Origin of the sequence: Cyanobium sp. Copco_Reservoir_LC18 (genome assembly GCF_009834675.1) — a bacterium.
GTDB lineage: Bacteria > Cyanobacteriota > Cyanobacteriia > PCC-6307 > Cyanobiaceae > Cyanobium > Cyanobium minutissimum.
This window is the reverse complement of the sequence record NZ_ASAC01000026.1, coordinates 112,501-328,635: the sequence shown is the minus strand read 5'-3', so window position 1 is coordinate 328,635 and position 216,135 is coordinate 112,501. Positions and strand designations below refer to the sequence as shown.

Annotated in this window: 238 protein-coding genes, 9 tRNA genes, 2 rRNA genes and 3 pseudogenes (2 of these 252 cut by a window edge); 111 read left to right on the top strand and 141 right to left on the bottom strand. The window is 68.9% G+C overall.

Annotated elements, in window-relative coordinates; translation table 11 throughout:
* Both L107_RS16115 and lipA read right to left on the bottom strand, forming a co-directional pair.
* Window positions 1-9, bottom strand: partial view of a hypothetical protein gene (locus L107_RS16115; RefSeq protein WP_159820452.1) — the 5' end (the start) only. Its footprint begins 333 nt before the window's first position; 9 of the gene's 342 nt are visible here — the first part of the coding sequence; the start codon lies at window positions 7-9; its stop codon lies beyond the left edge, outside the window.
* 11 nt (window positions 10-20) lie between these two features.
* Complete coding sequence (lipA, locus tag L107_RS16110) at window positions 21-923, bottom strand: lipoyl synthase (RefSeq protein WP_159820450.1); 903 nt, start codon at window positions 921-923, stop codon at window positions 21-23.
* 85 nt (window positions 924-1,008) lie between these two features.
* On the opposite strand from lipA, the gene L107_RS16105 reads away from it, so the two are divergent.
* Window positions 1,009-1,082: transfer RNA gene (locus L107_RS16105), tRNA-Pro, on the top strand.
* 18 nt (window positions 1,083-1,100) lie between these two features.
* Here the strand turns inward: L107_RS16105 and cobJ are convergent.
* Window positions 1,101-2,951 (bottom strand): precorrin-3B C(17)-methyltransferase, encoded by a 1,851-nt coding sequence (cobJ, locus tag L107_RS16100; RefSeq protein WP_159820448.1) that lies wholly within the window; start codon window positions 2,949-2,951, stop codon window positions 1,101-1,103.
* Window positions 2,948-4,258 (bottom strand): hypothetical protein, encoded by a 1,311-nt coding sequence (locus L107_RS16095; protein ID WP_236550738.1) that lies wholly within the window; start codon window positions 4,256-4,258, stop codon window positions 2,948-2,950. Before L107_RS16095 ends, cobJ begins: the two co-directional genes overlap by 4 nt.
* Before the next feature lie 423 nt (window positions 4,259-4,681).
* Between L107_RS16095 and psaA the strand changes: the two genes are divergently transcribed.
* From psaA to L107_RS16065, 6 genes are all read left to right on the top strand, one after another.
* Window positions 4,682-6,985, top strand: a complete 2,304-nt coding sequence (gene psaA / locus L107_RS16090) for a photosystem I core protein PsaA (protein WP_106221632.1) — start codon at window positions 4,682-4,684, stop codon at window positions 6,983-6,985.
* A gap of 20 nt (window positions 6,986-7,005) precedes the next feature.
* Entirely contained in the window at window positions 7,006-9,228 is a 2,223-nt protein-coding gene (psaB, locus tag L107_RS16085) for a photosystem I core protein PsaB (RefSeq protein ID WP_159820446.1), read from the top strand.
* A gap of 531 nt (window positions 9,229-9,759) precedes the next feature.
* Complete coding sequence (locus tag L107_RS16080) at window positions 9,760-15,054, top strand: esterase-like activity of phytase family protein (RefSeq protein ID WP_159820444.1); 5,295 nt, start codon at window positions 9,760-9,762, stop codon at window positions 15,052-15,054.
* A gap of 11 nt (window positions 15,055-15,065) precedes the next feature.
* Window positions 15,066-15,662 carry a hypothetical protein gene (locus L107_RS16075; protein WP_159820442.1) on the top strand — a complete coding sequence of 199 codons (597 nt, stop codon included), beginning with the start codon at window positions 15,066-15,068 and terminating at the stop codon, window positions 15,660-15,662.
* A 5-nt stretch (window positions 15,663-15,667) separates the two neighbouring features.
* On the top strand, window positions 15,668-15,907 hold the full coding sequence (locus tag L107_RS16070; protein ID WP_159820440.1) for a hypothetical protein: 240 nt from the start codon (window positions 15,668-15,670) through the stop codon (window positions 15,905-15,907).
* Window positions 15,908-16,142: 235 nt separating this feature from the next.
* Window positions 16,143-17,267 carry a hypothetical protein gene (locus tag L107_RS16065; protein WP_159820438.1) on the top strand — a complete coding sequence of 375 codons (1,125 nt, stop codon included), beginning with the start codon at window positions 16,143-16,145 and terminating at the stop codon, window positions 17,265-17,267.
* A gap of 142 nt (window positions 17,268-17,409) precedes the next feature.
* Here L107_RS16065 and L107_RS16060 read toward each other — a convergent pair whose 3' ends face one another.
* The 4 genes from L107_RS16060 to L107_RS16045 all read right to left on the bottom strand — a co-directional run bounded on the left by L107_RS16060 (window position 17,410) and on the right by L107_RS16045 (window position 19,951).
* A complete protein-coding gene (locus L107_RS16060; protein WP_159820436.1) occupies window positions 17,410-17,901 on the bottom strand; it encodes a photosystem I reaction center subunit XI in 492 nt (163 codons plus the stop codon).
* Between the two features lie 73 nt (window positions 17,902-17,974).
* Window positions 17,975-18,091: a photosystem I reaction center subunit VIII gene (locus tag L107_RS16055; protein ID WP_015109434.1), complete on the bottom strand. Its 117-nt coding sequence runs from the start codon at window positions 18,089-18,091 to the stop codon at window positions 17,975-17,977.
* Between the two features lie 83 nt (window positions 18,092-18,174).
* A complete protein-coding gene (locus L107_RS16050; protein WP_159820434.1) occupies window positions 18,175-19,182 on the bottom strand; it encodes a glycosyltransferase family 2 protein in 1,008 nt (335 codons plus the stop codon).
* Between the two features lie 34 nt (window positions 19,183-19,216).
* Window positions 19,217-19,951, bottom strand: coding sequence for a C40 family peptidase (locus tag L107_RS16045; RefSeq protein WP_159820432.1), 735 nt, complete (start codon window positions 19,949-19,951; stop codon window positions 19,217-19,219).
* 18 nt (window positions 19,952-19,969) lie between these two features.
* Here L107_RS16045 and L107_RS16040 point away from each other — a divergent pair, with 18 nt between their 5' ends.
* On the top strand, window positions 19,970-20,890 hold the full coding sequence (locus L107_RS16040; protein ID WP_159820431.1) for a serine hydrolase: 921 nt from the start codon (window positions 19,970-19,972) through the stop codon (window positions 20,888-20,890).
* Between the two features lie 20 nt (window positions 20,891-20,910).
* Window positions 20,911-21,564 carry a GAP family protein gene (locus L107_RS16035; RefSeq protein ID WP_159820429.1) on the top strand — a complete coding sequence of 218 codons (654 nt, stop codon included), beginning with the start codon at window positions 20,911-20,913 and terminating at the stop codon, window positions 21,562-21,564.
* 61 nt (window positions 21,565-21,625) lie between these two features.
* On the opposite strand, the gene L107_RS16030 is transcribed toward L107_RS16035, so the two are convergent.
* Together L107_RS16030 and alr are read right to left on the bottom strand one after the other, a co-directional pair.
* Window positions 21,626-21,714 (bottom strand) — tRNA-Ser (locus L107_RS16030).
* 18 nt (window positions 21,715-21,732) lie between these two features.
* A complete protein-coding gene (gene alr / locus L107_RS16025; RefSeq protein WP_159820427.1) occupies window positions 21,733-22,956 on the bottom strand; it encodes an alanine racemase in 1,224 nt (407 codons plus the stop codon).
* Window positions 22,957-23,030: 74 nt separating this feature from the next.
* Here alr and L107_RS16020 point away from each other — a divergent pair, with 74 nt between their 5' ends.
* Window positions 23,031-23,531, top strand: a complete 501-nt coding sequence (locus L107_RS16020) for an HNH endonuclease (RefSeq protein ID WP_106221656.1) — start codon at window positions 23,031-23,033, stop codon at window positions 23,529-23,531.
* A 35-nt stretch (window positions 23,532-23,566) separates the two neighbouring features.
* Here the strand turns inward: L107_RS16020 and prfA are convergent, their stop codons facing one another.
* The 30 genes from prfA to rplC form a co-directional block, all read right to left on the bottom strand.
* Window positions 23,567-24,682 carry a peptide chain release factor 1 gene (gene prfA / locus L107_RS16015; RefSeq protein WP_159820425.1) on the bottom strand — a complete coding sequence of 372 codons (1,116 nt, stop codon included), beginning with the start codon at window positions 24,680-24,682 and terminating at the stop codon, window positions 23,567-23,569.
* Between the two features lie 111 nt (window positions 24,683-24,793).
* Window positions 24,794-25,090: a 50S ribosomal protein L31 gene (gene rpmE, locus L107_RS16010; RefSeq protein WP_159820423.1), complete on the bottom strand. Its 297-nt coding sequence runs from the start codon at window positions 25,088-25,090 to the stop codon at window positions 24,794-24,796.
* An 8-nt stretch (window positions 25,091-25,098) separates the two neighbouring features.
* Window positions 25,099-25,506, bottom strand: coding sequence for a 30S ribosomal protein S9 (rpsI, locus tag L107_RS16005; RefSeq protein WP_015109426.1), 408 nt, complete (start codon window positions 25,504-25,506; stop codon window positions 25,099-25,101).
* Window positions 25,503-25,955 (bottom strand): 50S ribosomal protein L13, encoded by a 453-nt coding sequence (gene rplM, locus L107_RS16000; RefSeq protein ID WP_015109425.1) that lies wholly within the window; start codon window positions 25,953-25,955, stop codon window positions 25,503-25,505. The genes rpsI and rplM overlap by 4 nt, the downstream gene beginning before the upstream one ends.
* A 146-nt stretch (window positions 25,956-26,101) precedes the next feature.
* Window positions 26,102-26,947, bottom strand: a complete 846-nt coding sequence (gene truA / locus L107_RS15995; RefSeq protein WP_159820550.1) for a tRNA pseudouridine(38-40) synthase TruA — start codon at window positions 26,945-26,947, stop codon at window positions 26,102-26,104.
* A 10-nt stretch (window positions 26,948-26,957) separates the two neighbouring features.
* A complete protein-coding gene (gene rplQ, locus L107_RS15990; protein ID WP_015109423.1) occupies window positions 26,958-27,308 on the bottom strand; it encodes a 50S ribosomal protein L17 in 351 nt (116 codons plus the stop codon).
* Between the two features lie 46 nt (window positions 27,309-27,354).
* On the bottom strand, window positions 27,355-28,293 hold the full coding sequence (locus L107_RS15985; RefSeq protein ID WP_094586008.1) for a DNA-directed RNA polymerase subunit alpha: 939 nt from the start codon (window positions 28,291-28,293) through the stop codon (window positions 27,355-27,357).
* A gap of 82 nt (window positions 28,294-28,375) precedes the next feature.
* Window positions 28,376-28,768, bottom strand: a complete 393-nt coding sequence (gene rpsK, locus L107_RS15980; RefSeq protein WP_015109421.1) for a 30S ribosomal protein S11 — start codon at window positions 28,766-28,768, stop codon at window positions 28,376-28,378.
* A 177-nt stretch (window positions 28,769-28,945) separates the two neighbouring features.
* A complete protein-coding gene (gene rpsM, locus L107_RS15975; protein WP_015109420.1) occupies window positions 28,946-29,311 on the bottom strand; it encodes a 30S ribosomal protein S13 in 366 nt (121 codons plus the stop codon).
* A 66-nt stretch (window positions 29,312-29,377) separates the two neighbouring features.
* Complete coding sequence (gene rpmJ / locus L107_RS15970; RefSeq protein ID WP_006173336.1) at window positions 29,378-29,491, bottom strand: 50S ribosomal protein L36; 114 nt, start codon at window positions 29,489-29,491, stop codon at window positions 29,378-29,380.
* A gap of 43 nt (window positions 29,492-29,534) precedes the next feature.
* Entirely contained in the window at window positions 29,535-30,086 is a 552-nt protein-coding gene (locus tag L107_RS15965) for an adenylate kinase (protein WP_159820421.1), read from the bottom strand.
* 24 nt (window positions 30,087-30,110) lie between these two features.
* On the bottom strand, window positions 30,111-31,430 hold the full coding sequence (gene secY, locus L107_RS15960) for a preprotein translocase subunit SecY (RefSeq protein WP_015109418.1): 1,320 nt from the start codon (window positions 31,428-31,430) through the stop codon (window positions 30,111-30,113).
* Window positions 31,431-31,537: 107 nt separating this feature from the next.
* On the bottom strand, window positions 31,538-31,993 hold the full coding sequence (gene rplO / locus L107_RS15955; RefSeq protein ID WP_106221665.1) for a 50S ribosomal protein L15: 456 nt from the start codon (window positions 31,991-31,993) through the stop codon (window positions 31,538-31,540).
* A gap of 8 nt (window positions 31,994-32,001) precedes the next feature.
* Window positions 32,002-32,667: a 30S ribosomal protein S5 gene (gene rpsE, locus L107_RS15950; protein ID WP_015109416.1), complete on the bottom strand. Its 666-nt coding sequence runs from the start codon at window positions 32,665-32,667 to the stop codon at window positions 32,002-32,004.
* 14 nt (window positions 32,668-32,681) lie between these two features.
* Window positions 32,682-33,047, bottom strand: coding sequence for a 50S ribosomal protein L18 (gene rplR, locus L107_RS15945; RefSeq protein ID WP_106221667.1), 366 nt, complete (start codon window positions 33,045-33,047; stop codon window positions 32,682-32,684).
* A 32-nt stretch (window positions 33,048-33,079) separates the two neighbouring features.
* Window positions 33,080-33,619 (bottom strand): 50S ribosomal protein L6, encoded by a 540-nt coding sequence (rplF, locus tag L107_RS15940; protein ID WP_159820419.1) that lies wholly within the window; start codon window positions 33,617-33,619, stop codon window positions 33,080-33,082.
* 16 nt (window positions 33,620-33,635) lie between these two features.
* Window positions 33,636-34,037 (bottom strand): 30S ribosomal protein S8, encoded by a 402-nt coding sequence (gene rpsH / locus L107_RS15935; protein ID WP_106221669.1) that lies wholly within the window; start codon window positions 34,035-34,037, stop codon window positions 33,636-33,638.
* A gap of 20 nt (window positions 34,038-34,057) precedes the next feature.
* Complete coding sequence (gene rplE, locus L107_RS15930; protein WP_015109412.1) at window positions 34,058-34,597, bottom strand: 50S ribosomal protein L5; 540 nt, start codon at window positions 34,595-34,597, stop codon at window positions 34,058-34,060.
* A gap of 122 nt (window positions 34,598-34,719) precedes the next feature.
* The gene (gene rplX, locus L107_RS15925) at window positions 34,720-35,076 is read right to left on the bottom strand and encodes a 50S ribosomal protein L24 (protein ID WP_106221671.1); all 357 of its coding nucleotides are present in this window, start codon (window positions 35,074-35,076) and stop codon (window positions 34,720-34,722) included.
* 1 nt (window position 35,077) lies between these two features.
* The gene (rplN, locus tag L107_RS15920; RefSeq protein WP_015109410.1) at window positions 35,078-35,443 is read right to left on the bottom strand and encodes a 50S ribosomal protein L14; all 366 of its coding nucleotides are present in this window, start codon (window positions 35,441-35,443) and stop codon (window positions 35,078-35,080) included.
* Between the two features lie 10 nt (window positions 35,444-35,453).
* Window positions 35,454-35,705: a 30S ribosomal protein S17 gene (gene rpsQ / locus L107_RS15915; RefSeq protein WP_094586018.1), complete on the bottom strand. Its 252-nt coding sequence runs from the start codon at window positions 35,703-35,705 to the stop codon at window positions 35,454-35,456.
* Between the two features lie 16 nt (window positions 35,706-35,721).
* Window positions 35,722-35,934: a 50S ribosomal protein L29 gene (rpmC, locus tag L107_RS15910; RefSeq protein ID WP_159820417.1), complete on the bottom strand. Its 213-nt coding sequence runs from the start codon at window positions 35,932-35,934 to the stop codon at window positions 35,722-35,724.
* A 2-nt stretch (window positions 35,935-35,936) separates the two neighbouring features.
* The gene (gene rplP / locus L107_RS15905; protein WP_106221673.1) at window positions 35,937-36,395 is read right to left on the bottom strand and encodes a 50S ribosomal protein L16; all 459 of its coding nucleotides are present in this window, start codon (window positions 36,393-36,395) and stop codon (window positions 35,937-35,939) included.
* Window positions 36,396-36,411: 16 nt separating this feature from the next.
* Complete coding sequence (gene rpsC, locus L107_RS15900; protein ID WP_015109406.1) at window positions 36,412-37,140, bottom strand: 30S ribosomal protein S3; 729 nt, start codon at window positions 37,138-37,140, stop codon at window positions 36,412-36,414.
* A gap of 19 nt (window positions 37,141-37,159) precedes the next feature.
* Entirely contained in the window at window positions 37,160-37,519 is a 360-nt protein-coding gene (rplV, locus tag L107_RS15895) for a 50S ribosomal protein L22 (RefSeq protein ID WP_015109405.1), read from the bottom strand.
* 4 nt (window positions 37,520-37,523) lie between these two features.
* Window positions 37,524-37,799, bottom strand: a complete 276-nt coding sequence (gene rpsS, locus L107_RS15890; RefSeq protein WP_015109404.1) for a 30S ribosomal protein S19 — start codon at window positions 37,797-37,799, stop codon at window positions 37,524-37,526.
* A gap of 35 nt (window positions 37,800-37,834) precedes the next feature.
* Window positions 37,835-38,698 (bottom strand): 50S ribosomal protein L2, encoded by an 864-nt coding sequence (rplB, locus tag L107_RS15885; protein ID WP_094586022.1) that lies wholly within the window; start codon window positions 38,696-38,698, stop codon window positions 37,835-37,837.
* 15 nt (window positions 38,699-38,713) lie between these two features.
* The gene (locus L107_RS15880) at window positions 38,714-39,016 is read right to left on the bottom strand and encodes a 50S ribosomal protein L23 (RefSeq protein WP_015109402.1); all 303 of its coding nucleotides are present in this window, start codon (window positions 39,014-39,016) and stop codon (window positions 38,714-38,716) included.
* The gene (gene rplD / locus L107_RS15875; RefSeq protein ID WP_159820415.1) at window positions 39,009-39,644 is read right to left on the bottom strand and encodes a 50S ribosomal protein L4; all 636 of its coding nucleotides are present in this window, start codon (window positions 39,642-39,644) and stop codon (window positions 39,009-39,011) included. The genes L107_RS15880 and rplD overlap by 8 nt, the downstream gene beginning before the upstream one ends.
* Window positions 39,645-39,655: 11 nt before the next feature.
* A complete protein-coding gene (gene rplC / locus L107_RS15870) occupies window positions 39,656-40,303 on the bottom strand; it encodes a 50S ribosomal protein L3 (protein ID WP_159820413.1) in 648 nt (215 codons plus the stop codon).
* A gap of 412 nt (window positions 40,304-40,715) precedes the next feature.
* On the opposite strand from rplC, the gene L107_RS15865 reads away from it, so the two are divergent.
* The 7 genes from L107_RS15865 (at window position 40,716) to recA (ending at window position 47,673) form a co-directional block, all read left to right on the top strand.
* Window positions 40,716-41,177, top strand: coding sequence for an NAD(P)H-quinone oxidoreductase subunit N (locus L107_RS15865; protein ID WP_106221679.1), 462 nt, complete (start codon window positions 40,716-40,718; stop codon window positions 41,175-41,177).
* 46 nt (window positions 41,178-41,223) lie between these two features.
* Entirely contained in the window at window positions 41,224-42,483 is a 1,260-nt protein-coding gene (locus L107_RS15860; protein ID WP_159820411.1) for a sodium:proton antiporter, read from the top strand.
* A gap of 72 nt (window positions 42,484-42,555) precedes the next feature.
* Window positions 42,556-43,608 (top strand): LdpA C-terminal domain-containing domain, encoded by a 1,053-nt coding sequence (locus L107_RS15855; protein WP_159820409.1) that lies wholly within the window; start codon window positions 42,556-42,558, stop codon window positions 43,606-43,608.
* A 98-nt stretch (window positions 43,609-43,706) separates the two neighbouring features.
* Window positions 43,707-45,308 carry an AAA family ATPase gene (locus L107_RS15850; protein ID WP_201295924.1) on the top strand — a complete coding sequence of 534 codons (1,602 nt, stop codon included), beginning with the start codon at window positions 43,707-43,709 and terminating at the stop codon, window positions 45,306-45,308.
* A gap of 113 nt (window positions 45,309-45,421) precedes the next feature.
* Window positions 45,422-45,493 (top strand) — tRNA-Gln (locus tag L107_RS15845).
* A 21-nt stretch (window positions 45,494-45,514) separates the two neighbouring features.
* Window positions 45,515-46,309 carry an HAD family hydrolase gene (locus L107_RS15840; protein ID WP_159820407.1) on the top strand — a complete coding sequence of 265 codons (795 nt, stop codon included), beginning with the start codon at window positions 45,515-45,517 and terminating at the stop codon, window positions 46,307-46,309.
* 164 nt (window positions 46,310-46,473) lie between these two features.
* Window positions 46,474-47,673, top strand: a complete 1,200-nt coding sequence (recA, locus tag L107_RS15835; RefSeq protein ID WP_236550737.1) for a recombinase RecA — start codon at window positions 46,474-46,476, stop codon at window positions 47,671-47,673.
* Window positions 47,674-47,752: 79 nt separating this feature from the next.
* On the opposite strand, the gene L107_RS15830 is transcribed toward recA, so the two are convergent.
* The 3 genes from L107_RS15830 to L107_RS15820 all read right to left on the bottom strand — a co-directional run bounded on the left by L107_RS15830 (window position 47,753) and on the right by L107_RS15820 (window position 49,956).
* A complete protein-coding gene (locus L107_RS15830) occupies window positions 47,753-48,118 on the bottom strand; it encodes a DUF1815 family protein (RefSeq protein WP_159820405.1) in 366 nt (121 codons plus the stop codon).
* A 98-nt stretch (window positions 48,119-48,216) separates the two neighbouring features.
* Complete coding sequence (locus tag L107_RS15825) at window positions 48,217-48,468, bottom strand: DUF2839 domain-containing protein (protein WP_159820403.1); 252 nt, start codon at window positions 48,466-48,468, stop codon at window positions 48,217-48,219.
* Window positions 48,469-48,498: 30 nt separating this feature from the next.
* On the bottom strand, window positions 48,499-49,956 hold the full coding sequence (locus L107_RS15820; protein ID WP_106221694.1) for a helicase: 1,458 nt from the start codon (window positions 49,954-49,956) through the stop codon (window positions 48,499-48,501).
* Window positions 49,957-49,999: 43 nt separating this feature from the next.
* On the opposite strand from L107_RS15820, the gene L107_RS15815 reads away from it, so the two are divergent.
* From L107_RS15815 to L107_RS15800, 4 genes are all read left to right on the top strand, one after another.
* Window positions 50,000-50,902 (top strand): prephenate/arogenate dehydrogenase, encoded by a 903-nt coding sequence (locus L107_RS15815; protein WP_159820401.1) that lies wholly within the window; start codon window positions 50,000-50,002, stop codon window positions 50,900-50,902.
* A 51-nt stretch (window positions 50,903-50,953) separates the two neighbouring features.
* Window positions 50,954-52,057, top strand: coding sequence for a magnesium/cobalt transporter CorA (gene corA / locus L107_RS15810; protein WP_159820399.1), 1,104 nt, complete (start codon window positions 50,954-50,956; stop codon window positions 52,055-52,057).
* A 170-nt stretch (window positions 52,058-52,227) separates the two neighbouring features.
* Window positions 52,228-52,605, top strand: a complete 378-nt coding sequence (locus L107_RS15805) for a hypothetical protein (RefSeq protein ID WP_159820397.1) — start codon at window positions 52,228-52,230, stop codon at window positions 52,603-52,605.
* Window positions 52,584-53,489: a RimK family alpha-L-glutamate ligase gene (locus L107_RS15800; protein ID WP_159820395.1), complete on the top strand. Its 906-nt coding sequence runs from the start codon at window positions 52,584-52,586 to the stop codon at window positions 53,487-53,489. The genes L107_RS15805 and L107_RS15800 overlap by 22 nt, the downstream gene beginning before the upstream one ends.
* A gap of 40 nt (window positions 53,490-53,529) precedes the next feature.
* Here the strand turns inward: L107_RS15800 and L107_RS15795 are convergent, their stop codons facing one another.
* The 7 genes from L107_RS15795 to L107_RS15765 all read right to left on the bottom strand — a co-directional run bounded on the left by L107_RS15795 (window position 53,530) and on the right by L107_RS15765 (window position 61,577).
* Window positions 53,530-54,240, bottom strand: coding sequence for a hypothetical protein (locus L107_RS15795; protein WP_159820393.1), 711 nt, complete (start codon window positions 54,238-54,240; stop codon window positions 53,530-53,532).
* 135 nt (window positions 54,241-54,375) lie between these two features.
* Complete coding sequence (locus tag L107_RS15790; RefSeq protein ID WP_159820391.1) at window positions 54,376-55,089, bottom strand: class I SAM-dependent methyltransferase; 714 nt, start codon at window positions 55,087-55,089, stop codon at window positions 54,376-54,378.
* A gap of 53 nt (window positions 55,090-55,142) precedes the next feature.
* Window positions 55,143-55,952 carry an META domain-containing protein gene (locus L107_RS15785; RefSeq protein WP_159820389.1) on the bottom strand — a complete coding sequence of 270 codons (810 nt, stop codon included), beginning with the start codon at window positions 55,950-55,952 and terminating at the stop codon, window positions 55,143-55,145.
* Window positions 55,953-55,961: 9 nt separating this feature from the next.
* Complete coding sequence (locus L107_RS15780; RefSeq protein ID WP_159820387.1) at window positions 55,962-56,111, bottom strand: hypothetical protein; 150 nt, start codon at window positions 56,109-56,111, stop codon at window positions 55,962-55,964.
* A gap of 55 nt (window positions 56,112-56,166) precedes the next feature.
* Window positions 56,167-57,222 carry a metallophosphoesterase gene (locus tag L107_RS15775; protein ID WP_159820385.1) on the bottom strand — a complete coding sequence of 352 codons (1,056 nt, stop codon included), beginning with the start codon at window positions 57,220-57,222 and terminating at the stop codon, window positions 56,167-56,169.
* A gap of 24 nt (window positions 57,223-57,246) precedes the next feature.
* Window positions 57,247-60,363 carry an efflux RND transporter permease subunit gene (locus L107_RS15770; RefSeq protein WP_159820383.1) on the bottom strand — a complete coding sequence of 1,039 codons (3,117 nt, stop codon included), beginning with the start codon at window positions 60,361-60,363 and terminating at the stop codon, window positions 57,247-57,249.
* Complete coding sequence (locus L107_RS15765; protein ID WP_159820381.1) at window positions 60,363-61,577, bottom strand: efflux RND transporter periplasmic adaptor subunit; 1,215 nt, start codon at window positions 61,575-61,577, stop codon at window positions 60,363-60,365. Before L107_RS15765 ends, L107_RS15770 begins: the two co-directional genes overlap by 1 nt.
* Window positions 61,578-61,777: 200 nt before the next feature.
* On the opposite strand from L107_RS15765, the gene L107_RS15760 reads away from it, so the two are divergent.
* Window positions 61,778-62,329 carry a PadR family transcriptional regulator gene (locus L107_RS15760; protein WP_159820379.1) on the top strand — a complete coding sequence of 184 codons (552 nt, stop codon included), beginning with the start codon at window positions 61,778-61,780 and terminating at the stop codon, window positions 62,327-62,329.
* Between the two features lie 45 nt (window positions 62,330-62,374).
* Here L107_RS15760 and L107_RS15755 read toward each other — a convergent pair whose 3' ends face one another.
* Window positions 62,375-62,983: a hypothetical protein gene (locus L107_RS15755; protein WP_159820377.1), complete on the bottom strand. Its 609-nt coding sequence runs from the start codon at window positions 62,981-62,983 to the stop codon at window positions 62,375-62,377.
* Window positions 62,984-63,071: 88 nt separating this feature from the next.
* Between L107_RS15755 and L107_RS15750 the strand changes: the two genes are divergently transcribed.
* Window positions 63,072-64,334 carry a serine hydrolase gene (locus L107_RS15750; RefSeq protein WP_159820542.1) on the top strand — a complete coding sequence of 421 codons (1,263 nt, stop codon included), beginning with the start codon at window positions 63,072-63,074 and terminating at the stop codon, window positions 64,332-64,334.
* Here the strand turns inward: L107_RS15750 and L107_RS15745 are convergent.
* Window positions 64,306-64,980, bottom strand: coding sequence for a hypothetical protein (locus L107_RS15745; RefSeq protein ID WP_236550736.1), 675 nt, complete (start codon window positions 64,978-64,980; stop codon window positions 64,306-64,308). The two genes, L107_RS15750 and L107_RS15745, sit on opposite strands and share 29 nt — an antisense overlap.
* A 67-nt stretch (window positions 64,981-65,047) precedes the next feature.
* Between L107_RS15745 and L107_RS15740 the strand changes: the two genes are divergently transcribed.
* The 3 genes from L107_RS15740 to L107_RS15730 all read left to right on the top strand — a co-directional run bounded on the left by L107_RS15740 (window position 65,048) and on the right by L107_RS15730 (window position 69,059).
* Window positions 65,048-66,643 carry an FAD-dependent monooxygenase gene (locus tag L107_RS15740; RefSeq protein WP_159820375.1) on the top strand — a complete coding sequence of 532 codons (1,596 nt, stop codon included), beginning with the start codon at window positions 65,048-65,050 and terminating at the stop codon, window positions 66,641-66,643.
* Between the two features lie 33 nt (window positions 66,644-66,676).
* The gene (locus tag L107_RS15735) at window positions 66,677-67,258 is read left to right on the top strand and encodes a Uma2 family endonuclease (RefSeq protein WP_159820373.1); all 582 of its coding nucleotides are present in this window, start codon (window positions 66,677-66,679) and stop codon (window positions 67,256-67,258) included.
* A 127-nt stretch (window positions 67,259-67,385) separates the two neighbouring features.
* Window positions 67,386-69,059 (top strand): YdiU family protein, encoded by a 1,674-nt coding sequence (locus L107_RS15730; protein WP_159820540.1) that lies wholly within the window; start codon window positions 67,386-67,388, stop codon window positions 69,057-69,059.
* A 173-nt stretch (window positions 69,060-69,232) separates the two neighbouring features.
* Here L107_RS15730 and L107_RS17080 read toward each other — a convergent pair whose 3' ends face one another.
* The 4 genes from L107_RS17080 to L107_RS15715 are packed head-to-tail and all read right to left on the bottom strand — an operon-like array spanning window position 69,233 to window position 70,601.
* On the bottom strand, window positions 69,233-69,397 hold the full coding sequence (locus L107_RS17080; RefSeq protein ID WP_159820371.1) for a HepT-like ribonuclease domain-containing protein: 165 nt from the start codon (window positions 69,395-69,397) through the stop codon (window positions 69,233-69,235).
* 39 nt (window positions 69,398-69,436) lie between these two features.
* Complete coding sequence (locus tag L107_RS16780) at window positions 69,437-69,586, bottom strand: hypothetical protein (RefSeq protein WP_236550735.1); 150 nt, start codon at window positions 69,584-69,586, stop codon at window positions 69,437-69,439.
* A gap of 1 nt (window position 69,587) precedes the next feature.
* Window positions 69,588-69,914, bottom strand: a complete 327-nt coding sequence (locus L107_RS15720; RefSeq protein ID WP_159820369.1) for a nucleotidyltransferase family protein — start codon at window positions 69,912-69,914, stop codon at window positions 69,588-69,590.
* 30 nt (window positions 69,915-69,944) lie between these two features.
* Window positions 69,945-70,601: a DUF3427 domain-containing protein gene (locus tag L107_RS15715; RefSeq protein WP_159820367.1), complete on the bottom strand. Its 657-nt coding sequence runs from the start codon at window positions 70,599-70,601 to the stop codon at window positions 69,945-69,947.
* Between the two features lie 161 nt (window positions 70,602-70,762).
* Between L107_RS15715 and L107_RS15710 the strand changes: the two genes are divergently transcribed.
* Together L107_RS15710 and L107_RS15705 are read left to right on the top strand one after the other, a co-directional pair.
* Entirely contained in the window at window positions 70,763-71,092 is a 330-nt protein-coding gene (locus L107_RS15710; RefSeq protein ID WP_159820365.1) for a nucleotidyltransferase domain-containing protein, read from the top strand.
* Window positions 71,085-71,489 (top strand): HEPN domain-containing protein, encoded by a 405-nt coding sequence (locus L107_RS15705; protein ID WP_159820363.1) that lies wholly within the window; start codon window positions 71,085-71,087, stop codon window positions 71,487-71,489. The genes L107_RS15710 and L107_RS15705 overlap by 8 nt, the downstream gene beginning before the upstream one ends.
* Window positions 71,490-71,514: 25 nt before the next feature.
* Here the strand turns inward: L107_RS15705 and L107_RS15700 are convergent, their stop codons facing one another.
* The 4 genes from L107_RS15700 to L107_RS16435 form a co-directional block, all read right to left on the bottom strand.
* A complete protein-coding gene (locus L107_RS15700) occupies window positions 71,515-74,688 on the bottom strand; it encodes a DUF3427 domain-containing protein (protein ID WP_159820361.1) in 3,174 nt (1,057 codons plus the stop codon).
* A gap of 1,053 nt (window positions 74,689-75,741) precedes the next feature.
* Window positions 75,742-76,767: a hypothetical protein gene (locus L107_RS15695; protein ID WP_159820359.1), complete on the bottom strand. Its 1,026-nt coding sequence runs from the start codon at window positions 76,765-76,767 to the stop codon at window positions 75,742-75,744.
* A gap of 8 nt (window positions 76,768-76,775) precedes the next feature.
* On the bottom strand, window positions 76,776-77,321 hold the full coding sequence (locus tag L107_RS15690; RefSeq protein WP_159820357.1) for a DnaJ domain-containing protein: 546 nt from the start codon (window positions 77,319-77,321) through the stop codon (window positions 76,776-76,778).
* 183 nt (window positions 77,322-77,504) lie between these two features.
* Window positions 77,505-77,861: an HNH endonuclease gene (locus L107_RS16435; RefSeq protein WP_236550744.1), complete on the bottom strand. Its 357-nt coding sequence runs from the start codon at window positions 77,859-77,861 to the stop codon at window positions 77,505-77,507.
* 516 nt (window positions 77,862-78,377) lie between these two features.
* Here L107_RS16435 and L107_RS17075 point away from each other — a divergent pair.
* The 6 genes from L107_RS17075 (at window position 78,378) to L107_RS15655 (ending at window position 80,602) form a co-directional block, all read left to right on the top strand.
* Window positions 78,378-78,707 (top strand): DUF6883 domain-containing protein, encoded by a 330-nt coding sequence (locus L107_RS17075; RefSeq protein ID WP_159820356.1) that lies wholly within the window; start codon window positions 78,378-78,380, stop codon window positions 78,705-78,707.
* Window positions 78,708-78,710: 3 nt separating this feature from the next.
* Window positions 78,711-78,944, top strand: coding sequence for a DUF4926 domain-containing protein (locus L107_RS15675; RefSeq protein ID WP_159820354.1), 234 nt, complete (start codon window positions 78,711-78,713; stop codon window positions 78,942-78,944).
* A 338-nt stretch (window positions 78,945-79,282) separates the two neighbouring features.
* The gene (locus L107_RS15670) at window positions 79,283-79,564 is read left to right on the top strand and encodes a toxin (protein ID WP_159820352.1); all 282 of its coding nucleotides are present in this window, start codon (window positions 79,283-79,285) and stop codon (window positions 79,562-79,564) included.
* Window positions 79,561-79,830 (top strand): hypothetical protein, encoded by a 270-nt coding sequence (locus L107_RS15665; protein WP_159820350.1) that lies wholly within the window; start codon window positions 79,561-79,563, stop codon window positions 79,828-79,830. Before L107_RS15670 ends, L107_RS15665 begins: the two co-directional genes overlap by 4 nt.
* Before the next feature lie 164 nt (window positions 79,831-79,994).
* On the top strand, window positions 79,995-80,255 hold the full coding sequence (locus L107_RS15660) for an AbrB/MazE/SpoVT family DNA-binding domain-containing protein (protein WP_159820348.1): 261 nt from the start codon (window positions 79,995-79,997) through the stop codon (window positions 80,253-80,255).
* Window positions 80,252-80,602 (top strand): type II toxin-antitoxin system PemK/MazF family toxin, encoded by a 351-nt coding sequence (locus L107_RS15655; protein WP_159820346.1) that lies wholly within the window; start codon window positions 80,252-80,254, stop codon window positions 80,600-80,602. Before L107_RS15660 ends, L107_RS15655 begins: the two co-directional genes overlap by 4 nt.
* 40 nt (window positions 80,603-80,642) lie before the next feature.
* Here the strand turns inward: L107_RS15655 and L107_RS15650 are convergent, their stop codons facing one another.
* Together L107_RS15650 and L107_RS15645 are read right to left on the bottom strand one after the other, a co-directional pair.
* A complete protein-coding gene (locus tag L107_RS15650) occupies window positions 80,643-81,035 on the bottom strand; it encodes a type II toxin-antitoxin system VapC family toxin (RefSeq protein ID WP_159820344.1) in 393 nt (130 codons plus the stop codon).
* Window positions 81,032-81,253, bottom strand: coding sequence for a type II toxin-antitoxin system Phd/YefM family antitoxin (locus L107_RS15645; RefSeq protein ID WP_370515507.1), 222 nt, complete (start codon window positions 81,251-81,253; stop codon window positions 81,032-81,034). Before L107_RS15645 ends, L107_RS15650 begins: the two co-directional genes overlap by 4 nt.
* Before the next feature lie 480 nt (window positions 81,254-81,733).
* Here L107_RS15645 and L107_RS15640 point away from each other — a divergent pair, with 480 nt between their 5' ends.
* Genes L107_RS15640 through L107_RS15630 form a run of 3 tightly spaced genes read left to right on the top strand, consistent with a single transcriptional unit; the run spans window position 81,734 to window position 85,816 of the window.
* Window positions 81,734-83,281, top strand: a complete 1,548-nt coding sequence (locus L107_RS15640) for a class I adenylate-forming enzyme family protein (protein WP_159820340.1) — start codon at window positions 81,734-81,736, stop codon at window positions 83,279-83,281.
* Window positions 83,282-83,291: 10 nt separating this feature from the next.
* Window positions 83,292-84,512: a S9 family peptidase gene (locus tag L107_RS15635; RefSeq protein WP_159820338.1), complete on the top strand. Its 1,221-nt coding sequence runs from the start codon at window positions 83,292-83,294 to the stop codon at window positions 84,510-84,512.
* A complete protein-coding gene (locus L107_RS15630; protein ID WP_159820336.1) occupies window positions 84,509-85,816 on the top strand; it encodes a hypothetical protein in 1,308 nt (435 codons plus the stop codon). Before L107_RS15635 ends, L107_RS15630 begins: the two co-directional genes overlap by 4 nt.
* Window positions 85,817-85,870: 54 nt before the next feature.
* On the opposite strand, the gene L107_RS15625 is transcribed toward L107_RS15630, so the two are convergent.
* Complete coding sequence (locus L107_RS15625) at window positions 85,871-86,890, bottom strand: NAD(P)-dependent alcohol dehydrogenase (protein WP_159820334.1); 1,020 nt, start codon at window positions 86,888-86,890, stop codon at window positions 85,871-85,873.
* Between the two features lie 125 nt (window positions 86,891-87,015).
* Between L107_RS15625 and dcd the strand changes: the two genes are divergently transcribed.
* The gene (dcd, locus tag L107_RS15620; RefSeq protein WP_159820332.1) at window positions 87,016-87,540 is read left to right on the top strand and encodes a dCTP deaminase; all 525 of its coding nucleotides are present in this window, start codon (window positions 87,016-87,018) and stop codon (window positions 87,538-87,540) included.
* On the opposite strand, the gene L107_RS15615 is transcribed toward dcd, so the two are convergent.
* From L107_RS15615 to L107_RS15605, 3 genes are all read right to left on the bottom strand, one after another.
* Window positions 87,537-87,986, bottom strand: a complete 450-nt coding sequence (locus tag L107_RS15615; protein ID WP_159820330.1) for a PIN domain-containing protein — start codon at window positions 87,984-87,986, stop codon at window positions 87,537-87,539. The two genes, dcd and L107_RS15615, sit on opposite strands and share 4 nt — an antisense overlap.
* Window positions 87,986-88,222 (bottom strand): type II toxin-antitoxin system Phd/YefM family antitoxin, encoded by a 237-nt coding sequence (locus L107_RS15610; protein ID WP_159820328.1) that lies wholly within the window; start codon window positions 88,220-88,222, stop codon window positions 87,986-87,988. The genes L107_RS15615 and L107_RS15610 overlap by 1 nt, the downstream gene beginning before the upstream one ends.
* A gap of 65 nt (window positions 88,223-88,287) precedes the next feature.
* A complete protein-coding gene (locus L107_RS15605) occupies window positions 88,288-88,563 on the bottom strand; it encodes a hypothetical protein (RefSeq protein ID WP_370515506.1) in 276 nt (91 codons plus the stop codon).
* A gap of 138 nt (window positions 88,564-88,701) precedes the next feature.
* On the opposite strand from L107_RS15605, the gene L107_RS15600 reads away from it, so the two are divergent.
* Complete coding sequence (locus L107_RS15600) at window positions 88,702-90,174, top strand: glycosyl hydrolase family 57 (protein WP_159820326.1); 1,473 nt, start codon at window positions 88,702-88,704, stop codon at window positions 90,172-90,174.
* Here L107_RS15600 and L107_RS15595 read toward each other — a convergent pair.
* On the bottom strand, window positions 90,163-90,876 hold the full coding sequence (locus tag L107_RS15595; RefSeq protein WP_159820324.1) for a GAF domain-containing protein: 714 nt from the start codon (window positions 90,874-90,876) through the stop codon (window positions 90,163-90,165). The genes L107_RS15600 and L107_RS15595 overlap by 12 nt on opposite strands.
* Window positions 90,877-91,047: 171 nt before the next feature.
* Here L107_RS15595 and L107_RS15590 point away from each other — a divergent pair, with 171 nt between their 5' ends.
* On the top strand, window positions 91,048-93,012 hold the full coding sequence (locus L107_RS15590; protein ID WP_236550734.1) for an ATP-binding protein: 1,965 nt from the start codon (window positions 91,048-91,050) through the stop codon (window positions 93,010-93,012).
* 10 nt (window positions 93,013-93,022) lie between these two features.
* On the opposite strand, the gene L107_RS16430 is transcribed toward L107_RS15590, so the two are convergent.
* The gene (locus L107_RS16430) at window positions 93,023-93,172 is read right to left on the bottom strand and encodes a hypothetical protein (protein ID WP_201295923.1); all 150 of its coding nucleotides are present in this window, start codon (window positions 93,170-93,172) and stop codon (window positions 93,023-93,025) included.
* A 71-nt stretch (window positions 93,173-93,243) separates the two neighbouring features.
* Entirely contained in the window at window positions 93,244-94,581 is a 1,338-nt protein-coding gene (locus tag L107_RS15585) for a cation:proton antiporter (RefSeq protein ID WP_159820320.1), read from the bottom strand.
* Window positions 94,582-94,719: 138 nt separating this feature from the next.
* Between L107_RS15585 and L107_RS15580 the strand changes: the two genes are divergently transcribed.
* The 7 genes from L107_RS15580 (at window position 94,720) to L107_RS15555 (ending at window position 100,294) form a co-directional block, all read left to right on the top strand.
* Window positions 94,720-94,887 carry a hypothetical protein gene (locus L107_RS15580; RefSeq protein ID WP_159820318.1) on the top strand — a complete coding sequence of 56 codons (168 nt, stop codon included), beginning with the start codon at window positions 94,720-94,722 and terminating at the stop codon, window positions 94,885-94,887.
* 33 nt (window positions 94,888-94,920) lie between these two features.
* Window positions 94,921-95,442 (top strand): haloacid dehalogenase-like hydrolase, encoded by a 522-nt coding sequence (locus L107_RS16775; RefSeq protein WP_236550733.1) that lies wholly within the window; start codon window positions 94,921-94,923, stop codon window positions 95,440-95,442.
* A gap of 6 nt (window positions 95,443-95,448) precedes the next feature.
* Window positions 95,449-95,889: a hypothetical protein gene (locus L107_RS16770; RefSeq protein WP_236550732.1), complete on the top strand. Its 441-nt coding sequence runs from the start codon at window positions 95,449-95,451 to the stop codon at window positions 95,887-95,889.
* Between the two features lie 87 nt (window positions 95,890-95,976).
* Complete coding sequence (locus tag L107_RS15570) at window positions 95,977-96,444, top strand: hypothetical protein (RefSeq protein WP_159820316.1); 468 nt, start codon at window positions 95,977-95,979, stop codon at window positions 96,442-96,444.
* 24 nt (window positions 96,445-96,468) lie between these two features.
* The gene (locus tag L107_RS15565) at window positions 96,469-97,311 is read left to right on the top strand and encodes a hypothetical protein (RefSeq protein ID WP_159820314.1); all 843 of its coding nucleotides are present in this window, start codon (window positions 96,469-96,471) and stop codon (window positions 97,309-97,311) included.
* A 164-nt stretch (window positions 97,312-97,475) separates the two neighbouring features.
* Window positions 97,476-98,762, top strand: coding sequence for an FAD-binding domain-containing protein (locus L107_RS16960; protein ID WP_159820312.1), 1,287 nt, complete (start codon window positions 97,476-97,478; stop codon window positions 98,760-98,762).
* Window positions 98,759-100,294 (top strand): cryptochrome/photolyase family protein, encoded by a 1,536-nt coding sequence (locus L107_RS15555; RefSeq protein WP_159820310.1) that lies wholly within the window; start codon window positions 98,759-98,761, stop codon window positions 100,292-100,294. Before L107_RS16960 ends, L107_RS15555 begins: the two co-directional genes overlap by 4 nt.
* On the opposite strand, the gene L107_RS15550 is transcribed toward L107_RS15555, so the two are convergent.
* A complete protein-coding gene (locus L107_RS15550) occupies window positions 100,291-100,716 on the bottom strand; it encodes a type II toxin-antitoxin system VapC family toxin (RefSeq protein ID WP_159820308.1) in 426 nt (141 codons plus the stop codon). The genes L107_RS15555 and L107_RS15550 overlap by 4 nt on opposite strands.
* Window positions 100,713-100,961 (bottom strand): AbrB/MazE/SpoVT family DNA-binding domain-containing protein, encoded by a 249-nt coding sequence (locus L107_RS15545; RefSeq protein ID WP_159820306.1) that lies wholly within the window; start codon window positions 100,959-100,961, stop codon window positions 100,713-100,715. The genes L107_RS15550 and L107_RS15545 overlap by 4 nt, the downstream gene beginning before the upstream one ends.
* A 176-nt stretch (window positions 100,962-101,137) precedes the next feature.
* Between L107_RS15545 and L107_RS15540 the strand changes: the two genes are divergently transcribed.
* Window positions 101,138-101,815: a peroxiredoxin-like family protein gene (locus tag L107_RS15540; RefSeq protein WP_159820536.1), complete on the top strand. Its 678-nt coding sequence runs from the start codon at window positions 101,138-101,140 to the stop codon at window positions 101,813-101,815.
* Window positions 101,816-101,879: 64 nt separating this feature from the next.
* Window positions 101,880-102,170: a type II toxin-antitoxin system Phd/YefM family antitoxin gene (locus L107_RS15535; protein ID WP_236550731.1), complete on the top strand. Its 291-nt coding sequence runs from the start codon at window positions 101,880-101,882 to the stop codon at window positions 102,168-102,170.
* A gap of 106 nt (window positions 102,171-102,276) precedes the next feature.
* Here the strand turns inward: L107_RS15535 and L107_RS15530 are convergent, their stop codons facing one another.
* Together L107_RS15530 and L107_RS15525 are read right to left on the bottom strand one after the other, a co-directional pair.
* Window positions 102,277-102,813: a hypothetical protein gene (locus tag L107_RS15530; RefSeq protein WP_159820304.1), complete on the bottom strand. Its 537-nt coding sequence runs from the start codon at window positions 102,811-102,813 to the stop codon at window positions 102,277-102,279.
* A 94-nt stretch (window positions 102,814-102,907) separates the two neighbouring features.
* Window positions 102,908-103,768, bottom strand: a complete 861-nt coding sequence (locus tag L107_RS15525; RefSeq protein WP_236550730.1) for a M20/M25/M40 family metallo-hydrolase — start codon at window positions 103,766-103,768, stop codon at window positions 102,908-102,910.
* Between the two features lie 48 nt (window positions 103,769-103,816).
* Here L107_RS15525 and L107_RS15520 point away from each other — a divergent pair, with 48 nt between their 5' ends.
* The 6 genes from L107_RS15520 (at window position 103,817) to L107_RS15495 (ending at window position 111,095) form a co-directional block, all read left to right on the top strand.
* Window positions 103,817-104,479 (top strand): MerR family transcriptional regulator, encoded by a 663-nt coding sequence (locus tag L107_RS15520; protein ID WP_159820302.1) that lies wholly within the window; start codon window positions 103,817-103,819, stop codon window positions 104,477-104,479.
* Window positions 104,480-104,511: 32 nt separating this feature from the next.
* Window positions 104,512-105,768 (top strand): VWA domain-containing protein, encoded by a 1,257-nt coding sequence (locus L107_RS15515; RefSeq protein WP_159820300.1) that lies wholly within the window; start codon window positions 104,512-104,514, stop codon window positions 105,766-105,768.
* The gene (locus L107_RS15510) at window positions 105,755-106,414 is read left to right on the top strand and encodes a metallophosphoesterase family protein (RefSeq protein ID WP_159820298.1); all 660 of its coding nucleotides are present in this window, start codon (window positions 105,755-105,757) and stop codon (window positions 106,412-106,414) included. Before L107_RS15515 ends, L107_RS15510 begins: the two co-directional genes overlap by 14 nt.
* Window positions 106,415-106,527: 113 nt before the next feature.
* Complete coding sequence (locus L107_RS15505; RefSeq protein ID WP_159820297.1) at window positions 106,528-106,971, top strand: hypothetical protein; 444 nt, start codon at window positions 106,528-106,530, stop codon at window positions 106,969-106,971.
* Between the two features lie 67 nt (window positions 106,972-107,038).
* Complete coding sequence (locus tag L107_RS15500; RefSeq protein WP_159820295.1) at window positions 107,039-110,593, top strand: TM0106 family RecB-like putative nuclease; 3,555 nt, start codon at window positions 107,039-107,041, stop codon at window positions 110,591-110,593.
* Window positions 110,594-110,678: 85 nt separating this feature from the next.
* The gene (locus L107_RS15495) at window positions 110,679-111,095 is read left to right on the top strand and encodes a hypothetical protein (RefSeq protein ID WP_159820293.1); all 417 of its coding nucleotides are present in this window, start codon (window positions 110,679-110,681) and stop codon (window positions 111,093-111,095) included.
* 69 nt (window positions 111,096-111,164) lie between these two features.
* Here L107_RS15495 and L107_RS15490 read toward each other — a convergent pair whose 3' ends face one another.
* From L107_RS15490 to L107_RS15465, 6 genes are all read right to left on the bottom strand, one after another.
* Window positions 111,165-111,809 carry a hypothetical protein gene (locus tag L107_RS15490; protein WP_159820291.1) on the bottom strand — a complete coding sequence of 215 codons (645 nt, stop codon included), beginning with the start codon at window positions 111,807-111,809 and terminating at the stop codon, window positions 111,165-111,167.
* Between the two features lie 199 nt (window positions 111,810-112,008).
* Entirely contained in the window at window positions 112,009-112,278 is a 270-nt protein-coding gene (locus tag L107_RS15485; protein WP_159820289.1) for a DUF86 domain-containing protein, read from the bottom strand.
* Window positions 112,278-112,565 (bottom strand): nucleotidyltransferase domain-containing protein, encoded by a 288-nt coding sequence (locus L107_RS15480; RefSeq protein ID WP_159820287.1) that lies wholly within the window; start codon window positions 112,563-112,565, stop codon window positions 112,278-112,280. The genes L107_RS15485 and L107_RS15480 overlap by 1 nt, the downstream gene beginning before the upstream one ends.
* Window positions 112,566-112,668: 103 nt before the next feature.
* The gene (locus L107_RS15475) at window positions 112,669-113,097 is read right to left on the bottom strand and encodes a type II toxin-antitoxin system VapC family toxin (protein ID WP_159820285.1); all 429 of its coding nucleotides are present in this window, start codon (window positions 113,095-113,097) and stop codon (window positions 112,669-112,671) included.
* Entirely contained in the window at window positions 113,094-113,357 is a 264-nt protein-coding gene (locus L107_RS15470; RefSeq protein WP_159820283.1) for a plasmid stabilization protein, read from the bottom strand. Before L107_RS15470 ends, L107_RS15475 begins: the two co-directional genes overlap by 4 nt.
* Window positions 113,358-113,455: 98 nt before the next feature.
* Window positions 113,456-113,791 carry a hypothetical protein gene (locus L107_RS15465; protein WP_159820281.1) on the bottom strand — a complete coding sequence of 112 codons (336 nt, stop codon included), beginning with the start codon at window positions 113,789-113,791 and terminating at the stop codon, window positions 113,456-113,458.
* A 121-nt stretch (window positions 113,792-113,912) separates the two neighbouring features.
* Here L107_RS15465 and L107_RS15460 point away from each other — a divergent pair.
* Together L107_RS15460 and brnA are read left to right on the top strand one after the other, a co-directional pair.
* Window positions 113,913-114,152 (top strand): annotated as a pseudogene (locus L107_RS15460) (BrnT family toxin); the annotation flags it as partial.
* Window positions 114,139-114,417 (top strand): type II toxin-antitoxin system BrnA family antitoxin, encoded by a 279-nt coding sequence (gene brnA / locus L107_RS15455; protein WP_236550729.1) that lies wholly within the window; start codon window positions 114,139-114,141, stop codon window positions 114,415-114,417. The pseudogene L107_RS15460 and the gene brnA, both read left to right, overlap by 14 nt.
* Before the next feature lie 32 nt (window positions 114,418-114,449).
* Here brnA and L107_RS15450 read toward each other — a convergent pair whose 3' ends face one another.
* A complete protein-coding gene (locus tag L107_RS15450; protein ID WP_159820279.1) occupies window positions 114,450-114,938 on the bottom strand; it encodes a hypothetical protein in 489 nt (162 codons plus the stop codon).
* Window positions 114,939-115,006: 68 nt separating this feature from the next.
* Here L107_RS15450 and L107_RS15445 point away from each other — a divergent pair, with 68 nt between their 5' ends.
* The 6 genes from L107_RS15445 to L107_RS15420 all read left to right on the top strand — a co-directional run bounded on the left by L107_RS15445 (window position 115,007) and on the right by L107_RS15420 (window position 119,200).
* Window positions 115,007-115,228, top strand: a complete 222-nt coding sequence (locus tag L107_RS15445; RefSeq protein ID WP_159820277.1) for an antitoxin — start codon at window positions 115,007-115,009, stop codon at window positions 115,226-115,228.
* 80 nt (window positions 115,229-115,308) lie between these two features.
* On the top strand, window positions 115,309-115,542 hold the full coding sequence (locus L107_RS15440; RefSeq protein WP_236550728.1) for a type II toxin-antitoxin system VapC family toxin: 234 nt from the start codon (window positions 115,309-115,311) through the stop codon (window positions 115,540-115,542).
* Window positions 115,543-115,859: 317 nt separating this feature from the next.
* Window positions 115,860-117,089, top strand: a complete 1,230-nt coding sequence (locus tag L107_RS15435) for an EAL domain-containing protein (RefSeq protein ID WP_159820275.1) — start codon at window positions 115,860-115,862, stop codon at window positions 117,087-117,089.
* Window positions 117,090-117,493: 404 nt separating this feature from the next.
* The gene (locus L107_RS15430; RefSeq protein WP_159820273.1) at window positions 117,494-117,991 is read left to right on the top strand and encodes a hypothetical protein; all 498 of its coding nucleotides are present in this window, start codon (window positions 117,494-117,496) and stop codon (window positions 117,989-117,991) included.
* Window positions 117,975-118,295 (top strand): SAP domain-containing protein, encoded by a 321-nt coding sequence (locus tag L107_RS15425; protein WP_159820271.1) that lies wholly within the window; start codon window positions 117,975-117,977, stop codon window positions 118,293-118,295. The genes L107_RS15430 and L107_RS15425 overlap by 17 nt, the downstream gene beginning before the upstream one ends.
* Before the next feature lie 377 nt (window positions 118,296-118,672).
* Window positions 118,673-119,200, top strand: a complete 528-nt coding sequence (locus tag L107_RS15420) for a DUF4236 domain-containing protein (protein ID WP_159820269.1) — start codon at window positions 118,673-118,675, stop codon at window positions 119,198-119,200.
* 13 nt (window positions 119,201-119,213) lie between these two features.
* Here the strand turns inward: L107_RS15420 and L107_RS15415 are convergent, their stop codons facing one another.
* Entirely contained in the window at window positions 119,214-119,873 is a 660-nt protein-coding gene (locus L107_RS15415) for an alpha/beta family hydrolase (protein WP_159820267.1), read from the bottom strand.
* A gap of 32 nt (window positions 119,874-119,905) precedes the next feature.
* Here L107_RS15415 and L107_RS15410 point away from each other — a divergent pair, with 32 nt between their 5' ends.
* From L107_RS15410 to L107_RS15395, 4 genes are all read left to right on the top strand, one after another.
* The gene (locus L107_RS15410; protein ID WP_236550726.1) at window positions 119,906-120,454 is read left to right on the top strand and encodes a hypothetical protein; all 549 of its coding nucleotides are present in this window, start codon (window positions 119,906-119,908) and stop codon (window positions 120,452-120,454) included.
* A 49-nt stretch (window positions 120,455-120,503) separates the two neighbouring features.
* Entirely contained in the window at window positions 120,504-120,764 is a 261-nt protein-coding gene (locus L107_RS15405; protein WP_159820263.1) for a hypothetical protein, read from the top strand.
* A 78-nt stretch (window positions 120,765-120,842) separates the two neighbouring features.
* Window positions 120,843-121,211, top strand: a complete 369-nt coding sequence (locus L107_RS15400) for a UPF0175 family protein (protein ID WP_236550725.1) — start codon at window positions 120,843-120,845, stop codon at window positions 121,209-121,211.
* Window positions 121,175-121,357 (top strand): DUF3368 domain-containing protein, encoded by a 183-nt coding sequence (locus tag L107_RS15395; protein ID WP_159820261.1) that lies wholly within the window; start codon window positions 121,175-121,177, stop codon window positions 121,355-121,357. Before L107_RS15400 ends, L107_RS15395 begins: the two co-directional genes overlap by 37 nt.
* A 4-nt stretch (window positions 121,358-121,361) precedes the next feature.
* Here the strand turns inward: L107_RS15395 and L107_RS15390 are convergent, their stop codons facing one another.
* Window positions 121,362-121,673 (bottom strand): chaperone modulator CbpM, encoded by a 312-nt coding sequence (locus L107_RS15390; protein ID WP_159820259.1) that lies wholly within the window; start codon window positions 121,671-121,673, stop codon window positions 121,362-121,364.
* A complete protein-coding gene (locus L107_RS15385) occupies window positions 121,666-122,655 on the bottom strand; it encodes a DnaJ C-terminal domain-containing protein (protein ID WP_159820257.1) in 990 nt (329 codons plus the stop codon). Before L107_RS15385 ends, L107_RS15390 begins: the two co-directional genes overlap by 8 nt.
* 43 nt (window positions 122,656-122,698) lie before the next feature.
* On the opposite strand from L107_RS15385, the gene L107_RS15380 reads away from it, so the two are divergent.
* On the top strand, window positions 122,699-123,433 hold the full coding sequence (locus L107_RS15380; RefSeq protein ID WP_159820255.1) for a sulfite exporter TauE/SafE family protein: 735 nt from the start codon (window positions 122,699-122,701) through the stop codon (window positions 123,431-123,433).
* Between the two features lie 15 nt (window positions 123,434-123,448).
* Here the strand turns inward: L107_RS15380 and arsB are convergent, their stop codons facing one another.
* The gene (gene arsB, locus L107_RS15375; RefSeq protein WP_159820253.1) at window positions 123,449-124,510 is read right to left on the bottom strand and encodes an ACR3 family arsenite efflux transporter; all 1,062 of its coding nucleotides are present in this window, start codon (window positions 124,508-124,510) and stop codon (window positions 123,449-123,451) included.
* A gap of 158 nt (window positions 124,511-124,668) precedes the next feature.
* Here arsB and L107_RS15370 point away from each other — a divergent pair, with 158 nt between their 5' ends.
* Complete coding sequence (locus tag L107_RS15370; RefSeq protein WP_159820251.1) at window positions 124,669-126,333, top strand: hypothetical protein; 1,665 nt, start codon at window positions 124,669-124,671, stop codon at window positions 126,331-126,333.
* Between the two features lie 81 nt (window positions 126,334-126,414).
* Here the strand turns inward: L107_RS15370 and L107_RS15365 are convergent, their stop codons facing one another.
* The 5 genes from L107_RS15365 to L107_RS15340 form a co-directional block, all read right to left on the bottom strand.
* On the bottom strand, window positions 126,415-128,163 hold the full coding sequence (locus L107_RS15365) for an Ig-like domain-containing protein (RefSeq protein ID WP_255451630.1): 1,749 nt from the start codon (window positions 128,161-128,163) through the stop codon (window positions 126,415-126,417).
* A 125-nt stretch (window positions 128,164-128,288) separates the two neighbouring features.
* Window positions 128,289-134,975, bottom strand: a complete 6,687-nt coding sequence (locus L107_RS16955; protein WP_304523565.1) for an Ig-like domain-containing protein — start codon at window positions 134,973-134,975, stop codon at window positions 128,289-128,291.
* A gap of 454 nt (window positions 134,976-135,429) precedes the next feature.
* Window positions 135,430-136,281 carry a hypothetical protein gene (locus tag L107_RS15350; RefSeq protein ID WP_159820243.1) on the bottom strand — a complete coding sequence of 284 codons (852 nt, stop codon included), beginning with the start codon at window positions 136,279-136,281 and terminating at the stop codon, window positions 135,430-135,432.
* Between the two features lie 48 nt (window positions 136,282-136,329).
* Window positions 136,330-137,355: a phosphate ABC transporter substrate-binding protein PstS gene (pstS, locus tag L107_RS15345; protein WP_236550724.1), complete on the bottom strand. Its 1,026-nt coding sequence runs from the start codon at window positions 137,353-137,355 to the stop codon at window positions 136,330-136,332.
* A gap of 35 nt (window positions 137,356-137,390) precedes the next feature.
* Window positions 137,391-138,518, bottom strand: a complete 1,128-nt coding sequence (locus L107_RS15340; RefSeq protein WP_159820239.1) for a DUF389 domain-containing protein — start codon at window positions 138,516-138,518, stop codon at window positions 137,391-137,393.
* 175 nt (window positions 138,519-138,693) lie between these two features.
* Here L107_RS15340 and L107_RS15335 point away from each other — a divergent pair, with 175 nt between their 5' ends.
* Complete coding sequence (locus L107_RS15335) at window positions 138,694-139,089, top strand: hypothetical protein (RefSeq protein WP_159820237.1); 396 nt, start codon at window positions 138,694-138,696, stop codon at window positions 139,087-139,089.
* Here L107_RS15335 and L107_RS15330 read toward each other — a convergent pair.
* Window positions 139,056-139,445, bottom strand: coding sequence for a hypothetical protein (locus L107_RS15330; protein ID WP_159820235.1), 390 nt, complete (start codon window positions 139,443-139,445; stop codon window positions 139,056-139,058). The genes L107_RS15335 and L107_RS15330 overlap by 34 nt on opposite strands.
* A 70-nt stretch (window positions 139,446-139,515) precedes the next feature.
* Here L107_RS15330 and L107_RS15325 point away from each other — a divergent pair, with 70 nt between their 5' ends.
* The 10 genes and pseudogenes from L107_RS15325 (at window position 139,516) to L107_RS15285 (ending at window position 148,316) form a co-directional block, all read left to right on the top strand.
* The gene (locus L107_RS15325; RefSeq protein WP_236550723.1) at window positions 139,516-140,499 is read left to right on the top strand and encodes a glycosyltransferase family 2 protein; all 984 of its coding nucleotides are present in this window, start codon (window positions 139,516-139,518) and stop codon (window positions 140,497-140,499) included.
* Window positions 140,500-140,552: 53 nt separating this feature from the next.
* Window positions 140,553-140,996: pseudogene (locus tag L107_RS17070) on the top strand (ATP-dependent zinc protease); the annotation flags it as partial.
* 90 nt (window positions 140,997-141,086) lie between these two features.
* On the top strand, window positions 141,087-142,022 hold the full coding sequence (gene rimK / locus L107_RS15320) for a 30S ribosomal protein S6--L-glutamate ligase (RefSeq protein ID WP_370515512.1): 936 nt from the start codon (window positions 141,087-141,089) through the stop codon (window positions 142,020-142,022).
* Between the two features lie 24 nt (window positions 142,023-142,046).
* A complete protein-coding gene (locus L107_RS15315) occupies window positions 142,047-142,844 on the top strand; it encodes an ABC transporter ATP-binding protein (RefSeq protein ID WP_159820229.1) in 798 nt (265 codons plus the stop codon).
* Between the two features lie 36 nt (window positions 142,845-142,880).
* A complete protein-coding gene (locus L107_RS15310) occupies window positions 142,881-145,064 on the top strand; it encodes a mechanosensitive ion channel family protein (RefSeq protein WP_159820227.1) in 2,184 nt (727 codons plus the stop codon).
* On the top strand, window positions 145,057-145,644 hold the full coding sequence (locus L107_RS15305) for a hypothetical protein (protein ID WP_159820225.1): 588 nt from the start codon (window positions 145,057-145,059) through the stop codon (window positions 145,642-145,644). Before L107_RS15310 ends, L107_RS15305 begins: the two co-directional genes overlap by 8 nt.
* 23 nt (window positions 145,645-145,667) lie before the next feature.
* Entirely contained in the window at window positions 145,668-146,315 is a 648-nt protein-coding gene (locus L107_RS15300; RefSeq protein ID WP_159820526.1) for a PCC domain-containing protein, read from the top strand.
* Window positions 146,316-146,372: 57 nt separating this feature from the next.
* Complete coding sequence (locus L107_RS15295; protein WP_159820223.1) at window positions 146,373-146,654, top strand: hypothetical protein; 282 nt, start codon at window positions 146,373-146,375, stop codon at window positions 146,652-146,654.
* A 148-nt stretch (window positions 146,655-146,802) separates the two neighbouring features.
* Window positions 146,803-147,093 (top strand): hypothetical protein, encoded by a 291-nt coding sequence (locus L107_RS15290; protein WP_159820221.1) that lies wholly within the window; start codon window positions 146,803-146,805, stop codon window positions 147,091-147,093.
* Between the two features lie 287 nt (window positions 147,094-147,380).
* Complete coding sequence (locus L107_RS15285; RefSeq protein WP_106221858.1) at window positions 147,381-148,316, top strand: phycobilisome rod-core linker polypeptide; 936 nt, start codon at window positions 147,381-147,383, stop codon at window positions 148,314-148,316.
* 17 nt (window positions 148,317-148,333) lie between these two features.
* Here the strand turns inward: L107_RS15285 and crtD are convergent, their stop codons facing one another.
* Window positions 148,334-149,893: a C-3',4' desaturase CrtD gene (crtD, locus tag L107_RS15280; RefSeq protein WP_159820219.1), complete on the bottom strand. Its 1,560-nt coding sequence runs from the start codon at window positions 149,891-149,893 to the stop codon at window positions 148,334-148,336.
* A 328-nt stretch (window positions 149,894-150,221) separates the two neighbouring features.
* Between crtD and L107_RS15275 the strand changes: the two genes are divergently transcribed.
* The gene (locus L107_RS15275; protein WP_159820217.1) at window positions 150,222-151,163 is read left to right on the top strand and encodes a fructosamine kinase family protein; all 942 of its coding nucleotides are present in this window, start codon (window positions 150,222-150,224) and stop codon (window positions 151,161-151,163) included.
* A 52-nt stretch (window positions 151,164-151,215) separates the two neighbouring features.
* Here the strand turns inward: L107_RS15275 and L107_RS15270 are convergent, their stop codons facing one another.
* Window positions 151,216-151,590, bottom strand: coding sequence for a CAAD domain-containing protein (locus L107_RS15270; RefSeq protein WP_159820215.1), 375 nt, complete (start codon window positions 151,588-151,590; stop codon window positions 151,216-151,218).
* A gap of 43 nt (window positions 151,591-151,633) precedes the next feature.
* Here L107_RS15270 and L107_RS15265 point away from each other — a divergent pair, with 43 nt between their 5' ends.
* The 3 genes from L107_RS15265 to L107_RS15255 all read left to right on the top strand — a co-directional run bounded on the left by L107_RS15265 (window position 151,634) and on the right by L107_RS15255 (window position 154,086).
* Window positions 151,634-152,137 (top strand): M67 family metallopeptidase, encoded by a 504-nt coding sequence (locus L107_RS15265; RefSeq protein ID WP_159820213.1) that lies wholly within the window; start codon window positions 151,634-151,636, stop codon window positions 152,135-152,137.
* The gene (moeB, locus tag L107_RS15260; protein WP_159820211.1) at window positions 152,124-153,293 is read left to right on the top strand and encodes a molybdopterin-synthase adenylyltransferase MoeB; all 1,170 of its coding nucleotides are present in this window, start codon (window positions 152,124-152,126) and stop codon (window positions 153,291-153,293) included. The genes L107_RS15265 and moeB overlap by 14 nt, the downstream gene beginning before the upstream one ends.
* A gap of 121 nt (window positions 153,294-153,414) precedes the next feature.
* Window positions 153,415-154,086 (top strand): ion channel, encoded by a 672-nt coding sequence (locus L107_RS15255; RefSeq protein ID WP_159820209.1) that lies wholly within the window; start codon window positions 153,415-153,417, stop codon window positions 154,084-154,086.
* Window positions 154,087-154,116: 30 nt separating this feature from the next.
* Here the strand turns inward: L107_RS15255 and L107_RS15250 are convergent, their stop codons facing one another.
* The gene (locus tag L107_RS15250; protein WP_159820207.1) at window positions 154,117-155,280 is read right to left on the bottom strand and encodes a cob(I)yrinic acid a,c-diamide adenosyltransferase; all 1,164 of its coding nucleotides are present in this window, start codon (window positions 155,278-155,280) and stop codon (window positions 154,117-154,119) included.
* A gap of 71 nt (window positions 155,281-155,351) precedes the next feature.
* On the opposite strand from L107_RS15250, the gene larE reads away from it, so the two are divergent.
* Window positions 155,352-156,224 carry an ATP-dependent sacrificial sulfur transferase LarE gene (gene larE, locus L107_RS15245; RefSeq protein WP_159820205.1) on the top strand — a complete coding sequence of 291 codons (873 nt, stop codon included), beginning with the start codon at window positions 155,352-155,354 and terminating at the stop codon, window positions 156,222-156,224.
* Window positions 156,225-156,304: 80 nt separating this feature from the next.
* Here larE and speD read toward each other — a convergent pair whose 3' ends face one another.
* The gene (speD, locus tag L107_RS15240) at window positions 156,305-156,799 is read right to left on the bottom strand and encodes an adenosylmethionine decarboxylase (protein WP_159820203.1); all 495 of its coding nucleotides are present in this window, start codon (window positions 156,797-156,799) and stop codon (window positions 156,305-156,307) included.
* Between the two features lie 88 nt (window positions 156,800-156,887).
* Window positions 156,888-158,075 (bottom strand): DNA replication/repair protein RecF, encoded by a 1,188-nt coding sequence (recF, locus tag L107_RS15235; protein WP_236550722.1) that lies wholly within the window; start codon window positions 158,073-158,075, stop codon window positions 156,888-156,890.
* On the opposite strand from recF, the gene L107_RS15230 reads away from it, so the two are divergent.
* Window positions 158,070-158,143 (top strand) — tRNA-Arg (locus L107_RS15230). The genes recF and L107_RS15230 overlap by 6 nt on opposite strands.
* A gap of 15 nt (window positions 158,144-158,158) precedes the next feature.
* Here the strand turns inward: L107_RS15230 and L107_RS15225 are convergent.
* The 8 genes from L107_RS15225 to L107_RS15190 form a co-directional block, all read right to left on the bottom strand.
* Window positions 158,159-158,629 carry an N-acetyltransferase gene (locus L107_RS15225; protein ID WP_159820201.1) on the bottom strand — a complete coding sequence of 157 codons (471 nt, stop codon included), beginning with the start codon at window positions 158,627-158,629 and terminating at the stop codon, window positions 158,159-158,161.
* 16 nt (window positions 158,630-158,645) lie between these two features.
* Window positions 158,646-161,651 carry a phosphoenolpyruvate carboxylase gene (gene ppc, locus L107_RS15220; protein ID WP_159820522.1) on the bottom strand — a complete coding sequence of 1,002 codons (3,006 nt, stop codon included), beginning with the start codon at window positions 161,649-161,651 and terminating at the stop codon, window positions 158,646-158,648.
* 26 nt (window positions 161,652-161,677) lie between these two features.
* On the bottom strand, window positions 161,678-162,841 hold the full coding sequence (gene gshA, locus L107_RS15215; RefSeq protein ID WP_159820199.1) for a glutamate--cysteine ligase: 1,164 nt from the start codon (window positions 162,839-162,841) through the stop codon (window positions 161,678-161,680).
* Entirely contained in the window at window positions 162,838-164,403 is a 1,566-nt protein-coding gene (locus L107_RS15210) for an anthranilate synthase component I family protein (RefSeq protein WP_159820197.1), read from the bottom strand. The genes gshA and L107_RS15210 overlap by 4 nt, the downstream gene beginning before the upstream one ends.
* Window positions 164,404-164,471: 68 nt before the next feature.
* Window positions 164,472-164,903 (bottom strand): photosystem I reaction center subunit II PsaD, encoded by a 432-nt coding sequence (locus L107_RS15205; RefSeq protein WP_015109263.1) that lies wholly within the window; start codon window positions 164,901-164,903, stop codon window positions 164,472-164,474.
* Window positions 164,904-165,006: 103 nt separating this feature from the next.
* Window positions 165,007-166,425 (bottom strand): sensor histidine kinase KdpD, encoded by a 1,419-nt coding sequence (locus L107_RS15200; RefSeq protein ID WP_159820195.1) that lies wholly within the window; start codon window positions 166,423-166,425, stop codon window positions 165,007-165,009.
* Window positions 166,416-167,684, bottom strand: a complete 1,269-nt coding sequence (gene rodA, locus L107_RS15195; protein WP_159820193.1) for a rod shape-determining protein RodA — start codon at window positions 167,682-167,684, stop codon at window positions 166,416-166,418. Before rodA ends, L107_RS15200 begins: the two co-directional genes overlap by 10 nt.
* Before the next feature lie 4 nt (window positions 167,685-167,688).
* Complete coding sequence (locus L107_RS15190) at window positions 167,689-168,795, bottom strand: Mrp/NBP35 family ATP-binding protein (protein ID WP_159820191.1); 1,107 nt, start codon at window positions 168,793-168,795, stop codon at window positions 167,689-167,691.
* Window positions 168,796-169,033: 238 nt separating this feature from the next.
* On the opposite strand from L107_RS15190, the gene hemF reads away from it, so the two are divergent.
* A complete protein-coding gene (hemF, locus tag L107_RS15185; RefSeq protein ID WP_159820189.1) occupies window positions 169,034-170,059 on the top strand; it encodes an oxygen-dependent coproporphyrinogen oxidase in 1,026 nt (341 codons plus the stop codon).
* Here the strand turns inward: hemF and L107_RS15180 are convergent.
* Together L107_RS15180 and L107_RS15175 are read right to left on the bottom strand one after the other, a co-directional pair.
* Window positions 169,986-170,861: a dehydrogenase gene (locus L107_RS15180; RefSeq protein ID WP_159820187.1), complete on the bottom strand. Its 876-nt coding sequence runs from the start codon at window positions 170,859-170,861 to the stop codon at window positions 169,986-169,988. The genes hemF and L107_RS15180 overlap by 74 nt on opposite strands.
* Before the next feature lie 4 nt (window positions 170,862-170,865).
* Window positions 170,866-171,417, bottom strand: a complete 552-nt coding sequence (locus tag L107_RS15175) for a cofactor assembly of complex C subunit B (RefSeq protein WP_159820185.1) — start codon at window positions 171,415-171,417, stop codon at window positions 170,866-170,868.
* A 92-nt stretch (window positions 171,418-171,509) separates the two neighbouring features.
* Between L107_RS15175 and L107_RS15170 the strand changes: the two genes are divergently transcribed.
* Complete coding sequence (locus tag L107_RS15170; RefSeq protein ID WP_159820183.1) at window positions 171,510-172,175, top strand: ribonuclease D; 666 nt, start codon at window positions 171,510-171,512, stop codon at window positions 172,173-172,175.
* Between the two features lie 36 nt (window positions 172,176-172,211).
* Here the strand turns inward: L107_RS15170 and L107_RS15165 are convergent, their stop codons facing one another.
* Entirely contained in the window at window positions 172,212-172,469 is a 258-nt protein-coding gene (locus L107_RS15165) for a hypothetical protein (protein ID WP_094585026.1), read from the bottom strand.
* A 40-nt stretch (window positions 172,470-172,509) separates the two neighbouring features.
* On the bottom strand, window positions 172,510-173,760 hold the full coding sequence (locus tag L107_RS15160; protein ID WP_159820181.1) for a lipid-A-disaccharide synthase-related protein: 1,251 nt from the start codon (window positions 173,758-173,760) through the stop codon (window positions 172,510-172,512).
* 44 nt (window positions 173,761-173,804) lie between these two features.
* Here L107_RS15160 and L107_RS15155 point away from each other — a divergent pair.
* Together L107_RS15155 and L107_RS15150 are read left to right on the top strand one after the other, a co-directional pair.
* Window positions 173,805-173,875: transfer RNA gene (locus L107_RS15155), tRNA-Cys, on the top strand.
* Window positions 173,876-173,981: 106 nt separating this feature from the next.
* Window positions 173,982-174,167 (top strand): hypothetical protein, encoded by a 186-nt coding sequence (locus L107_RS15150; protein WP_146134626.1) that lies wholly within the window; start codon window positions 173,982-173,984, stop codon window positions 174,165-174,167.
* Window positions 174,168-174,240: 73 nt separating this feature from the next.
* Here the strand turns inward: L107_RS15150 and L107_RS15145 are convergent, their stop codons facing one another.
* From L107_RS15145 to L107_RS15135, 3 genes are all read right to left on the bottom strand, one after another.
* Entirely contained in the window at window positions 174,241-174,870 is a 630-nt protein-coding gene (locus L107_RS15145) for a trans-aconitate 2-methyltransferase (protein ID WP_159820179.1), read from the bottom strand.
* Between the two features lie 278 nt (window positions 174,871-175,148).
* Entirely contained in the window at window positions 175,149-175,658 is a 510-nt protein-coding gene (locus L107_RS15140) for a hypothetical protein (protein ID WP_159820177.1), read from the bottom strand.
* 20 nt (window positions 175,659-175,678) lie between these two features.
* The gene (locus L107_RS15135; protein WP_159820175.1) at window positions 175,679-175,861 is read right to left on the bottom strand and encodes a hypothetical protein; all 183 of its coding nucleotides are present in this window, start codon (window positions 175,859-175,861) and stop codon (window positions 175,679-175,681) included.
* A gap of 63 nt (window positions 175,862-175,924) precedes the next feature.
* Between L107_RS15135 and L107_RS15130 the strand changes: the two genes are divergently transcribed.
* A complete protein-coding gene (locus L107_RS15130) occupies window positions 175,925-176,920 on the top strand; it encodes an aldo/keto reductase (RefSeq protein ID WP_159820173.1) in 996 nt (331 codons plus the stop codon).
* Between the two features lie 5 nt (window positions 176,921-176,925).
* On the opposite strand, the gene L107_RS15125 is transcribed toward L107_RS15130, so the two are convergent.
* Together L107_RS15125 and purM are read right to left on the bottom strand one after the other, a co-directional pair.
* Window positions 176,926-177,588, bottom strand: coding sequence for a hypothetical protein (locus L107_RS15125; RefSeq protein ID WP_106221904.1), 663 nt, complete (start codon window positions 177,586-177,588; stop codon window positions 176,926-176,928).
* A gap of 97 nt (window positions 177,589-177,685) precedes the next feature.
* Entirely contained in the window at window positions 177,686-178,720 is a 1,035-nt protein-coding gene (purM, locus tag L107_RS15120; RefSeq protein ID WP_159820171.1) for a phosphoribosylformylglycinamidine cyclo-ligase, read from the bottom strand.
* A 436-nt stretch (window positions 178,721-179,156) separates the two neighbouring features.
* Here purM and L107_RS15115 point away from each other — a divergent pair, with 436 nt between their 5' ends.
* The gene (locus tag L107_RS15115; RefSeq protein WP_159820169.1) at window positions 179,157-179,651 is read left to right on the top strand and encodes a septal ring lytic transglycosylase RlpA family protein; all 495 of its coding nucleotides are present in this window, start codon (window positions 179,157-179,159) and stop codon (window positions 179,649-179,651) included.
* Window positions 179,652-179,709: 58 nt separating this feature from the next.
* Entirely contained in the window at window positions 179,710-181,308 is a 1,599-nt protein-coding gene (locus L107_RS15110; protein WP_370515504.1) for a bifunctional pantoate--beta-alanine ligase/(d)CMP kinase, read from the top strand.
* Here the strand turns inward: L107_RS15110 and L107_RS15105 are convergent.
* The 7 genes from L107_RS15105 to L107_RS15075 form a co-directional block, all read right to left on the bottom strand.
* On the bottom strand, window positions 181,305-181,811 hold the full coding sequence (locus tag L107_RS15105; protein WP_159820167.1) for a low molecular weight protein-tyrosine-phosphatase: 507 nt from the start codon (window positions 181,809-181,811) through the stop codon (window positions 181,305-181,307). The two genes, L107_RS15110 and L107_RS15105, sit on opposite strands and share 4 nt — an antisense overlap.
* Window positions 181,808-182,470 (bottom strand): HEAT repeat domain-containing protein, encoded by a 663-nt coding sequence (locus tag L107_RS15100; protein ID WP_159820165.1) that lies wholly within the window; start codon window positions 182,468-182,470, stop codon window positions 181,808-181,810. The genes L107_RS15105 and L107_RS15100 overlap by 4 nt, the downstream gene beginning before the upstream one ends.
* Complete coding sequence (locus L107_RS15095) at window positions 182,470-183,291, bottom strand: HEAT repeat domain-containing protein (RefSeq protein ID WP_159820163.1); 822 nt, start codon at window positions 183,289-183,291, stop codon at window positions 182,470-182,472. Before L107_RS15095 ends, L107_RS15100 begins: the two co-directional genes overlap by 1 nt.
* 118 nt (window positions 183,292-183,409) lie before the next feature.
* Window positions 183,410-183,898, bottom strand: a complete 489-nt coding sequence (gene cpcA / locus L107_RS15090; RefSeq protein WP_015109240.1) for a phycocyanin subunit alpha — start codon at window positions 183,896-183,898, stop codon at window positions 183,410-183,412.
* Between the two features lie 45 nt (window positions 183,899-183,943).
* Window positions 183,944-184,462, bottom strand: coding sequence for a phycocyanin subunit beta (locus tag L107_RS15085; RefSeq protein ID WP_106221918.1), 519 nt, complete (start codon window positions 184,460-184,462; stop codon window positions 183,944-183,946).
* 388 nt (window positions 184,463-184,850) lie between these two features.
* A complete protein-coding gene (locus L107_RS15080; RefSeq protein WP_106221922.1) occupies window positions 184,851-185,111 on the bottom strand; it encodes a phycobilisome linker polypeptide in 261 nt (86 codons plus the stop codon).
* Between the two features lie 43 nt (window positions 185,112-185,154).
* Window positions 185,155-186,000 carry a phycobilisome rod-core linker polypeptide gene (locus L107_RS15075; RefSeq protein ID WP_159820161.1) on the bottom strand — a complete coding sequence of 282 codons (846 nt, stop codon included), beginning with the start codon at window positions 185,998-186,000 and terminating at the stop codon, window positions 185,155-185,157.
* Window positions 186,001-186,263: 263 nt separating this feature from the next.
* On the opposite strand from L107_RS15075, the gene L107_RS15070 reads away from it, so the two are divergent.
* The gene (locus L107_RS15070; protein ID WP_159820159.1) at window positions 186,264-186,692 is read left to right on the top strand and encodes a hypothetical protein; all 429 of its coding nucleotides are present in this window, start codon (window positions 186,264-186,266) and stop codon (window positions 186,690-186,692) included.
* Between the two features lie 16 nt (window positions 186,693-186,708).
* Here the strand turns inward: L107_RS15070 and L107_RS15065 are convergent, their stop codons facing one another.
* The 13 genes from L107_RS15065 to psbB all read right to left on the bottom strand — a co-directional run bounded on the left by L107_RS15065 (window position 186,709) and on the right by psbB (window position 195,809).
* Window positions 186,709-187,302 carry a chromophore lyase CpcT/CpeT gene (locus tag L107_RS15065; protein ID WP_159820157.1) on the bottom strand — a complete coding sequence of 198 codons (594 nt, stop codon included), beginning with the start codon at window positions 187,300-187,302 and terminating at the stop codon, window positions 186,709-186,711.
* A gap of 9 nt (window positions 187,303-187,311) precedes the next feature.
* Window positions 187,312-187,545: a hypothetical protein gene (locus L107_RS15060; RefSeq protein ID WP_106221930.1), complete on the bottom strand. Its 234-nt coding sequence runs from the start codon at window positions 187,543-187,545 to the stop codon at window positions 187,312-187,314.
* Window positions 187,546-187,576: 31 nt separating this feature from the next.
* Window positions 187,577-187,649 (bottom strand) — tRNA-Phe (locus tag L107_RS15055).
* A 30-nt stretch (window positions 187,650-187,679) separates the two neighbouring features.
* Window positions 187,680-188,267, bottom strand: coding sequence for a ComF family protein (locus L107_RS15050; RefSeq protein WP_159820155.1), 588 nt, complete (start codon window positions 188,265-188,267; stop codon window positions 187,680-187,682).
* Between the two features lie 138 nt (window positions 188,268-188,405).
* Entirely contained in the window at window positions 188,406-188,678 is a 273-nt protein-coding gene (locus L107_RS15045; protein WP_159820153.1) for a DUF2470 domain-containing protein, read from the bottom strand.
* A 146-nt stretch (window positions 188,679-188,824) separates the two neighbouring features.
* A complete protein-coding gene (locus L107_RS15040) occupies window positions 188,825-190,174 on the bottom strand; it encodes an FGGY-family carbohydrate kinase (protein ID WP_159820151.1) in 1,350 nt (449 codons plus the stop codon).
* A complete protein-coding gene (gene metK, locus L107_RS15035; protein WP_159820149.1) occupies window positions 190,149-191,408 on the bottom strand; it encodes a methionine adenosyltransferase in 1,260 nt (419 codons plus the stop codon). Before metK ends, L107_RS15040 begins: the two co-directional genes overlap by 26 nt.
* A gap of 29 nt (window positions 191,409-191,437) precedes the next feature.
* A complete protein-coding gene (locus L107_RS17065; RefSeq protein WP_370515503.1) occupies window positions 191,438-191,671 on the bottom strand; it encodes a hypothetical protein in 234 nt (77 codons plus the stop codon).
* Entirely contained in the window at window positions 191,647-192,282 is a 636-nt protein-coding gene (locus L107_RS15030) for an HAD family hydrolase (protein WP_370515502.1), read from the bottom strand. The genes L107_RS17065 and L107_RS15030 overlap by 25 nt, the downstream gene beginning before the upstream one ends.
* Before the next feature lie 22 nt (window positions 192,283-192,304).
* Window positions 192,305-193,381, bottom strand: coding sequence for a 30S ribosomal protein S1 (locus L107_RS15025; RefSeq protein ID WP_159820147.1), 1,077 nt, complete (start codon window positions 193,379-193,381; stop codon window positions 192,305-192,307).
* 126 nt (window positions 193,382-193,507) lie between these two features.
* Complete coding sequence (nrdR, locus tag L107_RS15020) at window positions 193,508-193,993, bottom strand: transcriptional regulator NrdR (RefSeq protein ID WP_106221944.1); 486 nt, start codon at window positions 193,991-193,993, stop codon at window positions 193,508-193,510.
* 136 nt (window positions 193,994-194,129) lie between these two features.
* Window positions 194,130-194,225 carry a photosystem II reaction center protein T gene (locus tag L107_RS15015; RefSeq protein WP_010314684.1) on the bottom strand — a complete coding sequence of 32 codons (96 nt, stop codon included), beginning with the start codon at window positions 194,223-194,225 and terminating at the stop codon, window positions 194,130-194,132.
* A gap of 24 nt (window positions 194,226-194,249) precedes the next feature.
* Window positions 194,250-195,809 (bottom strand): photosystem II chlorophyll-binding protein CP47, encoded by a 1,560-nt coding sequence (psbB, locus tag L107_RS15010; protein ID WP_159820145.1) that lies wholly within the window; start codon window positions 195,807-195,809, stop codon window positions 194,250-194,252.
* A gap of 191 nt (window positions 195,810-196,000) precedes the next feature.
* Between psbB and L107_RS15005 the strand changes: the two genes are divergently transcribed.
* Together L107_RS15005 and psbM are read left to right on the top strand one after the other, a co-directional pair.
* Window positions 196,001-196,471, top strand: coding sequence for a 2Fe-2S iron-sulfur cluster-binding protein (locus tag L107_RS15005; RefSeq protein WP_159820143.1), 471 nt, complete (start codon window positions 196,001-196,003; stop codon window positions 196,469-196,471).
* A gap of 27 nt (window positions 196,472-196,498) precedes the next feature.
* Window positions 196,499-196,606, top strand: coding sequence for a photosystem II reaction center protein PsbM (gene psbM, locus L107_RS15000; protein WP_015109223.1), 108 nt, complete (start codon window positions 196,499-196,501; stop codon window positions 196,604-196,606).
* A gap of 7 nt (window positions 196,607-196,613) precedes the next feature.
* Here psbM and L107_RS14995 read toward each other — a convergent pair whose 3' ends face one another.
* The gene (locus L107_RS14995; protein ID WP_159820518.1) at window positions 196,614-197,465 is read right to left on the bottom strand and encodes a universal stress protein; all 852 of its coding nucleotides are present in this window, start codon (window positions 197,463-197,465) and stop codon (window positions 196,614-196,616) included.
* A 71-nt stretch (window positions 197,466-197,536) separates the two neighbouring features.
* Between L107_RS14995 and L107_RS14990 the strand changes: the two genes are divergently transcribed.
* From L107_RS14990 to L107_RS14965, 6 genes are all read left to right on the top strand, one after another.
* The gene (locus L107_RS14990) at window positions 197,537-198,001 is read left to right on the top strand and encodes an acyl-CoA thioesterase (protein WP_159820516.1); all 465 of its coding nucleotides are present in this window, start codon (window positions 197,537-197,539) and stop codon (window positions 197,999-198,001) included.
* Window positions 198,002-198,058: 57 nt separating this feature from the next.
* Complete coding sequence (locus tag L107_RS14985; RefSeq protein WP_236550721.1) at window positions 198,059-199,204, top strand: DNA-processing protein DprA; 1,146 nt, start codon at window positions 198,059-198,061, stop codon at window positions 199,202-199,204.
* Window positions 199,205-199,232: 28 nt separating this feature from the next.
* Window positions 199,233-200,180: a peptide chain release factor N(5)-glutamine methyltransferase gene (gene prmC, locus L107_RS14980; protein WP_159820139.1), complete on the top strand. Its 948-nt coding sequence runs from the start codon at window positions 199,233-199,235 to the stop codon at window positions 200,178-200,180.
* Window positions 200,177-200,770: an L-threonylcarbamoyladenylate synthase gene (locus tag L107_RS14975; protein ID WP_159820137.1), complete on the top strand. Its 594-nt coding sequence runs from the start codon at window positions 200,177-200,179 to the stop codon at window positions 200,768-200,770. Before prmC ends, L107_RS14975 begins: the two co-directional genes overlap by 4 nt.
* The gene (locus tag L107_RS14970) at window positions 200,770-200,922 is read left to right on the top strand and encodes a hypothetical protein (RefSeq protein ID WP_159820135.1); all 153 of its coding nucleotides are present in this window, start codon (window positions 200,770-200,772) and stop codon (window positions 200,920-200,922) included. The genes L107_RS14975 and L107_RS14970 overlap by 1 nt, the downstream gene beginning before the upstream one ends.
* Window positions 200,923-201,061: 139 nt before the next feature.
* Window positions 201,062-201,715 (top strand): TMEM165/GDT1 family protein, encoded by a 654-nt coding sequence (locus L107_RS14965; protein ID WP_159820133.1) that lies wholly within the window; start codon window positions 201,062-201,064, stop codon window positions 201,713-201,715.
* Window positions 201,716-201,721: 6 nt separating this feature from the next.
* Here L107_RS14965 and L107_RS14960 read toward each other — a convergent pair whose 3' ends face one another.
* The 5 genes and pseudogenes from L107_RS14960 to minD form a co-directional block, all read right to left on the bottom strand.
* Window positions 201,722-202,075, bottom strand: a complete 354-nt coding sequence (locus L107_RS14960; RefSeq protein ID WP_159820131.1) for a hypothetical protein — start codon at window positions 202,073-202,075, stop codon at window positions 201,722-201,724.
* 61 nt (window positions 202,076-202,136) lie between these two features.
* A tRNA-Thr gene (locus tag L107_RS14955) sits at window positions 202,137-202,208 on the bottom strand.
* 25 nt (window positions 202,209-202,233) lie between these two features.
* On the bottom strand, window positions 202,234-202,437 hold the full coding sequence (locus L107_RS14950) for a response regulator transcription factor (RefSeq protein ID WP_159820129.1): 204 nt from the start codon (window positions 202,435-202,437) through the stop codon (window positions 202,234-202,236).
* A gap of 217 nt (window positions 202,438-202,654) precedes the next feature.
* A pseudogene (minE, locus tag L107_RS17060) lies at window positions 202,655-202,909 on the bottom strand (cell division topological specificity factor MinE); the annotation flags it as partial.
* A 5-nt stretch (window positions 202,910-202,914) separates the two neighbouring features.
* Window positions 202,915-203,748, bottom strand: a complete 834-nt coding sequence (gene minD, locus L107_RS14940) for a septum site-determining protein MinD (protein WP_201295922.1) — start codon at window positions 203,746-203,748, stop codon at window positions 202,915-202,917.
* Window positions 203,749-203,838: 90 nt separating this feature from the next.
* On the opposite strand from minD, the gene L107_RS14935 reads away from it, so the two are divergent.
* The 3 genes from L107_RS14935 to L107_RS14925 are packed head-to-tail and all read left to right on the top strand — an operon-like array spanning window position 203,839 to window position 206,040.
* Entirely contained in the window at window positions 203,839-204,837 is a 999-nt protein-coding gene (locus L107_RS14935) for a phosphatidylserine/phosphatidylglycerophosphate/cardiolipin synthase family protein (RefSeq protein WP_159820124.1), read from the top strand.
* Window positions 204,830-205,426, top strand: coding sequence for a chromate transporter (locus tag L107_RS14930; RefSeq protein ID WP_159820122.1), 597 nt, complete (start codon window positions 204,830-204,832; stop codon window positions 205,424-205,426). Before L107_RS14935 ends, L107_RS14930 begins: the two co-directional genes overlap by 8 nt.
* Window positions 205,426-206,040, top strand: a complete 615-nt coding sequence (locus tag L107_RS14925) for a chromate transporter (RefSeq protein WP_159820120.1) — start codon at window positions 205,426-205,428, stop codon at window positions 206,038-206,040. The genes L107_RS14930 and L107_RS14925 overlap by 1 nt, the downstream gene beginning before the upstream one ends.
* On the opposite strand, the gene minC is transcribed toward L107_RS14925, so the two are convergent.
* Genes minC through ctpZ form a run of 3 tightly spaced genes read right to left on the bottom strand, consistent with a single transcriptional unit; the run spans window position 206,030 to window position 209,236 of the window.
* Window positions 206,030-206,701 carry a septum site-determining protein MinC gene (gene minC / locus L107_RS14920; protein WP_159820118.1) on the bottom strand — a complete coding sequence of 224 codons (672 nt, stop codon included), beginning with the start codon at window positions 206,699-206,701 and terminating at the stop codon, window positions 206,030-206,032. The genes L107_RS14925 and minC overlap by 11 nt on opposite strands.
* Before the next feature lie 25 nt (window positions 206,702-206,726).
* A complete protein-coding gene (locus L107_RS14915; RefSeq protein ID WP_159820116.1) occupies window positions 206,727-208,001 on the bottom strand; it encodes an HD domain-containing protein in 1,275 nt (424 codons plus the stop codon).
* Window positions 207,998-209,236 (bottom strand): carboxyl-terminal processing protease CtpZ, encoded by a 1,239-nt coding sequence (ctpZ, locus tag L107_RS14910; RefSeq protein ID WP_370515511.1) that lies wholly within the window; start codon window positions 209,234-209,236, stop codon window positions 207,998-208,000. Before ctpZ ends, L107_RS14915 begins: the two co-directional genes overlap by 4 nt.
* Before the next feature lie 110 nt (window positions 209,237-209,346).
* Here ctpZ and petB point away from each other — a divergent pair, with 110 nt between their 5' ends.
* The 6 genes from petB to L107_RS14880 form a co-directional block, all read left to right on the top strand.
* Window positions 209,347-210,021: a cytochrome b6 gene (gene petB, locus L107_RS14905; RefSeq protein WP_015109205.1), complete on the top strand. Its 675-nt coding sequence runs from the start codon at window positions 209,347-209,349 to the stop codon at window positions 210,019-210,021.
* Window positions 210,022-210,078: 57 nt separating this feature from the next.
* Window positions 210,079-210,561, top strand: a complete 483-nt coding sequence (gene petD / locus L107_RS14900) for a cytochrome b6-f complex subunit IV (protein ID WP_015109204.1) — start codon at window positions 210,079-210,081, stop codon at window positions 210,559-210,561.
* Window positions 210,562-211,709: 1,148 nt separating this feature from the next.
* A 16S ribosomal RNA gene (locus L107_RS14895) occupies window positions 211,710-213,194 on the top strand.
* Between the two features lie 320 nt (window positions 213,195-213,514).
* Window positions 213,515-213,588, top strand: a tRNA-Ile gene (locus tag L107_RS14890).
* 9 nt (window positions 213,589-213,597) lie between these two features.
* Window positions 213,598-213,670, top strand: a tRNA-Ala gene (locus L107_RS14885).
* Window positions 213,671-214,187: 517 nt separating this feature from the next.
* Window positions 214,188-216,135: ribosomal RNA gene (locus tag L107_RS14880) — 23S ribosomal RNA — on the top strand; it runs 928 nt beyond the window's last position.
* Together the 16S and 23S rRNA genes with 2 tRNA genes alongside form the textbook arrangement of a ribosomal RNA operon.

Sequence of the window (216,135 nt, the reverse complement as noted above, 5' to 3'; positions counted from 1 at the left end):
TTTGCTCATGGCAGGGTCGTTCAGCGGGGGTGCTCCCGCATCAGACGGCGCACCTCGCCGGCGTGGTAACTGCTGCGGGTGAGCGGACTGCTCACCACCTGGAGGAAGCCCAGGTCGCCTTCCCCGTGACGGCGGAAGCCGTCGAACACCTCCGGCGATGGGAAGCGCTGCACCGGCAGATGTTTCGGGCCGGGTGAGAGATACTGGCCGATGGTGACGATGTCGACGGCGTGGGCGCGCAGATCGGCCATCACGGCGCGGACCTCGTCGTCGCTTTCGCCCAGACCCACCATCAGCCCTGATTTGGTGTAGGTGCGCGGCCAGCCCTCCCGCACCCGGCGCAGCAGCTCCAGCGAGCGTTCGTAGACCCCCTGGGGCCGCACCTGCCGGTAGAGCCGGGGCACGGTCTCGATGTTGTGGTTGAGCACCTCCGGCGCCGCCGCCATCACCGCCGCCAGGGCGTCCCAGGCGCCGCACAGATCGGGCAGCAGGATCTCGATCGTGGTGAGGGGGGACGTGCGCCGCACCGCCTCGATGCAGGCCACGAACTGGCTGGCGCCGCCGTCGGCCAGGTCGTCCCGGTTGACCGAGGTGATCACCACATGGCTCAGTCCCAGGCGCCGCACCGCTTCCCCCAGCCGCTCGGGTTCGGTGGGGTCCAGCGCACGAACGCTGCGGTCGAAGTCGATGTCGCAGTAGGGGCAGGCCCGGGTGCAGCCCGGCCCCATGATCAGGAAGGTGGCGGTGCCGCCGGCGAAGCACTCGCCGATGTTCGGGCAGCTGGCCTCCTGGCAGACCGTGTTGAGCCTGAGGTCGACCAGCAGATCCGCCACCGCGCCGATCCGCTCCCGCTGCGGCGCCTTGACCCGCAACCAGGGGGGCTTGGCGGGGGCGGGCCGGGGGTCGCTGACGGTCACGGGCATCGCGGGGCTGTGCGGACTGTAGGCAGGACACTCCGGACGCCCGGGGCACCGGCCGGCTGCAGCCCATCCCCTAAAGTCTGGCCATCGGGATGTGGCGCAGCTTGGTAGCGCACTTCGTTCGGGACGAAGGGGCCGCAGGTTCGAATCCTGTCATCCCGATTCTTTTTCTCCCGGTCCTCAGGCCAGGGCTGCCCCCGGATAGCCGCGCGGGGTGACCATGCGGCCGTCCTGGACCCGGGTGGAACGGTTCCCCACCAGCACCAGGGTCAGCATGTCCACCCGGTCCTCGGGCAGGGTGCCCAGGGTGTGGAGGCTGAGCGCCTCTTCGGCGCGCCCCAGCTGGCGGGCCAGCAGCACCGGCGTGCTGGCCGGCCGGCCTTCGCCGAGCAGTTCGATGGCCCGGCCCAGCTGCCACGGCCTGCCGAGGGAGCGGGGGTTGTAGAGGGCCACGACGAAGTCGCCGCTGGCGGCACCCTTCAGCCGCCGTTCGATCACCTCCCAGGGGGTGAGGCGGTCGCTGAGGCTGATGGTGCAGAAGTCGTGCATGAGCGGGGCTCCGGCCCGGGCGGCGGCCAGTTGCAGGGCCGAGAGCCCGGGGTGCACCGTGAAGGCCGGACGGTCGAGGACCGGCAGCTGCAGCCAGAGCTCCAGCGCCAGCCCCGCCATGCCGTAGATGCCGCTGTCCCCGGAGGAGATCAGGGCCACGTCGAGGCCCTGGCGGGCCAGATCGAGGGCCTCGGCGCAGCGGGCCCGCTCCTCCGTCAGACGGCCCTCGCGGCGCAGCTGGTCGGGGCGCCGCAGGGGTTCCAGCAGGTCGAGATAGAGCCCGTAGCCCACCCACACCGTTGTCGCCGCCAGGGCCCGGCGGGCATCGCCGCTGAGCAGGTCGATCGGGCCCGGACCGCTGCCCACCAGATGCAGGCTGCCCCGCTGCGGGGCCCACTGGCGATCGGCCAGGGCCACCGCCAGGGTGGCGGCCCCCCGCTCTCCGCTGGCGGCGCGGCCGATCCGCTTCTCCAGCAGCAGGCGGGGCGCCGTCCCCGCCGGGTCGGTCAGCGGCCGGCCCGCCTCCCCTGCCGCCTGCAGGGCGGCGGCCTCGGCCACGCTGGGCGTGCCCATCTCCCGGGCCACGGCCTCCGAGGGATGGGGCACGGCGACCGCCGCCAGGGTGGGGGCGTCGTAGAGACGCAGGGGCCAGCCGTGCTGCTCCGCCAGGGCCAGCAGGGCGGGTTCATCCCCCTTGCGGTCGATGCTGGCCACGCCGGCCACGGCCTCCGGGGCCAGACCCTGCTGCGCCAGGCCTTCCGCCACCAGCCGCTCCAGCACCGGCAGGCTCGTGTCCCGCTCGCAGCCGAGGCCCAGCCAGAGGCTGGGGGGATGCCAGCGGCAGCCGGCGCCGCTGCGGGGCCCGATCACCAGGGCCGCCTCGGGGTCGGTCTGGCTGCGGTCCCCGTCGTGGCTGTCGCCCTCACCGCTCTCGTTCTTGCCGGTGCCGGCGGCCTCCAGCCCCTGCCACAGCGTCGTGCCCGCCTCCTGGCGCAGCACGGGGCGGCCACCGCCGGCCGCCTGCACCATCAGCCCCCTCCAGTCCCCGGTGCCGCGGCGCCAGCCCCAGGCCTGGCCGAAGGCATCCAGGGGCAGTCGGCCCAGGGAGGCGCCGGCACCGGTGAGCACGGCCTGGCCACCCAACAGGGCGGCGATCTCCTCGGCGAGCCGCTCGCCCCCGGCGCCGTGGCCCCCCAGCAGGGGCACCACGAAGCGACCCCGCGGGTCCACCACCAGCACGGCGGGATCGCTTTGTTTGTCGCTGATCAGGGGGGCGATCAGCCGGGTCACCAGCCCACAGGCCCCCACGGCCACCACTGCGTCGGCCGTCCCCCACTGCCGCGCCAGCCACGGGCCGGAGGTCGCCTCCTCCTCCGCCTCCCGCACCACGTGGAGCAGGCCGGCCTGGCGCAGCCGCTGCAGCACCGGGGTGGCCGTGGGACTGAAGCCGAGGCCGATGTGTCGCCGTGTCGGGTCGCTCAAGGGGCCACCCCCCCGTCGAGGGGGACCTGCCCCTGGCTGCCTGCGGGGTCCTGGGCGGCGGCGTCCGCGCTGCCATCCGCCGGGATGCCATCGGCTGCATCGCCGGCCGCCACCGGGCTCCCCTGCGGGGCCGGCTCCTCCGTCCGGTCGGGGATGTCCGGGTCGCTCTCCGGGTCTGCGGCGTCCGCTGCCCCCGCCGGCCCCACCAGCTGCGGCTCCGGCTCGGGCTCCACCACCTGGGGCTCCGCCATCTGCGGCTGCTCCGTCTCCTGCGGCGGTGGCGGCTCCGCCATCACCGTGGCCTCCGGAACAGGGGGCGCGTCGGCTTCGGCCGCCTGCTCGGGCTCCGCAGCCGGCGGCGGCGGAGCCTCACCCAGCAGGATCGCCAGCTCCGAGGGGGTCAGACGCCCCTGCTGCCAGCGGGGCGCCTCGCCGCCGGGCTCGAGGATCACCTCACCCACCAGGCTGTTGAAGGGAGGGTTGAGCGGCTCGCCCAGCCCGTCGAGCAGGTCGAGCTGGACCGCATTGCTGCCCGGGCGCCAGCCCTCGAGCCAGAGGGGCGCCTGGCGATCCACCAGGAAGCTGTCGCCGTTGATGCCGACCCGCAGCCGCCAGCTGGCATCACCGCTGCGCAGGTTCTGCAGGGGGACCTCCAGCAGCAGCCAGTCGAGCAGCAGCGGGGTGCCGGCCGCCGTGCCCCGGGGACTGACGGCGATCAGCTGCGGGCTGCCCGGGGCGGGCAGGCCGAGGGGATTGGCCGCCACCCTGTGCAGCCGGATCTGGCGCTGGGCCCCGGGGCTCTTCACCGCCTCACCCCAGGGCCTGGCGGCATAGACGGTCAAGCGATGGCTGCCGGGTTCCAGGGGCCGCATCGTGGTGGTGGTGGCCGTCAGCGGCAGGGGCGCGTCCCCATCCAGCTGCACCACCAGGTGGGGGCCGAGACCGAGGGGGCCCGCATCCACCAGGGGCCAGTCCTCCACCCGCAGCTGCAGGGTCCAGGGACCCGCCGGCACCAGGGCGCCGTCGGCGGGGGAGACGATCTCCACCCGGGGGCGCCGCGCCTCGAGGGCCTCCTGCAGCTGCTGCACCGCCAGGGGTGGGGCCACCTCCTGCTGGCTGGAGCGTCCCATGGCCGGGCTGGCCGGGGGCGCGGCGGGAGATCGTCGGCCCGGCAGGGAGAAGGCGAGGGCGGCGGACGGCGCCAGGGTGAGCACCAGCAGCAGGACGGCCGCGATCAGGCCGGCTCGGCAGAAGTACCTACGGACCGCCCGTTCCGCGGCGCCCCGCCCCACTTCCCTGTCGCCCACGCGCTCTCCGTCGTTCGTGGCGCCATTCTGCGTCGGGGGCCGGGGCGGGCTGATCGACTGTTGAAATCGCTGCAAAATGCAGCAAGGGGTTATAGAAACCCCGTTGTTTTCTCGATTGTTACGTTGTTGACAACATGTCGCCAGACCTCAGTCGCAGCCTTGGAACCGCTGGGATTAAACCTTTGTAACTGGCGACCGAATCGCCTTGTTTTCGACCCCTATACTTCCGCCAGCGGTCCCCTTTCGGGGCCCAAAGCCCCAGTCGCTGCAAGGGATTTCTCCCCCACCGCGACTGGTGCCCATGGTCGGGGCTTCCCGGCCATGGGGCCCACCGATGGGGCCGGGACGGTCGCATGACCTGTCCCCGGCGTCCGTCGAAGGGGTGGACCTCCACCTCGACCCCGTCCCTCGAGGAACGTCTCGATGACCATCAGCCCACCAGAGCGTGGGAAAACGGCGAAGGACATGGTTGACCGGAACCCCGTTCCCGTCGACTTCGATGTTCTCGGCAAGCCCGGGCACTTCGATCGCACCCTCGCCAAAGGTCCCAAAACCACCACCTGGATTTGGAACCTCCACGCCAACGCTCACGATTTCGACAGCCACACGAGCGATCTTGAAGAGGTCTCCCGGAAGATCTTCAGCGCTCACTTCGGCCATCTGGCCGTCATCTTCATCTGGCTGAGCGGCGCCTTCTACCACGGAGCCCGCTTCTCCAACTACACCGGCTGGCTGGCCGACCCCCTGCACGTCAAACCCAGTGCCCAGGTGGTCTGGCCGATCTTCGGTCAGGAAATTCTCAATGGCGATGTGGGTGCCGGCTTCCACGGCATCCAGATCACCTCCGGCCTCTTCCATGTGTGGAGAGCCTGGGGATTCACCAACGAGTTCCAGCTCCTCTGCACCGCCATCGGTGCCCTGGTGATGGCCGGCCTGATGCTCAACGCCGGTGTTTTCCACTACCACAAGGCAGCGCCGAAGCTGGAGTGGTTCCAGAACGTTGAGTCCATGCTCAACCACCATCTGGCCGGTCTGCTCGGGCTCGGGTCCCTGTCCTGGACAGGTCACCTGCTGCACGTGTCCCTGCCCACCACCCAGTTGATGGATGCCATCGACGCCGGCAACCCGCTGGTGCTCAACGGCAAGACCATCGCGTCGGTGGCCGACATCCCGCTCCCCCACGAGTTCATCAACCAGGACGTGCTGGCCCAGCTCTTCCCTGGCTTCGGTGCGGGTATCTCCGCTTTCTTCACCGGCAACTGGGCCGCCTACAGCGATTTCCTCACCTTCAAAGGTGGTCTGAATCCTGTGACCGGCAGCCTCTGGATGACCGACATCGCCCATCACCATCTGGCGATTGCGGTGCTGTTCATCGTGGCTGGCCACATGTACCGCACCAACTGGGGCATCGGTCACAGCATCAAGGAGATTCTCGAGGGTCAGAAGGGTGATCCCCTGCTGTTCCCCGCGCCCAAAGGTCACGATGGGCTCTATGAATTCCTGACCACCTCCTGGCACGCCCAGCTGGGTCTCAACCTGGCGCTGTTCGGTTCGCTCACGATCATCGTGGCGCACCACATGTATGCGATGCCTCCGTATCCCTACATCGGTATCGACTACCCGACCCAGCTGTCGCTGTTCACCCACCACATGTGGATCGGCGGCTTCCTGATCGTTGGAGCCGGTGCCCATGCGGCCATCGCACTCATCCGCGACTACGACCCCGCCAAGAACATCGACAACGTGCTGGATCGGGTGCTGAAAGCCCGTGATGCCCTGATCAGCCACCTGAACTGGGTGTGCATTTTCCTGGGCTTCCACAGCTTCGGCCTCTACATCCACAACGACACCATGAGTGCCCTGGGACGTCCCCAGGACATGTTCAGCGACACCGCGATCCAGCTGAAGCCCGTCTTCGCGCAATGGATCCAGGGCCTGCACGCCGCTGCCGCCGGCACCACCGCTCCCAATGCGCTGGCCGGTGTGAGTGAAGTGTTCAACGGCGCTGTCGTCGCCGTCGGCGGCAAGGTGGCCGCCGCGCCGATCCCCCTGGGAACGGCCGACTTCATGGTCCACCACATCCACGCCTTCACGATCCACGTCACCGTGCTGATCCTGCTGAAGGGTGTGCTCTACGCGCGCAGCTCCCGCCTCGTCCCCGACAAGGCCAACCTGGGCTTCCGCTTCCCTTGCGACGGCCCCGGCCGTGGCGGTACCTGTCAGGTGTCGGCCTGGGACCACGTGTTCCTCGGCCTGTTCTGGATGTACAACTCCCTGTCGATCGTCATTTTCCACTTCAGCTGGAAGATGCAGAGCGACGTGTGGGGCACCGTCAATGCCGACGGCAGCGTCCAGCACATCACCAACGGCAACTTCGCCCAGGGCGCCATCACCATCAATGGCTGGCTCCGGGACTTCCTCTGGGCTCAGGCTGCCCAGGTGCTGAACAGCTACGGCTCGTCCTCCAGCGCCTACGGTCTGATGTTCCTGGGTGCCCACTTCGTCTGGGCCTTCAGCCTCATGTTCCTCTTCAGCGGCCGCGGCTACTGGCAGGAACTGATCGAGTCCATCGTCTGGGCTCACAACAAGCTGAAGGTGGCTCCCGCCATCCAACCGCGGGCGCTCTCCATCACCCAAGGCCGTGCCGTCGGTGTCGCCCATTACCTGCTGGGCGGTATCGCGACCACCTGGGCCTTCTTCCTGTCCCGACTCATCGCGGTCGGCTGACCTCCACCTGACCTTTCCCAATGGCAACGAAATTTCCTTCGTTCAGCCAGGGTCTGGCACAGGACCCGACAACCCGCCGTATCTGGTACGGCATCGCCACGGCTCACGACTTCGAGAGCCATGACGGAATGACGGAGGAGCGGCTTTACCAAAAGCTGTTCTCCACCCACTTCGGTCACCTGGCGATCATCGGCCTCTGGGTTTCGGGCAACCTGTTCCATATCGCCTGGCAGGGCAACTTCGAGCAGTGGGTCGCCGATCCGCTGCACGTCCGTCCCATCGCTCACGCGATCTGGGATCCCCACTTCGGGCAAGGCGCCATCGACGCCTTCACCCAGGCGGGTGCCTCCTCTCCGGTGAACATCGCCTATTCCGGTCTGTACCACTGGTGGTACACGATCGGCATGACGACCAACATGGAGCTCTACCAGGGTTCCATCTTCATGCTGATCCTCTCGGCATGGGCCCTGTTCGCCGGCTGGCTCCATCTCCAGCCCAAGTTCCTGCCGTCCCTGGCCTGGTTCAAGAACGCTGAATCCCGGCTCAACCATCACCTGGCTGTGCTGTTCGGCTTCAGTTCCATCGCCTGGACCGGTCACCTGGTCCACGTCGCCATCCCCGAATCCCGGGGTCAGCACGTCGGCTGGGACAACTTCCTCTCGGTCTCGCCCCACCCCGCCGGTCTTGCTCCGTTCTTCACCGGCAACTGGGGCGTCTATGCCCAGAACCCCGACACCGCCAACCAGGTGTTCGGTACCTCCGAGGGAGCCGGCACCGCGATCCTCACCTTCCTGGGTGGCTTCCATCCCCAGACCGAAGCGCTGTGGCTCACGGACATCGCCCACCACCATCTGGCCATCGGCTGCATCTTCGTGATCGCCGGCCACATGTACCGGACCAACTTCGGTATCGGCCACTCGATCCGCGAGATCCTCGACGCCCACAACCCCCCCAAGGGCACCCCCGGTGACCTGGGCGCCGGCCACAAGGGCCTCTACGACACCGTCAACAACTCCCTCCACTTCCAGCTGGGCCTCGCCCTCGCTGCCCTGGGAGTCGTGACCAGCCTGGTGGCGCAGCACATGTACGCGCTGCCGTCCTATGCGTTCATCGCCAAGGACTACACCACCCAGGCGGCGCTCTACACGCACCACCAGTACATCGCCATCTTCCTGATGTGCGGTGCCTTCGCCCACGGTGCGATCTTCTTCATCCGTGACTACGACCCGGAAGCCAACAAGGACAACGTCCTGGCCCGGATGCTCGAGCACAAGGAAGCCCTGATCAGCCACCTGAGCTGGGTCTCCCTGTTCCTCGGCTTCCACACCCTGGGTCTCTACGTCCACAACGACGTGGTGGTCGCCTTCGGTACCCCCGAGAAGCAGATCCTGATCGAGCCGGTGTTCGCCCAGTTCGTCCAGGCCTCCAGTGGCAAGGCCCTCTATGGCATGGACATCCTGCTCGCCAACGCCGACAGCATCGCCACCACGGCGTGGCCCAACAACGGCGCCGTCTGGCTGCCGGGCTGGCTGGATGCCGTGAACGCCGGGAACAACTCCCTGTTCCTGCAGATCGGCCCTGGTGACTTCCTGGTGCACCATGCGATCGCACTGGGTCTGCACACCACCACCCTGATCCTGGTGAAGGGTGCCCTGGATGCCCGGGGTTCCAAGCTGATGCCCGACAAGAAGGACTTCGGCTATTCCTTCCCCTGCGACGGCCCCGGCCGTGGCGGCACCTGCGACATCTCGGCCTGGGACGCCTTCTACCTGGCGGTCTTCTGGGCCCTGAACACCGTGGGCTGGGTCACCTTCTACTGGCACTGGAAGCACCTCGCCATCTGGCAGGGCAACGTGGCCCAGTTCAACGAATCCAGCACCTATCTCATGGGCTGGTTCCGCGACTACCTGTGGCTCAACAGCTCCCAGCTGATCAACGGGTACAACCCGATGGGGTCCAACAACCTGGCCGTCTGGGCCTGGATGTTCCTCTTCGGTCACCTGGTGTGGGCCACCGGCTTCATGTTCCTGATCTCCTGGCGGGGTTACTGGCAGGAGCTGATCGAAACCATCGTCTGGGCACACCAGCGCACGCCCCTCGCCAACCTGGTGGGCTGGCGCGACAAGCCCGTCGCTCTCTCGATCGTTCAGGCCCGTGTGGTGGGTCTCGCCCACTTCACGATCGGCTACATCCTCACGTACGCCGCCTTCCTGATCGCGTCCACCTCAGGCAAGTTCGGCTGAGCCTCCGGCTCCCGAACCCCTGCAACGCCTCCCCTTCTCGAATCTCGAGGGACCTCCGCACCCCCGGTCACACCGGGGGTTTTTTCATGCCCTTGGCCCGCGGGTCCCGACTGGGACGCGGAGCCGGCGTGACCAGCCGTGGGCCAGGACACGGGCGGGTGTGACCAACCGGCCCCTGCCCCATCTCTTCAACACACATTTGTCTGGGCTTAACCTGGCATGAACGTGCTGCTGTCAAGTTGAACTTGACTGCAGTTGATTTGAATGGCTCTCACCTTTTCTGCCCTGGATCCTTTCATCCAGGCGACGAGCGGAGTGATCTCTCTGGCAGATCTTGGGGCCAACGCTGAAATCTCTGCCTACAATCCAGCCAGCGGTTATCTGTATACCGTAGGCGGCGGATCCGGGGCCATTGTTGTTTCCGACCTGCGCGATCCCGCCAACCCCCAAGCCGTCGCCCGGGCCACGTCTACCGGCAATGGGGAAACCCTCCAGAGTGCGGCGGTCTTCGGCCAGCTGCTGGCCATTGCCGTGCAGAACGCCGTCAAGACCGATCCTGGTTTCGTTCAGTTCTACGACCTCAGCGACCCGGCTCTGCCCGTTCACATCAGCACCGTGACCGTGGGCGCCCTGCCCGACATGGTGAAGTTCAGCAGCGATGGCACCAAGCTGCTGGTCACCAATGAGGGGGAGCCGAATTCCGTCTATACGGTCGATCCTGTCGGTTCAATTTCCCTGATCAACACCAGCGGCTATCTGGCGGGCACCCCGGTGGCTCCTGGAGCCGCCGATGTGCAAACTGTGGGCTTCGAGGCCTGGGAGAACCGCCGCAGCGAACTGATCAACCGCGGTGTGCGCATCGGCACCCGACTGGGCGTCACCACCACCGTCGCCCAGGACATCGAGCCGGAGGCCATCGCCATCAGCGCCGACGGCAGGACCGCCTGGATCTCCCTGCAGGAGAACAACGCCATCGCCGTGCTGGATCTCAGCGGTGCGGCGCCGGTGATCAGCACCATCTTCTCCGCTGGTATCAAGGACTGGTCCCGCGGCGTCGCCAGCGCCGAGAACTTCACGTTCGAACTGGAGTATGCCGCCGGCGCCGCCAACCAGCCCGCCGGTGTGCTGGCCGGCGGTCTTTCCGGTCTGTTCTTTGCCGGTAAGGAGATGCTGAACGGCGCGGAGCTGGATGTCTACTACTCCATCACCGATCGCGGCCCCAACGGTGATCTGATCGCCGGTCAGCGTCAGTTTCTCGACCCGGATTTCCAGCCCAGCATCTACAAGCTGGGGATGAATCGTGCCACCGGCGCCGTCACTGAGCTCGGCCGAATCGGCCTCAATCGCCCCGATGGCACCCCCCTCACCGGCCTGCCCCAGCTGGCGATCAAGGATGACGTGCCGATCACGGCGGCCAATGCCCCGCTGGCCTACGACCCCTTCGGCATCGATTCGGAAACGATCTCCCTGTTCAGCCTCACCATCGGTGGCAGCACGCGCCAGGTGTTCGCCGTCGGCGATGAATACCGCGGCCAGATCTCGATCTTTGATGCGGAGAGCGGCAACCTGATCCAGCGCTACATCCCCGCCGGCCAGAAGGCCCAGCTGGCGGCCCAGCACAACGTCGGCGGTGCCTCGCCGCTCGGGGCGGAAACGATCGACAGCCTGCCGGCCATCTACGGCAATCGCTGGAGCAACCGCGGCATCGAGGGCATGGCCTTCAACCCCACCGACGGCCTGCTGTATGCCTTCCTGCAGAGCCCCCTGGATGTGGACGCCAACGGCGACGGTGTCACCGAGGGCCGCAGCCGCTCCGAACTCACCCGCATCCTGGCGATCGATCCGGCCACCGGCGTCCCGGTGAAGGAGCACCTCTACCTGCTCAGCGGCCGTCCCGGCCAGGACAAGATCGGCGATGTCGCCTTTGACGCCGCCCGTGGCGTGTTCCTGGTGATGGAGCGCGACAGCAGCCGCAGCCTCACCGGCTTCAAGCATGTCTATGAGGTGGATCTGCGCGGAGCCACTGACACCCTGCCGCTCACCACCGCCGCCGACCAGGCCACGGCCGGCTGGCTGGGCGCGATCGGTGTGGCCAGCCCCGAGCTGCTCGACAACCGCCGCAGCCTCGTCGACCACGACAGCAACCCCGCCACCCCGCCGATCTTCAGCACCTCCAGTGCCGATGCCCTGGCGGCCGCCGGCATCCGCCTGGTCCACAAGATCGAGCTGTTCAACCTGCCCTCGATCGGCGGCACCCTCGCCTACGACAAGCCGGAGGGCCTCACCCTCCGCGATGACGGCGCGCTGGTGATCAACTACGACAACGACTTCGGCACCGAGGGCGCCCGTGGCAACGCCTTCACCGTGGTGAGCTTCGATCACGCCGGCTTTGACAGCTCCGACCGGGACGGCCCCTCGAACAGCAATCTGTACCGGCCGATCTCCGGCCTGCCTCTCTTCGGCCTCACCATGCCCGATGGCATCGCCGCCTTCACCGATGCCCAGGGCCGCAGCTTCCTGCTGGCGGTGGGTGAAGGGGACTCCCGCGAATACGAACCGGACCGGGGCAACATCTTCAACGATCTCACCCGGGCCGATGCCAATACGGTGGTCAACGGCACCCCTTTCCGCAATCACCCCGGCGTCAGCGCCCTCAACGCCGCCTTCGCCGCCGCCACCGGCATCAGCCGCACCCGTCTCAACCTGCTCAACGACTACGGCGACATCAGCGGCGACGGACTGATCGACAAGCCCTTCAGCATCGGCTCCCGCTCGCTGCGCATCTACGACGGGCAGGGCAACGTGGTGTTCGATTCCAGCAATGCCCTGGAGGAGCTGGCCAACAGCCTCGGCCTGATGGCCAGTGGCCGTGATGACGACAAGGGCACCGAGCCCGAGATGGTGGAGATCGCCACCGTGGCCGGCCGCACCTACGCCTTCGTGGCCCTGGAGCGCACCACCACCAGCGTGGCGGCCGTGTTCGATGTCACCGACCCCTACAACGTGGCGGCGGTGGATCCGGTGGTGTTCCCCGGCACCGAGCGGGTCGAAGGGATCACCTTCCTGCGCAGCCCCGCGGGCGAGCCGGCCGGTCTGGTCGCCAGCAGTGAGGGCAACGACAGGGTCAGCGTCACCAGCGCCGCGCCCCTGCCGTCCGGCAGTGCCTTCCGCCTGCAGCTCTTCCACCTGGCTGACCAGGAGGGGGGCATCGCGGCCCTTGATGACGCCCCCCGCCTGTCGGGAGTGCTCAATGCCCTGCGGGCCCAGGACATCGACCTCGACGGCATCCCCGGCTTCGCGGGCACCCTCACCCTTTCCAGCGGCGACGCCTGGATCCCGGGCCTCTTCTACGGGGCCTCCGCCCAGGCCTACGGCGCCGTGGGTCGCGGTGATGTGCTGATCCAGAACGCCCTGGGGGTGCAGGCGGTCGCCTTCGGCAACCACGAGTTCGACCAGGGCACCGCCGTGGTGCGGGACCTGATCCAGGCCAATGCGGCCGCCGGTTACCCCGGCACCGCCTTCCCCTACCTGAGCGGCAACCTCAACTTCGCCACGGATGTCAACCTGGCGGGGCTGGTGGTGCCCGCCGGCCAGGCGCCCCGGCCCAACAGCATCACCGCCAGCGTCGTCTTCGACGTGAACGGCCAGACGGTGGGTGTGGTCGGCGCCACCACCCCAACCCTGCGCACCATCTCCAGCCCTGGCGCCGTGGGCGTGGCCCCCGTTCCCTTCGGCGGCACCCCCACGGCCGCTGAGCTGGATGCCCTGGCCGCGGAGATCCAGAGCGACGTGGATGCCCTGCTGGCGGCCAACCCTGGCCTCAACAAGGTGATCCTGCTGGCCCACATGCAGCAGATCAGCATCGAGCAGGCCCTGGCCGAGCGCCTGCGCCACGTGGACATCATCGTGGCCGGCGGCTCCAACACGCGACTGCTCGACAGCGATGATCTGACCCGCCCCGGCGACAGCGTCCAGGGCCCCTACCCGATCGTCAGGACCGATGCCGATGGCCGGCCGGTGGCGGTGGTCAACACCGATGGCAACTACAAGTATCTGGGCCGCCTGGTGCTCGACTTCGACAGCCAGGGTGTGATCATCCCCGAGAGCTACGACCCCACCATCAGCGGAGCGTTCCGCACCGACGCCGCCGGGGTGGCGGCCCTGAAGGCCGAAGCCTTCATCGACGCCCGGGTCCAGGGGGTGGTCGACAACCTGCGGGAGGTGATCATTGCCCAGGAATCGGAATGGTTCGGCATCAGCGAGGTGTTCCTCAACGGCAACCGCAATCCGGGCGTGCGCAGCGAGGAGACCAACCTCGGCAACCTCACGGCCGACGCCAACCTGGCCTACGCGCGCCGGATCGATCCCAGCGTGGTGATCTCACTCAAGAACGGTGGCGGCATCCGCAACTCGATCGGCCAGTCGACCGTTCCCACCGGCTCGGTGAGCGGTGAGCCGGAACTGCTGCCCACCGCGGCGGTCTTCGATGCCCAGGGCAATGTGGTCAAGCCGGAGGGCGGCATCTCCCGCAACGACATCGCCAACGCCCTCAGTTTCAACAACGGGCTCTCCATCGTCAGCGTCACCCCCGGCGAACTCAAGGCGCTGATCGAGCACGGCATCGCCGCCGGCATCAACCAGGGCCGCTTCCCCCAGGTGGGCGGCATGGCCTTCAGCTACGACCTCAGCCGCCCGGCCGGCTCCCGGGTGGTGAACCTGGCGATCCAGGACGCCGCCGGCAACGACCTCGACGTCGTGGTGCGCAATGGCGCCGTGGTGGGCGATCCGGCCCGCAGCCTCCGCATGGTGACCCTCGACTTCCTGGCCAGCGGCGGTGATGGCTACCCCTTCGCCGCTCTCGCCAACCCGAACCGGGTGAACATCACCCAGCCGGGCGGTGCCCCCCGCACCGGCGTCGCCACCTTCGCCGCCGATGGCTCCGAACAGGACGCTCTGGCCGAATTCCTGGCGGCCAACCATTCCCCCGCCAACCCGTTCACGGCGGCCGATACGTCGGCGGCCCTCGACACGCGCCTGCAGAACCTGGCGGTGCGCAGCGATTCCGTGATCGATCCGCTCATCACGCTCACCGGCGGGACCGTGCTGGAGAACCTGCCCGCCGCCACGCGCGTGGGCCAGCTGTCGGCCACGGACCCGGATGGGAACGACACGTTCGTGTTCTCCTTCGCGCCGAACGGCAATCCGGATGGGCTGTTCCGCCTTGATGGGAACCAACTGCTCACCACCGCTGCGCTGGACTTCGAGGCGGGCGCCACCCGCAGCGTGACGCTGCAGGTGACCGACAGCGCCGGCAACCGCTACACCAAGGCCTTCACCATCACGGTGACCGACCTGGCCGAGGGTGCGGCCGTGCAGGCGGGTGTGATCAACGGCCCCGGTTTCGCGATCACCCAGGGGGTGGGGGGCAACCCCCCCGGATCGGCCCCTTCGGGTCGTCCCCTGGCCACCGGCTCCCTGGGGGCGGTGCAGACCAGCCCGATCAGCCTGCCCGGGGAGAGCGATCCCCGCTCCCGGATCGAGAACACCGCCTACTGGAACGGGCTCAAGACCCTCACCCTGGACGCCGACTACTGGACCCCGTCGCTGGGCAGGCACCTGCTGGTGGCGAACTTCGTCGATGTGCGCTGGGATCTGTCCACGGCACCGCCCCTGGACTTCGATCTGCTGGTGGTGGGTGCCAAGCGTGGCGGGGTCGAGCTCGGCGGCGGCGATGACCGCCTCAGCTGGCTGTTCCACAGCGATGGGGCCGCCCGCAGCGCAGCAACACGGCCACGGTGTCGGGTGGCGGGGGCAACGACACGCTGACCTTCTCCAGCGTGGGGAGCTCCGGGATCGACGACCTGCTGCTGGCGGACAACGCCCGGGCCGGTAACGGGTCCCAGTGGAACCCCAGCTACGACGGCCGCTTCAGCACGGCGATCGCCGCCGGTGGTGCGGGCGCCGACCGGATCGAGAGCCTGGGGAACGTGCGGCTGCAGGCCGATGGGGGCGAGGGCAGCGACGTGCTGATCGGCGCGCTCCGCGACGACCGCCTGATCGGTGGCCTGGGCGAGGACACCCTGATCGGCGGCGGCGACGGCGGCGGCTTCCGCTTCACCGGCCGGGGCTCGGCCCGGCGGGTGGTGGTGAGCGGCGGCGACCTGATCGACCTGCGCGCCCCCGGCGGCGGGGGCGATGGGGCGGCCGACACCGTGATCTACGGGCTCGAGGGCGGGGGTGTCGACCGCATCGTGGGCTTCGAGGCGGGACTGGACCGGCTCCAGGTGCTCGGTGGCCTGGGGCAGGCGCAGGTGACGGAGTACCAGAACGGCACCTTCGTGAGCTTCGCCGGGAAGGGCGGCCAGGGTGTGCTGCTGGAGGGGGTGAGGGGGCTGAGCGTGGGCGGAGCCGGCGACATCCAGCTGCTGGCCTGAAGGGCATGGCGAGCACCCGCTTCCGGGTGGAGCGGGAAACGGACCTGCAGCGCCTCCTGGCGCTGGGCAGGCGGCTGAACAGCCTCGCCAGCAGTGATGGGAACCGGCACGGCAGCTTCGATCTGCCCGATACCGGCCACCGACCCCTGGGCACCAATCCGTTCGGGTTGGGAGACACATTCGGCGGCGGCGACCGCGATGTTGACGACCACGTGATCGGCTTCACTTTCAGCCAGATCGTCTGACTCCGTCGGGGCGATCAGCTTCGGGTGCGGGCAAACCCTGCCACCCGGTCCGGGGCTGGGATGGCTGCATTTTTGCCTGCTACGCTCGGGTGGTTGCCGGTTGGAAATGAAGAGAAAGTCCCAGGACTTTCCAGATCTGCTCCGAAACAGTTGCCTGCCAATCCTTCTCGTTGTTGCCCTTGTCGTCTCGTTTGTCGGCATCCTGAGTCAGAGCGGGCAGGTGTCCGAATGGCCCATGGACCAGTCCTTCGTGACGCGGGCTGATCTTCGCCTGTATCGACTGCCGACAGGCTGGGTCTTTCAGTATCCCCGCTTCAACTGGTCCGGTGGCGTAGCGGCCAGCCTGCTGATCGGTCTCTATAAGTTGGTTGTTTCTCCTGCCCCGGAGACACTGAATTGGCATGCCAAGTGCATCACCACCCTGCTCTTTCTGGGATCGGCGTATTGCCTTTGTCGGCTGTTCATCCGCCACTGGATCTTCCAGGCGCTGGCCTTCTCTGTCATCGCCAGTTCCGCCCTTCAGTTTGCTGAACCTTCCAGTGACATCATCGCGGCGGCGTTCTTCGCCCTGTTCATGCTGTCCGTGCGATTGGGGTGGCCGCGGCTGATCTCCTCCGGCCTGCTGATTCTTTTCGGCGTGTCCAAGATCCAGTTGCTCGTCTGCTCCCTGGGGGTGGGTGCCGTCTGGTACTGGTGGGATGTGCGGGAGAACCGGATGCGCTGGCAGATCCCCGTCGGCATGGCCTTCTGGCTGGTGCTGCTGATGGCTCCCGGCTTCAAGCTCTATGGCATTGAGATGGTCAGGACGGTCAAGGGGCTGCGAACCTTTGCCTCGTCCTATGTGTTCATGTTCAGCCCCCATCAGTTTGCCCCCAGCCCCGAAACGCTCGCTGGCAGTCCCACCAGTTGGCAGGATGTGATGCGATCGGTGTTCCCGGGAGCCCGCACCGTGAGCGACGTGATCCTTCGGTATCCGAAAAAGTATCTTGACTATCTGCTGGTGGCGGGCGCCTACGGAGTGTTTTCCGTCCTGCAGACGATGGGATTGATGCTGATTCCCTTTTTTCGGGCCTTGCGCCTCAGGGTCTTCCCTGGTGTCACCCAGCTCAGTCTGAGGTTTCTCGCGGCGGCGGCCTTCTTTTCCCTGGTGCCGCCGCTGCTGCTGAGATTCATCAGCCCCCGTTATCTCGCCGTGGTCTTCATTCCGCTGGTGGTTCTGTCCGCTGCCGCCGCCGCATCCTCCGAGGCGCCCCGGTCCCTGAAGATCACGTTCCTGATCTGTTCCCTGCTGACCCTTGCCCTGAATCTGGCCGTGTTCAGCGAGCGCCTCGTTCGATCACCGCTGATGCCCTTCGGTTGAGGGATCGGCACCGGGTTGCGGCCTGGGCGATCGAGGGCCGGAGCAGGACCATAAAAAAACCCTGACGCGGCAGGGTCGGAAGGAAAGGCCTGGCAGGCCACCCCTGGGATCCGCTCCCAGGGGTGGCTGACCATCGCAGAACTCAGCCGGCGCTCCAGACGCCACCGGCGATGTTGGCCAGTGGGGACTGGATGGCGGTGCTGCACAGGAACCAGGCGAAGGCGGCGCCGCCGCAGCCACCCAGCCAGAAGCCGCTGGCGAATTCCGCCCAGCCGGCCTTGGTGAACAGGTCGGCCGGAGGGTTGTCGATGGTGGCGTCGGGGGGCTGGACGTTGGGGCCGCTGCCGGCGGTGCCGTAGATCGACAGGCAGATGGTGAGGATCGACACCAGGCCGATGGTGGCCAGCAGGCCGGCGGTGCTGGCGAACTCGGTGGCGCGCAGGGGGCCGGTGTAGGCGAAGGGGCCGTAGAGCAGGTAGCCGTGGGCCATGCCCACCTCAAGACCGCGACGGTTGGGCGAGAGGGAGGGCCGGTAGGCCGGCAGGGCGTTCAGGAACGCCTTGGTGAAATAGCTGCTGTTGACGGGGGTGGCCAGATTGCCGACGGTCGGGTCGGCCACGGGGGTCACGGTCATGGGAAGCGGATCGGGGGGTCGGCGGATCGGGGGGTCGGGGAGCGGCGAAGGACGCTGGGGCCTGGGGCCGTCGTCAGTCGGTCGCCTCGATCACGTTGAACAGCAGGGCCATGGCCACCGCCGCGCCGAGGATTCCCACCAGGGGAACCATCACGGACGGCATCCAGGCAACGGCAAATTCACCAGTCATGGCTTGGGCCAATAGGAACCGCCGGTACTGTAAGGACCACGCCCTGTCCGGCTTCTCGGGGACCCGGGGGGCGACATAAAAGTTCAGCCAGGCTCGCCCCGCACGGTGGCGCGCACCCGGTAGATCGGCCGGCCCTGGCTTTCGTGATAGGTGCGCATCTGCAGCTCCGCCAGCAGCCCGAAACTGAACAGCTGCACGCCGGTGAGAATCGCCAGCACCGCCATCAGCAGCAGGGGGCGGTTGCCGATGTCGGCCCCCAGCAGCAGTTTCTCGCCCACCAGCCAGGCGGCGATGGCCAGCCCCACCAGCAGGGCCAGCAGTCCGGCGAAGCCGAACACATGCATCGGCCGGGTCAGGAACCGCTTCATGAACCAGACCGTCAGCAGGTCCATCAGCACCCGGAAGGTGCGATCAATGCCGTAGTTGCTGCGGCCGTAGCGCCGCGCCTGGTGGGACACCCTCACCTCACCGATCCGTGCCCCTTCGATGAAGGCCAGGGCCGGCAGGAAGCGGTGCAGTTCCCCGTAGAGGTTCATGTCGCTGACCACCTCCCGGCGGTAGGCCTTCAGGGAACAGCCGTAGTCGTGCAGCCGCACCCCGGTGACCCGGGCGATCAGGCGGTTCGCCAGCAGGGAAGGCAGCAGCCGGTCGAGGGCCCCATCCTGGCGCTGCTGCCGCCAGCCGCTCACCAGGTCCAGGTCGTCCTGCTCCAGCCGGGCCAGCAGCATCGGGATGTCGGCGGGATCGTTCTGGAGGTCCCCGTCCAGGGTGACGATCACCCCGCCGCCGCTGGCGTCGAAGCCGGCGGCCATGGCGGCCGTCTGCCCGTAGTTGCGCCGCAGCAGCACGGCCACCAGCTCGGGCACCCGGGCGGCCAGATCCCGCAGCACCGCCGCGGTGCCGTCCTTCGACCCGTCATCCACCAGGACCAGCTCGAAGCTGCGGCCCAGCGGCCGCAGGGCCGCCAGCAGCTTCTGCACGAGATGGGGAAGGCTTTCCTCCTCGTTGTAGAGGGGGACGACCACGGAGAGCTCGGGGGAACGTCCGAGCGCGGGGTGTCCGGAACCTTGGGCCAGGGCTGCCTCCGCCATGACCGTTCCGCGAAACTCGGGTCCTGAACTTACCTCAGGGGGGCAGGGGGCTGCCGTCGTGGCTGTGCATCACCCGTCCCGCGCCCCGCAGTTCGCCCCGGTAGTGGCAGGCCACCGGATCCCGGTTGCGGGGGTTCAGGTCGTCGATGCCGATGCCGTCCCGGCCGTGCTGGCGCCCGGAGCTGTGCAGGTAGCGGCCGCCGCCCAGGTGCAGGGCCACGTGGGTGCAGCGCCGCGGGGTGCCGAAGAAGATCAGGTCGCCCGGCAGCAGCAGGCTGGTGACACCGCTGGCCACCGCCACCGGGCGGCAGAAGCGCTCCTGCAGGTAGGCGTCACGGGGCAGCCAGATGCCGGCCTGGGCGAAGGCGGTCTGCACCAGCCCCGAGCAGTCGAAATCGGGCCCCAGGGTGCCCCCCCAGAGGTAGCGGTTGGGGCGGTGACGGGCGGCCTCGGCGAAGGCCAGCACCGCCTCCAGGCGGGCGGCGATCCGGTCGCGATCGAGGCGGGGCAGGGGCGGCGGCGACGGTACGGGCCGCCCGTGGCGTTCCAGGGCCGCGGCGTCCAGCCAGCAGGGGTAGCCGTCCTCCAGCAGCCGCACCCGCAGGCGAGCCCCGGCGCCGCCGGCCCCGGCCGCCCCCAGGACCCTCAGGCACCGGCCCGCGTGGATCTCGGTGGCCAGCCCTGGCCCCTGGGGCCGGCTGTGGGCCGGCAGCGGCCGGGTCAGGGTCCAGACACGGCCCGGCGCCGGCAGGGTGCCTAAGGTCGCCATCGCAAGGTGCCGCCGTTGATGGCGTTCTACAGCCCGGATCCGGCCATGGGCGAGGCCCTCCGCCAGCTGATCGTCCGACTGGAGGCGGAGGGGCGTCCGGGCCTGGGGGAGCAGCTCTCCGTCACCTGGCTCCGCTACGGCGACTCCCTGGTGGGGGCGGCCGAGGGCCTGGGTCAGGAGGAGTTCTGGGGTCGGACGGTGAGCGGCGCTTCCTGGGCCGGTCCGACGCTCCGCTATCCCGCCAGCGTCGTCAAGCTGGTGTACCTGGTGGCGGCCGAAGCCTGGCTGCAGCAGCAGCTGATCGAGGACGGCCCCGAGCTGCGCCGCGCCCTGGCCGACATGGTGCGCGATTCGGGCAACGAGGCCACCAGCCTGGTGGTGGATCTGCTGAGCGGCACCACCAGCGGTCCGTCGCTGCCGCCGGAGCGCCATGCCGCCTGGTGCCGCCAGCGCCAGCTGGTCAATGGCTGGCTGGCCCGCCTCGGCTGGAGCGAGGTGGCGGGGGTGAACGCCTGCCAGAAGACCTGGGCGGAGGGGCCCTACGGCCGTGAGCGGGAGTTCTACGGCGCCCAGCTGGAGAACCGCAACCGCCTCAGCACTGACTTCACGGCCCGCCTGCTGCACGCCGTGATGGCCGGCGTGGCGGTCTCCCCCCCGGCCTGTCGGCGCATGACGGCGCTGCTGCGCCGCTCCCTCGACCCCCAGGCCCGGGCCGCCGATCCCGAGAACCAGGTGGATGGCTTCCTGGGGGCCGGCCTGCCCGAGGGCGCCCGGCTGTGGAGCAAGGCCGGCTGGATGAGCCAGGCGCGCCATGACGCCGCCTACGTGGAGGCGGAGGGCAGGGCGCCCATGCTGCTGGTGGTGTTCAGCGAGGGTCGGGCCCGGGCCGGCGATGAGATGCTGCTGCCGGCCATCGCCGCCGCCTTGCTGGACGCCTGAACCTGCCGCCCATCCGCCCGATGCCCGCCGCCCCGCCCCTCGATGTGGTCCCCCTCGCCCTGGGGGCGGCGGTGAGCCCGATGCTGCTGCTGGGACAGATGCGCACCCTCACCGCTCCGGGAGCGGGCCTGCGCCAGAGCTGGGCCTACGTCGCCGGCAACGCCGTCGTGGTGGCGGGCTGGGCGCTGGTGGGGCTGGGCTCGGGCGGATCCCTGCCGGCCCGCTCCGTCGCCGGCGCCGATCCGGTGTCCGCCGGCCTCCGCCTGGTGCTGGCCGCCGTGCTGCTCGCCATCGGAGCCCGGACCCTGCAGCGTGAGGGCGGAACGGCGTCCCCGGCCCCTGGGGGTCACTCCCTGGCCCGATCCTTCGGGCTGGGGTTCGCCCTGATGGCCGGCAACCTCACCTCCCTAGTGCTCTATCTGCCGGCGCTGCAGGACCTGGCCCGTTCCGGCCTGGCGGCGGGCCCCCTGGCCGCCCTGGTGCTGCTGGTGAGCCTGGTCACCCTGGCGCCGTCGCTGCTGCCGCCGGTGGTCCTGGGGCTCACGGGGGCCTGGGGGCGGTCCCGCCTCGAGCAGCTCTCCCACTGGACCCTGGTCCACCAGGGCCGGATCAATGGGGGCCTCTGTTTTCTCTTCGCGGCCTATCTCGGCTGGAGCGGTGTCGCCAGGCTCTGAGCGGACCTGGCGACGGGGGCCCCGGAAGGGCCTGGGGATCGGCCCATGGCAGGGCCTGGAACGGAGAGGGAGGGATTCGAACCCTCGACAGAAGTTGCCTCCTGTAACTCCTTAGCAGGGAGCCGCTTTCAACCACTCAGCCACCTCTCCAGTGGCCCAGCGAGCTTATCAGGGCTCGGACTCGGCCCCCGGCGGCAGGGGCGCTCCCGGGTCCGGGGGCACGGCCAGGCGCGGCAGGCGGTGCTTGAAGCCGCAGAGGATCTCCCAGGGGATGGTGCCGCAGCGCTCGCTCCAGTCGAGGGGGCTGATCGTCTCCCCCTCCTGCTCGCCCAGCAGGGTGACCATGCTGCCCACCTCGATGCCGGGGGCCTCGGTGGCGTCGATCACCAGCTGGTCCATGGTGATGGCGCCCACCTGGGGCAGGCGCCGGCCGTCGAAGAGGACGTCCATGCGGTTGGAGAGCTGGCGGGGCACCCCGTCGGCGTAGCCGATCGACACCACCGCCAGCCGGCTGGGCCGGCTGGTGCGGAAGCGATGGCCGTAGCTGACGCCGACCCCCGCCCCCACCTGGCGCAGCAGGGTGACGCGGGCGTGGATCTGCAGGGCCGGCCGCAGGGGCACCACCCCGGCCAGGTGGGGCGCCGGAGGCTGGCCGTAGAGGGCCAGCCCCACCCGGACCAGGTCGTAGTGCTGGGCGTGCCCCCGCAGGGTGGCCGCCGAATTGGCCAGGTGGCGGCAACCGGCCGCCAGGCCCTGTTCGGCCAGGCTGGCAAGGACCGTCTCGAAGCGCTGCTGCTGGAGCGCGTTGAGGCCGTCGTCCTCTCCGGGGGCGGCATCGGCGCAGGCCAGGTGGGAGTAGACCCCCGCCAGCTCGATCGCCTCCATGCCCTGCAGGGCCGCCACCAGCCGCGGTCCCTCCCGCCAGTCGGCGCCGAGGCGGGCCATGCCGGTGTCCAGCTTCAGCTGCACGGTCATGGGGCGGCCGCTGCCGCTGGCCAGGTTCTGGCAGAGCAGGGCTTCCCGCATGCTGCTGAGGGTGGGCATCAGCTGCCAGCGCAGGCAGCTGCGCAGCTCCTCCGGCTGGGTGAGGTTGCCGAGCACCAGCACCGGGGCGGAGATGCCGGCACGGCGCAGCTGCACCCCTTCGCCCAGGGTGGCGACGCCGAAGCAGGCCGCCCCCGCCTCCAGGGAGGCACGGGCCACCGCCAGGGCGCCGTGGCCATAGGCGTCGGCCTTGACCACCGCCATCAGCTGGGTGGCCGGACCGATGTGGCGCCTCAGGGCCCGCACGTTGGCCTGGATGGCCGCGGTGTTCACCTCCACCCAGGCCCGCTGCCGCGAGGGCTGGGTCTCCTCCGTCGCACTGGCGGTGGCGAGCGAAGAGCTGGTCATGGGCGCCGCCGCAGAAGGTGAACCATGGAAATCATGGGAATCCCGTTAGCATGCCGCGTATCCAGCGGACGGGAATGGGCCACGTACTCGTTCTGAATGCGTCCTACGAACCGCTGAACATCACCACCTGGCGGCGCGCCATGGTGATGCTGCTCAAGGGGAAGGCCGAGGGGCTCGAGCACGACCCCGAACGCGCGATCCGTCCGGACCATTTCCTGCCGACGGTGATCCGGCTGCGCCAGTTCGTGCGGGTGCCCTACAAGCCGCTCCCCCTCACCCGCCGCAACGTCTTCCACCGCGACGGCCACGCCTGCCAGTACTGCGGCTACAGCGGTGAGCAGCTCTCCATCGACCATGTGGTGCCCCGCAGCCGGGGCGGCACCGATGTCTGGGAGAACGTCACCACCGCCTGCCTGCCCTGCAACGTGCGCAAGGGCAACCGCACCCCGCGGGAGGCGGGCATGCCCCTGGCCCGGGAGCCCCGCCGGCCCCTGGGCAGCCTGAGCTTCGAGGCCAACCGCCGCATCCGCTCCGGCCAGCACCAGGAGTGGGCCAAATACGTCATCGGCGCCTGATCCGCCCCCCGTCCTCGCCGGCCCCATCCGTCCCCTCAGCCGCCGGTCCCGGTGGCTTCGAGGGCGAGGGCCTCCAGACCCTGGCGCTGCTCCTCGGCGATGCAGGCGCCGATCAGGTCCTCGATCTGGCCGGCCAGCACGGGCTCGAGGGAGAAGTTCCGCCCCAGCCGGTGATCGGTCACCCGGTTGTCCTTGGCGTTGTAGGTGCGGATCTTCTCGCTGCGGTCGCCGCTGCCCACCTGGGCGCGGCGCACGGAACGCTCGGCGGCGTTCGCTTCCGCCAGCTGGCGCTCGTAGAGCTTGGCCCGCAGGATCTCCATGGCCCGCTCCCGGTTCTGCAGCTGGGAGCGCTCCTGGGTGCAGAACACCCGGATGCCCGTGGGCTTGTGCAGCAGGTCGACCGCCGTCTCCACCTTGTTGACGTTCTGGCCGCCGGCGCCGCCCGAGCGGGCCGTGCTGATCTCCAGATCCCCCGGGTCGATCTGCACCTCCACCGGATCGGCCTCGGGCATCACCGCCACGGTGGCGGTGGAGGTGTGCACCCGCCCCTGGGATTCGGTGGCCGGCACCCGCTGGACGCGATGCACGCCCGCCTCGAACTTGAGCCGGCTGTAGACCCCGTCGCCGCGGATGGCGAGGATCAGCTCCTTGTAGCCGCCGAGATCGGCCTCCGAGGCGCTCACCGGCTGCACCTGCCAGCCCTGGCCCTGGGCGTAGCGCTCGTACATGCGGGCCAGGTCCCCCGCCCAGAGGCTGGCCTCATCGCCGCCGGCACCGGCTCGGATCTCCAGCATCACGCTGCGCTCGTCGCGGGGATCCGAGGGCAGCAGGCTGAGGGTGAGGCGTTCGTTGAGGCCGTTGATCAGGCCCTCGAGGCTCACCAGCTCTTCGCTGGCCAGGGTCGCCAGTTCCTCGCCGGCGGGGTCGTCGCGGTGGGCCCGCACCAGGGCGCGGGCCTCCTCCCGTTCCTGCTCCAGCTTGCGCAGCCGCTGGTAGTCGTTGACGAGCGGTTCCAGCTTGGCCCGCTCCCGGGCGATCGCCTGCAGCCGGGCCGGATCGGAGGCCACCGCCGGATCGGCCAGCTGGCGCTCCAGGGTCTGGAAGGTGCGGCAGGCGGTGTCCAGCCGGGATTGCAGCAGCTCGGAATCCATGGGGCGGCACCGGCAACAAAAAGGGCCGGGTGCGACGGGCACCCGGCCAAGGCAGAACCGGACCGTCGCCCGATCCGGGGGTCCGAAGGAGGCGTCAGGCCGAGAGACGCGTCAGGCTTCGGAGGCGGCCGGCTCTTCCACCGGGGTGGCGGCGGCGTCGGTGGCCTTGGCGGCCTTCTTGGCACCCGAGGCGGAATCGGCGCTGCCCATGCCGTACTTGCGCATGAAGCGGTCGACCCGGCCCTCGGTGTCGAGGATCTTCTGGGTACCCGTGTAGAAGGGGTGGTTGCCGCTCCACACGTCGACCGTGATCTCCGGCTGGGTGGAGCCGGTGGTCATCACCACCTCTCCGTTGCAGATCACCTTGGCGTCCGGATACCAGGTGGGATGGATGTCGGCTTTCGGCATGACGGAAATCAGCGCTTGGAGAACTGGGGAGCCTTGCGGGCTTTCTTGAGGCCGTACTTGCGACGCTCCTTGGCCCGGGGATCGCGGCTCAGGTGGCCTTCGATCTTGAGGGGTTTGCGGTTGTCGGGGGACAGATCGCACAGGGCGCGGGCCGCACCCTGCTTGATGGCATCGGCCTGGCCGGTGAGGCCGCCGCCGCGCACGTTGACCAGGAGGTCGTACTGGGCCTCCAGACCCAGGGTCTGCAGGGGAGCCTTGACCGCCGCCAGGTAGACGGGGTTGTAGTTGAGGTAGTTGTCGCCGGGGCGGCCGTTGATGGTGACGCTGCCGCTGCCGGGGACCACCCGCACACGGGCGACGGCGGTCTTGCGACGGCCGGTGCCCCAGTAGACGACGCGGTTGGAGGTGCTGGTCATTGGGCGGCGGCGGCGGGATCGAGGGCGAGGGGCTGGGGCTGCTGGGCGGCGTGCGGATGCTCGGCGCCCTTGTAGACCTTCAGCTTGCGGAACAGCTGGCGGCCCAGGGCGTTGTGGGGAAGCATGCCCTTGATCGCCTTCTCGATGATGCGCTCCGGCAGGCGGGCCTGCAGGTGCTCAAAGGTTTCGGTCTTCATGCCGCCGGGGCGACCGGAGTGGCGCCGGTAGATCTTCTGGGTGGCCTTGTTGCCGCTGACGCGCACCTTGTCGGCGTTGATCACCACAACGAAGTCACCCGTGTCGAGGTGGGGCGTGAAGGTGGGCTTGTTCTTGCCGCGCAGCACCTGCGCCACTTCACTGGCGAGACGGCCGAGGGTCTGGTCCGCTGCGTCGACCAGATACCACTGGCGCTCGAGCGAATCGATGGAGGGTGGGGTTGTCTTGTTCATCGCGCCGGCGGGCCGGTTTGGGGTGAGCCCATCGCAGCCGGATGGGTCGGGACAGGAAGATTCGACCCTACCGTGTCGCCGGATCCGGCGAATTCGGAGAGGTGCCATCTGCCTGGGGCCACCGGACGGGGCTCCCTGCAGGGCACTCAGCCGATCGGATCGTCGCCGAAGGGATCGGCGGGAGGATCGCGCGAATCCAACAGAAATCGCGGTTGACAATCATACCAGGCAGCCTCAGGGAACACCGGCTCCGGGTAGCCCACCCGCAGCAGGCAGAGGCCCTGGGGCGGTGCGGCCTCCTTGACGGCGTGGCGGGCGCCGCTGCGCCAGCGGTGCAGGAACTCTTCGGCCGCCAGGCGACCCTCCCCCACCGCCACCAGCTGGCCCATCAGCAGGCGCACCATGCCGTAGAGGAAGCCGCTGGCCTGCACCTCGGTGACCAGCAGATCGCCGCAGCGCTCGACCCGCACCGCCTGCAGGGTGGTGCGGGCGTGGGCGCGGCGGCTGCCGGCCCGCTGGAAGGCGGAGAAATCGTGCTCCCCGAGCAGGGCCTCCAGGCAACGGGCCATCCGGGCCTCATCCAGCCGCCATGGATAGCGATGCCAGCTCCAGGGGGCCAGGAACAGGTTGGGGGTGCGGGCGTTGAAGATCGTGTAGCGGTAGCGCCGGTAGGTGGCACTGAAGCAGGCATGCCAGTCGCCCGGCACCTCGGCGGCGGCCCGCACCCGCACCGTGGGCGGCAAGCGGCCGTTGAGGGCCTTGGCCCAGCGGGTCACGGGGATGGGGCCGGCGGCATCGAAGTGGACCACCTGGGCGGCGGCATGAACCCCGGTGTCGGTGCGCCCGGCCGCCACCGCCCGGACGGGACGGTGCGGGTCGAGGGCCTCGATGGCGGCCTCCAGGGTTTCCTGGACGCTGGGGTGATGGGCCTGCCGCTGCCAGCCGTGGAAGGCGGCTCCGTGGTACTGCAGCGAGAGGGCGATCCGTTTCAGACCCGCTCGCTCAGACCAGCTCGATGATGGCCATCTCGGCGTTGTCGCCCCGGCGGCGCACCGTGCGGATGATGCGGGTGTAGCCACCCTGGCGGTCGCCGTAGCGGTCCTGGGCCTTGTCGAACAGGGCGTGCACCAGCTGCTTGTCGTAGATGTAGCCGATGGCGCGGCGACGGGCGGCGAGGGTGCCGTCCTTGGCCAGGGTGATCATGCGCTCCGCTTCATCACGCAGGGCTTTGGCACGGGCCTTGGTGGTGGTGACGCGGCCTTCGCGGATGAGCTGGGTGGTCAGACCACGCAGCATGGCCTTGCGTTGGTCGGCGGGGCGTCCCAGCAGGGGGACTCGGCACTGGTGTCGCATGGTGGGGACGGGGCGGGTGGCGAAACGGGGAAGGGGAAACCGCCGATCAGCCGCTGGTGCGGCTCTGGGGCAGGGAGATGCCGATCCTCTCGAGGGCCTCGATCACCTCGTCGGCGGACTTGGAACCGAAGTTCTTGATCTCCAGCAGGTCTTCGTAGCTGAAGCCCATGAGGTCGGAGACGGAGTTGACCTGGGCGCGCTTGAGGCAGTTGTAGGCGCGCACCGAGAGGTTGAGCTCCTCCAGGGGAATCTGGGCCTCGGCCGAAGGCTCGGGTTCCAGGCCGGGCTCCTCGGTCATGGTGAGGGTGGCCAGGGGCTGGAACAGGCTGATCAGCTGGTTGGCGGCCTGGGCCATGGCGTCGTCGGGGGTGACGCTGCCGTTGGTCTCGATCTCGATGCGCAGGCGCTCGTGGGCCGAACCGCCCTCGCCGACCGCCGTCTCATCGACGGTGTAGTTGACCCGGCGGACGGGCATGAACACCGCATCGATCTGCAGCAGATCGATGGCGGAGGTGTCCTCGTTGTGGCGATCCACCGGCCGGTAGCCGACGCCGCGCTCGACGTGCACCTCCATCTCCAGGCTGTGGCCCTCGGCCACGGTGGCGATCTCCCGGTCGCCGTCGATCACCTGCACCTGGGGAGAGAACTGCAGATCCGAGGCGGTGACCCTGGCCGGGCCGTTGACCATCAGACGGCCGATCTCCAGGTCACGGCTGCGGCTGTTGACCGGCACCGACTTGCAGTTCAGCAGGATGTCAAGCACGTCCTCGCGCACCCCGGGCACGGTGGCGTACTCATGGTTCACGCCGGAGAGACGCACCGCCGTGATGGCGCTTCCCTCGAGACCACCGATCAGCACGCGCCGCAGGGCGTTGCCGAGGGTGGTCGCCTGACCCCGGTCCAGGGGGCCGATCAGGAAGACGCCCGTCTGGGAACGGTCGTCGGCGACCTGGTGCTCGACCCGATCGATCTGGTAGTGCAACACGGTCTGAGGAGGTGAAAAGGGAACGGTGGCCGCGATGGCGGCCCGGGGAAGGCGGGAGGGAGGCCGGAGAGTCTCCGGGGGCTCAGACCCGGCGGCGCTTGGCCCGGCGGCAGCCGTTGTGGGGCAGGGGGGTGACGTCGCGGATCAGGGTGATCTCGAGACCGGCCACCTGGAGGGCGCGGATGGCGGTTTCCCGGCCGGAGCCGGGGCCGCGCACCAGGACTTCGATCTGACGCATGCCCTGCTCAAGGGCGCGACGGGCGGCGGCCTCGGCGGCGGTCTGGGCGGCGAAGGGGGTGCCCTTGCGGGCTCCCTTGAAGCCGCTGGCGCCGGCCGACGACCAGCTCACCACCTCACCGGCGGTGTCGGTGATCGAGACGATCGTGTTGTTGAAGGTGCTCTGGATGTGCGCCACGCCGTTGGGGACGTTGCGCTTGGCCTTCTTGGGGCCGGTCTTCTTGGTGGGCTTGGCCATGGCGGTGACCCCGCGGTGGCGGGGAGGTGATCGGAGGACTGGGGAGAACCCCGGTGACGACCTCCGCAGGGGGAGGGCGGCGGGGCTGGGGCCGGGAGGCTGGGGGCTGCCGCGAAGAGCCCTGGGCCGCAGGGCGGTGCAGGCAGGGAAGGGAGGACGGGCCCGCAGGCCCGGAGCTCACTTCTTCTTGCCGGCGACGGTCTTGCGGGCGCCGCGACGGGTGCGGGCGTTGGTGCGGGTGCGCTGGCCGCGCACGGGCAGGCCCATGCGGTGGCGGCGACCCCGCAGGCAGCCGATGTCCTGGAGGCGTTTGAGGGCCATGCCCTCCTCCCGCCGCAGGTCGCCCTCGAGGACGAAGGAGTCGGCGGCGCCGCGCAGCTTCTGCACGTCGCCGTCGCTGAGGTCCTTCACCCGGATGTCGGGGTTGACCCCCGATTTGGCGAGAATCTTGCGGGCCCTGGTGAGCCCGATCCCGTACACGTAAGTGAGTGAGATCTCAACCCTCTTGTCACGAGGGATATCGACACCGGCGATCCGAGCCACGTCAGGAAACGATCAGAGGGCAAAGGGGGTGGCGGCCGACGGCGGCCGCCGTGAAGGCGTGAGGGATCAACCCTGACGCTGCTTGTGCTTCGGGTTGGTGCAGATCACCATGACCCGGCCGTGGCGACGGATCACCCGGCACTTGTCGCACATCTTCTTGACTGAGGCACGCACCTTCATGGGCGTTGTGCTCTCCGAATTTGCAAACAGCTACCTTATCACATCAGTCCGTCAAGCTGGCTACGATCCTGGCGGCGATCTCCTCCACCGTGCCGGAGGCCTCGACGCTGCAGAGCAGGCCGAGCTGGTGGTAGTGATCGATCAAGGGGGCGGTCTGCTCCTGGTACACCACCAGGCGGTTGCGGATCACCGCTTCGTTGTCGTCGGCCCGGCCCCGGGAGAGCAGGCGCTGGATCAGCACGCCGTCCTCCAGCTCCAGCAGCAGCACCCGCTCGATGCGCTGGTCGAGCTCCGCCAGCAGGCCATCGAGGGCCTCGGCCTGGGCGAGGTTGCGCGGGAAGCCGTCGAGGAGCCAGCCGCCCGTGTGCCCCTCCAGGCGGCTGCGCACGATCGCCAGCACCAGGGCATCGCTCACCAGCTCGCCGCGGGCCATCACCGCCTCCGCCTCCTGACCCAGGGCCGTGCCCGCCTTGACTTCCGCCCGCAGCAGTTCACCGGTGGAGAGATGCAGCAGCTGGTGGCGTTCGGCCAGGAGTTCGGCCTGGGTGCCCTTGCCGGCGCCGGGGGGACCGAGGAAGAGGAGTCGCTGTTTCATGGGTTGGGAAACGGGAGAAGGGGCCTACTGGCGGACCAGTCCTTCGTAGCGCTGGGAGATCACGTAGGTCTGGACCTGCTTGGCGGTGTCGATGGCCACGCCCACCAGGATCAGCAGGGAGGTGGCCCCGAGTCCCTGGAAGGTGCGCACCTGGGTGGCCCCTTCCACCGCCGAGGGGATGATGGCGATGGCCCCCAGGAACACGCCCCCCAGCAGGGTGAGCCGGTTGGACACCCCCGAGAGGTAGTCGGCGGTGGCCGATCCGGGCCTCACCCCGGGGATGGCGACGCCCGAGCGTTTCAGGTTGGTGGCGATGTCCACCGGGTTGACGGTGAGGGAGGCGTAGAAGAAGGCGAAGCCGCAGATCAGGGCGAAGTACACCAGGGCGTAGAGCCAGGGGGTACTGCTGGTGGGGTTGAGGTAGCCCGCCACCCGGATCAGCCAGGGGCTCTTGGTGAGGTTGGCGATCGTGAGGGGGAGGAACACCACCGCCGAGGCGAAGATGATCGGCATCACGCCGCCGGCGTTGAGCTTCAGCGGCAGGTAGCTCTGGCGGGAGGCCAGGGTGCTGGCGCCGCCCACCTGGCGCTTGGCGCTGACGATCGGGATGCGGCGGCTGCCCTCCTGCAGGAAGATGATGCTCACGATCGTCACCAGGAAGACCAGCACCAGCACCACGATGCCGCCCACCGTGGCGCGGTCGCCGCTCTGGGCCAGCTGGATGGTGGAGCCGAGGGCCTTGGGCAGGGTGGCGACGATGTTGATGAAGATCACCAGGGAGGCCCCCTGGCCGATGCCCCGCTCGGTGATCACCTCGCTGATCCACATCACCACCATCGATCCGGTCACCAGGGCCAGGCTCGTCTGGACGACGAACAGCCATTCCGGCAGGCCCGGCAGGGCGTACTGCCGCAGGATCAGGGCGAAGACGATGCTCTGCAGGATGCCCCAGCCCAGGGCCACGTAGCGGGTGATCTGGGCCAGCTTGCGGCGCCCGGCCTCCCCCTCGTTCTTCTGCAGCTCCTCGAGCTGGGGCAGGGCCGCCGTCATCAGCTGGATGATGATCGAGGCGTTGATGAAGGGCAGGATGCCCAGGGCGAACACGCCCAGGGTGGAGAGGCCGCCGCCGGTGAAGATGTCGAGGAAGCCGATCAGCTGGCCCCCCTGGCGGATGAAGTCCTGGAAGGCGACCCGGTCGATGCCGGGCACCGGGATGTAGATGCCGAGTCGCACCAGCAGCAGCAGGCCCAGGGTGGTGAGCACCCGATCCCGCAGGCCCTTCGACTGGACCAGCTGGACGAGGATTTCAGCGGCGCTCGGATTGCGCCCCCGGCTGAGGAGCATGGTGATATCGGGAGTGGGGGGAACGGGTCGCTACGACCGGAGCCGCCTGCCGCAGCACAAGGCTACGGGCAGGCGGCTCGCGGCTGGGGGCGGGGCAGGGCCCGGCCTCAGTCGATGATCTCGCAGGTGCCGCCGGCGGCTTCGATCTTGGCGCGGGCCGAGGCGGTGAAGGCGGCGGCCTGGACCGTCAGTTTCACGGTCAGTTCGCCGTTGCCGAGCACCTTCAGCGGGTAGCGGGGGCTGGTGACCAGACCCGCCTGCTCGAGGGACTCGAGGCTGACCGTGCTGCCGGCCTTCAGCTCACCCAGCCGCGACACGTTGATCACGGTGTAGTGGGTGGGGTTGATGACCGGGAAGTGCTTGAGCTTCGGGATCCGGCGGTAGAGGGGCATCTGGCCGCCCTCGAAGCCGGGGCGGGTGGGCCGGCCGGAGCGGGACTTCTGGCCGCGCATGCCGAAACCGCAGCTGGCGCCCTGGCCGGCGGCGATGCCGCGACCCTTGCGCAGCTTGCGCCGGCGGGAGCCCGTCTGGGGCTGGAGACTGTTGAGAGAGAAGGACGTCATGGCGGGCCTCAGGAGTAGATCTGCTCGAGGGAGATGCCCCGCTCCTTGGCGGTCTCCTTGTGGGTGCGCAGGCCTTCGAGGGCCTGCATGGCGGCGCGGGCGTTGTTCAGCGGGGTCTTGGAGCCCAGCCGTTTCGCCAGCACGTTCTTGATGCCGGCCAGTTCGAGCACGGTGCGGATCGAACCGCCCGCGATCACCCCGGTACCGGGGGCGGCCGGCCGGATCAGCACGCTGGCGGCGCCGTCGCGGCCGTTGCTGAGGGTGGGGATCGAGCTGGTGCGGGTGAGGGGCACCTTGACCAGATGCTTCTTGCCGTCGGCCACGCCCTTGCGGACGGCGCCGATGACATCGCCGGCCTTGCCGACGCCCACGCCAACCTGGCCCCGTTCGTTGCCGACGACGACGATGGCCCGGAAGCTCATCTTCTTGCCGCCCTTGACGGTCTTGGAGACGCGGCGGATCTGAACCACCCGCTCCTGCCACTCGGAGTCGCGTTCCTGGCCGCGGCGGTTGTCGCGGCCGCGGCCGCCGCCACCGCGGCGGTCACCCTTGGCATCGCCGCGGCCACCGCCGCCGCCGCCCCGGCGCTGCTCCTGCTGGCCTTCGGCAGCGGCGGGGACGTCGGAGGCCGCAGGCACGGCGCCGGTCTGGATCTGGTCGTTGGTTTCGGTCATGGTGAGAGCAGGGATCAGAACTGAAGGCCCGCTTCCCGGGCGGCGTCAGCAAGGGCCTTGACCCTGCCGTGGTACAGGTTGCCGCCGCGATCGAAGACCACCTGCTGGATGCCCTTGGCGAGGGCGCGCTGGGCGACGAGCTGGCCCACCGCGATGGACGCCTCGCAGTTGGCGCCCGCCGTGACGCTGGTGCGCAGGTCCTTGTCGAGGGTGGACGCGGCACAGAGGGTGTTCTGGGCGTCGTCGTCGATGACCTGGGCGTAGATGTGGTTGTTGGAGCGGAACACGGCCAGCCTGGGACGGTCGGCGGTGCCGGAGAGCAGACGACGCAGGCGGCGGTGACGCTTCTGGGTCTGCTGTTTGCGGGAGAGGGAAGACATGGGGGATCAGACGGATGACGCTCGAGCAGACCTCATTTCTTGCCGGTCTTGCCGGCCTTGCGCAGAATCCGCTCACCTTCGTACTTGATGCCCTTGCCCTTGTAGGGCTCGGGCGGACGGATGCCGCGGATCTTGGCCGCCTCGTTGCCCACCAGCTCCTTGTCGGGGCCGGTGACGAAGACCGAGGTGTTGTTCTCGACCGAGAAGGTGACCCCTTCGGGGGGAACCATCTCCACCGGGTGGCTGTAGCCGGCGCTGACCACCAGCTTGCGACCCTGGACCTGGGCGCGGTAGCCCACGCCGACGATCTCGAGCTTGCGGGTGAAGCCCTGGCTGACCCCTTCCACCATGTTGGCGACGAGGGTGCGGCTGAGGCCGTGGCGCTCCCGGGAGCGGCGGTGGCTGCTGGTGGGACTCACCACCACCGTGCCGCCTTCCTGGCTGACGCTGACGCCCTCCGGGAGAACGCGGCTGAGTTCCCCCTTGGGTCCCTTCACGGTGACCGCCAGGCCATCGAGGCTGACGGTGACCTTGTCGGGGATGGGGATCGGGGCTTTACCGATACGAGACATGGAACAACTCCTGGGATCAGTAGACGTAGCAGAGCACTTCGCCGCCGACGCCCTGCTTGCGGGCATCACGGTCGCTCATCACACCCCGGGAGGTGGAGATGATCGCCACGCCGAGGCCGCCCAGCACCTTGGGCAGCTGGCGGGTGTTCTTGTAGATGCGCAGGCCGGGCTTGCTCACCCGCTGCACGGAGCGGATGGTGGGCTGGCGGTGCTTGCCGCTGTACTTCAGCTCGAGCACCAGGTGGCGCTGCACACCTTCGCCTTCCTCGGCGATGGCGGCGATGAAGCCTTCCTGCTGCAGCACGTTGGCGATGCTGCGGGAGAGCCGGGAAGCGGGAATCCTGGTGCGCTCGTGGCGCTTCTCACTCGCATTGCGAAGGCGAGTGAGCATGTCTGAGATCGGGTCGTGGTTGGCCATGGTCGTGTCCGGGAGGGGGCTCAGGTATTGCGGAACGGCATTCCCATTTCGCGGAGGAGGGCCCGGCCCTCTTCGTCGTTACGGGCGTTGGTCACGATCGTGACGTCCATCCCCCGGATGGCATCGATCTTGTCGAAGGAGATCTCGGGGAAGATGATCTGCTCCCGGATCCCCAGGGTGTAGTTGCCCCGCCCGTCGAAGCTCTTCGGGCTCACACCGCGGAAGTCGCGGATGCGCGGCAGCGCCAGGTGGATGAGTCGCTCGAGGAAGGCATACATCCGCTCGCCCCGCAGGGTGACGGCCACGCCGATCGGCATGCCCTGGCGGATCTTGAAGCCGGCGATGGCCTTCTTGGCGCGGGTCACCACCACCTTCTGACCGGTGATGGTCGCCAGTTCGGTGATCGAGGCCTCGAGGGCCTTGGCGTTCTGGGCGGCTTCACCGAGGCCCCGGTTGACGGTGACCTTCACCACCTTGGGAACCTCGTGGACGTTGGAGAGGTTGAGATCCTTCAGCAGCTTGGGCTGGATCGTCTCCCGGTAGCGCTGTTTGAGTGACATGACGGGGGGATGGGGGGGCGCTTCTGGACGTGGTCAGAAGGCGGACGGGGGAGGGAGGCAGGGACGCGGAGCGTGGGGGACGTCGCGGGCCGGGATGGGGGGAGCGACGGGGAGGGGGGCGGTCAGTCGAGCACCTCCCCGGTCTTCTTGAGCCGGCGCTTCTTGCTGCCGTCCTCCTGGACGACGATCTCCACCCGGCTGGCGACCTTGTTGGCGGTGGAGTACAGCATCACGTTGGAGGCATGCAGGGACGCCTCTTCGGTGACGATGCGGCCGGTCTCGCCCTCCTGGGTGGGCTTGACGTGGCGGGTGCGCAGGTTGACGCCCTGCACCACGACACGGTTCTCGTTGGGCAGGGTGCGCAGCACCTCGCCGGTCTTGCCCTTGTCCTTGCCGGCGATCACCTGAACGGTGTCACCTTTGCGGATGCGCATCTTGATGCGCTGAACGGGCCGGGCCTTGGGGGTTGCGGTGGCCATCTCAGATCACCTCCGGAGCGAGGGACACGATCTTGGTGAAGTTGCGCTCGCGCAGCTCCCGGGCGACCGGGCCGAAGACGCGGGTGCCCTTGGGGTTGTTGTCGTTGCCCAGGATCACCGCGGCGTTGTCGTCGAAGCGGATCGCGTTGCCGGTGTCCCGGCGCAGCGTGGCCCGGGTGCGCACCACCACGGCCTTGACCACATCCGACTTCTTGACGCCCATGTTGGGCATGGCGTCCTTTACGGCGGCCACGATCACATCACCCACGTGGGCGTAGCGACGGTTGGTGCCGAGCACCCGGATGCACTGGATGCGCTTGGCGCCGCTGTTGTCAGCGACGTTGAGGAAGGTTTCCTGCTGAATCATGGGGAGTTCCTCAGCCGGCGCTGGTGGGGGAGAGAACCTCAGCGACGGCCCAACGTTTGGTGCGGCTGAGGGGGCGGGTCTCGGTGATCCGGACCCGGTCACCCACGCGGCAGCTGTTGGCTTCGTCGTGGGCTTTGTAGCGGGTGGTGCGGCGGACGGTCTTCTGATAGATGGGATGGGGGAAGCGGTTTTCCACCGCCACCACCACCGTTTTGTCCATCTTGTCGCTGACGACGGTGCCGACCCTTTCCTTGAGTGCCATGGGGATCGAGGGGGAATCAGGAGGCGACGGTGGAGCTTTGACGCTCCTGCTGCACCGTCAGCAGGTGGGCCAGCTTGATGCGGGCCTCCTTGAAGCGGTGCGGGTGCTCCAGACGGCGGGTGGCCTGCTGGAAGCGGAGGTCGAACAGTTCGCGACGGACGCCGTCGATCTGTTCGCCGATCTGGGCGTCGCTGAGCGAGCGCACGTCGGTGATGGTGGGACGGGCCATGGTCAGGACTCGACGGCGAGGGCGGGTTCGGGAGCGGCGGCCTCCTGATCGGCCAGGGCCAGGAACTTCGTCTTGACCGGCAGTTTGTACTGGGCCAGACGCATCGCTTCCTTGGCGATCTGGGGGGTGATCTCCGGGCCGCCCATCTCGAAGAGAATGCGGCCCGGCTTGATCACGGCCACCCAGAATTCCGGGTTGCCCTTACCGGAACCCATGCGGGTTTCGGCCGGCCGCATGGTGACGGGCTTGTCGGGGAAGATCCGGATCCAGATCTTCCCGCCCCGCTTGACGTAGCGGGTCATGGCACGGCGGCTGGCCTCGATCTGGCGGGAGGTGATCCACCCGCACTCCTGGGCCTGCAGGGCGAAATCGCCGAAGGCGATCGTGTTGCCGCGCGTGGCGATGCCGCGCATGCGGCCTCGCTGCTGCTTTCGGAACTTGACGCGTTTTGGACTCAGCATGGTTCAGGCCTCCTGATCACTCCTCGTTGGAGCGGTCTTCGAACTGTTGCGGCCGGCGGTTGGCGCGGCGTTTCGGTGCTCCACCCACGGGCAGCTGGTCCTGCTGACCGGGAAGCACCTCCCCTTTGAACACCCAGACCTTGATGCCCAGCACCCCGTACGTGGTGGTGGCCACCTTGGTGGCGTAGTCGATGTCGGCGCGGAGCGTGTGCAGGGGCACGCGACCCTCGCGGGTCCACTCCGTCCGGGCGATCTCGGCGCCGTTGAGGCGGCCGCTCACCTGGAGCTTGAGACCCAGCACCCCGGCCCGCTGGGCGCGCTGCACCGCCATGCGCATGACGCGCCGGAAGGCCACCCGCTTCTCCAGCTGCTGGGCGATGTACTCGGCCAGCAGGAAGGCGTCGGCGTCGACGCGCTCCACCTCGACCACGTTGATGCGCACCTGACGGTGGGCGTCGCCGAGGGTCTTCTGGATGCCGGTGCGCAGCTCCTCGATGCCGCTGCCCTGGCGGCCCACGAGAACGCCCGGACGGGCGGTCTTGAGTTCCACTTCGAGCTGGTCGGCCTTGCGGGCGATCAGCACGTCGCTGATGCCGGCGGCGGCGTACTTCTTGTTGATGAACGACCGGATCCGGTCGTCCTCCTGGAGGAGGACGGGGTAGGTCTTGCTTGGGGCGTACCAGCGGGAGCGGTGGTCCTGGGTGATCCCCAGGCGCAGGCCGGTTGGATGGATCTTGTGTCCCATCGGGCGGTGTCCTCGGGGGTCAGGCGGTGGGCGCTGCCACAGCAATGCTGATGTGGCAGGTTTGCTTTTTGATGGCGTAGGCGCGGCCCTGGGCCCGGGGCCGGAACCGCTTCAGGGAGGGTCCCATGTCGGCGCTGGCCTGGCTGATGACCAGGGTGGCCGGATCGAGGCCGAGGTTGTGCTCGGCATTGGCGACCGCGGAGCGGAGCACCTTGGTGATCGGGCCCGTGGAGCGGTAGGGCATGAACTCGAGCATGATCAGGGCGTCGCGGTAGGTGCGACCCCGGATCTGATCGAGAACCCGGCGCACCTTGGACACGGAACCTCGGATGAAGCGGCCGTGGGCCAGGGCCTGGGTGTCGGGTGTGGTGGTTGCCATCGGATCAGCGGCCTCCCTTCTTGTCTTTGATGTGACCGCGGAACGTGCGGGTGGGGGCGAATTCGCCCAGCTTGTGGCCCACCATCTGCTCCGTCACGTAGACGGGCACGTGGGCCTTGCCGTTGTGAACGGCAATGGTGTGGCCGATCATCATCGGCAGGATGGTGGAGGCCCGTGACCAGGTCTTGATCACGGTCTTGTCGTCGGCGGCGTTCTGCTTCTCCACCTTGCGAAGCAGGTGGTCGGCGACGAACGGGCCTTTCTTGAGTGAGCGTCCCATGGCGGATCAGGCGAACGGCAGAGCGGTGTGATTCATCAGGAGTCGCGTCCGCCACGGCTCCGTTTGGAGGTGCGGCGTCGTTTCCGCAGCACGAACCGGTTGCTCGGCTTGTTGCGCTTGCGGGTCTTGAGGCCCAGGGCGGGTTTGCCCCAGGGCGTGACCGGACCGGAACGGCCGATCGGTGCCCGGCCCTCACCACCACCGTGGGGGTGGTCGCAGGGGTTCATCACGCTGCCGCGCACTTCCGGACGGCGGCCCAGCCAGCGCTTGCGGCCGGCCTTGCCCAGGCTGGTGTTGCGCTGCTCGGCGTTGCCCACCTCACCGAGGGTGGCGTAGCACTCGCGGCGCACCAGCCGCACCTCGGTGGAGGGCAGCTTGAGGGCGACGTAGTCCCCTTCCTTGGCCACCACCTGGGCGCTGGCCCCGGCGGTGCGGACCATCTGACCGCCGCGGCCGGCGTAGAGCTCCACGTTGTGGACGCTGGAGCCCAGGGGGATGGCCGAGAGGGGCAGGGCGTTGCCGTTCTCGATCGGGGCGTCCGGGCCGGAGATGACGCTCTGGCCCACCGCCACGTTGGCGGGGGCGAGGATGTAGCGCTTCTCGCCGTCGGTGTAATAGAGCAGCGCCAGACGGGCGTTGCGGTGCGGGTCGTAGTGGATCGCGGCCACCTTGGCGCTCACCCCGTGCTTGTCGCGACGGAAGTCGACGATGCGGTAGAGGCGCTTGTGGCCACCGCCGCGGTGGCGGCAGGTGATCACGCCGCGGTTGTTGCGGCCCTTGTGGCGGTGCTTGGACACCACCAGGCCCCGTTCCCGGTTCTTGCCCGTGATGTCACTGAAATCAGTGACGACCAGCGTGCGGGTGCCGGGGGTGTTGGGCCTGTAGTTGCGGATTGCCATGACGTTTCAGACCCCTCAGGACTCAGGGAACAACTGGATGGCGTTGCCTTCGGCAAGGCGCACCACCGCTTTCTTCACCTGGGCGCGTTTGCCGGCGAAGCGCCCCACCCGACGGGTGCGGCGGGGGGGGTTCATGGTGCTGACGCCGACGACCTTGACATCGAACAGGTGTTCGACGGCCGCCTTGATGTCGGGCTTGGCGGCCCGATGGTCAACCTCGAAGGTGTACTGGTTGATCTCGATGGCGCGGGTGGCCTTCTCGGTGATCAGCGGGCGACGGATCACGTCCGCCAGCCGGCCTGCAAAACGCTCAGACATCGCCGTAGACCTCCTGAATCTTCGCCAGTGCCTCTTCGCTGAGCACCAGCTTGTTGGCATGGAGCAGATCGAACACGTTGAGCTGATCGGCGGCGATCAGCTTCACCTTCTCGAGGTTGCGAACCGAGCGGGAGACCACATCGGAAGGGCCGTCGAGGATCAGCAGCACCTTGGCGCCGGCGTCGATGCCGAAGCGGGCCAGGGCGGCGGTGATCTCCTTCGTCTTGGGGGTGTCGAGCCCCTCGGCGAAGCCCTTCACCACGGTGATGTCCGCGACGCGGCTCATCAGGGCGGTGCGCAGGGCCAGGCGGCGCTCCTTGCGGTTCATCGCCACCGCATAGCTGCGGGGCTTGGGTCCGAAGATCACGCCGCCGCCGGGACGCAGGGGGGTGCGGATGGAACCCTGGCGGGCCCGGCCGGTGCCCTTCTGCTTGTAGGGCTTGCGGCCGCCACCGGCCACTTCGGCCCGGGTGAGGGTGCTGGCGGTGCCCTGACGGGCATGGGCCAGCTGGCGGACCACGGCGCGGTGCAGCAGGCCGTTGGCGGATGCCTCCTTGGCGACCTTGAGGTCGAGGGGAGCCTTGCCGCTCTCCTTGCCTTGCCAGTCGCGGATCACACAGTCAGTCATGGGTGTTCTCCTCAGTTCGCTGCGGGGACGCCCACCCGCCGGGCCGGGCGGATGTCGAGCAGGGCGCCGGGCTTGCCGGGAACCGAGCCCTTGACCACGAGCAGATTGCGATCCGCATCCACCTTGAGGATGGTGAGGCCGCGGGTCGTGATCTGCTTGCCGCCGTAACGGCCGGCCATCCGCTTGCCGGGGTAGACCCGGCCGGGGGTGGTGCCGGCGCCGGTGGAACCCGGTTCGCGGTGGTTCTTGGAGCCGTGGCTCATCGGACCGCGGCTGAAGCCGTGGCGCTTCTGGTAGCCCGAGAAGCCGCGGCCGATCGTGTCGCCGCTGACGTCGACCTTCTGGCCGGGGGCGAAGTCACCGACGGTGACGGCGGCCCCGAGCTCGAGGCCGTCGATGGCCTCCAGCCGGTACTCCTTGAGGTGCCGCAGGGGCGCCTCGCCGGATTTGGCCAGGTGGCCCTTGGCGGGCTTGTTGACGAGCTTGTCGCGCGTCTCGCCGAAGCCGAGCTGCACCGCGGTGTAGCCGTCGGTGGCTTCGCTCTTGAGTTGGGTGATGCGGCAGGGACCCGCTTCGATCAGGGTGACCGGAATGGATTTGCCTTCTTCGTCGAAGAACTGGGACATACCCAGCTTCTTCCCGAGAATGCCGATGGACATGGGAGGGAGAACAACACCAGCTGGACAGCCGCGGCGTGCCGCCAGGGATGGGGACCGAGGCCCGACATCCGAGGGGGACCCGCTGGGCGGCGGGGGGGCTGAATTCGTGGAATCGCAGATCGACCCGAGGGTCTGGAGCTAGCGAGGCGAATCAGCGGGCTGGGACTTGCCGGGGGCGGTGAGGCTTCTGGCAGTATCCCGACGGTCACGGCAGCGACGGGCACTGCAGGAGTCGTACGGGCCGGGAAGGGTTCGTCACCACTGACGGACCCCGTACCGTTCTCTGGAGGCCCGGCTAGCGGACGGGCACAGATCTTCGGCACAAGAGACAACAGTACCCCATGGTGTGCACCACCACCCCTGGGACCCGCATCGGCTGCCAGACTCAGCCCCGATTCGCCTGCCGCTCCCGATGCCCCTGCTGATGACCGGCCGTGGTTTCCGCACCGAGCTGGAGCGCTGCGGTGCCCTTGCCCTGTTCGTTCCGCTGGAGGGCGGCGCCGAGACCCGGCTGCTGCGGCGGCTGCGGGCGGCCGGCTACCGGGCCCACCTCACCTCCGCCCGCGGGCTGGGGGATCCGGAGGCCTACCTGATGCAGCTGCACGGCATCCGGCCGCCCCACCTGGGCCACCACAGCGTCGGCCGGGCCGCCGCCGTGGGTGAGGTGCAGCGGGTCATGCCCCAGCTGGGCCCTGCCCTGGCCGGCGACGGGCCGGTGCTCCTCTGGCTGCTGGAGGGCCAGGTGCTCAGCAGCTCCGAGCTGGCTGCCCTCTGCGAGCTCTGCCGCCGCGAACCCCGCCTGAAGCTGGTGGTGGAGATGGGCGGCGCCCGGGCCCTGCGCTGGCAGCCCCTCGAGCAGCTCCTGCCCGCCTGAGCTGAGTCCACCCCATAGCCTGGGCCCGTTCCGCGACTCCAGGGCCTTGAGTGAGCGGCTCGGATTGATCTGGGGTTCGGCCTTCTTCGCCGGCTCCCTGGCCCAGGCCACCGCCTGGCTCACCGGCCAGCCGGCGGTGGTGCTGCTGCTGGCGATCGGTCTGCTGACGGGCCATGCCGGTTTCGATCTGGTCCATCCCGAGAACCTGGGCGCCGGTCTGGAGCCCCTGGTCGGCCTGCTGGTGAGCCTGGTGCTCTTCGACGGGGGGCTCAACCTGCGCCTGGCCGGCCGCGATCTGCAGCGGTCGGTGTTGCAGCTGGTGCTGGTGCGCCTGGTGCTGGGCCTTCCCCTGGCGGCCCTGCTGGCCCACCTCCTGGCGGGCCTGCCCTGGTCCCTGGCGCTGGTCTACGGCGCCATCGCCCTGGCCACCGGCCCCACCGTGGTCACCCCGATGGTGCGCCAGCTGCGCCTGGCGCCGAAGCTGGGTCAGCTGCTGGAGGCCGAGGGGCTGATCCTCGAGCCGGTCAGTGCCGTGCTCGGCCTGGTGCTGCTCCAGGTGACCCTGGGGGACCTGGGCAGCTGGCAGGAGGTGGCCTCCCGCCTGCTGCTGCGACTCGGGGGCGGGGTGGTCCTCGGCGGGCTGGCCGGGCTGCTGCTCTCGGAGGCCCTGCGGCGGCTCGGTGCCGTCGCGGCCTCCCGGGGGGCCGAGGGGGCGCCCGCCGCCGGAGGGAACGGGCTGGAGCTGCAGCTCACCCTCGGCGTGCTGTTCCTGATGTTCAGCGGCTGTGAGGCCCTGCTGCCGGAGTCGGGCCTGCCGGCGGCGGTGGGCGCCGGGGTGGTGGTGGGGCTGCGCCTCGATGCGGCCGCCAGCCAGCTCGACGAGCTGATCCGCCAGCTGGCCATGCTGGCCATCACGGTGCTGTTTCCCCTGCTGGCGGCCGATGTCTCCTGGGCGGAGCTGAGCCCCCTCGGCCTGGGCGGCCTGGGTTGCGTGCTCGCCCTGATGCTGATGCGCTGGCCCCTGATCCAGCTCACCGGCATCGGGCTCCCCAGCCTCGACTGGAAGGAAAAGGCCCTGCTCAGCTGGATCGCTCCGCGGGGCATCGTCACCGCGGCGGTGGTGAGCCTGTTCGCCCTCGAGCTCGACCGGGCCGAGGTCCCCGGCGGCGCCACCCTCAAGGGGCTGGTGTTCCTGACCATCCTGATGACCGTGGGCCTGCAGGGGTTCACCGCCCCCTGGCTGGTGCAGCGCCTCGGGCTGGCCCAGCCCGAGGTCGCCCCGGAGCTGCCCGGCGGGACCGGCTGAGGGCCCCCGGTGGCAGGATCGGACCCTTGCCGCGCGCCAGCCATGGGTGCCTTGCCCCGGGGCCCTGCGCCGATGGTCCGGCCGGATCCCGAGCAGGCCCTGGCCGCCGGCGGCTGGGTGAAGCTGATCGGCGGGGCCAGCAACCAGGATCTGGTCGCCATCGAGGACCTGGCCGGCATCCATGCCCTGGCCGGGGTCCACTGCATCGATGTGGCCGCCGATCCGCCGGTGGTGGCCGCGGCGCGGCGGGGCATGGCCTGGGCCGAAGCCAGGGGCGCGGCCCGTCCCTGGCTGATGGTCAGCCTTAGTGACGGCCTCGACCCCCACTTCCGCAAGGCCTGGTTCGATCCGGACCGCTGCCCGCCCGCCTGCCCCCGGCCCTGCGAGCGGGTCTGCCCCGCCCTGGCGATCGGCGGCACGGGGGTGGTGGAGGAGCGCTGCTACGGCTGCGGCCGCTGCCTGCCGGCCTGCCCCCTGGGGCTGATCGAGGAGCGCAGCCAGGTGCTGGAGGCGGCCGGGGTGGGCCCGCTGCTGGCGCAGCTGGCCCCGGACGCCGTGGAGCTCCACACCCGGCCGGGGCGGCTGGAGGCCTTCGGCGATCGGGTGGCCCAGCTGGTCGCCAGCGGGGTGCCGCTGCGCCGGGTGGCGGTCAGCGCCGCCCTGGAGGGCGGGACGACGGTGGATGGGCTGGCGTCGGAGCTCTGGCAGCGGTTCCGGCTGCTGCGCGGGGCCGGCTTCCGGCCCCTCTGGCAGCTGGACGGCCGGCCGATGAGCGGCGATGTGGGGGTCGGCACGGCCCATGCGGCGGTGGGCCTGCTGGAGCGGCTGGGGCCGCTGGCGCCGCCGGGGCCGCTGCAGCTGGCCGGCGGCACCAACGCCCACACCCTGGCGGTGCTGGCCCGCTCCCCAGCGGCCGGGCCCCGGGCGGCCGGGGTGGCCTTCGGCGGGGTGGCCCGCCGCCAGCTCCAGCCCCTGCTGCAGGAGGCCCAGGCCGAGGGGCGGCGGCTGCTCGACCTCCCCCTGCTCTGGCCCCGGGCCCTGGCCCTGGCCGAGGCGCTGGTGGCCCCCTGGCTGGCCCGCGGTGTCGCCGCCCCCCGGGGTCTGGCGGACCCCGGGCCCGGCTAGAACGAACGGGCAGCTCCCCCCGCCGCCCCCTGGAGCCTTCGCCTCCCCCTTCCCTTTCCCCCCAGCGGGTCACCGACGACCTGGACCGTCTGCTGGCCGTGCTGCCGCCCGTGGTGCAGCGGGTCCTGGCCGGGCCCGAGCAGCGGGAGGGCCTGCTGGAGGTGGTGCTCGACCTGGGGCGGGTGCCGGAGGCCCGCTATCCCGGCCGGGTGCTGGCGCTGGGCACCGAGGCGATCGAGCGCGCCGACCTGGCGGCGGTGCTGCAGCGTCTCGGTCCCTTCGGCGGCGACAACCGCGCCGGCATCGAGCGCACCCTGCACCGCATCAGCGCCATCCGCAACCGCACCGGCGACGTGGTGGGGCTCACCTGCCGGGTGGGCCGGGCGGTGTTCGGCACGGTGGCGATGGTGCGCGACCTGCTGGACACGGGCCAGTCGCTGCTGCTGATGGGCCGCCCCGGGGTGGGCAAGACCACGGCCCTGCGGGAGATCGCCCGGGTGCTCGCCGACGATCTGCAGCGCCGGGTGGTGGTGATCGACACCAGCAACGAGATCGCCGGTGACGGCGACATCCCCCACCCCGCCATCGGCCGGGCCCGGCGGATGCAGGTGGCCCGCCCGGAGCTGCAGCACCAGGTGATGATCGAGGCGGTGGAGAACCACATGCCCGAGGTCATCGTCATCGATGAGATCGGCACCGAACTGGAGGCCCAGGCGGCCCGCACCATCGCCGAACGGGGGGTGATGCTGGTGGCCACGGCCCACGGCAACGAACTGGCCAACCTGATCCGCAACCCCACCCTCAGCGACCTGGTGGGCGGGATCCAGTCGGTCACCCTGGGGGACGAGGAGGCCCGCCGCCGCCGCACCCAGAAGACCGTGCTGGAACGGGCGGCCGAGCCCACCTTCCCCCTGGCGGTGGAGATGCACAGCCGCCATCGCTGGCTGGTGCACCGCGACGTGGCCGGCACCGTCGACCTGCTGCTGCGCGGCCAGCCCACCCACCCCCAGGTGCGGGAGCTGGGCGGCGACGGCCGCCTGGTACTGCGCGACGACGGCCCCGTCCGCCCCGCCCCGCCGCCCGCCTGGGCCACCCCCCCTGCGCCCCCCCGTCGCCCGGGCCCCGCCCCCCTGGCGGTGGTGCCCCTGCCCGATCCGACGGCCCCCCGGCCCGCCGCCGCCACCCCAGCCCCGGCGTCGCCCGCCCTGCGGGTCTATGGGGTGGGGCTGGCGGCCCAGCAGCTGGAGGAGGCCGTGCGCCGCCGCCAGCTGCCGGTGCAGGTGGTGGAGGGCCCGGAGCAGGCCGATGCGGTGCTGAGCGTGCGGGGCCAGCTGGGGCGCGACCCGGAGCTGCGCCGCCAGGCCCGCGAGCTCGGCCTGCCGATCCTGGTGATCAAATCCGACACCCCCCACCAGCTGCAGCGGGCCATGGAGCGCCTGCTGGAACGGCGACGGGGGGGAGACGGGGCGGACGGAGGGGAACCGGCCGCACCGGCCCGCCTCGACGACGCCCACGCGGCCCTGGAGGAATGCCGGCTGGCGGTGGAGCAGGTGGTGCTCCCCGAGGGACGGCCGGTGGAGCTGCTGCCCCGCAGCGAGGCGGTGCGGGCCCTGCAGGCCGAGCTGGTGCACCACTACCGGCTGCGCAGTGCCGTCTTCGGCCGCGGCCTGCAGCAGCGCCTGCGGGTCTTCCCCGCCTGAAGGGGCCTGCCGCCGGGGGTGGGTGCCGGCGAGTTGACGAAGGACCAGCCGCTGTGGGTAACTAGCAGGGCGCCGGTTTCGCACCGACGCCTGCCCCATCCCATGGGCTTGATTGGGCCGTCGCCAAGCGGTAAGGCATCGGGTTTTGGTCCCGACATTCCTAGGTTCGAATCCTAGCGGCCCAGTTTTTTCTCTCTTCTTCACCGGTGCCTGAACGCCCGTTGCTGGTGTTCGATTTCGACGGCGTGCTGGTGGACGGCATGGCCGAGTACTGGTGGTCGGCCCGGCGGGCGGCCCTGGCCCTGGTGGGCGGAGCCGCCGGTGCGAGCGCCGCCCCCGCCGCCTGGCACCTGCCGGAGCAGGCGCCGCCTGGGTTCGCCGTGCTGCGGCCCCTGATCCACAAGGGCTGGGAGATGGTGCTGATGGCCGCCGAACTGGGTCGGCCCGACGTCGATCTCGCCGCCGCCCTGGCCGATTACGACACCTTCCTCGGAGCGGCCCTGCGGCGCTGGGGCTGGACGACCGACCAGCTGCAGCTGGCGCTCGAGGGGCTGCGGGCCGAGGCCATCGCCACCGATCTCGACGCCTGGCTGGCCCTGCACCGCTTCTACCCCGGCGTCGAGGCGCGCCTGGGCCGTCTGGCGGCGGAGGGGGCCGACTGGGCCGTGCTCACCACCAAGGGCGGGGCCTTCGCCGCCCGGCTGCTGGCCGCCGCCGGCCTCACGCCCCTGGCCCTGTACGGCCACGAACAGGGCAGCAAGCCGTCGGTGCTGGCGCAGCTGGTGGCCGGGCATGACCCCTCGGAGCGTCCCCTGTGGTTCATTGAGGACCGCCGCCCCACCCTGGAGCTGGTGCGGCGGACCCCCGGGCTGGAGGCGGTGCGCTGCTGTCTGGTGTCGTGGGGGTACCTGGGTCCCGGGGACGGGGAGGGGCTGGCCCCCCTGGGCATCCACTGGCTGGAGCCCGCCGGCTTCGAGGCCCCCCTGGCGCTCTGGCCATGAACCGCTAGAGTACGCCCGTACTACACGGGATTGATACGCCGGCCTCTCCGGGTGGCACTGGTTGTCCAGAGGTCGCAGGATGGCGCCTGGTTCCGGCCCCCTCTCCCACCACCCGTCTGCACGGCTCCGGCCTGCTGCGGCCCGTTCCATCACCCACCCCCACCATGCCTGCCGATTCCAGGGCCACGGCCGCCGCCGCCGCGTCTTCCTCCACCCCGTCCACCTCCTACGTGTCCGCCGCCGCCCCCAGCGGCGATCCCCGGGCCGCCGCGGAGCGCGACAAGGCCCTGGGCCTGGTGCTCACCCAGATCGAGCGCAACTTCGGCAAGGGCTCGATCATGCGGCTGGGGGATGCCTCCCGCATGCGGGTGGAAACGGTCCCCACCGGGGCGCTCACCCTCGATCTGGCCCTCGGGGGCGGCTATCCCAAGGGCCGGGTGGTGGAGGTCTACGGGCCGGAGAGCTCCGGCAAGACCACCCTCACCCTCCATGCCATCGCCGAGGTGCAGAAGCGCGGCGGCGTGGCGGCCTTCGTGGATGCGGAGCATGCCCTCGATCCGGTCTATGCCGCCGCCCTCGGGGTCGACATCGAGAACCTGCTGGTCTCCCAGCCGGACACCGGCGAGATGGCCCTGGAGATCGTCGACCAGCTGGTCCGCTCGGCCGCCGTCGACATCGTCGTCGTCGACTCGGTGGCGGCCCTCACGCCCCGGGCCGAGATCGAGGGGGAGATGGGTGACCTGGCGGTGGGCAGCCAGGCCCGGCTGATGAGCCAGGCCATGCGCAAGATCACCGGCAACATCGGCAAGTCCGGCTGCACGGTGATCTTCCTCAACCAGCTGCGCCAGAAGATCGGCGTCACCTACGGCAACCCGGAAACCACCACCGGTGGCAACGCCCTCAAGTTCTATGCCTCGGTGCGACTCGACATCCGCCGCATCCAGACCCTCAAGCGCGGCACCGAGGAGTACGGCATCCGGGCCAAGGTGAAGGTGGCCAAGAACAAGGTGGCACCCCCCTTCCGCATCGCCGAGTTCGACATCCTGTTCGGCCGCGGCATCAGCACCCTGGGCTGTCTGCTCGATCTGGCCGAGGAAACGGGCGTGGTCACCCGCAAGGGCGCCTGGTACAGCTACGAGGGCGACAACATCGGCCAGGGCCGCGACAACACGATCGCCTGGCTGGAGCAGAACCCCGCGCCCAAGGAGGTGATCGAGTCGCTCACCCGTCAGAAGCTCACCGAGGGCTCCGAAGTCACCGCCAACTCGATGAAGCCCCTGGCGGCGGCGGCCAAGCTGGCGGCGGCCAAGCCTGCGCCCGGTGGCGAGGCCGCCGAACCGGAGGTGCTGCCCGCCGCCGGCTGATCGCGGGGGTCACGGAACCAGGCCCCCCTGAGCCCGGCCCCCCCGGCCCCCTGGGCGCCTGGCTCAGGGGGCTCCGGGATCAGGACTGGGCCGGCAGAGCCGCTCCGGAAGTCCTGGTGCTCGCCGCAGCCGACTCGGCCGTGGGCTGCAGCACCAGCACCACCCGCTGGAGTTCCTGGATGGCGTCGGCGCCCTCGAGCTTCACCAGCTCCTGGCCGTGGCGGGACTCCACCCAGCTGATGCCGAAATCGGATACCAGCAGCCGCACCATGTGGTTGTCGCCCAGGTCGGCGACGAAGGAGGCGCCATGGCCGTCGCGGCCGTCGCCGCAGGTGTAGCAGGTGGCCACGTGGCCCTGTTTCCGCAGGGACACTGCCAGGGCCTGGAGGCTCAGGATCAGATCCTCAACGGCCGAGCGGTACTGCTCGGCCAGCCGGAGAAACATGGGTCGTTCCCATCACGATCCGCAGATCATAAGGATTTCTTCCGATTCTTGCCAGGCGCTGCGGCGCCTGTGGGGAGACCCGCACGCGGCGGCCGTGCTCAGCCGTCGGCCAGGGTCCACCAGCCCGCCGCCGGGCCGATGAAGCGCACGGTCACCCAGAACAGGGCCAGGGCACCGATGCCGATCCAGGCCCCCTTTGTGGTGATGGCCACGAAGCGGGAGGCCTGGTTGCGGGTCAGGGGCAGCCAGGGGGCGATGCGGGGCGAGGTGTCCACGGGCTTGGCCTTGCTGGCGCGTGGCTTGTCGCGGGGCGGCAGACCCTGTTCGGCCCGGCGTTTGGCTTCCCCCATCGGAGATTCGGTCGCAACTCTGGGGGCAGGCTAGGAGTCGGGCCGCAACCGGGTCAGGGCCACCCAGGGCTCCAGGGCGGTGAACACCAGCCGCCCCCAGCTGCGGCCCCGCAGGCGCCCATCCAGCACCGCCAGCCGGCCACCGCTGCGGCGCAGCCCCGCCACGCCCCGCTGCAGCCGGTTGAGGGCCTCCGGCAGCAGCAGTTCCCGGAACCAGTCACGGCCCTGCTGGCGCAGCACCCCGACCCGGGCCGCCGTGAGCGGATCCTCCAGGCTGGCGATCGGCAGCAGGCCCACCACCACCTGGCAGGGCAGGGGCAGGCGCGGCTGGTGCTCCAGCCACCACTCCCAGCTGCAGCACACCACCCCGTTGCTCTCCGGGGCCAGGTTCTGGTGGCACACCCGGCTGCCGAACTCGGCGGCCAGGCCGCTGGCCAGGCCCAGGCACAGGGCCGGATCGTCGATCAGCACCACCGACAGGCCGCTCTGGCCCAGCACCAGCCGCCGGCCCTGCTCCAGCAGGTGCTCGGCGTACTGGGGACTGTTGGGCAGGGGCTGGCGCAGGGGGGCGTAGAGGGGCAGGGGGTCGGACAGGGGCGGATCGGCCAGATCGAGCACCACCGCGGGCTTCAGCCCCAGGGCGGCGCCGGAGGCGGGCTGGCCCTCCGCCGCCCGGCCGGTGGCCAGCTCGCCGATCAGCACCGCCCCCCGTCCCACCAGCAGGCCGGCCAGTTCCCCCAGGGGTTCGAGGGGTTGGCGCAGCAGGTTCCACTGCAGCAGGGAGGGATCCACCCGGGCCCAGCTGCTCCAGCCCGCCCCGGCGCGCAGCCAGCTCGGCCAGGGCTCCGGCAGGGGCTCCAGCAGCCGCAGCAGATGGCGCAGGGGGGCCTCGTCATCGTCGGCCAGGGCCACCAGCCGCTGGGGGGAGCGGGGATGGGCGAGCACCCGGCGGCTGAGCCGTTCATGCAGACCCAGCAGGCAGGCTTCGGCGCTGGGCTGGACGCGGCGCAGCTGGTCCCAGTGGCGGGGCTCCAGCTCCACCTCCAGGGCCTCGCGCAGGGCGGTCTCCAGCGTCTCGGCCTCGGGGATCACCAGTTGCCGTTCCCCCAGCTCGCCGCAGCGCCAGGCCGCCACCAGCTCGCGGTGGTCGAGCAGCCACAGCGGCGTGCCGGCGGGGGCCCCGGGACCTTCCCAGCAGGCCAGCTCCAGGCCCACGCTGCGCAGCCGGGGCCACTCCACCCGCAGCAGCCGCTGGCGCAGGGCCGGGGTCACCACCAGGGCCAGGGGAACGTCGCTGAGGGCCAGGGGCACCAGCAGGCTGATCCACCAGCTGGGGGCGGTGCCGGGGGCCAGGCGCACCAGGGTGTGGTCGGCCCGGCGCAGGCTGCGGGCCACCAGCCGGCTGAGGGTGAGGTGATGGGGCCAGCGTTCCACCCCCTCCCGCTGCAGGAGAGCCTTGAGGTGCTGGTGGGCGCGGGCTTCCAACATCGCCGGATCGTAGGAAGCTGGCCCCAGCCGATCCGCAGCGACGATGACACCCCTCTGGCAGCGCGAACCGGTGGGGGTGGTGGGCCTGGGGCTGATCGGCGGCTCCCTGGGGCTCGATCTGCTGGCGGCGGGTGCCCAGGTGCGGGCCCTGGTGCACCGGCCGGCCACCGCTGAGCGGGCCAGGGAGCGGGGGCTGGCCAGTGCGGTGAGCATCGATCCGGCCGTGCTCGAGGGCTGCGGACTGGTGCTGCTGGCCCTGCCCCTCGACCGGCTGCTGGATCCCGAGCCCGCCCTGCTGGCGGCCCTGCCGGCCGCGGCGGTGGTCACCGATGTGGGCTCGGTGAAGGGGCCGGTGCTGCGCCGCTGGCAGCAGCTGCTGCAGGCGGCCGGCGATGGCCCGGCCCCGTCCCGGTTCGTGGCCTCCCATCCGATGGCGGGCACGGCCCACGCCGGGGTGGAGGCGGGGGAGCGGGGGCTGTTCCGGGGACGGCCCTGGGTGGCGACCCCGGCGCCAAACACGGACCCGGCGGCGCTGGGGGCGGTGCGCGAGCTGGCGGAGGCCCTCGGGGCCCGCTGGCTGTGCTGCGACGCCGAGGCCCACGACCGGGCCGTGGCCCTGATCTCCCATCTGCCGGTGCTGGTGGGGGCGGCCCTGCTGCAGGCGGCCGAGGCCGGCGGCGGCGAGGCCGGCGGGGCGCCGGAGGTCGGGGCCGGGCTGGTGCGGGCCCTGGCCTCCAGTGGCTTCGCCGACACGACCCGGGTCGGCGGCGGCAACCCGGAGCTGGGCAGGCTGATGGCCCAGGCCAACCGCACGGCGCTGCTGGAGGCCCTGGGGCACTACCGGCGCTCCCTGGCCGACCTCGAGGCGATGGTGCGGGCGGAGGACTGGAGCGCTCTGGAGCAGTCGCTGGCGCGCAGTCAACAGCTGCGGCCCGACTTCCTCTGACCGGGGGATGCCGATAGGCTCCTTGGCCCATGGATGCCTACGGGCCCGGCGATGAAGACCAGGCCATCGCGACCGTCCAAGCGCAACCGCGGCGCCGGCGGTATCCGCAGCCGCCGGATCCGGCCGGGCTCCCCCCCGGGCACCGTGGAGTTCGTGGGCGAGCAGCGCCTGGCCAGGGTCCAGATCGATGTCATTCACTACGACGCCGAGGGGTGTTCAGAGCATCGCGACGCCTCGGTCCACGGCTGCGCCGAGGCGGTGGCGGCGGGCAGCATCACCTGGATGAACGTCAGCGGCGTCCATGACGTTGCCCTGGTGGAGCGGCTCGGCGCGCGCTTCGGCCTGCATCCGATGACGCTGGAAGACATCGCCAACACCACCCAGCGCCCCAAGGTGGAGGAGTTTCCTGGGTACGTCTTCATGGTGCTGAAGATGATCGCCTTCAACGAAGACACCCAGACCATCGACATCGAGCATGTCAGCGTGATCCTCGGCGACCACTTCGTGATCTCCTTCCTCGAGGACGATGGCGATGTCTTTGACGGGGTGCGTGAGCGGATCCGCTCCGCCGGCGGCCGGATCCGCAGGATGAAGGCCGACTACCTCGCCTACTCCCTCCTCGATGCCGTCGTCGACCATTACTTCCTGGCGGTCGAGCGCATGGGCGACACCATCGAAGAAGTGGACGACCGGCTGCTGGAGGATCCCCACCCCGGCGACATCAAGGAGATCCATGGCCTCAAACGGTCCATCCTCAGCCTGCGCAAGGCCGTCTGGCCGATCCGGGAGGAGGTGGCCATGATCGTCAAGAGCGAATCGCCCCTGCTGACGGCCGAGAGCCGGGTGTTCTGGCGTGATCTCTACGACCACTGCATCCAGATCATCGATCTGGTCGAGACCCACCGCGACATTCTCGGGGGCATGCACGACACCTACCTCTCCACCCTCAGCCATCGGATGAACGAGGTGATGAAGGTGCTGACGATCATCTCCACGATCTTCATCCCCCTCACCTTCATCGCCGGGGTCTATGGGATGAACTTCAAGGAGATGCCCGAGCTGGAATGGCGTGGAGGCTATTACTTGGTGTGGGCGGTGATGATCGTGATCAGCGTCTCCCTGTATCTCTACTTCCGCCGCAAGCAGTGGCTCTGAGGGCCCCGCTCGCCCCTGCCGTGGTGATGTAGCTAAAGCCACAGTTTTTGGCTTTTCTTTCTCCCCGCTACGGATCATTGCCGCTTCAGGCCCTCCGTGGGCAGCGGGCGACGACGTTTCTAGCCTGGGTCGGAATGCGTTGAACGCGCGTGAGTTTCCTGAGTGATGCCATGCAGCTCCTGAGGGAGGCCGGCACGGCGGCCGGCCTGTCGGAAGGGGCCATCCAATGCCATGCCGGCTGCTACCGGGAGAACCTGTCCCGCTGCAGCGATGCGATGCTGCAGTACGAGCGGGTCTGGCTGCAGCAGCAGCTGCGGGCCCTGCGGGACTGCGAGGGCCATCCGGTGCTGATGGCGCGGGTGGGCGGTGAGGATCGGCTGCGCGCTCTGGTGTCCCAGAGCGTGCTGTTCCAGCTGCTGCTGCAGAACGAGTTCGCCCGGCGCGGCCTGACGCCCGAGGAGCCCCGCGGGTCGGTGGTGGCGGCCGAGGAGGCCTGGGAGATCACCAGCGTGCAGGTCAAGCGGGAGTGGGGGATCCTGCCCACCTGAAGCGGATCGCCCTGCTGCACCTGGGGCGGATCCACGACGAGACGCCGGCGCTGCGGGCCCGTCTCGCCCGTCGCGGCATCGCCAGTGAGCTGGTGCCCCTGCCCCCGCTGGCGGCGTGCGAGCGGGCGGCGGCCGGGCCACGTGCCACTGGCGGCGATGACTGGGGCCGCTTCGATCTGGTCACGGTGCGCGACTGCCGCGGCAGCCACCGATACCCCGATTTCCTGCCCCGGATCCGGGCCCTGGCGCAGCAGCTCGGCAGCCTCGGGGTGCCCCTGGCCAACCCCCTGCCGGTGATCGAGGCCGGCCATGCCAAGAACGACTACCTGCCCCGGCTCGCCCGGGAGGGGGTGGCCCTGATCCCCAGCCGCTGGCTGCCGCGGGGCTGGTGCGGATCCCTGGCGGAGCTCCTGGAGGACGGCGGCTGGCAGGAGGCGGTGCTCAAGCCGGCGATCGGCTCGAAGAGCTGGCACACCTACCGGGTGCGTCGGGAGGGTACCCGCCTGACGATCACCGCGGCCGATGGCCGCCAGCCGGTGGCGGCCGGGGCGGTCGATGGCTGGCTGGCCGCACTCACCCGGGACGGGGAGGTGTGCCTGCAGCCGTTTCTGAGCGCGGTCTGCCGGGAGGGGGAGTTCAGTGCCGTGATGCTCGGCGGCCGTTTCTCCCACGCGGTGGCCAAGACCGTGGCGGCCGGCGGCTGGATCGCCCACGAACGCTTCGGCGGCACCAACACCCTGCGGCAGGCGAGTGCGGCGGAGCGGCGCTGGGCCGAGGCGATCGGGGAGCGCCTGCGCCGGCGCTTCGGGGTGCTGCCCTACGCCCGCATCGACGGCATCCGCGATGGGGCGGGGGACCTGTGCTGCTGGAATGCGAACTGGTGATCCCGCGCCTGTTCCTGGCCGAGGGGGGGGCCTTCGACCGTTACGCCGAGGTCCTGCTCGGCCCCGCCAGCACCCGCATGGCCTGGTAGCCGTCGAGGGTGGGGGGTTCGCTCTCGGGCAGCTCCTCGGAGCGCAGGGCCACGGCCACGGTGGCCACCCAGGGACGGGTGCCGGCGTCAGCGGGGAACACCAGCACCACGGTGCCGGCCGAAGGGGTGGTGGCGGGATCCTCCGCGACGATCTCCAGGGCCACCCGGGTGCGGCGGCACTGCAGGGCACGGGCCTCCAGCAGGGCCACGAACTCGTCGGTGTTCCAGCGGGCCTCGCTGCCCTGGCAGGGGAAGCGCTCACTCAGGCCGGCGGCGCCCAGCTCCTCGATGGCGCTGCCGCGGCGCCCATCCCAGACCAGCAGCAGGTTGGCGTCATGGCCGAGGGCGTTCTGCTCCACCCGCTCGCGATCGAGCACCAGACGGCGCTCGAGGCCCTGCTTCTCCGCCGGCATCGACAGACACACCTTGAGGGCCTGGGCCACCTCGCAGCTGCGGCCCTCGCAGAACCCCCGATGGGCGGTGAGGATGTCGTCGGCGGCGGCCACGATCTCCAGGGCCGGCAGGCTCCGGGTCAGCTCCTGCATCATGGCGTTGAACAGAACACCCCCATCCCCGAAGGGGCCGCGGTCGGGATCGGTGGCCTCCAGCATCTGATCGATGGCGGAGCGCACCAGCTCCCGCCTCCAGGTCAGATACGTCATGGGGATTCACTCCGGGTGCAATGTTTTTTCAGTGTGTCTCCAGCACTGGAATGCAGCCACGCTCTGTTACATTCCCCGGCTTTTGTATCAATAATAACTGTTTAATGTGTTGAAGTCGTGATCTGACGATCCCGCTCAGCCGGCATCCCCACGGCGCAACCGCAGCATCGGGGTCTCCCCTTCGAAGCCCTCGTCGTAGGCGGTGTCCTCCAGCTGGCCCTGCCAGCCAGGGGGCAGGGAGGCCAGCAGGGGTTCCACCCAGGGATGGACCCGGGGGCGCCGCTCGATCGTGTGGGCCGGGTAGAGGCGCACCTCCCGCCGGCTCACCCGCAGCAGTTCGGCCAGGGCGCGGCGATGCCAGTCGAGGTCGAAGTCGGGTTGTTCGCTGAGCCCGCCGTCGGCGATCGGCGCGTAGCAGAAGAGCAGGTGGCCGCAGAGCACCAGGTCGAAGCTGGCCGCCTCGAAGGGAAGGGAGGGCAGCGCCGCCGCCCGGTAGGCCTCCGGGTGGTCGCGCCGGTCGGCCAGGAAGGCCTCCAGGGCCTGCATCTTTCCCTGGCGGAACCGGGACAGGTCGAAGTCCGGCCGTACCGAGGCACTCCGGGCCAGGCGCTCCATGGTGAAGGCGACGTCGTCGCGGCAGCGCTGTTCCAGCTCCGCCATCGACAGGTCGTAGAGGGGGTCCGCCGCCACGCTCTCCACCCCGGCGGCCCGGGCCAGGGCGGTGAAGGAGCCGGGACCGCCGGGGCAGTCCAGGACCCGCTGGCCGCGCCAGGCCGCCAGATCGAGGTTGAAGAAGGCCAGGGCGTCGGCCCCGGTGCGTCCGAAGAACACCACCCTCGGCAGATCCATGGCCGGTCACCAACGCGCTGCAGACGCTAGCCGCCGGAAGGGATCGGGCCCGCTCAGGGCCCCGGAACGCGGCGCAGACTCAGGGCGATGGCACCGTCGGCGCGGCGCAGTTCAAGGGAATCGCCCTCCAGCCGCAGGCTGACGGCCGTGGGCAGGGCGGCCAGGAACTGCCGCTCCTGCTCCATCACCCCGGCGCCCGGACAGCGGCGGCGGGTCGCCACCGGAGTGCCGATGCGCAGGCGGCTGCCCTCCAGCCGCACCGGCGCGGTGTAGCGGTTGCAGCCCGCCGAGCCGGCCAGCTGGTTGCCGTTCACGAGGCGCAGCGACAGGGAGGTGCCCAGGATCGGGCTCACCAGGGCCTGGCGGCCGTTGTTGAAGCCGGCCACCCGCCAGCTGCTGCCCGCCAGCTGCTGTGCCTGGGGCACCAGCACCACCAGGGGCCGGCCGTCGGCGGCGAGGAGGCGCAGGCGCTCGCCACCGAGGCGGAAGCCCCGGCTGTTCCGCAGGGCCGTCTGGAAGGCCTCCGCCTGCTGCATCACCGCCGGCGGGCAGGCCATCTTGGTGCTCATGCCCCGGGCCGACACCTGCAGGGTGGTTCCCCGCACGCTGACGGGGGCGCCATAGCGGTTGCAGCCGTCGCTGCCCGCCACCCGGCCGTTCTCGAAGCGAAGCGTGAGGCTGGTGCCCCCCAGGGGCGGGCGCTCCCCCAGCCGCTCCACCACCCAGGCGGTGTTCTCCAGCCGGGCGGCGGACGTGGTGGAGGCCAGGGCCGCGGCCTGGGGCGCCGCCGGCAGAAGCACCAGAGCCGAGATGCCCGCCAGCAGGGCGTGGGGGCGGCGCTGCACGTTCGCTTGCATCGTCATCACGGGGGCTCAGGATCCGAGGCGGGCGGCGATCCAGGCGCCCATGCCGCCGGCGGTGGGGTGGGGCGCCACGTCACGGTCGAGCCACCAGAACGACAGGGCCAGCACGTTCAGACCAATGACCAGGGCGTAGATCCGCCAGCCTTCCGGGAGCTTCATGTCGTCGGCCTGCGATCGCGGCGACGATAGATCCGCCGGCGCTGGCCCCGCCGGCTCAGGTTCGTGTCCGTCGCGGCAGCACCCGGCCGGCGGCATCGCTGAGGGAGCGGGGCAGCCGCTGCGGGTCGATGGGCCGCAGGGTGCGCAGATCGACGCTGGTGTCCACCAGTCGGGGCGGGCTGCCGACCAGATCCAGCACCGTGAGGGTCTGGAAGGGGTTGGCGGTCTGGCCCAGCAGCCGGCGGGGGCCGCTGCCCATGGCCCCGAGGTGGAACAGATCCAGCCGCCCCAGCCGGGCGGGGAAATAGGCGTGCTGATGGCCGCTCACGTAGGCCTCCACCCCGTGCCGCTCCAGCAGCTGCTGCAGGGCCGCCGGCTGGGCCAGCACCTCCCCGGGCCGGTCGCGGCCCTGGCTCACGGCCCGCAGCGGCAGGTGCCCCACCACCAGGCGCCGGCCGGCGGAGCGGGCGGCGGGACCCGCCAGAACCCGCTCCGCCCAGCGCAGCTGCTCCGCCGGCACCTGGGCGGTGGAGGCGTCCCACACCAGCACGAAGGCCTCCTTCTGGCGGATGGCGTAGTGGAAGGGGAAATCGCCCGTGTCCACGAACGTCAGTCCCAGGGCGTCGCGGCGCGCCCGCCAGAAGCGGGACGCTTCGGCTCGATCGTCCTCGAACAGGAAGCGGCCGCCGGAGCGGGCGCCGGAGGCGTCGTGGTTGCCCATGGCCGGGGCGAACGGCAGGCCGGCGCGGCGCAGCGGGCCCAGAACGCTGCGATCGAAGCCCGCCCACATGGCGGCCAGCCGCTCCCGCCCCAGCCCCGCCTTCTGGCCCGCCACCATGTCCCCGGCGCAGATCACCAGATCCGGGCGCAGCGAGGGGATCAGGGCCACGCCCCGGTGCACCTCGGCGATGTAGGTGGTGGAGCCGTAGGCGGCGTTGAGGTCGCTGATCAGCACCAGGCGGGTGCCGCCGCGGGGCGGGGCCACCAGGCCGCCGGCCGGGGCCAGGCCCTCGGCGAGGGCCCGGGCTGGCCGGCTCGCCTGCCAGAGGCCCGCCCCCACGGCCAGGCCGGAGAGCGTGAGCAGCTGGCGACGACCCAGGGTCGGCGGCATGGGGGCAACGGGGCGATCCGATGCTCAGGATGGACCCTCAGCGGGCCAGGCGCCGGCAGCCGTCGCCAGGGTCCCCGAGGGCGCCCGCCGGGCCCGCGCCAGCAGACCGTGGGCGGCCGGCACGTAGTAGAGGGCCAGGGCCGTGGCCCCCACCAGGCCGCCGGACACGGCGATCGCCAGCGGCGGCCAGAAACCGGAGGGATCGAGCATCAGGGGCAGGAAGCCGACCACGGTGGTGATCGTGGTGGCGAGCACATGGCGGGTGGCGTGCTCCACCACCGCGGCGGTGGCGGCCGGATCGCCGCTGCGGGCCAGCGGATCGGAGCGGATGGCGGTGAGCACCACGATCGAGTCGTTCACCGCCAGCCCGATCAGCCCGAGGGTGCCGAGGATGGCGGTGAAGCCGAAGGGCGATCCGCTCAGCCTCAGGGCCAGGGCCGCCAGCCCCACCGACAGCAGCGCCACCGAGGCGATCAGGGCGGCCATCCGGAAGGAGCGGAAGGAGAGCACCAGGGTGGCGGTCATCAGGATCGCCAGCACCCCCACCGTGGAGAGCAGGTTTCCGACCGCCTCGCCGCGGGCATCGGCCTCGCCGCCGTAGGCCAGGCTCACCCCGGCCGGCAGCTGCCAGCCCTCCCGCTCCAGCTGGCGGCGCAGGTCCTGCAGCACCGATTCCGGCAGCGCCCCCGCCGCCAGGAAGGCCTGCACGGTGTTGACGCGCTGGCCGTCGCGCCGCTCGATCGCGGCCAGCTCCGGCTCGAGCCGAAGCCCGGCCAGGGCCCCCAGGGGGATCGGTGCCGCGCTGCCGGGTGCCACCAGATCCAGGGAGGCCACCTGCGCCAGATCGCTGCGCTGGGGCTCGGCCACCCGCACCCGCACCGGCACGGTGGTGACCCCCTCCAGGATCGAGCCGCCGACGCTGCCCTCCAGGCCCCCCTGGAGCTGGCGGGCGATGGCGCGGTTGTCGAGGCCGCTGCGCCGGGCCTGCTCCTCGTCCACCACCAGGGCCAGACGGGGCACGGCCTCGCTCAGGCTGGCGGCGGTGTGGGTCACGGGCTCCAGCTGGGCCAGGTGGCGGCGCAGCTCGTCGCCGGTGCGGCGCAGCTGCTCCAGGTCGGCCCCCTCCAGCCGCAGCTCGATCGGCGCCTCGAAGGGGGGCCCCTGCTCCAGTTGCTTCACCAGGATCCGGGCTTCGGGGAACTCCCCATCCAGCGCCTGCTGGAGGGAGCGGATCGTCGTCCGCACCCCGTCGGCCCCCCGCAGCTGCACCAGACCCTGGGCGTAGTGGGAGGCGTTCTCCTCGGAGGCGATCACGTTGTAGAAGAAGGCCGGCGCGCTCTCGCCCAGAAACCAGTGCACGTCATCGACGTGGGGGTCCTGACGGATCCGCTGCCGCACGGCCATCGCCAGGGCCTCGGTGCGCCCCAGGCCGCTCTGCTGGGGCAGCCGCAGCTCGATCTGGAACTGGTCGCGGTTGGTGGGCGGGAAGAACTGCTGCTCGAGGCTGCCGAAGGCCAGAAACCCCAGCAGCGGCAGCACCAGGCAGAGGGCCACCCCCGGCGCGGGATGGCGCAGGGTCTGGAGCAGGGAGCGGCGGTAGGGCTGGGCCAGAAGCGCCGGGGAGAGGCCCTGCTCCCACCAGCGCACGCCAGGCCCCAGGGGCTGCCAGGGCTGCAGCCGGGCGGTGAGGGCCGGGATCACGGTGAGGGAGAGGAACAGGGAGCTGGCCAGGGCCAGGATCACGGTGAGCCCGATGGTGCCGATGAACTCCCCGGTGGCCCCCGGTGAGGTGGCGATGGGCACGAAGGCCAGCACGGTGGTGAGGGTGGAGGCCAGCAAGGGCACCAGCAGGTACCGCACCGTGTGGCGCACCGCCGCGGAGGGGCTGTCGCCGGTGCGCAGCCGCTGCTGCACCTCATCCACCACCACGATGGCGTTGTCGATCAGCAGCCCCAGGGCGATCACCAGGCCGGTGGCCGACATCTGGTGCAGGGGCACCGCCAGCACCCGCATCCAGCCGAACACCATCAGGGCCGACAGGGGCAGGGCCGCCCCCACCACCAGGGCCGCCCGGCCGCCGAGCATCAGCACCGACACGGCCACCACCAGCAGCGAGCCGGTGACCAGGTTGCCGATCACGCCATCAAGCCGCTCCTGGACGTAGCGGCTCTGGTCGAGCACGGTGTGCAGCCCCAGGCCCTCGGGCAGGGTGGCGCGCACCGCCTCGAGCTGGGCACGGGCCTGGCGGGCCCAGAGGTCCACCCGGGAGCCGGAGGACACCGTGGCCGACACCACCACGGCGGGACGGCCCCCCACCAGGGCCAGGCGGGAGGCGGGCTGGCGCACCCCGCGGCTGACGGCGGCCACCTGCCCCAGGCGGGCGCCGGCGCCGTCGTTGCCGCTGCGCAGCGGGACGGCGCGGATGCGCTCCAGGGAGTCGAGGGCGCCGTCCACCTCCAGCAGCAGCTCGCTGCGGGCGCCCCGCACCTGGCCGGCGGCCTCCTTGGCGTCGCTGGCGGCGATCCGTTCGGAGAGGCCCGCCGGGGTGAGGCCGAGCCGGGCCAGCTCCCGGGCGCCGATCTCCACCCGGATCTCCTCCTCGGGTTCGCCGCTGAGCTCCACCCGGTCGGTGCCGGGGAGGGATCGCAGCCGGCTGGCCAGGTCGTCGGCCAGCCGGGTCAGCAGGCCCAGGTTGGCGGGGGTGTCGAGCTCCCAGGTGAGACCGACGATCAGGGCGCTGGCGCCGATGTTGCCGTCGCGGAACTCCGGATCCGTGGCCTCCGGCGGCAGGTCGGGGGTGGCGTCATCGATCTTGCTGCGCACCTTGCCCCACACCGGCGCCACCTGGCGGATCGACTCCTTCAGGCTCACGGCGATCACCGAGGTGCCGGTGGAGGAGGTGGAGTCGAGGTGGTCCACCTCCTCCAGCTCCAGCAGGGCCTCCTCGAGGGGTTCGGTGACGAGGGATTCGACCCGCTCCGGCGTGGCCCCCGGCAGGGCGGTGACCACCAGGGCGTTGCGCTGGGTGATCAGGGGATCCTCCAGCCGCGGCAGGGTGAGCAGGGCCGACAGCCCCCAGACCACCACCAGCAGCAGGGTGAGCAGCTGCAGCTGGCGGTTGCGGTGAAAGATGTCGAACATCAGGGTGCCTCCTGCACCCGCACCCCCGGCACGACCCGGTGGGTGCCGGCGGCGATCACCCGGTCGCCGGGGCGCAGGGTGCCGCGCACGAGGGAGCGGTCGCCTTCGCTGTGCAGGGGCTCCACCAGGCGCCGGACCACCGGGCGGCCCTGCTCCGGCGCGGGGCCGGCGGGGCCCAGCACGTACACCGACCAGAGCCCCCGCTCGGCGGCCACCAGGGCGGTGGTGGGCAGCCAGAAGCCGGCGCCCGTCTCGCTGCGCCGCAGGCTGAGGCGGGCCGTGGCCCCCACCGGCAGATCCTCGACCGGCAGCCTCAGCACCACCGTGGCGGTGCGGCTGCCGGCATCGAGCTCCGGCAGCAGGGCGCTGACGGTGGCCTGCAGGCGCCGATCGCCGACGCGCACGGGGTGGCGCTGCCCCGGCCGCAGGCCCCGGGCGGCGTCGGGGGGCACCCCCACCCGCACCTCCAGGGGGGCCGCCTCCACCAGGGTGATCAGGGCCTGGCCGCCGCTCACCACCACGCCCTCATCGAGCTGCCGCCGGCTCACCGTGCCGGCGAAGGGGGCCACGAGCACGCTGCGGGCCAGGTCGACATCGATCTGGCGCAGGCGGGCCTCGGCGTCGTCCACCTGGGCTTCGGCCTGGACGAGGCGGCTGCGCAGGGCGGCGCTGCCGTGGATCTGCTGGTCGAGGTCCTCGCGGGAAATGGCGCCCTGGGCATGGAGCCGCCGGCGGCGGTCGCGCTGCAGCTCGGCCAGGATCAGCTGCTGACGCACCTCCTCCACGGCGGCCACCGCGACGTCCCGCTGGGCCATGGACTGCTGGCGCTGGGCCCGCAGCCGCCGGCGGTCGAGGTGGGCCAGGGGTTGGCCGGCCACCACCCGGTCCCCCTCCTCCACCAGCACCCGCTCAAGGGTGCCGGGCAGCTCGAAGCCGAGGCTGCTGCTGCGGCCGGCCACCACCTCCCCGGTGTAATCGCGGCTGGTGAGGTACCGGCTGACGGGCTGGGCGGTCACCACCGCCACCGGCAGGGGGCGGGCGGCGGGGGGGCGGGGACGCCGTGACACCGCCACGACCGTCAGGGCGAGCCCGGCGCTGGCCGCGGCGATCGCGAGGGGCGGCCGCCAGGCGGCGGGCCGGCCCCAGCGGATCCGCCGCAGGGTGCTGGCCAGCGCTGACGGCGTCGCCGGTGGCGTCGCAGTGGCGGAATCCATGGGGGGAGGGCGGCGGCGGGACCCTTCTGCGGCGCAACAGCCGTTGCCTGGCGACAGGCCTGGCCCGGCAACGGGCTTGGCTATGCAACAGATTGGGTATGCGCCAAAGTGTATGCACAACTTGTTGGGCAGGTCAACCGGGCCCGGCGATGGCTGGGTCAGGATCAACTCCCACGCCGACGTGACGTCCCCTCCCTGCCATGGCCCTGGCGCACACGATCCTCACGGTGCTCTGCGAGAAGGACGCCAGCGGCTACGACATCAGCAAGCAGTTCGAGGAGACGATGGCCTGCTACTGGACCGCCAGCCAGCAGCAGATCTACCGGGAGCTGGCCCGGATCGAGGCCAACGGCTGGGTCCGCTGCCAGGTGGTGCCCCAGCAGGGCAAGCCGGACCGCAAGGTGTATGCCATCACCGAGGCGGGCCGCCAGGAACTGCGCCACTGGGCCGCCGAGCCCGCCCAGCCCACCCCCATCCGCGAGGACCTGCTGGTGAAGGTGCTGGGTGGCCCCTACACCGACCCCGCCCAGCTGCTGGCGGAGGTGCGCCGCCGCCGCGCCGTCCACGCCGGCCAGCTCGCCTCCTACGAAGAGAAGGAGGCCCTGGTCCGCAGCCATCCGGCGCTGCCGCTGCAGGAGCAGTACCGCTACCTCACCCTGCGGCGGGGCATCCTGTTCGAGCAGGAGTGGATCCGCTGGTGCGATGAGGTGATCGCCTTTCTGGAGGGGCAGCCGCCCGCGCCCGCCGGCTGACGGCGGCGAAGCGGCGGACCAGACCGGCGGCGCCCATGCCCCGTCTCAGGGGCTGGCCGGCTCGAGGACCCGGTGGGAAGGAATCTCCTGGAGGGCCATCAGACGGCGCTCCATGGCAGGTCCATTCGCCTTCAGCCAGGCCGCCATGGCGTCCCCGGCCTTGGGCCCATAGCGGCGGTGGCTGACGATCACGGCGGTGCCACGGCCGTCCGCCAGGCGCCAGCGGGCGAACACGGCCTCGCTGAAGGCGCGGGTGGGGAAGAGGGCCACGACCAGGTGCTCGGCCGGGCGGTCGGCGCTGCGGGGAATGGATGCCGTGCGAAGGATCGTGGCCCCGTGGTGCCGGTAGTTGGCGAGGGCCCGGTTGGCCACATCGGCCAGCCCATCGCCATCGCTCACCCCGGGGTAGGTGTTGATGGTGACCATGTCCGTCCAGCGGTTCAGATCCTCCTGGCCCGCCGGGGTGAACTCGTGCTGGTGCTGCGACGACCAGCGCAGCCGGTAGGCCTGACCGGCAAAGGTCAGCGTCAGCGGCGTGGCCGGCGGGCCGGCCGCCGCCGGCGCAGCGATCGCTCCTCTCCGCACACCAGCCAGCAGCGCACCAGCCAGCAGCAGCGGGGCGGCCCAGCGACGCGGGCCATGGGGGCTGGACATGGCGGCTGGGAATCCGGGCAAGGATACGAATCCTCCGGGTCGGCAGGCGCCGGGGCGCGTAGCGTTGCCCCTTGCTGCCTGGGCCGGTGTGGGTCGTCGCTGGTTCGCCCCACGGGGCCGACGGGTTCTGGCTGCCCTCCTGGCGGGATGCCTGGGCGGAGCGGGCCCCGTCCAGGCCCGGAGCGACGACGCCACCCCGCCGACTTCCTCACCCCAGGCGGCCGGCATCCTGCGGATCGTGCGTCAGCGCATGGCCGACGACCACCTGAGGGCGGTGATCGTGCGCGTCACGATCGACGGCAAGGAGGTGGTCACCGAGGCGATGGGCGAGTCGATGACGGGCGTGCCCGCCACCGAGGCCATGCACGTCCGCAACGGCGCGATCGCCATCTCCTACGTGGCGACGCTGCTGCTGCAGCTGGTCGACGAGAACAGGGTGAGCCTCGACGACAAGCTCGCGACGTGGCTGCCGGAGATCCCGAATGCGGAGCGGGTCACCCTCGGCCAGCTCGCCCGGATGACCTCCGGCTACCGCGACTACGTGATCGGCAATGCCGCGTTCGAAAAGACCCTGCTCGAGAACCCGTTCCGGCAGTTCTCCGTGCAGGAGCTGCTCGCCTACGCGAACCTGAACACGCTCTGGTACGAGCCCGGCACGAGCTGGAACTACGCCCACACGAACTACCTCCTGCTGGGCCTGGCGCTGGAGCGGATCACGGGGAAAACGATGCCGGTGCTGATGCAGGAGCGGATCTTCGGGCCCCTGAAGCTCCGCAACACGCGGGACCCCGGCGGCACGCCCGCGATCGCGCCGCCGGTGCTGCACGCCTTCTCGTCGGAGCGGCGCCAGGCCCTCGGCATCCCGGCGGGCACCCGCTTCTACGAGGAGTCGACCTACTGGAATCCGTCGTGGACGCTCACCAATGGGGCCATCCAGTACACCACCATCCACGACATGGCCGCCTCCGCCGAGGCGATCGGCACGGGACGGCTGCTGTCGCCGCAGAGCCACCGGCTGCAGATCGCTCCGACGCTGCGGGGCTTCGGCCGGCCGATCGAGGGCTGTGCGACCTGCGCCACCCTGGGCGATTTCTATACCTACGGGGTCGGGATCGTCCTCTCGGGCCCCTGGCTGCTACAGAACCCGCTGTTCTCCGGGCAGGCCGGGGTGATGGCCTACCTGCCGTCACGCAGGATCGCGATCGCGGTGGCGGTCACCTTCGACGAGGAGGCCTTCGATGCCAGCGGGGGCTACTGCAATGCCGCCGATGGCATCTTCCGTGAGATCGGCGCCCATCTGGCACCGCAGGACGCCCCGCCCGTCAGGGCCCTTGCCAGAGAAAGGTGTTGAAGGAGCGCTCGCCCAGCTGGCTCCGGTACTTCAGGGTGTTCTCGCTGGAGAGACTCACCACGGCGCCGAGCCGGTCGGCCAGCTTGAGGCACGGCTGGAACTGTCTGGCGCTGTAGCACTGCACATCGAGCTGGTTGCAGCCCGCCGCGGGCACCAGGCTGGCCTGGAACGGCTGGATGCTGCAGAAGATGGGTTTGGGGTACAGCTGGCGCAGCAGGTAGAAGTCCTCCAGGGAGTAGTGGGCGAAGAAGTGGTCGTCCACCTGGATCCCGTCGCCGTGGCGGGCTTCGGCCACCAGCTCGTCGATCCGCAACCCCCGGTACTGGGGGGACTGCACCCACACCACGGGCATCAGTCCTTGGCGGCGGGCCGCCTGGGCCGCCTCCCGCTGCATCGCCTCCGACACCTTGCGGACGTCGAGGAACACCACCTTGAAGTCGCTGCTCCGGATGTCGGCCATCACCCCGTTCAGGGACTGCCGGGAGGCGTAGTACCAGATCTGGGGCTGGGACAGCCAGGTGCCGTTGGGGGCCGCCTGGGCCGCTGCCGCATCCAGGACCAGGGCGGCGGCCAGGCCCACGGCCGTGGCCGTGGCCAGGGAGCGGCACCCGGCAACCCCCAGTCCCTTCCTGCAGCGCAGACCCATGACACCGCCTGGGGTGTGTTTAGTGTGCCCGGGACTGGCCCGCGCCAGCTCGACCCGCCCGGGCGCCATGCCGTCATCCCTTCCCAGCCAGACCTGCGTGCTCGTGGTGGGGGCGGGCCCCACCGGCCTGCTGCTGGCGGGGGAGCTGCAGCGCCGCGGCGTCCCCAACCTGCTGATCGACGCCCGGGCCGAGGCCCTGCACTGGGACCGGGCCACGGTGATCCACCCGCTCTCGCTGGAGATCTTCGAGGCGCTGGGGCTGGTGGATCGGTTTCTGGAGGCCGGCTGCCGGCAGCGGCGGATCCTCATCCACGCCGATGGACAGCGGCTGGGGGAGCTGGATCTGGCCGACTGCGGCAGCCGCTACGGCTTCAACCTCGGCCTCTCCGAAGAGGTGACCGAAACGATCCTCACTGACCATCTCGAGAGCCAGGGGGGCAGGGTGCACCGCTCCTGCCGTCTGGTGGCCCTGGCGCCCCACGGCGAGGGGATGACCGCCACGGTGGCCTGCGGCGAGCAGGAGCACACCGTGCAGGCCCGCTGGGTGGTGGGCTGCGACGGCCTGCGCAGCACCACCCGGGCGCTGAGCGGCCTCGACTTCGAGGGCCATGGCATCAGCCGCCCCTGGGCCGTGTTCGATGCGGCGGTGGAGGGCTGGGCCGACAGCCACGAGGTCAACGTGGCCTATCTGGACACCTCGCCCCTGATCCTCACGGCCCTGCCCGAGGAGCGCTGGCGGGTGTACCTGCGGCCCGAAGCCGAGGAGGGCGATCTGGTGGCCGAGGCCGCCGCCGTGCTGCAGCGGTACCTGCCCCAGGCCCGCTTCAGCGGCGTGGAGAACCCCAGCCGCTTCCACTGCCACAGCCGGGTGGCCAGCGCCTTCCGCGCCGGGCCGGTGTTCCTGGCCGGCGATGCCGCCCATGTGTGCTCCCCCGCCGAAGGGCACGGCATGAACTGCGGGCTGCACGATGCCGCCAACCTGGCCTGGAAGCTGGCCCTGGTGCACCACGGCGCCGCTGACCCCGCCCTGCTGGACAGCTACGAGCAGGAGCGCCGTCCGGTGGCACAGCAGATCTGCCGCTCCGGCGATGCCACCGAGCGGGCCCACGGGCTGCAGGAGCCCGCGGAGCGCGCCGCCCGCGACCGGGCGATCGCCGCCCTGCTGGCCAATCCGGTGGCCCGCCAGCAGGAGGTGGTGGCGGAAACCGAGATGAACGTCAGCTACGCCGGCTCGGCCATCACCCTCGGCGGCGCCATCGGCAGTGAGGCCCAGCCGTTCGGCGCCGGCCAGCGGCTGCCCACCACGATCGCGGCCCCTCCCCGAGCGGGAGCGGAGCTGCTGCATGCGCTCACCCACCGCTGCGGCCACACGCTGCTGCTGGTGGCCGGCCCCGACGCGTCACAGGGCGCCCTCGCAGCCCTGCAGGCCGAGCTGGAGGCTGAGCGGGCCGCCGGCGCGCTGCCGCCGGCGCTGGTGGAGGCCGTGGAGGCCGTGCGGCTGGAGGAGGCACCCAGCCTGGGGCTGGGCCCCCTCACCCTGCTGGCGGTGCGGCCGGACGGCTTCATCGGCCTGAGGGCCGACACCGATCACCGCAGCGCGGTGCGGCGGTATGGGGGGCTGGTGCTGGGCCGCCGTGAAGGCGACCACCTGAACCCTGCCTAGGATCCAACCAACTGTTTGCGCCTCCGCAGGGCCATGCTCACCCTGCCTCGCCAGCTCAGCGAAGCGCTGCGGCTCACGCCGGCCCAGTACGCCGAACTCTGCGCGGCCAATCCGGAGGCGGTGCTGGAGCTGGCGGCGGACGGGCACTTGATCGAGATGACCCCTGCAGGCGGCGAAACCGGCCGGCGCATCCACCAGCTGGCTGTGCAGCTGGGTCTGTGGGCCCGCACCCAGCCCGGTTGGTGCGTGTTCGACAGCTCCACCGGTTTCCTGCTGCCCGATGGCTCCGTGCTGAGTCCGGATGCCAGTGCCGTGCGGCTGGAACGCTGGCAGGCCCTCTCCAGGGACGAGCGCCAGGGTTTTCCGCCCCTCTGCCCTGAACTGGTGGTGGAGCTGGCCAGCCCATCGGACCGGCTGCCGGATCTGCGCCGCAAGATGGCCGCCTACCAGGCGAATGGGGCCCGGCTGGGCTGGCTGCTGCTGCCCGACATCCGCGGTGTGGAGGTGTGGCACGCCAGTGGCGAACCGCAGCGGCTGGAGGGACTGGCGGTGCTGGAAGGGGAGCCGGAGCTACCGGGCCTGCGGCTGGAGCTGGAGGAGATCTGGGACGGCTGATCTGGGATCAGGCGCTGTGCGGGCTTAGCTCGCCAGGATGGGGACCCCAGCGTCAGGGCCCTGCCCGGGCCGCGCCACACCCGAGAGACCCGTGACGACCGCCGTGCCGACAGCAGCGCCCACCGCCATCCCTACGTCCACCTTCGCGGACTTTGCCCAGCAGGCCGACTACTCGCTGCTGGATTCCCTGCGGGCGGATCCCCAGGCCACCGCCGATGGCCACGACCATCGGCCCCGCCAGGTGTTCTCCGGCCATTACGTGCCGGTGACGCCCACGCCGTTGCCGGCACCGGAGCTTGTGGCCCACAGCCGCACCCTGTTCCAGGAGCTTGGCCTGAGCGACGAGCTTGCCCTCGACGCGTCCTTCCGCCGACTGTTTTCCGGTGACATCACGGCGGCGCAGGAGCCGATGCGCCCGTTCGGCTGGGCCACGGGGTATGCCCTCTCGATCTACGGCAGCGAATACATCCAGCAGTGCCCATTCGGCACCGGCAACGGCTATGGCGATGGCCGGGCCATCTCCGTGTTCGAAGGCGTCTTTGGCGGCCGGCGTTGGGAGATGCAGCTCAAGGGCGGCGGCCCGACGCCCTACTGCCGGGGCGCCGATGGCCGGGCGGTGCTGCGCTCCAGCGTGCGCGAGTTCCTGGCGCAGGAGTTGATGCACGCCCTGGGGGTGCCCACCTCCCGCTCGCTGACGCTCTATGTGTCTGGATCGGAAACCGTGCGCCGGCCCTGGTACTCGCCGAACTCCCGCTCCTTCGATCCCGACATCCTGGTGGACAACCCGGCGGCGATCACCACCCGGGTGGCGCCCTCGTTTCTGCGGGTGGGCCAGCTGGAGCTGTTCGCCCGCCGCGTCCGCAGCGGTGCCCATCCGGAGGCGCGCAACGAGCTGCGGATGATCGTGGGGCATCTGATCGAGCGCAACTACCGCCAGGAGATCGATCCGGCTCTGGACTTTGCTGATCAGGTGGTGGCGCTGGCGGGGTTGTTCCGCGGACGGCTCACGGCTCTGGTGGCGAACTGGATGCGGGTGGGTTACTGCCAGGGCAATTTCAACAGCGACAACTGCGCTGCCGGTGGCTACACCCTCGACTACGGCCCCTTCGGCTTCTGCGAACTGTTCGATCCCCGCTTCCAGCCCTGGACCGGCGGCGGCCAGCACTTCTCCTTCTTCAACCAACCGGTGGCGGCTGAAGCCAACTTTCAGATGTTCTGGGCCTCCCTCCGGCCCCTGCTCGAGGGCAACACAACGGCCCTGGCAAGGCTGGATCAGCTTCGGGAGGGCTTCTCCGAAGCGATGGGCCAGGAGCTCGACGCCATGTGGGCCAGCAAGCTCGGCCTGATCACCTACGACGCTGAGCTGGTGCAGGAGCTGCTGCAGCTGATGGTGGCCTCCAAGGCGGACTACACGATCTTCTTCCGCAGGCTGTCCGACATCCCCGAGCACGTCTCGGCCCTGCAGGAGAGCTTCTATCTGCCCTGCTCAGAGGAGCTCGATGGGCAGTGGACGCTATGGCTGCAACGCTGGCGGGATCAGGTGACGGGCAGTGGCGACCTGAGCGCGACATCGGCAGCGATGAAGCGGGTGAACCCCGCGATCACCTGGCGCGAATGGCTGATCGCCCCGGCCTACGAACAGGCGGCGCAGGGTGATTACGGCCTGGTCAGGGAGCTGCAGGAGGTGTTTCGCCATCCCTACGACGCCCTGCCTGCGGAGCTGGCGGCGACCTACGACCGCCTGAAGCCCAGGGAGTTTTTCAACGCCGGCGGGGTGTCGCACTACAGCTGTTCGTCCTGAAGGGGGTTCAGCGCAGCACCCGCTCGGCCAGCGCCAAATACAGGCCGTCGACGACGGGGTGATGCTGATGGCAGATGGCAGGCCATGCTTTCGCGCACATCGTCCATGGAATTGGCAAAGCCGAGGAAAATGAACGGGAGCGAGACACCGCTGTTGATCAGTTCGGCCAATGGCTAAGGCATGGGAGGATCCTTGCCCAAGGCAGCCAACAGAGAGCTTCTCAGACCTGGGAGGTCATTGTTGATCGAATCCCAGAGAATCAGCTGATCCACGGCTTCGTACACATGGATGATTCTGTTTCGTGTTCCAACGATGCGGCTTAGATCGGGAATGAGCATAAGCACACTCGGATCTGCCTCAAGGGCCCGCTTCAGAGCCTATCCGATGATTTCGAATTTACGTTCCACCGCTGATTGGATCAGCTCATTGTCGAGGTAGTGTTCAAGCGAGCAGTTCTCGATGAAGCGCTCAATTGCTTCGATGGCCTCAAAGGGGTCAAGCAGGCGTTTCAGCGCCTCCCTTCGCATTTCAGAGTTCCAGGATGAGCCGGCGTGACGCGTCCACGTCTTTCCGGAAATAGGGATTGTGGATCATGGATTCCGTCAAGAGATCCACCGGACGGCCGAAGAGGACTTCCAACTCATCGGCGAAGGAACAGAAGCGTCGTGCATAGCCCGGTTCCCGTTGGCCCGTCATCTGCACGATGAAGTCCAGGTCACTGCTGGCGGGGTCAAACAGGCCCTTCGCCGCCGAGCCGAACACTTCCAGCCGATCCACCCCGTAAAGGGCGCACAGGTGCCTGAGCGGCTCTAACCGGTCGATCAGCAAGGGCAGTAGCGGGGCAGCCGTGTCCATCGGGTCAGGTTAATGGAGCTTTCGGGCCCCTCACACCGCCACCGCCAACTCCGGATAGAAGCCCCCCGGAATCGCCCTCTGCAGCCGCCAGCGAATCGCCATCGGCCTCTCGCCCTCGTGGCTCACGTACTCCGAAAAGCCCAGGCACAGAAACGGCAACGTCACCCCGCCGCGTTTGCTCTCCTCCCGCACAAGCAGCAGCACCCGGCTGCCCCGCTCAACGTGGTGGATGTATCTCTGCCCGGTGGCGGAGGCTTCCCGGGTGTTGCTCTGGCTTTCCCAGTGGAACTCCCACGGGGAGATGGCGTAGTCGTTGTAGCGGGTGGTGGGGGAGAACAGGCGCTCCGACTTCTTGAGGGTGATGAAGAAGACGTCGCACTGGGTGGCCCGATCGAACAACACCCCTGACTGGCCGGTGGTCTGCTGGGTATCGCTGATCAGGCCAAAGGCGGCGTAGATCTCGGCGCGGCTGTAGCGGGCGTGGAGGGCCAGGGGCACGGGCTGCTCCCAGTCCAGGGGAGGGGCGAGGTGGTCGGTGCGCTCCAACAGGAGGGCGCACAGGTCGCGCAGCTCAACGAGAAAGGCTGGACAGGCCCAGAGACGGTCGAGTGCGTCTTGCAGAGCAAGGCGATCCGGCGACGTTCCCCAGAGCTGGAGCAGCAGCATGCGCCAGCGCCGCGGGCCCATCCGAGGCCGCTGCCGCCACCCACCCCAGCTCCATCCTGAGCCCCTCCAGCAACCCCCCAGCGAGCAGCGCCCGAGCTGCTGCCGCAACACGATGGCGCTTTCGGTGGGCCGCAGGAACAGCACCGTGGCCTGCTCGTTGAAGCTTCGCGATGATGAAGCCCATGACCACAACGCCGACCCCTCTGGTGACTCGCGAGGCGCTGCTGGCGTTCACGCAGCGGTTGGTGGAGCGCTACGCCCCCGAGAAGGTGATCTTGTTTGGTTCCTTGGCCCGTGGTGAGGGGCGCTGGGATTCCGATGCCGACATCCTGGTCGTGATGCCCTTCGAGGGACGCCACCTGGCCAAGATCCGTGAAATGCGCCGATTCTGCCAGGCACTATTTCCCCTGGATCTCCTGGTCCGGCGGCCCGAGGAGATTGAGGTTCGCTACCGGGGGGGCGATCCGGTCGTGCGCGAGGCGCTTGATCATGGCGAGGTGCTGCATGGTTGAACCCTGGTCCGCCGTTCCGGAGTGGATAGCCAAGGCCGAGGGCGATTGGGAAGCCATGGAGATACTCCTCACCAGAAACACACCCGGCCTGCGTGATGCGGTGGTGTTCCACGCCCAGCAATGTGTGGAGAAACTGCTCAAAGCCCGGTTGATTCAGCTGGGGCAGACGGTCGACAAGATCCATGATCTGGCCGCCCTGTCCCGCCAGCTGGAAGCTGTGGATGGCCAATGGAGCTGGGATGGTGAAGAACTGGCTGACCTCTCATCAGGCGCAGTGCTCGCTCGCTACCCAGGTTTTGAAACCTCATCCGAGGAACAAGCAGAACTGGTGGAGTTCGCCAGCAATCTGAGGCAGGCCCTGAGGATTCTGCTTGGCTCAGAGCAGCAGGAAGAGTGAACAAAACGACTGGCTTGGTTGGCGTTCACACCGCCACCGCCAGCTCCGTATAGAAGCCCCCCGGAATCGCCCTTTGCAGCCGCCAGCGAATCGCCATCGGCCGCTCCCCCTCGTGGCTCACATACTCCGCGAACCCCAGGCAGAGAAACGGCAGCGTCACCCCGCCGCGCTTGCTTTCCTCCCGCACGAACAGCATCACCCGGCTGCCGCGCTCCACATGGTGGATGTAGCGCTGCCCGGTGGCTGAGGTTTCGCGGGTGAGGCTCTGGCTCTCCCAGTGGAACTCCCACGGGGAGATGGCGTAGTCGTTGTAGCGGGTGGTGGGGGAGAACAGGCGCTCGGACTTCTTGAGGGTGATGAAGAAGACGTCGCACTGGGTGGCTTCATCGAAGAAGACTCCCTCGCGGCCGGGGAAGGTGCGGGTGTCGTTGAGCAGGCCAAAGGCGGCGAACACCTCGGCGCGGGAGTAGCGGCCGTGCAGGCCAAGAGGCACCGGCGGCGGCGGCTCATCGGCGCCGATGCCTGGCCAGTCGAGCGACGCCACCAGGTGGTCAGTGCGCTCGTGCAGCAGCTCGAACAGCTCCACCAGTTCGGCGCGGAGGTCGGCGGCGGCCCAGAGCCGCACCAACGCTTCGGCCAGGGGCAGGTGCTGGCGGCCGCTGCCCCACAGCTGGGCCAGGAGCATCCGCCAGCGCCGCTCGGCCCCAGGATCCAAAGCCGCCGGATCGGGCGCCACGGGCCGCTGCAGCTGAGCCACCAGCCAACGCAATCGCTCGGGGTCATCGAGATGCAGCAATCCGCCGGCGATCCCCCGCCCCAGCCGCTCTTCATCCGCCGTGGGCCCCCCGGAGGCCGCCCCAGCCCCCCACCCCAGCTCCCGCTGCAGCAACGCCCACGACCCCGCCACCCGGTAAAACTCCCCCAGCTCCATCCCCAGCCCCTCCAGCAACCCCGCCAGCGAACAGCGCCCAAGGCGGCGGCATTCCGCCAGCAGCTGGGGCCGGCGGCTGGGCAGCGACTCGCGCAAATTTGAAAGCACCCGCTCGCTCGACACCCGATCGAGCTGCAGGCTGCAGCCGGCCGGCAGGAAGGGAAACCCCTCTTTGATCTGCTGTTCCAGCTGGTCGCGCGTGCCGCCGAGCAGGGCGCGGTAGCGCAGATCAAAGCGGAAGCTCCGGTGGGCCTGGCCGATGAAATCCAACACGGTGAGGCAGCTTTTGCCCTGGCAGAGGCGCAGCCCGCGGCCGAGCTGCTGCAGGAACACCAGATGGCTCTCGGTGGGGCGCAGGAACAGCACCGTGTCGATCTCGGGGATGTCGAGGCCTTCGTTGAACAGGTCGACGGCGAACAGGATCTGCAGCTCGCCGGCGCGCAGGCGGCGGATTTGCTCGGCGCGCTCGTCGCGGGGGCTGGAGGCATCCAGGGCCGCGGCGCGCAGGCCGGCGGCCACGAACTTGCGGGCCATCCAATGGGCGTGCTCCACGCTCACGCAGAAGCCCAGCGCGCGCATCGACGCCAGGTGGGTGACCTTGTCTGCCAGTTCGCGCAGGATCAGGCGGAGGCGGGCGTCGTCGGCGGTGTAGAGGTTGGAGAGGGCTTCGCTGGCGTAGCCGTTGCGGCGCCATTCGATCTGGGAGAGATCGGTGCCGTCGTGCAGGCCGAAGTAGTGGAAGGGGCATAGCAGGCCCTGGTCGAGGGCGCTCCACAGGCGCAGTTCGGCGGCCATGCGGCCCTCGAACCAATGGAGGATGTCTTCGCCACCGGTGCGCTCGGGGGTGGCGGTGAGGCCCAGCAGCAGGGACGGCCTCAGGTGGGCCAGCCAGCGCTCGTAGCTGGCGGCGGCGGCGTGGTGGAACTCATCGACGATCACCACGGCGAACGTGTCCGGCGCCAGGGCAGCCGGATCCAGCCCAGCGAGCGACTGCACGGAGGCGAACACATGGCGCCACTGGCTGGGGCGCTGACCATCCACCAGCAGCTCGCCGAAGGAGCCATCGCGCAGCACCTGGCGGAAGGTGGCGAGGCTCTGCTGCAGGATTTCGCGCCGGTGGGCCACGAACAGCAGGCTGGGGTGACCCGGGCCGGCCTGGCGGGCGTAATCGAGGGCGGCGACCACGGTTTTGCCTGTGCCGGTGGTGGCCACCACCAGGTTGCGCCAGCGGCCATGGAGGCTGCGCTCGGCTGCCAGCTTTTCGAGGATCTCCTGCTGGTAGGCGTAGGGGCGGATGTCGAAGAAGCTGAGCGGAGTGGCGTCTGCTGCCGAATCCCCCGCCGACTCCTCGCACACGGCCCGATCAAAGCGGCGCTGATCGATTTCGCTGGCCCGGTAGGGCTCGAACTCGCCCTCCTCCCAGTAGCTCTCAAAGGCGGCCTGGAACTTGGCCAGGATGCCCTCGTTGTCGTGGGCGGAGAGGCGCACGTTCCACTCCAGGCCGTCGTGCAAGGCGGCGGTGGAGAGGTTGGAGGAGCCGATGTAGGCCGTGGAGGCAGGGGCGGCGCCCGAGAGGCCGGGCCGATGGAACAGCCAGGCTTTGGCGTGCAGGCGGGTGCGGCGGGTGTCGTAGCTGACGCGCACCTCGGCGCCGTGGGCCACCAGCCAATCGAGGGCGCGGCGGTCGGTGGCGCCCAGGTAGACGGTGGTGAGCACTCGCAGCTGGCGGCGGGGCTGAGCCTGCAGGAACGCAGACAGCGCAGGCTGGAGCAGGCGAAGACCGCTCCACTTGATGAAGGCGCAGAGCAGGTCGATCCGCTGGGCGGAGGGGATTTCGTGGATCAGCGCCTGCCCCACCGACGGTTCGCCGCTGGCGTTCACCAGCAGGGTGCTGTCGGCCAGGGGGATGAGCGGGCGGATGGTTTCGGCTTGGCCGGGCAGGAGTGCCGTCGATCGGACTTCCGAGAGAAGCCGGGCGGAGGGATGCAGCTGGTCGGCCGGTGTGATGGCGCGTGGTGCCTGGCTCTGGAGCAGGCCAAGCAGTTGGTTCACCAGGGCCAGCTGGTGCTCAGGGGTGGAGCCACCGCTCAGGTGCTCCAGGGCAATGCGGGCCAGACCCGCCAGGTGCCGGGCCAGCAGGCGCGGGGATTCCTGTGGATCCAGACCGTCGGTGGCGACCAGGGTTTCCTGCAGTTGGTGCAGCTGCTGCTCCAGGCCCTCGGTGAGGAGTTGCTGGTAGAGGCCGGGGGGTGGGGCCTGGTCGGGCATGGCAAACCAGACTCCTCAAATGCGGTTGTTGCCGTGGATCGCCAGCCAAGAATGGGCTCGGGCTGTGGCGATGCTATCCGGATACGGATAACGTGACAGCCAGCATTGGCGGTTTAGGCCGGATGCCTGCTCCAGCAAGGGATCAGCACAGTGAAGCCAAGCTCCGATCTGCTTCTTCTGCGGAAGGACAAGGGGCGACAGGAGATTCATGCGGAACCGTCCAATTACTAGCTAGACGGACTAGCATCATCAATCTTAATCGCAATCCTGGTGAATACATTATCTAGTGTAATGTGGCAATACGTATATCGGTAAGCATCAATGAATGCGATTATTTAGGCTAATGCCGCAGGAAACATGCCTATACTCCGAAACTGGAATACTCCGGCCGGGGGAATCCGGCAACTTGAAGTTGGATATGGCATAATTTGCTTTGCCACCGACCAAGCCACTAAAGATCATGGGTCGTCTTCGCCCTGGGCATTTCACTCTCTCCCCTACCGACTCGGATGGTAGCCGTACATTTCAGCCAAAGGTCGTTTCATCTAGCGATGGAGGTGAACTGACTTACTACTTCACTGCCGAGGTGGTGATGAGCGAGGAGGCTTATCGCCGGATGGCACTTGATAAGTTCAAAGGAGTCTACTGGCTAGAAGGAAAAGAGGAATCTCGGCAACGCAACGAGGAGCATTATAAGCAGGACTAGAAATCACTTTCAGGCTGATTGATTGCTGAGGCAATGCGCGCGTAGCTATTCAATGAGCCTCACCAATATGTCTTGCGGCCTTTGCCGGAGCATCACTTGTTCTGCTATTTGCTTGCAAACAAATGTAGGCATGCAGGTATCCAGTAAATTGTTGATGGTTGATTTCTGCAAGTACATGGAGGTTCTCCAGGAATGATTTGCCTGTAGCAAACCGTCCAACATCCAGATTCAGAAGGCCGGTGCATAAGTTGCCTCCGTATTCAGAAATCTACTGCCCGCTTCTGATCTGGAGCGTCAGTAAAGCAAGTGATTTCCTTCGAATCTGGCTTGAAGCAGTTCAAGCCGATTCATAAGCTTTTGGAGCTTCTGCTCCTTCCTTTTTTAACACTGGGTGGCCCATCAAAATGGTTCATCTCATTGCCTAGGAGATAGTCAACAAAGTCTTTGGGTTCGCAAGATTTTGAGCCCATCCACTTATGGAAGTTTCGATGAATACTGCTGCTGATAGCAATCAAGTTTTCTTCGTAGGTTGCCAGGTCTGGGCGTGAACTGGCATCGAACAGATGATGCGCCTCTAGTTCAACTGGATGCTGATCGGAGGCTGACGGTTTTTGGCCGGAGACGGCACAGCCAGCACCATCTTTACGGAGCGCCCTCTGCCGAACTTTATCCTTCGCTGTCTTCACCCTCGCTTCGTGGCTTTCGAGCAGCTTTCGCTGGACCTCAAAGCACTCTTCCGCCACATCGGCAACTGCTTTCACCCAAGCCTTTCGTGCTTTGGTGATTCGGCCTTTGTCCCTCATCGTCTTCGCCAGGCGCACGATGCCGCGCTGGCTCCAATGGCGCTGATCGTTGCCCTCAAAGCTATCAAAATGTACACCGATCTCTAACCCCTCAGCACCTTCTAGGCCAGAGCTCTCTTCCTGTATCCGGGTGATGGTGCCAGCCATCCCTTTCCCATTGGTGCCCAGTACCCTGACGACTGAGCGCTGCTCCAGAAAAACAAGATCACCTCGGATCTGGATGGCGCTCCGATCTTGAGTGACTTGAATAATGCGCCGTTTAACGAGTGTGCGTGTCACCCGTGCACGGTGCTGGGTAAAGGACTCATGAATCTTGGCTAAAATGCTCCCACCTTCCTTCTCCTCCAGATACTTCGCCAGCGCCATCACGCCTTCTTCGTAAAAGCGCCGGCTGCGAGCTTGGCCAGGCTCGTATTCAAAGAATTCTCCTTCTACCAACTCCCATTCATCATCATTGTGGGCATCAAAGAACTGGCAGATTCCGTTGAGCTTCTTGGCGCTGATGCCAAGAATTCTGGCGGTCTCCTGAAAGGAGAAGGCATCACGTGATCGCTTGGATGTCGTCGTCATCGGCTTGGTTAAAGGAAGGCAAGGAGGGAGTCACGCATTTTTTGGAGCCGCTCCATGACGCGCGGATCGCCGCCAACATCGGGATGGTGTTCCTTGGCAAGCCTGCGAAAGGCCTCTTTGATGTCCTCGGCGCTCGCTGTTGATGGATCAAGTGAGAACACATGCCATGGTCTGAAATTTTCTAAGACATCGATGCCGTTAATCGATGTTTTGCCAGTTTTGGCACGCTCGCTATGGGGAACTCCAACCCACTCCCGATAGAGCTTGAGCCAATCGGCCTTTGTTTTGAGATCAAATGTGCGGCCTGCCATCGCGAGGTTGAACTCACTTGACTTGCGTAGCTCCGTGGCATTCTTGCTGCCAAACACCTTGCACACTGCCGATTTGAGCTCTGTCAGCGTGAGAACAGGTTCGGGAAACGGCTTTCCGTTGATAAACTCCGCGAACGCCAATAGGCTTTCAGCATCCAAATCCCCAGCCGAGAGGATCTCATCGATCCTTGCTAAGACCGCTGGCCGATCGAGCTTCTTGCGCGTTGGCGTCTTGGTGGCCACGTCTCAGTAGTGCTGTTTGCCCTTGATAACTCCCCGAACGCCTCCGCGGGGGGATTTGTCATCATCTGTTCGCTGGGGGATCAGATGCCAGTGGGCATGAAACGCCGTCTGCCCCGCCGCTTCGCCTGAATTCAGCCCCCCTCTTGCGTTGAGCAAACCAGCCCAGCCGCTGATCGACGTGTCCTAGGCACTCAGCCGCTCCCGCCGCAGCTTCAGCAGCTCCACCACGGCGTTCCACTCCGGCTGGTGCAGCTCGAGCCCGTCGGCCACATGCCGACGCGGAATCACCAGGCTGTTTCCCTCGCTCACGGGATAGGCGTCGGCGATGCACAGCGCCAGCTCGTTCTCCAGCAGCACCCGGCCGTTGCCCTCCAGCGCGCAGAACACACAGCCCGCTTCGCGGTGGTCGTAGCTGGCCTGCATACCGCGGAAGTCGGTGCAGTCGGTGTCGCGCTTGCCGGCATTGCAGCGGAAGCAGAGCGCCTGCAGGTTGGTGATGGCGTCGGAGCCACCCTGGTTTTTGGGGATGATGTGGTCCACCTCCAAGGCGCGCTGGTGCTCGTGCGCGCCGCAGCACTCGCAGCGGCCCCGGGCGCATCGGTGAACCCGGTATTTCACCGATCCGCTGATCGGGGTGCTCGCGGAAGGCTTCGAGGCGCTGGCGGCACAGATGCTGCAGCGCGTCGCGCTCGGCGTCGCTCCGCCCGTCGCCGCCGATCAGGCTGTAGGCGCCGTTGCCGTAGGCGGTGATGCCGTTGCCGGTGAGCACCCGGCCCACCATCCGCTTCACCCGTTCGGTGTAGTAGTCGATCTGGGTCACGTCTGCGCCCAAGATCCGCCGGGCCACGTCCTGCGCCGGGGCGGGGCTGCTCCTCCCCAGCAGCTCCATGAGCATGAGGGGTTGGTAGATGTGGCTCATGCGCATCTGCTTGGCGATGTACTGCCGCAGGCGCTGGTAGGTGGCGGAGGGGGGTGGGGGCATGGGGGAATCCTGGCGGGTGTGACAGGGGGTGGCACTTGTGGAGGAGAAGCCCCGGCGATCACCCTGGCCCACGGATGCTCCCTCATGCAGACCACGCGATCGTTGACGAAGCCAAGATCTGCGACTACCTGCTCTCAGATACGCATCCAGTCGGTCGCTTCAAGGCCAGGGTATTTCGTTCACTCGGCTACACCGTTGATTCCTGGATACGACTTCATGATGATCTGCTCCATCATGGGCAGACTGGGAAGGTTCACCGGATCGAGATGAGCGCCTATGGGAATAAAGTAGTGATCAGTGCTACGTTGAAAGGCCCCAACGGCGCATCCAGACCATTCAGAACGGTCTGGCTGATCCCCGATCATTCCAGGCAGCCAAGGCTCGTCACCGCATTTCCGGAGTAAGTCATGTTCGTCTTGCACCAGACAGTTGCTCTCACCCACGACATACCTGATGCTGGTCTGCAGTTGGGCGATCTCGGTGCTGTCGTAGCTATTCACGATCCTGCAAGTTATGAGGTTGAGTTTGTCGCCGCATCGGGACGCACCCAATCGCTGTTGACGCTTTCAAGCAGCAGCCTCCGAGCGATTGGTGATCAGGATCTGATCGCTGTGCGTTCATTGGCTACGGCGAATCGCTGAGATTCGACATCGTTCAGCTTCTCGCTTCCTAGGATCTGCCGGGCCACGTCCTGCGCGGGGGCGGGGCTGCGGCGTCCGAGGAGCTCCTTGAGCATCAGGGGTTGGTCGATGGGGCTCATGCGCATGCGCTTGGAGATTTACTGCCGCAGGCGAAGGAAGGCAGCAGAGGGGCTGTTGGCCATGGAGGGATGGTGGCGGCTGCCGGGTGACCGGGCCAGGTTTGGTTTTGGGCGGCCCGTCAGGCCATTGCCCCTGCTTGGATCCCGTCTGGCTTTGCCGCCCTAGTCCCCCACCCAAAGACTGATGACAAAAGGCACACAGGGTCTTAGGGTGTTGCCATGAAGCCCTTTCGCTGGAGCTCGGGCAAGAACGAGGTCCTTCAGCTTCAACGAGGCGTTTCCTTCGAGGCCGTGGTGGTCGCTATCGAATCCGGTGATCTGCTCGACATCGTCGAGCATCCAAACCATGCCCGCTACCCAGGCCAGCGCATTCTTGTCGTCCTGATCTCCGGCTATGCCCATCTGGTGCCTTATGTCGAGGCCGACGATCACCTCTTTCTCAAAACCATCATTCCAAGCCGCAAAGCCACCATCGCCTACCGCCCAGGAGACGCACCATGAACCCCCTTGATCACGAAGAGCAGGAGATCCTGGAAGCCTTCGAAGCGGGCACGCTCCGTTCGGTGGCTACAGCTGCAGAGCGCTCCCGCCTGGAAGCCTCCGCAAAGTCAACGGCCACCAAGGATCAGCGCATCAACATTCGCCTCACCAGTGAGGATCTGGGCGCCTTGCGTGTCCGTGCCCTGCAGGAGGGCATTCCCTACCAGACCCTGATCAGCAGTGTCCTTCACAAGTACGTGTGCGGCAGGCTTCTCGATCGCCCCTGAGCGTGTGGAGCTTCGTGGTTTTGGGCAGCCCGCCAGGCCATCGCCCCTGCTGGGATCCCTTCTGGTGTGGGCGTGCAACGGCTGCAGCCAACCCGGCTCAGGGTGCTGGTGTGCCGCCCCATCGACCTGGAGTGTCGATCCTTTTGTTTATACGCCTGAGCCCCATGGCTGCCACCCCTTCACGCCAGGCCCTGCGCCGCTGGGGCAACAGCCTCGGCATCCGCTTGCCCGCCTCCATTGCCCGTGAGGCTCAGCTTCAGGTGGATCAGGCCGTGGAACTCTCCGTTGTGGAGGGAGGCGTGATGATCCGGCCGGTGCAGCAGCGCTTTTCCCTGGCCGAACGGCTTGAGGCCTACGAGCCCATGGCTGGCGAACCCACTGAGGCCATGGCCTTCCGTCCGGTTGGTGCTGAGGTCATCGAGTGAGTCCCCGCCGTGCCGTCCAAGGCTGGGTGCCCGACCGCGGCGATGTGATCTGGATCGACCACAACCCCTTTGCGGTGCTCTCCACCGCTTCCTTCCACACCACCCTGGGCCTGGTGGTGGGCTGTGCCATAACGTCAGCGCCCTACAACCGTGGCTCCACCCTTGCTGTGGACCTGGGCCCCATCCCCGATCGGCCCGACGCCCACAGGTATGTGCTGTGCGATGAACTCAAATCCTTCCACTGGCGCGCCAGGGGCGCTCGCCCCCATCCGATCGGGCGACTGAACGACTCCCAACTGGAGGAGGTGATGACGATTGTGGGGCAGATCCTTGGGTTGGTGGTGTAGGCCTTCGCCAAGGTGGCCGCACGGCAGCTCCTCGCGCTCGCTATCCGATCACGTTCACGGTGTTGCCGTAGCGCCGCAACTGGCGGTCCGCTGTCAACAGCAGCATGGGTTCCGTCCTGCTCTGGCACACCAACAGCCGATCAAAGGGATCGCGATGGTCGGCATCGGCCTCCAGCTCCGCCACCGCCAGCAGATGGGCGTTGCGAATCGGCAACCAGCGAAAGCCCTGCAGCGGCACCTGGCGCTCCAACTCGGGCAGATCCACTTGCAAGCGGCCGATCGACACCTTGATCGCCATCTCCCAAAGCGAGGCCTGACTGACGAACACCTCTGCCTCCGGGGCCTGCACGCGCTCCACCACAGGCTCCGGCAGTCGCGGATCGTCATTCAGCCACCACAGAACCAAGTAGGTGTCGAGCAGCAGCCGCGTCACTGCAGCGCCTCGAACAGGCCATCCAGTGGCGCATCGAAGTCAGCACCGAGCTGGATCTGGCCGCGCATTGCCCCGGGCGCTGCCACAGGCTGGGCTTGAGCCTGCCAGCTCACCAGCCGTGCAATCGGCACGCCGGCCCGGGCAATCACCACCTCCTCTCCCTGCTCCACCACATGCAGCAGCTGGGAGAGCTGGGTCTTGGCCTGGTGGATGTTCACCGGCTCCATGGGGGAATGCCCTGAACTAAGTCTTAGTTTAGTCCACCCATCGCGGCGGCGACGTCCACGGCGATGCAGAAGAGCCACCAGCCGCTATCCCCTGGAGCGACCCCTCCTGGCGTGGGTCGTTTGGCTCGGCCCGAACGTTCGTCGTCGCGGGCGAGGAGAACCGCGTGGCCGCCTATTTCAGTCTCCCCGTGGTCCAGAGGTCGACACGGTGGAGGCGCCAGAGCGCATCCGTCAGGGCATGGGGCGATGTCCGCTGCCCGTGGTCATCCTGGCCAGGCTCGCCGTGTCACGGGAGAACCATGGACGTGGCCTCGGTGCCGGGATGCTCCAGGACGCGAGGAAGTTCCTGCGCTGAGCCTCTTCCCCATCATCCGCAGGACCACGTCACTCACGCTCTTGCCTTCGACGCTGGACTTCCGCCATGCAGGCGTCCCCAAACCGCTGCCAGAGTGGGCGGGCTTGCGGCATTCCATGCCCCACCACGGCCCGCCCCTGGCCCCACTGGTCGACCTGACCCGCCTCCTGGAGGCGGGCCTAAGAGGCGATCCGGCGGCAGCGGCGCTGCAGGATCTGGACCACAGCCTCAGCTGGGCCGAGCTCGATCGCCAGGTGGAGCGGCTGGCCCGGGCCTACCAGCGGCTGGGCCTGCGGCGGGGTGACCGGCTCGCCTCCCTGATCCCCAACCGGGTGGAGCTGGTCGTCCACTACCTGGCCGGCCTGCGCAGCGGCCTGGTGCTCACCCCCCTCAACTACCGCTACGTGCCGCCGGAAATCGACCATGCGCTGACGGTGAGCGGCGCGGCGGCCCTGGTGTTCCACGGCGAACGGCTGGCCGATGTGCAGGCCAGCGCCGTGGCGGGCCGGCTACCCCTTGGCTGCCACCGCATCGACGACCCCTCCGGTTTCGAGCCCCTGCTGGCCTCGGCGTCCACCGGCGGCGAGCCGCCCTGGCCCGATCTGGCCGCCGACGAGCCCTGTTTCCTCTTCTTCACCTCCGGCAGCACCGGCCGGCCCAAGGGTGTCACCCACAGCCGGGCCAGCTTCGCCGCGGTGCTCACCTCTTTCATCCAGGCCAGCGAACTGCGGGCCGGGGAGGAGGTGCTGGCGGGCAGCTCCCTGGGCCACATCGCCTCGTCGGCCCTCGTGCTGGCGGCCCTGGCCGCCGGCGCCTCCGCCGCGATCGCCAGTCGCATCGATGCAGCCACCGTGGAAACCCTGCTGCGGCGCCACCGGCCCTCGCTGCTGCTGATGCTGCCCGCCGCCCTGTTCGAGCTGGTGCGGGATGACCAGCTCCAGCCGCCCGATCTGGGTTCGGTGCGCCTCTGCATCAGCGGCGGCGACAAGGTGCCCCACCAGCTGCAGGACGAGTTCCGCCGGGCCGCCGGCTTCGGCATCGACGAATGCTTCGGCATGACCGAGATCGGCTACACCACCCTGGCGCCCCCGTCGGGCCCGAACCGGATCGGCTCCGTCGGCCGGCTCTGCCCGGGGTTCAGCGCCAGCCTGCGCCACGAGGACGGCAGCGAGGTGGCCCCGGGCGAGCAGGGACGCCTCTGGATCCAGGCGCCTTCGATGATGACGGGCTACTGGGACAACCCCCAGGCCACCGCCGACACCATCCAGCAAGGCTGGCTGGACAGCGGCGATGAGATGCGGGTCGACGCCGACGGCTTCTTCTGGTTCTGCGGCCGCCGCAAGCAGATCATCGTCCACGACAGCTCCAACATCTGCCCCCAGGAGGTGGAGGAGGCGCTTTCAGAGCATCCGGCCGTGGACCTGGTGGGGGTGATCGGCATCCACGACCCTGTCCACGGCGAGAACGTGCGGGCCTACCTCACCCTCCGCCACGACCAGCCCGCCCCCAGCGAAGCCGAACTGATCGCCTTCGCCCGGGCCCGGGTGGGTTACAAGGCGCCGGAGGAGATCCGCGTGCTCAAGGAGCTGCCCCTCACCCCCGTGGGCAAGACCGACCGGCTGGCCCTGCGGCAGCTGGCGGCCGATGCACGGCACGCTCCCTGACGTTCACCCCATGGGCCTTTTCTTCGCCGATCCCCTCTTCGAGCGCTTCGCGTTCCGCGCCCTCTCGCACGCCCCCTACGGCGGGGCGGATTTCGGCGAGTGCTTCGTCACGGCGTCGCAGATCACGCCCGGGGATTCGGACAGCTGGTTCCGGGCCTGGAGCGCGACGGGGGATCGGGTGGGCGAGATCGCCGAGGCCTGTGCGGCGACCGGCCGCTCGGTGAGTGCCCGGGAGGCCTGGCTGCGGGCCAGCAACTACTACCGCACCGCCTGGCTGCCGCTGTTCGGGGCGCCCGTGGATCCCCGGCTGGTGGAGGCCTTCGACCGGGAATCCGAGGCGTTCGCTCGGGCCGCCGCCCTGATGACGCCGGCCGTGGAGGCCGTGGAGATCCCCTACGAGGGCACCACCCTGCCCGGCTACTTCCACCGTGCCGATGACTCGGGCCTGCCGCGCCCCACCCTGATCGCCACCAACGGCTACGACGCCACCGTGCACGAGGCGCACTTCGCCCATGCCGTGGCCGCCGTACGCCGCGGCTACCACTGCCTCACCTTCGACGGCCCCGGCCAGGGCCGGCCCCTCATCCACCAGGGCCTGGTGTTCCGCCCCGACTGGGAGGCCGTGGTGGGCCCGGTGGTCGACTATGTGCTCTCCCGCCCGGAGGTGGATCCGCAACGGATCGCGCTGATCGGCTGGAGTTTCGGCGGCTATCTGGCGCCCCGCGCCGCCAGCGGCGAGCACCGCCTGGCGGCCTGCATCGCCGACCCCGGCCAGTGGGACCTGCTCGAGGCGTTCCGCCGGCTCCTGCCCCTGCCCCCCGCCGCGCGCGAGCGGCTGCCCGAGATCACCCCGGCCGATCTCGAGGCCTTCGAGGCCCTGGTCCGCTCCGATCCCTACCTGCACTGGACCTTCCGGCGCGCCCTCTGGGTGCACGGCCTCGATTCCATCGCCGACTACCTCCGCATCGCCGGCGACTACAGCCTCAAAGGGCGCGCTGAACGGATCCGCTGCCCCACCTTCGTGGCCTGGGCGGAGACCGATCCGATCGCGGCCGGCGCGGAGCAGCTCCATGCCGAGCTGCGCTGTCCCCGCACCCTGGTGCGCTTCACCACCGCCGAGGGCGCTGGCGGCCATTGCCAGGAGACGGCGCGCTCCCTGTTCCACCAGCGGGCCTACGACTGGCTGGAGGCGGTGTTCGCGAGCCCCCGCACCTCTGACCCCGGCCGATGACGGTGGAGGCCGCCCTGCTCGACTGGATCGGCAACCGCGGGCGCCGCTGCAGCGTCGGCGAGGTGGCCGCCGGCACCGGCCTGTCCCTGCAGGAGGTCGAGCCGGGGCTGCTGGCCCTGGCGGCCGACGTGTCCGGCCGCCTGCAGGTGGCCGAGGACGGCACCCTGCTGTTCGTCTTCCCCCCCGCGCTGCGGATGCGGCTGCTGGCCCTCAGCGGCCGCCGGCGCCTGCAGGCCCGGCTGCAGGCGGCCCTGCGCCTGGCCGCCCGCCTGATCCGGCTCAGCTTCGGGGTGGTGCTGCTGCTGGTCACCACCCTGGTGGTGGTCATCCTGTCGGTGCTGCTGATCGTGCGGCTGTTCACCAGCGACGACGCCGACGATGCCGGCCTGGCGCTGTTGCAGGGGCTCGCCCAGGTGCCCCTCTCGATCCTCGATCTGCTCGCCTCCGGCCTCCGGGCCCCGGCGCGCCAGGGCTCCGCCTCCGTCACGCCGCAGCAGCTCTGGAGCCTGCTCTGGGACCTGCCCGGCGAGGCTGCCCGTCCAGCCTCCCTGGGCTTCCTCAGCGCCGTTTTCTCGATCCTGTTCGGTGATGGCGATCCCAATGCTCGCTTCGAGCCGCAGCGCTGGCGCCGCATCGCCGCCTTCCTGCGCCAGCGCGGTGGCGTGGTGATCGCCGAGGACCTCGCCCCCCTGCTCGATCTGCCCGACTGCCCCTCCGATCCCGAGCGCCGCCGCGACCTCGCCGATGCCGCCATGCTGCCGGTGCTGCTGCGCTTCGACGGCCGCCCCGAGGTGAGTGAGGACGGGGACCTGATCTATGGCTTCCCCTCCCTGCCCGCCCGCGCCGCCGGCGGGGATGGGCCGGTGCCGCCCCTGCGCGAGCGGGCCTTGCGCTTCAGCCGGGCCGGAGCCGGGCAAAGGGTCGCCTATGGAATTGCCGTCGGCGCCCTGCTGGTGCTCTCGCCGTGGCTGCTGGCGATCACCCCCGCCTGGCTGCCCCCGGTGGCCTGGCTGGCGCGCTTCGCCATCGGCTACGCCCTGTTGCTGCTGCTCCTGCCCCTGGCCCGCCTGCCGCTGCAGTTCTGGCGCAACCGTGCCATCGCGGCCCGCAATGCCCGCCGCCAGGCCTGGGCCCGGGCGGCCCGCCATGCCGATCCCCAGCTGAAGCGGCGTCGGGCCGCCGCCCGCCGTCTGGGCGCCACCGAGGCCGGCCGGCCGGCGCCGCGCGTCGTCTACGACAGCGGCCGCGACCTGCTGGAGCAGACCATCGACGGCCAGGACCTGGGACCCCGGCCGACCGCCTGAGGCCCCTGCGGCTGCCACCACGGCGCAGACCAAGCCGCCGCAGGCGCGCCTCACTCAGCCCAGGTCGTTGATCAGCACGATGCGGTAGCGGGCTTTGCCGGCGCGCAGGTGATCGAGGGCTTCATTGACCCGCGACATCGGGAAGAACTCCGTGGTGGGGGCGATGCCGTGGCGGCAGCTGAAATGCAGCATCTTGTCGGTGGTGGAAGGGCTGCCCAGGGGCGAGCCGGAGAGGCTCTTCTGCCCGAGAATCATCGGGAAGGCCGCCAGGGCGATCGGTTCCAGCACGGCCCCCACGGTGTGCAGCCGGCCCTTGGGTTTGAGGGCGCCGATGTAGGTGTTCCAGTCGAGGTTGGCGTTGGTGGTGTTGAGGATGAAGTCGAAGCTGCTCGCCGCCTGGGCCAGTTCCTCGGCGTTGCGGGAGTTCAGGGTGCGATGGGCGCCCAGCTGGAGCGCTTCCTCCCGTTTCGAGTCGCTGGTGGTGAAGGCGGTGACGTCGCATCCCCAGGCCCGCAGAAACTTCAGGGCCATGTGACCCAGCCCGCCGATCCCGATCACCGCCACGCTGTCGGTGGGTTGGATGCCCAGCTCCACGATCGGGTTGAAGACGGTGATGCCGCCGCAGAGCAGCGGGCCGGCCTTCTCGGTGTCGAGGCCTTCCGGCAGGGGAGCCACCCAGGGCCACTGGGCCCGCACCCGCGTGGCGAAGCCACCGTGCCGCCCGACGATGGTGGCCTCGGCCTTCAGGCAGAGGTTCTGGTTGCCGGAGAGGCATTGATCGCAGGCACCGCAGCTGCCGCAGTACCAGCCCAGCCCCACCCGGTCACCGATGCTGAGGCGCTTGGTGTGCTCCCCGAGGGCGACCACCCGTCCGATCACTTCATGGCCGGGAACAAACGGATAGGCGGTCAGGCCCCAGTCGTTGTCGAGCATGGAGAGATCGCTGTGGCAGATGCCGCAGCTCTCGACGGCGATCTCCACCTCCTCGCTGCCCAAGGGGCCGGGGGTGTAGCTGAAGGGCTCAAGCGGTTGCCCGGCGCCGGGGGCGGCGAGGGCCTGGATCGGTGCGGTCATGGAAGTGGCAGGGAGCCTTTGCCGAGCCTAGGAAGCCCCCCCGTCCAGCCCACCTCCGCACCACCATCGCCCCCGCCGGCCGACCGCCTGAGACAATCCACCCTCGCCTGTGCCCAGCGAAAGACATGAGCGTTCTCGGCAGAGAGGCGATCCTGCAGGCGATCGAAGCGGGCACGATCGGGGTCACGCCCTTCGCCCCCGAGCGGCTGGGCCCCGCCTCCCTCGACCTCACCCTGGCCCGCACCTTCCGCGTCTTCCGCAAGGTGCATCAGGTGATCGAGGTGGGCGAGAACACCGACTACCGCCAGCTCACCGAGAAGATCGAAGTCCCGGAGGGCCAGCACATCCTGATCATGCCCGGCGAGACGGTGCTCGGGATCACCCAGGAGCGGCTGCGCCTGGGCCCCGGTCTGTGCGGCTGGCTGGAGGGCCGCAGCCGTTTCGCCCGGCTGGGCCTGATGGTGCACATCAGCGCCCCCTTCATGGGGCCGGGGATCGACAGCCAGCAGGTGCTGGAGATGAGCAACTTCGGCCCCGCTCCCCTGGCGGTGCATCCCGGCACGGCGATCTGCCAGTTCGTGTTCCAGAAGCTGCAGGGCATCGAGAGCTACACCGGCCGCTTCGCCGGTCAGACGGAGGACAGCTTCTAGGGGTTCTCTGTGAGCTGCAGCAACAGGGGGTCAAGGGTGGCGGCGTAGGGATTCACCACGCGCACGCCCCGCCAGGTGAAGCCTGGATTCAGGTCTTCGCTGATCAACAGCCGGGCGCCGGCGTCGGCGGCCACGCTCAGCACAAGAGCGTCCCAGCTGCCCAGTTGGTGGTCCACACAAAGATCCATGGCCCCGGCCAGCGCCCCGGCCGTGGAATCCGCCACGGCAAAGCTGTCCATCCAGCTCAGTACGGCCTCCCGTGCCTCCGCCGGGCTGCGTCCCGCTTTCCCTGTGAGCACGCGGAACAGCTCCCCAAGGCACTGCAGAGGAATCACCACATCGGCCTCCGCCAGAGCGGCCAGCAGCGAACGGCTCATCTCGACCCGGACCTGATCCCCGAAGCCCTCGGCATAGACCAGCACGTTGGTGTCGAGGGCGGAGCGCATCAGTCGTACAGCTCGTCGCGCTTCCAGGCCCGCGCCCCATCGCCGGGCACCTGGTGGATGAGCCGCTGCAGCAGCCTGGCTCTGGCGGCCCCGTAGGCAGTCGCCGCCTGCTGGGGCGCGCTGATCGTGGCCACCGCCCGTCCCCTGGAGAGCACCGTGAAGCTCTTGCCTTCAGCCACCTCCCGCAGCAGACGGGAGAAGGAGCGGTTGGCCTCCGCGGCACTGATCACGGCCATCAGCAAGAATAAGAAGTAGTGCTGAGCACTACGTTAGCCCGCATTGGCTGGCGCGGCCTGGCTCCTCAGAAGATCCCCAGCGTCTTCTTCTTGCAGTAGCCCGCTCCGATGTTCATCCAGCCCGAGAGGCAGGGCTTGCCGTTGGTGGGCCGCACCTCGTAGTAGATCGGCGAGTTGCAGTGCTGCTTGAGGTCGTTCACATACCCCAGCGGGCATTCGTTGTAGCCCGGAAGCTTGGGAATGCGCTTCTGGGCCAGCGCCGGGTCCGGAGTGAGCAGAGGAACGCTCAGCAGCGGCAGGGCCAGCAGACCGGTGGCCAGGGCGAGGGTTGGCTTCGGCACGGGGCGGACTTGCAGTTGTTCAACCCTAGGGAGATTGGGCCGGCTGGGCCGGCGTGGCTGGCGCCATTCGCCTGGCCTGGCCAGGATCGGTGGGACCGTCGATGGCCTGCGCATCGCACCCCGCCCGCGGAGCCGCCGATGCCCCACCCCTCCCTGCCGCCGATCGCCGGCCGTGAAGCCGAGATCCTCGCCCTGGTGCAGCAGGGCGGGCCGGTGGCGCGGCCCCACGGCTCCCTGCCCTACGAGCGGATCACCTCGGCCTTCGCCTGTGCGCTGCACATGCACCAGCCCACGATTCCCGCCGGGGCGGACGGTGCGCTGATCTCACACCTCCAGTACATGCTCGAGCACCCCGGCGAGGGCGACAACCACAACGCCGAACCCTTCGCCCACTGCTACCGGCGCCTGGCCGACCTGATCCCCGAGCTGATCGCCGAGGGCGCCAATCCGCGGATCATGCTGGATTACTCCGGCAATCTGCTCTGGGGGTTCCAGCAGATGGGCCGCGCCGACATCCTCGAAGCGCTCAGGTTCCTGGCCTGTGATCCCGCCGTCGTGCCCCATGTGGAGTGGCTCGGCACGTTCTGGAGCCATGCCGTCGCCCCCTCCACGCCGATCCCCGACCTGAAGCTGCAGATCCTGGCCTGGCAGCACCACTTCGCGGCCCTGTTCGGCAGCGAGGCCCTGCAGCGGGTGAAGGGCTTCTCGCCCCCGGAGATGCACCTGCCCAACCACCCCGACACCCTTTTCGCTTTCGTGAGCGCCCTGCGGGACTGCGGCTACCACTGGCTGCTGGTGCAGGAGCACAGCGTCGAGAACCCCGATGGCAGCAGCCTCAGCCGGGAGCGGACGCTGCTGCCCAACCGGCTGGTGGCCCGCAGCTCCAGCGGCGAGGAGGTGTCGATCACGGCGCTGATCAAGACCCAGGGCTCCGACACCAAGCTGGTGGGCCAGATGCAGCCCTGCTACGAGGCCCTGGGGCTGGGCCGGCTGCCCCTGGCCGGCACGGCGGTGCCGGCGCTGGTGGCCCAGATCGCCGATGGCGAGAACGGCGGCGTGATGATGAACGAGTTCCCGTCCGCCTTCCTCCAGGCCCACCGGCGCCTGGCGGCAGAGGGCGTCGGCACGGTGGCGATCAATGGCAGCGAGTACCTCGAACTTCTGGAGGCCGCCGGTGTGGGCGACGCCACCTTCCCGGTGATCCAGGCGGTGGGGCAGCACCGGCTCTGGCAGCAGGTGGGCGGCAGCCCCACCCCCCAGGCCGTGGAGACGGCCATCACCGCGCTCCAGGCCGGCGACCCCTCCTTCTCGATGGCCGGCGCCTCCTGGACCAACGACCTCAGCTGGGTGGAGGGCTACGCCAACGTGCTGGAGCCCATGAACCAGCTCAGCGCCCGCTTCCACCAGGTGTTCGATCCCCTGGTGGCGGAGGATCCCGCCGTGACGGGCACCGAGCCCTACCAGGAGGCCCTGCTGCATCTGCTGCTGCTGGAAACCAGCTGCTTCCGCTACTGGGGCCAGGGCACCTGGACCGACCACGCCCGTGAGATCCACCGGCGCGGGGACGCGGCGATCGCCAGGGGCGCCTCAGCCCTGGCCTCAGTCGGCTGAAACCCCTTCCGGGAGAGGAGCCACTTCGGGGAAGTACCGGGCCATGCAGGCATTGCAGACGCCGTGGGAGAACTCGACGTTGTCGTGGCTCTTGATGAAGGACTCCACGGACTCCCAGTAGCCCTGGTCGTTGCGGATGCCCTTGCAGTAGGAGCAGATCGGAATCAGGGTCTCCATCACCTCGATGCGCTGCAGGGCCCCGGCCAGCTGGTCGGAAATCCGTTTCAGTTCCAGCTGCAGCACCACCTGGTGGGCCAGGGTTTCGAGGGAGCGGATCTGCAGGTCGCTGAGCTCGCGGGGCCGTTGATCGATGACGCAGAGGGTGCCGATCTTGGCCCCGCCCGGTGTGCACAGGGGCACCCCCAGATAGAAGACGATGTTGGGCTCGCTGCAGACCAGCGGATTGTCCCGGAAGCGTTCATCCACACGGGCATCCCTGACCACGAGGGTCTGGTCGCCGAGAATCGCGTGGGCACAGAAGGACACATCCCGGCTCGTTTCGCTGGCCGCCAGACCCACCCGGGACTTGAACCACTGACGATCCGCATCCACGAGGCTGACCAGCGCGATCGGCACGTCGCAGAGCTGGGCGGCCAGGAAGGTGATTTCGTCGTACGACGGCTCGCTCTCCGTATCCAGGATGCGGTAATCGTTCAGGGCCTCCAGCCGTGCCGCCTCGCGGGGAGCCACGTTCGCGCGCATGGAGAGCCCTTCACCTGCCCAAACGTAGGCAAGGCCCTTCGGGGGCCTGAGGGGGGTTCACATCTCCTTACTCCGGACGCGGCGCACCTGGCCGCAACCGACAGGGGTTCCGACCGGGTAGACAAGGAAGGTGCCGCGTGCTGAGGACTCCTGGCTGGTCCGCTCTCCCGTGTGTTCGGCGGCTTCCCGTGGTCTGAACGCCCCAGTGGCGATCCCGACGCCGGATGGAGCCGCCAGCGGATTCGCCGCGAGAGCGTGCTGCTGGCCGCCACGATCTTCACCGTCGCCGGGGTGGCCCTCAGCGCCAACTACTGGAGCGCCACCCGACTGCTGCGCAACCAGGTGCGCGACAACCTCCACAACTTGGTGAGCATCGCCGCCCGTGAGATGGATCCGGCCCTCGTCGCCACCATCACCAGGCCGGAGCAGACGGGTGATCCGGACTATCGCCGCGCCACCGCGCCCCTGCTGAAGCTCCGCAGGCTGGTGCCCGACATCTATTACGCCTATGTCTTCATCGCCACGCCGGACGGGCTCCGCTTCACGCTCGACAGCACCTACTACGTCCAGAACCCCGGCGCCCCCGCCAGCGCCGTCAGCGTCGGCGACCTCTACGTGGATCCCTCCGACGATGCCCTGCGCGCCGCCCGCACCGGCACGGTCACCGTCAGCACCAGGCCCTACACCGATCACTTCGGCACCTTCATCAGCGGCTTCGCTCCCATCCGCGACCGCGACGGGGCCCTGGTGGGCTTCGTCGGGATCGACATCTCGCTGGCCCAGCTGCGACGCAAGGAGCTGCCCCTGCAGCTCACCTACGTGCTGGGCCTGCTCGGCAGTGCCGGATTCTCGCTGCTGGCCGCCAACTTCCATCGCCGCTCCCTCAAGGCCAGGGCCCGCGCCTTCCAGGCCATGGCCTCCGCCGAACGGGCCAAGAGCACCTTCCTCGCCACCCTCAGCCACGAGATCCGCACCCCGCTCAACGGCGTCATCGGCATGACCGGGCTGGTGCTGGCCACCGAGCTCTCGCCCCAGCAGCGGGAGTGTCTCGACATCGTCCACAGCTCGGGAGAGTCCCTGCTCACCCTGCTCAACGGCATCCTCGACTACACCAAGATCGAGGCCGGCCACCTGGAGCTGGAGCTGGCCCCCTGCCGGCTGCGTCCCCTGCTGGAGGAGACCATCGCCGCCTGCGCCAGCCTCGCCCGGGTCAAGGGGATCGACCTGGCCCTGGTGCTGCCGCCTCAGCTGCCCGAGGCGATCGTCACCGATGCCATCCGCCTGCGCCAGATCCTGCTCAACCTGATCGGCAACGCCATCAAGTTCACCGATGCCGGCAGCGTCGTGGTCTCCGTGGAGGCCGCCGCTCCGGTGGCCGCCGGGGCGAACCTTCCCGAGAACGCGACGATCCCTATGGCGTTCGCCGTCGCCGACACCGGTGTCGGCATCGCCGCCGACCAGCTGGAGCGCCTGTTCCAGCCCTTCTCCCAGCTGGGCGCCACCGCCAACGCCCCCCAGGCCGGCACCGGGCTGGGGCTGGCCATCAGCCGCCAGCTCGTCGTGGCCCTCGGCGGCACGATCCAGGTGGAGAGCACCCCCGGCCGGGGCAGTGTGTTCCGCTTCCGCCTGCCGGTGCAGGTGGTGGAGGCCCCTGCCGCCCCCGTTCCCGCCGCTCCCGGGGTGGCCTCTCCCGCTGTGGCGGAGCCGTCGCCGCTGCCCGCCGACCAGTTCGCCGCGCGCCATCCCCTGCGCATCCTGCTGGTGGACGACAGCGCCGTGAACCGGCGGCTCTGCGAGCTCATGCTGCGGCGCCTCGGCTACGAGCCCGATTCCGCCGTCGACGGCCAGGAGGCGCTGGAGCGCCAGCGGCTCCTCGAGCCGGACCTGATCCTGATGGATGTGCAGATGCCCCGGCTCGATGGACTGGAAGCCACCCGCCGCATCCGCTCCTGCGGCGGACGGTCCGACCGGCCCTGGATCGTGGCGCTCACCGCCTTCACCACCGCCGAGGACCGGGAGGCGGCCCTGCAGGCCGGCATGAACGACGTTCTCGCCAAGCCGCTCCGCAGTGAGGCCCTCCTGGCCAGCCTTGTCACCGCCCACGCCCATGCCGGCGGCCGGCGGCCCCCTGCCTAGGCGATCGGCCTCAGGGCAGGGTGAAACCGGAGGTGTTCAGGTGCTTGAGGTCGAGCATGACCACCGTGACCCACACCAGCAGGGCCAGGCCGGCGAGGGAGCCGATCACCAGCAGCAGGCCGGCGATCACCGACCGGGGGGTATCGCTGTCGTTGGCCACGGGCAGGGGGCGAGCTGGGGCCACTGTCCCACGGCCGGGCCGGGGCCGCACCCTGCCCTCAGCCGACCGTCTCAGGCCGTCGCCTCGGCTGCTTCACCAGCGTCGGCCAGCACCAGCCGCAGCAGCACCGGCGCCAGGAAGGTGGTGCCCATCACCATCAGCAGGATCGCCGCCTCCAGCGACGGCCCCAGCACCCCGGTCTGGGTGCCCAGCCCCAGGAAGATCAGGCCCACCTCGCCCCGGGGCATCATCCCCAGCCCCACCGCCAGCCGGTTGGTGGGCCCGCTGCTGAGGTAGCTCCAGCCGGCCGCCACCTTGCTGACCACGGCGGCCGCCAGCAGGAAGCCCGCCATCACCAGACCCTCGTGGTTGGCCGCATCGAAGGGGTTGAGCACCGAGAGGTCCATGCCGCTGCCGATCAGCACGAAGAAGACGGTGGCGAACAGGGCCACCAGGGGCTTCACCGCCTCCTCGATCGCCTGCCGATGGCGGGAGCCGCTGAGGATCAGGCCGCCGGCGAAGGCCCCCAGGGCCGCCTCCAGCCCGAAGGCCTGGGCGGCGAAGCAGGCCAGCGACATCACCAGGAAGGCCGCCACCACCACCTCGCCCGGGGCCTTGAGGCGATCGAGCAGCGCGTCGAAGGGGGGCGCGGCGGTGCGGCTGAGGAACAGGGCCACCACCACGAACACCGCGGCCGCGGCGATCAGCTTCAGGATCGGGCCGAGGCTGAAGCCTTCGCCGCCCGCCAGGGCCACCACCACGGCCAGGATCACGATGCCGAGGATGTCGTCGAGCACGGCGGCGCCGATCACCGTCTGCCCCTCCCGGGTGCGCAGGAACCTGAGCTCCCCCAGCACGCTGGCGGTGATGCCGATGCTGGTGGCGGTCATGGCGGCACCGGCGAAGATCGCCGGCAGCAGCGGTACGCCGAACAGGAACTGCAGGCCGAAGGTGCCCAGGACGAAGGGCAGCACCACCCCGGTGAGGGCCACCGTGATCGCCTGGCCCCCCACCGCCATCAGCTCGTCGAGTTCGCTCTCCAGGCCGGTGAGAAACAGCAGCGCCAGCAGGCCGATCTTCGCCACCGCCTGGAGATTGCTGAAGCCGTGGTCGTAGATCTCCTGCACCTGGTCGGGGCCCACGTGGGCGAGGGCGGCGATGGTGCCCTCGGCGAGGGCGTTGAGCTGGGCCCCCAGTTCCGGCGCCAGGATCAGGTGCAGCCCCGATACGCCGATCAGCACCCCCGCCACCAGCTCGCCAAGGATGGCCGGCAGGCGGAAGCGCACCATCAGCTCCGCCAGGGCCCGGGCGGCGAACAGGATCACAATGAAGCGGCCCACCTCGATCAGGGTCTCGGCCGCCTCGATCTGGTGGCCTCCGGTCGCGAGCAGCAGGGTGGGAGCGTCCATGGCGGACCGGCAAGGGCGATGCCGAAATCCTTTCATCCCTGCGCAGGCCGCGGGCCCGGGATCAGCGGACCGGGATCACGGGCGCCGGTGGCGCCCCTCGGCAGACTGAAGGACCAGCCGTCTCCGCCGCCCGCATCGATGGCCAGGTTCAGCCGCACCCCGCGCCCGCCCGACGGCGGGCCGCCGGTCCCCCTGGGGGTCGTCGTCGCCATCGGCCTGCTGCTGGCGGGCCTGCCGCTGCTGCTGCTCAACCAGCAGCACTCGGGCGATCCGTTCAAGATCCGCCGCGAACTGCGCAAGTTCTGAGGCCGCCGCCCCGTGACCCTGCCCCGCCGCCCCTTGACCCTGCTTCGTCGCCGCCGGTTCCTGCTCCTGCTGGGGGGCGTGCTCGCCACGATCCTGCTGGCCACCGTTGCCGCCATGGCGGGCGGGGCCCGGCCGGTCGATCCGCTGCCCTCCTGGAATCCGGGGGCGGCCCGGGACGGCATCGTCCGCTTCGTGCGCCAGTCCACGGACCCCGCCAGCCCCGCCTTCGTGCCGCCCGGGGAGCGCATCGCCACCTTCGACCAGGACGGCACCCTCTGGGTGGAGCAGCCGGTCTACCCGCAGGTCCGCTTCATCCTGGAGACGGTGCCCGGGGTGGTGACCACCCGCCAGGAACTGGAGCGGCTGGCCGCCACCGCCCTTAGCGGCATGCCCCTGGAAACCTTCAAGGCCGATGTGCGCCAGTGGCTGGCCACGGCCCGCCATCCCCGCTGGCAGCGCCCCTACACCGAACTCACCTACCAGCCGATGCAGGAGCTGCTCCGCTACCTGCGCGCCCTTGGCTTCAAGACCTACATCGTCACCGGTGGTGGCTAGGACTTCGTGCGTGTCTACGCCGAGGAGGTCTATGGCATCCCACCGGAGCAGGTGATCGGCAGCGCCGGCGCCACCCGTTACGGCTACGACGCCCGGGGCCGGCCCTTCCTGACCAAGGAGCCCCGGCTGCTGCTCAACGACAACGACGCCGGCAAGCCCGAAGGCATCCAGCTGATGATCGGCCGACGGCCCGTCGCCGCCTTCGGCAATTCCACCGGCGACCGGCAGATGCTGGAGTTCACCAAGGCCGGTGATGGGGCGCGCCTGTCGATGCTGGTGCTGCACGATGACGCCCGCCGCGAGTATGCCTACGGCCCGGCCCTGGGGCTGCCGGACACCCAAGTGGGCCGGTTCACCCAGGAGCTCCACGACCAGGCCCGCCGGCAGGGCTGGATCGTGGTCAGCATGAAGAACGATTGGCGGCGCCTGTTCGCCTTTGAGCCCTGAAGGCTGCCCCGCCCGCGGTGGCCCGCATCGGGCGATAGCGTCCGGCGCCCGATGCGTTCTAGGGTCGCTGTCTCTTCATCCTTCACCATGAAAGTCCTGGCCCTCTCCCTGCTGGGCGCGTCGCTCGTCTTCGGTGGCGGCACGGCGGCCCAGGCCCAGCAGCGCTGCACCTTCCTGCAGCCGATCGGTGGCGATGGCACCACCCCGATCGTCTCCAAGCGGGTCGGGGCCGCCAAGCTGATCGGCAAGGAGAACTGGAACACGGACTTCATCGTCAACCAGCCCTACAGCAGCTTCAAGTTCTTCTTCACGGCCAATTCCTCCGACGCCAATGCCAAATATCCGGTGAGTGGCTTCATGAAGTTCAGCGACGGCAGCAATCTGCAGGTGATCAATGAAGTCATGAACCCGCCGATGGGCACCGGTCGCATGTTCGGCCCCTTCCCCGCCATTCCGGGCAAGCAGGCCAGCCAGATGAACTTCAAGGTGGGAGCCAGCAGCGACCCCGGCGCCCTGGGCTTCAGCTACCGGATCTCGGTCCAGGGCTGCCAGTAAGGCCCCCTGCGATCCATCACGCCGATGCTGCTGCCCCTGCTGCTGGCCCTCTCACCGGCGCCCGGTCCGGTGATCAGCAACGGCCCTGTGGTGGCCGTGCTGGAGAACCGTCGCCAGCCCAAGCCCGATGGCCTGGATGAGGTCCAGCCCGTGGCCACCGTGCGGTTGGACGGGAAGGTGGTGGGCCAGCTGATGGGGGCGCTGCGCATCGGCCCCGGCAGCATCGATTCGGTGCTGCAGGTGGTGGAGATGGATCCCGCCAATCCCTACCCGGAGGTGCTGCTCTCCTCGTTCACGGGCGGCGCCCACTGCTGCAACGACACCCGGGTGCTCACCAGCAGCCCCGACGGCCGCCGCTGGTTCGAGGTGCGCCGCGATCCGGTGAACGGTGGCCCCAACGGCGCCAGCGATCCGCTGGGCAACGGCCGCTACCTGCTGGTGGACGTGGACAACCGCTTTCTCTACCGGTTCGCCAGCTACGCCGGCAGCAGCGCCCCCAGCCAGATCTGGCAGCTGGACGGCCCCCGGTTCATCGACATCAGCCATCGCCGCCAGATGCTGCCACTGCACCGCCGCCGGCTCAAGGAGATGGAGAGCTGGTTTCGGCAGCCGGCCGATCAGCGCCCGGAGGCCAACGGTTTCCTGGCCGCCTGGGTGGCCACCAAGGCGCTGGTGGGGGAGTTCGACAGCGGCTGGAAACGGATGCTGGGTCTCTACGACCGGAGCTCCGACTGGGGGCTGACCTCCTGTGAGGCGGGCTACGACGCCAAGGGTGACTGCCGGCGTCCGGAGAAGCGCTATGCCAGCTATCCCGACGCGCTGCGGGCCTTTCTGAGCCGCACCGGTTACCTGCCGGCGGTGCCCTGATTCAGCCCAGAAAGGTCATGGTCAGGCTCACCAGGGCCAGGCCGGTGAGGCCGGTGGCGGTCAGCAGTCCGATGGATCGGTGCACGGGGATCTCCCTCATGGGCAAAATCTAGAGCAATCCTTAAGACGCGCAGTCGCTCCGTCCTGACCCGCAGCAATCCGTCATGGAGCCGGGCCTCGCGGTCACCGTCCCGGCCCTGCCAGGCTGGCCGCCCCGGCGACGCACCATGGCGGGAGGCCCCACCATCGCCCTGGCCCTGGAGGGCCAGCTGCGCCTCGATGACCAGCCCGCCCTGCACCGGGCCGTGGCGTTGGCGCGCCAGCTCGGCGGGCGCCTGCTGCTGCTGGCCTGCCGGCCGGAATCCCAGCGGCTGCGGGGGCCCCACCAGCGGTGCCTGGAAGCCCAGGCCCTCGGCTCCCTGCACGTCCGCCTGGCGACGGCGGGGATCCCCCTGCTGGCCTTCCCCCAGCACACCACGGCGGCCGCCCTCGCCGCCCTCCGCCCGATGGTGCAGCCCGAGGCGGTGCTGCACGCCCAGGAGAGCCGCCTGTTCGGCACCTGGCCGCTGGCGGCCGAGCGCTTCCCGCGGGTGTTCAGCCAGTTCCGTCGAGCCCTGGCACGGGCCCCGGAGCCGCCCGTGCCTCCGCCGGATCTCGCCGGCCTTGGGGACCCCTGGGACGAGCTCCCCCGCGCCTGGCTGGAATCGCCCGTTTCCCCACCGGCCTCCGCTGGCCCCGATCCCCGCAGCGCCTTCCCCTTTCCCGGCGATGAACCCACGGCCCTGGCCCGCCTGCAGCACTACCTGTTCGGCTCCAGCGGGCTGCGCGATTACAAACTCACCCGTAACGGGCTGGTGGGGACCGAGTTCTCCGCCAAGTTCTCCCCTTTTCTGGGGGTGGGCTCGCTGTCGGTGCGGCGGATCTGGTGGGAGGTGCTCCGTTACCAGGAGCTCCATGGCGCCGACGCGGGCTCGGAGTGGATGAAGCAGGAGCTGCTCTGGCGCGAGTTCTTCCTCTGGTCGGAGCAGAAGCACGGCGACGCCTTCCACGCCCCTGGCGGGCTCCAGAACCGCCCGCCGCAGGCGCGGGCCGACCGTGAGCGCTTCGTGCGCTGGACCCACGGGGACTCCGGCCATCCCCTGATCGATGCCCAGCTCAACGAACTGCTCGCCACCGGCTACCTCTCCAACCGCGGCCGCCAGTGGGTGGCCTCCCACTTCGTCAACGAGCTCCAGCTGCCCTGGACCTGGGGCGCCCGCTTCTTCGAGTGGGCCCTGATCGATGCCCACCCCGCCCTGAACACCGGCAACTGGGCCTACCTGGCCGGCGTCGGCTCCGACCCGCGCAGCTTCGGCGGCAGCCCCCGCCGCTTCGATCTGGAACGCCAGGTGGGCCTCTACGACCCCGAGCAGACCCACCGCCGGCTCTGGGCCGCCCCGGCGTTGCCATGACCCTGACCCTGATCCTGGGCGACCAGCTCCATCCCGACTGGACGCGCCCCTCCCCCCTGCAGCTCGCTCCCGGCTCCCGGGTGCTGATGGTCGAGGACCTGGCCCTGGCCTCCACCTGGCGGTACCACCGCCTGCGGCTGCTGCACACCTTCGTGGCGATGCGCAGCTTCCGCGACGCGCTGCTGGAGCGCGGTGTGGCGGTTCGCTACGGGGAGCTGCCGGAGTCGGAGGGGGTGCCGTTCTGGCGGCGGCTGGCGGCCGAGCTGAACGGCGGCCGCGAGCCCCGGGGCCGCGAACTGGAGGGCCGCGAACTTCAGGTGGCCGAGGTGGCCGACCGCAGCTTCGAGGCCCGGCTGCAGCGCTTCTGCGCTGAGCAGGGCGTGCGGCTCAGGGTGCTGCCCTCACCAGCGTTCCTGGAATCGGTGGCCGAGAGCCGGGGCTGGTTCGAGGGCCGCCGCCGCCCGTTCATGAAGACCTTCTACGAGCGCCAGCGGCGCCGTCTCGGCCTGCTGCTGGAGGCCGATGGGAGCCCCATCGGTGGCCGCTGGAGCTTCGACACCGAAAACCGCCGCAAGCTGCCCAAGGGCTACGTGGAGCCAAGCCTGCCGGCGCTGGCGGCCAGCACCCACGAGCCGGCGGTGCGGGCCCTGATCGAGCGCCATTTCCCCGACCACCCCGGCGCACTGGGGCCCCTGTGGATCCCCTTCGATCAGGCCGGCGCCGAGGCCTGGCTGCAGCGCTTCCTGAGCGAGCGCCTCGACGGCTTCGGGCCCTACGAGGACGCCCTCAGCCGGCAGCACGCCACCCTGCACCACTCCCTGCTCTCGCCGCTGATCAACATCGGCCTGCTCACCCCGGCGGCGGTGATCGCGGCCACCCTGGAGCACGCGGCGGCACGGGAGGAGCGCGGCCAGCCCGTGCCGATCGCCTCGCTGGAGGGCTTTCTGCGCCAGGTGATCGGCTGGCGCGAGTTCGTGCGCGGCATCGACCGGGTGCACGGCGAACGCCAGGCCAGCGCCAACTTCTGGAACCACCAGCGCCGCCTCGCCCCCTGCTGGGACGACGGCAGCAGCGGACTGCCGCCCCTGGATGCGGCGATCGAACGGGTCAATCGGCTCGGCTACAACCACCACATCGAGCGGCTGATGGTGGTCAGCAACCTGATGCTCCTGTGCGAGATCCACCCCGGCGAGGTGCACCGCTGGTTCATGGAGCGGTACCTGGATTCCTACGAATGGGTGATGGGCCCGAACGTGTACGGCATGGGCCAGATGAGCGACGGCGGCCTGTTCGCCACCAAGCCCTACATCGGCGGCTCCAACTACATCCTCAAGATGGGCGATTACAGGAAGGGCCCCTGGTGCGAGATCTGGGACGGCCTCTACTGGCGCTTCATCGACCGCCACCAGGACTTCTTCCAGGCCAATCCCCGTCTCTCGATGATGGTGCGGATGCTGGAGAAGATGGAAACCAAGCGGCGCGAGGCGCTGGAGGCGGCCGCCGAGGGGTTCCTGGCGCGGGCCACCCGTTAAGGGGCCTTGGGCACAAAGACCCGGGGCGCCAGGTTGAGGTGGCGGATGCGCTGGGCGAAGCCGCGGTCGTCGAAGGAGGCGAGCGTGTCGCAGCCACGGCAGCTGGCGTGGTGCAGGGCATCGGCGAAGTCGAGCCCGGCGCGCAGCCCGGCGACGGCCTGCTCCAGGGCTGGGCGATCTTCGGCGTTGAGGCCGGGGTGGACCAACAGGTGGTCGAACACCAGCAGCACCTGCTCAGCCCGGAAGCCGTAATAGCCCCGCAGCACCCACTCCAGTTCCATGGCCACCGTCTTGGGCAGGAACAGGGGCTGCCCCGATTCGATCAGCTGCCGGGCCGCCTGGCGCTGGCGTTCGGTCGCCGCATCGGCCCCGTCCTCGGCGACGAAGTAGCGGGCCAGCACGTTGGTGTCGAGGCCGATCACGGCGTCAGCAGGCTGGCGGCGTCGAAGTCAGCCGGCACCGGAGGACGGGGGCTCCGGAGCAGGCCGAAGCCACTGGCCGGCAGCGGCTGCTCCGGCTTGCAGGAGCGCACTTCGATGTGATCGCCCACCAGCTGGAAGCTGACCCGACCACCTCGGGCCAGACCGAGCTGCTGACGCAGGGCCTTGGGGATGGTGACCTGCCCCTTGCTGGTGATCGAGCTGGTGGCGGCGTCTTCGGCTGGCATCGTCGCCGGCCCCTGAAGATGGGTCTTACCTGGTAAGGATAGGTCGATCAGCGCCGATGGCTGAGCATGGTCGGCATCTCATCCATTCCCTGCCCGTGACCGCCGCCTCCGCCGACGCTGCCACCCGGCCGCCCGCGCCCGCCCTGCTGCTGGAGCGCCTGGCGGCGGTGGAAGGCATGGGCCGCGGCAGCCGCCGGCTGGTGCTGCTGCTCAGCCAGCTGGGGGACTTCGACAGCCTCGAATACGCCCAGGCCCTGGTGCCGGTGTTGCCGCAGCTGCAGGCCGCCGGCATCGCCGTGCTGGCGATCGCCATCGGCGACGAGGCCGGCCGTGAGCGCTTCTGCGCCTTCACCGGCTTCCCGAGCGAGCGGCTGCTGGTGGACGCCGAGCCCCATCTGCACCGGGACCTGGGGCTCTATGAGGGGCTGAGGCAGGCCGGCGGCCCCTGGCCCAACCTGCTGCTGATGTGTGCCGGCCTCGGCTCCCCCGGCACCCTGGCCGAGGTGCTGCGCGGCTACACCGGCGATCGCAGCGCTCCCCAGCGCATCGCCGACGACGAGACGATCCAGGCAGGGCCCCTGCCGCCGATCAAAGGGTCGTTCTTCGCCCGTGCCGGCGGCCGCGGCTTCCAGCGGCCCTTCGAGCTGGCCACCGTGCGGCTGCGCAACATGGCCGAGGTGCTGGGCCACTGGCGCACCTATGTCCCCCGCGACGACTTCCTCACCCAGCGCGGCGGCACCTATCTGCTGGAGGCCGACGACACCCTGCTCTACAGCCACCGCGACCCCGGCATCCTCGGCTTCTCGGCCACCATGGCCCGGCCGCTGAGCTTCCTGGAGCCGTACCTGGGCTGAGGTGGGCGCCGCAGGCACGGACTTAGTCCATGACTGAGCGAAGCAAGACCCCCGACCCGGACCCGTGGAACGTCCAGCAACGGTGCCCCGTCTGGTGAATGTGCACCAGGCCAAAACCCAGCTCTCGCGATTGATCGATGGGGCCCACGCCGGTGAAACCATCGTGCTGGCCAGGGCCGGCAAGCCTTGGGCCGGATTGATGCCCCTGGAGGCGCCGGCGCCGCAGCGGCTGCCCGGTCGCCTGCGCCACCTGGGTCCCCTCAGCCAGCCCGACGCCTTGCTTCAGCCCATGCCGCCCGACCAGCTCGTCGACTGGGAAGCGAGCCCCGTGATTCCGGCGTCAGCCCTGCCGTGACCAGCCCATCCGCCTGGCGGCTCGACCCCACCCTCTGGATCCCGGTGAGTGCCCTCTTGGTCCAGGAGCTGAGCTGCCAGCATCATCAGGGCCAGGCCGGCCAGCGCTACGCCCCCTCCAACAGCGGGCCCAGCGCCTCCGCCGGTCCACGCCCGGGCTCGAACAGGGGGCCGTCGCCTTCGATCACCCGGCCGTCCGTGAGGACGATCCGGAAGAGGGCATCGCCCAGGGAATCCACCACGATGCAGTGGCGGGCCCGCTCGCTGACGATCGGCAGGAAGCCGGCGAACCAGTCCATGGTGGCCCTGATCCGGTGGGCGGCCTGTTCGTTGTCGTGCTCGAGGCCCCCGTAGGGCAACCGCAGGAACAGGCTGCACCAGGGCTCGCGGCGCTGGTAGTAGAAGGCGTGGCTCTTGAGGCCATGGCCCCAGAAGCCCACGCTGAAGGTGCCGAGGGGAGCGGCGCCCAGGAAGGCATCGATCGTGCTCTGCAGCAGGTAGAGCGGCTCCGTGCCCCGGGCGGTGCCGAACAGGGTCTGCCCCTGCCAGTGCAGCGGCCGATCGGGGGGCAACAGGCTGAGGGGGAAGGGGCCACCGATCCGCTCGGCGTAGAAGGACAGAAAGCTGTCAAGCGTGGGCTCCATCGGTGGGTCTGCGGCGGGATCCATCCTCAACAGCACGGCTGGATAGAGGTGCTTTCCCCTGCGAAGGACCAAGGGCAGTGGAGGTTCGCTGGCGTCACAGCACCCCCAGCCCCGCCTTCAACCCCTCGGTGACAGCCGCCAGAAACGGCAGATCCAGGGTGTCGATCGTGTCGCTCATCCGGTGGTAGTTCGGATTGCGCAGGAAGGAGGTGTCGGTCACCATCACGGCGTCGTAGCCCGCATCCCAGAAGGGGCTGTGGTCGCTCAGGCGCACATCGGGCATCGAGCGGCCGGCGTCGGGCACCGGCAGCACCTTGGTGCTCACGTGCTTCCCCATGCGGCTGGCCAGGCCCGGCAACAGCGCGGCGGCGCCCAGGTTGCCCACCACGGCGATGAAGTCGCCCCGGTCGCCATAGATGGCCCGCATCGCCGGAACCGGATAGCTCTGGTGTTCGCAGGTGTAGGCGAGCATCTCCAGGCTCACCATCAGTTTCAGCTTCTGGCCGCTGGCCCTGAGCTCACCGGCCAGGGCCGTGCTGCCGACCATGCCCCATTCCTCCTGGTCGAAGGCCACGATCCACACCGGTCTCCCGGGCGGATCGGCGGCCCAGTGCCGGGCCAGCTCGATCAGGGCCGCCAGGCCGGAGGCGTTGTCGTCGGCGCCGATGGAGTGCAGGGGGCCGTCGTAGTGGGCCGCCACCAGCAACGGATCCAGCTCCGGGCGCTGGCCGGGGAGCCGCAGGATCAGGTTGGTGCCCGCATCGATGCCTTCCCGGAAGTGGTGCTCCTCCACCGGCCCCAGGGCACCCAGCTGGTCGATCAGATAGGCGCGCACCGCCATCAGTCCCATGGGATCCCAGCGGGCATGGCGGGGCCGGGCCAGGTGCTGCAGATGTTCCAGCAGGGGCGCGGGGTCGGGAGAGGGGTGATCGATGGTGAGGCGGCGACGGGGCACGAAGCTTAATCGCTTGACACCTGCACTGCAAGTGTGGATAATTAGGGGATGGTCAAGGTCTCCGCTCCAGCTGACGCCCTCTACGGCCTCGAGGACCTCCTCCTCGTCGCCGGCAAACTGCTGGACGAGGAGATCTCGCCGCGCACGGTGCGTCTCTATGCCACCCAGGGGCTGATCGATCGCCCCGGCAAGGAGGGGCGCAGCGCGGTGTACGGCCACCGGCACCTGTTGCAACTGGTGCTGGTGCGCGCCCTGGCCCGGCGCGGCCTGAGCCTCTCCGCCATTGCTCCCTTCTGCGTTCTGGCCGACGCCGATCTGGAGCAGCAGCTGGAGCAGCTCGATGGCGAGGGGACGGCGGCCACCGCTCCCTCCGCCAACGAGGCCCTTCAGTACCTGCGGGATCTGCCGTCCACGGCCGATGGCGTCGGTGCTGCGGCAGAGGGAACTTCGTCCTTCGCACGAAAAGCCGCGGCCATGAGCTCCGTTCTCGGGATGCTCAACAAACCCCTGTCCTCCCGTTCCGACCGACCCCCCTCCGGATCCCGCTCCAGCGACAACGGCAGCCGCTGGCTGCGTTTCACCCTCGCCCCCGGCATCGAAGTGCACGTCCGCGACTCCGTGTTGCCTCCCCCCGCCGGCCCCCGGCGCCAGCAATGGCTCCAGCACCTGCTCGACCGGCTCAACGCCCTGCTCGACGACGCCGACCGCTGAATTCTTTCCCCCGTCCCCCCGCTACCTCCACCATGACCCGTCCCACCCTGCGCTTCCGGCCCCTGCGGCCGGCGGTGGCCTCCGATCGCCCGTCGATCCTGGAGCTGCTGCTCACGATCACCCCACCGCCGGCGGCCGCTGAGGCCACCCGGCGCGAGCGGCCGCCGCTCAACCTGGCCCTGGTGATCGACCGCTCCGGCTCGATGGGCGGCACCAAGCTCAGCCACGCCCGCAAGGCGGCCCGCTTCCTGGCCGGGGAGCTCACCGGCCGCGATCGGCTCGCCATCGTCAGCTTCGATGACGAGGTGAACGTGGTGGTGCCCTCCATGCCCGTGGCCGATCCCCAGCCCTTCATCGCCGCGATCAACACGATCCACAGCGGTGGCTGCACGGCTCTCTTCGATGGCTGGCGGGCGGGAGCCACCCAGGTGGCGGAACACCTCGATCCTGCGGCGATGAACCGGGTGCTGCTGCTCTCCGATGGCCAGGCCAACGAGGGCCTCACAAACCTGGACCAGATCGCCGCCAAGGTGGCGGGCCTCACCCAGCGGGGCATCAGCACCAGCGCCTTCGGCCTGGGCGACGACTTCGACGAAGACCTGATGGGGGCGATGGCCGCCGCCGGCGACGGCACCCTGGCCCACATCGAATCCCCGAGCCAGCTGGCCGATCTCTACGCCTCCGAGCTCCAGGGGCTGGCGGCCACCTTCGGGCGGCGGGTGAGCCTTGGCCTGCGGGGCAAGCACGGCGCCGAGGTGGTGGATCTGCTCAACGACCTCAAGCCCACCACCGCCGGCAACCACCAGCTGCCCAACCTGCGCGCCGGCCAGGAGCTCAACGTGGGCCTGCGGCTGGAGCTGCCCGCCTGGGTGCCGAACCAGGAGATCCTCAGCGTGCGGCTGGCCTGGGAGGCCCCCGGCAGCGGCGACCGCGAGAGCCTTGTCGAGCACCTGCAGTTGCCGGTGATGGATTGCGAGGAGCTCAAGCAGCTGGAGCCCGATGACGCGGTGGCCGAACAGCTGGCGCTGCTGCGGGCCAACCAGGAGCGCAGCCGCGTCATCGCCGAACTGGATCGGGGGGATGTCGGCAGCGCCAGCGCCAGCCTGGCCAAGCTGTTCGGCGACCTGTCGGCGATGCCCGCCACCCCGAGGCTCAGCCGGGAACTCGATCTGCTCAGCGAGAAGCTGGCCCTGCTCAAGAGCGATCCCAAGCGCAGCCGCAAGCGCCTGCGCAACGAGTCGCAGCGCTCCAGCCTCAACGTGTGGGAGAGCGACGATGAACAGACCTGAGGTGGTGGCGATCGGGGATGTGCATGGCTGCGCCTCCCTGCTGGAGCAGGAACTCGCCCCACACCTGGATTCCGGCGCTGAGCTGATCTTCCTCGGCGACCTGATCGATCGGGCCCCCGAAGCCGATGGCGACCGGCGGGTGCTGGAGCGGGTGTGGCAGCTGCAGGAGAACCCCGCCGCCTATGGCCTGGCGGCGGTGACCGTGCTGCGGGGCAACCACGAGCAGATGCTGCTGAAGGCGATGGCACCGAGAGCCCCGGATGGGGACGTGGAGCTGTGGCTGTGCAACGGCGCCAACCCCGACCTGCTGCCCCTGGCCCGCGAGCGCCAGGAATGGTTCGAGCAGCTGCCGTACACGGCGATCCGCGGCCGCTATCTGTTCGTGCACGCGGGCGTGCGTCCCGACATCCGCCTGGAGCATCAGGCCACGGACGATCTGATCTGGATCCGGCGGCCGTTTCTGAGCAGGCCCCATGGGTTGCCCTACACCGTTGTGCATGGGCATACGTTCCGGCATGACTTCAAGGTGACGCGGTTGCCGCATCGGATCGGGATTGATACGGGGGCGTATCTGAGTGGAACGCTGACAGCACTGAAGCTGGCGATTCCTTCTCCGCACTCCCAAAACAGGGATACGAGTGGCTAATCCAACTTCATGAATCATTTGAGCCCCCGCCCTACGTTCTGGTCATTCGCTCCTATGGGGATGCTTCCTCAAGCGATAGGGGGGATTCTGGTAACACCGACAGCGAACGAGAGATGACCCAACACTCCGACCCCTCCAGCAGCAGGAACACCCGCTACCGGTTCCGCAACGGCAAGCCCGTTGATCCCAACGAAGGCCTCCACCCGGAAATGGCCGAGGACGCACTCGCAGCACCCCTGTCGTCAGGTATTCCCGCCAGCCCCCAGCAACTGATTGACATGCAGACCCATGGGCGGCGATCCGAGAAGTCCGAACGACCGCAAAGCCCCAAGGTGAAAGAGGTGCTCGATCGGATCGAAAAGCTCGACACCACGGCTCACGAGGACCGGCAGATCGCGCTTGTCCTTTTGCGGCATCTGGAGGCTTTCCACGATGGTGTCGTCGAAGAGATGGAAGGTGACGACACTGCCAGGCACGGCCAGATTGTCGCCTGGGCTATCGATGCCGACCGGCTGATGCGGGCCCGGATGCTGCTGGAGTCGGTGGATCTGGACTGACAACCAGCCCCGTCTGCCCGATCGCCCATCACCATCCCACACCCCCATCATTCACCTGTCATTCACTGTGCCGTCCCTCCCAGAACGCCTGATCACCCCCAGCCAGCTCGCCCTCTTCTGCCGCAGTCCGCGGATCGGTGCCTGGTGGGAGGAACTCAAGGCCAGGGGGCTGTTCACGGGCGAACAACCTCCGGCCTCGGCCCTTGATGAACAGCTGTTCGCCGATGGCCTGCGCCTCGAGCAGGTGTTGCTCGACCAACTGGAGTCCGAGGGCTATCGCATCGCCCGCCTCTCCGGCCAGCAGCGTGAGGCCGACTACGCCGCCACCCGGGCCGCCATGGCAGCGGGCTTCGACTTCATCCACCAGGCCTCACTGAACAACGGCGAGATCCGCGGCTCGGCCGATGTGCTGCGCAGGATTCCCCATCCCTCCGATCTGGGCGACTGGAGCTACATCCCGATCGAATGCAAGCTCGCCAGCAAGCCCCGCACCACCTTCCTGGTGCAGGCCTGCGCCTACGGCGAACTGCTCACCCCCCTGCTGGGGCACCGGCCCGATCGCTTCGAGCTGTTTCTCGGTGGTGGCCGCTTCCTGCCCTACGACATCGATCGTTTCTGGGCCTGGTATCAGCAGCTCCGCAATCGCTACCGCGCGTTCCGCGCTGCCTTCGATCCCGCCGCACCACCGGAGGATGAACCCGGTGACCACGGCAGCTGGAGCACCTTCATTGAAGAGCGGCTGGTGCAGGCCCGGGATCTGGTGCTGGTGGCCAACCTGCGCCAGAGCCAGCGCCTCAAGCTCAAGGCCGCCGGCATCCACACGATCGAGCAACTGAGTGCGCTGGCTCCAGGGTCCACCATCCCTGGCCTGGCCCAGGAGGCTCTCCAAGAACTGCAGCAGCAGGCCGAACTCCAGCTCACCCCCGCCGATGCCGCTGGCCGACCGGCCTATCGGGTTCGTCCCCTGAAGCCGGGTAAGGGTCTGGCCGCCCTCCCCGCGGCCGACCCGGGCGACATTTGGTTTGACATGGAGGGGGTGCACGATGCCGTCGCCGCCAGGAAGCTCGAATACCTCTTCGGCGCCTGCTATCGCGACGCACCCGGGGGCGCACCCCAGTTCAAGGCCTGGTGGGCCCACTCTCCCCTGCAGGAAAAGAAGGCCTTCGAGGGATGGGTTGATTGGGTGGAAGAGCGTCGCCGTCGGTTTCCGGGCCTGCGCATCTACCACTACGCCAGCTACGAGAAGACGGCCATGCGCCGGCTGGCCCAGCAGCACTCCACCCGGGAGACCGTGATCGATGAATGGCTGCGCTCAGGCCTGCTGGTGGATCTGTTGCCGGTGGTCACCAACGCGATCGTGCTGGGCGAGGAGAGCTACTCGATCAAGAAGGTGGAGCACCTCTACATGGAGGCTCGCTCCGCGGAGGTCACCAATGCCGGGGATTCGGTGGTGGCCTACGCCAACTGGCAGGCATCGGGAGAGCCTCCCCGGCCGGGTCCTGCGCCAGAGGCCAGCCCCCAACTCCAGGCGATCGAGGACTACAACCGGGAGGACTGCGAATCCACCGTCTACCTCCATGACTGGCTGCTCCAGCTGCGCTCCGACCAGGGCCTGCCCGAGCAACCCCTTCAGCTGGAGGAAGAAGAAAAGCCCGAGAAGGAACCCTGGCCCCTGGAGGCCCTCGCCGCAGTGCTGATCGCCGAGCTGCCGGAAACGCTCCAGAGCGATCCCGCCGCCGATGCACCGGAAGAACTGCTTCAGGAGCAGGAGCAACGCGGCCCCCGTGGACTGAGCTGGCGGGTGCAGCGGCTGCTGGCGCAGCTGCTCCCCTTTCACCACCGGGAAGCCAAGGTGGCCTGGTGGGGGTACTTCGATCGCAGGCAGAAAGCGCTGGAGACGCCAGGGGATCTGGAGAACGACGGCGAGGCCATCGAGGCGGCCGTGTGGGAATCGATGGAGAGCCGCACCAGCGCCCGCACCGGCGCCGATTACCACAGCTTCCGCTTTGACCCCAGCCAACCGCTCAAGTTGCGCGGCCAACCGGGGCAAAGCGGACTCAATCTCGAGATCCCGGAGGCAGGACTGCAACTGGGGGTGGACGACCTGGACGCGGAGCAGGGTCTGGTGACGCTCAAGTTTCCCTGGAGCAAGCGCGACCGACGTCTGGCCGAGGGGCTCCGTGTGGACCTGCCCCGTACGCCGGTCGGCCTGATCAAGGTGCCCGCCGACATCAGCGAGAGCCTGCGGGAGCGTCTCGATGAACAGGCCCAGGGCTGGGTCCACGGTCACCTGCCCCTGCCCGAGCCCATCCGTCACCTGCTGGAGCGTGAACCTGTGGCGGAGCTGGTGGCGCTCAATGCGCGCGTCCGCACCGAACCCTCAGCGGTGGTTGAGCAGCTCGCCTCCTTCCTTGAGGCCAGCAGCGGCAAAACCCTCGCTTTGCAGGGCCCGCCCGGCACCGGCAAGACCACGGTCACGGCCCAGGTGATCGCCGAACTGGTGCGCCGTGGCCAGCGCGTCGCGATCAGTTCCAATAGCCATGCGGCCATCAACAACCTGCTGCTCAAGACCCAGGCCGTCATCAGCGAGCAAGGCCTGGCCCGGGCGGTGGTCAAGTGCAGGAGTGACAACAGCGAACCAGCCCTGGCGGGCACCCCCATTGCCCTGGTGAAACCCGAGCAGCTCACCGAGGCCATGGCCGTGGTGGGCGGCACCACGTTCATGCTCAGCCGGCCAGACGTGGCCGACGCTTTTGATCTGCTGGTGGTGGATGAGGCGGGACAGGTCTCCCTGGCCAATCTGCTGGTGATGGCCCGCTGCGCCCGTTCGATCCTGCTGGTGGGGGACCAGCAGCAACTGTCCCAGCCCTCCCAGGCCGATCACCCTGGGAATAGTGGTGATTCCTGCCTGGAGTACCTCATGCAGGACGCCCATGTCGTCCCGGCCGATCGGGGCGTGTTCCTGGCCACCAGCTGGCGCATGGAGCCCTCACTCACCGCGATGGTGTCGGCGCTTTTCTATGACGGCCGCCTCCAGGCCAGCCCCGCCAACGTCATCAACCGGATCGACTGGCGGGAGCCCTGCACCGGTAGCCATGGAGCAATCCTGCCCGGCCAGGGGTTGGTGTTCGAGGCGGTGGAGCACACCGGCCGCAGCGTCTGCGCGGAAGAGGAGATCGAGCGCATCGCCCATCTGGTGGAGGGGCTGCTGGGCTCCGGCTACCGCCATGCCTCCGGCAGCGGCGAATGCAGCGGGGTGTTGACCCCTGACGACATCCTGGTGACCGCTCCCTACAACGTGCAGGTGAACTGTCTGCAGCAACGGCTGGGTCATCGTGCGAGGGTCGGAACGGTGGACAAGTTCCAGGGCCAGGAGGCACCGGTGGCCATCCACTCCCTCACCGCCAGCGATGGCGATGCCGCACCCCGGGGCCTGGGTTTCCTGCTGGAACCCAACCGCCTGAATGTGGCCATCAGCCGTGCCCGTTGCCTCTCGATCGTGGTGGGGTCGCCCGGTCTGGTGAGCGGGATTGCCAATACGGTGGAGGAGGCGGAGCAGATCAATCGGTTGTGCCGCTTGGTCCAGGCTTCTATGGAAGATGATCGCCGAGATTGCAACTGAACCATGTTCGATTCCCTTCTCAATCCATTGGGGGAAAGCTTATCCAGATCCATTTCTTTACTGACTTGATCCCTCGGAGGAACCTGTGTCGTTCAACGTCAAGTCTCGGTTGGTCGAGGCGGTGGTCGATTCCGTGCTGGCCAAGCCCTCTGGCTCACGCCACGGAATCACTGGGTTCTGGGTCGCATCGCTGGATCGCGTACGCCATGAGCGCATCCTGAGGATTGGCACGCTCCATGGGCGTCACTTCTTGCTTGCCGCTGAGATTGACCCGATTGCGACCCACGTGATGGACCCAAAGCGTTTTGATGAGTACGTCGAGCACGAGATGCTCAAGCACTCGAACGACAAGGACCCCTTTTCCATAGAAGCAGCTCGCGCCCACGTCCAGGAATGCGTCGAGAAGGGGCGCATCGTCGTCGCCTTCCGGAATGCTCGTGCATTCACTGAAGAATTCAAGAACAATGGGCGCAACTCAATCTGGTATGAGGAAGACCAGTGATCATGAAACCCACCCAACCCATCAGCCGTGCCCATTGCCTCTCGAACACAGTGGCGGCAGCGGAGCAGATCAATCGGTTGTGCCGGATCCTGCAGGAAAGCTTTCGTGGTAGCGGCCAGTGGATTGGTAGCGAATCCGCTGATTGATTGCGTCCATGCTGAAGTCAAACACTTCGCCGTCGTTGAGGTCGATGAACTGACCCGTTAGGAAGAGGCCGTGTTCGATCGTTTCCACCAGCTGGCCATAGTCGATTCGGTAGAGGTGCGCCTGGTTCCCATAGGAGTCCTTGATGGCCGAGAACAGCGCTGAGAGATTCTCGCTGAATTCATCATCGAACACCTCCTCGGAGGACATACCCTCCGGCAGGTTGTAGGCCGTGGGGCGCAGCAAGGGAACCCCGTCCGGCAGCACGACGTCCGGCTCCGGTGCGTAGACCATCGGGCAGCTGCCACGGGTTTCGAGCATCCACTCCAGAAGCCTGTCTAGCCCCTCCGCATCAACGGTCATCAGCGCCACCTCACCGTCCGCGTCCGGCTGGCTCTTCACCCAGTCGATCGCTTCGATGGCGGCCAGGCCGGGGCCTTCGTCCATCCATGGCAAGAGATCCTGCAGGGAACAACCCTGGAATCCCTCCTCCACGAGGCTGTCGATGTTGCGGGTGCTGGTGATGAGCTGCTCGAGCCACCGCTGGGCCACTGGAGGGAGATCGGTCATGGGGTGGCCGGGAGTGAGGGGGCTGTGGACTCTAGCCCCAACCCAACAGTTGCAGTGGCACTGTTGTCCTCATGGGTGGAGGACCTCCGTCTGGGTCATGCTCTGGGGTCTGCTCAGTTTTGGCCTGGCCACCGGATCACTCGCTGAGCAGGGGTTCGATCCGTGCCAGAAGCGCAGGCAGTTGCTCGCTCAGGGTGATTCACACCTCTTCAAGGTCCACGCGGTCATAGGCATGGATCAGCACATCCCGCATCCCGGCCATCTCCCGCCAGGGAATCTGCGGATGCTGCTGACGAACGGTATCGCTCAGCCGCTTGGTGGCTTCTCCAATGATCTCAAGATTGCGTACCACCGCGTCCTGGAGAACGTCGCTGGCAAAAAATGTTTCGCGATCGGGAATGGGAAATCCCTGAACCCGGCGGATGGCGGTGAGGATGTCGAGAAGGGCATCACAGTCCCTGGGCTTCATCACAGGCGAATCGCATCCAGCTCAGCAGAGGCCAGCGCCGAGGGATCGAGATTGCGACGACGAATCAGATCCACACGGCAGTGCAGTGTGTCTTCAAGAGCTTGCTTCAGGGCGATGCGATCGAGCAGACCTGTATGGGGAGGAAGATCCACCAGCAGATCAAGATCGCTGTCGGGTCCAGCCTGATCGCGGGCCACCGACCCAAAGGCCGCCAGATTTGTGGCGCCATGGGCGGTGGCGATCTCCCTGATCCTTGGGGCCTGAGCCAGCAGGTCGACGAGGCGCATGGCAGCCAAGAAGACATCGGGATTGTAAGAGAAGCGGCTGGGTCCGCTTTGCCTATCCCTTGGCGAGAGGGGGACAGCAGGACCGGAAGGCGCCCTCCGGGGCTCACCGCCACCGATGGTCCCAGGGATTGATCAGATCAAGGCCCAGGCCGGTGAAGTCGCTCACGTTGCGGGTGGCCAGTTGGGCGCCCTGGGCCAGGGCGGTGGCGGCGATCACCGCATCGGCCGTGGCGATCGGCCGTCCCAGTTGCTCCCTCCGGACCAGCAGCTCGCCATACCAGTGGGCGGCCTCCCGGTGGAAGGCCAGTACGCGATCCCCCAGCAGGGCCGTCACCAACGTCTGCCAGCTATCCAGCAGGGCCTGCTTGCGGCGACCCTCCGGCAGCCTGGTGAGGCCGTGCAGGATCTCCGCTTCGTTCATCGCCGTGATGCCCACCGCCGCTGGATCGAGACCATCCGCCCAGGCCAGTACCGCCGGCTCCGGCTGGGGCCGCATCAGTTCGGCGATCACGTTCGTGTCGAGAACGATCACGCCGGCTCCTCGGTGAACACGGCGGCCTCCGCCCTGGAAACCCGCGCCGGCAGATCCAGCTCCACCCCGCCGAGGGCGGCGAAGTGGGCGTGGATGCGACTCCCCAGACCTGGGCTGTCAGAGCCAGCGGATTTCGGGAGCACGGCTTCGCGCAGGATCCTGCGGGCTTCCTCCTCCATGGAGTGGCCATGGCGCGCGGCCTGCAGGCGCAGCTGGGCCTTGGTGGCGTCGTCGAGGTTGCGGATCGTGAGGCTGGCCATGACGACGGCCGCGAAGGCATTGCTGGCAGTGCTTGCAACGCTAGCGCTGGAGGTTGAGTTCGAGCGTTGGGCCCTGGCACGCCCAGATCACGCCTCGCTCAGTGCAGCAGGAACACCGCCAGCAGGCCCCAAACCAGGCCGAGCACATGCATGGCGAGGGGGACGGGCTCATGTGGCGGATAGGACGCCAGCAGTCGCGTGCGGCAGAGCTCCTGCTGGGCCAGGAACAGGGCACAGACCAGGGACAGCAGATAGACCAGCAGCACCCCGAGGTGTTCGAGGGTTTCCGCGATGGCGTCCGGCCCCGGCCCGATCAGGTGCTGGGCGAGGTGGAAGATCTGGCCGGGCAGCTCGGCGCTGAGCATGAACACGAAGAACAGGGCCACCCCTTGGCGTCCCAGGCGGGCGATCTGCGCGGCAGACGGGTGCGCCATCGTTCCGGAGCAGGGGTTGCTCAAGTCTGACCCTGGCTGCAGGTGGAGGCGGTGATCCAGATGCCGCTGAGAGCGGAAAAGGTATAAAACAGCTCGCAATGGATTTGAGTTCGACCCGGTCAAGAGCGAGGCCAACCTGGCCAAGCACGGCATCGATTTCGTCAAGGCTCGAGCCCTCTGGAGCGATCCAGCCCTGCTTGAGGTCCCTGCGCGCACAACTGGCGAGCCGCGCTTCCTCGTGATTGGCAAGATCCATCGCCAGCATGGGTCGGCGGTGATCACCTGCCGCGGCTCGACCATCCGCCTCATTTCTGTCCTTCGCTCCCGCCTGGAGGAGGTCCAGCTCTATGCACAGCCCTGAATTCGATCGCCGCTTCGATGCCGGTCAACCCGTGCTGGAGGCGCTCGATCTCGACGGCGCCCGTCGAGCCCCCGTGAAACAGAAGCGGGTCAACGTGGATTTTCCCCTCTGGATGGTCGAGCAACTCGACCGTGAAGCCTCACGCCTCGGCGTGACCCGGCAGTCGATCATCAAGATCTGGCTCGCGGAGCGACTTGAGCAAGGTCGTCCTGACGCGTCCTCTCAGGCCGGTAGCGGACACCCGTCACCGCTGGAGAGCCGCTGAATCCGCTTGCCACCATCACCTGGAGGCGCTGATCAGGGCTGGGGAGCCAGCAGCTCGGTCAGGTAGCTGGAAAGGCGGAACCCAGCCGGATGGGCATAGACGATGTCGGCGATCTTCCAACTGCCGCCCAGGCCGCGCACCAGCTGATAGCGCAGCTGCTGCGGCGCCTCCGAGGGGCGGTTGCGCAGGCCCGCCTGCACCGCCACCCGGGCTTCCAGTCCGCCGCCGGGGGCGGCGGTGCAGCCCAGCACCTTGGCGCCGAAGGTCGACACCTGGGTGCCGCTGAACAGATCGAAATCAACGAAACGGCCGCTGGCCGGATCGAGCCCATAGGCGCGCTGCAGCTTCTGGTACAGCCCATCAGTGAAGCGGCTTTGCTGGCTCTTGATCTCGGTCGGACCACGCATGTCTTGCCGCGCCACCTGCCAGCGGTAGAGGCCATCGAGCTGGGCCTTCACGGGAGCCGGGCAGGGGGTGAGCGCCACGGCCGCCAACAGCGGCATCAGCTGGGGGAGAGGCATGACGGCGTGCTGGCGTGTCTCATCAGTCGTGGTAGCCACCATGGGTCACTACCGGATCAGGGCCTGCCATGGACACCGCACGTCTGTTCCAATCGGGCCCCAGCCAGGCGGTGCGGCTGCCGAAGGCGTACCGCTTGAGCGGTAGCGAGGTGGTGGTGAAGCATTTCGGCAACGGGGTGCTGTTGCTGCCCATCGATGACCCCTGGCAAACCCTGGAGGCCGGGTTGGCCGCCTTCGAGCCGGGCTTTGTGATCACGCGTGAGCAGCCGGAGGGCAGATCTGTGAAGTGATCAGCCCATGATTCTGCTCGACACCAACATCTGCATGACCATCATCAACGCCAAACCAGCCGCGGTACTGGAGCGGCTCGATGCGCAACCGCCAGGCCCTGGAGATGTTCCTGGCCCCTCTCACGATTCTCCCTTTCGACGAGCGCGCTGCCTGGGCCTATGGAAAGCTGCGTGCGGACCTGGAGCGCCGGGGCACTCCCATTGGCTCCCTCGACACGATGATCGCAGCCCATGCCCGGAGCCTGCAGGCCACGCTGATCACCAACAACACCCGGGAGTTTGCCCAGGTGAGCGGCCTGCAGCTGAGCGGGTGAGTCCACCCAGGGCCATGGGGCACCTGCGGCGGTTAGGGATCCGCCAGTAGGCCGGCAGCAGGGCTCGATCAAGGCCAGGAAGGTTTGCCAGGGAACCGTGGCCTCCACCTCATCCAAGAAGCGTTGGCGACGCGTCCTCTTTTTGGCGTGAATGTGCTGGTGGTCCGAAAAGCCCAGCTGGAGGGGGACGGCCTTCGTTCCAGCCTCAGCCAGCCTCAGTCTTGAATCTCGGTTGATCTTAGTACGTTTTTCAGATATTCCCTAGGGTTCAATGCTGCTGGCTCGCTAAAACTGTAATTCGCTGTCATTCGCGCTCAATGGTTCACGCTGAACTTATGGAGCCAGCGATGGAGGTCTCTGCGATCCTCCCATCGAATCAGCTGACCATTCACTTTCAACCCATCGTCTCCCTCAAGCAAGCCTCCGTGGTGGGCCTGGAGGCCCTCGCGCGCCCGGCGCTCATGGGTGTCGGACAGAAGTTCGCCAAGGCCCGCAAGGCTGGGAAGCTGCTGGAGCTGGATCGCCGCTGCCGCATCCGGGCCATGGAGGCCTACCGGGATCTCCACTTGCCCCGGTCCCGGCGCCCCTTTCTGTTTCTCAACTTTGAAACGTCATTGATCGACGAGGGAGTGGAAGGCTCGGGAGCCTTGCTCGAGGCCACCGAAGCCACGGGTCTGCAACCCAGCGACATCGTGATCGAGCTCAACGAAACCAAGGTTCAGGACATGCTGACCCTGAAACGCTTCGTGGAGCGCCATCGCGAATTGGGTTTCCTGATCGCCATTGACGACTTGGGATCCGGCCACAGCAACCTGCCACGCATCGCCGAATTGCGGCCCCACATCATCAAGCTCGACCGCAGTCTCATCGCCGGAGTCGACCGCGACTTTTTCAAGCAGGAAATGATGAAGTCGCTGATCTTACTTGGAAAGACCATCGGCACTCTGGTGCTGGCTGAAGGGGTGGAAACCCAGGCAGAATTGGACACCTGCGCCGCCCTCGGAGCAGAGTTCTTCCAGGGCTATCACTTTGCGCGCCCCAAGCCAGCGGCCAACCTGCACCTGGCGGCCCTGCACCCAGTGCTGATGGAAGCCTCCCGCCGGCAACGGGTCAAAGCCGTGGCCGCCATCCAGGCCCGCCAGATGGAGGGCCTCGATCTGATCCATCTGGCCCGCGAAGGGTGTGAAGGCCTACGTCACATCCCTGCCCAGATGTTCGACGGCGCCCTTGCCCACTGGGTCGGCACCAACACCATGATCGAAGCGGCCTACGTGCTCGATGGCGACGGACTGCAGATCAGCAACACGCACCTGGGCCAGGGTCTCCCCCCGTCAAGGAACCGCCTGTTCACACCCGCCACGCGGGGCACCGACCACGCCAACAAGGAGTATTTCTTCAGCCTGATTGACACGGGTCTCCAGGAGCACATCACGGACACCTACATCAGCCTGGCCACCGGCCAGCGCTGCCGCACCGTGGCCACGAGGTTGGAGCACGCCAGCGGCGCTTCCTTCGTGCTCTGCATTGATCAGCGCCTCAAACCCTGATCTGATCGCCAGAACACCACCAGTCCACGGTCCTGCTGATGCAACGGTCGACTCCAGACCACGAGGCCGTGATCGAGCGGTACCGGGCCAGCCCCCTGCAGGCGCAGTGCAGGCTGATCCCGGCTTGCGCCGCAAGGTTCTTGAGCTGCACGCCCCCATCGTGAGGCCGACGAATCAGGGTGGTCATGCCTGGGGTGTGAGGTCCTGGGAGGGGCGGTGACACCCCGACCCTGGCGACCTCACACCCCTTCGTCGGCTGAACAACCTGCTGAGACAGCACACCTAGGCCGTTGAGCTCAGGGTTGCCCGTGGCCTCAGGCGCACGACGCAAGGCCATGGGTGCATCCCTCCACCGCATACGCCTTGACGCGAGGATGGACCTCCCCGACCCCCACAGATCCGCCATGGCTGCCCTGGCCCTGCCGCCCACCTCGGCCTATCCGAGTGATCCCAAGGCCCTGGAACGGGACCGCCTCGATGCGCTCTATCTGGAGCTGCGCGGCAACTACAAGAGCCTGATGATCAGCCGCGGCATCCACCGCAGCCGGGCCGAACGCCAGGGGGAGCAGCTGCGCGAGCTGAGCCAGCGGCTGCGGACCCTGGCGATGCGGGAGGCGAGCGTGAAGGCGGAGGCCTACGCGATGCTCGAGATCGTCACCGATGTGGTGGAGCATCTGGAGGATGCGGGCGATGAGGTGAGCGTCGCCTTCGGCGAGTATCAGCGAGGCCGGCGGGCGTACAGCGGTGGCGGCGGCATCGCCCGGCTGGTGCAGGCGGTGATCCGCTTCCTGAACCGCTGGCGAGGCGGCAAGGAGCGCTTCGAAGAGCTGTCGGCCCGGCAGCAGGCCCTGAGGGGCGCCCTTGAGACCAACGCTGAGCCGGTCGATGGGCAGGATCGCTGAGGCGCTGCGCAGCAATCTGCGCGAGCTGGCCCAGGCCGATGCCCGGCTGCTGCGGGAGCTGGATGGGGCGCTGCCGACCGATGGGATGGAGGAGCTCACCATCAAGCAGCTCAAGGAGCGTTGCCGTCAGCGGGGGCTCAAGGGCACCAGCGGCCTGCGCAAGGCTGAGCTGATCCGCCGGCTGCGGGATGGGCCGTCGGCACCGGCCGCCCTGCAAGGAAGCAAGCCGACGGGGCTGGAGGCCCGGCTGGATCGCATGGAGGCCCTGCTGCTGCGCATCGCGGCCCACCTGGGGGTGGAGTGACGAGCCAGTGGAGCCGAGCCACCTCATTCGAGGCAAGGGGCTCCCATTGGCCGCGGCTGAGGCGTGCTGGGCTCAAGGAGGAGGAGACGCGTGACCGTTCAGGCCAGGCCCAGCGAAGCCACCAGCGCCATCCAGGAGGCCCTCAATGGGAACGCCCTGCGGCGCAGTCGGTCGGCAAGAGCCGCACGTTCTTTGAACAAACGGCAGGGCGCAGGCTCGCATCGATCTCCACCCCTGGCAAAGGATCGCCCTGGTGCTGCGTGTTTCCGAGCATCCCATGCGATCAGGTGGATGTGCAGGTGGAAAGCCATTCCCTGGAAGTGGCCTTCCGATGTCTGAGTCTCTGGTCATGATCTGCCCTCAGAACGGCCGCTCCTATGCCCTTCCGCTTCCGCCGCAGCGCCCGCCTCGGCCCCCTGCGCTTCAACTTCACAGGCAGCGGCCTCAGCTCCATCTCGGTGGGCGGCCGCGGGGCGTCGTTCAACATCCCGGTGGTCCGCTCCGGCGGCGCCCGCACCACCGTGGGACTGCCCGGCACCGGCCTGAGCTGGAGCGTCGAGCACACCCCCGCCGCGGGCCTGCCCAACAGCCGCCGCCTGCGGCCCGGCCAGCTGGACGCCTTCCAGCAGGAGTGCCTGGGTCTCCTGCAGAAGCAGCTGTTCGCGGCCGGCTCCCGGGGCCGGCAGCTCTGGGAGCTGAACCTGATCCCCCGCCTGCTGGCCGACCCCGCCCTCGGCGTCCGCACCCAGGGCCTGCTGGCCGTGATTGAAACGCCGGAAGCACTGCAGGCCTACCTGCTCCGGGCCCGCAGCCAGGACGACGTCAAGCGCCGGGCCCATCGCTGCGTGGAGGCGGTGCAGGAGGCGCTGCGCCTGGCGAAGGCCCGGGGCTGGCTCGTGGCGTAGGCCGCCGCAGCCCTCACCCCCCCAGCACCCCCCGCACAAACCGATCACCCCACCCCACCGCCGTCGCCCAGTTCTCCGCCTCGCTCAGCCCTGAGCTGCGTGTGGGCTTGAAGCTGTGGTCCCCACTGGGGATCCAGCCCAGCTGCACCGCCGGCGAGAGGCTGTAGCCCTCCACCTCCTCCCGCCGCCCGAACGGGTCCCGCTCCCCCTGCAGGATCAGGGTGGGCGTGCGCAGGGCGGCCAGGTGCTCGGTGCGCAGCTGCAGCGGCTTGCCGGGCGGGTGGAAGGGGTAGCCCAGGCACAGGCAGCCGCGCACCCCGTCGCTGGCGGCCAGCTCGTCCACCAGCAGGCTGGCCACCCGCCCGCCCATCGACTTGCCGCCGATGAACAGCGGCCGCTGGGGGTTCGCATCCGTCTCCAGCCGCACCTGTTGGCGGAAGGCCTCCTGCAGCACCGGCATCCGCTCGGGCCCCTGGCGGCGGCCCGTCTCGCGCATCCGGGCCATGTAGCCGAACTCGAAGCGCACCACCCGCCAGCCCGCCCCGGCCAGTCCGCCGGCGATCGTCGCCATGAAGGGGCTGTCCATCGGTGCCCCGGCCCCATGGGCCAGCAGCACGGTGGCCGGCGCGTCGGCGGGGCCGTCGATCAGGCGGGGGTCGGAGCTGGTGCCCATACAGTCAGACCATGACACGCCGGATCGGCCACATGCTGCGTCGCGCTGCACGGCTTGGGGCCATGGGGGCCTTCCTGCTGCTGGCGGCCGGATCGGCATGGGCGCCCGCATCGGCCTGGGCCGATGGCCGCGGATCCACCCCGGTGCTCCGCCTCGACGGCATCGGCCCGTTGCGTCTCGGCATGGGCCGCGCCGACGCCGTCGCCACCGGCTGGCTCTCCGATCCTGGCCCCGGTTGTGAGCTGGGCGGGCCACCCGTGCCTGTCGTCTACAAGCTCAAGGGGCCCAAGGCCCCGCCCGGCGTCGCCGGCACGGTGCAATTCGAGCAGGGGACACTCCGTGTGATGGCCTTCTCGGCCGGCGTGCGGACGACGTTCGGCGTCGCCCTTCCCGGCGGCACCGTGAACGATCTGGTGAAGCGCGCCCGCGCCGCCGGATTGTCTGCCACCTCGGCCTACGACGAGACCTTCGCCGGGCGGTTCGTCACGGTGAACCGGGGCGGCCAGCAGGTGCTCGGTGCGTTTGCCACCAAGAGCGCGATCGACACGATCGCGGTGCCCTACGTGCCCGTCTGCGAGTAACGCCCGCGAGCCTCCCAGGCACCAGAATCCACGGGCCTGCCTTCCAGCCATGGGCGCCATCCTGCTCACCGTCGTCACCGTGCTGCTGGGTTACGGCCTGGGCAAGGGCGTGCCTCGCCTGGTGCAAGGCTCGGGCCGGCTGGCGCGCCGCTCCCGTTTCAGCCAGCTGGCCTTCGGCTGCCTGCTGCTCGTTCCCTGGCTGGTGGGCATCGCCCTGGTGGTGCAGATCCCCCTGAACTTCGGGCTGCTGCTGCCGGCGATCGGCTACGGGGCCGGCATGGCCTGGGGCCGCCGCAAGGTGGGGCTGTAGCTGTGCGGAACAATCGCCCCTGACGAAAGCCCACGGCCTCTGGCCATAGGCTCGTCCTATCCGTTCTTCCCTGAAGCGATGGCCATGCGTGCCGTGAGCGTCAGCGGTCTCAAGAACAATCCGTCCGAGGCCCTGCGACAGGCGAAGACCGACATGGTCGTGGTGCTCAACCGCGACCATCCCGACGCGCTGCTGATGGGCCTCGACCAGCAGGGGCTGCTGCAGGCGCCGGGAGTCAGGCCAGCCCTGGCCACGGCCCTCTTCCGCGAAGGCGAGCTCTCGCTGGCCCGCGCCGCCCGCGTGGCCGCGATGGACACCGCCACCTTCATCGCCCACCTTTCGCGACTCGGAATCGCGGCGATCCGCCTGACCGAAGCCGAAACCCGCGCCGATCTCGACACCCTGGAGCAATGGCTGCAATCGTCATCAGCGACGCCAGCCCCCTGATTGGCCTGGCCCGTCTGCGGGGCCTGATTCCATCGGCCCGGGCGGTGTTTGTTGGCCTGCACAGCAGTGACTTCCGCATCGCTCCAACCGTGATCACCACCGTTCTGAAGCGCTGCGGGGAAATCGACGACGATTCCACCAGCTGAAACCTCACCGCGGCAACTGCGATTCCAGCTCCCGCAGCCGGCCCTCCAGGGCCTCGATCCGCTCCAGGTAGGTGAGGGCCAGGGCCATCCCGGACACGTTGAGGCCGAAGTCGTCGCGCAGGCGGGCGGCGCGGCGGGCCAGGCGCACGGTGCGCACATGGAACGTCCAGACCGGCGCGTGCTGGGCGCAGCGGAACACCCCGAACTGCACCAGCTCGCTCACCTCCTCGTGGCACAGGCCCGAAGCGGCCAGCAACTCATCGAGCGCCACGGTGCAGGCCTCGTCGTCGTCGGGGATCAGCAGGTCGTCAGCCATCGGTGGGTCCTTCGAGGTGGTGGCGGGGGCTGAAGGAGGAAGCTTCGGCGAGTTCGCGGTACAGCGCCTGCTCCCGCTCACCGATCGTTTCGGGCAGGACGATCTGAATCACACCGTAGAGATCGCCCGCGCCCTCGCGCCGGTGGGGCAGGCCCTTGCCGGCCAGGCGCAGCTTCTGGCCGCTGCGCATCCCCGGCTTGAGGCTCACCGCCACCGGGCCATCGAGGCTGGGCACCGTGATCGCGGCCCCCAGGGCCGCCTCCCAGGGGGCGATCGGCAGCTCCAGGTAGAGGTCGTGGCCCACGGCCCGGAAGCGGGGATGGGGCGCCAGCCGCACCTCCAGATAGAGATCGCCGGGGGCACCGCCGGCGATGCCGTCGCCCCCTTTGCCCGGCACCCGCAGCCGCTCCCCCTCCACCACGCCACGGGGCACCCGGATCCGGCCGCTGCGGCTCTGCTTCTCCACCCGGCCATCGGCCCCCAGCACCGGAACGCTGAGCGAGAACGACACCTCGGTGCCGCGGGCGGCCTGCTCGAGGGTCAGCTCGGTGGCCACCTCCACGTCCTGGCCGCGGATCGGGAACGCGGCCCCCTGCCCCCGGGGGCCGCCGGCGCCACTGAAGCCCCCGCCACCAAAGCCGCCACCACTGCCCCGGCCGAAGCCCATCTGCTCGAACAGATCGGCCAGGTCCACCTCCTGCGGACCGCCGCCGCCGCGCGAGAAGCGTGTCTCCCACTCCGGCGAGGGATGGAATTCATCGCCGGGACGGTGGCGGCCGAGGTCGTCGTAGGCCTGGCGTTTCTCCGGATCCGAGAGGGTCTGGTAGGCCTCGCTGATCTCCTTGAACTTCTCTTCGGCGCCCTCCTCCTTGGCCACATCGGGGTGGTACTGGCGTGCCAGCTTGCGGTAGGCCTTCTTGATCTCCTCGGCGCTGGCGCTGCGCTCCACCCCCAGGCTGGCGTAGTAGTCCTTGAACTTCATCGCAGCGTCCCCGCCCGGTGCCCGGGATCGGGGCCATCCTCCTATGCCCCTGCTGATCGCCCTGGCGGCGGTGGCCTTTCTCTATGCCTCGGTGGGCCATGCCGGCGCCTCCGGCTACATCGCGGTGCTGGCCCTGGCGGGCCTGCCGGCCCCGGAGATCCGCGCCATCGCCCTGGTGCTCAACGTGCTGGTGGCGAGCGTCGGCACGCTGCAGTTCGTCGCGGCCGGCCACTTCCGCCGGGATGTCTTCGTGCCCCTGGCCCTGGCGTCGGTGCCGGCGGCCCTGGTCGGTGGGGCCATCGCCCTGCCGGCGGCCCTGCTGCGCCAGCTGATCGGGGCGGTGCTGCTGTTCTCCGCCTGGCGACTGGCCGGTGGCGCCACCCCGAGCGATCCGGGGGCGATGCGGGTGCCCCGCCGCCCGGTCGTGGCCCTCACCGGCGGCACCCTGGGCCTGCTGGCGGGCCTCACCGGCACCGGCGGCGGCATCTTCCTGACGCCCTGGATGATCCTGCGCTCCTGGCTGCTGCCGAAGCAGGCGGCGGCCGTGTCGGTGGCCTTCATCTTGGTGAACTCGCTCGCCGGCCTGGCGGGCCTGCTGCTGCGCCAGGGCGTCGCCGCCCTGCCGGAACCTGGGGCTCTGGCTCCGCTGGCGGCGGTGGTGCTGGTCGGCGGCACGCTGGGGGCCTACGGCGGCAGCCGGCGCTTTTCGCCGCTGTGGATCCGCCGCCTGCTGGCCGTGGTGCTGGTGATCGCCGCATGGAAACTGCTGGCCGGCTGAACCTGGGGCGGCCGTTCAGCCGGTCGGGCGGGGCTGGAACTGGCGCCGCAGCCACAGCGACACATAAACCAGCGCCACCAGCACCGGCACCTCGATCAGCGGGCCCACCGATCCGGCCAGGGCCTGGCGGGAGCTGACCCCCCAGACGCTGATGCTGACGGCGATGGCCAGCTCGAAGTTGTTGCCGGCGGCGGTGAACGCCAGGGTGGCTGTTTTCGGGTAGCTGAGCCCGTTGCGGCGCCCCACCGCGAACGCCACGCTCCACATGATCGCGAAGTAGAGCAGCAACGGCACCGCCACGCCGGCCAGCCGCAGCGGATCGGCGGTGATCGCCTGGCCCTGCAGGGCGAACATCACCACGATCGTGAACAGCAGGCCGTAAAGCGCGAACGGGCTGATGAAGGGGAGGAAGCGCTGCTCGTACCAGCGGGGGCCTTTGAGCCGCAGGCCGATGCGGCGGCTGAGGTAGCCCGCGGCCAGCGGCAGCCCAAGGAACACCAGCACCGCCGCGGCGATCTCCACCATCGAGAAGGCCACATCCTGGGTGGCCAGCCCCAGCCAGCCGGGCAGGATCTTGAGGTAGAAGCCACCCAGCAGGGCATAGGCCAGCACCTGGATGATCGAATTGATCGCCACAAGCAGGGCGGCCGCCTCCCGGTCACCCTGGGCCAGATCGATCCAGATCAGCACCATGGCGATGCAGGGGGCCAGGCCGATCAGGATCAGGCCGGTGCGGAACTCCGGCTGCGTGGGCAGGAACAGCCAGGCGAGGGAAAACATCAGCGCCGGCCCCAGCCCCCACACCAGCAGCAACGAGAGCCGCAGCAGGCGCCGATCCCGCGCCGCCCGGCCCAGCTCCTCGTAGTGCACCTTGGCCAGCACCGGGTACATCATCAGCAGCAGCCCCAGGGCGATCGGCAGGGAGGTGTTGCCGATGCGCACGGCATCGAGCCAGCCCTGGATGGCCGGGAACCAGCGGCCCAGCAGCAGGCCGCCGGCCATCGCCAGCAGGATCCAGAGGGGCAGGTAGCGGTCGAGCAGCGACAACCGGGCCAGCACGGCCCTGTCCTCGTCCATGCGATGACCCCGCTGATTGCATCAACACTAGTTGATCGATTTCTGGCGTCTGCGGCCCTCGCTGACATTGCTTTCCGTGAGGGACGGCCAGCCATGGGGGGCCTCGCCGTCCACCACCTGCAGACTGCGCCCGGCCCCACCACCGAGCGCTTCGCCGCATGACCCGTCCCGATGCCCTGCTGGTGACCCAGGCCGTCTCGGCCGCCGCCGCCGTCCTGAACGTCCAGGCGATCACCCGGCTCTCGGTGTACCGGGCGCCCCAGTCGATCCGGATGCTGATCGAGCTGCGCTTCGCCTCGGTGCCGGTGGTGGAGCTGTTCCGCCTGGTGTCGGGGGACCCGCGGCTCGACATGGTGCCGGCGAATCTCGAGGCCGTGCGCTTTCCGCTGCTCGCCGGGGCGGGAACCCGGTTCTTCGTGGCCTTCGAGGGGCTGCGCCCCGCCAGCCGCTACTGGTACCAGATCCAGGCGGGCGGTGGACGGGTGGTGCGGCTGGGATCCCTGATGACGGGCTGGGCGGCCACCCTCGATCGCCTGGTGGAGTTCGATTTCAGCGTCGCCACGCTGACCATGGACGGCGACGGGGGCAGCCGCGGCGAGGTGGCGTTCTGCGCCGTCATCTACGACGGGGAGGGGGAACGGCGCCGGGTGTTCGGCGCCCGCGAAAGCCGCTCCGACGGCGGTGGGCTGCCCTTCTCGCCCCGCTATCCCCGCCCGGCGGGTCCCCCCTTCTCGCTGCGCGCCGCCCCCGACAACCTCACCCTGCTCTGCGGCGCCGATGAGGACGACCAGTCGGATCTGTCCTTCGGGCTCAACCTCGACCCCGGCGGCGGCTGGATCCCCGTCTCCCCGCCCGCGGGCCCGGACTCCGGCGCGACCGAGAACCACGACTTCGCCTACGCGGTGCACCAGCTCACCAACCTGCCGACCACGCCAGGCAGCACCGAACTGGACCCCATCCTTTTCCGCACCCGGCCCGGCCTGCTGGCCTTCGATGCGGTCTGGTCGGTGCGCGTCAGCGTCCTCGATCCGTTCCCCACCGCCCGGGAGGTGATCCCCCGCCTCACCCCCCGGCAGCGGCTGCTGGCGCCGGGGGAGGGAGCCCGCCTGCTCGGTCCCGATGGCCGCCGCCGCCTGATCGCCCTCAGCCAGGACGGGGTGCGGATCGGCACCGGCCGCCGCGACCGGGAGCGCTGGACCCTGCTGCAGGGGCCCCGGCCGCGTCGGCTGCTGCTGGAGGCCGGCCCCGACGGCGGGCTGGATCTGGTGCTCTGGGACGGGGAGGGCCAGGTCCATGCCGCCCTCGATGGGCTGGGCGGCGGTGGCTCTGGCGAGCTGGAGGGCCCCGCCGCCTGGATTCCCCTCGGCGGCCCTTTTGCCGCCCCTCCCCTGGCGCTGCGCGATGGCCAGGGCCAGCTGCAGCTGTTCGCCATTGATGGGGAGGGCCTGCTGCGCTGCCGGCCCGTCGACCGCGAACCCCGCGACTGGCGGGCCATCGGCGGACCGTTCCGGGGCACCCTGGTGGGCTGGGAGCCGCAGGATGGCCCCCTCACCCTGGCGGCGGAGGACGGCGACGGCCGCTTCTGGGTGGGCACCGCGGCGGGCGACAACTGGCGGCCCTACGGCGCCGGCCACCGGCACCTGGTGGCCGGCTATGGCGAGGCCGGCGGGGATGGCCGGCTGGTGGCGATCGACGACGACGACGCCCTCTGGGTGCGGCGGCTGGATCCCGACGCCGACTGGGAGGCACTGGGCTCGCTGGAGGAACCCCCCGCTGTGTCCCCGGAAGCCCCGCCAGCGTCGGGCTGCGGGGAGCAGGGATAGCGCCGGCGACCGCCGGAGCTCTGGGCAGGGCCCTCCTCCCTGCTCGCCAGTCCGGCTATCCGCCTCGGCCCACGGCTTGGGTCAGAAGATCGCCAGCTGGTCCAGTTGGCCCCTGAAGCCCGTGATGTCCAGGAGGGCGTCCCTGGTGAACGAGAAACCCGCTTCGCCGTCGTTGATCGCCAGGAAGGTACGCAGGCTGCCGCCGCGATCGGTGAAGGTGAAGGTGGCAGCTCCACCGCTGGAAGTGGCGGTCAGAGCCGGAAAGCTGGCAGGGGTGAGCAGCTCGGCGATGGCAGCCGCACTGAGTTCCGACACCTCAGCAAGGACGGCGGGATTCACGGCCTCGGAGGGGCGGCGTGCCACCGGCGCATCGATGGTGTCGAGGCCGGTCATCAGATCGGTGATGCGATCGATGGGCACGTCGGGAGTGGCAGGCAGCAGGGATTGAGCCAGGGAGGTGATCAGGAACGTGTCGGCGCCGTTGCGGCCGGTGAGCTGATCCACGCCGCTGGTGAACGGGAGGACGTCGTTGGCGGCGGTGCCCGTCACGGTGTTGAGGGTGCGGACGTCGTAGGTGCTGGTGCCGGCAAAGGGGTTCCCCGCGGCATCGGTCAAGGACCCCGCAGGAAGGGTGAGGACGTAACGGGTGTTCGGCGCCAGGTCGCGGGTGGGGTTGATCGTCAGCAGCGGGCCGCGGATCGTTATCCGTGAACTCGTGGCGGCATCGAAGCTTTCGCTGATGGGTCCCGTGGCCGAACCCACCCGTAACTGGATCGTGCCTGAACCGCGCTGAATGGTCTCCGAGAAGCGAAGGATGAAGTTCGCGCCAGGGTCGACACCTTCGGCGCCGTCGGCGGGACGGGTGGCAGTCAGTGTCGCTGCGGTGGTGTCGAGGGTGAAACGGTGGACTGCCGAGGAGGAGCCGAGATTGCCGGCGGCATCCGTCACCCGAGCGGTGAGGGCATAGATGGTGCCCGCGGTGGCGGGAAGACTCGGGGTGAATGACCAGGTTCGGTTGGTGTTGTTCACCGGGGCCGTGCCCAGCAGGGTGGCGCCGTTGTAGAGGCGGAGGGTTTCGCCGCGGGCGAGCGCTTCGCTGAGGGTGCCGGTGATGGTGGGGGTCCTGTCATCGGTGCGACGGCCGGGGCCGACCGTGCCCTGGATCGGCCCGGCGTTGTCGCTGATGAGCTGGATCGCTGCGGTTTTGCTCGGCGGGGTGGTGTCGAGGGTGAACCGGCGGACTGCTGAGGAGGAACCGAGATTGCCGACGGCATCCGCCACCCGAGCTGTGAGGGCATAGGTGGTGCCCGCCGTGGCGGGAAGTCTCGGGGTGAATGACCAGGTTCGGGTGGTGTTGTTCACCTGGGCCGTGCCCAGCAGGGTGGTGCCGTCGTAGAGGCGCAGGGTTTCGCCGTTGACGAGCGCTTCGCTGAGGGTGCCGGTGATGGTGGGGGTCCTGTCATCGGTGCGACGACCTGGGCCGACCGTGCCCCGAATCAGCCCGGCGTTGTCGCTGATGAGCTGGATCGCTGCGGTTTTGCTCGGTGGGGTGGTGTCGAGGGTGAAACGGCGGATGGCCGATGGGGCGCCGAGATTGCCGGCGGCATCCGCCACCCGAGCGGTGAGTGCATAGATGGTGCCCGTGGTGGCGGGAAGACTCGGGGTGAATGACCAGGTTTGGGTGGCGTTGTTCACCTGGGCCGTGCCCAGCAGGGTGGTGCCGTCGTAGAGACGCAGGGTTTCGCCGTTGACGAGCGCTTCGCTGAGGGTGCCGGTGATGGTGGGGGTCCTGTCATCGGTGCGACGACCTGGGCCGACCGTGCCCTGGATCAGCCCGGCGTTGTCGCTGACCGCCCTGATCGACGCCCTCGCCTGGGGTTCCGAAGTGGCCAGCGTGAAGGAGCGCAGAGCGGAGGGTGCGCCGAGGTTGCCAGCGGCATCGACGACTCGAGCGGTTAGGGCATAGGAGGTGCCAGCGGAGCGGAGGCCGGGAGGCTCGGAGTGAACGACCAGGTTCTGGCGGTGTTATCGACGGCGGCGTTGCCGAGGACGGCTGTGCCGTTGAAGATCTGCAGGGTTTCACCGCTGGCGAGCGGCGCCGAGAGGGTGCCTGTGACGGTGGGGCTGCGGTCGTCGGTGCTGGCGCCCTCGGCGAGCGGGCCCTGGATCGGACCGAGGTCATCGGCGATGGCCGTGATGGCGGCGGTCGCCAACGCCGGTGCGTTCACGGTGATCGTGACAGCAGCAGCAGCACTGACTCCACCCTGGGGATCAAAAGCAATCCAGCCAAAACTGTCGGTGCCAACAAAGTCGGGGTTGGGCGTGTAGCTGAGTTTGGCAAGGTCGGCCGCATTAATCTGCTGTCCTTGCGCCACACTGATGCCATTGATTCGGAGTGTGCCATTGGAAGGCAAGGAAGCAGTTTGAATCCGATCCAATGGGTCGGCATCGGGATCCGAAAAGGCATTGCTGAAATCCGTGGCTTGGAAGGCCAAAGCGAAATTTCTGGTGGCACTTTTGCTGATCGCGGCAATGACAGGGGGGGTATTGGTTGTCCCTAAAGAACCGAGATCATTCGCACCAAGGGCTGCTTTGTTTCCAAGATTGGCGAACTGACCGCCGCTGCCAAGGTCAGCACCACTGCCATTCTGGTTGTAGAAGAGATTGCCCGTCGCCCTGCTGTACACGATGAAGGCACTGCTGGAGGCAACATCGGAATCATTGGCAACGCTGGCGAAAGACAGCCCAGCCGTGAAGGTGAGAGGATCAAGAATCAGTCGATCCTTGCCCGCCTCAAAGTCGGCGATGGTATCGATGCCAAGGTCGACGGAGACAAACGAACGACCGGAAGCAAAGATGAATTGATCATTTCCGCCATATCCCGTGATCGTATCGTTGCCTGCCAAGCCCTGGAAGACATCATCTGCTTGCCAGCCAGAAAATGAATCGTTCTTACTCGTGCCTGTGATCTGATAGCGCTCAATCTTGAATGCACTGATCGAGTCCAGCGCCGCTCCGTTTGCGCTCTTGCGCTGATAGCTTGCATTGCTGATCAGACCCGTGGCGCCGCCACCAAACGTGGACCCAATCAGTGCTCCTGTGGAGGCATCATCCGTCAATGAGTAGTCAAGAATCAGCAGGTCATCCCCTTCCCCACCATCGACGGAGTCGACGCCAACACCTGAATTGATCGTGTCGTTCCCAGCTCCCGTGAAAATTCTATTTTCAATTGAAGAAGCATTGTAGAGTGCTGATGACAGGCGTTCCCGTTGAATGATCAGGTCGTTACCGCTGCCGCTTGTGAAGTTGCGAAGGTATTCAAAGTTCTTCGCATAGGTCCCGTCTGCGAACGTGATATTGTTCGACTGGCCACTGATGAATACGATGTCAGCCGTCTGATTGGAAAAGTCGGCGGAAAGTGTATCGATGCCTGCGCCGCCATCAAATTGATCGCGCAGATTCGCATCAAATCCTGCAAAACCATAAAAGCGATTGGCAATTTCGTCGTCGCCTTCGCCACCAAGAATCACATCATTGCCAATGTTGGATTGATTGCTTGAAGCCCCTACGATAAAATCATCACCTGCTCCTCCAAAGAACGTATCATCCCCAAGCATGCCAGAGAGAACATCGTTCTTGCTCGTGGCCGTAACGTATAACCGCTCAATATTGCTAAAGCTTACATACTCAGGATTAGTGACCTGGGCATTCTTCGCAAGCCGTTGTATAAAGCCAACTCCCTGCACCAAGAGACCGTCACTTCCTGAAATGCCGCCACCGGTAACACCTTGATAAACAGCATCATCCCCGATGGAATAGTCAACAATCAGCAAATCATTGCCGCCACCGCCATCGACAGAATCCTGTGTTGTGAAGCCAACTAACCCTGCAGGGGTATAACCCGCTCGATTGAACGTGAGAATGGTCTGCGAACCCACAACCGATCGCTCGTCCGGGAGAGCGCGACTAAGCCCGGGACTGAAAATATTGTCCTTGTCATTGCCAATCAGCGTGTCACTGTACTTGGTTCCAATCACATTTTCAATGTTGGCAATCGTCTCGGCCACTGTGGTGATCAAGGGACCATCAAAGTCGTTCACCTTGGAAAGCTGAAGCACGCTCAGCGTGCTGCTGGCAGAAATAAATCGGGAGAAGTATTTATTGGTAACACTGTCATACGTCCTTGTGGCTTTCACAAACCCACCTGTCAAACCCGTCTTCAAGTCGACAATGACACTATTTGACGACGTGCTGTAATCCAACGTGTCATTTCCATCTCCGCCATCGATGGAATCCGCACCTGCACCGCCATCAATGAAGTCGTTGCCGGAACCCGCCTCAATGGCATCCCTGCCTTCGCCAGAATAGATTGAATCATTGCCAGCATTCGTTTTGAGAAGATTGCTGTAGTCTTCGTCCGCAGGTCCATCGAGACGAATGAAGTCCGATCCGGAGCCAGTAAAAAAGTCACCGAGCCTCTGGAAGTTGAGAGCTGTGTCTCCATTGGCAAACGACAGACTGGTCGTCGTTCCTGCGATGAATGAGATATCAACATTCTGATCGGAATAATCGGCCGACAGCCGATTGGTGCCCGCTTCCCCGTCCAGCAGATCGATGCTGCCGAGATCAAACGTCCGCAGGTGATCATTGCCATCGCCACCTTTCAGAGTGTCAAACCCTGATCCGCCATCAAGATCATCATTACCCGCGAACCCTTCTAAGAAGTTGTTGTCAATACTTCCAATTAGCGTATCAGTGAAACCCGAGCCTGCAACATTTTCGATGCTAACAAACTGATCCCCATTGGCATCACCACCTAGGCCACTATTTGAAGCGAGATTAACATTAACGCCTGATGCCGAACTGAAATAGCTGATCCAATCCGAGCCCACGCCGCCATCCAACCGATCCGCACCTGAACCACCAACCAGAAGATCAATCCCCTCCCCGCCTTCCAGGGTGTCATTACCACCAGCTCCGCTAAAGATGTTCTCAGCGTCATTGCCCTTCAAGACGTCATTAAAGTCCGTGCCTTCAATCTCTTCAATATTGATGAGCTGATCACCAATGGCATCACCTTGTATGCCAACGAGAACACCATTGATGCTATCAATAATGATGCCAGAACTGGCTCCTTTCCTGTAACTGGCTATATCATAGTCTTCTCCGCCATCCAGCGTATCCGCTCCAGCCCCACCATTAAGGACATCGTCATGATTGCCACCATCGAGATAATCGTCTCCAGCTCCACCGTGGAGAACATCATCACCATTATCTCCTTGGATCGTATCGTTGCCACTGCCTCCAGTTAATCGGTCGCCATGCTCATCTGTCCCTTCATTGCCCCCACTCAGGACTGCCGGTGTCAACACCTTGGCGTCAATGGTGATGACATCACTTAGGGCACCGCCTTTTGCGTCAATCTTATTGACATTGCCATAGGCTTTAGCGATCCCTGAATAGCCTATGACTAAAGTGGAATTATCTGGAGCTCCGAATCCATAGTCTACGGTAAATGACTCAGCATCATCTATGCCGTTGATGCCATTGATCAACCGCTGGGAAGCCGTAGGCCCCATATTTAACGAAAGCGCTCGGTCTTGCAACAAGGTTGCCAACACCGACTCCTTCGCCAACCGAGCCCTTTCGGCCTCTGTACAACCAAGACTCAAATCTAAAATTGTGACTTCATCAATATCAAATCTCTTTTTGACGTTAAATGGGCCAATCCCAACCTTTATATAGGCATTCAGAACCCCAGATATCTTGCCAGTTACGGGATCAAAGATGCAGCCGGGATCAAATTCGTTAAGATGCAGCTTGCCATCGTTATTGGGGTCGTTGATGCCGAGAAATAGATTACTGCTTATCCCACCTCCAATGCCACCTGAGGCCAGCCCTATATTAGCTCCGCCGGAAGCGTTAAAGCTTGCATTGATCAAGGCACCGGATTTGCGTCCGAACGGCCCTTGTGGATCCAAGGAATTGTCAATGTAGAAACCATTGTAAATCAGTGATGGATCAGTGGCGCCTCCGTTGCCAATCTGTGTAGCGTACTGTCTTATTCCATAGCTATCAAATCCAACTGCGACTTGAGCTAAAGCGCTAAAGTTTCCATCCAGCTGAATTCCAAATGGTCCTAATAATGGGATAAACTTATCAAACTGTGCAACAGTCAATGACAGCGGAGGGAGAGTATACTTGAAAAACTCAGCGTCTTGTCCCAGCAAAAGCCGAAAGACTTGACTGGGATCAGTCAAAATCGGGAATTTTGGAAGACTGTTTGCCGTGGTGCCAGAACCGGCAGAAATCAAGCTGCTAAAGTTGCTGACCGGTTTTCCATTAATGCTCAAACCGCCAATTTCTGACAGAATGGCATTGGCGGTTTTTGCTATCGGAGTCAGGGATGCCAGATCAACTGTGGATAGATTGAAGTTGCTCTGACGGACATCGAGATTTCCGAGGTTAAAGCTACCTACGACCAGTGGAAAAGAAGTCGTACCTGTAAGTTCCTGAACGGCTTGGGTGAGTTGATCAACCTTCGTGAGCTCGCTGATAAATCCAAGCAGGGCTGAATCAGGAGAGTCGAGCAGCGCCAAGTCGAGCAAGGTGACATTCCCATCACCATTCTGATCAAATAACGCTGTGCCAAAATCATCTAAAATGGGAATCTTAGTTTGCACCACCTTTAGCACTGGTCGCACCGGCTCTAAGATCGAGTTCAAAGTGCCGAAGACTGGATCAGCAAAGTCCTTGAGGAATGAGCCAACGTCTAGGTTGACGTTGTTGAATGAGATGGATGGCCTATTACCTTGATAGACGCCATTCACCTTTGCATCAGCACCAGCCGAAAATCCCCAATCCAGCTTGAAGTCTGTTCCTATCCTGGGAAGTTTGGCTGATTCACCGAAGCCAGCATCCAATCCCAAATTCAAACTCAGGTTTCCAATAAACTTTGGAGTCGCACTTAAGGTGGACAGTGGATTTCGCAGATCAACTGAAAAATCTCCCTGCAGCAGACTGCCCTTGTCCTCTGCTTTCAGCTGTAAATATCCGAGGGCACCTGTCAAGGAAAGTGGCTTGCCGGAGCCATCAAGTAACTGAGCTTTCAGCTTTAAGTCGATCTCTGGAGCTGTATCGTTGGTGTTGACAAAGAATCCCGAATTCCTGTCCACTCCGAAATCAAGATTCCAGTTGAAGGCAAGCTCAGGCGTGATACCGCCATTGAGCTTTAAGCCAAGAGCGGGCAATCCAACTCTTTCATCAATAGAGATGCTTGTGTTAGCACTCTTCCCCAGCTTGAGCCTAAACGAAACGGCATCTAACCCTTCGACCACGCCAATATCAGCCAAGCTAATCAGATTGTCACCGTTTCCATCGCGCAACAGATCCAATGAACCATGCAACACATCAAGCAGCACCTGCTTGACTTCTGCCGCAGAGCTTGAACTGGGCAACGAATCCAACTTGGCTAGAATCTGAGCCTTAAACCCATCAAAAAGAGAGCCTAATGGATTTGCAGCGCCTAATTGATTGCCCAGCAGCGGAATCCCAAGCAAGACATCTGTGTTGATCAGATCTTTTACACTGTCGATGAGAGTCGGGAGAAATCTCTTTAACTCGGATACAAGATTAGCCCCTGAAAAGGATCCGCTCTGGCTGGCGGATACACCCAAAAGCTTTACGGAATCAATCTCTTCCCAAGTGTTCCGATTATGGTCGGTGTCAACATTGATTCTGGCTCCTACGACTGCATAGGCAGTTTGAGGGAAGTTGACCCTGAAGTCCGCTGGACTTCCAGGCTGGCTTGTGTCCGTGCCAGACCAGACGGTACGGTACATCCCATTGGTATCAAGGAGTTCGATACTTCGAACAAACCCATTGCCCCACGTTTGCCTGATTTCGATTCCAGTGGCATTGGTGGGATCGGAAAAACCTACGGTAAGAAACTCGTCTGCCGCAATGTCCCCGTCAGCATTGCTGTTTCGTGATGTCCAGGCTGTCGGTAGATCTCCATAGGAAAAGGTGTTGGGTGCACCCAGTGCCTGTTCGGCACTCCATTGGGTGGCGGTATACTGCGAACTGAATGCGATAACGCTGGACGCATACTGATCATTCGGTTGGGGCGCCTGCGCTGTCGAACTTGCGGCTGTTGTCCGGAACAGGGCCTGTCCACCAGCAGGGGATCCATCAGCAGGGGATCCATCAGCAGGAGAATCGAATCCAGCGGGAGCGGGACTCTGCTGCAGCATGGCGGCCATCCTCCCTTGTCGGCTGACCATGGCTGCCGCCGGCTTGGAGTCTTCATCCAACGGACCCGTTGCCATGAAGGATCCAGCAACTGAGCTAGTCTGGTACTCCAGAAACGTCGGACCCAGTGGAATTGCTTTTGAGGGCTCAGGTTCCTCCTCATTCAGTTCCTCGGGGCCATGCTCTGCATCCTTTCCTGCGGCTGGGGATGGGCCCAGGAGTGTCAACAGGGTGTGGATATCTGCTTCGCTGAGATCCTGGAATTCAGGAACCAAGCTGACGTCGGACGTGGCCCAGGCCTGCTGAAGCCTGGCCATCAGGAGCGGGTCAGCAATCAGCCTGTAGAGGCGATCGTCATCAGGCCATGCGTCCTGGGAAAATTGACGATCCATGAGCGTAAGGCAAAGGAAACAAAATGACCGGAATACAACGGCAAAATCAGCCCATGGAAATCCAAATCAATCAGATCTGAAAAATGTGATTGATGCGGCTCAGTGGTTCCCATGGCTGAAGGCCCGTGTCAGGTGGCCCGAATCAGGATCAGGCATCGCCATCGATTCTTGGATTAAAGCTTTCTTTGGCTGCCTTGCTTATTCTCAGGGGTAAACTTAATGTAACCTTCACTACTTTGTATTCCGTTCCGCCGATGTGGCGTATCGCAGATCACATCGTGGCGATTCACGCGGGTTCCAAGAGCGCCCTCCCGGGGTCGGCCCCGGACCTGAGGGACGCCGGATCCAGCGGTGGAACCGTTCTGAAGCGGGGTGCTCACCGCCTTCCGCCGTCCATGGTTGTGGGGATGCCGGTGCTGACCAGCCTGCTCCTGGTGTCTGCTCCTCGCTGCGGTCACCCTCCCTGCTTGAGGGCACCGTCCTCGAGGACCGGCTGAGGGGCCTGCGCCACCCGCTGGAGCCGCTGCACCGCATGGGCGACGGGGTGCAGCGAGACGTTCTCCACCGATCGGGCCTGGCCGGCCCCGAACGGGTTGTCGAGATCGGTGATCAGCAGCAGCAGCTTGATCAGCAGCAGGGAGATCACCCCGATGAAGAACAGGGATTCGGCGAAGGGCTCCATCCGGGAGAGCACCAGACCGACGGTGAGCACCCCGGTGCCGATGTAGGCGACCCCGTAAACGGAAGGGACGAACGTGGTGGAGCGGATCACGTCGATGCGCTGCACGCCCCGGCGGATGTGGGCCAGCTCCTGGAGCAGGCGCGCCTGCAGCGGCGCCGGATTCCAGAGGCCCAGCCGTTCGATCGCCAGCTGCAGCGTGTCCAGCCGCTCCAGCAGGAGCAGGGTCGGTCCGGCCTGCTGCATCCAGGCCAGCAGCGCTTCGCTGAAGTCCGCCAGCAGGACGAGGGTTGTCTGCACCTCGGCCTCCGGCTGCATCAGCCGGATCCCCTGCACCTCCAGGGCGAGGCACTCCAGGGCGGCGGCCAGCTCACCGGGCAGCTTCTCGCCTTCCTTGTAATCCGTCAGCACCCCATTCAGCAGGAAGCCGAGCAGGAACACCTCCGACGCCACCAGGGCCGAGAACAGCGGATTGGGGGTGAGCACCTCCCAGTGCTGCCGGTGCACCAGCACCCGGCAGGCCTCGATGGCCAGCAACACCAGGCCCACCCGGCCGAAGAACCAGAGGCGCCGCAGCAGGGGCCCGCGGTCCGCCTTGGTGGCCGGATCCCTGGAACTCGCAGTCATTACGGCAAATCGAACCGCTGCCAGTCTCGGCGGCGACTCCGGCCTGGATCAGTCCTTGATCTTGGCCACCTCCTGGCGGGCCCGCTGCAGCACCTCGCCGCTGAGGGGGACGAAGCCCAGCTCGGCCGCCTGCTTCTGGCGCTCCTCCTCCAGGGCCCAGAGCAGGAAGGTGCGGATGGCTTCCGCCTTCTGCTCTCCCTGGCCGCTCTGGTACGCCAGGATCCAGGTGAAGGCCACGATCGGGTAGCTCTCCGCTCCCTCGGGGTTGCAGTCCTCGCCCGCCAGGCGTTCATCGAGCTTGATGCTGTTGAGGGCCGCCGCTCCCGAGCTGGCATCCGGCAGCACGAACTTGCCGGCCTTGTTCTGCAGCGCCGCCGGCTTCACGGTGCCCCGCAGGTAGGCCTGGTTGACGTAGCCGATCGTTCCGGCGGTGTTCTGGATCACGCCGGCCACGCCCTCATTGCCCCTGGCGGCCAGCCCGACGGGCCACTGCACCGCCTTGCCGACGCCCACCGATTTCTTCCATTCCGCCGAGAAGCAGGCCAGCGCATTGGTGAAGTTGAAGGTGGTGCCGGAGCCGTCGGAGCGGTGCACCACCGTCAGGGGCCGGTCGGGACAGCCCAGGGCGCTCCAGTTGGTGATCTTGCCCAGGAAGATGTCGGCCAGCTGGGCCTGGGTCAGCTTGAGGGAGGGGCAGTCGGGATTGTTGTAGGCGGGGCTGATCGTGCCGCCCAGCATGGGGATCTGCACGCCGCCGCGCTTGCCGGCCTTGAAGTCCTCGTCGCTGAGCGACTCGTCGGTGGCGCCGAAATCCACCGAGCCGGCCAGGAACGAGCGAACCCCCTGCCCGGACCCAACCGACTGGTAGTTCACCTGGTGGCCCTTGGCGGTCTTGTAGTCGGCGGCCCAGCGCTGGTAGGCGGGCGCCGGGAAGGAGGCCCCGGCCCCATTCAGCGACGGCAGACCGCCGCCGCCGGAACCGCAGGCGCTGAGGCCGAGCACCAGGGCGCCGAGTCCCCCCGGGAGGCAGGCGCGGCGCAGGCGGGCGAGGGTCGGCCGGTGGGGAAGGAGCACGGGAAGGGCAACGTGTTGTTCCATACATTTACTGCTTACGGCGACGTCGAGCCGGCCCCATTCGGTGTGTCGTCCTGGGACTCCTCCTGCTGCACGCGCGGCAGCGGCGGCACGGGCGGCGGCGGCAGCACCTCCAGCCCGGGCGGGTTGGGCGCGGTGTCCGGGCCGATCAGATCCACCGCCGTGCGTTGCATCACCAGCCGGAAGCGCAGGGGCGCCTGGGTGCGGTTGATGAACTCCTGCACGGCGGCCACCTGTTTGGGCGTGGGCAGCTCCGGATCGGTCACCCGCACCCGGGCCCGGATCAGCGGAGGGTTCTGCTGCCAGTCGATGTTCAGGCCCACCATGTCGATGGCGGGATCGCCGCCGAGGGTGATCGTGCTGCTGCGCAGCCGTTGCTCGATGGCCACTTCCAGCTGCTGGGCCTTGTTCTCCTGCCGGGTCTGGTTCACCAGCCGGAAGAAGCTGCTGCCCAGGGGGATCACCAGCAGGGCGGTGAGGGCGACGCTGGTGAGGCCCAGGCGGCTGTGGAACAGCCGGCGCCGGTACACCTTCTCGAGGGTCCCGAGGGAGGCCATCGCGCCCACCATGATCCCGAGCAGGTTGGTGGCGAACAGCAGCAGCGCGCCGTAGGCCTGCACCCAGTCGGAGGAGGACAGCAGGATCCCCACCACGCACATGGGCGGCACCAGGGCCACGGCGATGGCCAGGCCCGCCAGGGCCGAGATGGCGTCCTTGCGCAGCTTGGCGTACATCGCCACCGCCCCGGCCACCAGGGCCACCCCCAGATCCAGCAGGTTGGGGCTGGTGCGGTTCATCACCTCGCTGCCGAAGCTGGGGAAGGCCACCAGATGCCCCACCGCCATCGCCAGCAGCACGCAGATCACCACCCCGAGCAGCAGGGTGCGCAGGGCCCGCAGGAACATCGGCAGCCGCCCCCGCAGGATCTCGAAGGCCATCGCCTGCAGCGGCATGATCCAGGGGGCCACCACCATGGCGCCGATCACCACCCCGGGGCTGTTGGCCAGCAGGCCCAGGCTGGCGATCAGGGTGGCGCCCACGGTGAGCACCACGAACACCTGGCTGAAGCTGGCGTCGTGCTCGAACTCCTGCTGCAGCGCGGCCAGCCGTTCGTCGGCCACCGGGGCGGGGGGGGAGGTCATGGTCGTAGCGGGCTGTCGCACCGGACCCCATCCTGATGGCCCGCCGGGATACGTTCCAGTGCAGAGCCACGGCAACCCATTCCCTTTGTGATGGCACGGCGGAGGCCGGGACGGGGCACCCTCTGGCCACTGGCCACTGGCCACTGGCCACTGGCCACTGGCCCTGGCACTGCTCATGCCCTCGGCGGCCCGGGCCGAAAGCTGGACCTACCAGCGGCTGGTGGAGGCCTTCGAGCAACGCGGCTTCCACGTGGTCGGCAGCCATCCCCGCTGCGCCGAGCGGGGTCTGTACGGGCTCGACCTGCGCGAAAGCCGCCGCATCGCGGTCTGCCCCCGCGGCAACCTTGCCGACACCCTGCTGCACGAGGGCTGGCACGGGGTCCAGGCCCGCTGGCAGCGGGAGGCCGAGGCCCGGGTGATGGCCCGCCGGGATCCCGCCACCTATTTCCGCCTCGTGGACGAGCTCTGCGCTTCAGCCGTTCCCCCACCGGCCGTCCCGCCGGCCCCGGCGTTTCCGGCGTCTCCGGCCGGCGCGCCTCAGGGCCAGGCGGTGAAGCGCACCGGCTCATAGCGGGCGATCGACACCCGCCAGCCCCGGATCGCCAGGGCTCCCAGCCCGGTGTGGAACGCGGCGGTGCTGCCGCCGCCGACCCAGCGGGCCTTGAGCCGTGGCAGCTGCTCCTGCAGGGCCTCCAGCGGCAGCTCCACCAGCAGCAGGCTGCTGTCTCCGGCGGAGCGCCGCAGGGGTCCCTCCTCGCTGCGCTGCCAGAGGCGCAGCAGCAGTTCGAGCACCAGGGTGCGGCCGTCGTCGCCGGGATCCGGGGCCTCCGCCGCCGCCACGGCCAGCGACTTGCCGTTCAGGGGCAGGGCCCGGGTCCCCTCCTGCTCCAGCAGGGCCAGCGCCACCAGGTAGGGAGCCTCCGCCATCACCATCGCTCGCACAGAACCCCCAGCCTGATGGATCTCCTGTAGGAATGGAGCAGATGGTGATCGGGCCTTGGGCCATGCCGACGTCACGGTGGTGGTCGTTCCGCGTGAACGGTTCAGCTATGCGCTGCGGTCGCTGGATTCCATCGAACGGAACACCGACCATCCCCATGAGCTGGTCGTCATCGACGGGAACTCACCCCCCGACCTGGCCGCGGCGTTGCAGCGGCGGGCGGCGGAGGGGAACGTCCGCCTGATCCGCAGCGAGCAGCACCTCTCCCCCAATGCCGCCCGCAACCTGGCCCTGCCCCACGTCACGACGCCCTATCTGGTCTTCATCGACAACGACGTGATCGTCAGACCCGGCTGGCTGCAGGCCCTGGTGGCCTGCGCCGAGCGCCACGGCTGCACGGCCGTCTGCCCCCTGACGTTCGAAGATGAGGCCTTCAGCGTCGTCCACCACGCCGGCGGCCAGCTGGTCTGGAAGTCCATGCCCAACGGGCGCCGCTGGCTGACCGAACGGCGTCCCTGGAACCATCTGCCGCTGGCCAAGGTGAACCATCCCCTGGTGGCCGGTCCGACCGAACTCAACGAATTCCACTGTGTCCTGGTGCGCACCGATTTCTTCACCCGGCACGGACCCCTGGACGAAGCCCTGCTGAGCATGGCCGAGGAGACGGATTTCTCGATTGCCGTTGCCAGCAGTGGAGGGTCGATGTTCTTCGAGCCCGCCAGCCAGGTCAGCTACATCCCGCCATCGCCCGACCAGCTGCTCCCCTCCGATCTGCCGTACTTCCAGCGGCGCTGGTCCAGCGACTGGGCCCGCAGGAGCGTGGCCCACATGGCGGAGAAGCACCAGCTGGATGCCACGGCCCCGGTGTGCCGCCACTGGCTGCGCTTCGTGTTCCAGCACCGCCATGTCTGCGCCACCGGATCCCGCACGATGCCGGCCCTGTCGATCCTCTTCGGCGACTACGGCACCACCCTCAACAGGCGGGAGAAGCTGGATCAGGTGCTCCGCCAGCTGTCCCCCGCTCCCGTCCACGAACGCTGAGCGATCCGGCCAGCCCCCGCTGGCCGTCGACAACCCCGGGGCGGCTGGCGAGCATGGGGCTTCGTGGGCCCGTCCCACACCCCCGCCCCGGAGCCATGGACAGCGTCGACGGCAAGATCATCGTGGGCAGCGAGGAGTGGTGCAGCTTCCCGGACGCCGGGCTGCCGGCGATCAAGGCCCGGGTGGATTCCGGTGCGGCCACCTCCGCCCTCCACGCCATCAACATCGTTCCCTTCGAGCGGGACGGACAGCCCTGGGTGAGCTTCGAGGTGCACCCCCTGCAGGGCGATCGGGCCGTGGTGGTGCGCCATGAGGCCCCCGTGGTGGCCCGGCGGGAGGTGCGCAACACCAGCGGTGTTCCGGAGAGCCGCTACGTGATCCGGGAGCGGCTGGTGCTCGGCGAGCAGAGCTGGGAGGTGGAGCTGACGCTCGCCAACCGGGATGCCATGGGCTACCGGATGCTGCTCGGCCGGCAGGCGATGGTGGGCCGGATCCTGGTGGACCCGGAGGGCAGCCAGCACCTGCGCAGCCTCAGCACCGAGGAGAGCCGGGCCCTCTATGCCCACGTCCGCCCGCGCGATGCCGGCCTGAGGATCGTGCTGCTGGCCAGCAACCCCGATCTCTACAGCAACCGCCGCCTGATCGAGGCCGGCGAGGAGCGCGGGCACCACATGGAATTCCTCAACATCCGCCAGTGCTACATCCGCCTGGATCCCCGCAACCCGGAGGTCCACTACCGCGGCGGCGACGTGCTCGGCACGGTGGATGCGGTCATCCCCCGCATCCGCCCCAGCGTCACCTTCTACGGCTGCGCCGTGACCCGCCAGTTCGAGTCGATGGGGGTGCCGTCCCTCAACAGTGCCCAGGCGATCACCGCCTCCCGCGACAAGCTGTTCGCCTCCCAGGAATTCGTCCGCGCCGGACTCAACACCCCCGTCACGGGGTTCGCCGATTCACCCCTCGACACCGTCGACCTGATCCGCATGGTGGGCGGCGCCCCCCTGATCGTGAAGCTGCTGGAGGGGGCCCAGGGCAAGGGCGTGGTGCTCGCCGAAACCCAGAAGGCGGCCGAGAGCGTCATCAATGCCCTCCAGAGCCTTGACGCCAACCTGCTGGTGCAGGAGTTCATCAAGGAGGCCGGCGGCACGGATCTGCGCTGCTTCGTGGTCGGCGGCAAGGTGGTGGCCGCCATCGAGCGCACGGCCGCCGAGGGGGAGTTCCGGGCCAACCTGCACCAGGGGGGAACGGCCCGGACGGTGCAGCTCGATGCCCCCGAGAAACAGATGGCCGTCAAGGCCTGCAAGGCCCTGGGGCTGGATGTGGCCGGCGTCGACATTCTGCGCTCCCACCGCGGTCCCCTGCTGCTGGAGGTGAACTCCAGCCCGGGACTCGAGGGGATCGAGACCGCCACCGGCCTGGACCTGGCCGGCAAGATGATCCGCCAGCTGGAACGCAAGCTCGGCTGGGGCCGCTCCCCGGGGTCGGAGGGGGCGGCGGAGGCCCGGCCCGCAGTGCCGGCATGATCGCTCCGGCATGAGCCCCGCCCCATGAGCACCCCCCCATCGGCCTACCTGGAGCTGGAGGCCGTCGAGGCCTGGCTGGGGCCCCGCCGCGTCTTCGAGGATCTCTCCCTGCGGCTCTTCCGCGGCGAGCACACCGTGGTGCTGGGCCCCAACGGCTCCGGCAAGAGCTCGCTGGTGAAGCTGCTCAGCCGCGAGCTCTACCCCGTGGTGAAGCCCGGGTCCTCCCTGCGGATCTTCGGCAGCGCAACGGTGAACCTCTGGCAGCTGCGCAGCCGCATCGGCCTGGTGTCCCAGGACCTGCACGCCGCCTACGTCGGCCGGGTTCCCGCCGACGATGTGGTGCTCTCCGGTTTCTTCGGCTCGGTGGGCATCGGCCGCAGCCAGGTGGCCACCGGAGCCCAGCGCCGGCGGGTGGCCGAGCTGATGGAGCAGCTGGGGCTGGCCGATCTGGCCGGGTGCCCCTATGGCCAGCTCTCCGAGGGCCAGCGGCGCCGCCTGCTGCTGGCCCGGGCCCTGGTGCACGGCCCCGAGGTGCTGGTGCTGGATGAACCCACCAATGGTCTGGACCTGAAGGCGAAACACCAGCTGCTGGCGATCCTGCGCGACCTGGCCCGCGCCGGCACCACCCTGCTGCTGGTGACCCACCAGATCGAGGCGGTGCTTCCCGAGATCCGCCGCTGCGTGCTGCTGCGGGGGGGCCGGGTGGTGGGCGACGGCCCCACCGACGCCCTGCTGCAGGACGCTCCCCTCAGCGCCCTGTTCGCCACCCCCCTGCGGGTGTGCGAGGCGAACGGTTACCGCCAGGTGCTGCCGGCGGGCTGAGCCGCCATCATGCGGGACATGTGCCGCGGCTTCCGGGTGCCCCGTCTGCTCCGACCGCTGCTGGCCTTCCTGATCGCCGGCCTGCTGCCGCTGATGGGCCTGTCCGCGGCGGCGCTCTCCGCCGGCCAGGGGCCCCCCGCCGCCGACGCGGGCCCGACCCCCTACGTGCCCCTGGCCAGCCAGCCGTTCCATGGCCAGCTCCTTGAGCTGAAGCAGCAATGGACCGATGCCCCCCTCAACCAGGTGGTGGGGGACAGCCCTAGGGCCACCCTGCTGAACTTCTACGTGGTGATGGCCCAGGTGAGCCGCGACATCGCCCGGATCGAGGCCAGGGCGGCGGCCACACCCGGGCTGTTCTGGTCGAGCGCCGTGCGCCAGGAACTGGCGCTGATCAACAGCTACTTCGAGGAGTCGGTGAAGGCCCTGGATGTGTCGGAGATTCCCCAGAGCATCCGGGCGGATTTCGCCGATGAATATGCCCTCAAGCTCAAGGTGATCCTCGATTACGTCTTCACCCACAGCCGCAAGCCGTTCGAGATTCCTGATGCGGCCGGGATGAAGGCCCTGAACGCATCAAGGGTGAATCCCAGCGCGAGCTGGACCATCCCGGGCACCTCCATCACCCTCACGGACGAGGGGACGGAAGAGGGCCGTGATCGCGGCTACCGGTTCTCCGCCTTCACGGTGGCCCAGATCCCCAGCCTCTACGAGGAGATCAGGAATCGGCGGGCGCCATCCACCGGCCCTTCCAGCCTGCTGACGCCGGCCATCTACGACGCCTTCAGCCTCAGACCCGGCCATATCCTGCCGCCCAGGTGGTATCTGAGCCTCCCCGAAAGCCTGCGCCGCAACGTGCTGGAGACCCATCTCTGGGACCAGACCCTGTTCCAGATCGGACTGGGGCTGGTGGTGATGGCGGCCTTCGCCCTGGTGCAGTTCCGACTGGTGCTGGCCCTGCTGGGCACCTATCGGATGACCGAACGGTCAGCCAGAAGAACCCTCACCCCCATGGAGATCTGGCGACTGGACAACATCGCCTGGCATCGGGTGCTGCTGGCGGGGGTGGCCCTGCCCATCACCCGGTTGGTGGAACTGGTGCTCGACCACGACGTCAACGTCACCGGCCTGCCGCTGCAGGTGCTGATCTATCTGCTCTACACGCTGTACTTCACCTGGGCCGGGTTGTTCAGCTTCTTCCTGATGGAGGCCCTCGGCCGCAGCCTGGCGGAGTGGATCACGATCCTGCGCGGCCGGCGCAACGCCCTGCAGCTGAGCCGGGTCAGCAACCTGGTGATGCCCGTCTGCCGGGTGCTGGGCGCCGTCATCGGCATCTCCCTGATGTACCGGCTGCTGATCCTGCTGGGCCTGCCGGGCTCCACCGTGCTGGCCTTCTCCGCCGTGCCCGGCCTGGCCATCGGTCTCGGTGCCTCGAAGCTGCTGGGCAACCTGTTCGCCGGTCTGTCGATCCAGACCGACCGTCCCCTGCGGGTGGGGGAGTTCTGCCGCATCGGCAGCAACCTCGGCTATGTCACCAAGATCGGCCTGCGGTCCCTGGAACTGCAGACCCACGAGAGCCGCATCACCATCCCCAACTCGGTCGTCGATGAGGAGACGATCGTCAACTACTCCCTGCGCTCGGGTCAGGCGCAGGATGCGGTGCTGCACGTCTTCGAGCTGCACCTGCCCCTGCCGGCGCAGCTCACGCCCGATCAGCTGGACGACCTGGTGCATTTCGGCCGTCTCTATCTCACCGATCTGCCGGGACTGTCCGGCGCCCAGGTGTTCCTCGACCAGGCGACGGACGACGGGGAGCTGCTGCTGCGCTGCTGCGGACAGATCCATGCCCCCAGCTGGACCGACTACCTCACCCTGCGGGAAGCGGTGCTGCTGCGACTGCGCCAGATCCTCGATCAGGTGATCCGCTCCCGCATGGTGATCGGCGTGGCCTACACCACCAGCCCCGAACAGCTGCAGCGCATCCCGGAGCTGATCGCCTCCCTGTTCGCGCGCGAGCCCCTGGCGGCCTTCCGGGCCTGTCGCCTGATGGCCATCAGCGACTTCAGCTACGACTTCACCTACGACTACCGCTCCGCCCAGCCCACCTACGCCGCGTTCAAGGACGAGGTGGCCCGCCTCAACCGGGCCCTGTTGGCCCTGTTCGCCGCCGAGGGGATCGAGATCCCCTACCCCACCCAGGCGGAGATCCAGCTGAATGGCTGAACTGAGGCTCCAGACCCTGGCGGACTGCGGCCTGGCGATCGGCGCCTACCCCCGCTTCCGCTACGACGCCCGCGGCGGCGGTGGGCTGGGGGCGCTCACCGCGGCGGGTCCCGCCGGCACCGGCACCGAGATCGGCACCGGCACCCTCCGCTTTGCTGCCGCTGGCCTGAGCATCCCGCCGCTCGACGGGCGCACCACCCGCTTCCTGGGTCTGCCGTTGCCTCCCGGCCTGGCGATCACGATCCACCCGGAGCGGCTCGAGGGCCGCCTCGATGGCGCCACCGGGATGGTGGCGCTGCACTTCGAGGCCCGCTTCCGCTTCGCCATCGGCAGCCTTTACTGTGCCCCCGACCTGGTCGTCGCCACCATGCTCAGCACCGGTCCGGTGCAGGGCCGCCGCCACCGGGCCAGCGGCCAGCCCCTCGACGGCGAGGGCCGGGCGCTGCTGGTGGGGGTGGCCACGATCGCCCCCAGTGGCGACCGCCGGCTCGACCGGTTCCTGGGCTTGCCCGACGAAGCCCTGGCCCTGCTGCGCTGCCGCCTGGTGCCCCTGGCGCCGGACGTCCAGGACTTACCTTGACCCCCTGCCACGCCCGTCCCGCCATGCACCCCCTGCCGTTGCATCTCGGCCCGGGCAGTGACCTGCGCGCCAGCCTCGAGCAGCTGGCGATCGACGCCGGCGCCTCCGGGTTCGTGCTCGGCGTGGTGGGTGACCTCTCCCAGGCGGCCTTCCAGTGCCCGGGCCTGGAGGAACCCACCGTGCTGCAGGGCCACCTGGAGATCATCACCCTGCAGGGCACCGTGGCGCCCCAGGGGGTGCACCTGCACCTGAGCCTCTCCGACGGCGACTGCCAGGTGTGGGGCGGCCACCTCGAGCACGGCAGCCTGGTGCTCAGGGGGGCCGACCTGCTGGTGGGCTTCCTGCCGGAGGCCGGAGCTCCCCGGGATCCCTCGGTGGCCGTGGCGGCCGCGGCGGCCCGGCCCACGTCCCCCGCCGCCCCGGCCCATCCTCGGGTGGAGATCGCCGTCCGCAGCGGCTGCCCCTACTCGGCCCGGGCCCTGCGCATGCTGCGCACCCTCGGCATCCCCCATGTGGTGCAGCTTGCCGACGACGACGCGGCGCGGGCGGCGGTCGCCGAGCGCAGCGGCCTGGCCTCCATGCCCCAGGTGTTCATCGATGGCCAGCCCATCGGCGGCTACGACGCCCTGGCCGACCTCCACGGCCGCGGCGAACTGGACCACCTGCGCTGAGGGTCTGATCCCCCGGCCCGGACCGGCCTAGGTTCAACATCAGAGATGCGACCCGTGATGGCTGCCCGCCTCGCCATCGGCCCGGTGGACGTGAGTCCGGAGGTGCGCGAGTGGGTGGATGCCGAAACCCTGCAGCGCCTGGTGTCCCGGCACCGCCGGGGCGACTGGGGCGTGGTGGATGCCCGCGATGCCCGCGACAACACCATCGCCGCCTACCGGCAGCAGGGATCCCTGCGCAGCGTCTTCGACCTCGGCCAGGGGCTGCAGGTGTGGATCCTCACCCATGGCCTCGGCACCGACCAGCTGCATACCCTGGTGATCCTGCCCAGTGACGAGTAGCCCCGGTGGGTTGGGGCGGTTCCGGGCGGATTTCAGCGGTTGACCCGTGGTCGTGTCTTCAGAATTTCTTTCGTCAGCTTGTGTTGCCTCCCCTCTGGACGCTGCCGGTGGATGTTGTACAAGAGATGGAAAGGTGGTGGGAAGACAGGTGACCATCGAGCTTCCGCAGCCCAGGCGCCAGAACCGCCCATCGCGGGAAACAGGCCCGTCCGCCACGGGCTGGTCTCCGGCCGACGAGCTGGCCGCCCTTGAAACCGTCTGGGCCAGCCTCTGCCAGGACGCGGCGAGCCCCGCCCCCTCCCTTCAGCTGCCGGTGATTTCCCGCTCCAGCCTCAGCCGTGACCCGGATCGGCGGCCCCTGCGCCAGCTCCAGCGCCGCGGCAACGATGCCGACCGCAGCAACGCCGACCGCAAGGGTGCCGACCGGATCGCCTCCTGAGGAGGGGCGTGCGCTGGGGCCTGCGTCTTCTTTCGCAATCTTTCGTGCTGCAGGCGTCATCCTTCGTGGTGAAGGAATGTATGGATCCTTTTCCTGGCACTGAGCGCTGTAACGATTCTGGCTGAATTCAGGGGAATCCGCTGAGAATCGCAGCTTGACATCGTCGGCGGGCACGGCCTTCCGGGGAACCACGTCCCGCTGTTCCCCCGCACCGGTTCCTGTCTGAATCCGCCAGGTGGGCCGCCCCCGGCGATGCTCCTCCCTCTGCCCTTTGCCCTGTTTCCACCATGGCCCTGGTCCAAGCCCCGTCCCTTGGCATCGAGCGTTTCGCGGATGACCGCAACAAGGAGAACTGGTCAAAAGCCTCCCAGCAGGATCGCGACGCCATCATCCGCCTGGTATATCAGCAGGTGCTGGGCCAGCAGTATGTGATGCAGAGCGAGCGCCTCACCGGTGCCGAATCCCTGTTCCGCAACGGTTATCTCACCGTGCAGGAATTCGTGCGCACCCTCGCCAGGAGCGGTCTGTATCGCTCCCGCTTCTTTGAGAACTGCAATCCCTACCGCTTCATCGAACTCAACCACAAGCATCTTCTCGGCCGGGCTCCCCACAACAAGGCGGAGATGCTGCACCATTTCACGATCCTGCAGGAGCAGGGCTACGACGCCGAGATCGATTCCTACATCGACAGCCCCGAGTACCAGGAGCGCTTCGGCTCCGACGTGGTGCCCTATCTGCACGGCTGGGACTACTCCGCCGGCCACCAGGGCCAGCAGTTCTCCTGGCTGATGCAGCTGGCCGGTGGGGCGGCGGCGTCGGTGAAGGGAGACAGCGCCGGCACCCGCTTCAAGCTCGGCCGGGCCCTGCACCAGGACCGGGCCGTGACGGTGACGGTCCTGCGTCCCCGCTTCAGCGGTGAATCCTTCTTCCAGGCCAACCTGGCCCAGGGCGGAGCCAGCGTCGATGGTCCGATCTCCCGCAGCGGCCAGAGCACCGATCCCGCCCGTGGCCACCGGGAGGAGGCCCTGGTGGTGTCGGCCGGGGTGCGCGGCACCAGCTCCCCCAGCGGCCGGGTGGCCACCATCACCGCCACCGGGCTGGTGAACAACGCCGTGGTGCGCAGCGGTGCCTACGTGATGCGGGTGCCCTACAGCCGCATGAACGAGGCCCTGCAGCGGGTGCAGCGTCTCGGTGGCCGGGTGGTGCGGGTCAGCGTCAACTGAGGTCCTGTGGCGGGGGGTCAGGGCCGCAGGTCCACCCCCCGCCCGGCCAGCAGCTGGCGGCAGGCCATCAGGGCCGACAGGCTCACCCCGGCCGTGCCCTCGCCCGGGTGGATGGCATCACCGCACAGCCACAGCCCCGTCAGGGGGGTGCGGCTGGCCAGGCCGAAGGGCCCGAAGCGGCTGGGGTGCTGACCCAGGCCGCCCACATAGCCCCAGGGCCTGCCGGTCCAGCCGGCAAAGCCCCGGGGGGTGGCCAGCTCCCCGTGCAGCCAATCGGCGGGCCCCACCCCCAGCAGCCGCTCCAGGCCCCCCTGGATGGCGGCCATCGCCCGCTGCTTCCGGTCCTGATAGGCGGCCTCGTCCCCACCGAACCAGGGGCGGGCCGGGGTGAACACGCTGGCGATCACCGTGGCGCGCCCGGCGGGCGCCCGGCCGTCCCCCTCCTGGCTGACCGACACGAACAGGGAGCCGGGGTCAGGGGCCTCCAGCTGCAGGTGGCTGGGGCACCCCGGCGGAAGCCGGTGCCGATCGACGGCTCCGTAGAAAACCAGGGCACCGCTGGGTTCGCCCAGGGCCTCGAGCCGCCGCCGGTAGCCGCTGGGCAGGGCATCCCCCAGCAGGGCCGGCAGGGTCTGGGGAGGCAGGCTGACCACCACCTCGGGGGCGCTCAGGTGGAACGCCTCCCCCGCTGGGTTCCTGGCGCCGGGTGGGCCAGTGCCACGCCGGCCCGCGATCCGCCACTCGCCCCCGGGCCGCTCCGGCGGCTGCAGCCGCTCCACCCGGTGCCGCAGCCGCAGCCGCCCGCCGTGCCGGGCGAGGGCGCCCTCCAGGGCTTCGCTGAGCGCCTGCATCGAACCCTCCAGGTGCCAGAGCCCGAGCGGTTCCTGCACCATCGCCAGCACCGTGGCCCCGTAAAGGGCGGCGGTGCGATCCGCCGGTTCCTGGGAATAGAGCCGCAGCTGCAGATCCAGGAAGCGCCGCAGCCGCCGGTCGTCGCCGCAGCCGGTCAGCCGCAGCAGGTCGGCGATGGTGGCGGTGGTGAGCAGGCCGCTGGCCAGAGTTCCCGCCCCCAGGGCGCCCAGCAGCTGGCCCAGATCCCACCAGGAGCGCGGCGGCAGCACCGGATCCCGCGAGGCGAAGGCCCAGTTGGCCCGGTGCAGGGCGTCGCAGAGGTCCCAGAAGCGTTCGCTGCCCGGGAACTGCCGCAACCGCTCCTGGCGCCAGTGCTCCGGGTCGCGCCAGATCGACACCGGCTCGCGACCGTCGGCCAGATCCACCACGCAGCCGGGGTCCAGGGGCACGGCCGCCGGTGGTGCCACCCCCAGATGGCGGAAGAGGCGGGCATGGATGCCGGCTGGGGTGCCATCCCCCTGCTCCAGTCCCGCCACCTGCGTGGCCCCCACATCGAACACGTAGGGGCCGCGCCGGAAGGTGCCGGCACAGCCACCACTCTGGTGATGGGCCTCGAGCAGCTCCACCTCGAGGCCCTGCTTCGCCAGCAGGGCCGCCGCCGTCAGGCCGGCGATGCCGGCGCCCACCACCACCGCATCGGGCCGTGCCCTGTCGCTGGGATTCAAGGCTGCACCGAAGGCAGAAGAGTGATGTTGGCAGGCGGGGGCTCAGAGGCGTGGGTCCCTTCTCTGGCGGGGCCGCAGTGGGGCCGGTGCACTTTGTGGGCACCGCCGGACTCCGTCCCTGGACCTCTCCCCGTCCTGGGCGCTGCAGCCGCCTTCGGCTTCAGCCGCAAGCTCAGGGCACGGATCACGAAGCCAGCCGCGGTGGCCTGAGCTCGTTCCCACCCTTCGCCGATCCGTCCTTGCCGCCAGGCAGGGGCTTTCTTTGGCACGTCCTGTCGGTCGCGATGGGGCCGCTGGGACAGGCTGGAGCAAAGCACCGCATAGGCCCATGCCTCTGCCTGATTCCTTCGCCGCCTGGTTGGTTGAACACCTCGGCGTTGAGCCGCTGAGTTGCCATCCGGTGGGTGGTGGCTGCATCCACAGCGCCTGGCGTCTGGATCTGGCTGATGGCCGCCGGCTGTTCGCCAAGACCAATGGCGTCTCCTCCTTGCCCCTTCTGGAGGCCGAAGCCGAGGGACTGCGGGCCTTGGCGACGGCGGCGGGCGAGGCGGGCCCACGGGTGCCCGTCCCCCTGGCCTGCGGTCTAGCCGGAGCGTCGGCCGTGCTGGTGCTCCCCTGGCTCGACCTGTCACGTGGCCGTTTCGCAGCCGATGAGCTGCCATGGCGCCGCCTGGGGGCAGCGCTGGCGACACTGCACCGCCACAGCCTGACCCGCCGCTGCGTGGCGGAGGATCGGGTTGGGGCCGCCTTCGGCTGGCCCCGGGACAACGTGATCGGCTCCTTCCCGCAGCGCAACGGCTGGGAGGCGGACTGGGGCCGTTTCTTCGTGCAACGGCGGCTGGCTCCCCAGCTGGAGCACCTGGTCCGCAGCGGTCAGCCGCTGCGGCAGGGCTCCGTGCTGCTGGAGCGCGCCGGACAGTGGCTGGCGGACCACCAGCCCGATCCCTGCCTGGTGCACGGGGATCTCTGGAGCGGCAATGCGGCCATCAGCGGCGATGGCCTGGGGGTGATCTTCGATCCGGCGGTGCACCGGGCCGACCGGGAAGTGGACCTGGCCATGGCGCGCCTGTTCGGAGGCTTTCCCGAGGCCTTCTTCGAGGGCTACCAGGAGACTTGGCCCCTGCCGTCAGGGCACCGCCCGCGGCGCGACCTCTACAACCTGTATCACCTGCTCAACCACGCCAATCTGTTCGGTGGCAGCTACGTGGGCCAGAGTCAGGCGTGCCTCGATGCCCTGCTGGAACGGGGCATGGGTGAGGGGTGGGGTTAACCGGGGCGCGGGGACGTCACGACGCCCCCGCTGTCGCTGAGGATCCCGGCGCTCAGCTCAGATATTCCTTGCGCAGGGTCTGAATCTTCGCCATCACCGCTGCGCGCTTTTCGCCGGTGGTGAGGTTGTTCCAGCTCCAGTTGCCGACCACCACCAGGCCGAGCAGTTCCAGCAGTCCGGGGACGATGGGCAGCAGGTTGATGGTGTCGAGCACGCCCTTGATCAGGATCTGGGCCACGATCACGGCCAGCATCACGCCGGAAGCCTTGCCGATCCGACCGACCTGGCTCCAGTCGACCTTGTCGAGGGTTTCGTTGATCTTGCCGATCACGTCGCTGTAGCGCTCGCTGAAATCAGCCTCTGCGGCGGTGCTGGTGGTGGTGTCGTCCTGCATGGTCTCCTTCACCTCGGTCGTGCTGTCGATCATGGAAGGAGCGGTCTCCTGGCGGAATGACGCATAACGTACCGGTGTGGACCCACCGACGCCAGAGGAGCTGTGCCTCGGTCGGCAGGCGCTGACGGTGCTGGAGGCCGTCCTGCTGGCCGCCGCCCCGGAGGAGGGCTGTGCCCTGCTGCTGGGTCGCCGCGACCCCTGGCGGATCGACCACGTCTGGCCCTGTCTCAATGCCTGGGAGCCGCCGCCGGAGCGTCGTCACCGTTTCGCCCTCGACCCCCGCGAGCAGCTGCAGGCGCAGAAGTGGGCCCGGGAGCGGGGCCTGACGGTCCTGGGCTCGGCCCACAGCCACCCGCGCTCGGCGCCGCTGCCCTCGGCCCTGGACCGTGCCCTCGCCTTTGCCCCCACGCTGATGCTGATCCTGGGGCAGGCCGAGGGCCCCGGCGTGCCGGCGGCGTCCGGGGGAGAGGCGTGGTCGCTGGCCTGCTGGTGGCTGCCGGAGCACGGCCCTCCCCGGCCGCTGGCGTGGAGAATGGACGATTCGAGCGACGTGGGCCTTCGCCGCCATGCTTCCTCCTGACACCAGCGCCGTCCAGCTGAGCCCCGATGAGGTGGTGCGCTTTTCGCGCCATCTGATCCTGCCGGAGATCGGCATGGAGGGGCAGAAACGGCTCAAGGCGGCCTCGGTGCTGTGCGTCGGCACCGGCGGCCTCGGCTCCCCCCTGCTCCTTTACCTGGCCGCCGCCGGCGTCGGCCGCCTGGGCATCGTCGATTTCGATGTGGTGGACCACAGCAACCTGCAGCGTCAGGTGATCCACGGCACCAGCTGGGTGGGCAAGCCCAAGATCGAATCCGCCAGGGCCCGGATCCACGAGATCAATCCCCACTGCCAGGTGGATCTCTACGAAACGGCGCTCACCAGTGAGAACGCCCTGGAGATCATCGCCGGCTACGACATCGTCTGCGACGGCACCGACAACTTCCCCACCCGCTACCTGGTCAACGACGCCTGCGTGCTGCTGGGCAAGCCCAACGTCTACGGCTCGATCTTCCGCTTCGAGGGCCAGGCCACGGTGTTCAACTTCGAGGGGGGGCCCAACTACCGCGACCTCTTCCCCGAGCCGCCGCCGCCGGGCATGGTGCCCTCCTGCGCCGAAGGCGGCGTGGTGGGGGTGCTGCCCGGGATCATCGGCGTCATCCAGGCCACCGAGGCGGTGAAGCTCATCACCGGCATCGGCACCAGCCTCAGTGGACGCCTGCTGCTCTTCGATGCCCTCAAGATGAGCTTCCGGGAGCTGAAGCTGCGCCCCAACCCGGAGCGTCCCGTGATCGACAGGCTGATCGATTATCAGGAGTTCTGCGGCGTGGGGGGCTCGGCCCCCGGCCAGGAGGAGGCGGGCAGCGTGGCCACGATCACCGTCACCGAACTCAAGGCCCTGCTCGACGGTCCCCGGGACGGGCTGCTCCTGCTGGATGTGCGCAATCCGCCGGAGGCCGAGATCGCCGTGATCCCCGGCGCCGTGCTGGTGCCCCTCGATCGCATCGAGAGCGGCGAGGCTATCGAGGAGGTGCGGCGCCTCGCCAGCGGCAAGCGGCTCTATGTCCACTGCAAGCTGGGGGGACGTTCCGCCAAGGCCCTGATCGCCCTGGCCCGCCACGGCATCGAGGGGGTCAACGTGCAGGGCGGTATCGACGCCTGGAGCCAGGAGGTGGATCCTGACGTTCCGCGCTACTGACCCCTTCTCCCCCGCCAGGCAGCGGTGGCTGGAGCGCCGCCGCCAGGAAGCCCGCCGCCTGATCGCCCTCGAGAAGAGCTTCCTGCCGCTTCTGCTGACGGCCCTGCTGCCCATCCTGGTGATGCCGCTGACGGCCACGCGGGGCTGGCCGGCCAATGTGCTCCTGGCCCTGGTCTTCAACCTGCTGATCCTGCAGTCGATCCAGACCCTGCCGGTGATCGCCGGGGTGACCTACGCCCGCCTGCGCCAGGAGATCTTCCGGGGGATCGGGGTGGTGGGGGGCCTGGGGCTCTGGGTGCCGGTGGCCATGGGGACCTGGCCCGGCGGCCTGTTCCGCGCCGTGGAGATGGTGCTGCTCAGCCTCTTCTTCCTGGCCACCTCCCTGCGGCTGGTGCGCCTGCTGGCCCGGGTGCCGCGGGTCAACGGGCTGGTGATGGCCGGTGCCGCGGCGGGCTATCTGCACCTGGGGCTCACCGGCGGCGTGCTGGCCACGGCCACCCAGGTGCTGGTGCCCGGCAGCTTCAGCCTCGGGGCGGCCGCCAGCCACCAGCTGCTGCTCGACCGGCTCACCTACTTCAGCTTCGTCACCATCGCCGGTGTCGGCTACGGGGATGTGCTGCCGTCCAATGCGGTGGGGGAGCGCTTCGTCATCCTCCTGAGTGTGGCCAGCACCCTCTACGTGGCTCTGCTGGTGGGCCTGCTGCTGGGGCGGTTCATCGCCTCGGAGGAGGTGGTGATGCTTGAGGAGGATCAGCTGGAGCTCGAGCGGACCGATGGACCCGGGAAGCCCTGAGGGGCAGTGGCAGTCCCCTGACCGCCAGGATCAGTAGTCGACGCCGCGCTTGAGGTCGACACCCCGCTCGGCGTAGTGCTTGTGGCAGACCATCTCCGAGTGGACGCTGGCCAGGTCGAAGTAGGCCGGCCGGCTCTTGCAGCGACCCGTGATGATCACCTCCGTTTCGGTGGGCTTGCGCAGCAGGGTCTGGACGATCGGCTCCACCGGCAGCAGCTCCAGATCCACGGTGGGATTGAGCTCGTCGAGGATCACGGTCTTGTAGAGGCCGCTGGCGATCGCGGCCCGGGCGATCTCCCAGGCCCGTTCCGCTTCCACGTAGTCGATCGGCTGCTGCTGGCCCCGCCAGACGATGGCGTCGCGCCCGGAGCGCAGGTGATCCACCAGGTGGGGGTAGCTCTCGCGCAGGGCGGCGATGGCCGCGTCCTCGGTGTAGCCCGCCCCGCCCTTGAGCCACTGCAGGATCAGCACCCGGTGGCTCTTGTCCTGGCTGATGCCCCGCCCGATGGCCTGCAGCCCCTTGCCGAGGGCGCTGGTGGACTTGCCCTTGCCTTCGCCGGTGTAGATCTCCAGACCCTCGAGACCCTGCTGGGGGCCGCTGTGGGCCCGCATCTCCGAGTGCAGATCGGCCAGCTGCACCAGCTGGCGCGGCGCCCCCCGGCCCGTGCAGATGATTTCCATGCCTGCGGGCTTGGTGGCCAGGGTGCGCACCACCTCCTCGGTGTCGAGCAGGCCCAGATCGAGCACGGGGTTGAGCTCATCGAGCACCACCACCGAATAGAGGTTGCTGGCGATGGCCCCCTTGGCGATGTCCCAGCCCCGCAGGGCCTCCTGGTGGTCGAAGCGGGTGGCCTCCGCGGCATTGAAGTGGTCGCCGCGGCCGGTGCGCACCTGGTCGATCAGGTGGGGGAAGCCCTGCTGCAGAGCCTCGATGGCACTGTCCTCGTCGTAGGCGCGACCGGGGCCCTTGAGGAACCGCAGCAGCAGCACCCGGGTGCGCTTCTGCTCGCAGATGCCCAGCCCGATGGTGCGCAGCACCACCCCCAGGGCCGCCTGGCTCTTGCCCTTGCCCTCCCCGTCGTAGACATGCAGTTGGCCGTGGGCCCGCTCGTCGCTGCCCGCGGCGGTGCGGATGCCGATGCCCCGCCCAGTGCCGCGCTGCGGGGTCTGGGTGCTGCGGGCGGCGGGGGTCATCGGCGGGTGGCGGGGAGCGGCGGCGGGCAGAGCAGACCCGGATGCTACCCAGCCTTGCCAGGATCGAGGCCATGCCAGCCACCCGCCGCCTCAGCCTGCTCGAAGCCCTGCCGGCTCCGCTGGAGAGGGGTCTGGAGGCGCTCTGCCGCCAGCTCGACGCCTTTCCCCAGGTGGTGGTGGCCTACTCCGGAGGTGTCGACAGCGCCCTGGTGGCCGCCCTGGCCGGCGACCGGCTGGGGGAGCGGGCCCTGGCGGTCACCGGCGTCTCGCCGGCCCTGGCCCCCCACCTGCGCCGCGAGGCCAGCGACCAGGCCCGCTGGCTGGGGCTGCGCCACCGGGAGGTGCCCACCGCGGAGCTGGCCGACCCCGCCTACACCAGCAATCCCCAGGATCGCTGCTACGCCTGCAAGCGGGAGCTGCACCGGCTGCTGGCTCCGATCGCCGCCGCCGCCGAAGGGGCCCAGGTGCTGGATGGCGTCAACCGCGACGACCTGGGCGACCACCGGCCCGGAATCCGGGCCGCCCGGGAGTTCGGGGTGCGCTCCCCCCTGGCGGAGGCCGGCATCGACAAGGCGGGGGTGCGCCAGCTCTCCCGGGCCCTCGGGCTGCCCTGGTGGGACAAGCCGGCCCAGCCCTGCCTCGCCTCCCGCTTCCCCTACGGCGAACCGATCAGCGCGACGCGCCTGGCCCGGGTGGCCGCTGCCGAGGACTGGCTGCGCCAGCGCGGCTTTCGCGAACTGCGGGTGCGGAGCCAGGGGGAGACGGCCCGCATCGAGATCCCCGCGGCTGGATTACCGGCGGCACTGGAGCGCCTGGCCGAAGGCGAACTGCGCCCCGAGCTGGTGGCGGCGTTCCGGGGGATGGGGTTCAGCGCCGTGGCCCTCGACCTGGAGGGGCTGGTCAGCGGCAAGCTCAACCGCGCCCTGGCACCGGAGCGGGACTGAGCGGCGGCCTGGCCAGTGATGGACGCCAGAAATCTGCCGGGGAGGGTGTCCCCGACAGTCGGTGGTGGGTTCACCGGCGCTCAGGCGCTGGCGAGGTGGGGCTCCCTCTGGCTGTCGGCCAGGGCTTCGGGCGTCTCGCGTCGGAAGCTGGTGAGCTTGTGGCGGCCGGCCCCCAGCTCCTCCCAAAGCACCTGGCAGGCCCGTTCCGGCATCGTGTGGTCACCGCAGGTGAACACGTCCACGGCCGCATAGCCCGATTCGGGCCAGGTGTGGATGGAGATGTGGGATTCCGCCAGCAGGGCGAGCCCCGTGACGCCCTGGGGTTCGAAGCGGTGGGTGATCAGGTTGAGCAGGGTCGCACCGGCACGTCTGGCTGCTGTCGTGATGGTGTCCCTGAGGAAAGCTTCGTCATCGAGCCGTGCGCAGTCGCAGTCGTAGAGCTCGAGGATGCAGTGTTTCCCTACCGCGTCGGTGGTGTCGCCTGGGGCGGAGACGGGGTGTGCAATCGGGTGGCTGGGGGAGGCGGCGGGCTTCCATCCCGGGTTGGGATGCAGGCTGGAAAGGGTCTGGTTCATCGAATCCGGTCAAACAGGCCTCACCATACGTGCCGGAGCGCGGAACCGAGGTTCGCCAGGCTGCCTGCGGCAGCAGGGAGTTCGGCCCTCAGGCCACCATTGCTCCGCTCCGCAGCTCCACCCCCTGGCTGCGGGCCCGCCAGCCCGTGCTGAAGGCCTCCAGGTGGGTGGCGCTCACCAGGCACTGGTGGCCGTCTCCCACCGCCTCCAGCAGCAGTTGCTGGCGCCCCGGGTCCAGTTCAGCCAGCACGTCGTCGAGCAGCAGCAGCGGCGGCTGACCCACCACCTGGCCCACCAGCTCCAGTTCCCCCAGCTTCAGGGCCAGCACCAGGGTGCGCTGCTGGCCGGCGGAGCCGTAGCGCCGCGCGGCCTGGCCGCCGATCAGCAGGGCCACCTCGTCGCGGTGCGGACCCACCTGGCACTGGCCGAGGCGCTCCTCCTGGGGCCGTTGCCGGCGCAGCTGCTCCTCCAGCGCCTGGCGCCAGGGGCCCTCCTCGTCGCTGGCCTCCGCCAGCACGGTGCCGCTGACGTAGTCGAGCCGGAGCGGTTCGCCGGCCCCGCCGATGCGCTGCTGCCAGGCCGCCGCCAGTGGCTCCAGGCGCCGCAGGGCCCGCTGGCGGCGGCGGTGCAGCCGGGCGCCGACCAGGGCCATCTGCTGATCGAAGGCCTCCAGCAGCTCCTGGCGCACGCCGGCCCCCAGTCCCCGGCGCAGCAGCTGGCTGCGCTGGCGCAGCAGGCGCCCGTAGCGGCTCAGCAGGGCGCCGTAGACCGGCTCCAGCTGCAGCACCACCCGGTCGAGCCACTGGCGCCGCAGGGCCGGCTCCCCCCGCACGAGATCCAGGTCGAGGGCGCTGAAGCCGACGCAGCGCAGGGGGCCGATCAGGTCGAGCTGACGCTCGAGCCGCTTGCCGTTGCGGAACGCCTGGCGTCCGCCGCTGCGCCGCAGCTCCAGCTGCAGGCTGTCGGCCTCGTCGGTGAGGGCGCCCAGCCGGCTGCAGGGGTGGCCGTGGCCGATCAGATCCCGGTCGACGCTGCAGCGGTGCGAGCGCAGGCTGGTGAGCAGCTCCACCCCCTCCAGCAGGTTCGACTTGCCCTGGCCGTTGCTGCCGATGACGAGCAGCCGGGGCGCCTCCAGCGTCAGCTGCAGGCCGTCGATGTTGCGGAAATGCCGGAAGTCCAGGCGGTGCAGCCGGATGGTTCTGGGGCGGTCAGCCGCTAAGGTACCCCCATCGGCGGCGAGGGTCCCCCAGGGGTCTGAACCACCGTGGCAGGGCATGTAGCTCAGTTGGATAGAGCGTCAGATTCCGGTTCTGAATGTCGGGGGTTCGAGTCCCTCCATGCTCGTCAGCCCAGTCACCCTCAGCCCTCGCCCCTGCTCCGCAGGTTGAGGCCCATGGCCCGGATTCCACCGGGATCGACCACGAACCCGGCCCGGGTGAGGGCGGTCACCGCTTCGGGCGGGGCGGACAGGGAGATGCTGCAGCCGCTCAGTTCCCGCCGCAGACGGGCCAGGGCGGCCTGCACCAGGGCGGTGATCACCTCGTCCCGGCAGGGGTCGGCCGGATCGGCCATCAGGTCCCAGAGATTGGCATTGAGGGCCTGGTCACTGGTGGCGCGCACGAAACCCACCAGCCGGCCGCCGGGGTTGAGCACCACCAGATGCCAGGTGCTGCGCTCCAGCACCCGCTGCCAGCGCTCCGGGCTGCGGGGGCCATCCCCGCAGGCCACCAGCAGCTGGTTGAGGCCGGCCGGATCGGGGTCGTGCTGCTGCAGCAGGGCGTAACCCTCCCGCAGGCGTGGAGTCGGGGGCTGGCTGCGGAAGGGGATCAACAGAGAGTCCAGGGAATCAGCCCGTGTTGCGCATGCCGGCGGCGATGCCGTTGATGGTGAGCAGGGCGCCGCGCAGCAGTTCGCTGCGGCTGTAGGTGCGGCCGTCGCCGCCGCCTCCCGGCCCGTCGCCAGGCCCTTCGCTCATGGGCGGCTGCCGTTTCTGCTCCCGCAGCCGGCGCAGCAGCGCCACCTGCAGGTAGCCCAGGGGGATGATCGTGCGGTTGCGCAGGTCGACCGACAGCTGCAGAGCCGGGTCGCCGTCGAGCAGCCGGCTGTGGTTGCTGATGCGCAGCACCAGGGAATGGGTGAGGGCGAACTCACTGGCGATCGCCTCGAAGATCTGGGCGAACACCTCCCTGTTCTGGGGGCGTCCCAGGGCGGTGACGTAATGGCCCGCCAGCTCGAGATCGACCTTGGAGAGGGTCATCTCCACCTTGGAGATCAGCATGCGGAAGAAGGGCCAGCGCTGGTAAAGCAGCTGCAGCAGCTCCATCTGTTCGCCGTCGGCATCGAGCTCGGCCTGCAGGGCCGTGCCCACCCCGTACCAGCTGGGCAGCAGGAAGCGGCTCTGGGTCCAGCCGAACACCCAGGGGATGGCCCGCAGGCTGGAGAGATCCTTGGCGCCGCTCTTGCGCCGGGCCGGCCGGCTGGAGATCTGCAGCTTGCTGATCTCCTCGATCGGCGTCACCTGCTGGAAGAAGGCCACCAGGTCGGGGTTGTCGTGGACCAGGGCCCGGTAGTGGTCGCGGGAGCGGGCCGCGAGCCGTTCCATCAGCACGTTCCAGGTGGGGGTGTCGTCCACCGGGGTGCTGACCATGCTGTTCTGGAGCACGGCGGTGGTGACCGTCTCCAGGTTGTAGAGGGCCAGCTCCGGCAGCGAGTACTTGGAGGCGAGCACCTCCCCCTGCTCGGTGATCTTGATGCGTCCCTTCAGGGTGCCGCTGGGCTGGGCCAGGATCGCCTGGTAGGCGGGGCCGCCGCCCCGGCCCACCGAGCCGCCCCGGCCGTGGAAGATGCGCAGGGCCACGTCGTGGGCATCGGCCAGCGACTGCAGGGCGATCTGGGCCCGGTGGATCTCCCAGTTGCTGGAGAGGAAGCCGGAATCCTTGTTGCTGTCGGAGTAGCCCAGCATCACCTCCTGCAGGGGCTGCTCGCCGTCGCTGTTGCTGATCAGCAGCTGGCGGTAGAAGGGGTCGGCGAACAGGCGTCCCATCACCGCCGGGGCCCCCTGCAGGTCCTCGACCGTTTCAAACAGGGGGATCACCAGCAGGGCCGATTTCTGGGCCATCGGATCCACCAGCCCGGCCTCCTTGGCCAGCAGCACCACCTCCAGCAGGTCCGACACCGTGTGACTCATGGAGATCACATAGGTGCGGCAGATGCGCCGGCCGAACTCCTGCTGCAGCCGCTGCAGCATCCGGAACACGGCGAAGGTCTCGGCGGTGGGGGCGCTCCAGCGGGCCGCCGGCGGCAGCAGGGGCCGGCGGGTCTTGAGTTCGCTCAGCAGCCACTCCACCCGCTGCTCCTCGTCCATCTCCCCGTAGGGCACCGGCAGCAGCAGGTACCTGCTGAGCTCGTCGATGGCGTCGCTGTGGCGGGTGCTCTCCTGGCGGATGTCGAGGCTGGCCAGGGAGAAGGCGAAGATGTGCACCTGGCTGAGCAGATCCTGCAGGGCTTCGCAGCTCAGGCCCGTGGCATCGAGGCTCTCCTTGATCAGCTCCAGGTCGGTGCGGAATTCCTCCACCGAGGCGTAGTGGAGTTCCTGGGGTGGGGCCGGCTCCATCAGGCTGCTCAGTCCGGCCTCGTAGCCGGAGGACCCGTCGCAGGGGGATTCCCAGCCCGCCTCGGCCAGCTGCTGGTTGCGCTGCTGGGTGAGGCGCAGCCGCTCCAGGGTGTAGCTCAGCTTCAGCCGGTAGGGCTCGAGCCGGTAGCGGGCGGCACGCTCCTCGTAGATCTCCGGGAAGCGCAGCCGGTCCATCTCCAGGGATTCCAGCAGGGCGCCGCTCACCTGACTCCACTGCATCGAGATGCTGAGCTGGTCGCGCAGCACCGACACCGACTGGATGTAGCGGTCCAGCATCAGCTGCCGCTGGAAGCAGGCCGTGCGCCAGGTCACGTCCGGGGTCACCGAGGGGTTGCCGTCCCGGTCGGATCCCACCCAGGAGCCGAAGGTGCAGAAGGCATCGCGGGGGGGCTGCACGTCGGGGTAGCTGGCCGCCAGGGCGGCGCGGATGCGCTGGCGCAGCTGGGGCAGGGCGTCGAAGAGCACCTGCTGGAAGTAGTGGAGGGCGTAATCGACCTCATCGATCACCGACGGCTTGAACTGGTGCAGCTCGTCGGTGCGCCACCACAGCCGGATCTCCTCCTCGAGCTGCTGGCGCAGCCGGTCGTTGTCGTCCGGGTTGCCCTGGCCGTTCACCTGCAGCTTCTGGATCAGGGCCGCCACCCGCCGCTGCTTGTGGCGCACGGTGTGGCGCACGATCTCGGTGGGGTGGGCGGTGAACACCAGCCGGATGTCGAGCTCCCGCAGCAGCCCCTCCAGCTGGCCCGGCGGCACGTTGAGGGCGCGCAGGCGCTCGAACAGCTGGCGGAAGGTGGCCGGATCGCTCTGGCTGGCCAGGGGCGGCAGGAAGGGGTCGTTGCTGGCGGGGGCGGGGGCCCGCTTGATGCTCTCGAGGTAGCTGTCCTCCTCGATGTGCTGCTCGAGGATGTTGACCAGCTGGAAGTAGAGGGAGAAGGCCCGGGCCGCGGCGATGCCCTCGGCCAGATCCATCGCCTTGATCAGGGCCACGATGCCGTCGGTGTCGACGGCGGAGGGGGCCTCCGGATCCAGGCCCGGCGCCACCGGACCGCTCAGTTCCTTGAGCCGCAGCAGGCGCTCCACCTGCTCGGGGGGGCATTCACTGCGCAGCACCGTCTGCCAGAGGTCCTCCACCAGCTCCAGCCGCTCGGTGAGCAGTCGGATCACCCCGGGTGAGGCCTCGGCGGGAACGACCGAAGGCTCGGTCAGGTGGAGCCGCATGGGGGCGGTGGGCGCGGGGGTGCTGTTCATGATCCTCCAGGAACCTGGGCTGCTTCTGTCGCCAGCCATGCGTCCAGGGCCCTCTCCCGCCGTTCGAGAGCCTCGGCCTCGCTGCCGATGATGGCACCGATGCTTTCGCCGCGCCCATGGCGCGCCAGCCATCGCATCGCCTGGTTGCCGCCGGCCAGCAGGTCGTGGAGGGGCGCCAGCCACCGGGCCAGCCCCAGTTCGGCCGCCAGCGGCGCCATCGCCTCGAGTTCGGTGGCGATCCAGGCGCGGGCCTCCAGGGTCTCGCCGGTGCGCCAGTGCACCAGCCGGGCCTGGAGGCTGGAGCGGGCCGCGGCCCGGTCGTTGGCATCGGCGATGGCCTCCAGCTCGGCGGCCCCGAACCGGCCGGCGGCCAGGGGATCCTGGCCCGAGGGATCCTGCAGCAGCTGCTGCAGGCGCAGTTCGGTGAAGGCGGTGACCGCCAGCAGCAGCAGCGGGTCGTCGATCAGGTCGCAGATGCGGATCTCGAGGCGGTTGAGGCCATGGGGGCGGTCGTCGCCGTTGGGTCGCACCGACGTCCAGAGGTGGCGGACATTGCGCATCGCCCCGGCGGCCAGCTGCTCCTCCATCCAGTCGATGTAGTGGCGGTGGTCCCGGAACAGGGGCACCAGGGGCGGCGTGATCGGGAACTGCAGCCAGCGCTGGGAGTGGGCCCCGCTGACCTCCCCGTCGAGGAAGGGGGAGCTGGCGCTGAGGGCGAGCAGCAGGGAGGCTTCGCAGCGCAGCAGCCGCAGGCCCGCGAACAGGGCGTCCATCTCCGTCAGGCCCAGGTTGATGTGGACGCTGGCGGTCACCACCCGGGTGCCATAGGTGGCCTCGATGTAGCCGTGGTAGGGGTTCTCGGGGTCGGAGCGCTCGAAGCGGCGGCTGTCCCCCAGGCTCAGGGTGCTCCCGGGCAGCAGGGTCAGCTGGCGGGGCTGGAGCCAGCGGCGCAGGCGCCGGCGCGGTTCCAGCAGCAGCTCCAGCTGGGCGATGTAGGAGGCCTCGGGCGGGGTGACGTACTCGAGGTTGCGGTGATCCGGCTCGGTCATGAACCCGGCCAGTGCGGCGGCCGCTTCGGCGGAGCAGCCCACCACCGTGCCGTCGGCCCGGCCGGTGTACATCTCCACTTCGAAGCCCTTCAGCAGCAGGGGGGCGCTCATGGCGTCGCGTCGGCCGCGTCGGCGGTGGCGGGCTCCAGGCAGGCGAGGGCCTTGAGCATGCCGCGCGCCTTGTTGCGGGTCTCCTGGTACTCCGCCTCCGGCCGGGAGTCCGCGACGATCCCGGCACCGGCCTGCACCTGCACCCGCCAGCCGCCCTCGGGATGGGGCAGCACCACCATGGTGCGGATCGTGATGGCGGTGTTGAGGGCTCCGGCCAGATCCACCGCCCCGTAGACGCCCGAGTAGGGCCCGCGGGCCTCCGGCTCGAGGGCGTGGATCAGCTGCATGGCGCGGATCTTGGGGGCGCCGCTCACGGTGCCCGCCGGGAAGGAAGCCATCAGCAGGTCCCAGATGTCGTGATCCTCGGTCAGCAGCCCCTCCACCTCACTGACGATGTGCATTACATGGGAGTACTTCTCGATCACCATCAGCTCGCTGACCTGCACCGTGCCGGCCCGGCAGACCCGGCCCAGGTCGTTGCGGCCCAGGTCGACCAGCATCACGTGCTCCGCCCGCTCCTTCGGATCGGCCAGCAGCTCCTCGGCCAGGGCCGCATCCTGGGCGTCATCGGCGCCCCGGGGCCGGGTGCCGGCGATGGGCCGCAGGGAGGCCTTCACCCCTGCGGCGCAGGGCTCCGCCTTCACCATCACCTCGGGGCTGGAGCCGATCAGGTGCCAGTCGCCGAAGTTGAAGAAGGCCATGTAGGGCGAGGGGTTGACCATCCGCAGGCTGCGGTAGAGATCGAAGGGGGCGTGGGTCACCCTGGTTTCGAACCGCTGGCTCAGCACCAGCTGGAACACGTCGCCGGCGGCGATGTGCTCGGCTGCCGCCGCCACGGCGCCCTGGAACTCCGCCTGGTCCCGGTTGCTGCGGGTGGCCAGCTCGGCGCCGCTCGCCTCGTGCCAGGCCAGCGGTTTCACGTGGGCCGGCAACGGGGCGTGCATGCGGGCCTCGAGTTCCGCGATGCGGGCCGCCGCCCGGTCGTAGGCCTCGCCGGGATCGGCCCCCGACGAGAGATCCACGTAGGCCACCGCCGTGATCTGGCGCTTCACCTGGTCGAACACCAGCAGGCTGTCGGCCAGCATCCAGCAGCCGTCCGGCGGGGCCCCGTCCGGGGCGTCGTGGACCGGCACGCTGGGCTCGATCCAGCGGATCAGCTCATAGCCCCAGAAGCCGAACAGCTGGGCCACCGTCGGCAGGCCCTCCACCGGTCCGGGGCGCAGGGGGGCCAGGGCCTCCCGCAGCAGGGAGAAGGGGTTGCCCTGGAGCTGTTCGCTGCGGCCGTCGCGCCAGCGCCTCTCGCCCCGGTCGCCGCGGCAGGTGAGGGTCCAGAGCGGGTCGCTGACGACGAAGCTCCAGCGGCCCAGCTGCTCGCCACCCTCCACCGACTCCAGCAGCACGCCATGGCTGCCGCCCGCCCCCACCTTCAGCCAGGTGGTCAGGGGGGTCTCCAGGTCGGCGGGCCAGCGCTTCCAGAGGGGGAGGAGATTGATGGCCACATCAGCACCCGCTTCCCCACCGGCGATGCGGGCGAGGAAGGCGCTGCGATCAGAACCGGGCATCACGGCGACAGGCAGGCAAAAAAAACGGGGCTCCCGGCCCCGCCGTTATAGGTGCTGGCCGGCCGGGCTCAGGCTTCGTGGGTGGCCTTGCCGCTGAACTTGAGGCTGGCGGGGTTGGGGTTGGCGCCGATGCTGCGGGGGGTGTGGCCCACCATGGGACGCCCTTCGTTCACCTTCTCGGGGAAGACGCCGTCCTTGGGGTGCAGGAATTCGGTGTCACCGCCGGGGTAGATCCGGTAGATCTTGTAGTCCTCGATCCGGGGCTTGAACTTGGTGCGCAGCTGGGTGCCGAGGGCCAGGCACTGCTCCTTGCGGGCGAAGTACATGAGGTTGTCGCCTTCGTGCATCTCCGCGGCGCCGCCGGTGGGGAGCTCGAACGCCTGGGCCTTGGTGCTGCTCCAGGTGATGGCGTACTTCTCCTCGGTCTCCGCCGAGTTCAGCAGGCCACCGGTGCTGCCGATGGACTTCGGAAGTTGACCGTGGAGGGCCGTATCAGGCATGGCTCGCAGACCGTTTCAGGCGGAAACTAGCACCGTGTTTTTGGCCTTCCGGGCGCCCCCGGCGGACTCTTCACACCCGTCAACAAACCCGGCGGCGGCCACCTCAGCCGCTGCGTTCGGCGGTCGGGAAGAACACGGTCAGGTTGCTGCCCCCCCGTTCGGTGAGCCGTCCCCCCAGGCGGTGGAAGAGCCGCTGGGTGGCCTGGCGGCTGAGCTGCAGGCTGCCGGTCTCCGGGTTCCAGCTCAGCACCGGCCCCACCGGGGTGGGCACGGCGGCCGCCAGGGCGTCGGCCTCGCGGCTTTCGGGATCGTCGCTGCTCAGCTGGAGCTTCAGCCGCGACCCCGCCGGCAGCAGCCGCAGCCGCACCTCGCTGCCGCTGGGGAGGCTGCGGCTGAACCGGTCCATCAGGCCGCCGAGCATGGTCTCGAGCCGGCTGGGATCGCTCATCACCGGCGGCAGGTCGGCAGCAATGTCGAGCACCAGCCGCAGGTCGCGGCGGCCCAGCTGCCGCTGCCAGAGCTCCTCCAGCTGGATCAGCAGCCGGCTCAGGTCCGTGCGGGCCAGTTCGCTGTCGCTCAGGGGCTGGCCGCTGCCGGGCTGGCGCTGCAGTTCCGCCGCCAGGAAGATGAGGCCGAAGCGGTCGATCTGTTCGCTGCATTCCCCGTCGATCTGCTCCAGCCGCTGCCGCACCACCGCCGGCAGGTCGCTGCGGCGCAGCAGGGAACGGATCAGGGTGCGGATCGTGGCCAGCGGGGTGCGCACCTCATGGGTGAGGGCCTCGAGCAGGGCCAGTTCGCTGCTGACGGCGTCGTTTCTGCTGGCGTCGTTGCCCTCGCCGCGTTTCTCGCCGTGCACGAGCGGCTGCAGGGTGACACTGGGGGCCATGGCGGCCAGGCGCTGGGCCAGCAGAGGCCAGAAGCGGCTGCCCAGATCGGGATCGTTGCTGAGCGGGCCCAGCAGCTGCAGGCGGCGCCGCAGCCCCACGCCCGCGACCGGATCGTCCTGGGCCAGGCGGCGATCGAGCAGCTCCAGGGCCGCCGACAGCACCGGCGCGTCGAAGCGCGCCAGCAGCCGGCGCTCCTGCGGGGGGCCGTCGAGGGCCAGGGCCACCTGAAGCACCGGGGTGATCAGCACCAGCAGCGGATCGGTGCCGTCCTCCTCCCGCAGGCTCAGGCGCTGGAACCCCCCCGGCCGGCCGGCCGTTCCGGCGGGGGGCGTTCCGTGGGGGGCCGGCAGGGGCGCCATCCCCGGCAGCAGCGGCAGCCCCGGGGGCATGAGGTTGCCCACCTGGGCGGGGGTCCAGACCCAGCCGTCCAGCCACTCCAGCAGGGAAGGTTCGTAGAGGGCCGGCAGGGGGGCCGCCAGCCACACCCCCGGCTGGGGGGGGGCGGCGCCGAGCAGATCCGCCTGCACCGTGGCCAGGGCGGCCCACCACTGGCGCCGCACGCTGTCCTCGTCCCCCCGCCCGGCCGGGACACCGGCCGCCAGCAGGCGGCGCAGGTCCCCCAGGCTCACCACCATCGCCGCAGGCTGCGGCTGCGCCGGGCCACGGAGGCGCAGAGCCCGAGGCTGATGCAGTTGACGAGCATGGCCGAGCGTCCGTAGCTCAGGAAGGGCAGCGGAATGCCGGTGATGGGTCCCAGGCCGATGGTCATGTTGATGTTCACCACCACCTGAAACATCAGCATGGCGCCGATGCCCACCACCACGAGGGATTCGTAATCGCTGGCGGCCCGGCCGGCGATCTGCAGCAGGCGCCAGATCAACACCACGAAGCCCACCACCACCAGCATCGAGCCGATGAAGCCGGTCTCCTCCCCCAGGGCGCTGAAGATGAAATCGGTGTGCTGCTCCGGGATGAAGCGCAGCTTGGTGAGGGAGCCGTTCATCAGGCCGGTGCCCCAGAGCTGGCCGGAGCCGATGCCGACCGTGCTCTGCAGCAGGTGGTAACCGCCCCCGAGGGGATCCTGGGCCGGATCGAGGAACAGGGTGAGCCGGGCCCGCTGGTGCGGGCGCAGCCCGTGCTCCCAGAGCCAGGGTGTCCCCACGGCGAACAGCCCCTGGACGGCCAGCACCAGGGAGAGCCCCACCGCTTTCCAGGGCAGGGCCCGCCACGCCACCCAGCCCATCAGGGGGATCCAGCCCAGCAGCAGCCAGGGCAGGGTGCCGGCCATGATCGCCGTGAACAGGGGCGAGAGCAGCAGCAGCAGCCAGGTGGCGGGCATGCCCGACCAGAACAGCATCACCAGCAGCACTGCCCCGAAGACCAGCGAGGTGCCCAGATCCGGCTGCACGAAGACCAGCAGCCACGGCACGCTGATCATGGCCACCGGCCGCAGCAGGTCGATCGGCCGCTCCACCGGGTATTTGGAGAGCACCCCCGCCAGCAGCAGGATCGCCGCCACCTTGGCGAACTCCGAGGGCTGCACGTAGAAGCCGCCGATGTTGATCCAGCTCTGGGCCCCGAGGGCGCTCACCCCGATGATCCGCACCGCGACCAGGCTCGCCACCATGACGATGTAGATCGGCCACTGGAAGCGGGCGATGCGCTCCAGGGGCACCCGGGCCAGCAGCAGCGCCACCACCAGGCCCACCGCCGCGGTGATCCAGTGCTGGTACCAGTCGGTGGTGCCCTGCTGGCGCTGGGTGCTGGCGATCAGGATCCCCGCCAGCAGGGTCAGGGCGATGGGGATGCCCCAGAGGAGAGGATCGAAGCCGGGGCCGCGCCGCTTGGCCCCCTTGGCGGCGAACCCACCGCGCCGGGGGCTGAGAACCGCCATCGCTTCAGGCGAGCGCCGGGCTGAGGGAGCAGCCGGCGCTCAGCCGCCCGGCCAGCTCGGTGAAGGCGCGGCCGCTGGCCGAGTCCGGTGCCGAGAGCACCACCGGCCGGCCCCGCTCTCCGCCCTCGAGCACGGGCATCTCCATGGGCAGCTGGGCCAGCAGGGGCACGCCCGCCTCGTCGGCCAGCCGCTGGCCGCCACCGCTGCCGAACAGGGGGTAGCGGCGATCGGGCAGATCCGGGGGAATGAAGGCGGTCATGTTCTCCACCACCCCGAGCACCGGCACGCCCATCTGCAGGAACATGGCCAGGCCGCGGCGGGCGTCCTGCAGCGACACCAGCTGGGGGGTGGTGACGATCACCGCGCCCGCCATGGGCACGGCCTGGGCCAGGGTGAGCTGGGCGTCGCCGGTGCCGGGGGGAAGATCCACCACCAGCACGTCCCGTTCGCCCCAGTTCACCTGATAGAGGAACTGGCGGATGATGCCGTTGAGCATCGGCCCGCGCCAGACCACCGGCTGGTTCTCCTGGATCAGCAGACCCATCGACACCATGACGATGCCGCAGGTCTCGATCGGCTCCAGCACCTGGTCGTTGCCGCTGCCCGACACCTGGGGGCTGCGGTCGGCCACACCCAGCATGGTGGGCGCATTGGGTCCGTAGATGTCGGCATCGAGCAGCCCCACCCGCAGGCCGGAGGCGGCCAGGGCACAGGCCAGGTTCACGGCCACCGTGCTCTTGCCCACGCCCCCTTTGCCGCTGCTCACGGCGATCACCTGGCGCACGCCCGGAATGCCCTGGCGCTCCGGCAGCTGGGCCCCGCCGGGGCCGTGGCCGGCGGCACCGATCGGGCCCGAGGAGGGGGGGGCGGCGGGCTGGGCCAGCTCGATCTGCACGTCGTTGATCCCCTCCACCGCCAGCAGGGCGCCGCGGGCCTCGGCGGCGATGCGCTCCCGCTGGCTGTTGGCGAAACCGGGCAGGGCGAGGCGGAACACCGCCCGGCTGCCCTGATGCCGCAGGTCGCTGATCCAGCCCAGCTCCAGCAGGCTGCGGCCACTGCCGGCGTCGCGGAGCGGCTGCAGGGCCTCGAGGAGGGTGTCGGCGCTGGCCATGCGGCGGCGGCAGGGTCGGGGTGGACGGCGATCCTAGGGGCGGCCCCCCGGGCCGGTCGGGCCGGGCGGCGGCTCCTGCGGCAGCGCCGCGGAAGCACCCCCCGTGGCCCTGTGGTGGCCCTGGGGCGGCTCCCCGGCCACTCCCCGAGCCCGTGACAGACGCTCTCGAACCCTTGTGGGACCCCCCGACGGGCTGAAAAGGTGTGCGGATGTTCCGCGTCCGCCGCGCCGCCGTTCCATGGAGATGCCACCTGCCGATTCTCGCAGCCGCGCCAAGGCCCTGCTGATGGGCCTGCAGGATTCGATCTGCGCCGGTCTCGCCAGCCTCGATGGCGGGGCCGACTTCGAGGAGCAGAGTTGGGAGCGGCCCGAGGGCGGCGGTGGCCGCTCCCGGGTGATGAAGGACGGCCGCGTCTTCGAGCAGGGCGGCGTCAACTTCTCCGAGGTGGAGGGCGAGCGGCTGCCCCCCTCGATCCTGTCCCAGCGCCCCGAGGCGGAGGGTCACCGCTGGTTCGCCACCGGCACCTCGATGGTGCTGCATCCCCGCAACCCCTACGTGCCCACCGTCCATCTCAACTACCGCTATTTCGAGGCGGGGCCGGTGTGGTGGTTCGGCGGCGGCGCCGACCTCACCCCCTACTACCCGTTCCTGGAGGATGCCCGCCACTTCCACCGCACCCTCAAGGGGGCCTGCGACGGGGTGGATCCCGCCTACTACCAGGTGTTCAAGCCCTGGTGCGACGAGTACTTCTTTCTGAAGCACCGGGGCGAGACCCGGGGCGTGGGCGGCATCTTCTACGACTACCAGGACCCCGGCGGCGTGCTCTACAAGGGGGGCGACCCGGAGGGGCCGGCGGCGGCGGCCAGCGCGGCCGTCGGGCCGCTCCACCAGAACTGGGAGCAGCTGTTCGCCCTGGCCTCGGCCTGCGGCAACGCCTTCCTGCCGAGTTATGTGCCGATCGTGGAGCGTCGCCATGGGCTGCCCTGGGGAGAGGTGGAGCGCCAGTTCCAGCTCTACCGCCGCGGCCGCTACGTGGAGTTCAACCTGGTCTTCGACCGGGGCACGATCTTCGGCCTGCAGACCAACGGCCGCACCGAGTCGATCCTGATGTCGCTGCCGCCCCTGGTGCGCTGGGAGTACGGCTACACCGCTGCCGAAGGCAGCCGCGAGGCCCTGCTGACCGACCTGTTCACTCGTCCGCAGAACTGGCTTGAAGACCCTTCCCTGGAGGAGCGCTGCCGACCCCACCAGGCGGTGGGCTGAGGGGCATGGCGGTGGCCGGGCTGCGGCCCAGGCCCACCTCGAGGGCTGTCACGATCCGCTCGGCGATGGCCATCACCGTCTCGGAGCGGGTGGCCGGGTTGCGCAGCGAGCGCTCCAGCTGGCCCTCCAGCTTGCCCACCTCCAGCAGGGCGATGCCGCGTCTCGGTCCCCCGAGGCCGCCGCGGAAGGCCATGGGGAAACCGCCGAAGGCCACGGCCAGGCTTTCGTCGAGCGAGCCGAAGGGGCGGTGCAGCGGCGGGATCAGCCCCGACCCGATCCCGTCGGGGCCCCAGGCATCGAAGTGGATCTCCAGGGCATAGCCGCCGCTGGCGGCGTGCTGGCGGCCCACGCTCCAGTTGGTGCTGGGGTGGTTGCCGTCCGGGATCGTGCGGAAGGGCGGGCGGTAGGAGCTGATGCGCAGCCCCCGCTGCTGGCCCAGGGTCACCACGGCCTCCGCGACGACCATGTTCCAGTAGAGCTCGTCGCTGATGCCTGGGTACATCGGCGACGCCCCCGCGGCCACGGCGGCGCCGCTGGTGCCGGCGCCGTTCATGCCCTGGGAATCGGCATGGCCGGCCAGCACCAGGATGGGGGTGTCCGGATCGACGGGGCGGGTGCCGATCCAGTCCCGGCCCAGCCGGCTGCGGGGACCGGTGATCGGATCGAGGCTGGCCAGCGACTGTGCCTGTATCGGGCTGGCCGGCACGGCCGCTTCGGCGCCATGGGCCAGGGGTGTGAGGGGGCCGAGGCTGCCGATCAGCAGGGCAGGCCCCAGCAGCCAGGTCGGACGACGGGAACCCATGGGCTCAGATCGGCGAGGAGAGCAGGGAGCCGTCGCTGGCCAGCTGGAGCCCGGGGCCCAGTTCCCGCTCGATGGCGATCAGTTCGTCCCGGTGGGCGCGCAGGCGCAGGGTGCTGCCGCCGTCGCTGTCGCCGCTGATCAGGCGCATCTCCAGGCTTTCGGGCCGGGCGGCCCGGCGCCGGTAGATCACCCCGGCCAGGGGCCCCACCAGGGCCAGCAGCAGGGGCCACCAGCCGAGGGAGGGCAGCACCTGGCGCAGCACCAGGCCCAGGCAGGCGGCCCCGACGCTGCCCAGCAGCGAGAGCAGCAGGGCGAGGGGCAGGCTGGAGCGCACCTGGCCGCGGAACCGCAGCAGCTGGCGCTCGGGATCGCCGGCCTCGGTCTGCCAGCCCCGGGCGGTGAGCCAGTCGGAGAGGCCGTCGAGCACCTGCACCGGCGGCTGGGGGGAGTGCACGTCCACCACCGTGGTGCGGTCCTTGCTGGCGGCCCTCAGAAAGAACACCAGGCCGATGGCCATCAGCAGGGTGAGCAGGAGGGTGGAACCCAGGGTGGGCATGGCGGCGCAGCCTTTCGGGCCCGCATTCTGGCCCGGCCGGCCCGGTCGGCGGCCGTCGTGGGCGACGATGGCCGCCTCCCCCCTGTCCCCCCATGGCCCAGACCCCTTCCAGCGGCAGTGCCAGCCCCGGTCCGCCGGCCCGTTTCGCCGTCTTCGACCACGACCTCGACGCCGCCTGGGCGGAGCTGTTCGGCAAGGCCCGGGCCCTGGCGATCGACACCGAAGCCATGGGGCTGATCCATGGGCGTGACCGCCTCTGCCTGGTCCAGATCTGCGACGACGACGACAACGTCTGCTGCATTCGGGTGGCGCGGGGCCAGACGCAGGCGCCGCGGCTGAAGGCCCTGTGCGAGAACCCCGCCATCGAGAAGGTGTTCCACTTCGCCCGCTTCGATGTGGCGGCGCTGGCGGAGAACCTCGGCATCGCCGTGGATCCGGTCTTCTGCACCAAGGTGGCCAGCCGCCTGGCCCGCACCTACGCCCCGCGCCATGGCCTCAAGGATGTGGTCAACGAGCTGGTGGGGGTGGAGCTCGACAAGCAGGCCCAGAGTTCCGACTGGGGCCGGGTGGAGGAGCTCAGCGACCCCCAGCTGGCCTATGCCGCCGGTGACGTGCGCTGGCTGCTGGCCGCCCGGGACCGGCTGGAGGTGATGCTGCGCCGCGAGGAGCGCTGGGAGCTGGCCCGCCGCTGCTTCGCCTGCGTGCCCGTCTTCTCCGCCCTCGACCGGCAGCGGTTCAACCAGGTGTTCGAGCACTGAGCCCGGACACGCTGGGCGGCCCGTCTGAGGTGCCGCTCAGTCCTCGATCATGAACAGGTCGTCCTCCCCCACCGAGCGCAGCTGGCCGTCGAACAGCTGGCCCCGGTCTAGGCCACTGGCCCTGGTTTCCTCCAGCAGCCGTTCCGCCAGGGCCAGCTTGCCGGCCGTGTCCCGCAGCCCTTCCTTGGCCGCCAGGATCTCCACCCGCCGGCGGGCCGCCGCCAGGCTGATGCCCAGCTGGGTGGCCAGATGACCGCAGGCGGCGTTGAAGCTGCGGTCGGGGATGCCGGGCATCGGTGCGGAGGACAAGGGGGCGTTCGGCCCCATCATCCCCCTACCCCGGCAGCAGCCGCTCCCGGATCAGGGCCGCCAGCCGGGCACTGCCGCCGGCCGGTCCCATCCGGCGCCGGCCGATGCGGCCCAGCCGGGCCCGCTCCCCATCGTCGGCCAGCAGGGCGAGCAGCCGGTGGCGCAGCTCGGCTGGGCCATGGCAGGGCTGCACCGCTCCCCCCAGCAGCCGGCTCTGGCGGCGGGCGAAGCCGGCCTTGAACTGGGGCCCTGGCCCCGGCAGCGACAGGGCCGGCACCCCCAGCCCCACCAGCTGCTCGGTGGCGGTGCCGGCGGTGGCGAGCCCCAGCTCCGCCAGCGGCGCCCAGGCCCCGAACCGGCCCGGGCCCACCAGCAGCTCCAGGGGGCCGCGCCGCCAGAGGGCCGCGCCCCCCGAGCCCTCCGGCGGCGGGCCGGGGATGAAGCCCGCCGCCGTCAGGGGGGCGGCCAGCTCGGCGGCGCCGGGACGGGAGCCGGTGGCCAGCAGCACGCTCATCGCCGGGGACCCCTCGGCCGGCGGCAGGGCCGCCAGCAGGCCGCGCAGGTTGCCGAGGGCCTCGGGCAGGCGGCTGCCGGGCAGCAGCAGCAGGCGGCGCCGCCCCTGCAGCCAGGCGGGCAGCGGCGGGGCGGGGGCGAAGCCATCCATCATCGGATTGCCCGGGGCGACGGCCCGCACCCCGTGGCGCCGCAGCCCGCGGGCGGTGAGCCGATCCCGCACCGCCACCAGCCGGCAGCGGCGCCGGCCCATCAGGGCCCATTCCCAGGGGTCCCACTCGCTGCCCTTGGCCCGGTGGTAGCCATCGGCCAGGGGGGAGCGGCCCCAGCCGGCCGGAGCCGGCGAGGCCCAGGTGTGGTCGCTCTTGGGGGTGCCGAGGAAGCCGTAGGGGCCGCCCCCGGCCCAGGCCAGCAGCAGGGGCAGCAGGTCGCCCACCGCCAGGATCGGCAGCCCCTGCCGGCCCCAGCGCCGCACGATCCGCCACTGGTGCCAGCTGAGCAGCGGCAGGCCGGCCGCCAGGTCCTGCACCAGCCCCGTCAGGCTCTGGTTGCTGAAGCCGCCGCTGGGCAGCGGCTGCCGCGGGCCCACCCGCCGCAGCTCCCCGGCCGCCTCGGCGCCGGCGTAGGCCTGGCCCACCCCCACCAGCGGCAGCACATCCACCTCCAGGCCGGGGGTCTGGCGCCTGAGGGCCTCGATCAGCCGCAGGGCGATCAGATCCTCCCCATGGCCGTTGCTCAGAACCAGCAGACGGGGGGAGGACATGCCATGGCTGATACGATCCGCTGCGGGGAGTTTGCTCCCCGGCAGGCGGCATGGCCAAGTGGTAAGGCAGAGGATTGCAAATCCTTTATCCCCAGTTCGAATCTGGGTGCCGCCTCTGCAACAACCGGGGGTTCCCTGGCCGCTCCCCCCGTGGGGGAGGCTGCGGCACGGTGACCGCCCATCGGTGGCAGACTGCACCGGACATGCCGATGAGGACTGCGGTGGCAGCCAATTCCCCGGAAGAGCCGGATCCGTTCGTGGCGCTTCTCAGCGAGGAATGTCTGGAGATGATTGAAAAGATCCAGGCCTATCGCGAAAGAATTCAGCTTCCTTCCACCCCCAGGGCCATTCTGGAGGATGCCATCATCGAGTACTACACCGCACTCAAGCGGGTCGGCAACTGGTGAAGGATGGTCGCTGATCGGCCCACCGACCTCCGACCCCACCGCTGACCATGCCCCGGTCTGATCTTCAGCGGGTCTAATCGCCCGGCCGGCCGGGGGGGCGTCGAGGTCCCCGCCCGAGCAGGAGTTCCGCCCGTTTCCTGTGCAGACTCATGGAGGATTCCGTCAGCACCACCCACTGGGCCAGGGTGGAGCAATGTTCCTCGAAGGGCGGAAGATCCAGGCGCAACGGCCGCCATGCCCCCGCGTCGATCTCCTGATTGAGGTTCGACTGGGGCAGATCGTCGTTGGTGATGATCAGCCAGCGGTACTTGCTCTTGAAATGGTCGAGATAATCCCGCACCAGTTGGTTGGGAAGGTGCTGCAGCACATCCTTGACCAGGATCAGATCGGCGGGGGGGAGGCTGGCGAGGTCGTCGAACAGCTGGAAGTGAACCGTGTCGCTGGCATGGCGTTCGCGGTTGGCGGCCACCACCGAATCGACGATGTCGACCCCCGTGTAGGTGATGTCCCCCCAGTGGATCAGGCGGGAGAACTGCCAGTCGCCACACCCGAAATCAACGACGCTGCCGATGTCGTTGAGCTGCAGAAAGCGCTGCAGGGTGGCGATGTATTCGCCGTTGAACTCCGGCCTGGACCCCTGTCCCGAGCCACCGCCCCAGGTGTCGCGTTGGTAGATGCGGGTGAAGGCGTCCTTGGTCGACATGCCGGCGGGCGGATCATCGGCACCCTAGCGGCGGCGTTCGGTCGTCCCGCCGTGGCGGCTCAGGGCAGAACGCCCATGAGCAGCGAGATGATGGCGAATCCCACGACGCCCACCAGGGCCAGCAGAGACGTGGATGGGGGCATGGCCATCTCCCGGACGGATCAATCATAAAGAGAATCTGAAGAGTGGGGTGCTGTCTGTGGCCTTCGTTGCCGATCGTCATCTCCGCCCCGCCTCCGCCTCCGTCTCTCTCCCGGCCCGTCCCGTCTCCGGCCCGCTCAGGGGGCGGCATCCACCCGCCACTGCCGTCCATCCGGGCCGGTGGCCTCGCAGCGAAAGGCGCGCTCGTCGAGCAGGCACTGGCCACTGGCCAGCTCGGCCCTGGTCAGCCCGAGGGCGGCCTCCCCGTCACCGAACCCTGCCTGCCCCACGGCACTGACCCGCAGCCGCACCGGCCAGCGCGGCTCGCAGCGGCTCCGCCGGCAGGCCATGGCGGCGGAACCTTCCGCCAGCACCCCGGCGAAGACCAGCTGGCGATCGAGGAAGGCGTTGTCGCCACCGGGCTGCAGGAACCGCACACTGAGCAGACCCTCCATCTGCTGGTCCAGCCGCAGCAGGCGGCAGCTGGCCGGGGGCGGCACAGGACGGCCCGTGCCGGAGGGGGTGATGACGCTGCAACGGCGCAGGGGCCTCTCCCAGCGGCCGAAGTCATCGCCGGACAGTTCGCTGGCCCCCACGGGCGCCCAGTGGAGACCCGGGGCCAGCAGCAGGCTCAGTGCGGCCCGCATCCCCGGGCCGGCCCGGAGCTTCAATAGCCCGAATCGGCGACGCAGATGCCCTGGCAGCTGATCCCGTTGGAGGCGGTCCGGCCGCAGTGCTGGCAGAGCACCGGATCGGCGGCGGGGCCAGGGGGGGTGGCCGCGGCGGCGGGCGCCGCGGCGATGGGTTGCTTCGGGGCGGAGGTCGGCCCGACGCCCGGAGGGATGGTCATTGCGGGTCCCCGGGGGGAGAGTCGGGACGATCATGGCAACGGACCGAGACTCGCGTGATCGCCATGGCCGACATCCTGCCCGGTCCGCCGCCGTCGGTGGTCCCCGGGGTCGGGGTCGGCACCTGGGCCTGGGGCAACCAGTTCCTCTGGGGCTACGACCCCACCCAGGACGACACCCTGGCCGCCTGTTTCCGCCGTGCGGTGGACCTGGGTCTGACGTTCTTCGACACGGCCGATTCCTATGGCACCGGCCGCTATGGGGGGCGCAGCGAGTCGCTCCTGGGCGACTTCGTCGCCGCCCTGCCGCCAGCCCCGCGCCAGCGGCTGACCGTGGCCACCAAGCTGGCCCCGTTCCCCTGGCGCCTGGGCCGCCGGGGATTCGACGCGGCCTTCGAGGCGTCCCTGGGGCGGCTGAAGGGCCACCTGGACCGGGTGCAGCTGCACTGGAGCACGGCCCGCTATGCCCCCTGGCAGGAGGGCGCGCTGCTGGAGGGACTGGCGGATCTGGTGGCCCGGGGCCGGGTGGGCAGCCTGGGGGTCTCCAACCTGGGCCCGCGGCGCCTGCGCCGGGTGCACGACCAGCTGGCCCGGCGCGGCCTGCGTCTGGCCAGCCTGCAGGTGCAGCTGTCCCTGCTGGCCCCCGAGGCGCTCACCGCCCAGGGGGTGGCTCCGGTCTGCCGGGAGCTGGGCATCGAGCTGCTGGCCTACAGCCCCCTGGCCCTGGGGCTGCTGGCCCAGCCCCCCGGCGAGGCCCGGGCGCCACGGCCAGCGGGACCCCGGGGCCTCCTGTTCCGGCGCCTGACGCCCCGCATCCAGCCCCTGCTGCAGACCATGGAGCGGATCGCCCGCGCCCACGACGCCCCGATGGCGGCCGTGGCGATCAACTGGTGCCGGGCCCATGGCGCCCTGCCTTTGGTGGGAATGCGCCGCCCCGATCAGGCGGAAGCCGCGGCGGCCGCCGCCGCCTGGTGCCTGGCGGAAGAGGAGCGGCAGGATCTCGACCGGGTGGCGCTGCGTGGCGAGGTGCGCATGCCGGCCAACCCGTTCCAGAGCGACTGAAGGCCTCAGGCGCTGAGGGCGTCGGCCGGGTCCGGGCTCAGCACCACCGGCAGGGCCGCCGGCCGCGGCTGGGGGGCCTCGGCCCGCTGCAGCAGCCGCACCACCTGGGGATCGGCCGTTTCGCCGCTGAGGGCGCCGTCCTCCCCGGGACCGCAGGCGCTGAGGGCCTCCTGCAGCAGGGAGTCGAAGGTGGAGCCGGGCAGCCGGTGGCGGGCCAGCTCGAGGAAGGCGCGGGCCAGGGATTCGCCCGCTGCCGCCCGCAGGGCCGGGTTGGAACGCCGCAGCTCCTGTTCCTGGGCGATCGAGTTGAGGAACCGCTGGGTGATGTCGCGCTTGGTGGTCGCCCGGATCCTGGTGTCCTGGTCGGCCTCGCTCAGGAAGGTCTGGTCCTCCAGCTCCTGAAGGCGGCGGTTGAGGCTGTCGAAGACATCCTGGGCCTCCTTATGGATATGGGTGAGCTGGCCGTCGGAGAGGCGCGGCAGGTCGGCCACATAGACCTTGCCGTGGTCCCGCAGGGTCAGGAAGGTGGGGCGCTGGCCGCCCGAACCTTCCCGCTGCACCGGGGCCCCGCCGTCGCGCAGGCGGGGGCGGGGCTGCTGGGGGCGCTGGGGCGGAATCGGGCCGGCGGAACTGCGGCGGCGTGTGATGCGTCTGGAGGTATCGAACATCGGGCAACGAACTCGTCGGAGCGGAAGGGAGGCCTGGTCGTGTCGGCAAAGACGCTGACGACCTTAGGGAAAGCGGTGCATCCGGGCCGGCGTCGCCTCAGTGCGGCAATCCGGCCAGGGGGGTCTCCCCCGGGTCGCCCGGAGCGACGACACCCAGCTCCCAGGCCTGGTGGCCCGCGGAGCGGCAGAGGTCGAGGACAGCGGGCAGGGCCGTCGGTGGCACCACCAGACAGAAGCCGACCCCGAGATTGAAGGTGTGCCAGAGGTCGGCCTCCGGCACCTCTCCCTTCTCCTGCAGCCAGCGGAACAGGGGCGGCCGCTCCCAGCTGCCGGGGTCCACCACGGCGTGGACCCCCGGGGGCAGGCAGCGCGGCAGGTTCTCCGGCAGACCACCGCCGGTGATGTGGGCCATGGCGTGCACAGGCAGCCCGGAGCGGCGCAGCTCCTTCACCAGGGCGGCATAGAGAAAGGTGGGGGTGAGCAGGGCGTCGATCAGCCCCTGGCCGGTGGCCGGCAGCGGCGTGCCGGCATCGACGGCCTCGGCCTCGAGGATGCGCCGCACCAGGCTGAAGCCATTGCTGTGGACACCGCTGCTGGCCACGGCGACGATCCGGTCGCCGGCGTCCACCCGGGCACCGTCGATCCTATCCTCCTCCTCCACCACCGCAACGCAGAACCCGGCCAGGTCGTAGCGGCCTTCGCCGTAGAAGCCCGGCATCTCCGCCGTTTCGCCCCCCAGCAGGGCACAGCCGCTCTGGCGGCAGCCATCGGCGATGCCCTCCACCACCTCGGCCATGGCTTCGGGGCCGAGCTTGCCGGTGGCGATGTAATCAAGGAAGAAGAGGGGCTCGGCGCCGCTGGTGATCACGTCGTTGACGCACATCGCCACCAGATCGATGCCCACCCCGTGGTGGGCGCCGTGGGCCTGGGCCAGTTCGAGCTTGGTGCCCACCCCGTCGGTTCCCGCCACCAGCAGCGGACGCTTCATGCCGGCCGGCAGCCGGCAGAGCCCGCCGAAGCCCCCCAGTCCGCCCAGCACCTCCGGCCGTCGGGTCGTCTCGACGCTGTCCCGGATCCGTTCCACGAAGGCGCGGCCGGCGACCACGTCCACGCCGGCAGAGCGATAGTCCATGGGGCAAGGGTCAGCGCTGCACCGATCCTGCATCGGCACGGGGCCGCGGGGGGCTGGGGAGGCACCGGAGGGGCCCTGGACGTGGACGATCCCGCGATTGGCCCACACTCCCATCGCCGGGGCTTATGGGAGCGATCAAATCGACTGATGTTTCGGTAGCGCCGATGGGCCAGTCAGGCCAGTGGACGCCTGGAAGGGTGGCAAAGATGAAGAAAACTGATCGATCCAGGGGGGCTTCCGGGGTCCATTGGGGCCCTGCGGACTTCGGATAGTTTTCCGGGGTTGTCATTTCCTGTAAGGAATTCACCAGGCCAATTCGGTCCCGTTCACCTCAGCCAACACCACTTCTGGTTCCGGTTGTCGTCAGCGTCCGAATGCAGTCTCCGAAGACGTCCCTGTCTTCGTTTCCCTGCTCCGCCGGTGATTTCCGCCTGTCATGCGAGTCACTCAACTCCTGGGCACCGCCGCCCTCCTCTTCACCAGCAGCATCGCTCCGGCCCAGGCCGGCTCCCTTACTGCCACGCAGGCGCCAGGGAGTTCCGTTGCCATTCGCCCCGCCGACTTCCCCTCCGACTGGGAGCGCTTTGTCGACGAGATCCGCCCCGTCCCCACGGCCAGCAACCTGATCGCCTCCGCCGGTCGGGTCACCACCGGCCAGGCCAGCTGGTACGGCCCCGGATTCTTCGGCAACCGCACCGCCAGTGGAGAGGTGCTTCGCCCCGGCACCCTCACCGCCGCCCACCGCACCCTCCCCTTCGGCACCATGGTGCGCGTCACCAACCTCTGGAACGGCCGTTCCGCCGTGGTGCGCATCAATGATCGCGGTCCCTTCCATGGCCGGCGGGTGATCGATCTGGCCCACGGTGCCGCCCAGGAGCTCGGCCTCACCGCCAGCGGCATTGCTGACGTGAAGCTGGAAGTCCTGCCCTGATCCCCCGGGCCGGCGCCAGCCGGCAACTCTGAGTTCGGCCCATCCGCCAATCTGGCGGGTGGGCTTTTGCTTTGTGCCGGTGCGACTGCTGCAGACCCTGGCCGACCTGAGCGACTGGCGCCGCGGCCAGGCCGGGCGGCCGCTCCACTTCGTGCCCACCATGGGCAGCCTGCACGAGGGCCATCGGCAGCTGCTGCGGCGGGCGTCCGCCGCCGTCCCCGCGGGCCGGCCCGCGGTGCTGCTCAGCGTGTTCGTCAATCCGCTCCAGTTCGGGCCGTCCGAGGATTTCGCCCGCTATCCCCGCGATCTGGCCGCCGATGCGGCCCTCGGGGCCGCGGCGGGGGCCGATGCCCTCTTCGCTCCCTCCGTGGCGGAACTGTTCCCCGGTGGCGAGGCGGAGCTCACCGCCGTGGTCCCCCCGGCCGGCTTGCGCCGGTCCCTGTGCGGCCCCGGACGCCCCGGCCATTTCGAGGGGGTCGCCACCGTCGTCTGCCGGCTGCTGGCCCTGGTGCGGCCCGATCGCCTCCTGCTCGGGGAGAAGGACTGGCAGCAGCTCACGATCCTGCGCCGTGTCGTCAACGACCTGGCCCTGCCGGTGACGGTCCAGGGGTGCGCCACTGTGCGGGAGGCCGATGGACTCGCCTGCAGCTCCCGCCATCGCTACCTCAGCGCCGCGGAACGTGGCCAGGCGGCGGCCCTGCCGGCCGCCCTGCAGGCGGCGCTGACGCTCTGGCGCGGCGGCGGCGGCAGCGCCGAAGCGCTGACGGCGGCGGTGAGCGGGGCCCTGGAGGCGGCGGGGCTCGGTGTCGAGTATGTGCAGCTCGTCCATCCCCTTACCCTGGCTCCGGTGCCCGCCGCCACCGGGATCTCCCTGCTCGCCGCCGCCGCCCGCTGCGGCAGCACCCGCCTGATCGACCACATCTTTCTGATGAACCGTCCGCCGATCGTCGCCATCGATGGCCCCGCCGGGGCGGGCAAGAGCACGGTCACGCGGGCCTTCGCCCGCCGCCTGGGGCTTGTTTATCTGGATACGGGCGCCATGTACCGGGCCCTGACCTGGTGGGTGCTGCACCGGGGCGTGGACCCGGCCGACCCCGCCGCGATCGCCCCCCTGCTCGACGACCTCGACCTGCGGCTGGAGACCGACGCCGCCGGGGAGCAGCGGGTGCGGGTCAACGGCCATGAGGTCAGCGCGGCGATCCGGGGGCCCGAGGTCACCGCCCAGGTCTCCACCGTGGCCGCCCACGCCTGCGTGCGGGCGGCCCTCACCCACCAGCAGCAGGCCATGGGCCGGCGGGGCGGCCTGGTGGCGGAGGGCCGCGACATCGGCACCGCCGTCTTCCCGGAGGCCGAATGCAAGGTGTTCCTCACGGCCACGGTGGCGGAGCGGGCCCGCCGCCGGGCGGCGGATCTGGCCCAGCGCGGCTTCGACGTGCCGGCCCTGGCGGAACTGGAGGCCCAGATCGCCGAACGGGATCACCGTGATTCCAGCCGCGCCGAGGCCCCCCTGCGCCAGGCGGACGACGCCGTGGAGCTGGTCACCGACGGCCTGGCCATCGACGCCGTGATCCAGCGCCTGGTCGACCTGTTCCGCGAGCGGGTGCCGGAGGACGCCTGGCGGGGCCCCTCCCCCCTGCAGGAGTCGGGGGCCCCCTAGCGGCGGCTCAGGCCGGGGTCCCGATCGGCCATGAGAGCCTCCAGCAGGCCCCCGCAGGCGTCCTCCAGCAGGTCCAGCACCCGCTCGAAGCCCTCTTCGCCGCCGTAGTACGGATCGGGCACCTCTTCGACGCTGTAGCGGCGGCAGTAACGGGTGAGCGGGCCGATGCGGGCGGCGGCCTCCCCCCGACCGGCCAGGCCGCGCACCGCCTCCAGGTTCTGCCGGTCCATCGTCAGCACGTGGTCGAAGCGGCTCAGGTCGTCCACCGTGATCTGGCGGGCCCGGCTGGGCAGGACGATGCCCCGGCGGGCCGCGGCGCTGCGCATGCGGGCGTCGGCGGGGCGGCCCACGTGCCAGTCACCGGTGCCGGCGGAGTCCACCGTGAAGGCCGGCTCCAGCCCCTGGCGGGCGATCAGGTGCAGGAAGACCCCCTCGGCGGCCGGAGAGCGGCAGATGTTGCCGAGGCAGACGAACAGGATGCTGGTGGGATCAGGGGGGGTCATCGGTTGTCCAGTCGCTTCAGGGCCACACCGGCCCGCAGGCGCACCACCAGAGTCTCCTCCTGCTCCGGCTGCAGGAGCTGGCTGAGGGCCGCCACGGCCCGTCGACGGTGGGGATGGGGCGGCGCGAGCGGCAGGGCCAGGCCCTCGAAGCCCACGGCCACGGCATAGCGCACGACCCATTCCCCATCGCTGCGTCCCGCTTCGAGGGCCTCCAGGCAGCGCAGGCGGATCCCCTCCCGCTCCTGCTCGGAGAGGCTCTCCAGCCGCAGGGCCCCCAGGCCCCTGGCGGCGGCCCGGCGCACGCTGGGGCCGACGTCGGTGGCCAGGGCGTCCTCGAGAACGTCCAGCCCGCGCGGGTCGCCGATGCCGGCCAGGGCCCGGACGGCCCAGGCCCTGGCGCCGTAGTTGTGGGCATCCAGATTGGCCAGCAAAGGGCCCACGGCCGCCGGGCCGATCGCGATCAGGCCATCCACGGCGGCGACGGCGGCGCCGGGATTGTTGAAGCCCAGCACCTGCACCAGCTGGGGCACGGTGGCCAGGGGGTCGTCGCAGTCGGTCAGCCGCCGGGTGGCCGCCACCAGCGCTTCGGCGCTGCCGGCCTGCTCGAAGGCCCGGATCCGATCGGCGGCGCGCTGGGAATCTCCGCTTCCGGCCGTCATCACAGCAGCGCGTCCATCGCCATCAGGAGGGCCTCATCATCGCTGTCCGCCTCCCAGCCGCTGGCACTGCTGCGGCCCTGTTCCACCAGCCCCCGCAGGGCGATCAGCTTGAGGCTGTTCTCGGCGAAGGTGCGCCGGATCGGCTCCAGGGCGGGCCGCCATCCCACCGCCCCCAGATCCATCAGGGCCGCGCGGCGCACCTGCAGCTGGGGATGCTGCAGCAGACCGAGCAGTTCGTCGGCCCAGAGCGTTTCGCCGGTGAGCTGCAGCAGGGCGCGGCAGGCGGCGCTGCGGACCAGCGGCCGCTCGTGGGCAGTGAAGGGCCGGATCACCTCCAGCACCTCCTCCCGGGCCTCCCCGATCGCCCCCAGGGCCTCCAGCATCGCTTCGCAGGGTTCCTGCAGCCGGGGGCTGTCGTCGCGGCAGGCTCCGGCAACGGCGGGGCCGCTGGCCAGCCGGCGGGTGAGCAGGGGCACCGCTGCCGTCGCCCGAAGCTCGCCGAGGGAGCGGGCGGCGGCCTCCCGCAGGCCGTCGTCGGCATCGTCGAGCACGGCCAGCAGCTCGGGGATGGCCCGCGCATCGGCGATCTTGCCCAGGGCCCGGGCCGCGTTGCGGGCCACGGCGTTGTGCTCGACGCCGGCGCCCGGGTCACGCGGCTGTCGCTGGGTGAGGGCAGCCAGCAGCAGGGGCACGGCCTCCGGGTGCCGGCTGCGCATGCGCCCCAGCCACCAGGCCGCGTAGTACTGCCGGGACTGGTCGTCGGTCTGGCGAAGCTGCTCGAGCGCCTCGGCTTCGCTGATCGGTTCGCCGTCACCGGCCATGGTTCTGCGCAGGCGCGAGGGACTCGGGAAATGCTGCCATCCCCGGGGCCGGCGGGACTCCGGCCAGAAAAAAGGGTCCCCCGCAGGGGACCCGGACGACAACGAAGGCCGTTAGAGCTCAGACGAGAGCGCTGATGGCGTAATCGATGTAGTTGTTGGCGATGACGCCGGCGTCGCCGGAGACGCCGTGGTTGGCCTTGATGTAGGTCAGGGCCTCGACGTACCAGGAGGGGGAGAGCTCGAAGGTGCGGTTGATCTCGTCGAGACCGGCCACGAGGTACTCATCCATGGGGCCGGTGCCACCGGCGACCAGGCAGTAGGTGACCATGCGGAGGTAGTAACCGATGTCACGGGCACACTTGGCCTTGCCGCGGGCGTCGGAGGCGTAGTTGCTCCCCTGCATCTGGGTGGTGTAGGGGAACTTGTTGTAGACGGCCTGGGCGGCGCCGTTCACCAGGGAGTCGGCGTTGGCGGTGAGGGCCTTGGCGGCTTCCAGGGCGTTCTTGGCGCGCTCGAAGCGGCCGAAGGCGGCGTTGAGCTCGGTGTTGGACAGGAAGCGGCCCTGGGAATCAGCGGCGGCGACGGCCTCGGTGAGGGGAGTCTTCATGGGGAGGTGGTTGGAGAGAAGGTGAACCGGAAGATGAGGCGGAGATCAGGCGACAGCAGCGGCTGCGCGATCGAAGTAGGTGCCGATTTCGGACATCAGGGAGGAGCAGTCGCCCTGGGTGATGCCGTTGCGGTCGTTGGCGATGCCGATGGCAGCGTCCTTCATCTTGCGGATGCCTTCAGCGACGGAAGCGCCGGGCACGCCGAGGGCGAGGTAAGTCTCGCGGAGGCCGTTGAGGCAGCGATCTTCCAGGACGGAGGCGTCACCGGTGAAGATGGCGTAGGTGACGTAGCGGAGAACGATCTCCATGTCGCGCAGGCAGGCAGCCATGCGGCGATGGGTGTAGGCGTTGCCGCCGGGAGCGATCAGGGCGGGCTGTTGGTCGAACAGATCGCGGGCCGCGTTGGTGACGATCTTGGAAGCGTTGGAGGTGATGCGGTTCACGGCATCCATGCGCTTGTTGCTCTCGGCAACCATCGACGCCAGGGCGTCGATCTGACCAGCGTTGAGGAATTCGCCGCGGGCATCAGCCTGAGCAACGACCTTGGTGAAGGCGTCGAACATTGAGTTAGCTCCTGTTCTCGACGTCGAACGTCGGGATTGGGTGGGTAAGGGGGTCGAGTCTGGAGCGTCAGTCCGGGGGGAGGCCTGGCTGACGTCGACTGCGTCGTTGCTTTCGATGATCGCCTGGCCAGGGCCGGGCATCGCTCCGAAAGACCTACCCATTGTTGGTGAAGGCGTCCGGTGGATGGGAGCGCCTTCATAAATGGTCACTACCGCCAGGATCCAAGCGGCCGCAGGCGTTCCGGCCGGCTGGGCGGCCGCTGGGGTTCAGCCTGGACGGTCGATCCCGCAGATGGGTGTAGGGCCCGCTGCCCTGGCCACCCGTCCGGCCCATGAAAAAGGGCCCCCTCGAAGGGGACCCACCGCAGCACCGGAGCGGGGCCCGGCTTCAGCCTTCCGCCTTCGCCTTGCCCTTGCGGGGGGCCGGCGCCTCGGAGCCACCGGTGCCGCCGCCGGTCACGGAGACACTCACGATCTTGCCGCCCATGGCATGGACCAGACGCATGGTCTCGTTCATGCGGGTGAACGGCACGTTCATGACCATGTCCGCGGTGCGGGAGTAGTCGTTGTTGTTGACGCCGGTGACGGTGAACGCCACCTGGCGGGAACTGTTGAGGCCGGTGCCTCGGGTGCCTGCGGAAACCTTCATGGATTCGGAGGGGTAGGGGGGAAAGGCTGAACGGAGGCCCGGCTCAGTTGACCGGGGTGATGCTGGCGATGCGGCCGCCTTCGCGCAGGATCTGCTGCTGGGTCTGCAGCAGCTTGTTGAAGGGGATGAAGCGCACCCGGTTGCTGCGCTTGTGCAGGCGGTAGTTGTTGAAGCCGGAGATCTCGACCCGGAAGGTGCGTCCCTCTTCACCGGCGCCCACACCCTGGCGGGTGATGCCGTCGGTGGTGACCTTGCGGAAGACGCTGCCCCTGGCGTTGGGGCTCACCACCGGCATGGGGGCCTCGGCATGCACCGAGGGGTTGAGGCGCGATTGGTTCTTGAGCAGATCGCCCCGCACCGAGGCGCCCACGCCCCGGGTGAGCTGCAGCATGTAGGAGAACTGCAGTCCCTGCTGGCCGGAGGAGTAGTCCCAGCCGTGCAGGTAGGGAACCACCTCCTCACCGAAACGGTTCTGGTACTCGGCGCTGTCGAGGTAGGAGTCGATCTCGGCGTCGTAGCCCTGCTCCTGCAGGATCGTGAAGTGGTGCAGCATCTCGGCCTTGTTCTGGGGAGCCCGGCCCAGGAGATGCTTGAAGTTCAGCTCGATGAAGCGGTAGGGGTTGGTGCTTTCGAAGAACTTGGCCTTGTACAGACCGCTCTTGGCCACCTGGCGCACGAACTCCCGCACGCTCAGGTAGCCGCGCTTGAAGAGGGACTCCGGACCCGTGAGCCGCTCGCTGGCCATGACGTACTGGTTGCCGAGCACCTGCTTGTAGACGGCGCGGATCAGGGCGGCCTTGTCGTTTTCGGTGGCGTTCGTCCAGTTTTCCTTGTTGCGGTCGCTGGAGAAACGCTCGATGCCCAGATAGGCAGCGTTGGCAAGTGTCATGAGCGTGGGTGCCGGGGGAGAGGCGTTGGAGAGAAGGTCAGTGGGCAGGGCGCATGGGCAGGGCGCAGGGCCGCTGCGGTTCGGCAGACGCCTTCAAGGACGGCTGCAGGACACGTCCCGATCATGGGCTGCAAGGCGGATCCTATGGGCCTGTCCGCTCGCCACGACAGGGTTTTCAGAATCGTTACAAACCCCCCGGCCGGGGACACCCCTGGCGGGCCGGCCCCACGCCGATACCATCCGGCCATCATCCCGGTGCCGTCATGGCTTCTGTTGTATCCCCATCCGAGGACTCCTCCCTGCGGTTGGCTGATCAGCTGCAGGTGTTGTCCCAGGTGACCGAAGCGCTCACCTACCGCCTGCTGGAGCTGGAGGAGCGCCTCGGGGGGCATGAGGATCGCATCGGGGCGCGGCTGGAGGAGGTGGCCGACCTGGAGGCCGCCCATGGGGCCGCCATGGACGAGCGGCTGGGCGACACCGAGGAGCGCCTGGCCAGGATCGAGGCGGCCCTGCGGGGTCTGGATCGCGGCGGCACCTCCCGCCATCTGCAGGCGGTGCATCCGCCGGCCTTCCAGCAGGAGGCACCGGCCTCCGTGGCGGTGGCGGAACCCTTCGACCTGGCCCCGGAGGAGGTCGATCCCTTTCTGGATGAGGGGGAGCAGCCCTTCATGGACGAGCTGATCGCCGGCTGAAGGGGCCCCTGGCCGCTCAGGCCTCCAGCCAGGCGGACGGGAGTTCGGCGCGGTAGTCGTCGGTGCGCTCGAACTCGAAGGGGCCCGCCAGGGATCCCCAGAGCTGCTCGTGGGTGGCCGGATCGTGGCCCCGGTCGATGGTGCGCATGCCCCGGGCATCGATCTCGAAGCTGCTCACCAGGTAAGCCACACTCCCCTTGCGCTCCACGAGGCAGCGGCAGCCAGGCTCCACCTCGCCGACGAACCCGTCACCCACCTCCCGCACCACGTAGGTGCAGCCCTCAAGGGGCATCAGGTCGGCGTCCCCGATGCTTCGGCGTCGCCCCTCATCCTCGATGGCGCCCCAGAAACGCTGCTCTTCGTGCAGGGCCTGGTTGTGGATGATCAGGGCGCCGTTGCGGCGCTCGGCGCGCAGCACCCGGATTCTGTAGGGCGTGCCGGGTGAGATGGCGTAGGACTGTTCCAGCAGCAGGGAGCCTGGCGCCAGCTGGGGCAGTGGCCGGAACTTGACCAGGATGTGGGCGTAGAGGGGCGGATTGTCGAAGGCCTGGCTCTGGTTGCTGAAGCCGCCGCTCAGGAGCTGGAGGAGGCGGGCGAGGGAGCTGCTCATGGGCGCCGGTTAAAGGTCGAGCAGGCGGATCCGGAAGGCCCCCACCTGGCGGGCCATGGCCGGATCGGCCTGGGCGAAGGGGTGGGCCGCCACCCGGCCGAGGATCGCCTCGAGCTTCTCGGTGCTGGAGAGCCCGTGGGAGGGATCCTCTCGACTGTGCTCCTGCCAGGCCTCATCGAACGCCTGGGCGAAGCTGTCGGCGTTGTTGAAGATCTGGCTGGAGGTCGAGGGCTGATGGGGCATGGTGATGGGCTGCAGAGCAGTCCGCACGCAATGCCAGGACCCAGATTTGAACTGGGGACACGGCGATTTTCAGTCGCCTGCTCTACCAACTGAGCTATCCCGGCCCGTCGCCGGAGCGACGCAGCGATCTTAGATCACGGACCGCTGGGGGACCGGGCCGTCCGGGTGCGCCCCCGGGGCGTGCGGGCCAGGCAGAGGAGTCCCACCACCTGCCAGCCGAGGCTTTCCAGGGCCGCTGCGGCGCTGCAGCCGGTGGCCCCGCTGGTGAGGATGTCGTCGACGACCAGGACCGGCCGCCCCAGGGCCTCGCCGAGGCGCGGCCCGCGGCGACAGCGGAAGGCTCCCTCCTGGTTGGCCAGGCGCAGGCTTCTGCCGAGGTGGTGCTGGCCCAGCACCGGCCGGGAGCGCTCCAGCAGATCGGCGCGGCGGTAGCCCAGCTGGCGGACGAGCTGGCGGCACACCAGCGCCGGCAGGGGATTCCCCCGCCGTTTCCAGCTCGGCACCGGCACCAGCAGCGGCCGCTGCCGCCACAACGGCAGCCCCTCCGCCAGCACCTGCACCAGGGCCCCCACCCTGGCGGGCTCCGGCCGCTGCCGCAGCCCGAGCAGCAACCGCCGCAGCTCGCCGTCGTAGGCCCCGGCGGCCCACCAGAGCAGGGGCTCGTTGCCCCTCAGGGCCCCGGCCGGCAGGGGCAGGCGCTGGCGGCAGTCCGGGCAGGGCATCCCGGGCTCATGACCCGGCGCTTGCAGGCCCTGGCAGAGGGGGCAGGGGGTGGCGGCGATCCAGCCGAACGGAAGCCGGCCCAGGCGTGTGAGGAGGGTCAGGGGTCCGGCGCCGCCGCTGGCGGCGCAGTCGCTGCTTCAAGCCTTCCCGGGGAGCGACCGCAGCATGGCCACCAGGGTGCGGTGGGCGTCCTCGCTGTCGGTGAGGGTGTGGTCGAAGGGCACCTCCACCCGGGTGCCGTCCACCTCCAGGCGCATCGCCTCGGGCCCCACGGCCAGCATTCGGGCCTGGCGGGCTTCGGTGCAGCCGCCGTAGTGGCGGGCGTAGGCCAGAACGGCCTCGGCGTGGTCGTCGTTCATGTGCTTGCAGATGCGGTCGCTCACGGCGGCGGTGAGGGGATCGGCGGCCATGGGTTCAGGTCGGTTGGGGGAATTCTGGTCTCAGGCGCCGGCAAACCGCTGCCAGAGCAGCAGACCCAGCCGCAGGCCGCTGAAGCCCACATAGCCGGCCAGCACGACGAACAGGGCCATGGCGAGGATCGATTGGAGACGTTCGTTCATGGCTGAGTTGGGGCGGATTCGGCCCCCATCCTGGAGCTGGCCCGTGCCAGCAGGGCCATGCCCAGGGCCGCCGTGCGTTTCGGTCGGTTCAGCACCGGAAGCCCCAGGGCGCGCGTCCGCAGGGCCCGCCACTGGCTGTTGCGGGCGCCGCCGCCGACGCTGATCACCCGCCGCAGGGCCGGGGCCCCCCGCTCCCGCAGCCGCCGCCAGCCCGCCACCTCGATGGCGGTCAGCCCCTCCAGCAGGGCCTGCAGATAGCGGGCATCACTGGCGGGCCTCGGCTCCAGGATCGGCTCCAGCGCCGGGTCGTCCACCGGGAAGCGCTCGCCCCGGCGGCTCAGGGGCCGCAGGGCCAGCCCCGTGGGACGGTCCGGCGTCATCTGGCGGCTCAGTTCGGCGATCTGGGCGTCGTCGAAGAAGCGGCGCAGGATGCCGGCGCCGGCGTTGGAGGCTCCCCCCGCCAGCCAGCGGCCGCCCACCCGGTGGTTGATGAGGCCGGGTCCGGCCAGGGGGGCGGCCACGAACTGCTTCAGCACCAGGGTGGTGCCCAGCACGGCGATGCCATCGCCCTCCTGGGGATCGGTGGCCAGCACCGCCGCATTGGCATCGGTGCTGCCGGCCACCACCTGGCAGTCCGCCGGCAGGCCCAGGCAGGCCGCCGCCTCCGCAGCCAGCGGGCCGAGGCGGCCGCCGCTGCGGCGGATCGTGGGCAGGGCCCCGGCACCCAGGCCTTCGGCCACCCCCGCGAGCCAGCGGCCCTGCGGCAGGTCCCAGCCCAGCCGCACATTGTTGCCCTCCTCGCCCCAGCGCCAGTCGTCCAGCAGCCAGCCCACCAGCCAGTCGGCCTGGTGACGCAGCAGCAGACCCTGGGCGAGGCCGGCCTCCCGGGCCAGGGCCAGCAGGCGCAGGCCCCGGGCCAGGCTGCCGCTGCTGCTGGCGGCCGGATGGTCGCCCCATGCCCCATTCTCCGCGGCCCCCGTCCCCGCCTCCGCGGCCAGCAGGGTGGCGATGGCCCCGGCCTGCTCCGGACAGGCCTGGTGGTAAGGCAGGGCGGCCGCCAGGGGCGGCGGCAGCAGGCGGCCCCCGGGCCCGCAGGCCAGCAGGGTGCCGGAGGTGCCATCGATGGCGAGGGCCGTCACGCGCCGGCGGATCTGCTCGGGCACGGCGGCCAGCAGCTGGATCAGGCCCTGCCTCCAGGCCTCCGGGTCCTCGAAACGGCCCGGGTACGGTGCCTGCAGTGCCAGCACCGGGGCGTCAGGCTCGCCACCGGCTTCTCCAGCGTCGGCCAGAACGGCCAGGCGCAGGCCGCTGCTGCCGAGGTCAACCCCCAGGTACAGCGCTGACACGGCTGGCCGTGGCCTGCTTGAGGGTGGCGGCGATGGCGGTCACGTCCTCCCAGGGGAGGTCGAGGTCCTTGCGGCCGAAGTGGCCGTAGGCGGCCACGTCCTGGTAGAAGCGTCCTCCCCGCTGCTGGGGCAGTTCCCGCAGGCCGAAGGCTTCGATGATGGCGCCGGGGCGCAGGTCGAAATGTTCCTGCACCAGGGCGGTGAGATCGGCGTTGCTGAGGGCGCCGGTGCCGAAGCTCTCCACCAGGATGCTCACGGGCCGGGCCACGCCGATGGCGTAGCTGAGCTGCACCTCGGCCTTGTGGGCGAGGCCGGAGGCCACCAGGGCCTTGGCCACATAGCGGGCGGCGTAGGCGGCGGAGCGGTCCACCTTGGTGGGATCCTTGCCGGAGAAGGCACCGCCGCCGTGGCGGGCATAACCGCCGTAGGTGTCGACGATGATCTTGCGGCCCGTCAGGCCGGCGTCGCCCTGGGGGCCGCCCACCACGAACTTGCCGGTGGGGTTGACGTAGAAGCGGGTGCTCTCCTTGGAGGGCTGGAGGGGCAGATCGGCCGTGGCGGGCAGCACCACATGCGTCCAGAGGTCGTCCTTGATGCGCTGCTGCACCGCTTTCTCGTCGCTGATCCCCTCCACTTCGGCGGTGTGCTGGGTGGAGATGAGAATCGTGTCGATCGCCACGGGGCGGTCGTCCTCATAGACCACGCTCACCTGGGTCTTGCCGTCGGGGAGCAGGTAGCCGAGGCTGCCGTCATGGCGCACCTGGGCCAGGCGCAGCGCCAGCCGGTGGGCCAGGCTGATGGGCAGCGGCATCAGCTCCGGGGTTTCGTCGCAGGCGTAGCCGAACATGATGCCCTGGTCGCCGGCGCCCACCTTGTCGAGGGGATCGCCGTCATGGTCGTCGGCCTCATCCACACCCTGGGCAATGTCCGGTGACTGCTGGTCGAGGGCGATCAGCACGGCACAGCTCCTGGCGTCGAAGCCGCCGGCGCGGGCGCCGCTGTAGCCGATCTTCTCGATCACGCCCCGCACCAGGGTGTTGAAGTCGACGCGGGCGTTGGTGGTGACTTCCCCCGTGATCAGGCAGAGGCCGGTGTTCACCACGGTCTCGCAGGCCACCCGGCTGGAGGGGTCCTGGGCCAGCAGCGCGTCGAGCACGGCGTCGCTGACCTGATCACAGATCTTGTCGGGGTGGCCTTCCGTCACCGATTCCGAGGTGAAGACGAAACGGCTCATAGGGGCAGGGGATCGGTCGATGGCTGAGCTTATTCCCGTGGGGCGACCATCCCAGTGGCGCTGGAGCCATTGGGGGGTACGGCGGCGTTCCCCGGCACGACGGCGAGCTCCCGCCAGTGGTCCAGCTGCAGGAAGGACCCGTCCAGCGCCACCGGCCGACGCCACCCCGCCCGGTAGCCCAGGACCACCGGCACCCCGGCGGCCCTCGCCATGCGCAGGTCGCTGTTGGCGTCGCCGATCAGGGCGCAGCCCTCCACGGCCACGCCCAGCTCCGCGCACAGGCCGTGGACGGCGGCGGGGCGGGTTTGCGCGGCTGATGCTCGGCGCTCCAGAGGGCCTGCACGTAGGCGGCCAGATCGTGGGCGGCCAGAAAGGCTTCGATGCCCTCCACGTGGTCGTTGCTGATCACGGCGCAGCGCACCCCCGCCTGGCGCAGGGCCTCCAGCAGGGACCGCAGGCCCGGGGTGGGGGCCGGCCGCTGCTCACTCCCCTGGCCGTGCAGGGCATCGGTGCGGGCGAACACCGCCTCGGCCGTGGCCAGGGCTTCGGGCCAGCCGAGGCCCACCTGGGCCAGGGCGGTGGCGGTGGCCACCAGGTTCTGGTCGCGGCTGGCCACCGCCATCGTGCCGGCCGGGTGAAGGCCTTCGGCGGACAGGCCATAGGCGCGATGCAGGAGGGCGCCCAGATCGCGGTGCCGCTCCGGGTCATGCTCGTCCAGGCCGGCCAGGGCCAGACAATGAAAGACCCTGGCCTGGGCCAGGGCCACGAGCATCGGCTCGCTGTGGCTCATGGTGCCGTCCTTGTCGAACAGCACTGCCTCCAGGGGGCGGTCCCCGCAGGGCAGCGGGGTGCCCCGCAGGGAAAGGTGAACCATCGTCAGCGGATCCGGCGCGACCTCATTCCAGGGAGACACCCATCGGCTCGTTGTCCTCGGCCTGCTCGAGCAGCATCTGCTTGTAGCGGGCGGCCATCTCCTCGGCCTTGTCGAACACCTTCTGGGGGTCGCTGAGCATGTCGCCCGGTTCGGGCTCGAGGGCCTTGGTGGACAGGGAGATGCGCCCCCGCTCGGCGTCGAGGTCGATGATCATCACCTTCATCTGATCGTTGACGTTGAGCACGGTGTGGGGGGTCTCGATGTGCTCGTGGCTGATCTCGGAGATGTGCAGCAGGCCGCTGACACCGCCGATGTCGATGAAGGCGCCGTAGGGCTTGATGCCCCGCACGGTGCCGAGCACCACCTCGCCCACCTCGAGGCGATTCATCTTGCGTTCCACCAGGGCACGGCGATGGCTGAGCACCAGCCGGTTGCGCTCCTCGTCCACCTCGAGGAACTTGAGGGGCAGGAAGTCGGCGACGAGTTCCTCCTTGGCCTTGCGGGTGCTGATGTGGCTGCCGGGGATGAAGCCCCGCAGGCCCTCCACCCGCACCAGGGCGCCGCCGCGGTTGGTGGCGAACACCTCGCTGTAGATCGTGGCGTCCTCCTTCTGCAGTTGCCGCACCCGTTCCCAGGCGCGCTGGTACTCGATGCGACGCACCGACAGGGTGAGCTGGCCGTCCTCGTTCTCCTCGCTGAGGATGAAGAACTCGCGCACCTCGCCGGGCTCGAGCACGTCGGAGAGGTGCTCCACCCGGTTGATCGACACCTCCTGAAGGGGCATGAAGGCGGCGGTCTTGGCGCCGATGTCGATCATCGCGCCCTTGGATTCCAGGGCGAAGACGGTGCCGTTGACGACGTCGCCGGGCTTGAAGTTGTAGTCGTACTTGCTGAGCAGGGCCGCGAACTCGTCCAGCGTGAAGCCCACACCGTCGCCGTCCCGTGCGCTGACACGGCTGCTGGAGTCGTCGGCGCTGGGCACCTCTTCCGGGATCGCCAGATCGAGATCGGCGCTGGCCTCCACGTCGGTGGGCTCCTCGCCGCTGATCGGCGCGAGGGCCTCGAGGGTGTCGGCTTCGGAAGAAGGAGTGAGGGTCATGGAGCTGGGGCGGTCTGCCGGCGGCAGTGCGAAGGAACGGAGTGGCTGCCCGCCTGCAGCGCACACCCGATCAATCACTCTATCAATGGACCGGCGGGCCGATCGGCTCGCGGGCCTGGGACAGGTTCAGCCCACCACCGCCAGCCGGTTCTTGGTCTTGGCGCGGCTGCCCAGCCCTTCGAGGGTGGCCACGAAATCGCTGACGCTCTGGAACTGGCGGTACACGGAGGCGAAGCGCACGTAGGCCACCTCGCTCATCTCCCGCAGGCGCTGCAGCACCAGCTCACCGATCTCGTTGCTGCTCACCTCCCGGCCGACCCGCTGCTGCAGCGCCAGTTCGATGTCGTCGACGACGGCCTCGAGCCGGGCCGGTTCCAGGCCCGTCTTCTCACAGGCGCGCAGCAGACCGTGCAGCAGTTTGCTGCGGTTGAAGGTTTCGCGGCTGCCGTTGCGCTTGACCACGGTGATCGGGACGGTCTCGACCCGTTCGTAGGTGGTGAAGCGAAAATCACAGTTGAGGCACTCCCTGCGCCGCCGCACGCTGCGCCCGGAATCGGCGGCCCTTGATTCCAGAACGCGGCTATCGGTGTGTTGGCAGGAGGGACATTGCATCCCCGGGCACGCGTCCAATTGTTGGGAGTGTAAACAGCTACGCGCACAAAGAGAAGGGGGTGCCTCCCTGTCGGGGGCGTAGCGCATGAAAAAACCCCCGGTTTCCCGGGGGCTCGGCATCAATCAGGCCAGATGGTCACTTGCCGATCTTCGGGGGGTCGCGGAAGGCGATCGCGAAAAACAGCGTGGAAATGGCCAGGGCCAGGATCAGGATGTAGGCGAAGCTCTCCATGGGAATCCTCGGGGGGACTGGCGGTCAGCTGAGGGTGGAACCGGCCGGGGGCACGTAGCCCTCGGGCAGGCGCCGGGTGGAACGGTCGCCCAGTTTGGCGAACAGACCGAACTCCACCTGCTCACCCAGATCGGGGTCGATCCCGGCGAAGACATCACGGTAGAGGGTGCGGGCACCGTGCCAGATGTGGCCGAAGAAGAAGAGCAGGGCGAAGCAGGCGTGGCCGAAGGTGAACCAGCCGCGGGGGGAGCTGCGGAAGGTGCCGTCGGAGTGGTAGGTCTCCCGGTCGAACTCGAAGGCCTCGCCGAGCTGGGCCTTGCGGGCCAGGCGCTTGACATCAGCCGGATCGGTGAAGGTCTGACCATTGAGGGCACCGCCGTAGACGGTGGCCGTCACACCCTGCTGCTCGAAGGAGTACTTCGCTTCAGCCCGACGGAACGGGATGTCGGCGCGGACGATGCCCTGCTCGTCCTGGAGCACCACCGGGAAGTTCTCGAAGAAGTTGGGCAGACGCCGGACCTCGAGGTCATGGCCTTCCTTGTCGGTGAAGGAGATGTGGCCGATCCAGGAGGTGGGCAGGCCGTCACCGTTGATCATCGGGCCCACGCGGAACAGACCACCCTTGGCGGGGCTGTTGCCGACGTAGTCGTAGAAGGCGAGCTTCTCGGGAATGGCCGCGTAGGCCTCTTCCTTGGTGGCGCCGTTGTCGAGGGCGGTCTGGACGCGACGGTTGATCTCCGTCTTGAAGTAACCCTGATCCCACTGGTAGCGGGTGGGGCCGAAGAGTTCCACCGGCGTGGCGGCCGAGCCGTACCACATGGTTCCGGCCACGATGAAGGCCGCGAAGAAGACCGCAGCGATGGCGCTGGCCAGCACCGTCTCGATGTTGCCCATGCGGAGAGCCTTGTACAGGCGCTCCGGCGGACGGGTGGTGATGTGGAAGATGCCGGCGATGATGCCGACGATGCCGGCGGCGATGTGGTGCGCCACGATCCCGCCCGGATTGAAGGGGTTGAAGCCCTCCGGTCCCCAGGCGGGCTGCACCGGTTCGAGGTGGCCCGTCAGGCTGTATGGATCGGAGATCCACATCCCTGGCCCGAAGACGCCGGTGAGGTGGAAGGCGCCGAAGCCGAAGCAGCCCAGGCCCGCCAGCAGCAGGTGGATGCCGAAGATCTTGGGCAGGTCGAGAGCCGGCTCCCCGGAGCGGGGGTCCTGCCAGATTTCGAGATCCCAGTAGGTCCAGTGCCAGATGGCGGCGAGGAAGAGGAGACCGCTGAAGATGATGTGGGCGGCGGCCACGCCCTCGAAGCTCCAGAAGCCGGGGTCGACGCCGGTTTCACCGGTGACGCTCCAGCCACCCCAGCTGCCCGTCACACCCAGGCGAGCCATGAAGGGCATGACGAACATGCCCTGGCGCCACATGGGGTTGAGGACCGGGTCGGAGGGGTCGAAGATCGCGAGCTCATAGAGCGCCATGGAGCCGGCCCAGCCGGCTACCAGGGCGGTGTGCATGAGGTGCACGGCCAGCAGTCGGCCCGGGTCGTTGATGACGACCGTGTGCACCCGGTACCAGGGCAATCCCATTGGGGGGTCAGGTCTGGGTTGACAGTTGCCGAAGCCGGTCGCCGGGGCGATGGCGGCTAAGGAGACGCTCGGTGATTACCGATCCGTGCTGGCGATGGTAAGGGTTGCGGGCAACGCCACGGGGCCCAGGTAACGGACCGCAACGGCGCGCCTCACAATGGGAGCCGTCCTGTTCCCCCGAGGCTTCCGCCATGCCCGTGATCCGGTTCGTGCGCGAGCAGCGTGACGTGGAGTGCTACCCGGGGGAGAACCTCCGCGAGGTCGCCCTGCGCGAAGGCATCGAGCTGTACGGCCTCAAGGGCCGGCTGGGCAACTGCGGGGGCTGCGGCCAGTGCATCACCTGCTTCGTGGAGGTGGTGGAGGGCGGGGCGGCCAACGCCCTCACGGAACAGACGGCGGTGGAACAGCTCAAGCTGAGACGGCGTCCCCAGACCTGGCGGCTGGCCTGCCAGGCCCTGGTGCAGAAATCGCTGATGGTGCTCACCAGGCCCCAGGTGGGACTCGCGGACCGGGAAGGCGACCTGGCCAGGGCCCTGGCCCAGCCCCTGCCGGAGGGGCCCACCGCCTGGCCCGTCCCACCCGCCGCCGAGGAGCCGGAGGAGGAGGCCGCCCCATCCGCAACGAGCGATGAAGGGGGCGTCCTTCCCGCCGATGGGCGGTGATACGTTCTCAGCACCTCACCAGCAGTCATGGAAACCAACGACCTCGGCTTCGTTGCCAGCCTCCTGTTCGTTCTGGTTCCCGCCGTCTTTCTGATCATTCTCTACATCCAGACGAACAGCCGCCAGGGGGGCTGAGTCGCCCTCAGCGCGCCCGCCCTTCCGGCTCCCGCACCAGCAGCACCGGAGCCGGAGCGTGCACCCGGATGTAGTCGCTGACCGAGCTGCCCAGAAGCTTGTCGAGGTCCACCAGGGCCCGGGCCACCAGCGGCCTGCGGTCCTGGGAGGCAATCACCACCAGGTCCGCCTTCGCCTCCTCGGCGGCGGCGCAGACCCCCCGGGCGATGTCGCCCGTGCGATGCAGGCCTTTCATCTCCACCCCGAAGCTGCGGGCCCGCTGGATCGCCTTCTGCAGCACGTCGTCCCCGGGGGTGCGCCCGCCCCTGGAGGGGGTGATGTCCTGGCGGGACACGTGCACGCCGGTGAGGCTGCCGCCGGGGATGCCCTGCACCAGCTCGCAGGCCAGCCGCAGGGCGTCGTCACCGACCCCGGTGCCGTCGATGGCCACCAGGACCCGGTTGATGGCCTTCACGTAGAGGTCGTCCCGCACCAGCAGCATGGGCCGGGTGGAGAGCTGGAAGACGTACTGGCTGGCGCTGTTGCCCAGGATCGACTGCAGCCGGCCCAGGCCCCGCGACCCCATCACGATCAGGTCGGCCTCCAGCTCATCGGCCACGTTCAGCACGGTCAGCTTGGCGTCGCCCTCCCGCACCAGGGTGTTGACTTCGCCGGGGCTGAGACCGAGCCGCTCGATCGCCTCCCTGATCAGCACCTCGGCCTGCTGGCGGTGGCTCTCCAGATCCAGGCCCCCCTGCTCGGGAATCACGTGCAGCAGGTTGATCCGGGCCTGACGGCAGGGGGGGATGTCCCGCAGGATGCGGACCATCTCCTCCACATGACCCTTGCCGGAATCGGCGATCAGCAGGTTGCGGAACACGGTCGTCAAAGAGGCTCTGAATCAGCCTATGGCTGATCCTGTTTCCGCACTCCCCTGTGGTGAAGACCGTGATGCAGCGCTCCGAAGCGGCCTGGTGGTGTCTGAACCGGCGGGTGCTGCCGCAGCACACCGACCACGCCGGCGTGATGTGGCACGGGGCCTACCTGGCCTGGCTGGAGGAGGCGCGCGTCGAGGCGCTGGCCCGGGCCGGCCTCCACTACAGCGACCTGTCGTCCCGGGGGCTGGAGCTGCCGGTGGTGGGCCTGCGCATCGACTACCGCCAGGCCCTGCTCCACGGTGACGCGGTCGCGATCCACAGCCGGGTGCTGCCGCGGCAGGGGGTCAAGCTTCCCTGGCAGAGCCGTTTCCTGCGCCCCGACGGGGGGGTGGCGGCCGAGGCCAGCGTCGACCTCGTGCTGGTGGATCTCGCCGGTGGGGGCTCCCGGCGACGGCTGCAGCGGCGGCTGCCAGCGGACCTGGAGCAGGCCCTGGCCATCCTGCGGGCAGGCCCGACAGGCACCGACATCCAGCCATAGTACACTTGTACTGCCGTTCAAGAGCTGGCGCCGGCCATGGGAGATCTGGTGCAGGGGATGTTCCCCCGCAGGGCCACCCCCACCTGGGACCGGCAGCAGCGCCTGTGGTGGCTGCTCTGGAGCCGCTGCCCGGGTCTCGGTTGGCAGCGCCTGCGGGCCCTCGAGGCGGCGTGCGGTGGTCTCGCCGCCGCATGGGGGGCCTCCACCGCCGAGCTGGCGGCGGTGCCGGGCCTGGGGGAAGGGCTGGTGGCCGCGGTGGAGCGCTTCCGCCGCCAGTGGGGGCCCAGGCCCCTGGAGTGCTTCGCGCCCCGCTGCCGGTTCGGCCGCGGCGTGCTCGTCCCCGGCGACCGGGGCTGGCCGGCGGGCCTGCGGCGGCTGCAGCGGCCGCCCCTGCAGCTGTGCTGGCAGGGGCGGGGCAGCCTCTGGCCGCACCTGGGCGATCGCCGCGCCGTGGCCGTGGTGGGCACCCGGCGTCCCTCCCTGCATGGCCTCTCGATGGCCCAGGCCATCGGCGCCGCCCTGGCCGAGGCGGGCTGGCCCGTTGTGAGTGGTCTGGCGGAGGGGATCGATGGGGCTGCCCATCAGGGGTGTCTGGAGGCCGGAGGAGCCCCGGTCGGGGTGCTGGGCACACCGCTGGGTCGCGCCTATCCCCTCCATCGCGCGCTGCTGCAGAGCCAGGTGGCCCGTCAGGGCCTGGTGGTGAGCGAGCTGGCGGAGGGCACCGCCGTGCGCCCCGGCAGCTTCGCCGCCCGCAACCGCCTGCTGGTGGCCATGGCGGCTGCGGTGGTGGTGGTGGAGTGTCCGGCCGTCAGTGGGGCGCTGCATTCGGCCGAGCTGGCCTGGCAGCTGGAGCTGCCCCTCTGGGTGGTGCCGGCCGATGCCGGCCGCGCCTCCGCCCTGGGCAGCAACCGGCTGCTGGCCCGGGGGGCCACGCCCCTGCTCCTCCCCGCCGACCTGATCGGCCAGCTGGGTCCCGGTCCCCTGGCCCGGTCTGGTCCCGGGTCGGGCCCGCCGGGGGATGCGGCGGCCGCCGGCGCGATGGCGGCCGAGGGGCTGCTGGCGGCGGTGGGTGGCGGCGCCAGCCTCGAGCAGCTGAGCCTGGCGCTCGATCGCCCCATGGCCGAGCTGATGCCCCGGCTGCTGGAGCTGGAGCTGGCCGGGCGGCTGCGGGCCGAGGCTGGCCTCTGCTGGCGTCCCTGCTGAGACTGACGCCCCTGATTAGGCTCCCCCCATGGTTTCCCAGGCCGGCACCGTCACGATCCCAGCCCCGATCCCCGCCGCCCCGCCGCCCGGGTCCGAGGCCCTGACGGTCACGGGATCGGAGCTGCTGGATTGGCGTCGCCGCCTGCTGGCCCGAGGCGGCGCCGCCTCCGACCTCGACTGGCTGCTGGATCTGGGCGGCGGGCTGGGCTGGAGCCGGCTGCAGTCGCTCTGGTGCCACCCGCAGGCCACGGTCCGGCTCGATCGCCCACTGCAGGCGCTCGAAGCCCTCTGGCGCCGCCACCGCCGCACCCATGAGCCCCTCCAGTATCTGGTGGGCCGTTGCCCCTGGCGCGACCTGGAACTGCCGGTGGCCCCCGGGGTGCTGATCCCCCGTCAGGAAACGGAGCTGCTGGTGGATCTGGCCCTGGAGCTGCGACGACAGGCCCCCCCCATCACCCGCTGGGCCGACCTGGGCACCGGCTCCGGCTGTCTGGCCATCGCCCTGGCCCGCAGCCTTCCTGCCAGCCGCGGCTTCGCCGTCGAGGTCAGCGCCGAGGCCCTCCCCCAGGCCAGGGCCAACCTCAGCCGCTGGGAGCTTCAGGGCCAGGTCTCGCTGCTGGCGGGCGACTGGTGGCAGCCGTTGCAGCCCTGGTGGGGCGGGCTGGAGCTGGTGCTGAGCAACCCCCCCTACATCCCCAGCGCCACCCTGGCCGGGCTGGAGCCGGTCGTGCGGGATCACGAACCCAGGCTGGCTCTCGACGGCGGCCCCGATGGGCTTCTGGCCATCCGGTCGATCGTGGCCGGTGCCCTGCAGGCCCTGGCCCCTGGCGGCCTGCTGCTGCTGGAGCACCACCACGACCAGAGCGAGGCGGTCGGCGAGCTGCTGCGGGCCGCCGGTCTGGAGCGCCCCGGGGTCCACCCCGACCTCGAGGGCCGGGCCCGTTTCGCCAGCGCCTGGAGGCCCGTGGCCCAATGAACGGTCCCGCCGATCTGGCCAGGCGTGTGGCGGCCGGGGAGGCCGTCCTGTTCCCCACCGACACCCTGCCGGCCCTGGCCTGCCGGCCGGAGGCGGCGTCCCTGATCTGGCGCCTCAAGCAGCGCCCCGCCGACAAGCCGCTGATCCTGATGGGGGCCGACCTGCCCCAGCTGATCGCGGTCCTCGCGGTGCCCTGGCAGGAGGCCTGGCTGGAGCAGGCCCGCTGCAGCTGGCCCGGGGCCGTCACCCTGGTGCTGCCGGTCACCGGCGCCCTCACCGACCATCTCCACCCCGGTGGCTCCAGCCTGGGCCTGCGCGTTCCGGCCTGCGAGCCGGCCCGGGAGCTGCTGCGCCTCAGCGGTCCGCTGGCCACCACCAGCGCCAACCTCTCCGGCCAGCCCCCGGCCACCTCAGCGGCGGAGGCCGCCTGCCAGTTCCCCGGGCTGGCCCTGCTGGAGCCCCTGCCCTGGCCTGCGGGGTCGGGGCAGGCCAGCACCGTCCTGGCCTGGCGGGGGGAGGAGCGCAGCGACGACCCCTGGGCGGTGCTCCGCGCCGGAGCACCGCCGGCGCCCGGAGCGGGAGGGGCCTGATGCTGCCGCTGCTGCTGGTGGTGGTGCTGGGGGTGTCCCTCTGCCACTGGCTGCTGGTGCCCTTGGTCCATCTGGCCACGCCCGTGTTCGAGCTGGCTTGGCTGGGGTGGCTGCTGCTGGCCCTCAGTCTCTGGCTGTTCGCCGGCGTCTGATGGCCCCCTGCTGACGCGCCGCCTGCCCGCCGGCCGCCGGGGGCCGGCCGGCACCTAGCCTCCCAACCGACTCCCCGGCACCGCCCCTGCCCGCGGCCGTTCCCCTGTCCAGCGCCGATGGAGGCGTGCCCGACGCCCCATGACCCTTCCCCCCGCCGGTGATCCCGGCCTGGCCGCCTTCGGCTCCAGCCTCACGGCCATCACCCTGGCCGAGCTGGGCGACAAGACCTTCTTCATGGCCCTGATCCTGGCGGCCCGCCATCGCCCCCGCTGGGTGTTCCTGGGGGCCTTCGCCGCCCTCACTCTGGTCACCCTGCTGTCCCTGGGCATGGGATTCGGCCTCAGGGAGTGGCTGCCCCAGGCCGTGGTTCCGTGGCTGGCGGCGGTCCTGTTCCTGGGATTCGGTGTGAAGCTCCTGGTCGACGCCTCCCGTCTTCCGGCCGATGCCGCGACGGAGGAGGCCAGCGAGGCCGAGGCGGCCATCGAGGCCGCCGAAAGCGACGGCAGTGTCCGGGGGCCGGGCGCCGTGATCTGGGAAGCCTTCGTGCTCGTGTTCCTGGCCGAGCTCGGGGATCGCACCCAGTTCGCCACCATCTTCCTGGCGGCGGCCCCGGCCTTCAGCTTCGCCGGTCTGCTGGCCGGCACGCTGCTGGGCCACGCCCTGGTCACCTGGCTGGCGGTGGGAGCGGGCCAGTGGATCGGCGGCCGGATCAGCGAGAAGGTCCTCTATCGCCTCAGCGGCGGCCTGTTCCTGGCCTTCGGCCTCCTGTCGATCCGGCAGGCGATCGGCTGAGTCCCCTCAGCGGGACGCCGGTTGCTGCAGGTCCCAGCGGAACAGACCCCGCAGGGTGGGCTGCTGGAACGGGCCCTCCTCCATCGTCGGGGTGAAATCCACCCTTTCGTTGACGGGAACGGTCAGGGGACGCTCCGGTGGACCGACGGACGGCAGCCCCTGGCCCCCGGCTCCGGGTGATGGTCCGCCGGGATCCCCGTAACGGGTGCGGATGCCGGGGCGGCCCAGGATCTCGGCACCGGAGCGGGCCGGTGACACCGGTGACACCGGCGGCAGCGGCGGTGGCGGGCCCGGGGGGGCCTGGGCCAGGGCCCCTGGCAGGGTGATCAGCCCTGCCACCAGCCAGGTGGGGCACGCCATGGCCTCCCGTGCGCTGTGCTGGGCCGATGGTAAGGGCGGCGGCTGCAGCCTTCCCCTGGCAAGCCGGCTAACGGATTTGAACCGATGGCCTTCGCTTTACAAAAGCGCTGCTCTACCACTGAGCTAAGCCGGCATGGGCCCCCGGGCCCTGGCCCAGCCTATCCCTGGGCCAGGGCCCAGAGCAGGAGCTGGGTGCGGCTGCGGCAGCCGGTCTTGGCCAGCAGATGGGAGACGTGGCACTCCACGGTGCGCGGACTCAGCACCAGCTGGGCGGCGATGTGGCGGTTGCTGTCGCCCCGGCGCAGCAGGTCGAGCACCCGCTGCTCAGCCGGGGTGATGCCCACAGGAAAGGGGTCCGTCATGCCGTGCCATCGCGTTGCTGTTTCCAGGGTTCCCCTGGCAGGCCGGGCGGGGGGCGTCCCGTCAGTCCGAGGGCAAGTCGCCCGAGGACGGCGTCCCCGGCGGCTCGGCGGCCGAGGGGATGGTCGGCTCCCCGGCGCTGGCGTCGTCCTGGGGCGGGGCGGGCGCCTGGGCCTTGCCCACGGCGGCGGCCGCCGCCACCAGCGCAGGCAGGGGCCGGGCCCGCTTGATCGGCAGGTTGGCCACCAGGGCGGTGACCCGGTCCTCGGTCTCCAGGCTCACGTCCCCCTCCTCCAGGTCGATCTCCACGTAGCGCTGCACCACCTCAAGGATCTCGCGGCGCATCTGCTCAAGCAGCTCGGGATTGAGATCGCTGCGGTCGTGGGCCAGCACCAGTTGCAGCCGCTCCTTGGCCAGGATCCCACTGGGCTTCTGGCGCCCCAGCAACCGTTGGAGGAAATCGAACAGGGTCATGGTGCTCAGAAGAGACCGGTGGTCTTGCGGATCTTGTTCATCAGCCGGGCCCGCAGGCCCCTGCGGACCTTGGAGGGATCCTCCAGGGGAACGTCCTCACCCCGGAGGCGCCGGGCGATGTTCTGGTAGGCCTTCGCGGCGGGGGAGCCGTTGCCGTTGAGGGTGAGCGGTTCCCCCCGGTTGGTGGACACGATCACCTGCTCGTCCTCCACCACCAGGCCCACCAGGGGCAGGGCCAGGATGTCGGTGACATCGTCAACGCCCAGCATTTCCTGGCTAGCCATCATCCTGGGCCGGACCCGGTTGAGCACCAGCTGCACCGGCGCCACGCCGCGGGTGTTGAGCAGGCCGATCACCCGGTCGGCATCCCGGACGGCCGACACCTCCGGGGTGGTGATCACGATCGCCTCACGGGCTGCGGCGGCCGCGTTCTTGAAGCCGTCCTCGATCCCGGCCGGGCAGTCGATGAGCACGAAATCGGCCCGCTCCGCCACCCTGGCGACGATGCGCTGCATGTCCTCGGGGGTCAGCCACTCGAGCATGCGGGGGTTGCCGGCGGGCAGCAGGGCCAGATTGGGCTCCTGCTTGTGTTTCACCAGGGCCTGCTCCAGCCGGCAGGTTTCGGCCAGCACCTCCTGGGCGGTGTAGACGATCCGGTTCTCCAGGCCCAGCAGCAGATCGAGGTTGCGCAGGCCGAAATCGGCATCGAGCACCACGGTGCGTTCCCCCAGCCGGGCCAGGGCGATCCCCAGGTTGGCGGTGAGGGTCGTCTTGCCGACGCCCCCCTTGCCGGAGCAGATGAGGATGATGCGGGCGGGGGCTGACGTCACGGCATCCACGGGCGTCGGGGCAGGCTAATCCCACCCGGCGGAACGGCTGTGCCAAGGCCCTGAACTGCCGCTAGAAAGGCCCATCCCCTCCTCGCTGTGATGACCTCTGTCCCCCACCGGCCCCAGCGGCTGCTGGTGATGCCCGACGACGGTGTGGATGCGGTGATCGCGCTGATCGAGACCGCCAGCGAGCAGCTGCTGCTCAAGCAGTTCAAGCTGCAGTCCGTGGCGGTGGAGGAGGCCCTGCGGCGGGCCCGGGAGCGGGGGGTGGAGGTGCGGGTCATGCTCAACCCCCACACCTCCGGCGGCGACCGCTGGAACGATGAGGCCTTCGCCCGCCTCCAGGGCTGGGGCATCGACACCGCCTGGACCAGCGAGGCCTTCCCGGTGACCCACGAGAAATCGATGGTGGTCGACCGGCACACCGCCCTGGTGGCCACCTTCAACCTGGCCGACAAGTACTTCACCGAGACCCGCGACTACGGGGTGCTCACCTACAACCCCGCCGTGGTGGCCCAGGTGACCGCCGGTTTCGAGGCCGACTGGCAGCGCGTCTTCTTCCAGCCCGACCTGGGGGTGGGGCTGGTGTGGAGCAGCGCCCACAGCCGCGGACAGATGGCCCGCATCGTCGATGCCGCCACCCGCACGCTCTGGATCCAGCACCCCAAGTTCGTCGATGCGGTGATCCTGGAGCGGATCATCAGCGCCCGGGAGCGGGGCGTGAAGGTGCGGGTGCTGTGTGGCGGCAAGCACGGCATCAGCGACTGGGACATCTACGACACCTTCTCCTCGCTGCGGGTGATGCAGCGCTTCGGTGTCAAGGTGCGCAGGCAGCAGCGGCCCAAGCTGCACGCCAAGCTGATCCTGGTGGATGGGGCCTTCGCCCAGACCGGCTCGATGAACATCGACCGCAGTGCCTTCGATCTGCGCCGCGAACTGGGCATCGAGAGCGATGCCCCCGAGGTGGTGGCTCGGCTGCGTGAGATGTTCGAGACCGACTGGGAGAACGCCGAAAAGTACAACGCCCCCGATCCCCTCGACCCCAGGTACCACGAGGAGGGGGAACTGCCTCCGGACCCCCATTTCGTCCATGACTGAGCCCCCCGCCCCCGCCCCGACGGCCGCTCCGCCCGGGCTGGGGCAGCTGTTCACGGGCATGCTGATGGTGGCCCTCTCCGCCTTCGGCGGTGGTCTCTCGGCCTGGAGCCAGCGAATCATCGTCGAGCAGCGCCGCTGGATGAGCAACGAGGAGTTCCTCACCGGGCTCACCGTGGCCCGGCTCTTCCCCGGCCCCAACCAGATCAACATGGCCGTCTACGTCGGCACCTTCTTCCGGGGTCTGCCCGGGGCCCTGGCGGCCCTGGCCGGGATGCTGCTGGTGCCCTTCACCCTGCTGATGGCGGTCGGGCTGCTGTATTTCCAGTTCCACAGCCTGCCCGCCCTCGACCGGGTGCTGGCGGGGGTGGTGGCGGCGGCGGCGGGGATGGCCCTGTCGATGGGCTTCAAGATCCTCGATGAGTACTGGAAGGATCCGGTGGCCCTGCTGCTGGCGGCCGTCACCTTCGTGCTGATGACGTTCTTCCATGTGCGCCTGGTGCCGCTGGTGCTGGTGGCCGGCCCCCTGGCGATGGCCTGGTACTGGCCGCGGCGGTCCCAGCCCGGGCCCCCGGCCGGAGAGCCGCGCTGATGCCGCCCCTGCTGCTGGCGGCCGCCGCCGAGGCGGCCAGCTGCGCCCCCATGCGGCTCAACGATCTCGGTCACCTGCTGCAGGTGATGGGCACCTTTCTCGGCCTGTCCCTGTTCTCCCTGGGGGGCGGCAACACCCTGCTGGCCGAGTACCACCACCTCAGCGTCGTTCAGTACTGCTGGCTGCGGCCTTCCCAGTTCGCCGACCTCTACGCCCTGGCCGAGGCGGCCCCCGGCCCCAGTTCGATGATCGTGGGGCTGCTGGGCATGGGGGCCGGCTGGCCCGAAGGCCCCGGCTGGGCCCTGCTGAGCGCCTACGGCGCCGAGATCGCCATCCTGCTGCCCTCCACCCTGCTGATGGTGGTGGCCTGCCTCAGCTGGAACCGGCTGCGGAACTCCCCCTGGCGGGTGGCCTTCGAGCGGGGCCTGGGGCCCATCACCCTCGGCATCCTGTTCGCCGTGGGGGTCAAGATCCTCCAGACCGCCGACACCAATGCCCCCGGGGTAATGGTGTCGCTGCTGGTGTGCGTGCTGATGCTGCGCACCCGCATCTCGCCGCTGTGGTTCATGGCGGTGGCCGGCGGGCTCGGGGCCTTCGGCCTGATCAACCGCTGAAGTCCGGCGCCGCCGGATCGATCCGGATCTCCCCCTCCACCAGCGTGGCCTGCTCGGCCAGCCCAAGCGGCGGCAGACCTTCGGGGCCCCGGGCCACCACATCGGCGATGCGCAGCTGCAGGGGCCGCAGCTGCAGGGCCACGATCCGTGACCCCCGTTCGCCGCCCACGCCGGCATGGGCGACGCCCCGCAGTCGCCCCCACACCAGCACGTTGCCGGCGGCGCTGATCCGGGCGCCGGGGTTCACATCCCCCAGCAGCAGCACCGAACCCTCCCCCTGGAGATGGTCACCGGCCCGGAGCGTGCCGCGATGCACGAGCAGATCGGACGCCGGCGCCCCCGCGGCGGAAGGCGCCGGCCGGGCCGGTCCCGGATCGGTGTCGAGGCCGAGGGCCGCGGCGGCCACCAGGGTTTCCGGCCGGCGGCTGGCGACGCGCACCAGGTCCAGCTGCAGCGCACCCAGCAGCTCCTGGAGCTGGCGCAGGTCCGGCAGCCGCAGCAGCCAGCGGCCCGCCTCCAGCACCACGGAGCCCGGCGGCGGCTGGCGACTGCCGAGGACATAGCGCACCTCCTCGAGGGCACTGGCGGACCCCTCCTGGGCCGGCAGCCGCAACAGGTGGGGCTGCTGGCCATCGATCGCCTGGATCAGTGCGGCTGCCACGACGGTGCCCTGGGGTGCAGCGAACCTAGAGGTCCCGCCGGCCGGCGTCGTCCTGCCGCCGCACCGCCAGGGTCTCCCGCAGGGCGTCGCTGATCCGGGCCGGATGGATCAGCCAGGCCATGTCGACGGTCTGGCAGAGGCTGGCCACCAGGGGCGAGCGCTGCTCGAGGGCCTGCAGCCGCTGGCCGTCCCAGAGCCTCAGGCCCCCGGAATAGGGGTGATAGCCCCGGCTCTGGCGCTGTTCCAGGGCGCAGCAGCCCTCCGCCACCAGACCGGCCCGTTCGCACAGCCCCCGGGCCACCGCCAGCAGTTCGATCCGGCCCGCCGGGGAGAAATCGCTGATGTCGGTGGCCTTGGGCAGGCGCCGCTCCAGCAGCCGCCCGCAGGGGTCGGCCAGCTCCTCGGGCCCCTCCTCCCGCCAGCGCACCAGGTGGTAGCCCGTGCGGATGTCGTCGTTGGCCAGGTAGCTCTCCAGATCGAGCTGGTCCCGGTCCCAGAGCCAGCGGGCCATGGTGGCGTCCGCCCAGACCTGGCCCGGGCCGAGACGGCGGGCCACGCTGATCACCCGGTTGAGCAGCCAGTTGCAGACGATGTTGAGCCGGTGGTTGTAGACGCTCCGGTACATCAGATGGCGCACCACCAGGTAGTGCTCCACCGCCATCAGGCCGCGGGGGTGGAGGGCCAGATCCCCGTCGGGCGCCAGGGTGAGGCTGGCGAGGATCCGCTCCAGATCCAGCTGGCCGTAGCGGGTGCCGGTGCTGTAGCTGTCGCGCAGCAGGTAGTCGAGCCGGTCGCAGTCCAGCTGGCTGCTCACCAGCGCCTTGATGGCCCGGCTGGGGTGGCGGCCATGTTCCAGCAGGTCGGCCACCAGGGCGGCCCTGCCGGGAGCGCCGTCATCGAGCCGGTCCCGCAGGGCGGGGTGGTCGCGGATCAGCCGGCCCGACCAGGCCTCGTGCCGCAGGCCGAACATCTCCTCGCCGGAGTGGCTCAGGGGTCCGTGGCCGACGTCGTGCAGCAGGGCGGCGGCATAGAGCACGTCCCGGTGCCGGGACAGGGAGGGATCAAGCCGTTCCAGCTGCTGCAGGGCCAGCCGCGCCACCGCCAGCACCCCGATGGAATGGGTGAAGCGGCTGGATTCCGCCCCGTGGAAGGTGAGGAAGGCGGGGCCCAGCTGGCGGATGCGCCGCAGCCGCTGGAAGGGGGCGGTGTCGATCAGGTCGATCGCCAGGGCCTCGGCCGGGTCCTGGCGATCCAGGCGGATCGCCCCGTGGAGCGGATCGTGGTAGGTGCGCTGGCTCATGGGGCCGGGGCCGCCAGACCGGCGACCAGCAGCCGGGCCGCCTCCTGCAGCCAGCTGTCCCCGTCCCCGTCGGGCTCCAGGGGCTCGGGCTGGCTCAGCCGCACGTCCGGTTCGATCCCCTGGTTCTGGATGTCGCGACCGCTGGGGGTGAGGTAGCGGGCCACGGTCACCGCCAGGCCGCTGCCGTCGCTCAGGTTGATCAGGGTCTGGATCAGCCCCTTGCCGAAGGTGCGGCTGCCGGCCAGGCGGGAACGGCCGCTGTCCTGCAGGGCCCCGGCCAGGATCTCGCTGGCGCTGGCCGTGCCGGCGTTCACCAGGGTGAGCAGCGGGCCGCCGTACAGCTGTCCAGGACCCGCCTGCTGCCGGTCGGCGATGCCGCCCCGGTCCTGGGTCTCCACGATCGGGTCCCCGTCGAGCAGACCATCGGCCACCGCCAGCCCGGCGGCCACCAGCCCGCCCGAGTTGTTGCGCAGATCGAGGATCAGTCCCTCGATCGGTCCGCTGCCGCCGGGGGCGGTGAGGCTGGCCAGGGCGCAGCGCACCTGCTGGGGCACCGGCTCGCTGAACTGGGTGATCCGCAGGTACCCGAGGCTGTGTCCGTCGCTGAGCAGGCGGTGGCTGCGCACCGGCTGCAGATCCACCTCGCGGCGATCGAGCAGCACCTCCGTCTCCTGTCCCGAGGGGGCGCGCAGGCCCACGAGCACGTCGCTGCCGGCGGGTCCCCGCAGGCGGGCGGCGGTGCCCTCCAGCCCCAGCTCCTCGGCCGGCGTGCCGTCCACCCGCAGGATCTCGGTGCCGGTGACGATGCCGGCGTCGGCGGCGGGGGAGGCGTCGAGGGGGGCGATCACCACGATCCGCTGGTCCCCCGCCCGCCGGCCCAGCTGCAGTCCCACGCCGGTCACCCGCCCCTGGGTGCTGGAGCGCAGGGTGGTGAACTCCTCCGGGCGCAGCATCCGGGTGTAGGGGTCGTCGATGGGGGCCAGCATCGCCTCGATCGCCGCGTAGGCCTCGAGCGAGCTGCTGATCGGCTGCTCCAGGGTCTTCTGGCGCAGGCGCCGCCACTGCACCGCCTCCAGCTGCGCCGGATCGACGTAGCTCTGGTTCACGAGTCGCCAGGCCTCCACCACCAGCTGCTGGGCATCGTTGAGGGCCAGCGCCGCCGCTGGCAGGCCGAGCTGCAGGCACAGCAGCAGGCAGAGTCCTGTCCCCACCAGCAGCCGGAGGGGCGCCAGCAGGCGGCGCAGCCCTGTTGCAAACCATTGAGCCGGCAGGGAGCGGCGGGCCGGGTCTCTCACGGGGGGGTCAGAACGATCGGTAGACTCTCGCAACCCAAGCCCCACGCTGCATGGCGAACTCGTCCACCGGCGCCAAGTCGTCCCCGATCTATGACTGGTTCGAGGAACGTCTGGAGATCCAGGCCATTGCCGACGATATCTCCGCCAAGTACGTCCCCCCCCACGTCAATATCTTTTATTGCCTGGGCGGCATCACCCTGGTGTGCTTTCTGATCCAGTTCGCCACCGGGTTCGCAATGACCTTCTACTACAAGCCCACGGTGGTGGAGGCCTACAGCTCGGTCCAGTACCTGATGACCGATGTCAGCTTCGGCTGGCTGATCCGCTCGGTCCACCGCTGGAGCGCCAGCATGATGGTCCTGATGCTGATCCTGCACGTCTTCCGGGTGTACCTCACCGGCGGCTTCAAGCGTCCCCGGGAGCTCACCTGGGTCACCGGCGTCACCATGGCCGTGATCACTGTGTCGTTCGGCGTCACCGGCTACTCCCTCCCCTGGGACCAGGTCGGCTACTGGGCCGTCAAGATCGTCAGCGGCGTCCCGGCCGCGGTCCCCGTGGTCGGCGACTTCATGGTCGAGCTGCTCCGCGGTGGTGAGAGCGTCGGCCAGTCCACCCTGACCCGCTTCTACAGCCTCCACACCTTCGTGCTGCCCTGGCTGCTGGCGGTGTTCATGCTGATCCACTTCCTGATGATCCGTAAGCAGGGCATCTCCGGCCCGCTCTGAACCCCTCTCCTCCCCTTAGCCTTCCCCTACCGGTCACCAGCGCTCCGAGCCCCCACCATGCACATCCTCAAGAAGCCTGACCTCACCGATCCCAAGCTGCGGGCCAAGCTGGCCAAGGGCATGGGCCACAACTACTACGGTGAGCCGGCCTGGCCCAACGACCTGCTCTACATCTTCCCGGTGGTGATCCTCGGGACCATCGCCTGCCTGGTCGGCCTGGCCGTTCTGGATCCGGCGATGCTGGGTGATCGGGCCGACCCCTTCGCCACGCCGCTGGAGATCCTGCCCGAGTGGTACCTCTACCCGGTGTTCCAGATCCTGCGGGTCGTCCCCAACAAGCTGCTGGGCATTGCCCTGCAGACGATGATCCCCCTGGGCCTGATGCTGATCCCGTTCATCGAGAGCTTCAACAAGTTCCAGAACCCCTTCCGCCGCCCGGTGGCCATGGGTGCCTTCCTGTTCGGCACCGTCTTCACCATCTATCTGGGCATCGGCGCCTGTCTCCCGATCGACAAGTCCCTCACCCTGGGTCTGTTCTGAGTCGACGGTCGGCCGGACCTCCCAACCCATTGCTTCAAGCCGCGAGTCATCGCGGCTTTTTTTGTGTCCATGGGCCCGTCTGTACGGGTGCGGGTGGGCCCCCCGTTCCCCATGGGCCTCGATCTGTCCGGGGCGGGGTCGCCCGCAGGGACCCATGGGCCATCTCTGCCGTGCTGCCGGGCCTGGAAGGGTTCCCCATCGCAGCCGCGCTCGCCTGGCACCCTGGCGGGGCAGCACGGCCTTGCCCAGCTGCCAGGAACTCCAGCCCAACCCGGATAGGGGGTGCCGCCTGGGCACGGCTCTGCTGGCACCCCCTTGCCTCTGCGGAGGCTCTGGCGACCCGGTGCTGGTCTCGGAGAGGGGAGGCAAGGAACCGTTCCCTCGGCCGCACCCCGAGGGGGGTCTCCCCCTTGGTGCTATGATTTTGGACTGCGCCCCAGAGAGCGAGAGCTCGAGCGGGGAGCAGGCTTACGGGATCGAGAGGCGCGAGCCGACGGTGTTGTAAGTTTTCTGAGTCGCCGGGAGGCGACGCGCCGCGAGAGCCCCGGAAGGGGTGGAACGGTCGAACCTGGACAACCAAAAAAGTTTAGGAACTGACGCTTCCACTGCGTCGGTTGCTGCGGAAGGAGTGGATCAGTTGCGCGAGAGCGTAGGTGGTTGCTCCGGAAGCGCCTGTGTCCTTCGCTACCGCGGAGGGAGGCCGTCCCGGAAGGGAGGGTTGGAGCGGGATCCCCTGAGAAGGGGAGCAATGGACGAAGAGCGGTGGAGGTGTGAGGTCCCGTCAAAAGAAACAAGCGACGGGTCAAAGCGATCAAGGAGCTGAGGTGCGTTCTCACGACGCGTCGAGGTTCGGAGTGGCGCCGTTCCCCGGGAGTGATCCCTGTGGCGATGGAAGGCCCTTTGATGGTGAGACCGGTTGCGAACCGGATCTGAGATTCGGGAAAGTCACGTGTCGTGGCCCGGTGCGCTGCCCGCAAGGGAAGCGATGGTCTCCGCAAGGAGAGCGAGCCGGAAAGCGAGAGGTGCACTCTTTGAACCCAGCGCGCAAGCGATGGTGGCCCTGAGGTTGCTGTAGACGCCAGTCTGCAGGGACAGTATGAGGCAAATTCAGCTGAGGGAAGCGAGAGCTGCCCAAGAGGGTTGGATCTACAACGGAGAGTTTGATCCTGGCTCAGGATGAACGCTGGCGGCGTGCTTAACACATGCAAGTCGAACGAGCCTTCGGGCTAGTGGCGGACGGGTGAGTAACGCGTGGGAATCTGCCCTCAGGAGGGGGATAACGGCCGGAAACGGCCGCTAATACCCCATATGCCGAGAGGTGAAATGAATTTCGCCTGAGGATGAGCCCGCGTCTGATTAGCTAGTTGGTGGGGTAATGGCCCACCAAGGCGACGATCAGTAGCTGGTCTGAGAGGATGATCAGCCACACTGGGACTGAGACACGGCCCAGACTCCTACGGGAGGCAGCAGTGGGGAATTTTCCGCAATGGGCGAAAGCCTGACGGAGCAACGCCGCGTGAGGGATGAAGGCCTCTGGGCTGTAAACCTCTTTTCTCAAGGAAGAAGACATGACGGTACTTGAGGAATAAGCCACGGCTAATTCCGTGCCAGCAGCCGCGGTAATACGGGAGTGGCAAGCGTTATCCGGAATTATTGGGCGTAAAGCGTCCGCAGGCGGCCTTGTAAGTCTGTCGTTAAAGCGTGGAGCTTAACTCCATTTCAGCGATGGAAACTACAAGGCTTGAGTGTGGTAGGGGCAGAGGGAATTCCCGGTGTAGCGGTGAAATGCGTAGATATCGGGAAGAACACCAGTGGCGAAGGCGCTCTGCTGGGCCATAACTGACGCTCATGGACGAAAGCCAGGGGAGCGAAAGGGATTAGATACCCCTGTAGTCCTGGCCGTAAACGATGAACACTAGGTGTCGGGGGAATCGACCCCCTCGGTGTCGTAGCTAACGCGTTAAGTGTTCCGCCTGGGGAGTACGCACGCAAGTGTGAAACTCAAAGGAATTGACGGGGGCCCGCACAAGCGGTGGAGTATGTGGTTTAATTCGATGCAACGCGAAGAACCTTACCAGGGTTTGACATCCTGCGAATCCCTTGGAAACGAGGGAGTGCCTTCGGGAGCGCAGAGACAGGTGGTGCATGGCTGTCGTCAGCTCGTGTCGTGAGATGTTGGGTTAAGTCCCGCAACGAGCGCAACCCACGTCTTTAGTTGCCAGCATTCAGTTGGGCACTCTAGAGAGACCGCCGGTGATAAACCGGAGGAAGGTGTGGATGACGTCAAGTCATCATGCCCCTTACATCCTGGGCTACACACGTACTACAATGCTACGGACAAAGGGTTGCAAGCTCGCGAGAGTTAGCTAATCCCATAAACCGTGGCTCAGTTCAGATCGTAGGCTGCAACTCGCCTACGTGAAGGAGGAATCGCTAGTAATCGCAGGTCAGCATACTGCGGTGAATACGTTCCCGGGCCTTGTACACACCGCCCGTCACACCATGGAAGTTGGCCATGCCCGAAGTCGTTACTCCAACCCTTGTGGAGGAGGACGCCGAAGGTGGGGCTGATGACTGGGGTGAAGTCGTAACAAGGTAGCCGTACCGGAAGGTGCGGCTGGATCACCTCCTAACAGGGAGACACAACTGATCGTGATGTCTGAGCGCCGAACAAGCGAAAGCTTGGGAAGCACCTTTGTCTCAGGCCACGGTCCTGTCATCTCGAAGGTCGATCGGTACCTCAAGGTGAGCCATCAAAGCCAAGGCAGACTCCGGAAAGCTCGAAAGGGCAGGCTGGGGAAAGCCAAGGAATTTGTGATGGACTCGTTTTCAGTTCCTAAACTTTGTCTAGGTCACCCCACCAAGGGTTTTGCCAGACATCCAGCGTTTCTGATCCCTGCAGGGGGAGGAGCCATGGGTGATTGGAGGAACCACTGTCAGAGTGATTGTTCCTGGGCCATTAGCTCAGGTGGTTAGAGCGCACCCCTGATAAGGGTGAGGTCCCTGGTTCAAGTCCAGGATGGCCCATTCGTGTTTGGGGGTTTAGCTCAGTTGGTAGAGCGCCTGCTTTGCAAGCAGGATGTCAGCGGTTCGAGTCCGCTAACCTCCATCCAGCTAGGTTAAGACCACAACATGAAGCTGCATCAGGAGGACTTCTGATGGGTGAAGTGACCGGACATGTTCAGCTGAGGACTCCAGCCTCCTTTCATTCCAAGATGGTTGAAAGGAAGCTGGACTCGCTGATCACCGATTTGTAGGTTCATGTGATCATGTGCCTGTGAACTGGTGAATCAGTGCAGCCAGCAAAGAACCTTGACAACTGCATAGGTGAGTCTGGAAAAGAAAGCATCTCATGGATGCCCAGACGGACGTGGATGAATCCCGGTGACCCCGGGTGAAGGCTGCGGCTGACTGGGAGATTCTTGAGTTTAGAGCCGAGAGCTTCCAGCGTCTTTTCGCTCCGCCGAGGAGGGAAGAGTCAGATCCTGCCTTTCAAACCGCTGGGTCTTGAAGGGGACCAAAGACCGCGACGGGGAACCGCAGCGGTGGCTGGTTTCATGAAAAGCGAAAGTAGGTGAAAGCAGGAGAATGGGTCTCAACAACCCTGAACGTTGGGAGTGTTAATTGGTCAAGCTACAAAGGGCTCACGGTGGATACCTTGGCACACAGAGGCGATGAAGGACGTGGTTACCTGCGAAAAGTCTCGGGGAGCTGGAAACACGCTTTGATCCGGGAATCTCCGAATGGGGCAACCCCTAGAACGGCCACCTGAATCCATAGGGTGGCACGAGCCAACCCAGCGAACTGAAACATCTTAGTAGCTGGAGGAAAGGAAAGTAAAAACGACTCCCTAAGTAGCGGCGAGCGAACGGGGAAGAGCCTAAACCGATGGTTTCGACCATCGGGGTTGTGGGACAGCAACGTGGACCAGGGACGTTAGTGGAAGCGTTTGAAAGGCGCGCCATAGAGGGTGAAAGCCCCGTACGCGAAAGCGAAACTGGCCTAGCTGTATCCCGAGTAGCACGGAGCACGTGAAATTCCGTGTGAATCCGCGAGGACCACCTCGTAAGGCTAAGTACTCCTGTGTGACCGATAGCGAAACAGTACCGCGAGGGAAAGGTGAAAAGAACCCCGGGAGGGGAGTGAAATAGAACATGAAACCGTGAGCTTACAAGCAATGGGAGTCCTACTCATAGGATGACCGTGTGCCTGTTGAAGAATGAGCCGGCGACTTATAGGCACTGGCAGGTTAAACCGGAAATGGTGGAGCCATAGCGAAAGCGAGTCTGAATAGGGCGTTAGTCAGTGTTTATAGACCCGAACCCGGGTGATCTAACCATGGCCAGGATGAAGCTTGGGTGATACCAAGTGGAGGTCCGAACCGACTGATGTTGAAAAATCAGCGGATGAGCTGTGGTTAGGGGTGAAATGCCAATCGAACCCGGAGCTAGCTGGTTCTCCCCGAAATACGTTGAGGCGTAGCGTCTAGTGCTATAGCAGGGGGGTAAAGCCACCGTTTCGGTGCGGGCTGCGAGAGCGGTACCAAATCGAGACGAACTCTGAATACCCTGTGTGAAACTAGGCAGTCAGACTGTGGGGGATAAGCTCCATGGTCGAAAGGGAAACAGCCCAGACCGCCAGCTAAGGTCCCCAAATCAACGCTCAGTGATAAAGGAGGTGGGATTGCCCAGACAACCAGGAGGTTTGCCTAGAAGCAGCCATCCTCAAAGGAGTGCGTAATAGCTCACTGGTCGAGCGATCCTGCGCCGAAAATGAACGGGGCTAAGCGTTGTACCGAAGCTGCGGATTTAACTTGTTAAATGGTAGGGGAGCGTTCCATGTGGGGCGAAGCGTTAGCGTAAGCGGGCGTGGACTGCATGGAAGTGAGAATGTCGGCTTGAGTAGCGAAAACATGGGTGAGAATCCCATGCCCCGAAACCCTAAGGGTTCCTCCGGCAGGCTCGTCCGCGGAGGGTTAGTCAGGACCTAAGGCGAGGCCGAAAGGCGTAGTCGATGGACAACAGGTCAACATTCCTGTACCTGTCATGTTTTGGGAAGGGGGACGGAGAAGGCTAGCCCAGCCAGATGTTGGTTACTGGTTCAAGCGTTCGAGGCGTTGAGAAGTGGCGAAAACACTTTGAGCTGAGGCGTGAGTACGAGCTGCTACGGCAGCGAAGTGGGTGATGTCAAGCTTCCAAGAAAAGCCCTATACCCGTTAAGGCATGACGGCCTGTACCCGAAACCGACACAGGTGGGGTGGTAGAGAATACCGAGGGGCGCGAGGTAACTCTCTCTAAGGAACTCGGCAAAATGGCCCCGTAACTTCGGGAGAAGGGGTGCCACCGCAAGGTGGTCGCAGTGAAGAGGCCCAGGCGACTGTTTACCAAAAACACAGGTCTCCGCTAAGTCGCAAGACGATGTATGGGGGCTGACGCCTGCCCAGTGCCGGAAGGTTAAGGAAGCTGGTCAGCGTAAGCGAAGCTGGCGACTGAAGCCCCGGTGAACGGCGGCCGTAACTATAACGGTCCTAAGGTAGCGAAATTCCTTGTCGGGTAAGTTCCGACCCGCACGAAA

What these genes read in the sequence shown, in the direction of transcription:
- recA (WP_236550737.1), top strand. Translation starts at nt 46,474, where the DNA reads ATGCCTGCCGATTCCAGGGCCACGGCCGCCGCCGCCGCGTCTTCCTCC.
- ppc (WP_159820522.1), bottom strand. Translation starts at nt 161,651, where the DNA reads ATGCGGCTCCACCTGACCGAGCCTTCGGTCGTTCCCGCCGAGGCCTCA.
- L107_RS15140 (WP_159820177.1), bottom strand. Translation starts at nt 175,658, where the DNA reads ATGCGGGCCGCACTGAGCCTGCTGCTGGCCCCGGGTCTCCACTGGGCG.
- L107_RS15880 (WP_015109402.1), bottom strand. Translation starts at nt 39,016, where the DNA reads ATGTCTGAGCGTTTTGCAGGCCGGCTGGCGGACGTGATCCGTCGCCCG.
- rpsC (WP_015109406.1), bottom strand. Translation starts at nt 37,140, where the DNA reads ATGGGACACAAGATCCATCCAACCGGCCTGCGCCTGGGGATCACCCAG.
- L107_RS15635 (WP_159820338.1), top strand. Translation starts at nt 83,292, where the DNA reads ATGGGCCTTTTCTTCGCCGATCCCCTCTTCGAGCGCTTCGCGTTCCGC.
- rplF (WP_159820419.1), bottom strand. Translation starts at nt 33,619, where the DNA reads ATGTCTCGTATCGGTAAAGCCCCGATCCCCATCCCCGACAAGGTCACC.
- L107_RS15700 (WP_159820361.1), bottom strand. Translation starts at nt 74,688, where the DNA reads ATGCCCGACCAGGCCCCACCCCCCGGCCTCTACCAGCAACTCCTCACC.
- hemF (WP_159820189.1), top strand. Translation starts at nt 169,034, where the DNA reads ATGGAGATGCCACCTGCCGATTCTCGCAGCCGCGCCAAGGCCCTGCTG.
- rplV (WP_015109405.1), bottom strand. Translation starts at nt 37,519, where the DNA reads ATGGCAACCACCACACCCGACACCCAGGCCCTGGCCCACGGCCGCTTC.
- L107_RS15545 (WP_159820306.1), bottom strand. Translation starts at nt 100,961, where the DNA reads ATGCCAGCCGAAGACGCCGCCACCAGCTCGATCACCAGCAAGGGGCAG.
- L107_RS15470 (WP_159820283.1), bottom strand. Translation starts at nt 113,357, where the DNA reads ATGGCCAGCCTCACGATCCGCAACCTCGACGACGCCACCAAGGCCCAG.
- rplC (WP_159820413.1), bottom strand. Translation starts at nt 40,303, where the DNA reads ATGTCCATCGGCATTCTCGGGAAGAAGCTGGGTATGTCCCAGTTCTTC.
- L107_RS15030 (WP_370515502.1), bottom strand. Translation starts at nt 192,282, where the DNA reads ATGGTTCACCTTTCCCTGCGGGGCACCCCGCTGCCCTGCGGGGACCGC.
- L107_RS15255 (WP_159820209.1), top strand. Translation starts at nt 153,415, where the DNA reads ATGCCGCTGACGGCCACGCGGGGCTGGCCGGCCAATGTGCTCCTGGCC.
- rplR (WP_106221667.1), bottom strand. Translation starts at nt 33,047, where the DNA reads ATGTCTTCCCTCTCCCGCAAACAGCAGACCCAGAAGCGTCACCGCCGC.
- L107_RS15720 (WP_159820369.1), bottom strand. Translation starts at nt 69,914, where the DNA reads ATGGACACGGCTGCCCCGCTACTGCCCTTGCTGATCGACCGGTTAGAG.
- L107_RS15300 (WP_159820526.1), top strand. Translation starts at nt 145,668, where the DNA reads ATGCACCCCCTGCCGTTGCATCTCGGCCCGGGCAGTGACCTGCGCGCC.
- L107_RS15715 (WP_159820367.1), bottom strand. Translation starts at nt 70,601, where the DNA reads ATGGGCCCGCGGCGCTGGCGCATGCTGCTGCTCCAGCTCTGGGGAACG.
- L107_RS16040 (WP_159820431.1), top strand. Translation starts at nt 19,970, where the DNA reads ATGGCGTTCTACAGCCCGGATCCGGCCATGGGCGAGGCCCTCCGCCAG.
- metK (WP_159820149.1), bottom strand. Translation starts at nt 191,408, where the DNA reads ATGAGCCGTTTCGTCTTCACCTCGGAATCGGTGACGGAAGGCCACCCC.
- L107_RS15520 (WP_159820302.1), top strand. Translation starts at nt 103,817, where the DNA reads ATGGTCAAGGTCTCCGCTCCAGCTGACGCCCTCTACGGCCTCGAGGAC.
- corA (WP_159820399.1), top strand. Translation starts at nt 50,954, where the DNA reads ATGAAGACCAGGCCATCGCGACCGTCCAAGCGCAACCGCGGCGCCGGC.
- L107_RS14960 (WP_159820131.1), bottom strand. Translation starts at nt 202,075, where the DNA reads ATGGCGTGCCCCACCTGGCTGGTGGCAGGGCTGATCACCCTGCCAGGG.
- L107_RS15795 (WP_159820393.1), bottom strand. Translation starts at nt 54,240, where the DNA reads ATGACGTATCTGACCTGGAGGCGGGAGCTGGTGCGCTCCGCCATCGAT.
- L107_RS14990 (WP_159820516.1), top strand. Translation starts at nt 197,537, where the DNA reads ATGCAGCGCTCCGAAGCGGCCTGGTGGTGTCTGAACCGGCGGGTGCTG.
- L107_RS15050 (WP_159820155.1), bottom strand. Translation starts at nt 188,267, where the DNA reads ATGCCCTGCCCGGACTGCCGCCAGCGCCTGCCCCTGCCGGCCGGGGCC.
- L107_RS15175 (WP_159820185.1), bottom strand. Translation starts at nt 171,417, where the DNA reads ATGCCCACCCTGGGTTCCACCCTCCTGCTCACCCTGCTGATGGCCATC.
- L107_RS16050 (WP_159820434.1), bottom strand. Translation starts at nt 19,182, where the DNA reads ATGGCGGAGGCAGCCCTGGCCCAAGGTTCCGGACACCCCGCGCTCGGA.
- L107_RS16045 (WP_159820432.1), bottom strand. Translation starts at nt 19,951, where the DNA reads ATGGCGACCTTAGGCACCCTGCCGGCGCCGGGCCGTGTCTGGACCCTG.
- L107_RS15785 (WP_159820389.1), bottom strand. Translation starts at nt 55,952, where the DNA reads ATGACGATGCAAGCGAACGTGCAGCGCCGCCCCCACGCCCTGCTGGCG.
- L107_RS14935 (WP_159820124.1), top strand. Translation starts at nt 203,839, where the DNA reads ATGACCTCTGTCCCCCACCGGCCCCAGCGGCTGCTGGTGATGCCCGAC.
- purM (WP_159820171.1), bottom strand. Translation starts at nt 178,720, where the DNA reads ATGGACTATCGCTCTGCCGGCGTGGACGTGGTCGCCGGCCGCGCCTTC.
- rodA (WP_159820193.1), bottom strand. Translation starts at nt 167,684, where the DNA reads ATGGCGGTTCTCAGCCCCCGGCGCGGTGGGTTCGCCGCCAAGGGGGCC.
- L107_RS15745 (WP_236550736.1), bottom strand. Translation starts at nt 64,980, where the DNA reads ATGGGTCTGCGCTGCAGGAAGGGACTGGGGGTTGCCGGGTGCCGCTCC.
- L107_RS15465 (WP_159820281.1), bottom strand. Translation starts at nt 113,791, where the DNA reads ATGGCGCACCCGTCTGCCGCGCAGATCGCCCGCCTGGGACGCCAAGGG.
- L107_RS15825 (WP_159820403.1), bottom strand. Translation starts at nt 48,468, where the DNA reads ATGGGGGAAGCCAAACGCCGGGCCGAACAGGGTCTGCCGCCCCGCGAC.
- moeB (WP_159820211.1), top strand. Translation starts at nt 152,124, where the DNA reads ATGCTTCCTCCTGACACCAGCGCCGTCCAGCTGAGCCCCGATGAGGTG.
- L107_RS16060 (WP_159820436.1), bottom strand. Translation starts at nt 17,901, where the DNA reads ATGACCGTGACCCCCGTGGCCGACCCGACCGTCGGCAATCTGGCCACC.
- L107_RS15640 (WP_159820340.1), top strand. Translation starts at nt 81,734, where the DNA reads ATGCCCCACCACGGCCCGCCCCTGGCCCCACTGGTCGACCTGACCCGC.
- L107_RS15405 (WP_159820263.1), top strand. Translation starts at nt 120,504, where the DNA reads ATGGGCGCCATCCTGCTCACCGTCGTCACCGTGCTGCTGGGTTACGGC.
- L107_RS15430 (WP_159820273.1), top strand. Translation starts at nt 117,494, where the DNA reads ATGGCTGCCCTGGCCCTGCCGCCCACCTCGGCCTATCCGAGTGATCCC.
- L107_RS15060 (WP_106221930.1), bottom strand. Translation starts at nt 187,545, where the DNA reads ATGCCCCATCAGCCCTCGACCTCCAGCCAGATCTTCAACAACGCCGAC.
- L107_RS15165 (WP_094585026.1), bottom strand. Translation starts at nt 172,469, where the DNA reads ATGCCCGGCATCCCCGACCGCAGCTTCAACGCCGCCTGCGGTCATCTG.
- dcd (WP_159820332.1), top strand. Translation starts at nt 87,016, where the DNA reads ATGAGCGTTCTCGGCAGAGAGGCGATCCTGCAGGCGATCGAAGCGGGC.
- L107_RS15100 (WP_159820165.1), bottom strand. Translation starts at nt 182,470, where the DNA reads ATGACGGCCGGAAGCGGAGATTCCCAGCGCGCCGCCGATCGGATCCGG.
- L107_RS15450 (WP_159820279.1), bottom strand. Translation starts at nt 114,938, where the DNA reads ATGCCTCTCCCCCAGCTGATGCCGCTGTTGGCGGCCGTGGCGCTCACC.
- L107_RS15045 (WP_159820153.1), bottom strand. Translation starts at nt 188,678, where the DNA reads ATGGCCGCCGATCCCCTCACCGCCGCCGTGAGCGACCGCATCTGCAAG.
- L107_RS15770 (WP_159820383.1), bottom strand. Translation starts at nt 60,363, where the DNA reads ATGTTCGACATCTTTCACCGCAACCGCCAGCTGCAGCTGCTCACCCTG.
- cpcA (WP_015109240.1), bottom strand. Translation starts at nt 183,898, where the DNA reads ATGAAGACTCCCCTCACCGAGGCCGTCGCCGCCGCTGATTCCCAGGGC.
- L107_RS14965 (WP_159820133.1), top strand. Translation starts at nt 201,062, where the DNA reads ATGACCCTTCCCCCCGCCGGTGATCCCGGCCTGGCCGCCTTCGGCTCC.
- L107_RS15390 (WP_159820259.1), bottom strand. Translation starts at nt 121,673, where the DNA reads ATGGCTGACGACCTGCTGATCCCCGACGACGACGAGGCCTGCACCGTG.
- L107_RS15400 (WP_236550725.1), top strand. Translation starts at nt 120,843, where the DNA reads ATGGCCATGCGTGCCGTGAGCGTCAGCGGTCTCAAGAACAATCCGTCC.
- L107_RS15340 (WP_159820239.1), bottom strand. Translation starts at nt 138,518, where the DNA reads ATGACCTCCCCCCCCGCCCCGGTGGCCGACGAACGGCTGGCCGCGCTG.
- recF (WP_236550722.1), bottom strand. Translation starts at nt 158,075, where the DNA reads ATGCCCTGCCACGGTGGTTCAGACCCCTGGGGGACCCTCGCCGCCGAT.
- rpsS (WP_015109404.1), bottom strand. Translation starts at nt 37,799, where the DNA reads ATGGGACGCTCACTCAAGAAAGGCCCGTTCGTCGCCGACCACCTGCTT.
- rplN (WP_015109410.1), bottom strand. Translation starts at nt 35,443, where the DNA reads ATGATTCAGCAGGAAACCTTCCTCAACGTCGCTGACAACAGCGGCGCC.
- L107_RS15440 (WP_236550728.1), top strand. Translation starts at nt 115,309, where the DNA reads ATGCGCAACCGCCAGGCCCTGGAGATGTTCCTGGCCCCTCTCACGATT.
- L107_RS15005 (WP_159820143.1), top strand. Translation starts at nt 196,001, where the DNA reads ATGCCCGTGATCCGGTTCGTGCGCGAGCAGCGTGACGTGGAGTGCTAC.
- L107_RS15515 (WP_159820300.1), top strand. Translation starts at nt 104,512, where the DNA reads ATGACCCGTCCCACCCTGCGCTTCCGGCCCCTGCGGCCGGCGGTGGCC.
- L107_RS15760 (WP_159820379.1), top strand. Translation starts at nt 61,778, where the DNA reads ATGGCCCTGGCGCACACGATCCTCACGGTGCTCTGCGAGAAGGACGCC.
- L107_RS15270 (WP_159820215.1), bottom strand. Translation starts at nt 151,590, where the DNA reads ATGATCGACAGCACGACCGAGGTGAAGGAGACCATGCAGGACGACACC.
- L107_RS15190 (WP_159820191.1), bottom strand. Translation starts at nt 168,795, where the DNA reads ATGGCCAGCGCCGACACCCTCCTCGAGGCCCTGCAGCCGCTCCGCGAC.
- L107_RS15080 (WP_106221922.1), bottom strand. Translation starts at nt 185,111, where the DNA reads ATGAAGGTTTCCGCAGGCACCCGAGGCACCGGCCTCAACAGTTCCCGC.
- L107_RS15410 (WP_236550726.1), top strand. Translation starts at nt 119,906, where the DNA reads ATGCTGCGTCGCGCTGCACGGCTTGGGGCCATGGGGGCCTTCCTGCTG.
- rplP (WP_106221673.1), bottom strand. Translation starts at nt 36,395, where the DNA reads ATGCTGAGTCCAAAACGCGTCAAGTTCCGAAAGCAGCAGCGAGGCCGC.
- L107_RS15555 (WP_159820310.1), top strand. Translation starts at nt 98,759, where the DNA reads ATGACCCTGACCCTGATCCTGGGCGACCAGCTCCATCCCGACTGGACG.
- L107_RS16955 (WP_304523565.1), bottom strand. Translation starts at nt 134,975, where the DNA reads ATGGATCGTCAATTTTCCCAGGACGCATGGCCTGATGACGATCGCCTC.
- L107_RS15145 (WP_159820179.1), bottom strand. Translation starts at nt 174,870, where the DNA reads ATGTCGACCAAGGACGCCTTCACCCGCATCTACCAACGCGACACCTGG.
- L107_RS17075 (WP_159820356.1), top strand. Translation starts at nt 78,378, where the DNA reads ATGCTCCCTCATGCAGACCACGCGATCGTTGACGAAGCCAAGATCTGC.
- petB (WP_015109205.1), top strand. Translation starts at nt 209,347, where the DNA reads ATGGCGAACTCGTCCACCGGCGCCAAGTCGTCCCCGATCTATGACTGG.
- L107_RS15675 (WP_159820354.1), top strand. Translation starts at nt 78,711, where the DNA reads ATGTTCGTCTTGCACCAGACAGTTGCTCTCACCCACGACATACCTGAT.
- L107_RS14985 (WP_236550721.1), top strand. Translation starts at nt 198,059, where the DNA reads ATGTTCCCCCGCAGGGCCACCCCCACCTGGGACCGGCAGCAGCGCCTG.
- arsB (WP_159820253.1), bottom strand. Translation starts at nt 124,510, where the DNA reads ATGGACGAGGACAGGGCCGTGCTGGCCCGGTTGTCGCTGCTCGACCGC.
- L107_RS15510 (WP_159820298.1), top strand. Translation starts at nt 105,755, where the DNA reads ATGAACAGACCTGAGGTGGTGGCGATCGGGGATGTGCATGGCTGCGCC.
- L107_RS15305 (WP_159820225.1), top strand. Translation starts at nt 145,057, where the DNA reads ATGGCTGAACTGAGGCTCCAGACCCTGGCGGACTGCGGCCTGGCGATC.
- L107_RS15285 (WP_106221858.1), top strand. Translation starts at nt 147,381, where the DNA reads ATGGCCCTGGTCCAAGCCCCGTCCCTTGGCATCGAGCGTTTCGCGGAT.
- L107_RS15275 (WP_159820217.1), top strand. Translation starts at nt 150,222, where the DNA reads ATGCCTCTGCCTGATTCCTTCGCCGCCTGGTTGGTTGAACACCTCGGC.
- L107_RS15705 (WP_159820363.1), top strand. Translation starts at nt 71,085, where the DNA reads ATGGTTGAACCCTGGTCCGCCGTTCCGGAGTGGATAGCCAAGGCCGAG.
- L107_RS15790 (WP_159820391.1), bottom strand. Translation starts at nt 55,089, where the DNA reads ATGGATCTGCCGAGGGTGGTGTTCTTCGGACGCACCGGGGCCGACGCC.
- L107_RS14950 (WP_159820129.1), bottom strand. Translation starts at nt 202,437, where the DNA reads ATGACGGACCCCTTTCCTGTGGGCATCACCCCGGCTGAGCAGCGGGTG.
- L107_RS15370 (WP_159820251.1), top strand. Translation starts at nt 124,669, where the DNA reads ATGACCCGTCCCGATGCCCTGCTGGTGACCCAGGCCGTCTCGGCCGCC.
- brnA (WP_236550729.1), top strand. Translation starts at nt 114,139, where the DNA reads ATGCACAGCCCTGAATTCGATCGCCGCTTCGATGCCGGTCAACCCGTG.
- L107_RS14925 (WP_159820120.1), top strand. Translation starts at nt 205,426, where the DNA reads ATGCCGCCCCTGCTGCTGGCGGCCGCCGCCGAGGCGGCCAGCTGCGCC.
- L107_RS15095 (WP_159820163.1), bottom strand. Translation starts at nt 183,291, where the DNA reads ATGGCCGGTGACGGCGAACCGATCAGCGAAGCCGAGGCGCTCGAGCAG.
- rplB (WP_094586022.1), bottom strand. Translation starts at nt 38,698, where the DNA reads ATGGCAATCCGCAACTACAGGCCCAACACCCCCGGCACCCGCACGCTG.
- alr (WP_159820427.1), bottom strand. Translation starts at nt 22,956, where the DNA reads ATGACCAGCTCTTCGCTCGCCACCGCCAGTGCGACGGAGGAGACCCAG.
- L107_RS15820 (WP_106221694.1), bottom strand. Translation starts at nt 49,956, where the DNA reads ATGTTGGAAGCCCGCGCCCACCAGCACCTCAAGGCTCTCCTGCAGCGG.
- L107_RS15740 (WP_159820375.1), top strand. Translation starts at nt 65,048, where the DNA reads ATGCCGTCATCCCTTCCCAGCCAGACCTGCGTGCTCGTGGTGGGGGCG.
- rpmE (WP_159820423.1), bottom strand. Translation starts at nt 25,090, where the DNA reads ATGCCGAAAGCCGACATCCATCCCACCTGGTATCCGGACGCCAAGGTG.
- L107_RS15815 (WP_159820401.1), top strand. Translation starts at nt 50,000, where the DNA reads ATGACACCCCTCTGGCAGCGCGAACCGGTGGGGGTGGTGGGCCTGGGG.
- L107_RS15765 (WP_159820381.1), bottom strand. Translation starts at nt 61,577, where the DNA reads ATGGATTCCGCCACTGCGACGCCACCGGCGACGCCGTCAGCGCTGGCC.
- L107_RS15805 (WP_159820397.1), top strand. Translation starts at nt 52,228, where the DNA reads ATGCAGCTCCTGAGGGAGGCCGGCACGGCGGCCGGCCTGTCGGAAGGG.
- L107_RS16960 (WP_159820312.1), top strand. Translation starts at nt 97,476, where the DNA reads ATGGAGCCGGGCCTCGCGGTCACCGTCCCGGCCCTGCCAGGCTGGCCG.
- L107_RS15780 (WP_159820387.1), bottom strand. Translation starts at nt 56,111, where the DNA reads ATGAAGCTCCCGGAAGGCTGGCGGATCTACGCCCTGGTCATTGGTCTG.
- L107_RS16065 (WP_159820438.1), top strand. Translation starts at nt 16,143, where the DNA reads ATGGACCAGTCCTTCGTGACGCGGGCTGATCTTCGCCTGTATCGACTG.
- L107_RS15435 (WP_159820275.1), top strand. Translation starts at nt 115,860, where the DNA reads ATGGTTCACGCTGAACTTATGGAGCCAGCGATGGAGGTCTCTGCGATC.
- L107_RS15395 (WP_159820261.1), top strand. Translation starts at nt 121,175, where the DNA reads ATGGCTGCAATCGTCATCAGCGACGCCAGCCCCCTGATTGGCCTGGCC.
- L107_RS15630 (WP_159820336.1), top strand. Translation starts at nt 84,509, where the DNA reads ATGACGGTGGAGGCCGCCCTGCTCGACTGGATCGGCAACCGCGGGCGC.
- rplM (WP_015109425.1), bottom strand. Translation starts at nt 25,955, where the DNA reads ATGAACAAGACAACCCCACCCTCCATCGATTCGCTCGAGCGCCAGTGG.
- L107_RS15695 (WP_159820359.1), bottom strand. Translation starts at nt 76,767, where the DNA reads ATGACGACGACATCCAAGCGATCACGTGATGCCTTCTCCTTTCAGGAG.
- L107_RS15350 (WP_159820243.1), bottom strand. Translation starts at nt 136,281, where the DNA reads ATGACTGCGAGTTCCAGGGATCCGGCCACCAAGGCGGACCGCGGGCCC.
- L107_RS15775 (WP_159820385.1), bottom strand. Translation starts at nt 57,222, where the DNA reads ATGCCGCCGACCCTGGGTCGTCGCCAGCTGCTCACGCTCTCCGGCCTG.
- L107_RS15335 (WP_159820237.1), top strand. Translation starts at nt 138,694, where the DNA reads ATGCCCTCGGCGGCCCGGGCCGAAAGCTGGACCTACCAGCGGCTGGTG.
- L107_RS15965 (WP_159820421.1), bottom strand. Translation starts at nt 30,086, where the DNA reads ATGAAACAGCGACTCCTCTTCCTCGGTCCCCCCGGCGCCGGCAAGGGC.
- L107_RS16780 (WP_236550735.1), bottom strand. Translation starts at nt 69,586, where the DNA reads ATGCGAAGGGAGGCGCTGAAACGCCTGCTTGACCCCTTTGAGGCCATC.
- psbM (WP_015109223.1), top strand. Translation starts at nt 196,499, where the DNA reads ATGGAAACCAACGACCTCGGCTTCGTTGCCAGCCTCCTGTTCGTTCTG.
- L107_RS15660 (WP_159820348.1), top strand. Translation starts at nt 79,995, where the DNA reads ATGGCTGCCACCCCTTCACGCCAGGCCCTGCGCCGCTGGGGCAACAGC.
- L107_RS15670 (WP_159820352.1), top strand. Translation starts at nt 79,283, where the DNA reads ATGAAGCCCTTTCGCTGGAGCTCGGGCAAGAACGAGGTCCTTCAGCTT.
- L107_RS15565 (WP_159820314.1), top strand. Translation starts at nt 96,469, where the DNA reads ATGCTGCTGCCCCTGCTGCTGGCCCTCTCACCGGCGCCCGGTCCGGTG.
- L107_RS15315 (WP_159820229.1), top strand. Translation starts at nt 142,047, where the DNA reads ATGAGCACCCCCCCATCGGCCTACCTGGAGCTGGAGGCCGTCGAGGCC.
- L107_RS15170 (WP_159820183.1), top strand. Translation starts at nt 171,510, where the DNA reads ATGGCCCAGACCCCTTCCAGCGGCAGTGCCAGCCCCGGTCCGCCGGCC.
- L107_RS16020 (WP_106221656.1), top strand. Translation starts at nt 23,031, where the DNA reads ATGGGCCACGTACTCGTTCTGAATGCGTCCTACGAACCGCTGAACATC.
- L107_RS14915 (WP_159820116.1), bottom strand. Translation starts at nt 208,001, where the DNA reads ATGAGCCAGCGCACCTACCACGATCCGCTCCACGGGGCGATCCGCCTG.
- L107_RS15710 (WP_159820365.1), top strand. Translation starts at nt 70,763, where the DNA reads ATGACCACAACGCCGACCCCTCTGGTGACTCGCGAGGCGCTGCTGGCG.
- L107_RS17080 (WP_159820371.1), bottom strand. Translation starts at nt 69,397, where the DNA reads ATGCTCATTCCCGATCTAAGCCGCATCGTTGGAACACGAAACAGAATC.
- L107_RS15205 (WP_015109263.1), bottom strand. Translation starts at nt 164,903, where the DNA reads ATGCCTGATACGGCCCTCCACGGTCAACTTCCGAAGTCCATCGGCAGC.
- L107_RS15735 (WP_159820373.1), top strand. Translation starts at nt 66,677, where the DNA reads ATGCTCACCCTGCCTCGCCAGCTCAGCGAAGCGCTGCGGCTCACGCCG.
- gshA (WP_159820199.1), bottom strand. Translation starts at nt 162,841, where the DNA reads ATGAGCGCCCCCCTGCTGCTGAAGGGCTTCGAAGTGGAGATGTACACC.
- rplE (WP_015109412.1), bottom strand. Translation starts at nt 34,597, where the DNA reads ATGTCACTCAAACAGCGCTACCGGGAGACGATCCAGCCCAAGCTGCTG.
- prfA (WP_159820425.1), bottom strand. Translation starts at nt 24,682, where the DNA reads ATGGATTCCGAGCTGCTGCAATCCCGGCTGGACACCGCCTGCCGCACC.
- rpmC (WP_159820417.1), bottom strand. Translation starts at nt 35,934, where the DNA reads ATGGCCCGTCCCACCATCACCGACGTGCGCTCGCTCAGCGACGCCCAG.
- L107_RS15415 (WP_159820267.1), bottom strand. Translation starts at nt 119,873, where the DNA reads ATGGGCACCAGCTCCGACCCCCGCCTGATCGACGGCCCCGCCGACGCG.
- L107_RS15180 (WP_159820187.1), bottom strand. Translation starts at nt 170,861, where the DNA reads ATGGGTTCCCGTCGTCCGACCTGGCTGCTGGGGCCTGCCCTGCTGATC.
- secY (WP_015109418.1), bottom strand. Translation starts at nt 31,430, where the DNA reads ATGCTCCTCAGCCGGGGGCGCAATCCGAGCGCCGCTGAAATCCTCGTC.
- L107_RS15595 (WP_159820324.1), bottom strand. Translation starts at nt 90,876, where the DNA reads ATGCGCGCGAACGTGGCTCCCCGCGAGGCGGCACGGCTGGAGGCCCTG.
- L107_RS15380 (WP_159820255.1), top strand. Translation starts at nt 122,699, where the DNA reads ATGCCCCTGCTGATCGCCCTGGCGGCGGTGGCCTTTCTCTATGCCTCG.
- L107_RS15200 (WP_159820195.1), bottom strand. Translation starts at nt 166,425, where the DNA reads ATGGTGGTGAGCCTGGGGGACCTGCGCCGCCTGCTGGCGGCCGGTGTC.
- rpmJ (WP_006173336.1), bottom strand. Translation starts at nt 29,491, where the DNA reads ATGAAGGTGCGTGCCTCAGTCAAGAAGATGTGCGACAAGTGCCGGGTG.
- speD (WP_159820203.1), bottom strand. Translation starts at nt 156,799, where the DNA reads ATGAACCAGACCCTTTCCAGCCTGCATCCCAACCCGGGATGGAAGCCC.
- L107_RS15295 (WP_159820223.1), top strand. Translation starts at nt 146,373, where the DNA reads ATGGCTGCCCGCCTCGCCATCGGCCCGGTGGACGTGAGTCCGGAGGTG.
- L107_RS15665 (WP_159820350.1), top strand. Translation starts at nt 79,561, where the DNA reads ATGAACCCCCTTGATCACGAAGAGCAGGAGATCCTGGAAGCCTTCGAA.
- psbB (WP_159820145.1), bottom strand. Translation starts at nt 195,809, where the DNA reads ATGGGATTGCCCTGGTACCGGGTGCACACGGTCGTCATCAACGACCCG.
- rplO (WP_106221665.1), bottom strand. Translation starts at nt 31,993, where the DNA reads ATGACGTCCTTCTCTCTCAACAGTCTCCAGCCCCAGACGGGCTCCCGC.
- L107_RS15250 (WP_159820207.1), bottom strand. Translation starts at nt 155,280, where the DNA reads ATGACCCCCGCCGCCCGCAGCACCCAGACCCCGCAGCGCGGCACTGGG.
- L107_RS15075 (WP_159820161.1), bottom strand. Translation starts at nt 186,000, where the DNA reads ATGACACTTGCCAACGCTGCCTATCTGGGCATCGAGCGTTTCTCCAGC.
- L107_RS14930 (WP_159820122.1), top strand. Translation starts at nt 204,830, where the DNA reads ATGACTGAGCCCCCCGCCCCCGCCCCGACGGCCGCTCCGCCCGGGCTG.
- L107_RS15065 (WP_159820157.1), bottom strand. Translation starts at nt 187,302, where the DNA reads ATGAGCAGCTCCCTCGCCCGCCTCCTCCAGCTCCTGAGCGGCGGCTTC.
- L107_RS15445 (WP_159820277.1), top strand. Translation starts at nt 115,007, where the DNA reads ATGGACACCGCACGTCTGTTCCAATCGGGCCCCAGCCAGGCGGTGCGG.
- L107_RS15210 (WP_159820197.1), bottom strand. Translation starts at nt 164,403, where the DNA reads ATGCCCGGTTCTGATCGCAGCGCCTTCCTCGCCCGCATCGCCGGTGGG.
- L107_RS15505 (WP_159820297.1), top strand. Translation starts at nt 106,528, where the DNA reads ATGACCCAACACTCCGACCCCTCCAGCAGCAGGAACACCCGCTACCGG.
- L107_RS15330 (WP_159820235.1), bottom strand. Translation starts at nt 139,445, where the DNA reads ATGGCGGAGGCTCCCTACCTGGTGGCGCTGGCCCTGCTGGAGCAGGAG.
- rpsE (WP_015109416.1), bottom strand. Translation starts at nt 32,667, where the DNA reads ATGACCGAAACCAACGACCAGATCCAGACCGGCGCCGTGCCTGCGGCC.
- L107_RS15610 (WP_159820328.1), bottom strand. Translation starts at nt 88,222, where the DNA reads ATGGCCGTGATCAGTGCCGCGGAGGCCAACCGCTCCTTCTCCCGTCTG.
- prmC (WP_159820139.1), top strand. Translation starts at nt 199,233, where the DNA reads ATGGTTTCCCAGGCCGGCACCGTCACGATCCCAGCCCCGATCCCCGCC.
- nrdR (WP_106221944.1), bottom strand. Translation starts at nt 193,993, where the DNA reads ATGCAATGTCCCTCCTGCCAACACACCGATAGCCGCGTTCTGGAATCA.
- L107_RS15830 (WP_159820405.1), bottom strand. Translation starts at nt 48,118, where the DNA reads ATGTTTCTCCGGCTGGCCGAGCAGTACCGCTCGGCCGTTGAGGATCTG.
- L107_RS15420 (WP_159820269.1), top strand. Translation starts at nt 118,673, where the DNA reads ATGCCCTTCCGCTTCCGCCGCAGCGCCCGCCTCGGCCCCCTGCGCTTC.
- L107_RS15115 (WP_159820169.1), top strand. Translation starts at nt 179,157, where the DNA reads ATGCGAGTCACTCAACTCCTGGGCACCGCCGCCCTCCTCTTCACCAGC.
- L107_RS15485 (WP_159820289.1), bottom strand. Translation starts at nt 112,278, where the DNA reads ATGAAGCCCAGGGACTGTGATGCCCTTCTCGACATCCTCACCGCCATC.
- L107_RS15540 (WP_159820536.1), top strand. Translation starts at nt 101,138, where the DNA reads ATGGGCCGCGGCAGCCGCCGGCTGGTGCTGCTGCTCAGCCAGCTGGGG.
- L107_RS15135 (WP_159820175.1), bottom strand. Translation starts at nt 175,861, where the DNA reads ATGACCATCCCTCCGGGCGTCGGGCCGACCTCCGCCCCGAAGCAACCC.
- L107_RS15385 (WP_159820257.1), bottom strand. Translation starts at nt 122,655, where the DNA reads ATGAAGTTCAAGGACTACTACGCCAGCCTGGGGGTGGAGCGCAGCGCC.
- L107_RS15615 (WP_159820330.1), bottom strand. Translation starts at nt 87,986, where the DNA reads ATGCGCTCCGCCCTCGACACCAACGTGCTGGTCTATGCCGAGGGCTTC.
- L107_RS15015 (WP_010314684.1), bottom strand. Translation starts at nt 194,225, where the DNA reads ATGGAGAGCTTCGCCTACATCCTGATCCTGGCCCTGGCCATTTCCACG.
- rplQ (WP_015109423.1), bottom strand. Translation starts at nt 27,308, where the DNA reads ATGCGACACCAGTGCCGAGTCCCCCTGCTGGGACGCCCCGCCGACCAA.
- L107_RS15580 (WP_159820318.1), top strand. Translation starts at nt 94,720, where the DNA reads ATGGCCAGGTTCAGCCGCACCCCGCGCCCGCCCGACGGCGGGCCGCCG.
- L107_RS16035 (WP_159820429.1), top strand. Translation starts at nt 20,911, where the DNA reads ATGCCCGCCGCCCCGCCCCTCGATGTGGTCCCCCTCGCCCTGGGGGCG.
- L107_RS16055 (WP_015109434.1), bottom strand. Translation starts at nt 18,091, where the DNA reads ATGACTGGTGAATTTGCCGTTGCCTGGATGCCGTCCGTGATGGTTCCC.
- L107_RS15105 (WP_159820167.1), bottom strand. Translation starts at nt 181,811, where the DNA reads ATGACCCCCCCTGATCCCACCAGCATCCTGTTCGTCTGCCTCGGCAAC.
- L107_RS14975 (WP_159820137.1), top strand. Translation starts at nt 200,177, where the DNA reads ATGAACGGTCCCGCCGATCTGGCCAGGCGTGTGGCGGCCGGGGAGGCC.
- rplD (WP_159820415.1), bottom strand. Translation starts at nt 39,644, where the DNA reads ATGACTGACTGTGTGATCCGCGACTGGCAAGGCAAGGAGAGCGGCAAG.
- L107_RS15425 (WP_159820271.1), top strand. Translation starts at nt 117,975, where the DNA reads ATGGGCAGGATCGCTGAGGCGCTGCGCAGCAATCTGCGCGAGCTGGCC.
- L107_RS15585 (WP_159820320.1), bottom strand. Translation starts at nt 94,581, where the DNA reads ATGGACGCTCCCACCCTGCTGCTCGCGACCGGAGGCCACCAGATCGAG.
- larE (WP_159820205.1), top strand. Translation starts at nt 155,352, where the DNA reads ATGCCAGCCACCCGCCGCCTCAGCCTGCTCGAAGCCCTGCCGGCTCCG.
- rplX (WP_106221671.1), bottom strand. Translation starts at nt 35,076, where the DNA reads ATGGCCACCGCAACCCCCAAGGCCCGGCCCGTTCAGCGCATCAAGATG.
- rpsH (WP_106221669.1), bottom strand. Translation starts at nt 34,037, where the DNA reads ATGGCCAACCACGACCCGATCTCAGACATGCTCACTCGCCTTCGCAAT.
- L107_RS15085 (WP_106221918.1), bottom strand. Translation starts at nt 184,462, where the DNA reads ATGTTCGACGCCTTCACCAAGGTCGTTGCTCAGGCTGATGCCCGCGGC.
- L107_RS15600 (WP_159820326.1), top strand. Translation starts at nt 88,702, where the DNA reads ATGCCCCACCCCTCCCTGCCGCCGATCGCCGGCCGTGAAGCCGAGATC.
- lipA (WP_159820450.1), bottom strand. Translation starts at nt 923, where the DNA reads ATGCCCGTGACCGTCAGCGACCCCCGGCCCGCCCCCGCCAAGCCCCCC.
- rpsQ (WP_094586018.1), bottom strand. Translation starts at nt 35,705, where the DNA reads ATGGCACTCAAGGAAAGGGTCGGCACCGTCGTCAGCGACAAGATGGAC.
- L107_RS15625 (WP_159820334.1), bottom strand. Translation starts at nt 86,890, where the DNA reads ATGACCGCACCGATCCAGGCCCTCGCCGCCCCCGGCGCCGGGCAACCG.
- rpsI (WP_015109426.1), bottom strand. Translation starts at nt 25,506, where the DNA reads ATGACCAGCACCTCCAACCGCGTCGTCTACTGGGGCACCGGCCGTCGC.
- psaB (WP_159820446.1), top strand. Translation starts at nt 7,006, where the DNA reads ATGGCAACGAAATTTCCTTCGTTCAGCCAGGGTCTGGCACAGGACCCG.
- L107_RS15130 (WP_159820173.1), top strand. Translation starts at nt 175,925, where the DNA reads ATGGCCGACATCCTGCCCGGTCCGCCGCCGTCGGTGGTCCCCGGGGTC.
- L107_RS15530 (WP_159820304.1), bottom strand. Translation starts at nt 102,813, where the DNA reads ATGGAGCCCACGCTTGACAGCTTTCTGTCCTTCTACGCCGAGCGGATC.
- L107_RS15160 (WP_159820181.1), bottom strand. Translation starts at nt 173,760, where the DNA reads ATGTCCTCCCCCCGTCTGCTGGTTCTGAGCAACGGCCATGGGGAGGAT.
- petD (WP_015109204.1), top strand. Translation starts at nt 210,079, where the DNA reads ATGCACATCCTCAAGAAGCCTGACCTCACCGATCCCAAGCTGCGGGCC.
- L107_RS16070 (WP_159820440.1), top strand. Translation starts at nt 15,668, where the DNA reads ATGGCGAGCACCCGCTTCCGGGTGGAGCGGGAAACGGACCTGCAGCGC.
- L107_RS14970 (WP_159820135.1), top strand. Translation starts at nt 200,770, where the DNA reads ATGCTGCCGCTGCTGCTGGTGGTGGTGCTGGGGGTGTCCCTCTGCCAC.
- psaA (WP_106221632.1), top strand. Translation starts at nt 4,682, where the DNA reads ATGACCATCAGCCCACCAGAGCGTGGGAAAACGGCGAAGGACATGGTT.
- L107_RS15490 (WP_159820291.1), bottom strand. Translation starts at nt 111,809, where the DNA reads ATGACCGATCTCCCTCCAGTGGCCCAGCGGTGGCTCGAGCAGCTCATC.
- L107_RS15865 (WP_106221679.1), top strand. Translation starts at nt 40,716, where the DNA reads ATGCCCCTGCTGATGACCGGCCGTGGTTTCCGCACCGAGCTGGAGCGC.
- L107_RS15480 (WP_159820287.1), bottom strand. Translation starts at nt 112,565, where the DNA reads ATGCGCCTCGTCGACCTGCTGGCTCAGGCCCCAAGGATCAGGGAGATC.
- L107_RS15570 (WP_159820316.1), top strand. Translation starts at nt 95,977, where the DNA reads ATGAAAGTCCTGGCCCTCTCCCTGCTGGGCGCGTCGCTCGTCTTCGGT.
- L107_RS15855 (WP_159820409.1), top strand. Translation starts at nt 42,556, where the DNA reads ATGGTCCGGCCGGATCCCGAGCAGGCCCTGGCCGCCGGCGGCTGGGTG.
- rpsK (WP_015109421.1), bottom strand. Translation starts at nt 28,768, where the DNA reads ATGGCCAAGCCCACCAAGAAGACCGGCCCCAAGAAGGCCAAGCGCAAC.
- L107_RS15125 (WP_106221904.1), bottom strand. Translation starts at nt 177,588, where the DNA reads ATGTTCGATACCTCCAGACGCATCACACGCCGCCGCAGTTCCGCCGGC.
- L107_RS15025 (WP_159820147.1), bottom strand. Translation starts at nt 193,381, where the DNA reads ATGACCCTCACTCCTTCTTCCGAAGCCGACACCCTCGAGGCCCTCGCG.
- L107_RS15070 (WP_159820159.1), top strand. Translation starts at nt 186,264, where the DNA reads ATGGCTTCTGTTGTATCCCCATCCGAGGACTCCTCCCTGCGGTTGGCT.
- L107_RS15755 (WP_159820377.1), bottom strand. Translation starts at nt 62,983, where the DNA reads ATGTCCAGCCCCCATGGCCCGCGTCGCTGGGCCGCCCCGCTGCTGCTG.